Origin of the sequence: Bradyrhizobium sp. CCBAU 53340 (assembly GCF_015291645.1) — a bacterium.
Taxonomy (GTDB): domain Bacteria; phylum Pseudomonadota; class Alphaproteobacteria; order Rhizobiales; family Xanthobacteraceae; genus Bradyrhizobium.
On the sequence record NZ_CP030055.1, the window covers coordinates 1134626 to 1359766 of the forward strand.

Here is a 225141-nt window from a genome sequence, read left to right on the forward strand (position 1 = left end):
GTTACGATTTCGCGGCGGTGAAGGACGGTCGCGTCAAGCAGGAGCAGCTGCCGGACGAGACCCCGTCGGGCGCGCAGGGCTGGTTCATCAATATGCGCCGCGGCAAATTCAGGGATTCGCGCGTGCGCGAGGCGCTGATCTATGCTTTCGATTTCGAGTGGACCAACAAGTCGATCATGTACGGCGCCTACGCGCGGACGCGCTCGCCGTTCCAGAACTCCGACATGATGGTGTCGGGCCCGCCTTCGCCCGAAGAGCTCGCATTGCTGGAGCCGTTCCGTGGCAAGGTGCCCGACGAAGTGTTCGGCCAGCCTTTCGTGCCCCCGGTGTCAGACGGCTCGGGACAGGACCGCAGTCTGCTGCGCAAGGCGAGCGAGCTGCTCAACGACGCCGGCTACGTCATCAAGGACCGCAAGCGGGTTCTGCCTGGTGGCGAGCCCTTCACGATCGAGTTCCTGAACGACGAACCGTCGCTCCAGCCGCATCACGCGCCGTACTTGAAGAACCTCGCAACGCTCGGCATCGACGCCACGTTCCGCCTGGTGGATGCCGTGCAATACCGGGCGCGCCTCGAGGATTTCGACTTCGACATGACGATCGAACGCTTCTCGATGTCGGCGACACCAGGCGATGCGATGCGCGCGTTCTTCTCCTCGCAGGCAGCCGGCACCAAGGGCTCGTACAATCTCGCCGGCATTACCGATCCGGTCATTGATGCGCTGATTGACAAGATCATCGCTGCACAAACCCGGGTGGAGCTGACCACGGCGTGCCGGGCGTTCGACCGCGTGTTCCGGGCCGGGCGCTATTGGGTGCCGCAATGGTACGCGAACTTCCATCGCGTCGCCTATTGGGACCAGTTCAGCCATCCCGACAAGCCGCCTAAATATGCGCAAGGCGTCGGAGCGCCGGAGAACTGGTGGTACGAGGCGGCCAAGGCCGTCAAGCTCGAGCAGGCGAAGTAATCATGAGCGCCTATATCGCCCGCCGCCTCCTCCTGATGATTCCGACGCTGCTCGGAATTCTCTTCGTATCCTTCGTCGTCGTGCAATTCGCGCCGGGCGGCCCGGTCGAGCGCGTCATCGCTCAGCTTTCGGGGGCCGACACCGGTGGCACCTCGCGCATTTCGGGCGGCAGCGATTTTGCGCAGCGCGCGCCGGGGCAGTTGGGGGCCGGCGCAGAAGCCATCAATTCGAAATATCGCGGCGCGCAGGGCCTCGACCCCGATTTCATCAAGAAGCTGGAGGTGCAGTTCGGTTTCGACAAGCCGGCCCCGGAACGCTTCGCCTTGATGGTGTGGAATTTCGCCCGTTTCGATTTCGGCAAGAGCTATTTCCGCGATGTCAGCGTGCTCCAGTTGATGAAGGAGAAGCTGCCGGTCTCGATCTCGCTCGGGCTGTGGCTGACCCTGCTCACCTATCTGATCTCGATCCCGCTCGGCATCCGCAAGGCGGTCAAGGACGGCACGCGCTTCGATATCTGGACGTCGGCGGTCATCATCGTCGGCTACGCGATCCCGGGCTTTCTGTTCGCCATCCTCCTCATCATCCTGTTCGCCGGCGGTTCCTTCCTCAACTGGTTTCCGCTGCGCGGCCTGACCTCGGACGGCTGGTCGCAATTTCCCTGGTACTGGAAGATCATCGACTATTTCTGGCACATCACGCTGCCGCTGTTGTCGATGGCGCTGGGCGCCTTCGCGACCATGACGCTGCTGACCAAGAATTCGTTCCTGGACGAGATCCGCAAGCAATACGTCATGACCGCGCGCGCCAAGGGGTGCAGCGAAAGGCAGGTGCTGTACGGCCACGTGTTCCGTAACGCGATGCTGATCGTGGTGGCCGGTTTCCCCGGCGCCTTCGTTCATGCCTTCATCTCCGGCTCGCTGCTGATCGAGACGATCTTTTCTCTCGATGGGCTCGGTCTGCTCGGCTTCGAGAGCGTGCTCAATCGCGACTATCCCGTGGTGTTCGGCACGCTCTACATCTATGCGCTGATCGGCCTCGTGATGAATCTGATCTCGGACCTGACCTACATGTGGATCGATCCCCGGATCGATTTCGCGGCGCGGGAGGTCTGATGACGCTGACCGCCCCGACCCCGATCGAAACCACCACGGGATCGCCGCTCGGCACCACTGCGCCGATTACGCGCAAGCCGTTCGCGCCGTCGCCGCTGAACAGGCGGCGCTGGCAGAACTTCAAGGCGAACCGGCGCGGCTACTGGTCGTTCTGGATATTCATCCTCCTGTTCGTGGTGTCGCTGTTCGCCGAGTTGATCGCCAACGACCGGCCGTACCTGATCAAATACGACGGCCATCTCTACTGGCCCGCCTTCGTCACCTATTCGGAGACCACCTTCGGCGGGGATTTCGAAACCGCGGCCGACTATCGCGACCCGTATCTGCAGAAGCTGATCAAGGACAAGGGCGGCAGCATCCTTTGGCCGCTGATCCGCTATTCCTTCGACACTCACAATCTCGATCTGCCGACGCCGGCGCCCTCGCCGCCGACCTGGCTGCTGACGGAGAAGCAGTGCCAGCCCGTTGTGGAGAAGAAGGGGCTGAAAAGCTGCCGCGATCTCGAATACAACTGGCTCGGGACCGACGATCAGGGGCGCGATGTGGTCGCGCGATTGATCTACGGCTTCCGTATCTCGGTGCTGTTCGGTCTCTGCCTCACCGTCGTGTCCTCGATCGTCGGCGTCGCCGCGGGCGGAGTCCAGGGCTATTTCGGCGGCTGGGTCGATCTCACCTTCCAGCGCTTCATCGAGATCTGGGGCGCGATTCCCTATCTCTACCTGCTTCTCATCATTTCATCGGTGCTGGTCCCGGGCTTCTTCGTCCTGCTCGGCATCATGCTGCTGTTTTCCTGGGTGTCTCTCGTCGGCGTCGTCCGCGCCGAGTTCCTGCGCGGGCGCAATTTCGAGTACATCCAGGCCGCGCGCGCGCTGGGCGTGTCGAACAAGGTCATCATGTTCCGGCACCTGTTGCCGAACGCCATGGTCGCGACCATGACCTTCCTGCCGTTCATCATCTCCTCGTCGGTGATGACGCTGACGGCACTGGACTTCCTCGGTTTCGGCCTGCCGCCGGGCTCGCCTTCGCTCGGCGAGCTGCTCTCGCAGGCCAAGGCCAACGTGCAGGCGCCCTGGCTCGGCTTCACCGGCTTCTTCTCGGTCGCGATCATGCTGTCGCTGCTGATCTTCATCGGCGAAGCCGTGCGCGATGCCTTCGATCCGCGCAAGACGTTCAAGTGAGGGCGTGATGGACGCGATCAACCAGCCCCTGCTTGCCGTTCGCGACCTTTCGGTGGCTTTCCACCAGGGCGGCGCCACCACGCTCGCGGTCGACAAGGTCTCGTTCCAGATCAAGCGCGGCGAGTGCGTCGCGTTGGTCGGCGAGTCCGGCTCCGGCAAGTCGGTCAGCGCGCTGTCGATCCTGAAGTTGCTGCCCTATCCGAATGCCTCGCATCCCTCGGGCAGCATCCGCTTCAAGGGCCAGGAACTGATCGATCGGTCGGAGCGAGAGATGCGGGAGATCCGCGGCAGCGACATCTCCATCATCTTCCAGGAGCCGATGACCTCGCTCAATCCGCTGCACACCATCGAGGCGCAGATCGGCGAGATCATCCAGCTGCACAATCCGACCAGCAATGCGCAGGCGCGCAGGCGGACGCTGGAATTGCTGACCCAGGTCGGCATTCCCGAGCCGGAGACCCGGCTGAAGAGCTATCCGCACCAGCTCTCCGGCGGCCAGCGCCAGCGCGTGATGATCGCGATGGCGCTCGCCAACGAGCCGGACCTGCTGATCGCGGACGAGCCGACCACGGCGCTCGACGTCACCGTGCAGGCGCAGATCCTGGCGCTGCTCGCCGAGATCCGTTCGCGCCTCGGCATGAGCCTGCTCTTCATCACCCACGATCTCGGCATCGTGCGCCGCATCGCCGACACTGTCTGCGTCATGAAGGGCGGCGAGATCGTCGAGCAGGGTCCGGTCGAGCAGGTCTTCAAGGCTCCGAAGCATCCCTATACGCGCGATCTGCTGGCGGCGGAGCCCAAGCCGGATCCGGCGCCGCCGCAGCCGAATGCGTCGGTGGTGATGGCGACCAACGATCTGAAAGTGTGGTTTCCGATCAAGCGCGGCCTGCTGCGCAAGACGGTCGGTCACATCAAGGCGGTCGACGGCGTCAGCGTTGCCGTGCGCAAGGGCGAGACGCTGGGCGTCGTCGGCGAATCCGGCTCGGGCAAGACAACGCTCGGCCTGGCCTTGCTGCGCTTGATCTCCTCGAACGGGCGCATCGTGTTCCTTGGCAAAGACATCCAGGGCCTGCGCTTCAAGGAGATGCGTCCCTATCGCCGCGACATGCAGATCGTGTTCCAGGATCCGTTCGGCTCGCTCTCACCGCGCCTGTCGGTCGCCGACATCATCGCCGAAGGTCTCTCCGTGCATCAGCCGAACCTGACGCGCGAGGAACGCGAGGCGCGTGTCGTCAAGGCACTCGAGGATGTCGGGCTCAAGCCGGATACCCGCTACCGCTACCCGCACGAGTTCTCCGGCGGCCAGCGCCAGCGCATCTCGATCGCGCGCGCGGTGGTGCTGGAGCCTGACTTCGTCGTGCTGGACGAACCGACCAGTGCGCTCGACATGCTGTTCCAGGCGCAGATGGTCGATCTGTTGCGCGAGCTGCAGCGCAAGCGCGACCTCACCTACATGTTCATCTCGCACGATCTGCGCGTCGTCGCCTCGCTCGCCAGTCATCTCATCGTGATGCGCGGCGGCAAGGTGGTCGAGGAAGGCCAGGCCGCGGAGCTGTTCAAGAACCCGAAGACGGATTACACCCGTGCGCTGTTCGCGGCGGCCTTCCGCCTGGAGACGGCGGGCAACGGCTCGGTGGCGACCTGATTCCGGCCGACTTGGGTGTTGAGCCGATCCGCTCTCAGTGCTAAGTTTCAACGGCATCATTCCCGTTAGGGCTGATGAAGCAGGTGGGTTACCAGGCTTACGGACTGCCGCCTGCGACATGGAAATTGGAATACTTTAGCCATAGGCCCCGCCTCCGGACGCATTTTAAGTCGGCCGGGGAATGTTCATTGGACGTCATTTCCCTCCGTTCTTCCCATTGACTCGGAGGCGGGCTTTTTCTGTCCAACGCTTTAGAAAAAGTCATTCGCCATGTCTTTTTTCAGAAGCCGAGCCCTGTGCGCGGCAGGCCATGACCATTCAAGCGCAAGGCGAGCTTGTGTCCTTGCTTCCATACTCTGGGCCGCCTGCGCCGTCCCCTTCGCGAGCACCGCGTCTGCTCAATGCGCAGCCCGCGATGTGTTGCAGAACCAGCTGAAGTTCAAGACGCGCCCGGCCCCGGCGTCCCAACAGCCGATCAGCTCCGCTCGCGAGGTTGCGACATGGAAGACGATCACGATAGGGACCTTCGTCGACCCTCTTGCGCTGCGCAACGAGCTCGATAGCAGGGGCTGCAATGTCGGTGGTCAGGCCGCTGAAATCCTGGCCCGGCCGTCGTTCACGACCAGCCCTCGCACGGCAAATGTGGAGCTTGTCGATCTGTCGCCAGCCCAGCTCGGGTTTACGTTCGGCACCGTGACCTTGGCGAGCGTTTACGCACGCGCCCGGCAGCTTGGCTTTGAACTTGCTGCGGCCGAAGTCGGCCCGCAATTGCGTATCCAGTATCTGGACCAGCCCATCGGCGAATTTCTCATCATCGGAATGGAGCCGATCAAGACATGGGGCGGCGAGCCAATCATTCTCAATGTGGCAAATGGCGGCGCCGGATTGATCCTGATCGGCCAGGATGGTCGGGCCGACGCAGATGTCCCCGTGACATCTCGTTTCATTTTCGCGCGATCCCCTCAGCCGGCAGCCAGTGCCGAGCTGACCGGATCCGTCGCGGCATTTCTGCCGCCGTGATCGAAGCGATTGCCGCTATCGAGGCGAAATTTGGCATCGTAAACGCGCAAACGATCGCTCTCGGTTTGACATGATCCAGCGAGGACGGAGCACCCTCTTTCAGGCGATGTCGGATGTTGACCCATCGGCGAATGGCGACACGTGCCATCGAAGTCCGCTTAGCGGGCCGCATCGGATCCCATTTGTTCTGCCAATGGCCATCAGCGATGCGGTGTAGCTGTCCACTGAGGTCCGCTTGGGATCGCGGGCGGACCAGATTGACTGAAGTTTCTTCGCGTTTTGCCCCCAAGCCGACCTGGACTACCAATCCTGTTTCGTCTGCTTTGACCGAAACCGGACTTTGACTTCTGGCAATTTTAACTCTTATCGGCCATCAATGTATCTCAGACGTTGAATTTGAGTAAACTCTCGCGCGCCTATGCTGACGCGCTTCAGAATCTTTGTCGGGAGACCGTTGATGGCTCAAGAAAGTTCGAGGCCGCGCATCGGCGAAGGCCGCATCGGCAGTTCTCTCTGCGCCGCGATCGGCGTGCTCAGCGTCGCTGCGGTGCTATGCCTGCGCTACCCCGCTTTTCTCACGACGCCTGAGCTGCGCGTCCATTACGACGTCGAGCTGCTCCGCCTCACCCTCGCGATCGCCATGGTCGTCGGTGCCTGGCTCGGCGTCATCGGAATCGTGCTTGGTGGCCCGCGGGTGCCCGCGACGATCGGCCTCAGCGGGCTTTTCCTCGCCACGCTGCTCGGCGGGCCCTACGTGCCGACACCGGATTTTCTCCAGCCGCGCTTCTATCTCGGCCTCGACTGGCTGGTGCTCGATCTGTTCTTCACCGGCGCAGCCTTCGTGCTGCTCGAGTGGGTCTTCCCCCGGGTGCGGCCGGAGCAGGGGCCGCTCAGCCCCGGCTGGAAGCTCGATCTCGCTTATTTCGGCGTCAACCACCTGCTGATCGGCATCTTCCTGGTGGTCTCGACACATTTTGCCCATGACTATTTCGCCTGGGCGATCAGCCCGTCACTGCAGGCGCATGTCGTGGCCCTGCCGGCGATCGTCCGCTTCGTGCTGGTGATCCTGGCGGCCGATGCAGTCGAATACGTCTCCCACCGCGCCTACCACGAGGTGCCGTGGTTGTGGCGAATCCATGCGGTCCATCATTCGCCCGAACACATGGACTGGCTCTCGGGATCGCGCCTCCATTTCTTCGAGCCATTGGCGACGCGCGCCCTGGTGCTGGTGCCGATCGTCCTGCTCGGCTTCCCGCAGGACACGATCTTCGCCTATCTCATTTTCATCTCTGTGCAATCGGTGCTGATCCATTCAAACATCAAGATGGATGTCGGCTGGCTGCGCTACGTGATCGTGACGCCGCAATTCCATCACTGGCACCACGCATCGGACGCCGAGGCCATCGACAAGAACTACGGGGCACACACGCCGCTGTTCGATATGCTGGGCAGAACCTGGCATCTGCCCAAAGACCGCTGGCCGGTCAAATACGGTACGGTGAAGCCGATCCCCGGCGGCATGCTCGGCCAGTTCGTGCACCCCTTCGTCGGGCCGGTGAAGGAATTCCTCGAACATCGCAACCCATGAAGCGTCCCGCCTTACTTGCGCCAAAAGCGGCCCTCGCCGGAGCGTCGCCTTTTGTCCCGATGATGGCGAGGCAAATCTCCATTGTGGGCGGGAGGCCCTCGCCTTCTGTTGCCCCAAAAAGGTGAGGGCCGAAACGTCGAATGATGCCTATCTGACGAAGCTGAGATACGATGCCAGTGCTTCGATCTCGTTCGGGCCGAGCGAGCGCGCAACGATGGGCATCGGCGTTCCCATGCCCGAATGATAACCCTGGCCCCACTGCTCGAGCCGCGCCTTGACGTAGAAATAGGCAAGGCCGCCGAGACGGGGAATCTCACGCACGCCCTCGGCGTTCGGGCCGTGACAGGCATAACAGGACGCGATGTTGGCTTCGGGAATGCCGTCCATATAGATGGCCTTGCCCTTCGCCATCAGATTGGCGTCGCCGTCATTGGCGGGCCTTGGCGGAATGGTTGCGAAGTAGGCCGCGAGATCGCGCGCATCGCGGGAATCGAGTGCGGCGACGGCGCCCCACATGTATTGTCTCGAGAAGGGATTGTCCCGGCTGTGGTCGCGAAAGCTCCGCATCTGGCTTTCGAGATAGGCCGGCCGCTGCCCGGCCAGTCTTGGTGCCACCGTGTATCCTTGCGCCGACGTCCCGTGACACCAGGTGCAGTTGCGGACGTTGGCCCCGTCCCACGCCATCGCGGGGCCGATGCAGGCCAGCATTGCGAGCAGCGCTGTCTTCAGTCCGATGCGCTTCATGACCTCTCGTCCCTGCGCAAGGTGGTTCGCCCGCTCTCTATGTCCGGCCTTGCGCCCCTCATTGCATGTAGCTCACATAGGCAGCCACGGCCTCGACCTGCGATCGCGACAGATTGTGCGCCGTCGGTGCCATGATCGCGGAGGTATCGACCGCCGATCCCTGACCGCGCTCCTTCGCCCAACCGGTGAGCTGACCCACGGTGTATTCGTAAAGTTGGCCGGCCAGCCGCGGAATCTCGTTCTGCCCCTTGCCGTCGCTGCCATGGCAGGCGGCGCATGCCGGCACGTTCGATTCGGGAAGGCCTTCCTCGTAGATGCGCTTGCCGGTCGCCGACGATCCCCTCGGCGCGCCGCCGATCGGCTTGGGATCGAGATTCTTCAGATGCGTCGCAAGCGCCTCGATCATCCCAGGGCTCAGCACGTGAGCGACATTGGCCATGACGGGATTGGTGCGCCGGCGCTCGATGAAGGCGCGAAGCTGGTTCTCGAGATATTGCGGCTGCTGTCCCGCCAGCCGCGGCATCGGAAACCAGCCGCGATAGCCTTGCGCCGACAATCCGTGGCAAGTCTTGCAATATACGATCTTGGCCTCGAAGCCACCCCTTTCCTGCGCGTGAGATGTGACGGAGCAGACCACGGTCAGGGCCATGGCGCACAGCACCGCATGCAAGCGACCAACGCGCCGCAACGATGTCCGCCTTGGTCCAAAGGCCGCGAGCATCTATTGACCCGCCCACATGTGGAAGTTCACCCCGACCTTCACGACCTGGATCGACTGCCTGACGCTCACCGGCCCCTGGAAGACGTTGGCTTGATCGGCGAAGGTCGAGGTCCGGGTGCCGAACCCGTAGTAGTCGTATTCGAGATTGGCCGACCAGTGACGGTCGAAGGCCCAGTCGACGCCCGCGCCGGCGGTCCAGCCCCAGCGGTCCTCCAGCCCCCTGAAATCGAACGGCAGGCCGGTGAACGTGCCGCTGACCTCGTATTTGTCACCGGCCATCGCCGCGCCGGCCTTGCCATAGAGCAGGACATTATCGAACGCATAGCCGATGCGGCCGGTCACGCTGGTAAGAAACTCGGTTTTCGCGTCCACAATCGCGGTCTCGCCGGGATTACCGAGCGGGAGGGCGACAGACCTGTTGCTCCGCAGCGTTGCACCGGCTGCATCGCCCTGAATGCCGATGACGACCGAAGAGGAAGCAAACTGATAGTCGCAGCCGCCCTGGCCGCCAATGACGGCACCACGCGGCGAGGGGCTGACCGTGGTGACACCAACCGTGGAGCCGAGACCATTGAAAGAATCCTGCACGAGCTGCACGGGATCAGTGATGTCCTTCTTCGCAAAGCCCGCGCCAACATGGATGCCGATATAGCAGCCCGTCCAGTTGAAGGGCGCCGCGACTGGAAGCGGAGCCTTCACGGCCAGATCGGCGGCAGACGCCGATCCTGCCAGCGCGACTGCGAAGGCTGCGAGATGAGCGGCAAGCAGTTTCTTCATCTGACAATCTCCTTTGCGGCGCGGCCTACAGGGCGAACCATGCGTGCAGGAACAGGGTGTTGTTGTCATGGGCGCCGACCGTGGTGCCGTTGAACTTGTTGTAGAAGGTGTATTGCAGTCCGATGCGGGCGTTGAACCATGGCCAACCGATCATCTTGCTGGCCCCGAACGGGATGTAGGCGATCTCGGCCGTCCAGCCGTTGGTGTCGGGGGTCAATGCCTGGCCGGTGACGGGGTCGGGCCCAAAGAGAAGCAAGTCGGACGTGCCCCAGACGTTGAAATACTGCCCGGTGAGAACGACACGGTTGTCGGCACCCAGCGCCAGCGAGGCCTGCAGCTTCATGCTGTTGAGCTGATTGGTCGGATTGGACGCAATGCCGAGAGCAGCGAAGCTCGCATCGAGGCGCTGGAACTCGCGGATGTAGCTGCCACGCAGGGTCAGCCAATAATCGTCGCCCTGATATTGATATTGCGCGTCGAAGCCGACGTCCGTGAATTTGTCCGATACCGGCAACACCGCAGTCGAACCCGATGCGAACGTCGTGTCGAACCACGGATGCACGTCGAAGAACCCTCCGAACGTGCCGACCATCAGCGTGTGCCGTCCCCAATGCGGCTCGATCGCCGCCCGCCAATAGGGTGCCACGCCGCCGAGCTGACCCGGAGTATCGAACGGATTCGCTCCGAGCGCATTCAGCGCGTGGAAGCCGATCGACTTGTATCCGGTGACTTCCAGGTAGAGCAGGTCGTTGATCATCGTATAGAGGCCGACACCGCCGACATGCGCCGCAAAGGTGCCCTCAAGCGTCGTGCCGGGGGGGCCTGCGGCCAGCGTCGATGCTGCGTAGGGGAATCCCCAGGCTGGTGTGGTGTTCCACAAATCCTGAACGGTCGGATTGTTGTTGGCGGTCACGCCGAAGACGAAATCGAATGGCCCAACGCTCGCCGTGTTGGCATAGCGGACGTCGGTATTGTCCCATCCCCAGCTGTGGATGAACTGGTCCGCCGGCGTGCCTGAGAACGACGACAGCGGGGTCGCACCGGCATATGTGTACTGGGCGAACGCGCCGATGTGATCCGTGATCGCGCCGCCCCAGAACACGCTGACGGGAGAGGCCACGATATTGTCATTTGTCCTGAACGGCTCCGTTGGATCCGGAATGGTCGGTCCCTGGGTGCGCGTGTACCCTTCGATCGCCATGAACGAGATCGGCGGCACCCACTCCTTGCGGTCAGCATCGGCCTGCGATTCCTGCGGCAACGCCTTCACGTAGCCGCGGAGCTTGTCGAGTTCGGCGCGAGCCGCGCGCCCTCCCTCGGACGAGAATGGTGTAGTGCGAAACTGGCCGCCACCGGCGGTGTAGCCGAGCAATTTGAACCGGCGTCCATAAGGAGTCAGTGCGGGAAAGTCGGTGTGACATGTGCCGCAAGGTTGGCCCGTCTGGCGTGCGAAGCTCGGCAAGGCCTGCGCCGGCCTGGTCGAGCCGATCGTCAATGCGGCTGTTGAGAGAGCCGCTAACGCGAGTGCGGCGAAAAGCCACCTGCCATTGCTCGCGATGACATTGTAACCGTAGCCCCACATAGCGCTTGTCCCGTTGCGCTTTGTTAACTTGGGATATTGCGAACCGCTTCCATTATGAAGTAGGCCAGCACGCCGACGTTTCGCCAAGCGACATTCGCTGCGCGTTAGCAGTTTTCAAATCTCGCGAGACATTTCAGCAACGTCAGATGCATACGCTTGTAGGAAGCGCTTGCATAAGGCAACAGATTACCGCGGAGGTTGGCATTAAATTACCGCACCTCGCGCTTTTGAAAAAATCATCGCCACGCTCGACGAAAATCAACTGGACCAAAGCTCGTTGCCGCGCGTAGCGTGCGCTCATCAAAGCGGGGGCGCTCATGAATCTGCAATCATTTGTGCGGATGGCGGCCACGATCGTCGTCACCTCGATGTCGACGATCGCGCAGGCGCAAGATAAAGGCGCGCAAATACCGGCGCACGACCTCAGGGCAAAGACGGACTATTGCAAGACTTGCCATGGCATCGACGCGCAAGGTTTTCGCGGATCGTACCCAATGCCGCGACTGGCGGGGCAGCAGCCGGAATACATCGAAAATCAATTGAAGGCCTTCGTCGAGCACCGTCGCAGCAACCCCGTGATGTTCAACGTGGCCCATGTACTCAGCCCGGCGATGCTGGCGGCGCTGACCACGGAATTCAAAAACCTGAATCCAAAGCCGCTGGGCGGGGCACCGAAGGCGGATGCTGCCGAAGGGAAGAAGATTTACGAGGAGGGCGTTCCGGACGCCAATGTGCCGCCCTGCGCATCCTGTCATGGCCCCGAAGCCAAGGGCGATGGGCAGTTTCCCCGCCTCGCGAGCCAGCTCTACGACTACGTGATCAGAAAGCTGACGAACTGGGACAAGGAGCGTGGGCAAGACAAGGCCAATCCCGACAGTTCAGCGATCATGCAGCCGATTGCTCACGAGTTGACGCCGGCGCAGATCAAATCTGTGGCGGCCTATGTCAGCCGACTAGAGTAGTTCAACGCACTGCAACTTGCTGGCGCTTGCAAGGCCCTCTGGCCACGGCGGCTTCAATGTCGTCTTCCGGAGTGAGACCGGCCGACGCTTTTCAGCGATTTATAGCCGCTTGATGGCGACAACCTCGCTGCCCGCCTGCTTGATCCGCGCAATGGCCGGCTCGATTGGCTCGATCACCGTCGCCATGTGATGCGCGTTGGCATGAACCATGGTGCTGGCATCGCGCACGATCGCGACGTGGCCCTTCCAGAAGATCAGATCGCCGCGCAGCAAGCTGCTCCGCTCATGCGGATCCAGCGCGCGGCCGAGGCCGGCCTGCTGCATATCGCTGTCGCGCGGGCAGCCGGTGCCTGATGATGTCAGCGAGACCTGGACAAGGCCGGAGCAATCGATGCCGAGGCTGCTCTTGCCGCCCCAGAGATAGGGCGTGCCTACAAAACGCTCGGCGACCGCGACGAAATCAGGTTCGCAATGATCGAGCGGCGAAAGATGGGTCTTCGGCACGAACGTGCCCTCGCGCGTGACGACGAACATGCCATCTTCGCGCACGATCGCGAGCTTCGATCCCAGCACGAGCGTGTCGGTTGGCGGCAGCTTGATCGAGGGGCCGGGGAAGGCAAGCGTCCGCAGCGCGCTGACCTTGTGGGTGGGCGCGACCACAGGCTTCATCAGCGCCGACTCCGGCAGCCAGCCGACATAGCCGTCGGAGCCAAGCTGGCCCCAGACCCAGCCCTCGCCGTTGCGGTCGTAAACCGTCACGCGCTCGCCGCGCAGCGCTTCCGTCATCAGCATCGCGTTCGATGACGGCTGCTCGCGGACCGGTGCGATGGGGGCGATCACCTCGAACTCCTCGCCGGTGACGAAGCGTTCGGCCTGCACCTTGCCTTCGAGATATTTCGCGGCGAGATCGCCGCGCGCCGGTGTCAGCCTGATATCATGCATAGCGCTCGCTCAGCACCTTGTAGATCGCGCGGGCAGCCTGGCATTCGCCGCCCTCGGGCCGCGCCGGCTTGGCCGACGGCGTCCAGCCGAAAATATCCACGTGAAGCCAGCTCTTGGCCTGCTCGACGAAGCGTTGCAGGAACAGCGCGCAGGTGATCGAGCCGGCAAAGCCGCCTGACGGTGCGTTGGTGATGGTGGCGGTCTTGGAGTCCAGCCAGGCATCGTAAGGCGGCCACAGCGGCATGCGCCACAAGGGATCGTTCTCCTGCACCGCGCAGCGCGCGACGTCGGCGGCCAGCGTCTCATCATTGGTGTAAAAGGGCGGTAAATCCGGCCCCAGCGCGACGCGCGCGGCGCCGGTCAGGGTGCCGAGATCGATCAGCAGCTCGGGCTTCTCCTCATCGGCCAGCGCCAGCGCGTCGGCGAGCACCAGCCGTCCCTCCGCATCGGTGTTGCCGATCTCGACCGTGATGCCCTTGCGGGAGGTGAAGATATCCAGCGGGCGGAAGGCATTGCCGGAAACGGCGTTCTCCACCGCCGGGATCAGCACGCGCAGCCGCACCTTCAGCTTGGCATCCATCACCATGCGCGCCAACGCCAGCACGTTGGCGGCGCCGCCCATGTCCTTCTTCATGATCAGCATGCCGCTCGACGGCTTCAGATCGAGCCCGCCGGTGTCGAAGCAGACGCCTTTGCCGACCAGCGTCACCTTGGGATGGGAGGAATCACCCCAGCCGATGTCGATCAGCCGCGGCGCGCGATCCGAGGCCATGCCGACGGCGTGGATCAGCGGAAAGTTCGTCTTCAGATTGTCGCCGATGGTGCAGGCATAGCTGGCGCCGAATTCGGCCGCGAGCCCCTGCGCGGCCGTGGCCAGCTCCTCCGGTCCCATGTCATTGGACGGCGTGTTGATGAGGTCGCGCGCCAGCATCGCGGCTTCGGCCATGCGGTTGATCTCGACCGGATCGACGCCGTCAGGCGGCACCAGCCGGACGTCGGGGCGGTCGGCCTTGCGGTAGCGGGCGAAGCGATAGCAGCCCAGCGCGAAGGCGAGCGCCGCCAGCCGTGCATCGTGCGGTGCATTGGCAAAGCGATACGTGCCAGCCGGCAGCAGGCCGGGCAGGGCGCCGGGCCGGAACGGATCGCGCGACTTCGCGCCGTCGTCCTCGAGGCCGAACAGCACCTGTGCGATCGCGCCGTCGGACGCGGGCAGCGCGAGATAGCCGCCCGCCTTGGCGGTGAAGGCGCTCGCAATGGCGAACTGACGCTGCGCCGGCGGCAGCGTCTCGCGCACGGCCTCCCAGCTCGATTTGGTGACGAAGAAGATCGGAATGGCGGTGGTGGACGTCTCGAACACGGAAGGCATTGGCGGGTCCGCAAGGTCATTCGGCTGAAGCAGACTTCGCAGAGTTTCGCCACCTCTGCAATCGGCTTTGCTGTCACCGCTCAGTGAGCCGCTACTCGCAGAGAAGCAGCCATGCTAGGTTCCGGCAGCGGTGGCCGAGCGGAGTGTCCGTGCCCAGAGAACGCCGGTGACCGAAGACGACGCGTGCCGGGAGGATGAGCAATGGAAATTGTGTGGAGCGTGGTCACATTCGCCGGCCAGGCCATCGAGGCGGTCTTTGGCTATGTCGAGCATCACCACTGGGTCTTCGCGTTCCTCGCCGGTGGCTATGTGTTCTATCTCCATGATCGTTCGGTTCACGCGCGGTTCGACGCGCTCGACAAGCGCCTCGACGAAATCCGCAAGCGCCTTGCCATCGAATACTGATCGGGCTCAGCGAAACCAGCCACAGCCGGTGCCCGTATCTCCGTTGAGAACTGCCGTTCACGAGGGCGCCGCCGCGGGGCTTTGACTAGCGCTGCGGTTGTGGCATTATTGACGAATATTTTTAGATTGTGCGCCGCGTCTCTGCACGTATCGAGCGCAGGAACGCTTGAAGTTACGCTGTTGAAGTTCGGCTGATACCGATCCGGTCGACACCCGACAGAACTCTTCGTCGAAAGCATTTCTCTCAATCGTTTGGGCGACGCAGCATTGGCAATGAGCGGCGCAAAATGGATAGATCGTTCGTCGTTGCGCAGATCTCCGACCTGCATCTGGACGGGTCAGGCCGGCTGCTCGCGGCCATCGAGACCCTCACAACCGCGCTGCGCGAGCGGATGGCGGCCTACGCGGATGTGCCCGACCGCATCCTGCTGATCACCTGCGACATCGTGAACGATCCGACTCCGCCTGCGCTCGACGAAGCGCTCGGGACAATCGCCTCTCTCCGGCAGACCGGCCTGTTCACCGACATCCAGGCCGTGGCCGGCAACCATGACGCCAAGCGTCCGAGCCAGCGCGGTGGGCGCCACGACGTCTACGATTATCTGCATCTGCCGAGGAGCTCGAAGAGCGTCTATTACCGTAAGGCCGGTCTCGACCTGGTGCTGCTCGACTCCAACAAAGCGAGCCTGACCACGCTTGCCAGCGGCGACATCGACGATCGGGCCTACAACGCCCTGGTCGCGCAGTCCGCCCGTCTGAGCGTCGAGCTTGTAGGCAGCATCGGCTCCGCGGCTCGCGCCGAATATTCCGAGCCTGCGGAAAACCTCGTGCGTGTGCTGGCGCTGCATCATCATCCGCTGCCGCAGGCAACCGGCGAGGGCAAGCGGTTTCTCGGAGTTCCGGACGAGCCGCTGATGTATCTTGCTGCGCCCGCGACCTTGCTCGAAGCGGCCACCTCGCTCAACGTCAACCTGGTCCTGCACGGGCACCGGCATGTCGAGGGGCTCACCCGCTATTCAATTCCGGATCCCCGTGCACTCCGGAGCGGCGGCGAGGATTTCTGGCGCACGATCTACGTGCTGTCCTGCCCGTCCTCCACCGGCCAGGGCGGTGACGATGCCGGCTTCAACATCATCCATTTTGGCCCCATGCCCGAAGGCGAACCGGCCGACTATCGGTTCACGATCGCCCGCTATTCGCGGCCGCGCAATGATGGCGGCTTCAGGTCGCTCGATTCGAATCTGCCTGACGGCCTCATCAGGCTTCCGGTGGGGCGAGATCTGTCCCGCGATCCCGCCATTCAGTCGGCGATCGAGATCGCCTCATGCGCGACGTTGAAACGCGATCAGGTTGTGGCGCTCGCCCATCGGCTGTTGTCGCGCCCGGCCTTCTACGGCGATGGCGGACAGAGCTGGTCGGACAGGCTCTACGTCTATCTCGTCACCTGCCATGCCTGGGCCGATCTCGAGGGCAGGCTCGCAAGGTCGGCGTCGCAGGCCGAGGTGGCGGCGCTGGCGGAGGTGAGGGCGCTGCTGCACCGGCTGATCGAACAAGCCGCCGACATGCTCGGCATCGACTGCGCCACGCTCGACGAGCTCCGCGCCGACCGCCTGGTCAATCGTGACGACCTCTCGCGTCGATGGCCGACGCTGCCGCGCGAGGCCGTCGAGGTTGAGGCGAGGGCGCAACAGCACTTGCAGTTGCTGCGAGAGCTGAATGATCAGGTGAGGCTGCTCGGCCTCGACCTCTGCCTCGGCGGCGGGATGCCGCCGCAAGAGCGCGGCTCCCGGCGTTAACCGGCCATTAGGGTTAACAGTCTATTGCTGGCGCGTTCGGCTCGATCAATTGGCTCGAGAGTCAAAGCGTCATGCGTCAACGGTTCCGTCCCGCCCGGCTTCTTGCTTCCGCCTCGCTGATCGCACTGGTGGCAGCGAGCCTCGGCGGCTGCACGGCGATGTCAAAGCTCTCCGACGTCACCGGCTCGATCGGATCGAAGGCCGATACCGCCCCAGTCGATCCGGCGCGTGCCGTCGAGGTCTATGGCGAGCGCCATCGCGCCAATCCCCGGGATCCGGACGCGGCACTGGCCTATGGCCAGGCCTTACGTGCCAACGGCCAGCACGCCCAGGCCGCCGCCGTGCTCGAACAGGCGACCATCGCCAATCCCGGCAACAAGCCGCTGCTGGCCCAATATGGCCGTGCGCTCGCCGACGCCGGCAATTTCCAGCAGGCCTTCGACGTGCTGTCGAGGGCGCATTCGCCCGACAATCCGGACTGGCGCCTGCTCTCGGTGCAGGGCACCTGCCTCGACCAGATGGGCCGCCACGACGAGGCCCGCGCCTATTACGCAAGTGCGCTGAAGATCGCGCCAGGCGATCCCGGCGTGCTCTCCAATCTCGGCCTGTCCTACATGCTGTCGCGTGATCTGCCCAAGGCGGAAGAGACGCTGCGGCAGGCCTACGCCTCGCCGCGCGCGAGCTCCCGGGTGCGGCAGAATCTCGGCCTCGTGGTCGGCCTCCAGGGCCGCTTCGCCGAAGCCGAGACCATCGTGAAGGGGGACCTGCCGCCCGATCAAGCTGCAGCCAACGTCGCCTATCTCAAGGACATGCTGAACCGCAACGATGGCCCGCGCGGCGCACCGAAGCGGACGCCGGTCGCCTCGCTCAGCCGGTCCGACTGATCCAATTTCATCCGATCATTCGGACGCTTGCTGCGATCCACGTGGCGCCGGGCCGGCCATGGCCGGCTACTGTGCATGGGGTTGTTTTCGTTTCTTTGTCCGGCCTCAGTGCAGCTCGGAGATCTTGATGCCGGTCGGTCCGAGAATGACGACGAACAGCACCGGCAGGAAGAACAGGATCATCGGCACCGTCAGCTTCGGCGGCAGCGCCGCGGCCTTCTTCTCGGCCTCGTTCATGCGCATGTCGCGATTTTCCTGCGCCATGACGCGCAGCGATTGGCCGAGCGGGGTGCCGTAGCGTTCCGCCTGCTGCAGCGCCAGACACACCGATTTGACGCCTTCGAGCCCGGTGCGCTTCGCCAGGTTCTCATAGGCCACCTTGCGGTCCTGCAAATAGGACAGCTCGGCGGTGGTCAGGGTGAACTCCTCCGACAGCGCGATCGACTGTCCGACGATTTCGGTCGCGACCTTGCGGAACGCCATTTCCACCGACATGCCGGATTCGATGCAGATCAGCAGCAGGTCGAGCGCGTCGGGAAAGGCGCGCTTGATCGAGAGCTGGCGCTTGGAGATCGCGTTCTTCAGGAACAGCATCGGCGCCTGGAGGCCGAGATAGGCCGCGCCGACGCAGATGCCGATCTTGATCGGCATCGGCCGGTCCATATGGGCGATCAGGAACACGTAGACGACCGAGCCGACGAACAGCACCAGCGGGGCCACCATGCGGGCGAACAGGAACGTGACGTAGGGCGCCTGGCCGCGATAGCCCGCCATGATGAGCTTGTCGCGCGCAGCTTCCTGCGCCAGCCATTTGGTGAGGTTGAAGTCCTCGACGACCTTGGAGACGAGCTGCTTGGGCGTCTGGCGCAGCGAGACCTTCTCGCTCTTGTTGAGGCGGTCGCGCTCGCGCTGGCGGATCCGCTCGCGCTCGCTGGCCACCGCCTTCATGCGCTTGGAGAGGCCCTCGCCGGCGAACAGCGGCATCACCAGCGTATAGACGGTGGCGCTGGCGGCGATGGCCGCAAGCAGCATGGTCATGAAGTGGGCGTCATGCAGTTTCGTAACGAGGAACTCGACCATGCAGCACCGTCAGAAATCGAAGTTGATCATCTTCTTCATCACCATGATGCCGATCGACATCCAGACGACGCAGCCGACCAGCATGAGCTGGCCGGTGGGATGGGTCCACAGCAGGGAGATGTAGCCTGGGGTCGTGAGGTAGACGAGGAACATCACGATCGGCGGCAGCGAGCCGATGATGCCGGCCGAAGCCTTGGCTTCCATCGACATCGCCTGGATCTTTTCCTTCATCTTCTTGCGATCGCGCAGCACCTTGGAGAGGTTGCCCAGCGCTTCGGAGAGATTGCCGCCCGATTTCTGCTGGATCGACACCACGATGCCGAAGAAATTGGCCTCCGGCAGCGGCATCCGCTCGTAGAGGCGCGAGCAGGCCTCGCCGAGCGGCATGCCGATCGCCTGCGTCTCGATGATGGCCAGGAATTCGCTGCGCAGCGGCTCCGGCGCGTCGGCCGCGACGACCTTGATGGATTCGAACAGCGGCAGACCGGCCTTGATGCCGCGCACGATGACGTCCACGGCATCGGGCAGCGCTGCCAGGAACTTGTTCTCGCGACGCTTCTTCAGGAAGCCCAGGGCCCAGCGCGGCAGGCCGAAGCCGCCGGCAAAGGCAAGGCCGGCCGCACCAAGCAGACCTCCGCCGCCGAACAGCGTGACGAAGAAGAACACGCCGGCGACGACGCCGGAGGCGATCCAGAACTTCTGCGGCGTCCAGTCGAGCCCGGCCTGGGACAGGCGCACCGTGAGCGGCACGTTCTTTTCCTGCGTCCGCCGAGCTTCGAGATCCTTCAGCGAGGTCTCGACTTGCTCGCGGCGCGACCGCTGGGACTTCTCGGCCTGGCGGGCCGTGGGCGCTTCGGCGCGCGCGATCGATGCGCGGCGGCTTTCGGCTTTCCGTTCGCCCGACAGCATCGGATAGAGGAAGACCCAGGCGATGCCGCCGACGGCAGCGGTGGCAAGGAAGGCGAGGGCGAGGATCTGAATGTTCATGGCTGCGCCGCCCTGCTCACGTCGCCGGTGCCGATTCGGCGGCGTCGAGCGCGGCCGCAAGACGTTTCTCTTCGCCGTAATAGCGCGCGCGTTCCCAGAATTTCGGGCGGCCGATGCCGGTCGAGCGGTGCTTGCCGATGATCTTGCCGTTGGCGTCCTCGCCGACCAGATCGTAGAGGAAGATGTCCTGGGTGATGATGGTGTCACCTTCCATCCCCATCACCTCGGTGATGTGGGTGATGCGGCGCGAGCCGTCGCGCAGACGTGCGGCCTGGACGATGACGTCGATCGAGGCGCAGATCATCTCGCGAATCGTTCGCGAAGGAAGCGAAAAACCGCCCATCGTGATCATGGATTCGCAGCGCGACAGCGCTTCGCGGGGGTTGTTGGCGTGCAGCGTTCCCATCGAGCCGTCGTGGCCGGTGTTCATGGCCTGGAGCAGGTCGAATGCCTCCGGGCCGCGGACTTCGCCGACGATGATGCGTTCGGGACGCATACGCAGGCAGTTGCGCACCAGTTCGCGCATCGTGACCTGACCTTCGCCCTCGATGTTCGGCGGGCGGGTTTCAAGGCGCACCACATGGGGCTGTTGCAGCTGGAGCTCGGCCGCGTCCTCGCAGGTGATGACGCGCTCGTCGTGCTCGATATAGTTGGTCAGGCAGTTGAGCAGGGTGGTCTTGCCTGAGCCGGTACCGCCGGAGATCAGCACGTTGCAGCGGACGCGCCCGATGATCTGGAGGATCTCCGCGCCCTCAGGCGAGATCGCGCCGAACTTGACCAGCTGATCCAGTGTCAGCTTGTCCTTCTTGAACTTACGAATGGTGAGGGCGGGGCCGTCGATCGCGAGCGGCGGCACGATGGCGTTGACGCGGGAGCCGTCGGCAAGGCGCGCGTCGCAGATCGGCGAGGATTCGTCGACGCGCCGGCCGACCTGGCTGACGATGCGCTGGCAGATATTGAGGAGCTGCTGGTTGTCGCGGAAGCGGATACCGGTGCGCTGGATCTTGCCGCTGACTTCGATGAAGACCGTGCCAGCCCCGTTCACCATGATGTCGGCGATGTCGTCGCGCGCCAGCAGCGGCTCGAGCGGGCCGTAGCCGAGCACGTCGTTGCAGATGTCGTCGAGCAGTTCTTCCTGCTCGGCGATCGACATCACGATGTTCTTGATCGCGATGATCTCGTTGACGATGTCGCGGATCTCTTCGCGCGCGGATTCGGAGTCCAGCTTGGCGAGCTGGGCGAGGTCGATCGCCTCGATCAGCGCGCCGAAGATGGTCGCCTTGACCTCGTAATAATTGTCCGAGCGGCGGTTTTCCATCACCGGCGGGGGCCGGGAGGGAGCGAGCGGCGGGGACGCGACTACCGGCGGGGGCGGCGCGCGCGACACCGTCGGCGCCGGAGCCGGGGCAGGCTCTGGCGACACGGCGCCGGGCTTGGGAGCCCGAAAGTCGGTGTCTGTTCCGCTACGCTTACCGAACACTTAACAACTCCATGCGGCGGCTTATTTTCCCCGCAACTTCTCAATCAGCGGTGAAAGCAAGGACGACTTTTGTTTCTTCGTCTCGCTCCGGCCGGTCAGGCGCTGGGCGATCTGGAGGAACATCTCGATCGACTTATGGTTCGCGGAGATCTCCGCGATCATCTGGCCGTTGTTCGCCGCCGCGCCGAAGATCTGCGGCTCGAACGGGATCGAGACCACGGGCTGGCTCTCGATCGCCTTGGCGAATTCGGCTGCCGCGATCTCCGGCCGCTTGGGGATGCCGACCTGGTTCAGGCAGTACAGCGGCGGGCGGTCATTGGGGCGCGCGGCCTTCAAGAGATCGAACAGGTTCTTGGTGTTGCGCAGATTGGCAAGATCCGGCGCCGCCACGATCAGGATGTCGTCGGCGCCGATCAAGGCGCGCTTGGTCCAGCCCGACCATTGATGCGGGACGTCGAGCACGATGCAGGGCATGGTCGCGCGCAGCGTGTCGAACACCGCATCGAAGGCATCGGTGCCGAAATCATAGACCCGGTCGAGCGTCGCCGGCGCCGCCAGCAGGCTCAGATGATCGGTACATTTCGACAGCAGGCGGTCGATGAAGGCGGTGTCGACGCGATCGGGCGAGAACACGGCGTCCGCGATGCCCTGCGGCGGGTCCTGGTTGTAGTCGAGCCCGGCGGTGCCGAAGGCGAGATCGAGATCGGCGACCACGGCGTCCATCGCGAGGTCCCGCGCAATCGCCCAGGCGACGTTGTGGGAAATGGTGGAGGCGCCGACGCCGCCCTTGGCACCGACCACGGCGATGATTCGGCCGACCGCCTTGGCTTCGGGCGCCGAGAACAGGTTGCAGATCGAGCGCACGACGTCGATCGCGCCGACCGGCGCGAGCACGTAGTCGCTGACGCCGCGGCGCACCAGCTCGCGATAGAGCATGACGTCGTTGATGCGGCCGATCACGATCACCCGGGTACCGGCATCGCAGACGGTGGCGAGTTGGTCGAGCCCGGTCAACAGATCATTGCGGGCGTCGCTCTCGAGCACGATCACATTGGGGGTGGGGGCAGACCGATAGGCCTCGATCGCGGCGGTCATGCCGCCCATCTGGATCTTCAGGTGCGCCTTGCCCAGACGGCGATCCTCGCCGGCCGATTGCACGGCGGCAGCGGTTTCGACGGTCTCGCAGAAGGCCTGGACCGACACGCGCGGCGCGGGCGCAATATGCTCCTCCACCGGCGGCGGGGAGGCCTCCGGCTGCTCTTCCTGAGTCTGGCGCGCGTAGCTGATCATTTGCCGGTGTCGCTGAGTTTGGCCTTGTCGGCCTCGGGATAGGTCGTGGTGGTCGTCATCCCCTTGCGGTATTTCTCGAAGGCGGTCATGCGCCGCGGCGTGTAGGAGGGAGTCTCAGACCGCGGCTGCTCGAGGTCCGACGGATTGTCGACCATGGCCGCCATGTTGCGCTGATAGGAGCAGCCGAAATTGTAGTATTCCTTGTTCTCGAACCAGCTCTTGTTCTTGATCGAGGGGCCGAGATCCTCCGGCCACAGGCCGCAGGGGCCGGCGACCGCGGCGATCCTGGAATAGGTCAGCCGGATCGGCGGCAGGAAGCGCTTGTCTTCCGGCTGGTAGGGGCGGGCGACGATGCCGCGCGGGGGAACGCCCGCGGCCGCCAGCATCGCCTGGATCTCGCGCATCGATTCCGCAACCGGACGCGCATTGGGCGTTCCCGATGGCACGTCGATATGGATGGCGCCGGTGCCCTCGTGCAGCCAGGTCGAGGCCAGACCCATCACGTCGGCGCGCTGGGCGGCGGTGAGGCCGCCGCGAGCGTGGCCGACGAACACGACGATCGAGCGGTTCTGCTCCTCGATCGCGATCGGGTGACGCTGCTTGTAATCGTCCGGAATGGTCGCGGTGGCCACCTCGTCGTGCTGGCAACCGCCGAGCGCGAGCGCGATACCGACAAGCGCACCACCGAGGCCGGCGGCGCGGTAGCGGGTCTGGGGTCGTGTTGTGATCATACTTAAGTCCCCGTTCCGCGTCAGTCGGTGATGAAGCCATAGGTGCCGCGATAGTTCTTTGCCGGCTCTGTCCGGCCCGGCACGCCATAGATGCGGTTGACGTTGCCGATCAGTTGGGCCTGCGGATCCGCAGGCGCCGCGAAGCCGTCATCCGGCCGCGACAGGTCCTTTGGCGCCGCTGCGCGCACGACGTAGGGCGTCACGATCACGACCAACTCGGTCGTGTTGTTGACGAAGTCGCGGCTGCGGAACAGCGTGCCGAGGATCGGCAGCTGCATAAGGCCGGGCAAGCCGCTGATCGCCTGCTTGGTCTGCTCCTGGATCAGGCCGGCCATCGCCATCGCGCCGCCGGAGGGAATTTCCAGCGAGGTCTCGGCGCGGCGGGTCTTGATCGAGGGCACGGTCAGCGAGTTGACCGTGCCTGCGGTCACGGCCTGCGACAACGTGATTGCATTGTCGTTGGACAGCTCCGACACCTCGGTCATCACCCGCAGGCTGATCTTGCCTTCGGTCAGCACCACCGGCGTGAAGTTGAGCGAGATGCCGAACTTCTTGAAGCTGATCTGGGTGGTACAGACGTGGGTCGTCGGATCGCAGGCATAGCCCGCCGGCACCGGGAATTCGCCGCCGGCGATGAACGTCGCCGATTCGCCGGAGATCGCGGTCAGGTTCGGCTCGGCCAGCGTGCGCACCACGCCCGCGGTCTCCATCGCGCGCAGGGTCGCCTGCACCGACGGCGTCGCGCCGAACTTGGTGGTCAGATTGTTGCCGTCGACGAGGTTGCGGCCGAAGGCGGTGAACGGGTTCGAGTTGGTGAAGCTCACCACCGAAGTGCCGTAATTGAGGTTCGCCGACAGATCGATGCCGAGCTGCTTGACGATATTGCGCGCGACTTCCGCGACCGTAACCTTCAGCATGACCTGGTCGCGGCCGCGCACCACGATCGAGTTCACCACCTTGTCGGCGCCGCCGGCAAGGCGGGCGGCGAGATCGTTGGCCTGCTGCGCTTCGACCGGATTGGCCGCCGTGCCGCTCAGGACGACACCGTCGCCGAGGCCGTCGATCTGGATGTCGGAATTGGGCAGGATCTGCTTCAGCGCCGCACGCACGCCATTGAGGTCGCGCTTGACCGCGATGTCATAGGCGGCGATCTGCTGGCCCGCGGAATCGAAGAACACGATGTTGGTCTGACCGACCGAGGCGCCGATGATGTAGGCGCGCTGCGACGAGCGGACCACGGCATTGGCGATCTTGGGATCGGCGACGAGGACGTCCTTGATGTCGCGCGGCAGGTCGATCACGATCGACTTGCCGATGCCGAGCGAAAGGAAACGCGCGTTCATCTGGCCGTCGGCCGCGACCGGCGCCGCGGGACGGTAATCTGCTGCGATCACGGGCGTCAGCGCGGGGTTGAGCGTCAGCGTGAGCGCGGCCGAAAACGACAGGGCGCGAACCACCGTGGTCCGCATCGTCGCCAGATCTGCCCTGCATTTCATGTCGACTGTCCTCATTGTGCCTTCGCCGCCTGACTTTGAACGCCGTAGCGGATGATCGAAACGCCATCGCGCTTCTGCGCGGAATCATCGGGCGTGATCTCGCTCATCTTGACGTCGGCGATGCTACGCAGCGCCAGCGACAGCGTTCCGGCCTGGCGGCCCGAAGACAGCGTCTGGGTCTGTGCGGGATTGAGCTCCAGGGTCACGGTCTTGCCGATCACCGAATTCTGGCCGTCCTTCTCCTTCGGCGCTTGGTCGATCGCCAGCACGCGGACATTGGAGAGGAGAATCTCGGACTTGACGATGTCCGTGGCACCTGGACTCTGGTCCGGGTTCTTGAGGCGGCGCGTGAGGATCACGTCGACGCGGTCGTTCGGCAAGATGAAGCCGCCGGCGCCGGTTTCCGGCGAGATTTCGGTGGAGATGGCGCGCATGCCTGATGGCAGGATCGCGGCCATGAAGCCGGAGCCGTCAGCCTTGACCAGCTTCTGGTCGCGGATCGGCTCACCCTGGATAAAGGGCGCGCGCGCAATCGAGCCGGTGACCTGGGTCGCGCCGTCGGGGCGCTCGCTGCGGCGAATGAAGGTGGCGCTGGCGGTCGCAGTCGGCCAGGTCTGCCACTGCACGTCTTCCGGCTTCACGGTCTGACCGAGACCGATGTCGTTCTTGGCGACCAGAACGTCGGTGGTGGGAAGCTGCGCGACCGGAGCCGCTGGAGGCGGCGCAGAGTCCGAGCTGCTCGCCAGATACGCGGCGATACCGCCGGCGCAGATGGCGACCGCCAGGACGACTATGCGTGCCCTATTCATACGCTTCACTTTCCACAGAACGCCGCGACGCTGCCGCCGCCGTAATCGGCAGTTGACCAGCTATTCGTCAAAGCATGGTTAATGAGGCGTATCTAAATCGGCTTAACGCCGGGTTTATCCGGGGCGTTCAACGCAGTGCGAGGTGAGCGAGGTCGATCGCCTTCACCCATTCGGTCTCGGGGTAGACCAGCAATGCGCCAAGCGCGAGCGCGATGCCGTAGGGAATGCCGGTCTGCTTGTCGTGCAACCGGGCCAGCCAGGCCTGGCCGGCAAGTCCGTAAGGCAACGGCCATTGCCGGAACTGGAGCAGGAGCAGCGTCAAGGCGCCGCCGAACAGCGATGCGTAGAGCAGGAAGTCCATCAATTGGGCGAAGCCGAACCACAGCGCCACGGACGCCGCGACCTTGGCGTCGCCGCCGCCCATCCAGCCCATCGCAAAGCAGGTGAAGGCCACAACGAGAAGCAGCGCCCCGGCGCCGACATGGCTCAACATGTCGTAAGGTGCCATGCCACCGGCAAGGGCGAGCACGAAGAAACCTGCGACCAGCGCCAGCGACACGCGGTTCGAGATCGTCATTGTGAAGAGATCGCTGGCGGCCGCGAATGCCATCAGGGCCGGGAAGAGCAGAAGGCGCGCGAGGTCAAGGATCATGGGCTGCGTCTTTGAGGCCTTAGGTCTGTTGCCGGATCAGGGCGTCGGCGCATGCTAGCAGGCAGTGCTAAACAAACCGAAAATGGCCGCGACGGAACCGGCAATCCGGCCCTACTGGCTCACCACATGCTGGCGATGCGCATCGCGAGCGTGATCATGGCGAGCAGCAGCGCAAGGCAGACCCAATAGGCCGACGCGTCGAGGCGTGCCGTCCCGGCCTCGTTCGCCGCAAGTGCGGCATCGGTCCTGTGCTTACGCAACGTCACTGGAACTCGCACACTGCAGAAAAACAAAGGCCCCGGAGGTCCGGGGCTTTTGCCGTCGTTTGTCGGCCGGCTTACTTCAGCGAGGAGCTGATCGAGCCGAACTTGGTGTTCAGCGTGGTGCCGAGGTTGTTGACGACGGTGATGATGGCCAGCGCGATGCCGGCGGCGATCAGGCCGTATTCGATGGCGGTGGCGCCGGATTCATCCTTGGCGAAACGCGCAATCAGGTTCTTCATGAACTAAACTCCATCTGGTTGAGGTCGCCACGTTCGGCGCTGACTTGACGCCACGACCATGTGAGCCGAGCTCTTTCGGTGGGGTTAATTCGATCGATCAAACCCGCGATCTGCGCGATGGTTTTGGCCAGAGTGAATTTCGCCTTAAGGACGCCCTTCGCAATTCGTTCCAGTTCCGAACGCGCCATCAACTTCACCCTCCCTTAAATTTCACGGAGTAGGCGTAGGTCAGACCAGCAGCCCTGAAGAGAAGCGATGATGTCGAGCCTGCCTGTGCAAGTCGCCCTGATGCTGGGCGAGACCATCGAGAAGGTGGTCCCTGTCACTTTCGTGCTCGCGGTCGTGTTCACGGTGCTCGAGCATTTCTGGGCCTGCAATCCCGGTCCGTCGTGGTGGCGCAAGCGCGAGATCGTGACCGACATCTGCTACTGGTTCTTCGTTCCGGTGTTCGCGCGCACCATGCGGATCGGACTGCTGATCGTGACCGCCGGCATCGTCTTCAACATCCACGATGCCGACGAGCTGATCGCCTTCTACGACAACGGCCACGGTCCGCTGTCGCAACTGCCGCTCTGGGTGCAGGGCATGCTGTTCCTGGTGCTGTCCGACTTCATGCTGTACTGGCTGCACCGGCTGTTTCACGGCGGCGAGTTCTGGAAATATCATGCGATCCATCACTCCTCGGAGGAGATCAGCTGGATCTCGGCGGCCCGCTTCCATCCGGTGAACCTGATGCTCGGTACGATCGGCGTTGACGTCGTGCTGCTGATGGCCGGCATTTCGCCGAATGTGATGATCTGGATCGGTCCGTTCACGACCTTCCACTCGGCTTTCGTGCACGCGAACCTGAACTGGAGCTTCGGGCCGTTCCGATATGTCCTGGCGACGCCGGTGTTCCACCGCTGGCACCACACGTCGCTCGAAGAGGGCGGCGACACCAATTTCGCCGGCACCTTCCCGATCTGGGATGTGCTGTTCGGGACCTTCCGTATGCCGGCAGGAGAACTGCCGCAGGATTACGGCAAGGACGAAGCGACCATGCCAAAGGAATTCCCCGGCCAGCTTGCCTATCCGTTCCGCCACCAGGGCCTCGGGCGATAAAACGCCGGTCCGTTAGAACAATAGCCGGCGAGTTTGCGGAACGTTCACGAATTACAGGCAGGTTAACCGGGTCGGGCGCCGGCTCCGCTTCCTGAACGATTCTGCCGGCTTGTGACGTCCCGGGGTAAGAGTATGCGTAAAGAGTTTCTGCGCCGTCATGCGCGCATCTGCCTGCTAGCTACGGCCGCCATGCTGGCTTCGCCGGCCATTGGCCTTGCCGAGCCCACCGTCGATACCATCGCCGTCAATGTCGACCAGGCCAAGCTCGTAAGGCTGCCCGGCAAGGTGGCGACGATCGTGGTCGGCAATCCGCTGATCGCCGACGTCACGCTTCAGCCCGGCGGGATGATCGTCGTGACCGGCAAAGGCTACGGCGCCACCAACTTCATTGCGCTGGATCGCGGCGGCGAGATCCTGGTCGACCGGCAGATCCAGGTCGAAGGCCCGAGCGACCGGCTGGTCACCGTCTATCGCGGGGTCGAGCGGGAATCCTATAGCTGCATGCCGCTCTGCCAGCGCCGCGTCACGCTCGGCGACAGCGATCAATACTTCAACAACACGATGAGTCAGGCCGGTACGCTGAGCAGCAACGCCAGCGGCAGCGCCAGCGCGACGCCCGCCAAGACGAACTAACAGGACCAACCGAGAGGCCAACGGGCGGGACCATCCGGTCCCGCGCGACATTGTCGTGTGCAGCCGGTTTGCCCGTCCTCCTGCGTCCGCGGGCCTGCGTGGTTAACTCGTTCTTAACGACTCGGCCCGGCCGGTCCGCATTGTCTGAAACACTTAAACAATCAGTTTCCGGTACTGGTCATGACAAAATGATCGTCGCCGCTGGGGAAATTGACGCGATGCCATCGCCTGCGCCTTCGAGGTTCACGCTCCGCACTGCATTGCTGCGGTTTCGCGCAAATCGCCGCGGATCCGCGGCGGTCGAGTTCGCGCTGGTCGCGCCGATCTTCTTCGCACTGTTGTTTGCCATCATCGAGACGGCGCTGGTGTTCTTCTCGGGTCAGGTGCTCGAGACCATCACGCAGAATTCCGCGCGCGTGGTGCTGACCGGCCAGGCACAGTCGGGTTCGGTGGTCGCCTGCGCGGTGGGCGGCGCGGCCACGCCTTGCACACAAGCGACGTTCAAGAGCTACGTCTGCAGCCAGATCCCGGCCCTGTTTGACTGCAACAGCCTGTACGTCGACGTCACCAGTTTCTCGTCCTTCTCGGCGGTGACGCTGCCCACCCATCTCGATGCAGCCTGCAACTTCGACACCAACATGAGCTACAACGCCGGCAACGCCGGCGACATCGTCGTGGTCCGGCTGTTCTACCAATGGCCGCTGTTCGTGACCGGGCTCGGCTACAACATCGGCTGCGGCAGCACCAACAAGCGGCTGCTGGTGGCCACGGCCGCATTCAAGAACGAGCCTTATTGAGGCCAACGGATCGGGCGGAGCGATGCGGAAGATTGCGAAATTCTGGCGGGCGAGCCGTCTCGCAGCGTATGAATTCCTGGCCGATGGCAGGGGGCTCGCGGCGACCGAGTTCGCGGTGATCGTGCCGATGATGCTGGTGATGTTCTTCGGCACGGTCGAGTTCTCTTCGGCGGTCGCGATCGATCGCAAGGTGACGCTGATGGCGCGGACGCTGTCGGACCTGACCTCGCAGTCGACGTCGGTCGCCGACACCGACATGACCAATTTCTTCGCGGCCTCGACCGCGATCATGACGCCTTATTCCGCCACGCCGGTGCTGGCGACGATCTCCGAACTCTATGTGGATTCGACCCAGACGGCGCATGTTCAGTGGAGCAAGGGGGCGGCGCCGCGGGCCCAGGCGTCGACGGTCTCGATTCCCACGACGCTCGCCATCGCCGGTACCTATCTGATCTTCAGCGAGGTCAGCTACGCCTACACGCCTTCGGTCGGCTACGTGCTCAAGAACTCGATCACGCTGAGCGACGTCGCCTATACCCGCCCGCGCCAATCGTCCTGCGTCTATTACAGCCCGGCCACAGCCTGCACGACCTACTGAGCGGGTCCGCGCTTCAGGCATGAAAAAAGGCCGTGCATCCGCACGGCCTTTTCCGTTGTTCGGTACGCTCGCACTGATCCGTGTGCGCGCCGGTGAGGCGCGCGCCGGATATCAGCCTGCGTCGCGGAGGTTGTCGGCAGCCGACTTGCCGGACCGGCGATCGGCGACGATCTCGTAGGAGATCTTCTGGCCTTCGCGCAGCGAGCCGAGGCCGGCACGCTCGACGGCGCTGATGTGAACGAACACGTCCTTGCCGCCGTCATCGGGCTGGATGAAGCCATAGCCCTTGGTCGCGTTAAACCACTTCACGGTTCCCATGCTCACGGGGGTAGTCCCTTCTCAGATACACAATGTAAGAGCCCGCTTGCGCAGGCCGGTTAGATCGAATTTTTGGAAGGGTCGTCAGCGTGTCTGAACCGGCTGTACCGGTGGATGCTAATGTCGTCCGGCCGAAAATCGATGGACCGATTTTATTGGAAATAAGGCACCAAAACAATCCTGACGCGCACGATTTTTTGATCCGCCGTGATATCCACGGCGGATCAGCATACAGGTCAGCATTTTATTGCCGCGCTTGCGCGCGGGCGAGCCGTTAACGGCGACGGAACTGGCCACCGCGCTGTCCGGGACGCGGCGGTCCACCCGCCGCGCTGGGACGTTCGTCCTTGTGGCGGAAAATCAGCCGGCCCTTTTCGAGGTCGTAGGGCGACATTTCCACCGTCACGCGATCTCCCGCCAGCGTCTTGATGCGGTTCTTCTTCATCTTGCCGGCGGTGTAGGCGACGATCTCGTGCCCGGCGTCGAGCTGCACGCGGTAGCGCGCGTCGGGGAGGATTTCGGTGACCAGTCCTTCGAACTGGATCAGCTCTTCCTTAGCCATGAATTTCTCCAGGTCGTGGACGGCTAGTGCGAATGGGGTTTGCGGTTCGGGTGGCCGTTCGGCCGACTCTCACGGCGCAAAAAGGCCACGCCTTGTATCCCATCAGGCGCTCCCGCGCTATGCGCGGAACGCTGTTCCGGGCGGTCGTTTGCCGATGAGTGCATCTTACCACCGGCGCGGCGGCGGCGAGAGCCCTTCGAGCCGTTGCCGGGCCGCCCGTCCACATGCCTTCCGTCTGCATGTCTGGGGTCGCCGTGGCGGCCTTCGCCCTGCTTGCCGGCGCTGTGGTGGCGTCCGTCGCCATGACGTTCATCGCCGCGCCGTCCGTCACCGTGCCGTGCGCCCTGCGGGCGTTGGCCAGGACGGCCGCCCGGCCGGCCCTGCCGTTGCTGCGGCGGGGGAGCGCCCGCATCGCGGCGGCCGGCATCGGTGCGCAGATCCTCGCGCGGCAGCGCCACGCGGATCAGTTTCTCGATGTCGCGGAGATAGCTGAGTTCCTCTCCGCCGGCGACCAGCGAGATCGCGGTGCCGTCTGCGCCGGCGCGCGCGGTGCGGCCGATGCGATGCACATAGGTCTCGGGCACGTTGGGCAGGTCGAAATTGATGACGTGGGTGATGCCGTCGACATCGATGCCGCGGGCGGCGATGTCGGTGGCGACCAGGGTGCGGATCTCGCCGGAGCGGAACTGCGCCAGCGTCCGCTCGCGATGGTTCTGCGACTTGTTGCCGTGGATGGCGCTGGCGGGGATGCCGGCGCGCTCGAGCGTCTTCACCACCTTGTCGGCACCATGCTTGGTACGGGTGAAAACAAGGGCCCGGTTGATCGGCTCGTCCTTCAGGAGCTTGGTCAGGAAGGCGGGCTTGGCCGTGAAGTCGACCTGGATGATGCGCTGGTTGATGCGCTCGGCGGTCGAGGACACCGGGGTCACCGCCACGCGGGCGGGATCACGCAGCATCGAATCCGCGAGCTCGGCGATGTCCTTGGGCATGGTGGCCGAGAAGAACAGCGTCTGCCGCTTGATCGGGAGTTTCGCGACGATTTTGCGGATGTCGTTGATGAAGCCCATGTCAAGCATGCGGTCGGCCTCGTCGAGCACGAGGAATTCGACGCTGGAAAGCTTCAATCCGTTGCTCTGCACGAGGTCGAGCAGGCGGCCGGGGGTGGCGACCAGCACGTCGACGCCCTGCATCAGGGCGCGGACCTGGCGTCCCATCGGCACGCCGCCGATGGCGAGCGTCGAGGACAGGCGGATGTGGCGGCCATAGGCATTGAAGCTGTCGAGGATCTGTCCCGACAGTTCGCGGGTCGGCGACAGCACCAGGACGCGGGCGGTCTTGGGCTGAGGCTTGACGCGGTTCTCGAGCAACCGATGCAGGATCGGCAGGGCGAAGGATGCGGTCTTGCCGGTGCCGGTCTGGGCGATGCCGACGACGTCGCGGCCGGTCAGCGCGGTGGGAATCGTCTGGGCCTGGATGGGGGTGGGGGTGACGTAATTCTCTTCGGCAAGAGCACGTGCGATGGGTTCGGCGAGGCCGAAGTCCTGAAACGAAGTCAAAAGATGGGTTCTTTCCATGTCAAATGCGGGCGGCCGACGCAGACGGCGTGGCGCGCGCAAAAGGGTGTCGAGAAGACACCTGCGTGTTTGGGGTGTCGGATGGCTTGGGAGATATGGGGCAAGCCAGAGGCCCGTACGGGCTTAAGAACACGCGGCTCGCAACGACCGCTCGATTCGCAAGCGATCTCGTCACTCATATGGAACATTGACGGGGCGCTTTCAAGGCGGGCGTTTCACCGGGGGTCGATTGCGGTAGAAAAATAGTTATGCCGGAAATTTAGACAGTGGCGACATTTTGCTCATAAAATGAGCTGTCTGCTGAACAAGCATACATTTTTATTGCCTGAATTTTGGGCGAGCGATCTGCGGCAATACTTCGATTGAGACGAGATCACCTAGATTTATCAATCGCTTGGCGGGTGCTCAGCCCATGGCATGGTTCTTGCGATTCCGTTAATCGCAGGCGGCCGTGGGGCCGTTTCGCAGCGTCTTTTCACGTCTGCGTCAGGGAGATGATACATCCATGCCTACCAAACCCATTCACGACATAGCGGCGTCATTCAGCCGCCGCGGCGTGCTCGCCGCGACCGCCGGACTGATGCTCGGTCTGGCATCCATTTCCGGCGCCAAGGCCGCGGACGACACCATCAAGGTCGGCGTCCTGCACTCCCTCTCCGGCACCATGGCCATCAGCGAAACCACGCTGAAGGACACCATCCTTTTCCTGATCGACGAGCAGAACAAGAAGGGCGGCGTGCTCGGCAAGAAGCTCGAGGCTGTCGTCGTCGATCCCGCCTCGAACTGGCCGCTGTTCGCCGAGAAGGCGCGCGAGCTGATCACCAAGGACAAGGTCTCGGTCGTGTTCGGCTGCTGGACCTCGGTGTCGCGCAAGTCGGTGCTCCCGGTGTTCAAGGAGCTCAACAACATCCTGTTCTACCCCGTGCAGTACGAGGGTGAGGAATCCGAGCGCAACGTGTTCTACACCGGCGCCGCGCCGAACCAGCAGGCGATCCCGGCCGTCGACTATCTCATGAAGGAAGAGAAGGTGAAGCGCTGGGTGCTCGCGGGCACCGACTACGTCTATCCGCGCACCACCAACAAGATCCTGGAAGCCTATTTGAAGTCGAAGGGTGTCGCCCAGGAAGACATCATGATCAACTACACGCCGTTCGGTCACTCCGATTGGCAGACGATCGTGGCCGACATCAAGAAGTTCGGCTCGGCCGGCAAGAAGACCGCGGTGGTCTCGACCATCAACGGCGACGCCAACGTTCCCTTCTACAAGGAGCTCGGCAACCAGGGCATCAAGGCCAAGGACATCCCGGTGGTCGCGTTCTCGGTGGGTGAGGAAGAACTCGCCGGCATCGACACCAAGCCGCTGGTCGGCCATCTCGCCGCCTGGAACTACTTCGAGTCGATCAAGACCCCGGCGAACGAGAAGTTCATCAAGGACTGGCAGGCCTACACCAAGAACCCGAAGCGAACGACCAACGACCCGATGGAAGCCCACGTGATCGGCTTCAACATGTGGATCAAGGCCGTCGAGAAGGTGAAGTCGACCGATCCGGACAAGGTGATCGACGCGCTTCCCGGCATCGAGGCGCCGAACCTGACCGGTGGCGTGTCGAAGATGCTGCCGAACCACCACATCACCAAGCCGGTGTTCATCGGCGAGATCAAGGGCAACGGCCAGTTCGACGTGGTCTGGAAGACCCCGGGCCTCGTGGCGGGCGACGCCTGGTCGAAGGAGCTCGAGGGCTCCAAGGACCTGATCGGCGACTGGGTCGGCAAGAAGTGCGGCAACTTCAACACCAAGACCAACAAGTGCCTCGGCTCCGGCTCCTGAACCGGATCTGACATTCGACTGCACGACGGGAGAAGACGGCTATTCCGCCGTCTTCTCCCCACTTCTGCCGGGGTGATCCAAAGTGCCAACCAATCTATCCGCTCGTCTCTGTAGCTTTGTCCTTTCGCTGTTCCTGATCGCGTTCGCGCTGCCGGCCTTTGCCGGTCCGTTTGAAGATGCGGTCGCCAAATTCGCCAACGACGATTACTCCGATACGGAAGAAGCGATCGGCGTGGTCGCAAGCAGCGGCAACAAGCTCGCTTTCCCGATCATCAACGCGCTCCAGGACGGCCGCCTGATGGCCGATCCCGACAGCAAGAAGGTTTACGTCACCGGGACCGACGGCAAGTCGATCGATGCCGCGACCGGCGAGGCTGTCGCCAGCGTGCCTGACAGCGCCAGCGCCGTTCGACTCAACAACCGCCTGCGCCGCAGCGTCGATGCCGCGCTCGGCAGCCTGACGCTGCAGTCGCCGGATCTCGGCGCGCGGCTCCAGGCCGCTCAATCCGTCTTCAAGTCGCATGAGGAGACCGCGCTCGAGGCGGTCGAAAGCGCGCTCGCCAAGGAAACCAATAGATCGGCCAAGACCGCGCTCGGAGAAGCGCGCGCGGCGATCCTGCTGTTCAAGTCCGACGCCACCGAGGTGCAGAAGCTCGAGGCTGTCGCCACCATCAAGGCGCGCGGCGACCAGGAGGCGCTGGCGCTGCTCTCCGACATCGGCACCGACCAGCCGGCGTCCGTTGCGAAGGCCGCGACCAGCGCGATCGGCTCGATCCAGAACACGCTGGCGGTCTGGTCCACGGTGCAGAATGCCTGGTACGGCCTGTCGCTCGGCTCGGTGCTGCTGCTCGCGGCGATCGGCCTTGCCATCACCTTCGGCGTGATGGGCGTCATCAACATGGCCCATGGCGAGATGGTGATGATCGGGGCCTACACCACCTTCGTGGTGCAGGAGGTGATCCGCACCCGCTACCCCGCCCTGTTCGACTATTCGCTGCTGATCGCCGTGCCGCTGGCCTTTCTCGTCGCCGGCGCGATCGGCGTGTTGATCGAGCGCAGCATCATCCGCTTCCTCTACGGCCGGCCGCTGGAGACGCTGCTCGCGACCTGGGGCCTGTCGCTGGTGCTGCAGCAGGCGGTCCGCACCATGTTCGGCCCGACCAACCGCGAGGTCGGCAACCCCTCCTGGATGAGCGGTGCGTTCGAGCTCGGCCAGATCACCATCACCTATAACCGGCTCTGGATCCTCTGCTTCACGCTGGCGGTGTTCGTGATCCTGCTCGCGATGCTGCGCTACACCGCCCTTGGCCTCGAGATGCGCGCCGTGACGCAGAACCGCCGCATGGCGGCCTCGATGGGCATCGCCACCTCGCGCGTCGATGCGCTCACCTTCGGGCTCGGCTCGGGCATTGCCGGCATCGCCGGCGTGGCGCTGTCGCAGATCGACAATGTCAGTCCCAACCTCGGCCAGAGCTACATCATCGACAGCTTTATGGTCGTGGTGTTCGGCGGCGTGGGCAATCTATGGGGGACCCTCGTCGGCGCCTTCACGCTCGGCATCGCCAACAAGTTCCTGGAGCCGGTCGCCGGCGCCGTGCTCGGCAAGATCGCGATCCTGGTCCTGATCATCCTGTTCATTCAAAAGCGGCCGCGCGGACTGTTCGCGCTCAAGGGCCGTGCGGTGGAAGCATGACCCCTCACATGCTGACGCGATCGCTGGACCGCGGCGCGGCGATCTTCCTGATGATCGTCGCGGCCTGCGGCATCCTCATCCCGCTCTCCAACCTGCTGCTGCCGGCGGGCTCGTTCCTGCAGGTGCCGACCTATCTGGTCGCGCTCTGGGGCAAATATGTCTGCTACGCCATCCTCGCGCTGTCGATCGACCTGATCTGGGGCTATTGCGGCATCCTCTCGCTCGGCCACGGCGCCTTCTTCGCGCTCGGCGGCTACGCCATGGGCATGTACCTGATGCGGCAGATCGGCTCCCGCGGTGTCTACGGCAATCCCATCCTGCCCGACTTCATGGTGTTCCTGAACTACTCGAAGCTGCCCTGGACCTGGTACGGCTTCGACATGTTCTGGTTCGCCGCGCTGATGGTGCTGCTCGTGCCGGGCCTGCTCGCGTTCTGCTTCGGCTGGCTCGCCTTCCGCTCCCGTGTCACCGGCGTGTATCTGTCGATCATTACCCAAGCGATGACCTATGCGCTGCTGCTCGCTTTCTTCCGCAACGACTTTGGATTTGGCGGCAACAATGGCCTCACCGACTTCAAGGATATCCTGGGCTTCAACGTCCAGGCCGAAGGCACCCGCGCCGCGCTGTTCGCGCTGAGCTGCCTGGCGCTGATCTTCAGCTTCCTGATCTGCCGCGCGGTCGTGTCTTCCAAGCTCGGCAAGGTGTTGATCGCGATCCGCGATGCGGAATCGCGCAGCCGCTTCCTCGGCTACCGCGTCGAATCCTACAAGCTGTTCGTGTTCACGCTGTCGGCCTGTATGGCGGGCGTTGCCGGCGCGCTCTATGTGCCGCAGGTCGGCATCATCAACCCATCCGAATTCGCGCCGGGCAATTCGATCGAAGCGGTGATCTGGGTCGCGGTCGGCGGTCGCGGCACGCTGATCGGTGCGGCGCTCGGTGCCATCGTCGTCAACTACGCCAAGACCTTCTTCACCTCGGGCGTGCTGGCACCGTACTGGCTGTTCATGCTGGGCGCGCTGTTCATCCTGGTGACGCTGCTGCTGCCGAAAGGCATCGTCGGCACCTTCAATGCCTGGCGGGAACAGTCGAAAGAGAAGCGCTCTGCTTCAGCCACCGCAAGTGCAGCGGCCGAAGACGGTGTCACCCAACCCAAGATGGCGGAGGAGCGGTCATGAACGTCATGGATACCCGTGCGACCTCCGCGATGCTCTATCTCGACGGCGTGCACGTCTCGTTCGATGGCTTCCATGCCATCAACAATCTGTCGCTGACGCTCGCGCCCGGCGAGATGCGCGCGATCATCGGCCCGAACGGCGCCGGCAAGACCACGATGATGGACATCATCACCGGCAAGACCAAGCCGGATGAAGGCGCCGTGCTGTTCGACGGCGTCACCGACCTGACGCGGCTCGACGAGACCCGCATCGCCGAGCTCGGCATCGGCCGCAAATTCCAGAAGCCGACGGTGTTCGAGAGCCAGACCGTGCAGGACAATCTCCTGCTCGCGCTCAATGTCGATCACTCGGTCCGCGGCACGCTGTTCTGGCGCGGCAGCAGGGCGGAGTCCGAGCGCATCGACAAGGTGCTGGAGACGATCCGTCTCACCGACGCCCGCAACCGCCTCGCGGGCAGCCTCAGCCACGGCCAGAAGCAATGGCTCGAGATCGGCATGCTGCTGGCGCAGGATCCGAAACTGCTTCTCGTTGACGAGCCCGTCGCCGGCATGACCGACGTCGAGACGCATCTCACCGCCGAGCTGCTGAAAGAGATCAACAAGACCCATACGGTCATGGTGGTCGAGCACGACATGACGTTCGTGCGCGAGCTCGGGGTCAAGGTCACCTGCCTGCATGAAGGCACCGTGCTCGCCGAGGGAACCATCGACCAGGTCTCGTCCAACGAGCGGGTCATCGAAGTCTATCTGGGACGCTGAGCGATGCTTGAGGTCAAGGACATCAATCTGTTCTACGGCGCGGCGCAGGCACTGCGCGGCGTCTCGATCGCGGCCGAGCCGGGCAAGGTGACCTGCGTGCTCGGGCGCAACGGCGTCGGCAAGACCTCGCTCTTGCGTGCCATGGTCGGGCAATATCCGATCTCCTCGGGCGCAATCGTGTTCGACGGCAGCGACATCACCGGCCTCAAGCCCTATGAGCGGGCGCGCAAGGGCATCGGCTTCGTGCCGCAGGGCCGCGAGATATTCCCGCTTCTCACTGTCGAGGAAAACCTCAAGACCGGCTTCGGCCCGCTCAAGCGCCAGGACAAGAACATTCCGGACGACGTGTTCTCGTTGTTTCCGGTGCTGCAATCCATGCTCGGCCGGCGCGGCGGCGATCTCTCCGGCGGCCAGCAGCAGCAGCTCGCGATCGGGCGTGCGCTGGTGATGCGGCCGAAGCTGCTGCTGCTCGACGAGCCGACCGAAGGCATCCAGCCTTCGATCATCAAGGACATCGGACGGGCCATCTCCTACTTGCGCAACCTCGGCAACATCGCCATCGTGCTGGTCGAACAATATCTCGACTTTGCCTGCGAACTCGGCGACAGCTTTGCGGTGATGGATCGCGGGGCGGTGAAGTTCACCTGCGACCGCTCCAATCTCGACCCAAGCGAGATCAGCCGCCAGATGGCGCTGTAAGCCGGGACATTGTAGGCTTGTGAAATCCTGCCGCGGCCGGCTAGGGGAGACGGATGCGCAGCGACGCCCAGGTGACTTCCTTGGCAACATCTTCGGTGTTCGAAGCCAATCGCGCGCGCGGCGCCGTCAGCTTCGACGTGCACGCCCGTGATGGTGTGACGCGACGGGGCGCCTTGCATGAATCCGGCTCGCTCCGTGTGCGCTTTCCCTCGCCGGAGGATGATGGCCTGTCCGGCGTGTTCGTCAACACGGCCGGAGGCGTTGCCGGCGGCGATCGTTTCGACATCGAGATCTCGGCCGCGGGCGCTGCGCGTTTGACGCTGACCACGGCTGCTGCCGAAAAGGTCTACCGCGCGCCGGGAGCGGCGGCGCAGCTCAATATTTCCTTGAAGGCCGCTGCCGGCGCGCATTTGTCCTGGCTGCCTCAGGAGACGATCCTGTTCGATCGCGCGCGGGTGCATCGCCGCTTCGACATCGAGCTGGATGAGGCCGCCTCGCTGCTGTTGTGCGAGATCGTCGTATTCGGCCGCACGGCCATGGGCGAGCGTGTGGAGCAGGGCGAATTCGTCGACCGCTGGCGGCTGCGTCGTGGCGGCCGGCTCGTCTTTGCCGAGACCGTCCGGCTCGATGGCCATATCGGCGCAAAACTGGCGCGGCCGGCGGCCGCCAAGGGCGGGGCCGCGATCGGCACGGCGCTGATCGTGCCTGGTGACGAGGTGTTGGTCGAGCGCATCCGTGAGGCATCGGAATCTTTCGCCGGCGAGGTCGGGATTTCAGCCTGGAACGGCTTTGCAATGGCGCGGTTCTGTGCCCAAGATGCGGCACGTTTGCGTGCCGACATGATGGCCGTGCTGGCGCGCACCGGCGCCGCGCTGCCCCGGCTGTGGCTGAACTGATCGATTGATTGACGTGTTGAACGGAAGAGATTTCGTATGAACCTGTCTCCCCGCGAAAAGGACAAGCTTCTGATCTCGATGGCGGCCATCGTGGCCCGTCGCAGGCTGGACCGCGGTGTCAAGCTCAACCATCCCGAGGCGGTCGCGATCATCTCCGACTTCATCCTCGAGGGCGCGCGTGACGGCCGTACCGTCGCCGAGCTGATGCAATCGGGCGCGCAGGTGCTCACCCGCGACCAGGTGATGCCCGGCATCCCCGAGATGATCCACGACATCCAGGTCGAGGCGACGTTTCCCGACGGCACCAAGCTCGTCACCGTGCACGAACCGATCCGATAGGAGAGCGACATGATTCCCGGCGAACTCTTCATCCAGGACGGCGAGATCGAGCTCAATGCCGGCCGCAAGACCGTGACGCTGACGGTCGCCAACACCGGCGACCGCCCGATCCAGGTCGGCTCGCACTATCATTTCTTCGAGACCAACCCGGCGCTGAAATTCGACCGCAAGAAGTCCCGCGGCATGCGCCTCGACATCGCCGCCGGCACCGCGGTCCGCTTCGAGCCCGGCCAGACCCGCGACGTGCAGCTCGTCGCGCTCGCGGGCAAGAAGACCATCTACGGTTTTCGTGGCGACGTAATGGGGAAGCTGTGATCCTTCAGGAACGAAGCATGCGACGGCATGGTTGAGAGCGAAATGGAGGCCACCGCCATGCTCTCGCCGATACGTCTTGTCTCTGAAGCTGCCGAGCTCGCCGCGCGCCGCCACAACGGCATGGCGCGCAAGGGGCGCGGCAACGAACCCTACATCAATCACCTCGCCGAGGTTGCGAACCTGCTCGCGACCGCGACCGACGGCGCCGATGCCGAGCTGGTCGCGGCCGGCTGGCTGCACGATGCAATCGAGGACACCGACACCACACGCGAAGAGCTTGCGCAGACCTTCTCGGAGCGCGTCGCGTCCCTGGTCGTCGAATGCACCGACGACATGAGCTTGCCGAAGACCGAGCGGCGACGGAGGCAGATCGAGGACGCTCCGCACAAATCTCCCGGCGCAAAGCTGATCAAGATCGCCGACAAGATCAGCAATATCGGCGCCCGCATTCATTCTGATCCGTCCACTGAAGAGCGCGACGACCTCGCCGACTACAGCGGCTGGGCCGAGCGGGTCGTCGCGGGGTGCCGCGGCGGCAATGCATGGCTCGATACGAAATTCGATGATGCCGTGAAAGCAGCGAAGGCTTTGCTGTGAGCAGCCAACAGTTCAATCGCAAACGGGGCTTGTGATGTCCGTCAAGATGAAGCGTTCCGTCTATGCCGATATGTTCGGCCCGACCACCGGCGACAGGGTTCGGCTCGCCGACACCGATCTCATCATCGAAGTGGAGAAGGATTTCACCACCTATGGCGAAGAGGTGAAGTTCGGCGGCGGCAAGGTGATCCGTGACGGCATGGGGCAATCGCAGGTCACCAACAAGCAGGGCGCGGCCGACACCGTCATCACCAATGCGCTGATTGTCGACCACTGGGGTATCGTGAAGGCTGACGTCGCCATCAAGGACGGCATGATCTCGGCGATCGGCAAGGCCGGCAATCCCGACATCCAGCCGGGCGTCACCATCATCATCGGCCCCGGCACCGACGTGATCGCGGGCGAAGGCAAGATCCTCACCGCCGGCGGCTTCGACAGCCACATCCATTTCATCTGCCCCCAACAGATCGAACACGCGTTGATGTCAGGCGTCACCTCGATGCTGGGTGGCGGTACCGGTCCGTCGCACGGCACTTTCGCCACCACCTGCACGCCCGGCCCCTGGCACATCGCGCGGATGATCCAGTCGTTCGATGCTTTCCCGGTCAATCTCGGCATCTCAGGCAAGGGCAATGCATCGCGCCCGGCGGCGCTGGTCGAGATGATCAAGGCCGGCGCCTGCGCGCTGAAGCTGCACGAGGATTGGGGCACGACGCCGGCTGCGATCGACAATTGCCTCTCGGTCGCCGATGACCACGACATTCAGGTCATGCTGCATTCCGATACGCTGAACGAATCCGGCTTCGTCGAAGACACCATCAAGGCCTTCAAGGGCCGCACCATCCATGCCTTCCATACCGAGGGTGCCGGCGGCGGCCACGCCCCCGACATCATCAAGGTCGCGGGCCTGAAGAATGTGCTGCCGTCCTCGACCAATCCGACGCGCCCCTTCACCCGCAACACCATCGACGAGCATCTCGACATGCTGATGGTGTGCCACCATCTCGATCCCTCGATCGCGGAAGATCTGGCCTTCGCCGAAAGCCGCATCCGCAAGGAGACCATTGCGGCCGAGGATATCCTGCACGATCTCGGCGCGCTCTCGATGATGTCCTCGGATTCGCAAGCCATGGGCCGTCTCGGCGAGGTGATCATCCGCACCTGGCAGACCGCCGACAAGATGAAGAAGCAGCGCGGCTCGCTGCCGCAGGACAAGGGCAAGGACAGCGACAATTTCCGCGTCAAGCGCTACATCGCGAAATACACCATCAACCCTGCGATCGCGCACGGCGTGTCCAAGCTGATCGGCTCGGTCGAGAAGGGCAAGCTCGCCGATCTCGTGCTGTGGTCGCCGGCCTTCTTCGGCGTCAAGCCGGATTGCATCATCAAGGGCGGCACCATCGTCGCAGCGCCCATGGGCGACCCCAACGCCTCGATCCCGACGCCGCAGCCGGTGCACTACCAACCGATGTTCGGCGCCTTCGGCAAGGCGCGCACCGCGTCGTCCGTGGTGTTCACTTCGAAGGCCGCGGTAACCGGCGGGCTGGCGCGCAAGCTCGGCATCGACAAGAAGCTCTATGCGGTCCAGAACACCCGCAGCAAGATCTCCAAGAAGAGCATGATCCACAACGACGCGACGCCCAACATCGAGGTCGATCCGGAGACCTACGAGGTGCGCGCCGACGGCGAGCTTCTGACCTGTCCGCCCGCCGAGGTGCTGCCGATGGCCCAGCGATATTTCATGTACTGAAATAGCGCCTCAACGCATGTCCCCGGTGCATGCCGGTTGCATGTCTTGGGACGGCTTTTCCGGTTTTGCGTTCGATCCCGGCTGGTCTAATGTCCCGGCCGGAATTGAACCCTTGAGAAGAAAAGCCGGGAGGATTTCTCGTGATCTACGTCGTTGCCACCCTGACCATCAAGCCCGAGACGCGTGCCGAATTCATTGCAGCCGCGACCGCCTGCATCAAGGAGACGCGGAAAGAGCCCGGTAATATCGCCTACGACCTGCACGAAAGCGTCACCGATCCCGCCAAGATGGTGTTCGTCGAGCAGTGGGAGAACATGGAGGCGTTGGGGCCGCATCGCGCTGCCGAGCACATGAAGACGTTCGGTCGGGTCGCCGTAAAGTGCTTCACGGCGCCGCCGAAGATCGAATACATCACGCCCGAGAAGGTCGAGACGAGGTAACAGCGCATGATCCGGGCAACGCAGGTCAGGGGACAGCACCGTTTCACGGAAACGCCGGCGGATACGGTCGTGCTCGATTTCGACGATCGGCACCGCCGCCGCATGGCGATGACGGGGACACGGGGTCTCGAATTCCTGCTTGATCTGGAGAACGCCGTCGCGCTGCGCGGCGGCGATGCGCTGGTGCTGGAGGACGGAAGGCTGGTCGAGGTGGTGGCCGCGCCCGAGCCGCTGCTGGAGATCCGCGGCCGCGACCCGCATCACCTGGTCCGCGTGGCCTGGCACCTCGGCAACCGCCATCTGCCGACACAGCTGATGACCAAAGCCTTGCGCATCCGCCGCGATCACGTCATCGAAGCGATGGTGAAGGGGCTTGGCGCGAAGGTGATCGAGATCGAGGCGCCGTTCGATCCCGAAGGCGGCGCCTATGCCGAGGCCGGGCATGCGCATGGCCATGATGACCATGCGCACCACGCTCATGGGCACCACGACCCCCACGATCACGGTCATCACGACCATGGCCATGACCATCATCATGATCATGCCGCGCATGACCATGGCCATGATCACCACCATCACCACGACGAACATTGCGATCATCCCGATCATCACCACGGCCACACGCATGGTCATGACCACAAATGAGCAGGTCGGTGCCGGCGACCTCGTCGAGCGCGAGGCGGCGGCGCTGTACCGGCTGATGACGTGGCTGTCGCCGGCATTTCCCGTCGGCGGCTTCTCCTATTCCAGCGGCATCGAATGGGCGGTCGAAGCGGGTGATATCACTGATGTCGCGACGTTGGCCGACTGGCTCGACGCGATGCTCGGCGACGGCTCGGGCTTTTGCGATGCGACGTTTCTGGTGCAGGCCTATCGCGCCGCCGAGGCCGGCGAGGATGCCGCGCTCGGCGATATCGCCGAGCTCGCCGCCGCCTTCGTGCCGTCGCGCGAGCGGCAGCTCGAGACGACCTCGCAGGGCCGCGCCTTCATCGACATCACCCGTGCCGCGTGGGATGCGAACGGCCTGGATGCCATGGTTGCGGCATGCCGTACGCCATTGGTCTATCCCGTTGCCGTCGGCGTCGTCGCCGCAATGCACGCGGTGCCGTTGGCCCCGACGCTGCACGCCTTCCTGCATGCGCTGGTCTCGAACTGGATCTCGGCGGCGAGCCGGCTCATTCCGCTCGGCCAGACCGACAGCCAGCGCGTGCTGGTGAAGCTGGAAGCCGCCGCCGCCGTCACAGCCAATCGGGCGCTGAATGCGACGCTGGACGATCTCGGCAGCGCGACCTTTCGCGCCGATCTCGCCAGCCTCAGGCACGAGACGCAATATACGCGGCTATTCAGGTCATGAGGCGCGATCTTGCCACGGTGTCGTCCCGGCGAAGGCCGGGACCTATAACCACAAATGTGCGTGGTTATGGAAGGATGAAGCCACAGCCTGTCTCATCAACTGAGTTCGGTGGCTATGGGTCCCGGCTTTCGCCGGGACGACGTTAGGAAAGAGCGAACGACATGTCGAAATCTCACGGCCCCTTGCGTGTCGGCGTCGGCGGTCCCGTTGGATCGGGCAAGACCGCGCTGATGGACCTGCTCTGCAAGACCATGCGGGAGCGCTACGACATCGCCGCGATTACCAACGACATCTACACCAAGTGGGATGCGGAATTCCTCGTGCGTTCCGGCTCGCTGACGCCGGACCGCATCGCCGGCGTCGAGACCGGCGGTTGCCCGCACACAGCGATCCGCGAGGACGCTTCGATGAATCTCGCCGCCGTTGCGGACATGCGGGCCAAATTCCCCGGGCTCGACCTGGTGCTGATCGAATCCGGCGGCGACAATCTCGCGGCCACTTTTTCCCCGGAGCTTGCCGACCTCACCATCTATGTGATCGACGTTGCCGCCGGCGACAAGATTCCGTCCAAGGGCGGCCCCGGCATCACACGGTCCGACCTCCTGGTCATCAACAAGATCGACCTCGCGCCCCATGTCGGGGCGTCCCTCGAGAAGATGAACACCGACGCTAAACGCATGCGCGGCGAACGCCCCTTCGTCATGACCAACCTGAAGAAAAGCGAGGGGCTCGACCGTATCGTCGGCTTCATCGAGACCAAAGGTGGGCTGAAACGAGCGGATTGAAGCGGGCAAGCTGACGGCCCGCGGCGACATGGCGCAGGCGTTTTCCGCCGTTAACCTCTGAGGCAAAAGCGCGTCGGCGGAACAAATTTCGGACATAGCGATTATCTACCTCCGGTGCCTGGAGCAAAGCCGTTATCGGCCAGACGATCGGCCGGGCTGATTAAGCTTTTTGGGCGACCCAAGTTGCGTGCAAATGCCTCCTCCGTCATTATCTCTGGTACTGGGCTCCACCCTGTTTCGGTCCATGGCCGTTCGAGCGGCGTTGATATGCTCCGTGTTTATTGCCGACCTCCTGCTTCCGCCTGAGTAGTCGCGTGGTCCGGCTGGGTTTCATCATCGGCTTCATCGCTCTGCTCGGAGCCTTGCTCTCCGGGCTCGCGGCGTATCGCGTCCACGACCAGGAGCTGGCGCTGGACCGGATTGCGCTGGCGCGCGCGATCGACGTTCATGCGAGCCTGGTCCAGGACAGATCGACCGAGCGCGAGCTGCTGGCGCGTGTCGCCTCAGGCCTGTTCCGCGCGCCGTCGGTGCTGAAGCCGAACATGCTGGAGCCGCTGCGTTCGGCCATCTACGCCTTCAAGACCGACTTCGTAGTGGCCGGCTGGGTCGCGCGGCTGCAGCCGAACGAGCTCGCCGCGGCACAGAACGCCATTGCGGCGGCCGGCTTCCCGAAGCCGCAGATCCGGGATTTCAGCGACAAGCCGATCGACCCGGCCAGCCTGACCCATCCGATCGACGTGCTGATGGATCTCGAGCCGCGTAGCGACGAGACCAAGGCGCTGCCGGGCAGTAGCTACGACAACGACCCGGTTCGCAGTGCAATGCTGACGCGGGCCAGGATCGAGAAGCGGTCAATTGCCTCCGACCCGGTGCCGCTGCTGCGCGGGAACGGGCCGATCGGCGTCATCGTGGCGGCTCCGGTCATTCCCGAGGGCGCCACCGAGCCGGCCGGCTTCATCACGTTTTCCTATGAGCTCGCCACGCTGATGCTGACCAATGACGATCTGTCATTGTTCTCCGTGGCGCTCAAGGATCCGCGCAAGGAGGGCAGCGAGCTCGTTGCCAACGACCAGGGCGTGGTTTCGACCCGCATGACGTCGCCGGACGGGCCGGCCCCATCGGCGACGCGCACGGTGAGTTTCGGCGGTCGCGACTGGCAGCTCGGCTATTACGCCAAGACCAATTCGGCGCGGCGCGCGGAGCAGACCGCGATCATCGTGGCGGCGATCGGCTTCGCGATCACCGCGATGGTGTGCGGCCTGTTCGGCTACGTCGCCTACAACAATCTCAGGCTCAGCCGCGAAATCCAGGTGCGGATCGGCTTCGAGCGGCGATTGACCGCGGTCATCGACGAGCTGAATCATCGCGTGAAGAACATCCTCGCGGTAATCCAGTCGATCGTGACCCGCACGCTGCGCCATGGCTCCGACATCGATGTCGCGCGCGAGCTCCTGATCGGCCGCATCCACGCCATGTCGAACGTGGTGTCGCTGCTCAGCGAGAGTCAGTGGCAGGGCGTCAAGCTGAAGGGCCTGTTCGAAGCGCGTGCCATTCCGCATGCCGATCGCATCGCCGTCAGCGGGCCTGACATCGCCGTCAGCGCGCGTGCGGCGCAGAGCCTGTCGCTGCTGTTCTTCGAGCTCGCCTCGCACTCGGACGAAGGCCTGTCGCTGGTCGGCAAGCATCCGCACATCACCGCAAACTGGACGGTGACGGGCGAAGCGGGTGAGGAGGTTTTCCAGTTCCGCTGGGAGGAGTTCAACACCAGCGAGGCGACGCGCCGGCCGGATTCAGATTTCGGCCTGATCCTGCTCGACCGTGTCGCGCCCGAAGCGCTCGGCGGCACAGCCAAGCGCTACTTCACCGACGTCTCCTATGTCTACGAGCTGATAGCGCCGATGGAAACGGTCGTCGACATGACCGAACGCGACCGCACCGACAAGATCTCGGCGCCGGTGCGGCCGGCGAAGTAGAGTCCGCGCCTCCCCATCAGGCCGAGGTTGGTCGTGCGGCGACTGCCGTCATCTCGAGTTTGACGCCAGGACCGAGATCGGCCACGCCGACGGCAGCACGCGCAGGCAGATGAGCTTCCGCGAAGTGCGCCTTCCAGGCCGCATTGAACGCAGCCTTCTCGCTCAGGTCAGTCATGAAGATGGTCACCTGCAAGACGTTGGCCATGTCGGATCCGAGAGTCTTCAGGAGTTGCGACAACTGGCCAAGCACATCGTTGGCCTGGCCGGACATGTCGCGGCTGGTGTCCTCGGGGACAATTCCGCCGATATAGAGCACACCTGCATGCTCGACGACTTCATGGAGCAAGCCTTCGTATGGCAAGATGCGTTTGATCATGATGAGACGGATGCTCCTGTAGGACTCGAAATGAGATTTCCGCGCATTGCGCGTCTGCTTTAGCCCTTCGGCCGCAGCACCAGGTCGACCAGGCTGCGCGCATAGGCCGGCGTGATCGGCGCGATGCCGAACACGTAGCGATAGAACAGGCTGCCATAGATGGCGTCGTAGAGATCCTCCGCCGGGCCTTCGGCCTGGATGCTGCCGTCGCGCTGGCCGGTCGCGATCATATCCACCAGCGCGTCGCGGCGAAATTGCAGATAGCGGGCATAGAACAGTTCGGCGGAGCCGGTCTTGGAGATGCATTCGGAGATGACGGCAAGCTGCACCTTGCCGAACTCGCCTTGCAGGGCTTCGGCATAGGCCGCGGCATGGCGGCGCGCGCGCGCTGCGGGCGTGCCCGCGCTCACGGGTGGCAGCGGCAGCATTTGTGCGGCGTGGTGGAGAAAGGCGTCGATCAGCAGCGCCTCCCGCGACGGCCACCATTTGTAGATCGTCATCTTGGAGACGTTGGAATGGCGCGCGACCGCATCGATCGTGGTTGCGCCAAGGCCGGTCGTGGCCATCAGCGCATAGGCGCTTTCGAGAATGGCATGGGTGGTCTCGACCGAGCGCGGCCGGCCGCGCCGGGGTGCGCCCTCGGCTGCATCAGACGTGCTTTTCGCTATGACCAAGCCGGTCTCCTTGCGCAGAGGCTGCCATTCCCGCGTGACCGCCGCCTCGTCCCGCATAGCGTAGCGGCGGCCGGCAGCCTAGCGAAATCGCGCGACTAGGCCCGCTGCCGCAGGGCCGCCGGCTCGTCCTGCCGCTTCGACCAGGAGATATAATAGGCCACGGCGGTCATCGCCGCGAAACCGGCAAGGCTCACCCCGATCTGTATCACGACCAGGTTGGCGCCTGTGATCAGGATGAGATGGCCGGCGAAGGACAAGAATACGCCGATGCAGAACACGGCGAGCCATTCCTCGCCGCATTTGATCACCATCTGGAGCGGCTTCCATTGCAGCCCCGGATGCTCCGCGGGGATGAGATGGGTTGCGATAAAGGCGAGCGCGAGGAAATGGAGCACGCGATAGGGCGCGAGATTTTCCTTGTCGGCCGGCGTGATGCCGTTGAGCACCACATCAGGCAGATAGGCCGACAGTGCAGGCGAGTGGCGCATCAAGGTGATGGCCATCGCCGCGACGAGATAGGCGCCCGCGAGAACGCGCAGCCAGGGCAGGTTGTGCAAGCCGCGGCCCGAAGCGCCGGTAACGGCGAACCAGCCGCCCAATACCATCAGCATCTGCCAGCAGAACGGATTGAACGTCCAATCCTGGTCAGGATAAGCGTGGAAATTCCAACCGAACCAGCGCGCGGCGAGATACAGCGCGACTGATGCGCCCAGCGTCAGGTTCGGGTGCCGCAGCAGACCCCACAAGGCGAACGGGAAGAACGCCATCAGCGGAATCATCAGCTGCAGGAGGTCGAGGTTGAGCGGCTGTTCCTGGAGCACCAATCCCTGGACCAGGATGCGCAGCGGGTGCTCGAGAATTCCCGAGATGTTGTATTCCTCGATGATCTCGGGTGCCATCGATTGCGAGGCGACATAGGCGATGGCGTCGATATAGATCACGAACAGCACGACGTAGGCGGCATAGAGCCGCCAGACGCGGCGGAAGATGCGGGTCGCCGCGACGACATAGCCGCGCTCCAGCGACATCCTGCCGTAAATGATGGCGACGCCGTAGCCCACCACGAACACGAACAGATCGGCCGCGCCGCTGAAGCCGAAATTGCGCAGCGTCAGCAGATTGACGACGTTGTTCGGGACGTGGTCGACGAAGACCGACCAATTGGCAATGCCGAGCGTCAGATAGAGCCTGGCGTCGTGTTGAAATGCGGCAAGGTTCGCCTTGACGGACGGTTTCATCGCGGAAATTGACTTCTGGAATCAGGGGCGATGCTTTTAGCGGCAACTGCATGCCTATCCGAGTAGCGATTGCGTGAGAAGGGTGGATTGACCGCGCCTGGTGAAAAATTGCGCTGTATCGGGCCATCGAAATCCGACCGGCCTGCTCGCCCGGCCGGCAGCGCAACTTTCCTAACGTGCCTCGTCCTTACTCGGCCGGCTCGGCCGCCGCCTCATCCGTCGCGCCAGCGCGGCTTGCGAGGATTCCGAGCGCGACGCCGCCGATCGCCAGGATCGGCAACAACCGTTTGACGCCGATGGCGCGGACGATCTGCAGGCCTGTTGCGATCAGCATGGGATCCGCGAGCATGCTGGGTGCCGCTTTCGCGGCGCGCTCGGCGGCGATGCGCGCGCGTGTCCGCATCTCCCGCTTGTAACCCCAATAGGTCCCTGCGGCGGCGAGCGTCAGCAGGAAGAAGATGCCGGCGCCGGCGAGGCAGGCCTGCACGGGGCCGTATTTTTCCAGCACCGAGATGAACGCCGCCGCGCAAAGGAAGCATGTGGTGACGAACAGCGCAAAGGCCGCACCGGCAGCAAGCGACGTCAGCCGGATTGTCGTGCCTGTCGATGCGCTGATGCCGTCGATGATGCGCTGAAACACGGTCTTGCTCCCTAGCGGCGCCAGGCGAAGCCGATCAGGAAGCCGATGCCGAGTGCGACGCCGACGGTCGCGAGCGGCCGCTGCGTGATTGCGTCTTCCAGCGTCTCCTCGAGCGAGCCGTAGGCATCCTGCGCAGCATCCATCATGGCGCTGCCGCGCTCCGAGAAGTCGTCGAGCGTTGAATCCACGTTGTCCCGCGCCTGCCGGTAGCCACGTCGGGCCTGCTTGCCCGTGGCATTGGCGAACGTGTTGAGCGCGTCGGTGATCTGGTCGGTGAGGGCGGCGATATCGCTTTTCACGGCTGCTACATCCTTCTCGAGGCGTTCTGCGGTGGCTTTGTCGATCCAGTCTCGCATCCCGGCTTCGCCATTGGTCATTGACATCAAGGGGCTCCAAAACTGTCGGCCGCGGAGATAGCCGGAAAACGTTTCGTCTTCGGGGAAGTTCCGTTCGCGGCCGCCGTTACGCCTGCGGAAGCTGCGGCGTATCCTCCGGCAACAGATGCTCCTTCAGGATCAACCCGACGATCAGCAGCGGAGACGACAGGAAGGCGCCCATTGGCCCCCACAGCCAGGTCCAGAAGGCCAGCGCGATGAATACGGCCAGCGCATTCAGCGCCAGCCTGCGGCCGATGATGGTCGGTGTGACAAAGTGCCCTTCCATGAACGTGATGCCGCCGAAGGCGATCGCCGCGGCCAGGCCGCCGCCGATGGTCGGGAACGCCACGACCCCGATGACGGCCAGAATGAGGAACATCGCGACCGGCCCGATGATCGGGATGAAGTTCAGCGTTGCGGCGAGGGCGCCGAGGCCGGCCGGATTGGGCATGCCCGTGATTGCGCAAACGACACCGGCGGCTACGCCGACGCCGATATTGATGACGGTGACCGTCAGCAGATAATTGCCGAGATGGACCTCGATCTCGTTCAGGATCCGCAGCGTGCGCAGCCTCGCATCGCGCTCGCTGAACGTCATGATCAGCGCGCGCCGCAGGTCGCGCCAGCTCGCGATGAACAGGATCAGGGTGGCGAAGAACAGCAGGAATTCGGCAAAGGTCGGCGACAGGAATTCCAGCGTCGGTTGCACCCATTCGATCTTGGGGAGCGGGACACTCGGCAGCTGCTCCGAGCCGCCGACCATGGTCTGGAGCTCTTGCCACAGCGCCAGAGGGCGATCGAAAACGTGCATCTTGTCCTTGAGCTGTCCGGCAAGCTCCGGCAGACGTGAGCTCCAGGCCATCACCGGCGAGGCAATAAGTGCGAAGATGAACGCGACGACCGCACTCACCGTGATCACGATGAGCACGGCGCCGAGGGCTCGCGGCACCCCTCGCTTTTCAAGGAAGGTCGCTGCCGGCGACAGCATGGTGCCGGCGACGACGGCCATCACGACAGGCAGGAAGAACGCTTTGGCGACATAGAGCACGGCGACGACGGCGATCAGGAGCAGGCCGGCGAGGGCAAAGGCAACGAATTCGGTGCGTCGGATCACCGGCGGCAGCTCGATGTGGCTGTCAGGAAGCGGAGTGCCCTCGTCGGTGCTGGAAATCAGTCGCTCACTGGGAAGGACGCGCACAATATCTCTCCCGCACGGAAGCTCTTCCGCGCGCCCATTGATGACGGAAAAACGCGCGGCGGACGTCAGGGTTCCATCGCGGCTTCGTGAAGTTGCGGTCGCTTGACTGTGACTCGGCTGCCGCACGCAGCAGCGGAACTTGAGTCGGCATCGCTGCGTTGACGGCACAGCAGCATCACCCAGATGCACACATCAACGGGGCGCCACATGACAAAGTTCTCCGTCGTCCGTCGCAGCTTCTCGCCGCGCGCCGTCAGCGCTTGTGTATTCGCGACAGCCTTGCTGGCAGTGCCGTGCGCGGCTCAGGCCCAAACGCTCGGCTATGTGCCGATGCAGCCGCAGGCCTATCAGCAGGACCAGACCTACTCGCAGGGTTACACCGGCGAAGCGCCACAGACGGAAGATGAGGATGCGGTGCTGCCCGATCGCCTTCGCCGGCAGATCGTGAGCTTCGACCGCAACGAGCCGGCCGGCACCATCGTCATCGATACCGCCAACACCTATCTCTATTACGTGCTCGGTAACGGGCGCGCGATGCGCTATGGCGTCGGCGTCGGCCGCGAGGGATTTACCTGGTCGGGCGTGCAGAGCATCAGCCGCAAGGCGGAATGGCCGGATTGGCACCCGCCGGCAGAGATGATCGCGCGCCAGCCCTATCTGCCGCGCTTCGTGGCCGGGGGGCCCGGCAATCCGCTGGGTGCGCGCGCGATGTATCTCGGCTCAAGCGAATACCGCATCCACGGCACCAACGATCCCACCACGATCGGCAAGTTCGTTTCCTCCGGCTGCATCCGCCTCACCAATGAGGACGTGACCGATCTGTTCAGCCGCGTCAGCCTCGGCGCCAAGGTCGTGGTGCTGCCGAAGAATGCGCCGCTGATGGCGCGCGGCGGCGACAAGGGCGGTGATAGCTGGCGCAAGCGGCCGGCGGTGACGACGCTGCCTTCGGGACGCCAGGCGCTGAACATCCCGGCGTCGTCGGTAGACTAGCGAGTTGAGTGAGGTCACATGATGAGACGTTCGATCAGCAAGCTGGCTTGTGGAACGGTCGCGTTCGCAGCGATCGCTTCCCTTGGCCTCGCGCTGACGCCTTCGGCACATGCCGAGGATTTCTTCTCCGCGCTTTTCGGCGGCTTCCGCATGCGGCCGCCGCCGGAAATCCGGATGCCGTTCCCGAGCGATGACATGCCGCGCTACGACGCGCCGCGCCAGCGCGCGTCCTATGGCGGCGGCGCGGCCTATTGCGTGCGTGGCTGCGACGGCCGCTATTTCCCGGCCCAGGGCACGGATGCCGAGAGCAAGGCGCAGTCCTGCAAGAGCTTCTGCCCGGCGTCGGAGACCTCGCTGGTCTATGGCAGCAACATCGACGATGCCGCGACCGACAGCGGGAAGTCCTATTCCGATCTGCCGAACGCCTACCGCTATCGCACCGAGATTGTCTCCGGCTGTACCTGTAACGGCAAGGACTCGGTCGGCCTTGCTTCGGTCAAGGCCGAGGACGATCCGACCTTGCGCAGAGGCGATATCGTTGCAGGGCGCGATGGCCTCGTCGTCGCCAATCGCAACGCCAACGATGGCCGCGGTGTCGCGATGAACTTTTCGCCATTGCCGGAGTCGATGCGAGCCAAATTCCGCCAGCTGCCGGTGGTGGCGAAGGAGTAGGGAGCCTTACGCCGCGCTGGTCTGGATCCCGAGCAGGTCGGACGCGCTTTTCACGTTGTCGGCGGCAGCTGCAGTCCGGGGCGATAATTCCATCATAAAATGCAAGAGGTTGCGTGGGCGGAACCGGCGCGCGAGACAGGCGTTAGGACCTCGTAAGCAATTTGCCTGAAGGGGGCTCTCCCGATGCTGGTCGGCGTACTCGTCACCTTTCTCGTCGTCATTCTCGTGCTTTATCTCATCAACATGCTGCCGATGGACGGTCGCGCCAAGCAGATCGCGCGCGTCATTGTCATCATCATCGGCATCGTGTCGCTGCTGAAATATCTCGCTGTGTTCTAGTGAAGCGCAGCGACCATCCCGGATGTCGCTTCGTTCACCCGGCCTGCTGCTCCCAAACGAAAAGCCCCGGCCCGAGCCGGGGCTTGATACCGCGCTAGTGTAGTGACTTCAGCCAGTCGTCGACGTCCTGGCGCACCTGATCCTTGGCTTTGCCGTAACGTTCCTGGAGCCGACCTTCGAGCTGCTCGCGGCGGCCCTCGATCAATCGGAGGTCGTCGTCGGTGAGCTTGCCCCATTTCTCCTTGGCTGAACCCTTGAACTGCTTCCAGTTTCCCTCGATCCGATTCCAGTCCATGATCATCTCCCATGGGTTGGTGGCCGGACAACGCGACGAATGCGCAGCCGTTCCGCAGGAGGGCGCGACGTTTCGTCCGAAAAAAAAAGCCCCGGCTCGCGTCGGGGCTTTTGACATTCAGGTGATCTCGCTCAGCCGAGCGCCTTGGCCTCGCGGCGGCGCGCGGTGAGGATGTATTCGGTGTAGCCGTTCGGCTGCTCGCGGCCCTTGAAGATGAGGTCGCAGGCGGCCTTGAAGGCGACGCCGTCGAAGGCGGGTGCCATCGGCTTGTAGATGGCATCGCCCGCGTTCTGTTTGTCGACGACGACGGCCATGCGCTTGAGCGATTCCATCACCTGCGCCTCGGTGATCACGCCCTGATGCAGCCAGTTGGCGAGATGCTGGCTGGAAATGCGCAAGGTGGCGCGGTCTTCCATCAGGCCGACATCATGAATGTCAGGCACCTTGGAGCAGCCGACGCCCTGGTCGATCCAGCGCACGACGTAACCGAGAATGCCCTGGCAGTTGTTGTCGATCTCCTGCTTGACGTCATCAGGCGCCCAGTTCGACTTCGACACCGGAATGGTGAGGATGTCGGACAGCTTGGCGCGCGGACCGCCCTTGGTCAGCTCCTGCTGGCGCGCGATCACATTGACCTGGTGATAGTGCAGGGCGTGCAGCGTGGCTGCGGTCGGCGAAGGGACCCAAGCCGTGGTGGCGCCGGCCTGCGGATGGGCGAGCTTCTGCGCCAGCATGTCCGCCATTTTGTCGGGCGCGGCCCACATGCCCTTGCCGATCTGGGCATGGCCGGGCAGACCGTCGATCAGGCCCATGTCGACGTTCCAGTCCTCATAGGCCTTGATCCAGGCCTGCGCCTTCATCTCGTTCTTGCGGATCATGGGACCCGCTTCCATCGAGGTGTGGATCTCGTCGCCGGTGCGGTCGAGGAAGCCGGTGTTGATGAACATGATGCGCTTGGAGGCGCGCTGGATGCAGGCCTTGAGGTTGACGGTGGTGCGCCGCTCCTCGTCCATGATGCCGACCTTGAGCGTGTCCTCCGGCAAGCCCAGCATCTTCTCGACGCGGTCGAAGATCTCGCAGGTGAACGAGACCTCGTCCGGGCCATGCATCTTCGGCTTGACGATATAGGCCGAGCCCGTGCGGCTGTTCTTGACCTTGGAGCTGCCCTTGAGGTCATGAATGGCAAGCAGGCCGGAGACGGCGGCATCGAGCAGGCCTTCCGGCACTTCCTCGCCCTTCTCGTCCAGTACCGCGTCGGTGAACATGTGGTGACCGCAATTGCGCATCAGCAGCAGGCTGCGGCCATGCAGCTTCACTTCGCCCTTGCCATCAGGGGTCTTGTAGCTGCGATCGGCATTGAGCGAACGGGTCAGCGTCTTGCCGCCCTTCTCGAAATCGGCCGAGAGCGTGCCGTTCATCAGGCCGAGCGTGTTGCGGTAGACCAGCACCTTGTCCTCGGCGTCGACCGCGGCGACCGAGTCTTCCATGTCGAGGATGGTGGAGACCGCAGCCTCCATGATCATGTCGGCGACGCCGGCCGGATCGTCCTTGCCGATGGCGCTGCTGCGGTTGATCGTCACCTCGACATGCAGGCCGTTGTTGACGAGCAGCACCGCCGACGGCGCAGCCGCATCGCCCTGGAAGCCGGCGAATTGCGCGGCATTCTTCAGCGCGGTGGCGTTGCCGCTCTTCAGCTTCACCGCAAGCTGGCCCGCGACCACGCTATAGGCGGTGACGTCGGTGTGGCTGCCGGTCGCCAGCGGCACGGCGGTATCGAGGAACGCCTTGGCCTTGGCGATCACCTTGTCGCCGCGCGCCTTGTTGTAGCCCTTGCCGCTCTCGGAAGGATCATGCGGGATGGCGTCGGTGCCGTAGAAGGCGTCATAGAGCGAGCCCCAGCGCGCATTCGCCGCGTTCAGCGCATAGCGTGCGTTGGTGAGCGGCACCACCAGCTGTGGGCCGCAGATCTTGCCGATCTCCTCGTCGACATTGGCGGTCTCGACCTTCTGCGTCACCGGCTCCGGGACGAGATAGCCGATCTCCTTCAGGAAGGCGGTATAGGCGTCGAGGTCGAACGCCTTGCCCTTGTGGGCCCGGTGCCACTCGTCGATCTTGGCCTGAAGCTGATCGCGGAAGGCGAGCAGCGACCGGTTCTTCGGCCCCAATTCCTTGATGATGGCGGCGACCCCGGCCCAGAACGCATCCGGCGCGATCCCCGTTTTGGGGGCGGCTTCCTTGGCGATGAAATCGAAAAGGACGGGGGCGATCTTCAATCCGTGGGCGTCGACGCGTTTCATGATGGGCTTTCTTGTTGGAAATGGCTGTTTTTGGCTGCTTTTGACCCGCCAGCAGCAAAATGCGCCCATAGGGGGCGGCTTTCGGGGGTCTATTAGCCCCAAAATCGGGGCGGTGAGAAGACCCCCAGGGGGTTGTCAAAATGTCAAGGAGATGTGGGGGAGCGCCCGGGTCTATCGCCCGAAATGGAGCATATGTTGCCGCGGCCACCAATCTGTCACCGTCACCCTGAGGTGGCCGCTTCTTCAGCGGCCCTCGAAGGGCGACGGCCCGGCTCGGTGGCGAGCATCGGGGCCGTACATCCTTCGAGGCTTCCCATGCGCCGCTCCGCGTCGCTTGGGAAGCACCTCAGGATGACGGGACTTCTTGCGTTGTCCGAGCCAGGACGACACCGGTGATGTGGCGCAGAGTGTGCGCTCTCGAATAAAGCGCCCGCCTCAAATATTCGCGGCGAGGTCCACGACTTCGTCGAACAGCACGCCAGTCGCCTTCAGCATCTGCTCGATCTCGTCCGCCGCATCAGCAACCGTCCGCGTCGACGTGTCGATTACAAGCTCGGCGGCTTGTGGCGCTTCGTAGTCGTTGCCGATGCCGGTGAACGACGCCAGTGAGCCCGCGCGGGCCTTTTTGTAATGGCCCTTGGGATCACGCTCCTCGCAGACTTCCGCCGGCGTCGCGACGTGGATCTCGCGGAACGCGGTGTCGGCGATGCGGCGCGCGGTGGCACGGTCTTCGCGCGCGGGCGACACCGCGGCGACGATGGCGATATGGCCGTTGCGCGCAAGATGCGTCGCGACCTCGGCCAGCCTGCGGATGTTCTCGCTGCGATCGGCGGCGGAAAAGCCGAGATCGCTGTTGAGCCCGGCGCGCAGCGTGTCGCCGTCGAGCAGGATCGGCGAGCCGCCATTGGTGAAGAGACGCCGCTCCAGCGCCTTCGCCAGCGTCGACTTGCCGGAGGCGGGCAGGCCGGTGAGCCAGACCACGGCGCCGTTGTGGCGATAGCGCGCGGAGCGCTCGTCGGGACGCAGTGCCGATTCCACCGGCACGATGTCGACGGGCACGGCGCGCTGGCCGGCATCCACCGACAGCACGAGGCCGCCGCCGGCGATGCGCCCGGAGACCTCGATCACGAGACGGCCGGTGCGCGGGTTCTCGGTGTAGGGATCGGTTGCGATCGGATTGGACAGGGAGATGTCGATCTCGCCGACATGGTTGCGGCCGATCGCCTTGTTCTCGCTGCTCGAGAGCTCGCCGGGGTCGACCGCCTTCTCGATGGCGACGACCGTGGCGCGGCTCTCCTTCGGGCCGCAGCGCACCAAGAGTTGATCGCCCTTGGCGAGCGGCTTGTCGTGCAGCCAGAAGATGCGCGCGCGCAGCCGCCGCGTCTCGCGGGGCGCGGCGCTCGCATGCGCGATGATGTCGCCGCGCTCGATGAACAATTCACGGTCGAGCGTGATGCCGACCGAGCGGCCGGCTCCTTGCCGGCTCGCGATCGGCGTCACCGGCCAGCTCTCGACCGACTTGATCCTGGCGATCTTGCCCGCGGGCATGATGACGATCTCGTCACCGGCAATGAGGCTGCCGGATTCGATGCGGCCGGCGACGATGCGGCGGTCGTCGAACTTGTAGATCGCCTGCACCGGCAGGCGCAGCGCCAGCGCTTCCAGCGGCCGTGCCGGCTCGAGCCGATCGAGCGCCTCGACCACGGTCGGACCCTTGTACCAGCCGATGCGGTCCGTGCGTTCCGCAACGCCGTCGCCATCGCGCGCGGAGATCGGGATCACGGCCGTCGGCATCACGCCGAGGCCATTGAGATGTGCCGAAATCTCGTCGCTGATCTCCTTGAAGCGATCGGCACTGAAGTCGACGCGGTCCATCTTGTTGACGACGACAGCGACCTGCTTCACGCCGAGGAGGTGCAGGAGATAGCCGTGTCGCCTGGTCTGGTCGCGCACGCCTTCCAGCGCGTCGATGATCAGCACCGCGCCGTCGGCCTGCGAAGCGCCGGTGATCATGTTGCGCAGGAATTCGGCATGGCCGGGCGCGTCGATCAGCACAATGTCGCGCGAATTGGTGCGGAAGCGGATCTGCGTGGTGTCGATGGTGATGCCCTGGTCGCGCTCGGTCTGGAGCGCGTCGAGCAGGAACGACCATTCGAACGGCATGCCGCGCCGCGCGCTGACGGCTTTCAGCATTTCGAGCTTGCCGTCGGGCAGGCTGCCGGTCTCGTGCAGGAGGCGGCCGACCAGCGTCGACTTGCCGTGATCGACATGGCCGACGATGACGATGCGGACCTGGGGACGCGTGGTGCCGTTCGGCGTGGCAGGCGAAGTGGGGGTGACGAGCATGTTCATGACCGCGATGCGTCCTTGATCAGAGATAACCGGCGACGCGGAGGCGCTCGAAAGCGTCCTCGGTCTCGTGGTCGAGCGCGCGGCCGGCGCGCTCCGGCACCTTGGTCTGCTCGAGCTCGATCAGGATCTCTTCGATGGTCGATGCGGTGGAGTTCACGGGGTTGGTGATGTCCTGATCGCCCAGCGAGCGATAGCGCTTGCCGTCCTTCGCCAGGTACAGCGGAATGATCGGGATGTTCTCGCGCTTGGTGTAGGCCCAGATGTCGGCCTCGGTCCAATGCAGGATCGGGTGAATGCGCAAGTGGGCGCCCTGCGGCGGCGATGCGTTGAAATGGTCCCAGAATTCGGGCGGCTGGTCGCGCACGTCCCAATTGCCTTCGAGACCGCGCGGCGAGAACACGCGTTCCTTGGCGCGGGTGGCTTCCTCATCGCGACGGATGCCGGCGATCAGGCCGTCAAAACCGTATTTGGCGAGTGCCATCTTCAGGCCTTCGGTCTTGCGCGCAGCGGAACGGGCCGCCGGCGGCAGCGTCGGGTCGACGGCATCGATGGGCGGGCAGGGCTCGACGCGCAGGTCGAGATCCCACTCCTTTCCGTAATGATCGCGGAAGCGATACATCTCCGGAAACTTCTTGCCGGTATCGACATGGAGCGCCGGGAACGGCATGCGGCCGAAGAACGCCTTGCGCGCCAGCCAGATCATGACGTTGGAGTCCTTGCCGAGCGACCATAGCAGGGCAATCTTCTTCAAGCGCGCAAACGCCTCGCGAAAGATGTAGATGCTCTGGGCCTCGAGCTGGTCGAGATGGTCCATGCTGGGCGCAACGTCTGCAGAAAATTCTTGCGAGCCCGAGCGTCCGACGGGGGCCGGGCTGCTCACGCCGGCAAGTGCGGAATCGTCCTTGAGAAGATGCATCTCTGCCACTTTGCGTTTGGAGGCGAAAATTCTATAGTTGCAGTGCGGAAGAGAAGAAAAAATTTTCTCTTTGCGCACTCGAAACGACACATATATAGAAAATAATTCCAGTCAACCCCGAATTGGGGGAAGCGAGTATCGTATGCGGTTCTTGCCGGTATTCCTCGATCTCAAGGCCGGTCCGGTGGTCCTCATCGGCGCGGGTGAGTTGTTGCGCGCCAAGCTGCGTGTCCTCGCCGCCGCCGGCGCGCGCATCCGCGTGCACGCGATCGACGGCAACCATGAGCTCGGCCTGAGCGCCGAGGACGCGGCGCGTATCGAGATCGCGACAGGCGATCCGCTCACGGCTGATCTTGCCGGTGTCATCGCGATCGTCTGCGCGGGGGCAGGCGACGTCGGCGTGGCGATGTCGGCGCGGGCCAAGTCGCTCGGTCTGCCCGTCAACGTCATGGACGATCTCGAGCATTCCAGCTTCATCTTCCCGGCGATCGTTGATCGCGGCGATGTCGTGGTCGCAATCGGCACCGGCGGCACGTCGCCGGTGGTGGCGCGGCGTGTGCGCGAGAAGATCGAGGCACTGCTGCCGGCGCGCGTCGGCGAGCTTGCCGAGTTCATCGGCGGCTTCCGCAAGTCCATCAACGAGCGCATTGCCGAGTTTCCGCTGCGCCGCCGCTTCTGGGAGCGCGTCATCGACGGCCCGATCGGCGCGGCCGTGCTCGCAGGCCGCAAAGCTGATGCGCGCGCGGCGCTGAACGCTATTTCCGATCCGTCCGATTTTGCGCGCGCCGACAAGCCGGAAGGCTCGGTTGCGCTGGTTGGCGCCGGCCCGGGCGATCCTGATCTTCTCACCATCAAGGCGCTGCGCGCCTTGCAGGATGCCGACATCGTCTTCCATGACGAACTGGTCTCGGACGAGATTCTCGATCGCATCCGTCGCGATACGACGCGCGTTCCGGTCGGCCGCCGTGTCGGCAAGCCCGGCATCGGCCAGGACGCCATCAACACGCGCATGATCGCGGCCGCGCAAGCCGGTCAACGCGTGGTGCGGCTGAAGGGCGGCGATCCCTTCGTGTTCGGCCGCGGCGGCGAAGAGGTGGAAGCCCTGCGCGCGGCGGGTGTTGCCTATTCGATCATTCCCGGCATTACCGCCGGACTCGGCGGCGCTGCCGAGTTCGAGGTGCCGCTCACCTACCGTCATGAAGCCACCCGCATCACCTTTCTCACCGCGCACAAGGCGCGCGATGCAGAGACCGTCGACTGGTCGACGCTGACCGACACCAAAATGACCGTTGTTGTTTACATGGGCATGACCGCCGCACCTGCCGTGCGCGCGGGCCTGTTCGCCGCCGGCCGCTCGCCGGAGACGCCGGTCGGCGTGTTCGCCCGCGTCACGCGGCCGGATGCGCAAGGCGCGGTCGGCATGCTGCGCGACCTGCCCGAGCTGGTGCGGCAGACCAATGGCGGTCCCGCCATCCTCATCATCGGTGACGTGGTCCGGCATGCCGGGTCACTTCATCGCCAATCCCCAAAGCAAATCATCTCTGACCTATTGGATGCAGCCGAATGACCTCCCCGCTCGAACAGAAGAAGATCAAGATCGCCGGCCCCTCGGTCGTGACCGCCAACCGAACCTGGGACGGCATCGTGGTGTACCGCACCGCCGCCAAGAGCTGGTCCGCGGATCTCTTGGAAGCCGCGATCGTGCGCAACTCCGACGAGGCCAAGGCGTTGCTTGCGGAATCCGTCGCCGATGACGTCGGCGCGATCGGTCCCTATATCGCTCCTGTGCAGGTCGGCGACGACGGCAAGATCGAACCCGGCAATCTGCGCGAACAGATCCGCCGCACCGGTGTGACCATCGGTCAGTCGGCCCAGGTTTAAGGCATTCGCTGATGTACGCTTACGACGAAATCGACCGCACGCTCGTCAACGAGCGCGTCTCGGAGTTCCGCGACCAGGTGAAGCGCCGGCTCTCGGGCGAGCTCACCGAGGACGAGTTCAAGATCCTGCGCCTGCAGAACGGCGTCTATCTGCAACTGCACGCCTACATGTTCCGCGTCGCGATCCCCTACGGCACGCTGGCGACGAACCAGCTGCGGGCGCTGGCCCATGTCGCGCGCAAATACGACCGCGGCTATGGCCATTTCACCACGCGGCAGAACATCCAGTTCAACTGGATCAAGCTCGCCGAGCTGCCGGACGCGCTGGAAGACCTCGCCAAGGTCGGCATCCACGCGATGCAGACCTCCGGCAACAACATGCGCAACGTCACCTCGGACCAGTGGGCCGGTGTCGCACCCGGCGAGATCGAGGATCCGCGCATCTGGTCGGAGCTGATCCGGCAGCACACCACGCTGCATCCGGAATTCTCGTTCCTGCCGCGCAAGTTCAAGATCGCGATCACCGCGTCGGACCATGACCGCGCCGCGATCAAGATCCACGACATCGGACTGAGGCTGATCAAGAACGAGAAGGGCGAGACCGGTTTCGAGGTGCTGGTCGGCGGCGGTCTCGGCCGCACGCCGTTCATCGCCAAGACCATCAAGCACTTCGTGCATGGCCGCGATATCCTCAGCTATATCGAGGCGATCTTGCGCGTCTACAACCAGTACGGACGTCGCGACAACATCTACAAGGCGCGCATCAAGATCCTGGTGCACGAGCTCGGTATCGAGAAATTCTCGCGCGAGGTCGAGGAGGAGTGGCAGCACATCCGCAACTCCTCGCTCCAGATCGACGACGAGGTGATCGAGGACATCCGCTCGCGCTTCACCTATCCTGCCTACGAGAAGCTGCCGCACATGCCGGACGAGCTGCGCCAGGCCGCGGCTGACCCTGACTTCGAGGCGTGGCGCAAGAACTCGGTGGCCCCGCACAAGGTGCAGGGCTATTCCATCGTCACCATCTCGTTGAAGCCGATCGGAAAGCCTCCGGGCGATGCCACTGCCGAGCAGATGGATGCGCTGGCCGATCTCGCCGACAAATATTCCTTCGGCGAGATCCGCGTCGGCCACGAGCAGAACCTGGCGCTGCCTCACGTTGCCAAGCGCGACTTGCCGGCGCTGTGGAAGGCGCTCGACAAGCTCGGTCTCGCGACGCCCAACGTCAACCTGATCTCCGACATCATTGCTTGCCCCGGGCTCGACTATTGCTCGCTGGCCAATGCACGTTCGATCCCGATCGCGCAGGAGCTGACGCGGCGCTTCGCCAACCACGAGCTGGCGAACCTGATCGGCCGTCTGCACATCAACATCTCCGGCTGCATCAATGCCTGCGGCCACCACCATGTCGGCCATATCGGCATTCTCGGCGTCGAGAAGAACGGCGAGGAGGTCTATCAGATCACCATCGGCGGCCGCGCCGACGAGAATGCTGCGCTCGGTACCCTGATCGGTCCCGGCGTCAAGTTCGACGAAGTCGCCGACGTCATCGAGGACGTCGTGGAAGCCTATCTCGCGCTGCGCGAGCGGCCCGAAGAGCTGTTCATGGATACCGTGAAGCGCCTCGGCGTCGAACCCTTCAAGGAGCGTGTCTATGCCACTCGTTAACGGCGGAAAAATCGTCGACGACAGCTTTGCCAAGCTGGCCGTCGATACGCCGCTGCCCGCGAGCGGCGACATCCTAGTGCCGGCCGAGCGTTTCATCGGTGAGGCGGATACGCTGCTCAAGCGCGTCGGCAAGGTCGGCGTGATCTGGCCGAACAACCGCGACATCGACGAGCTCGTGCCCTATCTCGGCAAGGTCGCCGCCGTTGCCCTGGTGTTCCCGACCTTTCGCGACGGACGCGCCTACAGCCAGGCACGGCTGCTACGCGAGCGTTACAATTATCGCGGCGAATTGCGCGCGACGGGCCAGATCCTGCGCGACCAGTTCGTGTTCATGCTGCGCGCAGGCTTCGACTCCTTCGAGGTCAAGAAGCAGGCCGATGCGGAAGCCTTCATGCAGACCGCCAAACGCTATTCGGTGTTCTACCAGCCGACCGGCGACGGCCGCATCACCGCGCTGCACCGGCGCATGCAGCTGCGTCATTCCGAAGGTGTCGGCACATGAACGCCATCGCACCCCAGGTCTCATCCCAGGTCTCGACCGTTTCTGCGCTGCCTTCCGCGGCTGAGCTGGACCGGAGATTGCGCGATGCCTCTCCTGCGGAGGTCATCGCCGCGGCGCTGAAAGCGGTCGGGCGCGACAAGCTCGCGCTGGTGTCGTCCTTCGGCACGGAATCGGCGACGCTGCTCAAGGTGATGGCCGATGTCGATCCGGCGATCCCCGTGATCTTCCTCGACACCGGCTGGCTGTTCGAGGAGACGCTGGCCTATCGCGATACGCTGATTGCGACACTTGGCCTGAAGGACGTTCGCTCGATCAAGCCGGCGGAAGAAGCGCTGACGCGCGAGGACCCCGATCGTGAACTGTGGTTCTCCGATCCCGATGCCTGCTGCCGGATCCGCAAGGTCGAGCCGCTGGCGCGGGCGCTCAAGCCGTTCTCGGCCTGGCTCAACGGCCGCAAGCGCTTTCAGGGCAATGCGCGCGCCGACATTCCGGTGGTGGAAGACGATGGCGCACGGTTGAAATTCAATCCGTTTGCCAATGTCTCGCGCGAGGAACTCGAAGCGATTTTCGTCCGCGCCAAACTGCCGCGCCATCCCCTTGCTGCGTCCGGTTTTCGCTCCGTTGGGTGCATGCCTTGCACCAGCCGAACGGCCGAAGGCGAGGATGAGCGCGCGGGTCGCTGGCGCGGTCGCGCCAAGACGGAATGCGGCATCCACACGATGAAGACTTCGTAGCACGGCCGCGCCAAGCCTTGAGGCCAATGCCCCTCGCGACGGGGAACTGGGCGCCACGCGACACGACCTGCCTTAGTGCCCCTGAAATCCGGATCTTTCCCGGGGGCACCCAAGCCGCCCGATCGGGTCGAATTTTCCTCAAAATTCACCTTTCAGCCACGGTTGGTATGCAACAACGGCCCCACATTTGGGGGCCCCTATCCATGCGCGCTGCGGCCGCGATCCTTCTCACTTTGCTTCTCGCAGGCTGCGCCGGCAATGAAGCGCCGATCCAGCAGCCGTCGATGTATGCCGACATGTCGGTCCCGGGCGCCAAGCTTGATGCGCCGGCCGCCGCGATCATGATCTCGCAATATCGCCAGAACAACGGTCTCGGCGCCGTCGAGGTCGACCCCGAACTGATGCGGCTTGCCGAATCCCAGTCCGGCGCCATGGCCGCCGCCAACAAGATGGACCATGACGTCCGCGCGCCCCTGGGCAAGCGGCTCAATGCCGGCGGCTACCCCGCAACCGTCGCGGTCGAGAACATCTCGGCCGGCTATCACACGCTGGCGGAAGCGTTTTCCGGCTGGCGCGACTCGCCTCCGCACCGCGCCAACATGCTGAAGAGCGGTGTCACAAAATTAGGCATCGCGGCGAGCTATGCTCCGGGCACCAAATACAAGGTGTTCTGGACCATGATCCTGGCCTCGACCGATCCCCGATAAGCCAGACTTGATCCCGGGTGCATTGACGTCGCGACAGACTGTCGCCACGGTGGCTCGCCTTTTGCTATTGTTCCCGAATGACAGATCATAGTCCGGAAGTCGCAACAGTCCCCGCGAAGGCGCAGCGCGTCCTGGTTCTCCAGGGCGGCGGCGCGCTCGGCTCCTATCAAGCCGGCGCCTATCAGGCGCTGTGTCATTTCGACTTCGAGCCCGAATGGGTTGCCGGCATCTCGATCGGCGCGGTCAATGCCGCCATCATCGCCGGCAATGAGGGCCACATCCGCGTCAAGCGGCTAAAGGAATTCTGGGAGATGGTCTCCGCGCCGGTGCCGTGGAAGCCGATCGGCAAGAGCGACCACAGCCGCGAGCTGTTCAATTCCACCAGCGCCGCACTGATTGCGACCTTCGGCGTGCCCGGCTTCTTCACGCCGCGCGTCCCGCCCGCGCCGCTCTGGCCGCCGGGCAGTCCGCAGGCCGAGAGCTATTACGACACCGCGCCGCTGAAGAAGACGCTGGAGCGCCTCGTCGACTTCGATCGCATCAACGATCTGAAGACGCGGCTTTCGGTCGGCGCCGTCGGCGTCACCTCCGGCAACTTCAAATATTTCGACAATTACGAGTTCAAGAAGCTCGGCAAGAAGATCGGTCCCGAGCACATCATGGCGTCGGGCGCGCTGCCGCCGGGCTTTCCGTCGGTCGTGATCGACGGCGAGCATTATTGGGACGGCGGCATCGCCTCCAACACGCCGCTCGACTTCGTGCTCGATGCCGAGGTCGATCGCGACATGCTGATCTTCCAGGTCGATTTGTTCAGCGCCCGCGGCGACCTGCCGAATTCGCTGCTCGAGGCTACCGAGCGCGAGAAGGACATCCGCTTCTCCAGCCGCACGCGGATGAACACCGACAAGAACAGGCAGTTGCACAACGCCCGCAGGGCGGCGCGCGAACTGATTGCCAAATTGCCCGATTATCTCAAGAACGACCCGTCCGTCGAGTTCCTCGCGAAGGTCTCTCGTGAGAGCACGGTCACCGTGGTGCACCTGATCTACCGCAGCAAGAACTACGAATCCTCGTCCAAGGATTACGACTTCTCGCATGTCGCCATGGTCGAGCATTGGGAAAGCGGCGTGCGCGACGTGCACCTGTCGATGCGACACAAGGATTGGCTCGAGCGGCCGCAATCCGGCGAGACCATGGTGACCTACGATCTTACGGGGGACGTCACCGCGCCCCCGCCAAAAAGGAGCGAATAATTATGGGTACTCTGTCAGGCAAGAACGCCGTCGTAACCGGTTCGACCAGCGGCATCGGGCTCGCCTACGCGCGCGCCTTCGCCGGCGCCGGCGCCAACGTCGTCATCAACGGCTTCGGCTCGCCCGAGGACATTGAGAAGGAGCGCGCCAAGATCGAGTCCGATTTCGGCGTGAAGGCGGTCTATTCGCCCGCCGACATGACCAAGCCCGCCGAGATCGCCGGCATGATCGCGCTCGGCGAGAAGACCTTCGGCTCGGTCGACGTCCTCGTCAACAATGCCGGCATCCAGTTCGTCTCGCCGGTCGAGGAATTCCCGGTCGAGAAGTGGGACCAGATCATCGCGATCAACCTGTCCTCGGCCTTCCACGGCATCCGCGCTGCCGTGCCCGGCATGAAGAAGAAGGGCTGGGGCCGCATCATCAACACGGCTTCGGCGCACTCGCTGGTGGCCTCGCCCTTCAAGTCGGCCTATGTCTCGGCCAAGCACGGCATCGCCGGCCTGACCAAGACCGTGGCGCTGGAGGTTGCGACCCACAAGATCACCTGCAACTGCATCAGCCCCGGCTATGTCTGGACGCCGCTGGTGGAGAAGCAGATCCCGGACACGATGAAGGCCCGCAACCTGACGCGCGAGCAGGTCATCAACGACGTGCTGCTCGATGCCCAGCCGACCAAGGAGTTCGTGACCTCGGAGCAGGTCGCCGCGCTCGCGTTGTTCCTGTGCAGCGACGATGCCGCGCAGATCACCGGCACCAACCTGTCGATCGACGGCGGCTGGACCGCGGAGTAACGGCCTGGACGCCGTAGGGTGGGCAAAGGCGCGTCAGCGCCGTGCCCACCATCTTTCTCTCATCGAAACAGGTGGTGGGCACGCTTTCGCTTTGCCCACCCTACGACACCGAGAACGCGGCGACAGCTAGCGCCTCAATGGCTCCAGGCCAGCGCCGTCACGATCGCGGATTGCAGGTTCAGTTCCGCGAACATGATCTTGCCGGCGACCATGACGAGGACGCTGGCAAGCGCCACGCGCAGCACCGTCTCCGGCACGCGGGTCGCGCTATAGCTGCCGACGATGATGCCCGGCAGCGAGCCCAGCAGCAGCACGCCCATCAGGGCCCAGTCGACGTCGCCGAGCATCCAGTGACCGATGCCGGCCACCAGCGTCAGCGGCACTGCGTGGGCGATATCGGAACCGACGATGGTCGCCATCGGCAGGCGGGGATAGAGCAGCAGCAGCACGGTGACGCCGACGGCACCGGCGCCGACCGACGAAATCGAAACCAGCACGCCAAGCACGATGCCGGTGATGACAGTCGCGATCGTCGTGGTTCGTTCGTCGACCTGCTCCATACGCCGGCGATAGCGCTCCATGATCGACTTGCGGAAGATCAGCGATGTCGCGGTCAGGATCAGCGCAAAGCACAGCACCAGATTGACCAGGTTGCGCTCGGCATCGCTCTTGAGATCGAGCTTCCACAGCACCAGCAGCGTCAGCGCGCTGGCGGGGATGCTGCCGCAGGCAAGTCGCAGGACCGCCGGCCAATGGATGCTGCGCGACCAGCCGTGCATCACGCTGCCACCGGTCTTGGTGGCCGCCGCATAAAGCAGGTCGGTGCCGACGGCGGTGGTTGGGTGGATACCGAACAGCAGGATCAGGAGCGGCGTCATCAACGAGCCGCCTCCCACGCCGGTCAGGCCGACAAGCAGGCCGACGCCGAAACCCGAAGCAACGTAGAGCGGATCAATCATGGCCGGGAGAATCTAGGTTTATCTCGTCAGTTGGGCAATACGACGTAGAATAAACTTTCCCCGCGATGCAACCTGTTGGACAGAATAAGAAAAATTATGCTGCGGAGTGGCCGCGCAGAGAGGTTTCGCCTGTTTCGTATGCCGATCTGGAAACAGTCATCCCCGGAACAATGCAGAGGTGGGCGTGCATCGTACCTATTTACCAAATGCGAGCACGTGCAGCCCCAGCCGCTGGCGCACGATCCAGAACAGCAGCACGGTCTCGAAGGTCAGCGAGATCGAGGTCGCGGCCGCGGCGCCGCGGCCGCCGAAGCGCGGCACCAGCGCGATGCAGAGCACGACGTTCATGACGAACGCCAGCGCATAGGCGAGCGCGCAGATCTTCTGCTGGCCCAGCATGTTGAGAAGCCGCTCCACGGGCCCGATCGCGGCGCGCACCACGAGGCCAATAGCGGCGATGAACATGATGTCGTAGCCGACCACGAACTGCGGCCCGAACAGCCACAGCAGCGGCTTGCCGAGCGCGAGCAGCGCGGCGGTCGCGGCCAGCGACGGCCAGAACGTCCAGACGATGGCGTGCGCGACATAGGCCGACAGGCGCGCCTTGTCGCCGAGCGCGTTGTATTCGGCAAAACGATGCGCCGTCGTCGCCGACATCGCGTAGTGGATGAACGACACCAGCGCCAACGTCTTCACCACCGCGAAATAGACGCCGACCTCGTCGGAAGGACGGAATTGCTGCAGCACCAGCACGTCGGCATAGGACAACAGCAGGTAAAAGCTCTCGACCAACAGGATCGGCAGCGAGACCGCGAGCCAGCCACTGATGTCATAGGTCTTGGGGCCCGGCGCGATGTGACCGGCGAGCTTGCGGTTCAGCACCACCATCTGCCCGGTCATCGCGATCCACACGGCCCCTGCGCTTGCCACCATCGCCGCGACCGCGCCGAGATGATAGCCGAGCAGGAAGGCGGTCGCCGTAATGCCGATGATCAGCGCCTGGCGGATGATGAATTGCGGCATCAGGCCGAGTTGCATCCAGTCGTGCGAGCGTGCGATGCCGTCCTGGGTATTGGCGACGACGAAGGCGGGCAGCGTCATGCATCCGATATAGAGCGGCAGTTCCTCGGCCGGATTGATCCAGGGCGACAGCAGCTTGACGATGCCCGCAAGCGCGAGCGACACCAGCGCGGAGACGGCGAAGGTCAGCCAGCGGCTGCCGGACAGGAAGCCGCGCAACAGCGCGTGATCGCCGCTGGCGCGATATTCCGGAATGATCTTTTGCGCGGAAGCGGAGATGCCGAAATCCATCATGCTGCCGAGCAGCAGGACCCAGGTCCAGACATAGACATAGATGCCGTAGTCGGACGTGCCCATCCAGCGCGCCAGCAGCACCTGCGAGACATAGGCGAGGCCTGCACTGATGACGCGGATGATGAAGATGGTGCCGGCGAGCCGCCGCGTCAGCGATGCTTCACTCGAGCCGCCGGTCAGCCTGGCGCGCAGCCGCGCGATCAGCCCGGCCGGTCCGGTCGTTGCGGGTTCTGCATCCATCACGGCCAATTCGAGATCCCCAAGGGCGCATCCCGCATGCTGCGGCAGGCCTGGGAATTAGCAACCATTCGTTAAGATTCGGTTGGATGGGGCGTGTTGCCGCGCCAACCCCGCTGTCATCCCCGCGAACGCGGAAATCCATAACCACAGGGAGAAGTTGGGGTGCGAGCTGCCAACTCCGAATCTTCGCAAAACTGTTGCTGCGGCGTATGGGTCCCGGATCGGCGCTCCGCTTGTCCGGGACGACGGCGGAAAATGACGCGCCAGCAGCGCACCTCACTCCAAGTTCGCATTGAACTCGTACGATTTATCAGGCCCGACCAGCGTGAACTTCAGCGCAGCGCCATCGGGCTTCGCGCCCGGGGGCAATCCGTCGAGCTCGAAGGTAAATCGCTTCACGCCGGGCGGGCTGTCCTCGACCGGATTAGGAATGGGCAAGGACCATTCGGGCGTCGGCCCCTCGACGAACAGATTCACCTTGCTGTTCTCGGGCACGACAACGTCGACCACCACGTTCTTGGGGCCGTCGCGCCTGACATCGCGGATGGTCAGTGGATTGGGATCGCCGATATTGGCCGGCTTCGGCACGGTGTCGAGCGCGGTGCGCAGATTGGCGTCTTCGGTCGAGGCGACGTTGTTGAAGCCGAGCTCGACATTAGCCTCGACGGGAATGCAGAGCTTTTCGCACACGGCATAGTTGATCTCGGCACGCAACGTCACCGGCTTGTCGGCGGCCTTGGCGACGATACGCAAGGGCAGCACGATCTGGTCGTGATAGCCGATCGAATGGCCGCCTGCGCCGTCGTCGAACTTCTGCGGTGCCGGCCACATCACGGTGACCGCTTCGACATTGTCCGACTTGGAGAAGTCGAACCGCGGCGGAACGCCGGAATCGCCCGGCGTGCGCCAGTAGGTCTTCCAGCCGGGCTGAAGCTGGACGGCAATACCGCCGAGCAGCACCGCCCCGCTGCGCGATCCCGCCAGCAGCCGCACCGCGGAATGTCCGTCGCGCTGCCACGGTGAGGCATCGTCAGCATGGGCTACCGTCGCCACCGACGACGCAAGCAGGGTTGTCGCGACGGCAATCGCCGCATGCAGGGGAACTCTTGTCAGCATGGCACGTCTTTACAGGGTCACCCCAGGGCAAACCATTGAATTGCTTGTGATGGATGCACTTGATTCAACTGCCGGCAAGCCTTGATTTGACAGCCGCGCGGCCCGACATCAGGATAAGAATTGAAACCGGAGTGCTTCAGCGATGGCTCCCACAGGCAAAAGAACGGGCGAAAGCACCCGCAGCGCGGGCCCGGCGCTCCCCAGTTCGGCCGGTTATCTCGACGGCCGGCTCCTGATCGCGATGCCGGTGATGGGCGACGAGCGCTTCGAACGCTCGGTGATCTATCTCTGTGCGCATTCGGCCGAGGGGGCGATGGGCATCATCGTCAATCACCCGGCCGGCAGCATCGATTTTCCCGAGCTCCTGGAGCAGCTCGGCATCGTCAAGAAGGGCGAGCACATCAAGCTGCCGGAGAACGCCGAAAGCATGAAAGTGCTGCGCGGCGGTCCGGTCGACACCGGGCGCGGCTTCGTGCTGCATTCCAGCGATTTCTACATCGAGAACGCGACCTTGCGGATCGACGACGGCGTCTGCCTCACCGCGACCGTCGACATCCTGCGGGCGATCGCCAACGGTTCCGGACCCAAGCACGCCATTCTCGCGCTTGGTTATGCCGGATGGGCGCCGGGCCAGCTCGAGACCGAGATCCAGAGCAATGGCTGGCTGCATTGCGACGCGGATGCGGATCTGATCTTCGGCGACGACGTCGACGAGAAATATGGCCGCGCCTTGCGCAAGATCGGCATCGATCCCGGCATGCTGTCGAACGAGGCCGGGCACGCGTAGTTGCTCCACCCTCTGCTGTCGTCCCGGACAAGCGGAGCTTCTGGCAATGCGTAGCGTTGTCCAGAACGGAGCGCCGATCCGTGACCCGTAACCACAGGATGAAGTTGGAGGCAGGCTGGTCACCACGAGTCTTCGCCAAACCACTCCATGTGGTTATGGGTCCCGGATCGGCGCGCGCCTAAGGGCGCGCTTGTCCGGGACGACAGCGGCATGTGACGCGCCTTCCGCTACTCCGCCGCCTGCTGCTGCACCGTCGGCTCGGTGCCCGCAACCGTCGCGCGGCGCATATCGCGGGGCTGGGACTGGTCGTAGCGGCGGACGCGGTGCATGGTCTGGCGGTTGTCCCACATCACGAGATCATGCAGCTTCCATTTGTGGACGTAGACGAACTCGGCTTGCGTCGCATGCTCGTTCAGATCGCGCAGCAACAGCCGTCCCTCCGGCATGCTCATGCCGACGACCTTGCCGGCATGCGATGACAGATACAGCGACTTGCGGCGATGCACGGGATGGGTCCGCACCAGCCGCTGCAGCACCGGCTTGAACATCGCCTTCTCTTCGTCGGTATACTCGGTGAAGCCGAGCGAGCCCCGCGAATACATCAGCGAGTGCTCGCAGATGAGGTCGTCGATCTCGGTCTTGGTCTCGTCGTCGAGTGCGTCATAGGCCGCGCGCATGTCGGCGAATTCGGTGTTGCCGCCCTTCGGATTCACCACTCGCGCCGACAGCAGCGAGAATTTTGCCGGGATCGGGCGAAACGAGCTGTCGGAGTGCCACAGGCAATTGCCGAGGTTGAACAGATGGGTGCGACTGTCCTTGGCGAGCGGCTTGCCGTCCTTGCCGAGATTGGAGACGTCGTTGAGGCCGGACTGCAGGCGGTAGTCCTTTTCCTTCGTCACCGTGCCGCCACGTGCATCTTCGCGCCGACCGAAGTTCAGCGCAAAGGCCATCTGCTGCTCGTCGGTGATGTCCTGATCGTGGAAGACGAGCACCGCATATTTGTCCATGGCGGACTCGATCTCGCGGGCCTGATCCGGTGTGAGAGGCATTCGCAGGTCGAGGCCGGACACCTCGCCGACAAAATGCTTCTGAAGCTGCCGGATGGCGATCGTCATGGCGCATCTCCCCGAAGACGAGCGGTTGTTCCGCCCTTGTCGATGAAAAAGCTACTCCCGCATGGGTGGTTGTCAACGCTTCGCCTGCATGGCTCTTACGCGTTCCGCGCCATCAGCCCGCCGTCGACCGGGATCACCGCGCCGGTGAGGAAGGACGCCGCCGGCAGGCACAGGCTCAGCGTCATATGCGCGACTTCCTCGGGGTCGCCGTAGCGCAGAAGCGCGGTGCGCCGCTTGGCATAGATGGTCTTGTGCTCCTCGGCGATGCGCTCGGTAATGGCGGTGCGGATCGGGCCCGGGCAGATGCAGTTGACGGTGATGCCCTCGCGGCCGAGCTCGACGGCGAGCGAGCGCGTCAGGCTCGCGACGCCGCCTTTCGCGGCGGAGTAGGGGCTGTGCAACGCGGTGGCGCCGAGGGCCTCGGTCGAGGCGATGTTGACGATGCGCGGCGACTTCGACTTGCGCAAGTGAGGCAATGCGGCACGGATGATGCGCGGATGCGCCGTCAGCATCACGGCGATGCCCCTGGCCCACGCGTCCTCGTAAGCCTCATCGTCGATCGCAACCCGCACGGAGATGCCGGCATTGTTGACGACCGCATCGAGCCCGCCGAAATGCGCCGCGACATCATTGACCACGCGCTTGATTTCACCGCCGTCGGCGACGTCGAGCTTCCATGCCTTCGCCGTACCGCCGCTCGCTGCGATCTCCTTGGCGACGGCATGCGCGCCTTGCTCGTCGTAGTCGGTCGCCGCGACGTTCGCGCCCTCGGCGGCGAACACGCGCGCGGTGGCGCGTCCCATGCCGCTTGCCGCGCCGGTGACGAGAACGGTCAGGCCCTTCACGGAGCGGCTGAGCTCTTTGAATTCGGACATGGTGTTTCCTCGTGTCTCTTGTTTCTTGTTGTGAGATGGACAAGGCTGGCATCGATCCGCAGACAGGTCAAACAAGCAAAACAAAAGGGGAGGCCGCGATGGCGAACGAGCTCGATTTCACAGACAGGCAGGTGCTGGTGGTCGGCGGTTCCAGCGGAATCGGCAACGGCATCGCGCAGGCCTTTCGCGCGAGAGGCGCCAGCGTCGCGGTGTGCGGCACGCGCGCGCGTGCTGCGGACTATTCCGCGGCGGAAGGCTCCGATCTCACCGGTCTTGCCTACGCGCAGCTCGACGTCAGCAACACGAGCGCGATCGAAGCGTTCAAGCCGGCGTTCGAGAAGCTCGACATCCTGGTGCTCGCGCAGGGCGCGGTGATCTATCGCCGCGGCGAGTTCGAGATGGCGGGCTTCCGCAAGGTGGTCGAGGTCAATCTGATGAGCCTGATGGCATGCGCGACGCGGTTTCATTCCATGTTGCGGGATTCGAATGGCGCGCTGATCGTGGTGTCCTCGACCGCGGCCTATCATTCCACCATGGGCAATCCCGCCTATAACGCCTCGAAGACCGGCGCGGTCGGATTGACGCGGACGCTGGGCGAGGCCTGGGCTGAGGACGGCATTCGCGTCAACGGCATCGCGCCGGGGCTCGTCGATACCAAGATGACGAAGGTGACGACCGACAATCCCAAGCGGCTCGAAGGCGCGCTCGCGCGCATTCCGCTGCGGCGATTGGGCACGCCGGCCGACATGGCGGGCGCAGCGCTGTTCCTGGCCTCGCCGCTGTCCTCGTACATTATTGGACAGACGCTCGTGGTCGATGGCGGCCTCATTCTCTAGGCCAAACTCTGAGCGGCCGTTGGAACTGCGCTCCTCCTGATCGGTTACTTGGGCAGACCCCCGAGGAGGAGCATCATGGACAAGGACAGGATCGTCGGATCGGCCAAGGAATATGCTGGACGCGCAGAAGGCGCAGTCGGCGATCTCGCAGGCGATGCGCAGACGCAGGCGTCGGGCAAGGCGCGCGAAGCTGCCGGCACGGTGCAGAATCTCTACGGCCAGGCCAAGGACGCTGTGCGCGATGCCGCGGACACCGCGACGAGCTACGCCAAGGACGCCTATGAGAACAGCGGCGACACGCTTCGCGATGGATCGCAGGCGCTGTCGAAGAAGGTGCAGGACAATCCGCTCGGCGCGCTGCTGGTTGCCGGCGGCATCGGCTTTGCGCTTGCGCTGTTGATGTCACGTCCCGCGCGCCGCCCGCCGCCGCGCTGGCGCTATTACGGCTGAGCCGTTCCCCAGCGTTCTCTGTGCCCCGGACGCAGCGCAGCACGCAGTGATGCGCTGCTGAGCCGGGGCCCATTCTTTTTGAACGGTGTGAGAGGGCTGGGTCCCGGCTCTGCGCAGCAGCATTGCACGCTGCAGCGCGTGCGGGACACGCGATCGCTTACCGCACCACTTCCGCCGAACGTCCGACATTGCCCGGCGGCCGCGGGATCGCGGGGTTCGGATTCGGGTTGCGGGGCCCGGGCGCCAGTTGACGCGGTGCCGGCTGCGGTGAGCCGAAGCCGAAGAAATCGCGCAACGACGGCGTGGCCTGGGCCGGCTGCTGTGGCGCCGGCCTCTTTGGCGCGGGCGGCTTGGGCAGCGCGATCGCGGCGGCCGGCGTTCCGGGCGCACCGGGAGCCACAGTGCCACCGTCAGGCGTCGTCGCCGCAACGGGCGTATCGCCCTTGGCCTGTTCGCGACCGACTTCGCGACGTGGCCAGGAATAATCATCGGCACGGCCCGCGGGAGCGGCCAGCGGCTCGCCCTTCACCAGCGTCCGGGCTGCGAGCGCATCGACGGCGGCGGGGCGCGTGCCCGGTCCACCCAGCAATTGATCGGTCGAGATCGAGGCCGCAACCAGCGGCACGATCGGGCCGGCGAGCGGTCGCGGCGCGGGCTTGCCGGGTTCGGCGCTGGTATCAGGCGTCGCCGGCTCGCTTGGCAGCGCGATCGGACCGGAGCGCCCTGCGAGCAGGCGCGTGATCTCGCGTTCGACGTAATGCGCGAGTTTTCGCGCGCCGGGCTTGGTGAAGTAGACGCCGTCAGCGCTGCGCAGCTGGCGGATCTGGCCTTCGAAGTCCGGGCCCTTCTGCAGGAAGCGGCCGGATTCGTCGACAAAGCCGTCCCAGACGTCGACATAGGTGATGCCGGCCTTGGCCGCACCCTCGCGATAGAGCGAATCCAGGAACAGCATGTCCGCGGTGCCCTTGGGTCCGCGGATCGCGGGCAGGCCGACCCAGAGCACCGGCACGCCCTTGGCCTTGAGGACGCCCGCGAGCTCCTCGATCTTCTTGCCGTAGAGCTCGACCCAGCGATCGTCGCGGAATTCGTAGACGCCATTTGGATTGCGTGCCGCCTTTTCGGGCGCGGCTGCGGGCGTGTCCGCGTTGTCGGCGTCGTCCTGCGGCAGGTCGGTATCAACGGGCTTGACGTCCGGCTTGGCGGCCGTGTCGGGCTTGGCCTCGCCGGGCTTGCCTTGCGGCTTGGCGCGCGCGCCCTTGTCGTTCTTCTTGTCCTTGTCCTTATCCGCCGGCTTGTCGGCGACCGGCTCGCGGATCGCGACGCGGTCGTTGAGGCCGAGCATCACGACGATGACGTCGGGCTTCTCGCTCTCCAGAATGCCCTTCGCGGCCGCCGCCCAATCGGAGGGCTCGCCCTTGGGCTGGTACTTGATCAGGCCGGAGGTGGTCCGGTGCTTGCGGATCACGCCCATGTCGGGCTGTTCGGTGTAGGCGTCCTCGAGGCCATAGGCGAGCCAGTCGGCCATGGCGTCGCCGATCACCAGCACGTTCTTGTCGGGGATGGTGTCGCGCTTGGCCGGTGCCGGCGCGCGCGAAAAATCCTGGCGCGGCGCCTGCGGCTGCTGCTGCTGGAACGGCGCGAAGAAATCGCCGCCGAACCAGCCACCGCCGCTGCGCGGCGGCGGGGCCGCGCGCTGCGGCGGGCCGCCGAAGCCGGGGAAGTTGAAGAAGCCCTGCGCCGAAGCGGAGCCCGCGACCGAAACCAGGATCGCAAGCGCCGTCCCCAGCGCGATCAGCGGGCCGGTCTCGGTCAGCGCCTTGAAAAAGGATTTGGGCTTCGACATGCGATCTCGGGCGCGCGCAACGGGGTCTGGAGATAGATCGTTATAATAACGGAATCGGGCGCCAAACGGGCAAATTCTCTTGTAGATTCCTGAGGGAATGCACCGCCGATCGGCCAAAATCGCCGCTCAGGGTTACTTTCGGGCCGTTTTTACCGCCCGCGCAGCCGGTCCAGCACGTCGGAGGTGGCAAATCCGTCGGCAGGGAGCCCGATCGAGACCTGGTAGTTGCGCAGCGCGTCCCGGGTCTGGCCGCCGAACTGGCCGTCCGGGGTGCCCTTGTAGAAGCCGCGCTGGGCCAAAAGCTGCTGAAGTTCCAGCCGCTCGTTCCTCGACAATTCCCGCTCCTGCCGCGGCCAAGGCTGCACGAAGGGCTGCCCCCCGCGCAGGCGGTCGGCGAAATGGCCGATCGCCATCGCATAGGCCTCGGCCGGATTATATTTCATGATGACCCGGAAATTCTGCAGCATCAGGAAGCCCGGTCCCTGCGCGCCGGCAGGCGCCAGCAGATAGGCCTTTTCCGCCGGATGTGGGAAGGGCTGGCTTGTGGCCCGCTTGAGGCCGAGCTTCTCCCACTGCGCGATCGTCATCATCTTGGCGCGGTCGGCCAGCATGTAGTTGAAGCCCTGCGGCACCACGACCTCAAAGCCCCAGCTCTGGCCGCTCTGCCAGCCGTCCTTCTTGAGATTGTTGGCGGTGGAGGCGATCAGGTCGGTCGGATTGTCGACGACGTCGCGGCGGCCATCGCCGTCGCCGTCCACGGCAAAGCGCTTGAACGCGGTCGGCATGAACTGGGTCGGGCCGAAGGCGCCGGCCCAGGAGCCGCGCATCTGCTCAGGGCGCAGATCGCCGCGGTTGAGGATCTCCAGCGCCGAGAGAAACTCATCCCTGAAATAGGCCTGGCGGCGGCCGATGCAGGCGAGCGTCGCGGTCGATTGCAGCACGCTGCGGTCGCCCATCTGCGTCGAATAATTTGACTCGATGCCCCAGATCGCGGCGACGATATAGCGGTCGACGCCATAGGCCTTTTCGGTGGCGTCGAACTGCGCCTTGTATTTGGCGAGGACTTCCTTGCCCTTGGCGAGGCGGTTGTCGTTCACGAGGATGTCGAGATAGTCCCAGATCGACTTGGTGAACTCGGGCTGCGAATCCATCAGGTCCATGATGCGCAGGTCGGGCGTGAGGCCTGCGGTGAAGCGCTGGAAGTTCTCCTGCGTGATGCCGCGCCGTGCGGCATCGGGCCACATCCCGGCAACACAATTGTCAAAATTGGCAGCCGCCTCGCGGATCGCAGCCGCCGTCATCAGCGGATGGCCGGAGGCACCGTCCTCGCCGCTCCAGGGTTGCGCGCCGCCGGGAGCGGGTGCGGGTTGCGAGGGAGCCGGGTCCGCGCCGGAGAAAATACCGCCGAACAGTTTTGACAGGCCGTTCTGCCCTGGCTGTCCCTGGGCCTGCGCGGACGCAGGGAACAGCAGCGCGGCCGCAACCATTGTTGCGCCGGCCAGAGATCCACCGCGTCTTGCCCGTCTTGCCAGCAGTCCTGCCACTGATTGCCTCATATCCACCCGTCCGGCCAAAAATCAGCCATCAGGAGGCCTCGTTACGGTTGCCAATATCTTAACAAGGAGGAATTTTTGCAGGTCGCCTTTTTCGCAAATTCTCGGACACTGAGCCCTACATCCGCCTTTGTTAGCGGCTGCAAAGCGGCTAGCAAGATGCATTGCTTCCTTCACCTGCGCCCCCAAGGTATTCGATCGCTCACATGAAAATCCGCAAAGCTGTATTCCCCGTCGCCGGCCTCGGGACCCGCGTTTTGCCCGCCACCAAGGCGATGCCGAAGGAAATGCTCACCATCGTCGACAAGCCGCTGATCCAGTACGTCTATGACGAGGCGAGGGAAGCCGGCATCGAGCACTTCATCTTCGTCACCGGCCGCAACAAGAACGTCATCGAAGATCATTTCGACCGGATGTTCGAGCTCGACACCACGCTCGCTGCGCGCGGCAAGAAGGCCGAGCAGGAAATCCTGGCGCAGAACCAGCCGGAAGCCGGTGCCGTCAGCTTCACCCGCCAGCAGGCGCCGCTCGGGCTTGGCCACGCGGTCTGGTGCGCGCGCGACATCGTCGGCAACGAGCCGTTCGCAGTGGTGCTGCCCGACGAGCTCGTGCTCAATTCGCCCGGCTGCCTGAAGCAGATGATCGAGACGGCATCGTCGCTCGGCGAGAAATCCAATCTGATCGCGGTCGAGGCGGTGCCTGACCATCTCACTCATCAATACGGCATCTGCGGCGTCGGAAAGCGCACCGGCAAGATGTTCGAGGTCGACGGCATGGTCGAGAAGCCGGCCAAGGGCACCGCGCCCTCCAACCTCTCGATCACCGGCCGCTACATCCTGCAGCCGGAGATCTTCAAGATCCTGGAGACCCAGGAGCGCGGCGCCGGCGGCGAGATCCAGCTCACCGACGCCATGATCGGCCTCGCCAAATCGCAGAAATTCTACGGCGTCGAGTTCGAGGGCGAGCGCCATGATTGCGGCTCCAAGCCCGGCTTCCTCCGCGCCAACATCGCCTACGCGCTGAAGCGCCCCGAGCTACGCGAGGGGCTGATCGCGGAAATGAAGAAGTATCTGGGGCAGTAGGCGCACGGCTTCGCAACACTCAGGTGTCGTCCCGGCGAAGGCCGGGACCCATACCGCGTTATCCATCGATTGCGGTCAGTAGTCGTACCGAACGACGAGTCTTCGCCAAACCCAGTCCAGTGGTTATGGGTCCCGGCCTTCGCCGGGACGACACCGACGGCGTGGTGGATTGCTTCCGCCCAATTGAACTTGGTATCGCGGCCTCACGCCACCAGCGACAGCCTCGGCAGGCTCGCCACCACCGACTGGTTGCGGCCGCCGGCTTTCGCGGCATAGAGCGCCTTGTCGGCGGCGGCGACCAGGATTGCCCAGTCCATGCCGGCGGTGGGCGCGAGGCTGGCGATGCCGCAGGAGACGGTCGATCCCGTCCCGCCGTCGGACCAGCCCTGTACCTTGGCGCGGATCAGTTCGGCGATCTTGAAGGCGTCGGCGGCCGAGGTGTTCGGCAGCAGCACGGCGAACTCCTCGCCACCATAGCGTGCGGCGCAGTCGCCGGCGCGGCGGACCGAATCCGAGATGCAGATGGCGATGCCGACCAGCACCTGGTCGCCGGCCTGGTGGCCGAACGTGTCGTTATAGGCCTTGAAATGATCGGCATCGATCATCACGAGCGCGATTTGCGCCTTCTCGCGCATGGCGCGCCGCCATTCGATGTCGATGACGGAATCGAACTTGCGGCGGTTGCGCAAGCCGGTGAGCGCGTCCGTCGTCGCCATCTCCTCGAGCTTGTTCTCGGCATCGGCGCGGCGGCCGATCTCGCGGGCGAGCACCAGGGTCGATGCCAGCACGAACAGGATCAGCGCCAGCACCACCGCGCCGATGCGATAGGCTTCCTTCTGCCAGAGCTCGAACACGGCACTGAGCGGCTTGCCCGCCACGACAAACAGCGGACCGGAGCCGCTGCTGCGCACGTAGAGACGTGGCGTGACGTCGATCGGTCCCTTTCCGGCGAAGGATCCGCCGGCCTTGAGATTGTCGGGCTTCCACTCCGGCCGCGTTCCGAGGTTCTTGCCGATGATGTCGAGGTCGAACGGCCGCCGCATCATGATGGTGCGGTCACGCTTGAGCACCGTGATGGTGTCCTCGGGGTCGAGGCTCAGCCGCTCGAACAGTTCGTGGAAATAGCTGAAGCGGATCGAGCCGGCGACCACGCCCAGGAAGCCGCCGTCGGTGTCGCTGATGCGCCGGCTCAGCACGATCGAATAGGCGCCGCGGAACAGCATCGGCCGGCTGATGTACAGGCCGACGTCGGGATTGTCGCGGTGGATCCGGAAATACTCCTCGTCGGCGCGGTTCTCCGCCTGCGGATCGAGCGTGGAGGCGTCGATGGTGAGCCTGCCGTCGGCATCGAACACCTGGATGGCGCCGAAATGCCGCGCCGTGGTCGCGTGATCGAACAGGATGAGCTGGCGGACCGGCTTCGAGACCGTGGCGATCTCGGGCAGCAGCATGTTGTTGACGACCGCCTTCAGCGACAAATCGTAGATCTCGATATTGCGGCTGATGTCGGCGTCGATGGAGGTGGCCAGGTTTTCCAGCGTCTGGCGGGCGAGCGCTTCCTCGCCGCGGCGCATGTCGAGCATGACGTTGACGCAAATGGCGGAAAAGCCGATCACCGTCACGACGGACGAGATGATCAGCAGCTTCGCCGAAATGCGCCACGGCCGGCGGGCCGTGACCTCGCGCCATCCAGACAGCATCGGTTGCTCCCGACATGATTGGATGCGCCTGAAATCTTGCATAGTGTTTAAGCCGCGACGGCGCTGTCGCAATGAGTTAAGATTTGGTTTCCGCCGATCACGCTTTTGGGCAGATCAGGACGCGGACAAAGGTGAGGACGGCGGTGAACGATTACGACGCGCTACGTGACTACCTGCTGCGGCAGAAGCAGATGGAATTCGTGCTGAGCTTTGAGCAGATCGAGGAGATCATCGGCGCGGCCCTGCCGCGCGCGGCGAACCGTGCCTCATGGTGGGACAGCCTGCGCAGCCCCGACATCCAGATGCCGCAACGCGAAGCCTGCCTCGCCGCAGGCTTCGTGGCGACACGGATGCCCGATGGCGCGAGCGTGCGGTTCACCAAGCGGAAGAACGACCGGCGGCGTTAGCGCGGCGGCGAAGCTGCCGACCTCAAGGTTGACGTAACGCGCCAAAATCTCTCCCCGTCATCCTGAGGTGCTCGTCCTGCAACGCAGGACGAGCCTCGAAGGGCGACGGCCCGGCAGCATCCCGGCCGCTCATCCTTCGAGGCTCGCCAAGCGCCGCTTCGCGTCGCATGGCTCACGCCTCAGGATGACGGTTTGATATTGCGCGAGAGTCGAAAGATCAGCTCGCCGCTTCCAGCCGCACTTCCGTCAGAAGCCGCATGGCGGCATCGGCATCCATCGGCTCGCCGAAGGCAAAGCCCTGCGCGTATTCGCAGCCCAATTGATAGAGCTCGACCGCGTCGGAATCGGTCTCGGCGCCTTCCGCCACCACGTCCATGCCGAGATCATGCGCGAGCGCGATGATCGATTTGAGGATCACCGGCCGCGTGCCGCGATTGGTGGTGCGAACGAAGGACTGGTCGATCTTGATGGTGTCGAAGGGGAAGCGCTGCAGATAGGCCAGCGAGGAATGGCCGGTGCCGAAATCGTCGAGCGAGAGGCCAGTGCCGAGCTCGCGAATGCGTGTCAGCATTTGCGCGGCATGCTCCGGATTCTCCATCACCAGCGATTCCGTCAGTTCCAGCTTCAGCGTGCCGCGCGCCACCGAGGATCGTGACAGCACGGTTCGGATATCGTGGATCAAATCGTGGCGCAGCAGCTGCCGCGAGGAGACGTTGACGGATGCGAAGATCGGCTCGCGCGAGCGCATCGCGCGCTGCCAGATCGAGAGCTGCTTTGCGGTCTGGTCGAGCACGAACATGCCGAGGTCGACGATCAGGCCGGTCTCTTCGGCGATGGTGATGAATTCCGACGGCGCCATGCGGCCGAGCTTCGGATGATCCCAGCGCGCCAACGCCTCGAAGCCAGCGACCGAACGGTCCTCCAGCCGGACGATCGGCTGGTACAGGATGGTGAGCTCCTGCCGCTCGATGGCGCGGCGCAGCTCGCTCTCCAGCGTCAGGCGATCGGTTTTTCGCGCGCGCATTGCGGGTTTATACACATCGATGCGATCGCCGCCGATGCGCTTGGAATGATACATCGCAAGCTCGGCGTCTTTGATGATCTCGTCCGTGAGCTGGGTTTGCGGATCGGAAAGCGCCATGCCGATCGAGGCGGTCAGGAAGATCTCGCGGTCGTTGAAGGCGATCGGCGCGCGGATGGTCTTGCGGATGGTCTCGGCGAAATTGGTGATCCGCGCCGGGTCCTGCTCCGAGAGCAGGATCAGGCCGAACTGGTCGCCGGCAAGCCGCGCCAGCGTGTCCTGCGGCTTCAGGATGCGGGTGAGGCGGCGGGCCAGCGTCAGCAGGATGGAATCGCCGACCGCGATGCCGACGGAATCGTTGACCTGCTTGAAACGGTCGAGGTCGATCACCATCAGCGTCGGCCGCAGCGTCGGCATCGATTTGGCGAAATGCGCGACGGCGCCGAGCCGGTCCATGAACAGCTTGCGGTTGGGCAGGCCGGTGAGGTTGTCATGCACGGAATCGTGCAGCAGGCGTTCCTCGGCGTTGCGCAGCTCAGTGACGTCGGTGAGCGTGCCGACCACGCGCGAGACCTCGCCGTCGGAGCCGACCACCGGGCGCGCCTTCAGCGCAAACCACATGAAATGGCCGTCCGGCGTGCGCAGGCGGAAATCCTGCACCAGCCGGCCGCGGCGCTGGTCGAGCACGCTGTCGAGCGCGGCGCGGAAGCGGTCCTGGTCGAGCGGGTGCAGCACTTCCAGCCAGGAGGCCGCCGGGCCCTCCAGCGCGCCACGCTTGAGACCGAGCAGGGCCTCGGTCTCGGGGCTGGTGAACACTTTGTCGGCGGAGACATCCCAGTCCCAGATCAGATCGCCGGAGCCGGCGAGCGCCAGCGCGCGCCGCTCGATGTCGGAGACGACGCCGGTGGTGGCGCCGCCGCCGGCGAAGGCGTGCTGCATGACGGTGAAGCCGATCAACATCACGATCAGCACGAGGCCGCCGAGCAGGGCCGGGCCGACGATGTCGTTGGTGACGGAGCCTGCGACCGTCATGCCGGCTGCGACCACCCAGACCACGAGGAGGAACCAGGTCGGGATCAGCAGCACCGCGCGGTCGAAGCCGTGGGTGGAGAGATAGACGATCAGCGCGAAGCCGGCGAAGGCGATCAGCACCAGCGAGATGCGCGCGATGCCGGAGGCGACAGCCGGGTCGAACAGGGCGAGCGCGACCAGCGAGCCGAGGAAGGCGAGCCAGCCCACCGTGATGTGGGAATAGCGCACATGCCATCGACTGAGGTTGAGATAGGCGAACAGGAACACCAGCAGTGTCGCCGCCAGGATCGCCTCACCCGCCGCGCGCCAGATGCGCTCGGCGTTGTTCGACATGTCGAGCACCTTGCCCCAGAAACCGAAATCGACGCCGATATAGACCAGCACCGCCCAGGCCAGCGCCGCGGCCGCCGGGAACATGATGCTGCCCTTCACCACGAACAGGATGGTGAGAACCAGCGCCAGAAGTCCGGAGATGCCGATCACGATGCCCTGGTACAGCGTGAACGAGTTGACCTTGTCCTTGTAGGCCTCCGGCTCCCACAGATAGAGCTGCGGCAGCTTGTCGGTGCGCAGTTCCGCCACGAAAGTGACGACGGCGCCGGGGTCGAGCGTGACCCGGAAGACGTCGGCGGTCGCGCTCTCCTGGCGATCCGGCCGGTCGCCAATGGACGGCGTGATGGTCGCGATGCGCGACAGCCCGAGGTCGGGCCACAACAGGCCTGAGGATACGATGCGGTAGTGCGGGGCGACGATCAGGCGGTCGAGCTGGTCGTCGGTGTTGTTGGCGAGCGCGAACACCGCCCAGTTCTGGCCGCCCTCGCGCGCACGCACCTCGATGCGGCGAACGATGCCGTCGGTGCCGGGCGCGGTGGAGACCTGGATACGGTCGGAGTCGCTGCGCTGATGCTCGAGCACGCCGGTGAGGTCGATCGCGGGCGCGTCGCCGCGGACGCTGACAGCGTCAAGCGCGCGCGCGGGACTCGCGGCGACAAGAATCATGAGGCCCAGCGCGATGGGCGCGAGGCACCTGATCAGACGCAAGGTCAGTTCTCCGCGTTCGACGCAAACTCTGAGTGCAAGAGCAGTACGTAAGGCTGGCACGTAAAGGCGATTTCAGACCGGACGGAAGTGGTTCGGCATTTCGCGATAGATGCCACGAAAGCGAGGAAAATCAAAGGGTTTCCGCCCGGTTTGATGGGCCAGCGGCCTAGACCTCCAACACAATTTTGCCAATATGTGCTGAGGTCTCCATGCGCCGGTGTGCGTCGGCGGCCTTTTCCAGCGGGAAAGAGCTGTCCATCAGCGGTTTGACCCGGCCCTCGCGCAACAGCGGCATCACTTTCGCCTCGATCGCCGCGACCATCGCCGCCTTGTCCGCATTACTACGGGGCCGCAAGGTCGAGCCGGTATGGGTCAACCGCTTCACCATCACCTTGGCGATGTTGGCGGTGATCTTGGGCCCGTTGAGGGTCGCGATCTGCACGATGCGGCCGTCGACGGCGGCGGCATCATAATTGCGATCGACATAGTCGCCGGCGACCATGTCGAGGATCAGATTGACGCCGACCTTGTCGGTTTCTTCCTTCACCACCGCGACGAAGTCTTCGGTCTTGTAGTTGATGGCGCGGTCGGCCCCGAGCTTGAGGCAGGCATCGACCTTGTCTTGCGAGCCGACGGTGACGAACACCTTTGCGCCGAACGCCTTCGCGAGCTGGATCGCCATGGTGCCGATGCCGGAGGAGCCGCCATGGATCAGCAGCGTCTCGCCGGCCTTCAGGCCGCCGCGCTCGAACACATTGTGCCAGACCGTCATCAGGGTTTCCGGCAGTGCGCCGGCTTCCTTGATCGAGAGCGCCGGCGGCACGCTCATCGCCTGGGCGTCCTGGGCGATGCAGTACTGCGCATAGCCGCCGCCGGCGACGAGCGACATGACCTTGTCGCCGATCTTGTGCCGCTTGGCGTTGCTGCCGACGGCGACGACTTCGCCTGCGATCTCGAGGCCGGGCAGGTCGCTGGCGCCGGGCGGCGGCGGATAGGCGCCGGAGCGCTGCGCCACGTCGGGCCGGTTGACGCCGGCGGCCTGCACCCTGACCAGGATCTCGTCGGGACCGGGCTGCGGAACGGGACGTTGTTCCGGCACCAGCACCTCCGGTCCGCCGGGCTTGGAGATGGCGACCACGGTCATTTGCGCGGGCAGCTTGTCCATGATGTGTCCTTGAGCAAAAGTGCGAGGGGGAACGAGGCCTTTGATTAGCCAGCGTGGTCCGGGCTGGCAACCACCTCAACCGTGTGGTCCGGTCCGCGGACGAGAGGAGGAAACGACAATGCCGATGGAAGACGACGATCGCCCGCGCAAGAAGGTCACCCACGAGATCGGACAGGATCTCTCACTGTTGTCGGTCGAGGAGCTGACCGAGCGCATCGCCCTGCTGAACACCGAGATCGTCCGCCTGGAAGAAGCCGCCACCAAAAAGCGCGCCTCGCGCGATGCGGCGAACAGTTTTTTCAAGTCGTAGTAGCCACAAGCTCTCGTGTCCCGGACGCGGCGCAGCGCATAGCGCTGCTGCGCAGAGCCGGGACCGATGCCTCTCCACACACATCGGCCAAAGAGCTAGGCCCCGGCTCAGCAGTGCACCGCTGCGCGCTACACTGCGTCCGGGGCACGAGACTCCACTCGGCCAGTGACCGACATGGCTAACGAACCCTCAAAGAATTTGTTCGTTTACGCACCATTAAGCTTTCGAGTTTATGACTGGAACTGTCCTCGTTTGGACACCGAGTGGCTCCTGTCCACTCTGTTTGACGCCTCCCTGTTATCAACTTTCAAAGCCGCCGGTCTCCGGCGGCTCTTTTTTTGCCGCCAAAGACGTCGCGTTCCGGTTGAATTCCCGGGAATGACCCGCGGAAACCATATCCGCTGTTGTCGCTGGACTCCGCGGGTCGCCCGCGCAATGATTTGTTCATCATAAGCCGGCGCCAAAGCCGGACAGGTAAACAGTTGCGTAAGGGGCGTTAACCATGGAACGTTTGCAGGCCGAAGGCGCTCTCGTTCAACTCAGCGAGCGGTTCACCAATTCTGCGGCGTTCGGCGCGCTGTTCCGCGAAGGCATGGATCTCGTCGAAGAGACCGCCGCCTATCTCGACGGTGCCGGCCGGACCGAGGCCAAGGCGCTCGACCGTGCCGTCAGCCTCACCTATGCGACCGAAAGCATGCGCCTCACCACGCGCCTGATGCAGCTCGCCTCGTGGCTGTTGCTGCACCGTGCGGTGAAGGAGGGCGAGATGACGCTGGTCCAGGCCAACCGCGAAAAGACCAAGGTCAAGCTCACCGCCGCCGATCCTGGCCCCGCCGACACCATCGAGAAGCTGCCGAGCCAGCTCCAGGATTTGATCCACCGCTCGATGAGCCTGCAGACCCGCGTGCGCCGGCTCGACACCTCGATCCACACCCTGCCGGCCGATCACATTGCGATCGGCAATCCGCTGGTGCCCCATCTCAACGCGCTGAAGGCGGCGTTCGAGGGGTAAGGTCGATTACCGTCCTTGACGTCGAACCGTCACCCTGAGGTGGCCGCTTCTTCAGCGGCCCTCGAAGGGCGACGGCCCGGCTGCATCTCGGCCGTTCATCCTTCGAGGCTCCCGATGGGGCGCTGAGCGCCCCATCACTCGCACCTCAGGATGACGGAGTTGAATGATGGGACGGTCCCCCAAAACAAAAACGCCCCCGGCTCTCCGGGGGCGTTTTTCGTCTCCAGCCTTGCAGGCCGGATCAATCCTTCTTGAGGAAGCCCGAGAACTTCTTCTGGAAGCGCGAGACGCGGCCGCCACGGTCCATGATCTGGGCGTTGCCGCCGGTCCAGGCCGGGTGCGACTTCGGGTCGATGTCGAGGTTCAACGTGTCGCCTTCCTTGCCCCAGGTGGAGCGGGTCAGGTACTCGGTTCCGTCGGTCATGACGACCTTAATCGTATGATAATTCGGATGAATTTCGGCTTTCATGGCAATTCCTAGGGCGCCCGGCGCCCGGCTTGAGTGACTATCGAATGACGGATTTGGCCGGCTCTATACCTCACGGGCCCCCTTAAAACAAGCCATTGCGGGGACAGGAGAACCGGGCCGTCCCCTAAGGGACTTACCGGATTTGCCACTACCCTTGCACCGGCCTATGTGGAGCTAACTCCTCTTCTTGGGTCCGATCTCATGAGCGCAGTGGAACGGCTTGACGACCAGTACCTCGACAAGGGCCAAGCTGCCCCCGCGGAAGCCCCCTCCATCGAAGCCGAGCTGATCGAGCAGCCCGCCAAGGGTCGCGCGAAGCTTCGGCCGCTGATGGCGCTTGCGCCCTATGTGAGCCGCTATCGCGGCCGGGCGGCGCTCGCCTTCGTCGCACTGACGGTCGCGGCGCTGACCACGCTCCTGGTGCCGGTCGCAGTGCGCCGGATGATCGATTTCGGCCTGACGCCCGAGGGCATCGAGCTGATCAACAGCTATTTCTCGGTGATGATCGCGGTGGTCGGCGTGCTCGCGCTGGCAAGCGCGTCGCGCTATTACCTCGTGATGACGATCGGCGAGCGCATCGTCGCCGATCTCAGGCGCGACGTGTTTGCGCATCTGCTCTCGCTGTCGCCTTCCTTCTTCGATTCCGCACGCAGCGGCGAATTGGTGTCGCGCCTCACCGCGGACACCACGCAAATCAAATCCGCAGTCGGTGCGTCCGTGTCGATCGCGCTGCGCAATCTGATGATGTTTTTTGGCGCGGCGGCGATGATGGTGATTACGAGCCCGCGTCTCTCGGGCTTCGTGCTGCTGGCAATCCCGCTGATCGTGCTGCCGCTGGTCGCCTTCGGCCGCTGGGTGCGGCGGCTGTCGCGCAATGCGCAGGACACGCTGGCCGATGCGTCCGCCTATGCCGGCGAGCTAGTTGGCGCGATCCGCACCGTGCAGGCCTATACCAGCGAAGGGCTGGCTGCGAAGCGCTTCGGCGGCGAGGTCGAAGACGCCTATGAGGCCGCACGCACCTCGACCCAAGCCCGCGCGGTTCTCACCGCCATCGTCATCTTCATCGTGTTCGCAAGCGTGGTCGGCATCCTCTGGATCGGCTCGCACGACGTGCTGACAGGCACGATCACGCCGGGCCGGCTCGGCCAGTTCGTGCTCTATGCGGCCTTTGCGGCCGCCGGCCTCGGCCAGCTCAGCGAGGTATGGGGCGAGGTGTCGGCGGCATCGGGCGCTGCCGAACGGCTGTTCGAGATCCTGCACGTCAAGCCGGAGATCGCGGCGCCCGCATCGCCGCGCGCGCTGCCGGTACCGGCGCGCGGCGAGGTCGGCTTCGATCACGTCAGCTTTGCCTATCCCGCGCGGCCCGATGTCAATGTGCTCGATGCTATTTCATTCGCGGTGCGGCCCGGCGAGAAGGTCGCGATCGTCGGTCCCTCCGGCGCCGGCAAGAGCACGATCTTCCATCTGTTGCTGCGCTTCTACGATCCGAAGGCCGGCGCGATCTCGCTCGACGGCGTGCCGGTGAAGTCTGCCGATCCGCGCGACTTCCGCTCCCGCATCGCTTTGGTGCCACAGGAATCCAACGTGTTCGCCGCAAGCGCGCGCGAGAACATCCGCTTTGGCCGGCCCGATGCCAGTGATGCCGAGGTCGAGCGGGCGGCCGAGCTCGCGCACGCCGCCGAGTTCATCCGCCGCCTGCCCGAAGGTTTCGACACCCCGCTCGGTGAGCGTGGCGTGACATTGTCCGGCGGCCAGCGCCAGCGCATCGCGATCGCGCGCGCCATCCTGCGCGATGCGCCGCTCTTGCTGCTCGATGAGGCGACTTCCGCGCTCGATGCCGAAAGCGAGACGCTGGTGCAGACCGCGCTGGAAGAGCTGATGAGCCACCGCACCACGCTGGTGATCGCGCACCGCCTCGCCACCGTTCTCTCCTGCGACCGCATCCTGGTGATGGACCAGGGCAGGATCGTCGAGCAGGGCACGCATGCCGAGCTCGTCGCGGCGAACGGGCTTTACGCACGGCTGGCGAGGTTGCAGTTCGAGGGAGCATGAGACCGCTTCCCGCCGTCTGAACTGTGTCAGTGGTGCAGTCGCAAGTTTTTGGCGATCGTCACGGAAATGTTCGAAGACGCGAACGTTGACGCATTGGGCAGGGCGCAATGGAGGACAGCCCATGCGGTCACATGTCGTCGCAATACTTGCCGTGCTTCCGCTCATCTCGACACCTGCTGCCGCTCAGCAGCAAACCGGCGCGACCCCTCAGGCCGGGGTAAATCAGAACCTGCAAACCGAAGCGGACAAGGGCATTAAAACCCGCAATTCCGGTGAATCTGGCTATGTTGCAAACCAGGACAAGCCTGGCGCGGCTTCTCACGCACCAGGAGAGTCCAACACGGTTGGGGCAGCGCGTGAGAGCACCCCTTCCAACGGTAGCTCCAACCTGAATAGTTCGCAGGCAGACTACAACGCCTCGCTCAACGACGGCTCGGCGCCGAAAAAATAGCGAGCCTGGGAACCGGACGAGCTTGCGGCGGGAAGATGGCGCTCACGGGCACTTCGGCGAGCCCATCGGCACGTTCGGAAACGGCCAGTTCTTCCAGCTGCCGCCCTCGCCGATACAGGCAGCGCCACCGCTCGGAGGTGGGCTGCCGGTTGGGACGGAGTTGCTCGTCGGCGCAGGTGCATTCGCCGTCTTGGTCGGCGGCACGAGGTGCTGGTCGACATAGACAGTCGATGCGTAGCCGGCGACGATGACCGCCAGAAACACCGAAGACCCCTTGGCCAGGTCGCTCAACCGCATCGATCATCTCCCACCATTGCTGCGTCCGGTGATCACGCTTAGCAGGCCCTGCCAGGACTTTCCGTGACTGAAGTCACGGCCGCCACGCCATCTTCAGCACCGGTCGTCCCGAGGTCGGGTTCATGTCTTCGCCGGCATGGGCAAAGCCGTTGCGCTCGTAGAAGCGGATGGCGCGGACATTGTCCTTGTTGACCAGCAGCGTGACGCCCGATGGTGACAGGCGTTTTGCTTCGTCGACCAGCAGACGTGCTGCATCCGAACCCCAATGATTGGGATCGACCACGAGTTGGTCGAGATAACCGTCAGCATCGATGGTTACGAAACCAGTGAGTGCGCCGTCTTGTTCCGAGACCACGATCTGGGCCTTCGGCACCAGATCCTTGCGCCAGCGCTCGCGCCACCAGGCCAGGCGCGCGGCAAAATCGATCTGCGGATAGGCTTGTTGCCAGGTGCGATGCCAGAGATCGATCGCCCCCGCTTCGTCGGCGGCCTCGTAGGGGCGGAGGTGGAGCGTGCTCATTCTATGAAGTCCGTCATGCCCGGGCTTGTCCCGGGCATCCACGAGAAGCCGCGAACACGGAAGCAAAGACGTGGATGGCCGGGACAAGCCCGGCCATGACGGTGGGGTGAGCATCGCGCGATCCCCACCACTACCGCTCCGTCAGCTTCAGCTCGATGCGGCGATTGCGCTTGTAGGCATCCTCGGTGTTGCCGGTGTCGAGCGGCTGGAATTCGCCGAAGCCGGCGGCGACCAGACGCTGCGCCGGTACGCCGAGCGAGATCAGATATTGCACCACCGAGATCGCGCGCGCCGCGGACAGGTCCCAGTTCGACTTGAAGTTCGGGCCGTTCACCGGGCGCACGTCGGTGTGACCGTCGACGCGCAGCACCCAGGCGATCTCGGTCGGGATCTTCTTGTCGAGCTCGATCAGCGCGGCCGCGACGGTGTCGAGCTCGGCGCGACCTTCCGGCAGCAGCGTTGCCTGTCCGGTGTCGAAGAACACTTCGGATTGGAACACGAAGCGGTCGCCGACCACGCGGATGTCAGGACGGTTGCCGAGAATGGCGCGCAGGCGGCCGAAGAATTCGGAGCGGTAACGCGACAGTTCCTGCACGCGCTGCGCCAGCGCGACGTTGAGGCGTGAGCCGAGATCGGCAATGCGGTTCTGCGATTCCTTGTCTTTCTTCTCTGAAGCGTCGAGCGCTTCCTCCAACGCCGCGAGTTGCCGGCGTAGCGCGCTGATCTGCTGGTTCAGCACCTCGATCTGCGCCAGCGCCCGCGCCGAGACGGCCTTCTCGGAATCCAGCGCCTTGCCGAGCTCGGCGGTCTTGCCCTGCGCGTCGTTGCCGGCATTGGCGAGACCTTCATAAAGGCCCTTCATGCGGTCGCGCTCGGTCTCGGCCGAGGCGAGGCCCGCCTTCAACTGCGAGACCTGGTCGTCGAGCGAGAGCTTGCCGAGCTTCTCCAGCGAGAGCAGCTCGGTGAGCTGGGCGATCTTGGCATTGAGCTGCTCCAGCGCCTTGTCCTTGCCTGTCACCTCCTGCGACAGGAAGAACTGCACGACCAGGAACACCGACAGCAAGAACACGATCGATAGCACCAGCGTCGACAGCGCGTCGACGAATCCGGGCCAGTAGTTGAAGGCGCCTTCGCTGCGGCGGCCGCGGGCTAGAGCCATTTAGTTCTCCGCTTTCTGCTCTTGTGTCCCGGACGCGCTGCAGCGTGCAACGCTGCTGCGCAGAGCCGACCCATCTCTCACTCAGAAGGTGCTAGGCCCCGGCTCAGCGACGCACCGCTTCGCGCTGCATCGCGTCCGGGGCACGAGACCCTTGTTTCGTCCTTAACTCTTCTCGGGCTGCCGCGCGATGCGCTCCAGCAGGCGGCGGATCTCGCGGTTCTGCTCGCCCTGGCCGTCGGCCCATTCACGGATCATCTGCTGCTCGGTGCGCATATGCGAGACGAGCGCCTGGATGGCTTCGGCAAGGCTCGCCATCGCCGCCGTGGTGCCGCGGCTGGCGCTGCCTTCTTCCAGCACGGAGCGCAATCGCTCGACGGCGGCCTGAAGCTCGCCGCTGGCAACCCCGCCGCCACTGCTTGCGACCGCGGCGACCTCGCCGCTGCCATATTCGCGCACGGTGGTGGCGAGCCAGTCCTCCAGGTCGGTGTAGAAGCGGTTCTGCGCCTGGCTCGATTGCAGATCGAGGAAGCCGAGGATCAGCGAGCCGGCGAGGCCGAACAGCGAGCTCGAGAACGAGATGCCCATGCCGCCGAGCGGGGCGGCGAGCCCCTCCTTCAGCGTGTCGAACAGCGCACCGGCATCGCCGCCGACCTTGAGCCCGTCGATCACCTTGCCGACCGAGCCGACCGTCTCGATCAGGCCCCAGAAGGTGCCGAGCAGGCCGAGGAAGACGAGCAGGCCGGTCATGTAGCGCGAGATGTCGCGGGCTTCATCCAGGCGGGTCGCGATCGAATCGAGCAGGTGCCGCATCGTGGTCTGGGTGATGGACATCCGCCCGGTGCGCTCGCCGCCCAGGATCATCGCCATCGGCGCCAGCAGCTTGGGGTGCCGGGCCGGCACGAGGCCCGGGTCCGCGATGCGGAAATTGTTGACCCAGGACACCTCAGGATAGAGCCGGATCACCTGGCGGAAGGCCAGCACGATGCCGATGAACAGCACCGCCCCGATCAGGGCGTTGAGCCCCGGATTGGCGAAGAAGGCCTGGATGATCTGCTTGTAGAGCACCACGCCCACCAGGGCGCACAGCACCAGGAAGACCAGCATCCGCACCAGGAAGACGCTGGGCGAGGACAGTTTCGTGTATTCGATGTCGATGGTGGAGCGGGGCGAGGCGCCAGACGGCATGGCGGGTGTCATCCGTTACGAAAGCTTGCTTGCCTCCGCACTATGGCACAGGCCCGGCTCAAAAAAAGCGCCGGATGTGCGGATTTCGGGAAGGAAGCGGGAACCCAAAGCTGAAACCGGGCTTTGATACGGACATAGGCTGCAAAACTTCGGCATCTCGCGGGTCGGGCTCGGTTTTTTGCACGGCATCGTGCTTGCTCCGTACGGCGGGACCTGACCAGGGGAGGGGCTGCGTGAGCGTCGTTTCCGCGATCATGGGGACTGCCGAACGCGTGCCCTTGCCCGATGTGGTGGTCCGCGCCGCGATCCAGCGCCTCTGCTCCCGCACGGCAACCCGCCTCGCCGCGCATGATGCGGCCGACGATGCCGCCTTCGCCGGGCGGATGATGCTGAGATCGATCGCCGAGCACGCGGACGCCGCCAATACCCAGCACTACGAAGTGCCGTCAGCCTTCTTCCCGCAGGTGCTGGGACCGAACCGGAAATACTCCTCCTGCTTCTACAGGACCGACGCGACGACCCTCCAGGAGGCCGAGGAGGAAGCGCTGCGTCAGACCATCGAGCATGCCGGCCTCGCCGACGGCCAGACCATCCTTGAGCTCGGCTGCGGCTGGGGCGCCCTGTCGCTGCGGATGGCGCGGCAGTTTCCGCATGCGAAGGTGACGGCAGTGTCGAACTCGCAAGGCCAGCGCGCCTATATCGAAGAGATGGCGCGGAGACGCGGTCTGCCGAACTTGTGCGCCGTTACCGCCGACATGAACGTGTTCGCGCCGGACGGCCAGTTCGACCGCATCGTCTCGGTCGAGATGTTCGAGCGCATGATGAACTGGCGCAAGCTGATGACGCGCGCGCGTTCATGGCTCGCCCCCGAGGGGCGCTTCTTCATGCACATCTTCACCCATCGCGTCGGCTCCTATGTGTTCGACCGCGCCAATCGCGAAGACTGGATCGCACAGCATTTCTTCACCGGGGGCGTAATGCCGAGCCATCAGCTCATCCGGCAATATGCCGACATTTTCCAGGTCGAGAAGGAATGGCGCTGGAGCGGCACGCATTATCAGCGCACGGCCATGGACTGGCTCGCCAATTTCGACGCGCATCGCGATGCGATCGAAGCTTCCTTGTGCGATGTCTATGGCGACGAGACGCAACTGTGGATGCGGCGCTGGCGCTGGTTCTTCCTCGCGACCGCAGGCCTGTTCGGCTACGCCGACGGAACGGAGTGGGGCGTCAGCCACTATCGGATGAAGGCGGCCGATTGATCAGCCTGAGCAGCCTTGCGAGTTCGCGGCTTTGCCGACTTGCACACCGTCACCCTGAGGTGGCCGCTCCTTCAGCGGCCCTCGAAGGGCGACGGCCCGGCTGCATCTCGGCCATTCATCCTTCGGGGCTCTGCGCGCGTTGCTTCGCATCGCGCGCCTCGCACCTCCAGCGACAATGGCGTAGCCGTTGCGCGGGGATGACAGGTCAAAAATCTACGGACCGCTGACCAATTGCGATGTTCTGTCGCAGCGCGCGACGATGAAAACCCGACTCACAATCCGGTGAGTCCAAAAAATCGGCCTGAACTCAGCGCGATAGCTGCTGTGACATTGAGCCGCCTGCGCCATGCGTTGCGCCGCAGCAGCTCCATTCTATTTTGATCGCATCGGCCGCGCAGAAATCGTCCAGGACGGGCGTTGCGCGAAGCTTGATCAGTTTCAACAATTTTGGGGCACCCCACTTCATGTCAGGACTTCGAGCGCGATCGGCATGCGTTGCAATGATGCTCGCGGCCCTTGCGCCGCTGCTTGTTGCTTGCGACGAATCCTCCTCCGCCGTCTCCGCCGCACAACCTATCGAACCCGATGTCAGCATCGTCACGGTCAAGCCGCAACCGCGCGCCGTGGTGCGCGAACTGCCGGGCCGGATCTCGCCGACGCGCGTCGCCGAAGTACGCCCGCGCGTCTCAGGCATCGTGGTCGAGCGTTTGTTCCGCCAGGGCAGCGAGGTGAAGGCAGGTGATCCGCTCTATCGGATCGATCCGCGTCCGTTCGAGGTCGAGGTGATGGCGGGTGAGGCCGGGCTTGCCAAGGCCGAGGCCGCCTTGATGCAGGCGCAGCAGCAGGCGCGCCGCATCGCGACGCTGACCAGCCAGCGCGCCGCGCCCGAATCCGAGAACGAAAAGACCATCGCCGCCGAGCGCCAGGCTCAGGCCGAGGTCGAGGGCCGCAAGGCCGATCTCGCGCGCGCCAAGCTCAATCTCGATTATGCGACCGTACGCGCGCCAATCGACGGCGTGGTTGGCGCTGCCCTTGTCAGCGAGGGTGCGCTCGTCGTGCAGAACGAGACCAATCTTGCCACCGTGCAGCAGCTCGATCCCATCTATGCCGACTTCACCCAGTCGGTGACTGAGCTCAATCAGCTCCGCCGCGCCTTCGAAAGCGGCGACCTCGATCGCATCGAGTCCGATGCCGTCAAGGTGCGCCTCGTGCTCGACGACAACACGATCTATGGGCTCGACGGCAAGCTGCTGTTCTCCGATGCCAAGGTCGACGCCCATACCGGCCAGGTCACCTTGCGCGGCGAGTTCCGCAATCCCAAGCGCGAGCTGCTGCCGGGGATGTATGTGCGCGTCCGCCTCGACCAGGGTCTCGACAGCGATGCGATCGCGGTGCCGCAGCAGGCGGTACAGCGCAATGGCGGCGGTGGCAGCGAGGTGTTCGTCGTCAAGGACGACAATCGCATCGCGGTGCAGCCCATCCGCACCGGCTCGGTGCAGGACGGCATCTGGTTCGTCACCGACGGCCTGAAGGCCGGCGACAAGGTCGTGGTCGAAGGTTTCCAGAAGTTCGCCGCCGGCGACAAGGTCAAGCCGCAATCCTGGTCGGAGGCCGAGGCGAACGCCGACAACAGGCACGCCCTCAAGGTCACGCGGTAACTGATCATGCCGAGCTTCTTCATCGACAGGCCGATCTTCGCCTGGGTCGTGGCGCTGTTCATCTGTCTGATCGGCGCGATCTCGATCCCGCTGTTGCCGATCGCGCAATATCCGATCATCGCGCCGCCCTCGATCTCGATCTCGACGAGCTATCCCGGCGCCTCGCCGGAGAATCTCTACAACAGCGTCACGCGGCTGATCGAGGAGGAGCTCAACGGCGCCTCCGGCATCCTCAATTTCGAATCGACCAGCGACTCGCTCGGCCAGGTCGAGATTACAGCCAACTTCCAGCCGGGCACCGACACCAGCGCGGCCTCGGTGGAGGTGCAGAACCGCATCAAGCGCGTCGAGGCGCGGCTGCCGCGCGCGGTGATCCAGCAGGGCATTTTAATCGAGGAAGCCTCCAGCGCGGTGCTTCAGATCATCACGCTGAACTCGACCGACGGCAGCCTCGATGAGGTCGGCCTCGGTGACTTCATGATCCGCAACGTGCTCGGCGAGATCCGCCGCATCCCCGGCGTCGGTCGCGCCACGCTCTATTCGACCGAGCGCAGTCTTCGCGTCTGGGTCGATCCGGCCAAACTGGTCGGCTATGGACTGACCGCCGACGACGTCAACAAGGCCATATCAGCGCAGAACGCGCAGGTCGCCTCGGGCAGCATCGGCGCCGAGCCGTCGACCGCGAGCCAGCGCACCTCAGCGCTGGTGCTTGTCAAGGGCCAGCTCTCCTCGCCCGATGAATTCGGCGCCATCATCCTGCGCGCCAACGCTGACGGTTCGACCGTGCGCCTGCGCGACGTCGCGCGCATCGAGGTCGGCGGCCTCAGCTACCAGTTCAACACGCGCTTGAACGGCAAGCCGACCGCGGGCCTCTCCGTGCTGATGTCGCCGACCGGCAACGCGCTGGCAACGGCGAGCGCGGTCGAAGCGAAGATGAAGGAGCTGTCGCGCTTCTTCCCGGCCAACATCTCCTACGAAATCCCTTACAACATCACGCCCGTGGTCGAAGCCTCGATCAAGAAGGTGCTGTCGACGCTGCTCGAGGCCGTGGTGCTGGTGTTCGTGGTGATGTTCCTGTTCCTGCAGAACATCCGCTACACCATCATCCCGACCATCGTGGTGCCGGTGGCGCTGCTGGGGGCTTGTACCACGCTGCTGCTCGCCGGTTATTCCATCAACATGCTCAGCATGTTCGGCATGGTGCTGGCGGTCGGTATCCTCGTCGACGACGCCATCGTCGTGGTCGAGAACGTCGAGCGCATCATGGCCGAGGAAGGCCTGTCGCCGAAGGAAGCGACGCGCAAGGCGATGTCGCAGATCACCAGTGCCATCATCGGCATCACCCTGGTGCTGATGGCGGTGTTCGTGCCGATGGCATTCTTCCCGGGCTCGGTCGGCATCATCTATCGCCAGTTCTCGGTGACCATGGTCGCGGCGATCGGCTTCTCGGCCTTCCTGGCACTGTCGCTGACCCCGGCCCTGTGCGCGACCCTGCTCAAGCCTGTCGCGGCCGGTCACGGCCACGCCAGGCGCGGCGTGTTCGGCTGGTTCAACCGTATGCTCGAGGGCGGCAAGGAGGGTTATTCGCGCACGGTCGGCTTCTCGCTCAAGCGTACCGGTCGCCTGATGATGGTCTATGCCGCGCTGCTGGTCGGCTTGTCCTGGGCCTTCGTCAGCCTGCCCGGCGGCTTCCTGCCCGTCGACGACCAGGGCTTCGTCACCACCGACGTGCAGACGCCGTCAGACTCCTCTTACGGCCGCACCGAGGCCGTGATCGAGAAGGTGGAAAAATATCTGGCGCAGCGGCCTGGTGTCGATAACGTCACCTTCCTCACCGGCTTCAGCTTCTCCGGCCAGGGCATGAACACCGCGCAGGCCTTCATCACGTTGAAGGACTGGTCGGAACGCGGGCCGAAGGACTCAGCGGCCGCGATCGTCAGCGACATCAACCGCGACCTGTCCTCCTCGATCCGCGACGCAAAGATCTCGGCGCTGCAGCCGCCGCCAATCGACAATCTCGGCAATTCCTCCGGCTTCTCGTTCCGCCTCCAGGATCGCGGCCAGAAGGGCTATCCGGCCCTGATGCGCGCCGCCGACCAGATGATCGCGGAGGCCAATGCGAGCCCGGTGCTGCAGAAGGTCTATATCGAAGGCCTGCCCGAGGCGGGCGTCGTCAATCTCGTGATCGACCGCGAGAAGGCCGGCGCCTTCGGCGTCACCTTCGAGGACATCAACAACACGATCTCGACCAATCTCGGCTCGAACTACATCAACGACTTCCCGAACCGCGGGCGCATGCAGCGCGTCGTGGTGCAGGCCGACAGCCGCGATCGCATGAAGACCGAGGACATCCTCAACTACAACGTCAAGAACAGCCGTGGTCAGCTGGTGCCGTTCTCCTCCTTCGCGACGGTCGAATGGTCGCGCGGCCCAACCCAGATCGCCGGCTTCAACTATTACCCTGCCGTGCGCATTTCGGGCGAAGCAAAGTCCGGCTTCACCTCGGGCGATGCGATCGCCGAGATGGAGAAGCTCGCGGGCAAGCTGCCGCGCGGTTTCGGTTACGAATGGACCGGCCAGTCGCTCCAGGAAAAGCTGTCGGGCTCGCAGGCGCCTTTCCTGCTCGCGCTGTCCGTGTTTGTGGTGTTCCTGTGTCTCGCCGCACTTTACGAGAGCTGGACCATCCCGCTCGCGGTGCTGCTCACCGTGCCGCTCGGCATCGTCGGCGCGGTCGTTGCGGCTACGCTGCGCGGCCTGCCCAACGACGTCTATTTCACCGTGGGCCTCATCACCATCATCGGCCTCGCCGCCAAGGACGCGATCCTGATCATCGAGTTCGCCAAGGATCTGCGGAAAGAGGGCAAGCCGCTGGTCGAAGCGACCATCGAAGCCTGCCGCCTGCGCTTCCGCCCGATCCTGATGACAGGCCTTGCCTTCATCTGCGGCGTGCTGCCCATGGCGATCGCCCACGGCGCCGGCGGTGCCAGCCAGCAGGCGCTCGGCAGCGTCGTGATGGGTGGAATGATCGCGGTCGTGATCCTGGCGCTGCTGATGGTGCCGGTATTCTTCGTCTCGGTGCAGCGCGTGCTGGCGGGGGATAGGGAGCCGAAGGCTGTGAAGGACAGCGAGGCGTATGGTCCGCCGGCGCCGGTGAAGCCATAGGGCACATTGTCATTCCGGGCTCGCGCCAAGAGGCGCGCCCCGGAATGACGAGCGGAGCTTGCCTTCCCAGGTTCGTCGATCCAGACTGCATCCCTGGATTGAAACCACGTGTGTTCGCACTGCGCTGCGAATGCGTACCCGCCGATTGAGAGCAGCTGATGCGTCCGACCGACATTGCGATCTCGAACTATCGCTCTATCAGGCGGCTCTCCCTACCCATCCATCCGCTCTCCGTCTTCGTCGGCGAGAACGGCGTCGGCAAATCCAATCTCTACAAATCCCTGTCGCTGTTGCGCGATGCGGCGACCGGACGGATCACGCGCACGATTGCCGAGGAGGGCGGACTGAATTCGGTCTGCTGGTCAGGCATCCGCAAACGTGGCGAGGATGGACGACTGCGGTTGTCGGCCAGATTCGATCGCCTGAAATATTCCATCGAGATCGGATTTCCTGGTCCCGCCGAGGCAGCGTTTGCTGGCGAGCCGATGATCAAGGAAGAAAGTATCGAGGCGACCGAGGGCAAGCGAACGGTGCTGCTGATGGAGCGGAAGAATTCGCTCGTCAGCATCCGCAGCGACAGCGGCGCATGGACCAGCCACAAGGACGCGGTGCTGCCGTCCGAGACGGCGCTCGCAGGCTTTTCCGATGGCAGGCAATGCCCCGAGATCGATCTGATCAGAAGCGCGATGCTGGGCTGGCGCTTCTATCACGACTTTCGCACCGATCCGGCGTCACCGATCCGAAAGCCTTGCCTTGCGATCACGACGCCCTCGCTCAGTGCCGATGGCAGCGATCTGGCTGCGGCCCTGGCGACGCTCTATGCCATCAGGGAAGACGCAACCGACTTGCAGGACGCGATCCAGGATGCATTCCCGGGCGCTGAGCTCCGCGCATGGGAGCAAAACGGGCTGTGTGAATTCGATCTGCAACTCGAGGACATGCCGCGTCCGTTCGGGGCTCATGAACTGTCCGACGGGACGCTGAAGTACATTTGCCTGCTCGCGGTGTTCATGGGCTATCGGCTGCCGCCCTTCATCGCGCTGAACGAGCCCGAGGCCAGCCTGCATCCCTCGCTGCTGGCGCCATTGGCCCGGCTGATCGCCAAGGCATCGCGCCGCGCCGACATCTGGATCGTCACCCACTCGGAACAGTTGATGGAAGCCTTGCGAAGCGAGAGCTCGGTCCCGCTTCGCCGGGTGATCAAGTCGAAAGGTGCCACGATGATCGAGGGCTTGACCCTGGGCGGAGAATATCGCGACGACGAGCCCGACGATGACGAGTCTTAGTCGCTGCAGATCGAGCCGCCCTGCGACTACGCCGGCTTCCGCAAAATCTTCACCAGCTCCCCGTGCACGAACTCATTGCCGCACACGACGTCGCCCGTGACGAGCGCATCGCCGGGCGTGTTGATGTCGCTCACCGTACCGCCGGCTTCGCGCACCATCAGCATGCCGGCGGCGATGTCCCAGGGTTGCAGGTTGCGCTCCCAGTAGCCGTCGAGGCGGCCGGCGGCGACGAAGGCGAGGTCGAGCGAGGCGGCGCCGAAGCGGCGGAGCCCTGCGACGCGGTCCTGGATCGCGGTCATCTCGCGGCGGAATTCCTCGTGGTCGCCACGGCCGATATGGGGCAGGCCGCAGGCCACCACGCATTCGTTGAGCTGGCGGCGGCCGGCCACCCGCAGGCGCTGGTCGTTGAGAAAGGCGCCCTTGCCGCGCTCTGAGATATAGAGCTCGTCATTGGCGGGATTGTAGATCACGCCGGCGATCACCGTGCCCTCGCGGGACAGGCCGATCGAGATCGCAAATTGCGGAATGCCGTGCAGGAAGTTGGTGGTGCCGTCGAGCGGATCGACGATCCAGGTATGGCTCTTGTCGGTGCCCTCGCGCATTCCGCCCTCTTCGCCGATGAAGCCGTAGCCGGGCCGGGCCTTGGAGAGATCCTGGTAGAGGATCTCCTCGGCGCGCTTGTCGGCGAGCGAGACGAAATTCGCCGGCCCCTTCAGCGAGACCTGCAGATGCTCGATCTCGCCGAGATCGCGCTTGAGGCTGCGGCCGGCGCGCCGCGCGGCCTTGACCATGACATTGATAGTGGCGGAATACAGCATGAGATCAGTCTTTGATGGGGAAGGGGCGCGAAAGGGCGCCATTTGAGGGGGATTGGGTGCCCCGCGAGGGGCCAAACGTCAAGTCATTCGAGCCATTTGGCGTCAGGTCATTTGTTCCCGAGCCATTTCTTGGCGGCGGCCTCCGCCTTGGCGCGATCCTCGGCGGGCAGATCGGCCAGCTGCTTGTCGAGCTCCGGATCGCCCTTGCCGGCGGTTTTCGCCACCAGGTGCCATTTGAAGCCCTCGACCTTGTCCACGGGCGCGCCCATGCCGTTGATCAGCACCCAGGCGAGGCGGTTCTGCGCGATCGCGCTGCCCTGGCGGGATGCCTTGCGCAGCAACGCGACGGCCGCCGGCTGGTTCTTTGGCGTGCCGGTGCCGTTGAACATCGCGATGGCATATTCGACCTCGGCATCGACATTGTCGGCGAGCGAAGCCGCCTGGAGCAGCCGCACCGATCGTTCGGGGTCCTTCGGCACCCCGGTGCCCTCCTTGTAGAACGTTGCGAGCGCATATTGCGCCTCGGGCAGCCCGGCATCGGCTGCCTGGCGCAGCAGCTCGGCGGAGCGCTTGACGTCCTGCGGCAGGGTCTGGCCATCGAGATAAAGCAGAGCGAGGTTATAGGCCGCCTTGGGCTCGCCGAGCTTGGCGGCGGAGGCCATCAGCTTGACCGCCTCGCCCTTGTCGACCGGGCCGCCGCGACCGGCGATGCGCATCATGGCGAGCGCGAACATCGCCTCGCGGTCGCCGGCATCGGAGGCGCGCTTGTACCACTCGACCGCCTTGGCGTAGTCGCGCCGGATGCCCATGGCGTTGGAATAGAGCTCGCCCAGCATGGTCATGGCCTTGGCATCGCCGGTCTTGGCGCGCTCGCTGGCGAGGTCGAAGGCGGTCTTGTACAGACCGCGTTGATAGGCGCCGAACACCAGGTCGACGTTGGAATTGTCGGTCGCCGGCGCGGGGATCACGGTCGCCGGCAGCGTCGGGCTCGGCGAGGCCGACGGCTTGGGCGCCGGCTCCTTCTTCTTGGTGATCGTGTGTGGCGCGACCTTGGGCTTGTCCCTGGGCGGCTCCTTGGCCTTCTTGTCGGGCGCAGGGCTCGGGATCGTGGCCGGCGGCGTGATCTGGAGCTGCGCGACTGCGGGCGTCGCCAGCAGCAGCGTGGTCAGGAGGGTGATGCGCGGAAGCGTCATGTCGGGCGCTAGCTCTGACCTGCCGCAGCAGCCGCGAAGCCTTTCTTGATCGCGGCGTCGGCCTCGATCAGCGCGGCCTTGGGCCCGCGTGGATCGGCCCAGATGAAATCCCCGACCAGGACGAAATCGGCGCCGCTGGCGGCGAAGTCATGGGCTTCCTCGAACGAGGTGGCGAAGCCGACACAAGGCGGCTCGAACAGCTCGGCCCACCAGTCGAGCCGCTCGGCAATGGCTTGTGCCGACGGCCGCTGGCCGTTCGCATCGGGCTCGCCGAACAGCAGATAGTCCGCGCCGATCTCGCCCGCATCCATCGAATGGTGCCGCGTCGTCAGTCCGCCCACGCCGGCGATGCGGTCGGGCTTGAGCGAGGGCATCGCCTCTTTCAGTGCGGCGATGCCCGGCAGATGCGCGCCGTCGGCCCCGCCCCGCGCGACCAGCTCGGGATGGCCGTCGACGAGCAGGGCTGCGCCGGCGTTCTGCACGACCGGCGCCAGTGCCTTGATCCGCGAGATCATGGTGCGCTGGTCGGTCTCCTTCAGCCGCAGCAGCACGGCCGCGACATCGGCGGCCGCGAGCAGGTCAGGCAATGCGGCGAGGAGCGAAGCGGGATCATCGACGACAGGCGTCGCGAGATAGAGACGCGGCGCCGGGCGCGGCGGAGGCGGTTTGTTCGACAAGATCTAGGCTGCCTTCTTTTCCAGGCTGCTTTGCCATTCGCCCCTGGAGGCGAGGCCGTTCATGCGGGCGCGATGACTGAATGCGTTCTGTCCGGCCATAACATTCTCGGGCTTGCCCGACCACGCCTTCTGCGGCGCGGCCTGCAGCGCGCGGCCGTAGGAGAAGGTCAGTCCCCAGGGCAGCGGACCGAGCTTGTGCATGGCGTTGAGATGCGCGGTCGCCTCCTCGTCCGACTGCCCGCCGGAGAGAAAGGCGATGCCGGGCACCGCCGCCGGCACGCAGGCCTTGAGCAGGCGGATCGTCTTCTCCGCGACCTCCTCGACGGAGGCCTGCTTTGCGCATTTCTTGCCCGAGATCGCCATGTTCGGCTTCAGCACCATGCCTTCGAGTGCGACGCGCTGCACCCGCAACTCCTGGAACGTCTTGTTGAGGATGCGGCTCGTGACGTCATAGCAGTGATCGATATCGTGGTCGCCGTCCATCAGGACCTCCGGCTCGACGATCGGCACGATCTGCGCGGCCTGGCACAGCGCGGCGTAGCGCGCCAGCGCGTGCGCGTTGACGCTGATCGCGGTCATCGAGGGAATCCCGCTGCCGATGTCGATCACCGCGCGCCATTTGGCGAAGCGCGCCCCGCGCTCGTAATATTTCTTCAGCCGCTCGGCGAGCTTGTCCAGCCCGACGGTGACTGTTTCACCAGGGCACATCGGCAGGGCCTGTGTGCCCTCGTCGACCTTGATGCCGGGAATGGCGCCGCTCTGTTCGATCAGCTTGACCAGCGGCGTGCCGTCCTTGGCATCCTGCCAGATCGTCTCGTCATAGAGGATCACGCCGGAGATGTACCGGCTCATCGCTTCCTTCGACCGAAACAGCATCTCGCGATAGTCGCGGCGGTTCGTTTCCGTCGATTCCACGCCGATCGCGTCGAACCGCTTCTTGATGGTGCCGGAGGATTCGTCGGCGGCAAGGATGCCCTTGCCAGGTGCGACCATGGCGGTCGCGACCTTGTTGAGCTCAGTCAGATTCATCGAGAGGTCCTCCCAAAACGATTCTGCCCTTGCCCATGAAAATAGACCGTTCTCGGGCAATTGCCGAGACAACGTTGGTCGCAGGGTAAAACCGTTCTCCGTCATTCCGGGATGCGCCGAAAGGCGCAGGCCCGGAATCCATAACCCCAGGCTGTGGTTATGGATTCCGGGCCCACGCGGAGCCTGTCATCGGGCCGCGCATTCGCGCGGACCCGTTGGCGTGTCCCGGAATGACCCGGGAATAGGGTTGAGAGGCTTACGCCACCTTCGGGTCGAGCTCGCCCTTGGCGTAGCGCTTGGCCATCTCGGCGGGGGTCAGGACCTTCTTGAACTTGGAGGCCTGGCCTGCGGTGTTGAACTCCTGGAGCCGCTGCTTGCACAGCTTGGTCATGGCTTCCATCGCCGGCTTCAAATACTTGCGCGGATCGAACTCTTCCGGGTGATCCTTCAGCACTTTGCGGATCTGGCCGGTCATGGCCATGCGGTTGTCGGTGTCGATGTTGATCTTGCGCACGCCGTTCTTGATGCCGCGCTGGATCTCGGCAACCGGCACGCCCCAGGTCGGCTTCATCTTGCCGCCATAGGTGTTGATGATGTCCTGCAGGTCCTGCGGCACCGAGGAGGAGCCGTGCATCACCAGATGCGTGTTCGGCAGCTTGCGGTGGATCTCCTCGATCACGTTCATGGCGAGGATGTCGCCGTCGGGCTTGCGAGTGAACTTGTAGGCGCCGTGCGAGGTCCCCATCGCGATCGCGAGCGCGTCGACCTTGGTCTCCTGGACGAACTTCACGGCCTCGTCCGGATTGGTCAGGAGCTGGTCGTGGGAGAGCTTGCCTTCGGCACCGTGGCCGTCTTCCTTGTCGCCCATGCCTGTCTCGAGCGAGCCGAGCACCCCTAACTCGCCCTCGACCGAGATGCCGCCGAGATGGGCCATGTCGGTCACGGTCTTGGTGACGCCGACATTGTAGGTCCAGTCGCCGGGGGTCTTGCCGTCGGCCTTGAGCGAGCCGTCCATCATGACCGAGGTGAAGCCGGCCTGGATCGCGGTCATGCAGGTCGCGGCCTCGTTGCCGTGGTCGAGATGCACGCAGACCGGGATGTGCGGATAGATCTCCGTCACCGCGTCCATCATGTGCTTGAGCATGACGTCGTTGGCGTAGGAGCGCGCACCGCGCGAGGCCTGGATGATGACGGGCGCGTCGACCTGGTTGGCCGCGTCCATGATCGCCAGTGCCTGCTCCATGTTGTTGATGTTGAAGGCCGGTACGCCGTAATCGTTCTCAGCCGCATGGTCGAGCAATTGACGCAACGTGATCCGAGCCATGTGTCTTCTTCTCCGTTTGGGCCTGCAGGGCCGCTTGCTTTTCCGACGAATTACTTGACGCGCAGAACTTCAACGCCGGGCAGGGGCTTGCCTTCCATCCATTCGAGGAATGCGCCACCGGCGGTCGAGACATAGGTGAATTGAGCGGCCACATGGGCCTGGTTGAGGGCCGCGACGGTATCACCACCGCCCGCGATCGAGATCAGCTTCTTGGCCTTGGTGCGTTCGGCGGCGTGCTTGGCGGCCGCAACCGTGCCACGGTCGAACGGCTGCATCTCGAACGCCCCTAACGGTCCGTTCCAGACCAGTGTTGCCGCATCGTCGATCGCGGCCTGGACGCGCACGATCGATTGCGGGCCGACGTCGAGGATCATGCCGTCGGCCGGGATCGCATCGAGGCCATAGGCATGCGACGGCGCATTCGCGGCGAAGTGATAAGCGACAGTCGCGTCAACGGGGAGGATGATGGCGCAATTGGCGGCCTCCGCCTTTTCCATGATGCGCAGCGCGGTGGGCGCGAGATCCTTCTCGGCCAGCGACTTGCCGACCGCAACGCCCTGGGCGTGCAGGAAGGTGTTGGCCATGCCGCCGCCGATCACGAGCGCGTCGACCTTGGTGACGAGGTTTTCCAGCAGGTCGATCTTGGTCGAGACCTTGGCGCCGCCGATGATGGCGATCACAGGCTTGGTCGGCGAACCCAGCGCCTTCTCCAGCGCATCGAGCTCGGCCTGCATGGTGCGGCCGGCATAGGCGGGCAGCTTGTGACCGAGACCCTCGGTCGAGGCGTGGGCGCGGTGCGCCGCCGAGAAGGCGTCGCTGACCCAGATGTCGCCGAGCTTTGCCAGCTCCGCGACGAAGGCCGGATCGTTCTTCTCTTCCTCTTTGTGGAAGCGGGTGTTTTCCAGACAAAGGATGTCGCCATCCCTCAGCGCCGCGACGGCCTTGGCCGCGGGTTCGCCGATGCAATCATCGGCGAAGGCGACCGGCTTGTTCACGACCTTCGACAGCGCTTCCGCGACGGGCTTGAGCGACTCCTTGGGGTCGCGCCCCTTCGGCCGGCCGAAATGCGCGAGCAGGATGACCTTGCCGCCCTTGTCGGAGATTTCGGTGATGGTCGGCGCGACGCGCTCGAGCCGCGTCGCGTCGGTAACGCGGCCATTGTCCATGGGCACGTTGAGATCGACGCGCAGCAGCACGCGCTTGCCCTTCACGTCGACGTCGTCGAGGGTGCGGAATTTGTTGGTCATGTTCGGCTCTCTTGTCCCGGGCGCGCTGCGGCACGAAGTGCCGCTGCGCAGAACCGGGACCCAGGATGTGACGGGTCCCGCGGTCGAATGGGTCCCGGCTCTGCGACGCAGCGTTTCACGCTGCATCGCGTCCGGGACACGAGACCTACGGTCTTAGATCACCTTCGCCATCGCGACGGCGGTGTCCGCCATGCGATTGGAGAAGCCCCACTCGTTGTCGTACCAGGACATCACGCGCACCAGCGTGCCGTTCTGCACCTTGGTCTGGTCCTCGTGGAAGGTCGAGGAGTGCGGATCGTGGTTGAAGTCGATCGAGACGTTCGGCGCGCTGGTGTAGCCGAGGATGCCCTTGAGCTGCTGCTCGCTGGCGCGCTTCATCGCCGCGTTGATTTCCTTGGCGTCGGTGGCGCGCTTGGCGACGATCTTGAGGTCGACCACCGAGACGTTCGGGGTCGGCACGCGGATCGCAACGCCGTCGAGCTTGCCCTTCAACTCCGGCAGCACCAGGCCGATCGCCTTCGCAGCACCGGTCGAGGTCGGGATCATCGACATCGCAGCCGCGCGGCCGCGGTAGAGATCCTTGTGCAGCGTGTCCAGCGTCGGCTGGTCGCCGGTATAGGCGTGGATCGTGGTCATGAAGCCGGTCTCGATGCCGACGAGATCGTTCAGCACCTTGGCAACCGGCGCGAGGCAGTTGGTGGTGCAGGAACCGTTGGAGACGACCAGGTGATCCTTGGTCAGGGTCTCGTGGTTGACGCCGTAGACGATGGTGGCGTCGGCGCCATCGGCGGGCGCGGAGACCAGCACGCGCTTGGCGCCGGCGGTCAGATGCGCGGAGGCCTTCTCCTTCGCAGTGAAGATGCCGGTGCATTCCAGCGCGATATCGACGCCGAGATCCTTCCACGGCAGCTTCGAGGGATCGCGCTCGGCGGTCACCTTGATCTTGCCGTTGCCGAGGCTTATCGAGTCGCCGTCGACGGTCACGGTGCCGGGGAAGCGGCCATGGACGCTGTCGTAACGGAGGAGATGAGCATTGGTCTCGACCGGGCCGAGATCGTTGATGCCGACAACCTCGATGTCCTTGCGGCCGGACTCAGCGATAGCCCGCAGCACGTTGCGGCCAATGCGGCCAAAACCGTTAATTCCGACGCGGACTGCCATGTTTCGTCTCCTTCTGACCGTTTCGTGACGGCTGTTCAATAACCCCATCGTCCCGCACAGCGCGCGCTTTGCGCGCCTGCGAGGGTTTTTTAGAGGCGGACGCCCGGTTCGGCCGGGCGGTGCTTGATCATATGAGGAGTTACGTAGTCCTTTTTTTTGGCAAGCTCAACTCTCAGGAAACGCGCTTCAGGACGGCGTTAACCGCAGCCTCGGCGGTAATGCCGAAATGCTGGAAGATCTTGTTGAGCGGCGCGCTGGCGCCGAAGGAGTGCATGCCTACGAATTCGCCATCCTGGCCGATCACGGCGTCCCAGCCCCAGCGCACAGCGGCCTCGATCGCGACCTTGATCGGCGCGTTGCCGATGATCGCATCGCGGCGTTCCTTTGGTTGCGCTAACAAGAGCTCGAGCGAGGGCACCGAGACCACCCGCGTCGGAATGCCGCGTTCAGCGAGCTGCTTCTGGGCGGCCACGGCCATCTCGACCTCGGAACCGGACGCGAACAGCGTCGCCTTGGCTTCGCCCTGTGCCGGAACCAGCTCGTAGGCGCCATGCTGGCACGGATTGTCGTTCGGCGCTGTGGTGCGGAGCTGCGGCAGGTTCTGCCGCGTCAGTGCCAGCACGGTCGGGCCGTCGACGCGGTTGAGCGCGAGCTCCCAGCACTCGGCAACCTCCATCGCGTCGCAGGGCCGGAACACGCGCATGTTCGGGATGGCGCGCAGCGCTGCGAGATGCTCGACCGGCTGATGGGTCGGACCGTCTTCGCCGAGGCCGATGGAGTCATGCGTCATCACGTAGACGACGCCCGCGCCCATCAACGCGGCGAGGCGCATCGCGGGACGCGCATAGTCGGTGAAGACCAGGAAGGTTGCGCCGTTCGGTGCGAAGCCGCCATGCAGGAAAATGCCGTTCATCGCGGCGGCCATGCCGTGCTCGCGGATGCCGTAATGAATGAAGCGGCCCTTCGGCGTCTTGGCGGAGAAGGCAGTCGCCGACTTCGCCTTGTTGTTGTTGGAGCCGGTGAGGTCGGCCGAGCCTGCGAGGAATTCCATCGGCATCGCGCCGGCGATCACCTCGATCACCGCTTCCGACGACTTGCGGGTCGCAGCCGTCATCGGCTTCTCGAGCAGCTCCTTCTTGTACGCGCGCACCGCCTTGGCGAGCGACGCCGGACGCTCGTGGCGCAGGCGGCGCTCGAACTCGGCGCGCTTGCGGCTGCCGAGCTCGCCGAGCCGCGCTTCCCATTCCTGGCGAGCCGTGGCGCCGCGGCTGCCGGCCGCGCGCCAGGCCTTCAGCACGTCATCGGGCACCGAGAACGGCTCGAGCGAGATACCGAGATTTTCCTTGGCGGCCTTGAGCTCGTCGGCGCCGAGCGCTTCGCCATGCGCCTTCGCGGTGCCGGCCTTGTGCGGCGCGCCGAAGCCGATGGTGGTGCGGCAGGCGATCAGCGTCGGCTTGTTGGATTTTTGCGCGCGGGTGATCGCAGCGGCAATGGCGGCCTGGTCATGACCGTCGATCTTCTCGGCGGCCCACCCCGCCGACTTGAAGCGCTTCACCTGGTCGACCGAGTCGGCGATCGAGGTCGGACCGTCGATCGAGATGCCGTTGTCGTCGTAGAGCACGATCAGCTTGCCGAGTTTCCAGTGCCCGGCCATCGCGATCGCTTCCTGCGACACGCCTTCCATCAGGTCGCCGTCGGAGGCGAGCACGTAGGTATGATGGTCGACGATCTTCTTGCCGAATTCGGCGGCGAGCATCTTCTCGGCGAGCGCCATGCCGACTGCGGTCGAGATGCCCTGGCCGAGCGGGCCGGTGGTGGTCTCGATGCCCTTGGTGTGGAAGTTCTCGGGGTGGCCGGGGGTCAGCGAGCCGAGCTGACGGAAGTTCTTGAGCTGGTCCAGCGTCATCGCGGCGTTGCCGGTCAAGTACAGCAGCGAATAGAGCAGCATCGAGCCGTGGCCGGCGGAGAGCACGAAGCGGTCGCGGTCCGGCCAATCGGTGACGGCGGCGTCGAATTTCAGGAACCGCGTGAACAGCACCGTGGCGATGTCGGCGGCGCCCATCGGCAGGCCGGGATGGCCCGACTTCGCCTTCTCGACAGCGTCCATCGAGAGGCCGCGGATAGCGTTGGCCATGCGGTTGTGGTCGACCTGCGTCATGTCTAAAATCCGTCTGAAATGAGGCGCTTGGGGGCGGGTCGCCCGCGCGGAAAGGAGCCTTTCGGCCACTGAAGGACGGGGCTGGGATAGCACCTCGGTTCCGGGAGTCCAAGGCAATCAAACGCGCCACGGCGCGAAAAGCTGCTTATCGGTGCATAGTTTCGCGGCGGCGTTGCGATTCGCTAGCTTGCCACGTAAATTTCTGCTTCTAACCGCTTGCCGAACCGAGTCTTTTGCCGGGCGGCAAGCCCCGTAAGGCCACGGGCATAGCCCACAGGGTTCCGCCGCTGACTGCATGAACGATCGCGTATCCAAAAGCGCTGCCATGACGGAGTCCTCCGCCGTCGAGATCGAGATCGCGACCCGCAGACTCACGGCGGCACTCGACGCGCTCGAAAGCGCGGTGGAGCGGCGGCGCGATGCCGATCGCGACGAGAACGAGCTCGCGACGCGAATCCAGGCGCTGGGTGCGGACCGTTCGCGGCTTGCCGATGAGCTCGACGGCGCGCTGGTGAAGGCGCGCAAGCTCGAGCGCACCAACCGCGAGATCTCCGATCGGCTGGATTCCGCCATCGTCACGATACGCTCGGTGCTCGATACCGGAGAGGACGGATGAGCCACATCAACGTCACCATCAACGCGCGGCAATACCGCATGGCTTGCGAGGAGGGCCAGGAGGTGCGGCTGCTCAAGCTCGCCGAAACCCTGGAGACACGCATTCAGTCGTTGCGCGGAAAATTCGGCGAGATCGGCGATGCGCGCCTCACCGTGATGGCCGCGCTGACCGTCTGCGACGAACTGGTCGACACCAGCAATCGCGTCCGGACGCTGGAGCAGGAGCTGACGGAGCTCCGGGATTTCCGCAACGCCGCCGTCGAGCGCGCCCGCATGACCCAGACCGCCGTCGTCAACGCACTGAACGCCGCCGCCGAACGCATCGAGAAGTCGACCCAGGTGCTGAACCGCACCGTCGGGAATGGAATCGCGATCGGGTGATAGTGGTCAGAACGAAGGGTCGCGAGCCGGCGCCGAAGGTGCCCACCTCTCCCGGAGGGAGAGGTCGGATCGCATCGTAAGATGCGATCCGGGTGAGGCCTTAAGGTCCCTCTGCCTGCCGCGCCCCCTCACCCGGATTGCTCTGGACGATGCTTCGCATCGCCAGCTGCAATCCGACCTCTCCCCGCTGGGGAGAGGTGGGCACCGAGGCCGCCGCGAGAGGCTGGCGATTCGTCAGCATCGTTGTTACATTGCGCAAGCGAGGCTGCGACGCGCGTCAGGAGCCATATATCCCCGGGGCCTTATCGATCCTTTAGGGAACTGTCCCTGGCCGGGCCCGTGGGCCCGGACATATGGTGCCCACCTACTTTCGTAGGGAACTCCGGGATCGAGTGCTTCAACGGCGTACGCGGCTTCGCACTGTTTCTTCGCTTCTGGTTCGTGCCTGTCGAATTGCGTCCCCGACACGCTTGCGGTTCAGGTGTCATGCCCCGGCTGACCGGGGCATCCAGTACGCCGCGGCGTTGAGGCTCTAGCACTGGCGTCTCTGCAATACTGGATCACTCGCCTTCGCGGGTGATGACGGCAGACAACTCTGCCTCGGGACCAACGCACATGACCAACAGCAAATCCGAACTCCGTGCCAAAGCCCTCGCGGCGCGCGACGCGCTGAGCGAGAAGAAGCGCGTCGCCGCTGCGGCAAAACTCGCCAAGCGCGGGCTGCCGTTCAAGCTGCTGCCGGGCAGCATCGTCTCCGGCTATTCGCCGATCCGCAGCGAGATCGACCCGATGCCGCTGATGAAGAAGCTCGCCGAGGAGGGCGCAAAGCTGGCGCTGCCCTGCGTCACCGCGCGGGGCCAGTCGCTGATCTTCCGCCTCTTCCATCCGGACGACCGCCTGATGCTCGGCCCGCTCGGCATTCCCGAGCCGTCGCCCGCGGCCGCTGAGGTGATCCCCGACATCATGCTGACGCCGCTTGCAGCGTTCGACCGTCTCGGCCATCGCATCGGCTATGGTGCCGGTCATTACGATTTCACCTTCGCGCATCTGCGCAAGGCCAAGCACATCGTCGGCATTGGACTGGCTTTTGCGGCGCAGGAGATCAAGGCGGTTCCGGCACTATCGCACGACGTGGCGCTGGATTATGTGCTAACGGAATCGGACGTATTCGATTTCCGGAGTTCTGAAGTTGCGCATTCTCTTCGTGGGTGATGTCGTCGGCCGCAGCGGGCGCAATGCCATCGCCGAATACCTGCCCGGCATGGTCAAGGATTGGTCGCTCGATTTCGTCGTCGTCAACGGCGAGAACTCGGCGGGCGGTTTCGGCATCACCGAAGCGATCTATCAGGAGTTTCTCGACGCCGGCGCCGATGCGGTGACGCTTGGCAATCACTCCTGGGACCAGCGCGAAGCGCTGGTCTTCATCGAGCGCGCCGAGCGCCTGGTGCGGCCGACGAATTATCCGCGTGGTACGCCCGGCCGCGGCGCGGCTCTGGTCGAGACCAAGAACGGCAAGCATGCCCTCGTCGTCAATGCGCTCGGGCGCGTCTTCATGACCCCGTTCGACGATCCCTTCGCCGCGCTCGAGCGCGAACTGGGGGCCTGTCCGCTCGGCGTTGCCGCCGATGCCATCGTCGTCGATTTCCATTGCGAGGCGAGCAGCGAGAAGCAGGGCGTCGGCTTCTTCTGCGACGGCCGCGCCAGCCTCGTCGTCGGCACGCACACCCACGTGCCGACCGCCGACCACCAGATCCTGTCGGGCGGCACCGCCTACATGACCGACGCCGGCATGACCGGCGACTACGACTCCATCATCGGCATGCAGAAGGAAGAGCCGCTGCGCCGCTTCACCTCGGGGATTCCGTCAGGCCGCTTCGAGCCGGCGCCCGGTGTGGCAACACTCAGCGGAGTGGCGGTGGAGACGGACGATGCGACAGGCCTCGCGCTCAAGATCGCACCGGTGCGCGTCGGTGGACGGCTGGAGCCAGCGACGCCGAAGTTCTGGTTGAGCTGAAGAACGGCGCCACAAACTCGGTGTCATCCCCGCGAACGCGGGGATCCATAACCACAGGGAGTCGTTGTTGCGCGAAGCCGGTCACTCCGAGCCTTCGCAAAACTATTGCTGCGGCGTATGGGTCCCGGATCTGCGCTTCGCTTGTCCGGGACGACAAGTGTCTTAGGGTGGGCAAAGGCGCACTTGCGCCGTGCCCACCATCTCTCTGCACGTAAATCGAAATGCGTGGGCACGCTTTGCTTTGCCCACCGTACGATACTGAACGTGCGGAGAGAGGCCCCTCATCCGGCGCCATGGCCGAAGCTGCGCTGCGTGCGTAGCGATTTCGGAATAATAGCATTATGCGCCTGTTTTGCCCGACGCGTCAAGTGTTCATCGGCGCCAGGGGCGTGACGAAGCGCTAAGCCGTTGATCCCGCACACCCCGGCTACTGTGCATGGGGTTGTTTTCGAGATTTGAATCAGCCCTGCCGGAATCCCATCCGGAACGCGCCCCAGTGCTTGCCGCGGACCATGATCGGCGAGGACAAATCCTTCATCAGCACGAACTGCCCGCCGCCCATGTCGCGGCGATAGGTCTGCAGCAGGAACGGTTTTGTGTTGGCCGCGACCTTCTTCACCGTTCGATCGTTGAACAGGCGGCGGTTGCGGCAATTGGCGTTGTTCCAGACCGGGTCCTTGCCTTGCGGCAGGCGGTAGTTCGGATTGTGGGTCGGCAGATAGCCGCTCCTCGCCCAGGCGACGCAATAGACGATGCGCGGATCCGATTTCTGGATCGGGTCCTGGATCGCGGGCAGCACACGGTCGGTGAATTCGACGTAATTGGTGAGGTACTGCTTCGGATCGGTGCCCGCGATCTCGCGGTAGTTCTCGTCCAGGAGCTTGTCGAGCGTGATCTCGCCGCGATCGATGGCGGCTTCGAATTCGGCCGAAATCCGCTTGGCCGTCTCGACCACGACGCGGATCAGCGGCGTGTCCGACGTCTCGACGCCGCTGTCGGCGATCAGCGCGATCAGGCCTTCGGAGGTGTCGAGCAGCTTCGCCACCCGCTCGTCGGCGTGCTTGAGATCGCGCGAGGAGAGATCGACGCCCTTGGCGAGCTCGCTGAGCTCGTTGATGACGGTGTCGCAATGGCCGAGATTGGAGGTTGCAGCGCGCGTGACGTTGTCGATCTCCGCCTCGACCGAAGCAAAGCCCTGCTGGACGCGTGAGATGATGCCGGAGATCGCTTGCGCGCCTTCACCCGCGGTCTTCGCCCGCTGCGAAGCGTCGCTGCTCTCGCCGATCAGGCCTTCGATCTGGCCGTCGAGATCGCGCACGGTGTCGGAGATCTGGTGGGTGGCCTGGCGCGTCGCCTCCGCGAGATTCTTGACCTCGCTCGCGACCACCGCAAAGCCGCGTCCGGCATTGCCGGCGCGCGCGGCTTCGATGGTTGCGTTCAGGGCAAGCAGATTGGTCTGCTTGGCGATCGCCTCGATCGAGCCGGAGACCTTGGCCACCTGCGCCAGCGCGGAGCCGACGGCGCCAAGCCGCGCCTCGATCCGCTCGACGGCCGCGACGAGCTCGGAGATGTGGCTGACCGCGGTATCGACTGCGCTGCGCGACTGCGCGATCTCGCCGACCGCCGCCGACGTGGTCGATTGCACCGCCTGCGAGGCGTTGGCGATGTCGTGGTTGGCCGAGACCATGGTCTCGGCGGTCTTCTGGAGATGGTGGAACCGTTCCGACTGGTTGGCGACGCGGTGTGCGACTTCCTGGACGTTGCCGGCAATGTCGGCGAGCTCGACGCCGAGGCCGCCGATGCGGTCGGCAAGCTGGTCGATCAGCCGTTCGGCGAGAGTCCGGTTGGAGCCGGTGTCCAGGACTGCAAGTTGTGCGACGGACATATCAGATGAGTCCTCCAGTCAGAGCCGCTCGCCGGCCCCCCGCGGCATTCCCAGTCCGATTTCGAGTTTAGAGGATGATTCGCGGCCGCCGTCTTGCCTGAGCGTGCACTACAGCTTGTAAGCCGTGCGGAATCCGCCCCAGTGCCGGCCCTGCACGCGGATCGGGACGTCGATCTCGCGCATCATCACGGTGTTGCCGTTGCCCATGTCGCGCGCGTAGCTCTGGACCAGGTACGAGCGCAGGTTGCGGGCGGCAGCGAGCCCCGCCGGATCGTTGAAGATTCGCCGGTTGCGGCTGTTGGCCATGTTCCAGCCGGGGTCGCCCGGTCGTTGCGGATGCGAATAGATCTTGTTGTGGACCGGCAGGAAGCCGTTGCGGTCGACCATGGCGCAGAATGCCATGCGTGGGTCCCTGGCGAGAAAGGCCTCCTGGAACGGCGGCAGGGCGCGGTCGGCCCAATCAAGATATTTCGTGCGGTATTGCTGCGGATCGGTGCCGGCGATCTCGACGTAGTCGGTGTCGAAGAGGTCGTTGATCCCGACCTCGCCGCGGGCGACCGCCTGCTCGAATAGCCGGGTCAGCGCATTGCCCGCCTCCATCGCGCGGGTCACGAACTCGGTGTTCTCCTCGTGGATCGACCAGAGCTTGTCTTCGATCTTCTCGCGCAGCGCGGCATCGGGACTGACGAATTGGGTGCGGGCGCCGGCTTTGGCCTGCTCGATCACGCGCAGGCGGCAGGCGCCGACGTCTTCGAGGCTGCCCTCGACGATCGCCTGCGGCGCGAGCCGGCTTGCGTCCGCTCCGCCGATCAAGACGCCGTCCATCGCGATCTCGTAGACCGGCAACACGCCGCGCGCGCTCTCGAATTTGAGATGGCAGGGCAGCCGCTCGGTCTTGCGGCGATCGTCGTGCTCGCTCTGCTTGAGCAGCACCGCGCAACGCGATTTCAGCTTCTGCGCGAAGGTCGTCACCGCCTTGCCGGCGCTGGCGACGTCCTCGCCGTGGATCTCGGCGGCCTTGGTCGCGGCGTCGATCTCGGCCGCGCTCTCGCCGACCGAGCTGATGAATTCCGATGCGCTGGCGGCATTGCCGGAGACTTCGCTGGTGGTGGCGTTCTGTTCGGCCACCGCGCCGTTGACGGTATCGAACACCGGGCGGATCGCCTCGATCGCCTGCGAAATCCGGTGCACCGCGTCGGCGGAGCCGGCGGCGTCGCGCTGGAGCGCGTCGATCTTTTTGGTGATCTCCTCGGTCGCGCTCTGGGTCTGCACCGCGAGCGCCTTGACCTCGGTGGCGACGACCGCAAAGCCCCTGCCGGCCTCGCCCGCGCGCGCGGCCTCGATGGTGGAGTTGAGCGCGAGCAGGGTGGTCTGCCGCGCGATCTGGGCGATCAGGTTGACGACGTTGCCGATCGCCGCGGAGGATTCGCGCAGGCGGTCGACATTGGCGCGGGCCTCCTGGGCCGCTTCGCTGGCCTGGTCGGCGAGCTTGCCCGCTTCGCGGACCTGAGCGCCGATGCCTTGCGCGGACTGGGTGAACTTGTCGGCGGCATGGGCAAAGCTGGAGGCGTTCGACTGCGCCGCGTTGGTTCGCCCGGTCAGCGCGTCGGTGCGATGGCGGATGTCCGCCAGCGTTGCCGCGGTCGCCTCGGCGCCGCCCGCCACCGAATTGGCCGCGCGTTCGAGCTGGCGGATCATCGCACCGAGCTCGAGTTCCAGCAGCTCCAGGATTTCCCGGGCCGAATCGGCGTCAGGGGCCGGAGCGGGCTCGGAAGGGGCCGCCGGCTGCGCAGCCGCAGCCTGAGGGGCCGCCGCAGGCGCGGCCGTTTCCGGCAGACGCTTCCGAAATAATGCAAACGCCATCGGGTCACTCTTGTCGGGGAAGACGGGTCGACGCTATTTTCTCAGCCCGGAATGAAGTCACGGTTAACGGTGCCTGACATCTAGGCATGGGCCACTACAGTGATACCCTGTGGCGGCAAAGACCTCTTTCATTCCGGTGGGGTGGCGGCCTATAACGCCGCGCTTTCCTCGCTCGCTGGCGGACTACTCCAAAGAGACCAAGAGACCACGCATGGCCGGACATTCCCAATTCAAGAACATCATGCACCGCAAGGGGCGGCAGGATGCCCAGAAGTCGAAGCTGTTCGGCAAGCTGGCGCGGGAAATCACTGTCGCGGCCAAGCTCGGTACGCCTGACCCCGCCATGAACCCCCGCCTGCGCGCCGCCGTGATCGCCGCGCGGCAGGAGAACATGCCGAAGGACAATATCGAGCGCGCCATCAAGAAGGCGCTCGGCAACGATGGCGAGAACTATGACGAGATCCGCTACGAGGGCTACGGCCCGGGCGGCGTTGCCGTCATCGTCGAGGCGCTGACCGACAACCGCAACCGCGCCGCCTCCGACATCCGCTCCTTCTTCACCAAATCCGGCGGCAATCTCGGCGAAACCGGCTCGGTCTCCTTCATGTTCGACCGCACCGGCGTCATCGAATACGACCGCAGTGTCGCCGATGACGACGCGGTGCTCGATGCCGCGATCGAGGCCGGCGCAGACGACGTCGTCTCGGGTGAAGGCGGCCACGAAATCTACGCCTCGACCGAAAGCTATCGCGACGTCGCCAAGGCGCTGGAAGCCAAGTTCGGCGAGCCGCGCAAGGCCGCGCTGATCTGGAAACCGCAGAACACGGTCGCGGTCGATGACGAGACCGGCGAGAAGCTCTTGAAGCTGATGGACCTGCTCAACGAGCATGACGACGTCCAGCAGGTCTACGCCAATTTCGAGGTATCGGACGCCCTGATGGCGAAGATGGGCGGGTAGGGGCGCCGGACCGCCTTTCCCCGGGGACTTCTGTTCTGTTTCTGTTTCGCTATCATGGGGCAACCGCTATCACTGGCCCATGACCGCGCTCCCGATTCGCCAACCCGTTCGTATCATCGGCATCGACCCCGGCCTGCGCCGCACCGGCTGGGGCGTGATCGAGGCCGACGGCAACCGCCTGATCTACGTCGCCTGCGGTTCGGTGGAACCGCCGGACGATCTGCCGCTGTCGAGCCGGCTATTGGCGATCCATGAGGGGCTCGCGGCCATTCTCTCCAACCATCAGCCGATGGAAGCCGCGGTCGAGCAGACTTTTGTGAACAAGGACGGTGTCGCCACGCTGAAGCTCGGCCAGGCCCGTGGCGTCGCCATGCTGGCGCCCGCAATGTTCGGCATCTCGGTCGCCGAATACGCGCCGAACCAGGTCAAGAAGACCGTGGTCGGCGCTGGCCACGCCGACAAGCAGCAGATCGCGATGATGCTGAAGATCTTGCTGCCGAAAGCCGAGCCGCCGTCGGCAGACGCCGCGGACGCGCTGGCCATTGCCATCACCCACGCTCATCACCGCCAGAGCACGGCGCTGCGGCTGAAGGTGGCCGGGTTATGATCGGCAAGCTCAAGGGTCTGATCGATTCCTATGGCGAGGATTATGTCGTCCTCGACGTTGGCGGCGTCGGCTATCAAGTGCACTGTTCCGCCCGCACGCTGCAACATCTTCCCGCGCCGGGCGAAGCCGCCGTATTGTCGATCGAGACCTATGTCCGCGAGGATCAGATCAAACTGTTCGGCTTCCGCACCGATCAGGAGCGCGAATGGTTTCGTCTGCTCCAGACCGTGCAGGGCGTCGGCGCCAAGGTCGCGCTCGCGGTGCTCGGCACGCTGGTGCCGGCCGATCTCGCCAACGCGATTGCATTGCGCGACAAGGCCGCGGTGGCGCGCACGCCCGGTGTTGGCCCGAAGGTCGCCGAACGCATCGTCACCGAGCTGAAGGACAAGGCGCCGGCCTTCGCCAATGTCGATCCGGCCGTCGTGCATCTCGCCGGCGCCGTCGACGATCAGCGCGCGCCGCGGCCTGTAGCGGATGCGATTTCGGCGCTGGTCAATCTCGGTTACGGCCAGCCACAAGCGGCCGCAGCGATTGCAACGGCGTCTCGGAATGCCGGTGAAAATGCGGAGACCGCGCAGCTCATTCGTCTCGGCTTGAAGGAGCTCTCGAAGTGAGCGCAGCAATGCTCAATCTCGTAGGGTGGGCAAAGCGGAGCGTGCCCACCACCTTTGGATTGATCGGAGACATGGCGGGCACGGCGCGAAGGGCGCCTTTGCCCACCCTACGAGGAGTTCGCTAGGTGAGCGATCCCAAGGCCAACCGCATGGTCTCGCCCGAGCGCCGCAGCGACGATGTCGGCGATACCGCGTTGCGTCCGCAATCGCTGTCCGATTTCGTCGGCCAGCAGCAGGCGCGCAAGAATCTCTCGATCTTCATCGAGGCGGCGCGCAAGCGCGGCGAGGCGCTGGATCATGTGCTGTTCGTCGGCCCGCCCGGTCTTGGCAAAACCACGCTGGCGCAGATCGTGGCCAAGGAACTTGGCGTCGGCTTTCGCGCCACGTCGGGTCCAGTGATCGCCAAGGCCGGCGATCTCGCTGCGCTGCTGACCAATCTCGAGGAGCGGGACGTGCTCTTCATCGACGAGATCCATCGCCTCAGCCCTGCTGTGGAAGAAGTGCTCTATCCTGCGATGGAGGACTTTCAGCTCGACCTCATCATTGGCGAAGGCCCGGCGGCGCGCTCGGTCAAGATCGAGCTGTCGAAATTCACCCTCGTCGGCGCCACCACACGCGCCGGCCTGCTCACCAATCCGTTGCGCGACCGCTTCGGCATTCCGATTCGCCTCAACTTCTATACGATTGAAGAGTTGGAGAGCATCGTCACACGTGGTGCGCGCGTGCTCAATGTCGGCATGAGCGCCGACGGCGCCAACGAGATCGCACGCCGCGCCCGCGGCACGCCGCGTATCGCCGGCCGCCTGTTGCGTCGTGTGCGCGATTTCGCCTCCGCTGCCAATGCCGATAAGATCGACCGCAAGATCGCCGACCATGCGCTCAGCGCGCTGGAGGTCGACGCCGCCGGCCTCGACGCTATGGATCGCCGCTACCTCACGACGATCGCAACGAACTACGGCGGCGGCCCTGTCGGCGTCGAGACGATGGCCGCGGCGCTGTCCGAGCCGCGCGATGCGATCGAAGACATCATCGAGCCTTATCTGATCCAGTGCGGCTATCTCCAGCGCACGCCGCGCGGCCGCCTGCTGACCTCGCATGCCTTCCGCCATCTCGGCATCGCCGAACCGTCGCGCGATGCGGCGGCGCAGTTCGGGCTGTTCGGCACCGAAGATGACGATGACTAGCCCGCGCGAACTTCAGTTGGCATGAACTTCTGGTAATGTTTGGCAGGCGTCTGCACGGCGATGCAGATGATCTGCACGAACGCACCCCAATTCCGCTCCAATCGGATATCATCAAGAAGCCGCATCACCATCGGGCTTCCATGATTACACGTCGTCATCTCATCCGTTCCATCGGCGGTCTCTCCGCGCTCGGCGTCTCGACTGCGGCTTATGGTGTCGGCGTCGAGCCGGTGTTGCGGCTCCGGGTCACCCGCTATCACCCGACCCCACGGCAATGGCCTGCGGATTTTCCATTGAAGATCGCCGTGATCGCCGACATCCATGCCTGCGATCCCTGGATGTCGCTGGATCGGATCGAGGCGATCGTCGACCACGCCAATGCGCTCAAGCCTGACATCATCGTGCTGCTCGGCGATTATGTCGCCGGCCTTCACCAGGTCACGCGGATCATTCCGGCGAATGAATGGGCCAGGGTGTTGGCCGGCCTCAAGGCGCCGCTCGGCGTCCATGCCGTGATGGGCAATCACGACTATTGGGACGACAGGACCGTGCAGCAGGCCGGGTACGGGCCGACCATCGCGCATCGCGCGCTGGAGGCGGCCGGCATTCCGGTCTACGAGAACGACGTCGTTCGCCTCAGCAAGGATGGCCGCTCGTTCTGGCTCGCCGGCCTCGGCGATCAGCTTGCCTTTCTGCCGGCGCGACGCTCCCGGAGCACGGGTCGCTTCGGCGCCGACGATCTCAATGCGACGCTCGCCAAGGTTACGGACGATGCTCCGGTGATCCTGCTCGCGCACGAGCCCAACATTGCGCCGCGCGTGCCCGCTCGCGTCGCGTTGCAATTGTCCGGCCACACCCATGGCGGCCAGATCCGGCTGCTCGGTTGGTCGCCGGCCGTTTCGCGGCAACAGGGCCTCCGGCTCGCCTACGGTCACTTCCGCCTGAAGTGCGACGTCATCGTCTCCGGCGGGCTCGGTTGCAGCATCATTCCGGTCCGCGTCGGCGTGCCTCCGGAGATCGTCGAGGTCAATTTGGGACGGGCCCCAGTGCTAACTCTGTCCTAGCCGTGCTTGCGCGGCCGGCCGTTTTTGCGCACAACGGGCTGGTAGTGACAAGCGAAGAGGCTCGCGACGTGACAGCTCATCTCGACGGCGAGATCCGCGACGGCCGCCATCATATGCAGGTCCGCGTCTACTACGAGGACACGGATTTCTCCGGCATCGTCTATCACGCCAATTATCTGCGCTACATGGAGCGCGGGCGCACCAATCATCTGCGGCTGATGGGCGCTGAACAGCAGGCGCTGTTCGACCAGCCCGAGACCGAAGGCGCCGGCTTTGCCTTTGTCGTTCGCTCGATGCATCTGGACTTCCTCAAGCCCGCGCGGATGGACGACGTGCTCGACGTCGTGACTTGGCCGGTGGCGGTGAAGGGCGCCTCCATCATGCTGGCGCAGGAGGTGCGGCGCGGTGAGGATGTGCTTGTGAAGGCCGAGGTGCGCGTTGCCTTCATCAGCGGCGGCCGCGCGCAGCCGATTCCGAAATCGATCCGCACGCTGATGAAAGCCGATCTGATTTCGTGATTGGCTGATAGGGGTTCGCCTCTCGACTCCATCGCGTGCGGGTATAGATTGCGGCTCCGCCAACCGATGAGGCCCCCATGTCGCGCCCGCCGCTTCCGCCTTTCACTCGTGAGACCGCCGCGCAGAAGGCGCGCATGGCCGAGGACGCCTGGAATTCGCGCGATCCGGTGCGCGTCTCGCTTGCCTATACCGAGGACAGCCGCTGGCGTAACCGCTCGGAAGTATTCCAGGGTCGCGAGGCCATCGTCGCCTTCCTTACCCGCAAATGGGAGAAGGAGCAGGACTATCGCCTGATCAAGGATCTCTGGGCCTTCGACGAGAACCGCATCGCAGTGCGCTTCCAGTACGAATGGCACGACGCCAGCGGCCAGTGGTATCGCTCCTACGGCAACGAGCAGTGGGAGTTCGACGAGCACGGCCTGATGCGGCGGCGCGAGGCTTCGATCAACGATATCGCGATTGCGGAGAAGGATCGCCGGTTTCACTGGCCGGCGCCCGGGCCGCGGCCGGCGGATGTGCCGGGGTTGGGGACGGATCCGTTCTGAGATGCCCTCTCCCTCTCCCCGTTCTTACAGGGAGAGGGCTGGGGTGAGGGGCAGCTTCGGCAAAAATGGTGGCAGCGAGACTCGCGGGGAGTCCCCCCTCACACGGATTGCTTCGCAATCCGACCTCTCCCCGCAAGCGGGGCGAGGTGAAGTCAGCGCTTCGCCAGGAATCTTGTGATCGCCCCACCCAGCTTCGCGCTGTCCATCGGCTCTGCTAGCGAAGCCTTCGCCGTCGCCACGACATCATCCGGCGCCTTGCCGTCGCGCAGTTCGCAGCAGACTTGCGCGAACCCAACGTCGAACTCCGGGTGCGGCTGCACCGTCAGCGTCGCGCCATTGGCGTAGAGCAGGCCGGCATGCGGGGTGAATTCGGATGAGAGGATCGTCAGCGCATCACTAGGCGCCTCGATCACCTGATCCTGATGCGAGCAGGCGATCGCAACAGCTTCGCCGTCAACGACACCGTTCTCGGGTAGCACCTGATAGACGTGCCGGCCGATGCCCCAGCCCTTGTCGGACTTGCGCACGGTGCCGCCGAGCGCCTGCGCGATCAACTGATGGCCGAAGCAGACACCGACCATCGGCGTCTTGTTGGCGTAGGCGCTGCGGACGAAATCTTCCAGCGGCGCGATCCAGTCGAGCCCGTCATAGACGCCGGCAGCAGCGCCGGTGATCAGCACCGCTTCCAGCTTGGTCGGATCTGGCAGCGCATCGCCGTTCGGGATGCTGACGACATCGACCTCGGCGGTCGGATCCTCGGCGCGGACCATGCGCTCGAACATGTCCGGAAAGGAGCCATGCTGCTCGCGATATTTTGGCGGGACCTGTCCGGTCTCGATGATGGTGATGCGTGCCATATGCCCCTCAGGTCAAAGGTAAGCTCAGTCGCTTCCTGTCCCATCTTGCTGGTGTGACGCTGTCCGTGCCAGAAGCGCGCTCTCCTTGCGGATTTCGCCGAGAAAGGCCTTTGCCAGACGCGACAGCGGTTCGGCCTCCGACCATAGCATATAGGCGACCGCGCGCGTCGTCGGTGTGAACGGCCGGACCACGAGGCCCTGTCCGCCGTTCTGCCGCGGTGAGAAGGGATCGACAACGGCCGCGCCGACGCCGGCGGCCGCCAGCACGCAGGCCGTGTTGCAATAGCGCACCTCGACGCTCGGCTGGAACGGCGCGCCGGCGCGCGCAAAGCTCTCGCGCACGGCTTCGCCGAGCCGCGTGCCGCGTTCGAGCCCGATGAAGGGCAGGCCGGAGAGATCAGAGGCCGAGATGACGTGCTTGCCTGCGAGCGGATGCTGCGGCGGCAGCACGCACACCATCTCGCCGGTGTGCACCACTTCATGCGCGATGCCAGGGTGATGCGTCAGGCCGAGGGCGAAGCCGAGCTCGGCAACATGGCTGAGCACGCCTTCGATGATGCCTTCGTAGCGCCGCACGTCGAAGAACACGCGTGTCTCCGGGCGGCGGCGCAGGAAGCCCGACAGCGCAGTGGGAATAATGCTGTAGGCGAGCGGCGGCGTCGCTACGATTGCAAGATGCCCGGCGCGATTTTCGCGCAGATCGCGCACGCGGTTCTCGAGCTTGGCATGCAGCGTGAAGATCGCCTCGCTTTCCTTGTAGAGCGCCATCGCCTCCGCAGTCGGAAACAGCCGGTTGTTGACGCGCTCGAACAAGGCAAAGCCCGCCTGCGCTTCCATCGTCTTCAACGCGTTGCTGACCGCCGGCTGCGACAGCGCCAACTCGTCGGCCGCCGCCACCGTAGTGCGATGGCGGATGACGGCACGCAGGATCTCGAGCTGGCGCAGGTTCATATCACTGCCATTTATACTCTCGGCCAAAAGATCATAGCACGATGAATTGCTTTTGCAGCCTCGCTTGCGCCTAATGCCCCGGGATTTGCACGCTGGATCAATGGGTTCACTAGCCCATTGAGGCAGCATTGCGCACAGATTGGAGGCAGTCTTGGTTCGTGTCCTTCGCGCCGCCGCCGCCCAGATGGGGCCGACGCAAAAAGCCGATACGCGCGAGCACACGCTGTCGCGGATGCTGACCATGCTGGAGGAAGCGGCGAACCGTGGCGCCAGCCTCGTGGTGTTTCCGGAACTCGCCTTCACCACCTTCTTTCCGCGCTGGCTGCTCGAAGGCAATGCGCTCGATCAGTACTTCGAGCGCGGCATGCCGAACCCGGCCGTGGCAAAACTGTTCGACCGCGCGCGGGCGCTCCGCGTCGGCTTCTATGTCGGCTATGCCGAGCTGACGCCCGAGGGGCGCCGCTACAATTGCGCCATCCTGGTCGATCGCGACGGCGAGATTCTCGGCCGTTATCGCAAGGTGCATCTGCCCGGCTCGGTCGAGCCGCGCCAGGGCGCGCGTTACCAGCAGCTCGAGAAGCGCTATTTCGAATATGGCGATCTCGGCTTTCCGGCCTTCCGTGCCGGCTCGGCCTGGGCGCATGCGATCATGGGCATGATGATCTGCAACGATCGCCGCTGGCCGGAATCCTGGCGCGTGCTTGGCCTGCAAGGTGTCGAGCTCGTCTGCATCGGCTACAATTCGGCGGCCTATGATCCCAATGGCGGCACCAGCGAAGACGCATCCTTGCGTACCTTCCATTCGACGCTGGTGACGCAGGCCAATGCCTACATGAACGCCACCTGGGCGATCTCGGTGGCGAAAGCCGGCGACGAGGACGGCTCAGGTCTGATCGGCGGCTCCTGCATCGTCGATCCCAACGGCCGCATCGTCGCGCAGGCCGCGACGCTGACCGACGAGGTGATCGTCGCCGACATCGATCTCGATCTCTGCCGCCAAGGCAAGGACAAGATGTTCAACTTCGCCGCTCACCGGCGGCCGGAACAATACCGGGTGATCACCGAACGCGCCGGCGTCATCGAACCGGCCGTCCTCGACGCGGACTGAGCAAATGGCACGACGCTGGCAAAAGATCGGCGAAGGATAGGGTTGAAGGAGCTGACATGACACGCCTCTCGCTTTCCCTCGGTTTCGCAGCGCTGGCTGCCGTGACGTCCGCGCGAGCGGCCGAGCTTCCAGCTGACATCAAGCAGGCGGGAGCGCTCAAGCTCACGGTCAACTCCACCTACGCGCCGATGGAATATCGCGATCCTGCCAGCAACGAGCTGGTCGGGCTCGACATCGATCTGGCCAATGAGCTTGCCAAGCGGCTCGGCGGCCTCAAGATCGTCTGGAGCGAGACGCCGTTCGCGGAGCTGATCCCCTCGCTCCAGACCAAGCGCGCCGACTTCATCATCTCCGGCATCTCCGACCGCGCCTCGCGGCGCGAGACCGCCGATTTCGTCGACTATCTGACAACAGGACCGCAGTTCTTCGTGATGGCGGAGAGCGACGCCAAGGCCGCGACCGATCTCTGCGGCAAGAAGGTCGGCACCACCCGCAGCACCAGCTTCCCGGTCGAGATCGACAAGTGGAGCAAGCAGAATTGCGAGGCGGCCGGCAGGCCGGCGATCCAGTATGTGCCCGGCGAGAACTCGATCGACGTGCGCAACCAGCTCAAGCAGGGCCGCATCGACGCGGCCGTGCAGGGTAGCGAGACGCTGCCTTATGCGCAGACGCAGGAGCCGGGCAAATACCGCATCGTCGGCGAGGCTTTTGCCAAAGGCTATCAGGGCCTCATGTTCCGCAAGGACGATGCGGCGCTCCGTGAGGTCGTGACGGAGAAGCTCACGGCGATGATCGCTGATGGTTCCTACAAGGCGCTGCTCGACAAATGGGGCCTTGGCGCGAATGCGGTGGCCCAGCCCATGCTGAACGCGGCGCCGCAATGAAGCCGACGCCGGCACTCGCGGAAGGTTTCCCCGATCTGTCGGGAATGCGGATCGCACGCGAGCCGCACTGGTTTCGCTGGATCAGCGCGGCCCTGATCGTCCTCGTGCTGGCGGCAATTTCGCGGGCCTTCGCCAATGGCCAGATCGAGTGGTCCTATGTCAGCCGCTTCCTGACGGCAAAAGTCATTCTCGAAGGCATCGTCAACACCATGGTGATGGCAGTGCTGGCGATGGCGCTCGGCATCTTTCTGGGCATCGTCGTGGCGATCATGCGGCTGTCGCCCAATCCGGTATTGAAGACGGTGGCCGCCGGCTACACCTGGCTATTCCGCGGCACGCCGCTGATCCTGCAATTGCTGCTGTGGTTCAACCTCGCGCTGGTGTTTCCGACCATCGGTATTCCCGGCCTGTGGAGCGGGCGTGCCGTCGACGTCATGACGCCGTTCCTCGCAGCACTGCTCGGGCTCGGCATCAACCAGGGCGCCTATACGTCGGAGGTGATGCGTGCCGGCATGCTCTCGGTCGACGTCGGGCAATATGAGGCGGCGCAGGCGATCGGCATGGGGTGGCTGCGTGCGCTACGCCGGATCATCTTGCCGCAAGCGATGCGCGTGGTGATCCCGCCGCTCGGCAACGAGTTCATCGGCATGGTGAAGGCGACCTCGCTCGCGAGCGTGATTCAGTATCCGGAAGTGCTGCACAACGCCGAGAACATCTATTACGCCAATTCCCGCGTTATCGAGCTGCTGATCGTTGCCGGGCTCTGGTACCTGCTCGTCGTCTCGATCCTGACGCCGCTCCAGATGCTGCTCGAACGCCGTTTTGCACGCGGCACCATGCGGCTCGCGCAATGACGAAGCCCCTCGTCGCGATCCGCTCCGTAGCTAAGAGTTTTGGAGAGTTCCAGGCTCTCAAGAACGTCTCGCTCGACGTCTGGCCGGGCGAGGTGATGTGTCTGATCGGCGCCTCCGGCTCGGGCAAGACCACGCTGCTCCGTTGCATCAACCAGCTCGCCACGATCGACGCCGGCGGCATCTGGCTTGACGGTGAGCTGCTGGGCGTGCGCGAGCAGGGCGGGATGCTGTATCGCCTCAGCGAACGCGAGATCGGCCGCCAGCGGCTGAAGACCGGCATGGTATTCCAGCGCTTCAATTTGTTTCCGCACAAGACGGCGCTGGAAAACATCACCGAGGGGCCGACCCAGGTGCAGGGCCGCAAGCTGGATGAGGTGCGTGCGGAGGCGCTGGAGCTTCTGCGGCGCGTCGGGCTGTCGGCCAAGGCGGATTCGTATCCGGCGCAGCTCTCCGGCGGCCAGCAGCAGCGCGTCGCCATTGCGCGCACGCTCGCGATGAAACCGATGCTGATGCTGTTCGACGAGCCGACCAGCGCGCTCGATCCGGAGCTCGTCGGCGAGGTGCTCGCCGTCATGAAGGAGCTAGCGAAGAGCGGCATGACTATGATGGTGGTGACGCACGAGCTCGGCTTTGCCCGCGAGGTCGCCGACCGCGTCGTCTACATGGACCAGGGCGCGATCGTCGAGCAGGGCCGCGCTACGGACGTCCTAGGCTCACCGCGCGAAGAGCGCACCAAGGCATTTCTTTCGGCTGTGATCTGACATGGGGGCGAGATGATGAAAAGAGTTTTGGTTGCAGCGGCGCTATTCGGCGCCATGACCGTATCGGCCTTGGCGGTCGGGCTGCCGCCTGACATCGCCAAGCGCGGCAGTCTCAAGGTGGCGCTGGTGCCGAACTATCCGCCGATGGAGTTCCGCGATCCGGCTACCAACGCGTTGTCGGGATTCGACGTCGATCTTGGCGAGGCGCTCGGGCGCAAGCTCGGCGTCAAGATCGAATGGACCGAGACCAGTTTCGCCGAATTCATGCCGTCGATTTCGACGGGCCGGGTGGATGCCATCCTGTCCGGTTTCACCGATTATGCGAGCCGGCACGACATCGCCTCCTTCGTCGATTATCTCCGCAGCGGTCCAAAATTCTTTGTCCAGCAGTCCCGTGCGGTGGAGTTCAAGGATATGGCGGCGCTGTGCGGCAAGAAAGTCGGCGCGAGCCGCCGCACCATGTTTCCGGCCGAGATCGACAAATGGAGCCAGAGGAATTGCGCTCGCAATCCGATCCAGTTCGTCGGCACCGACGGCTCGGCCGACGCGCGCACGCAGCTCAAGCAGGGCCGTGTCGACGCCGCCGTGCAGGGCAACGAGACGCTGCCCTATCTGATGGATCTCGAGCCGAACGCCTATGCGCCGGTCGGTGATGCCTTCGCAACGCAGTTCACGGGCATCGCGCTGCCGGTCAAGGAAAAGGCGTTGCAGCAGGCGATCGCCGAGGCGATCGATGCGCTGATCGCGGACGGCACCTATCGTACGCTGCTGGCGAAATGGAAATTGAGCGACAACGGAATAGAAAAGGCGACCATCAATGCTGGACAGTAAGGCACTCCAGAGCATTCCGCTCACCCCAGCCAACACCGCGGATCCCGCGCCGGACTATCCTTGGCCGAAGCCGTACACATCGGCGATGTTCCTGTCGTTCGACGTCGACGCGGAGACCGCGTGGACCAGCAAGGACGCGCTGCATGCGCAGCGGCTCATCACCATGAGCTATGGCGGTTATGAGGCGCGGGTCGGCACGCCGAAATTGCTCGAGTTGCTTGACCAGCTCGATCTCAAGGCGACCTTCTTCGTCACCGGCTGGTCGGTCGACGCGCATCCGGCGATGGCGGAATCGATTCTCAAGGCTGGTCACGAGATCGGCCATCACGGCTATCACCACCTGCTGCCGGACCCAGCCGATCCCTGGATCGAGGAGGAGCTGGAGCGTGGCTTCGAGGCGCTGAAGCGCCGGCTTGGCGTCACGCCGACCGGCTATCGCGCGCCTTACGGCGAGTTCACCGAAGAGCTGCGCGTCGCGCTGGTGCGCCACGGCATCGTCTACACTTCCTCGTTCCGCGACGACGTCAGGCCCTATCGCCATCGCCTCGCCGACGGCAAGCCCGGCACGATCGAGCTGCCGGTCACCGCGAGCTATGACGATTGGATGCACGGCCTCTCCGCCCGCTTCAGCCCGCGCTCGATCTTCCCCAAGGAGCATGTGCTTTCGATCTGGAAGGACGAACTGGATGAGGTGCGCGACTGGGGCGCGATGGTGACGACCGTGCTGCATCCGCAATGCAGCGGCCGCCCGATGCGGCTGCGCCTGCTGCGCGAGTTTCTGACCTACGCAAAGTCATGTCCTGATGTCTGGATCACCACCGGCGAGAAGATCGCGGAAAACTTCCTGCGCCACGAGGCCGCCAACCGTTGAGAAGTGCCAGCGAGCCATGCCATGACCCGTCACCGCATCCTTGTCATCAACCCCAACTCATCGGCGTCGGTGACGGCGGCGATCGACGACGCGGTCGCGCCGCTCCGGATATCAGGCGGGCCTGACATCGAGGTGGTCGGACTTGCCGAGGGGCCGCCGAGCATCAGCTCGCAACGCGATTCCGACGGCGTTGTGATGCCGCTGGTGAACCGTGTCTCGCGCGAGGATGCGGATGCCTTCGTGCTCGCCTGCTTCAGCGATCCCGGCCTGCATGCGCTGCGCGAGGCCGTCGGCGGCCGCCCCGTGATGGGCATTGCCGAATGCGGCATTTTTCGCGCCCTGATGCTGGGCGAACGGTTCGGCATCATCGCGCTGTCGCCGTCGAGCATCCGCCGTCAGCAGCGGATGGCACGGGTGATGGGCGTCGATAGCCGCTATGCCGGAAGTTGGTCGGTCGGCGCCAGCGCGGCCGAGACGGCGAGTGTCGATATCCGCGGGCGGTTGATCGAAGCCGGCCGGGCGCTGGTCACCCAATATCGCGCCGATGTCGTGGTGATGGGCTGTGCGGGGATGGCCTCGCACCGCGCCGCGATTGCGGAGGCGATCGGCGTGCCCGTGGTCGAGCCGGCACAGCAGGCGGTCGCTGTCGCGATCGGTGCGGTCTTGTTGAATAGGTAAGATCTCGTCAGGAGCCTTTTGTAATGCCGATCTCCCGCCGCTCGCTCCTCAAGGCCGCCGCAGTGGTGCCGGTGCTTTCGATGCCGGGCATTGTGCGTGCGGAATCGCAGTCGACGCTGCGCTTCATCCCGGTCATCGATCTCGCCTTCGTCGACCCCATCTACTCGACCGCGCAGGTGTCGCGAAACCATGGCTTCATGGTCTACGACACGCTCTATGGCATGAGCTCCTCGCTCCAGGTCTCGCCGCAGATGCTGTCGGGCCACGTCATCTCCGGCGACCAGCTCCGATGGGACCTCTCGCTTCGTGACGGCCTGTTCTGGCATGACGGCCACCGGGTGCTCGCCCGTGACTGCGTCGCCAGCATCCGCCGCTGGGCGGCGCGCGACGGCTTTGGCGGCGAGCTGATGGGGGCGACTGCCGAGCTCTCGGCCGCAGATGACCGCACCATCCGCTTCCGTCTCAAGCGTCCGTTCCCGCTGCTGCCGCAGGCCCTCGGCAAGGCCGCGATCAATGCCTGCTTCATGATGCCGGAGCGGCTCGCAAGCCAGGATCCGTTCAAGCCGCTGACCGAAGTCGTCGGCAGTGGCCCGTTCCGCTATCTCGCCGACGAGCGCGTGCAGGGCGCGCGCAACGCCTATGCCAGATTCGATCGCTACCAGCCGCGCGCCGACGGCAAGCCGGATTGGACCGCGGGTCCGAAGATCGTGCATTACGACCGCGTGGTCTGGACCACCACGCCCGACGCCGGCACCGGCGTCGCCGCGCTTCAGACCGGCGAGCAGGACTGGCAGGAGACCACGCCGCACGATCTGTTGCCGATCATCAAGGCCGCCGGCGACATCGAGACGCGCATCCTCGATCCCCGAGGCTATGCCTGCATGCTGCGCCTCAATCATCTGCAGCCGCCATTCGACAATCCAGCGATCCGCCGTACGCTGCTCGGCGCGATCGACCAGTCCGCCTTCATGACCGCGGTCGCCGGCACCGATCCGGCCTTCCAGGTCTCGCCGATCGGCTATTTCGCCCCGGGGACGCCGATGGCGAGCGACGTCGGCCTCGACGTGTTCCGTGGTCCGCGCAACTACGACAAGGTCAAAGCTGACCTCAAGGCCGCCGGCTATAATGGCGAGAAGATCGTGCTGCTCGTCCCTACCAACTCGCTGGCACAGAAGCCGCTCGGCGAGATCGCGGTGGACAGCTTGCGCAAGGCCGGCATGAACGTCGAATATGCGGGGCTCGATTTTGCGGTCGTGTTGCAGCGCCAGCTCAAGAAGGATCCGATCGGGCAGGGCGGCTGGAGCGCGGCGGTCGGCAATTGGCAGGGCATCGACTGGCTCAATCCGGCCGGCAACACCAACATCCGCGGCGAGGGCAAGGTGGCGGGCTGGTATGCGAGCGAGAAGATGGGCCCGTTGCGCAGCCAGTGGCTGGCGGCCTCCGATCTCGCCGAGCAGCAGCGCATCTGCCGCGAAATCCAGGCCGTCGCCTTCGAGGAAATTCCCTATATTCCGATCGGCCTGTACAAGCAGCCGACCGCCTATCGCAAGGACATCACCGGCATTCTCGACGGCACCGCCGTCTTCTGGAACGTGCGCCCCGCATGAGCACTACAGCAATCTTCGGCAGCTATGTGCTGTCACGCAAGGATGGCTCGCAGGATGTCTTGCGCGACCATTGGGTTCTGGTCGAAGGCAAAAAGATCGCGGCAATCACGCGCGACAAGCCCAGCGCGGATCAGGTGTACGATCGGCCCGGCCGCTTCGTGCTGCCGGGCCTCTTGAACCTGCACAATCACTGCTTCTCGGAAGCGGTGGCGCGCAGCCACAGCGAGGATGGCAACGGCCGCAAGAACAATCAGAGCATCGTCTACACGGTGCTGTTGCCGCTCACCAAACGCGGCGCTGAAATCCTGTCGGCGGAGGAGCGCCTCGCGGTGGCGCGGCTCGGCATCCTCCAGCTTCTGAAGGGTGGCGCCACCACGGTGATGGAGCCGTTCCGCAATTCGATCCCCGAGATGTTCGACGCGGCGGAAGAGATGGGCATCCGCTTCTACGGTGCGCCCTATCTGTTCTCGACGTCGGACGCCAAGGCTGGCCCCGATGGTGTGGTCCGCTATTCCGGCGACGATGGCGCCGCCGACATGGCGACATGGGATGCGCTCTATCAGCGCTGGAACAATCGTGGCGATGGCCGCCTCTCACTTGCGATGAGCCCGCACGCCACCGACACTTGCGGCCCCGATCTGCTGAAAGCCTGCGCCATGCGTGCACGCGAGCTCGGCGTTCCCATCACGACGCACATGGCGCAGAGCCGCGCCGAGGTCGAGACCATCGGCAGGCGCTATGATGGCCGCACGCCGGCGGAGTATCTCGACTGGCTCGGCCTGCTTGCACCCGACCTCATGGCGGCGCATTGCATGTTCAGCAGCGACGACGACCTCAAATTGATGGCGGCGCGTGGCATGACCGTGCTGAACTGCCCGCGCGTGTTCGCGCGCGCCGGTGTCACCGCTGCTTTCAGCCGCTTCGCGGAGCACGGCGTGCGCACCGTGGTCGGCACCGACGGATACAACATGGACCTGCTCGGCGAGCTCAATGCGGCCTCGCTCATTTCCAAGATCACTTCAGCGCGCGCCGATGTCGCCAACTCGCCCGAGCTGATCGAAGCGAACACTGCGGTCGCCGCCGACGTCATCAAGCGGCCGGACCTTGGCCGGATCGAGCCCGGCGCCACCGCCGATCTCACCGTGGTCGATCTCAACCATCCGCATCTCCAGCCGCTGTTCGATCCGCGCCGCGCGCTGATCGCGCTCGCCAACCGCGCCAATATCGATCAGGTCATGGTCGATGGCCGCGTGCTGGTCGATGAGGGCCGCTATCCCGGCGCCGATGAGGCCGCGATCACGGCCGCAGGCGCGGCCGCGATCGGCAAGATCTGGGACCTGCCGGAGGCGCAGGCCGCGTTCAACGGCTAGCTCTCGAACTCCGCGAGCGATTTGCGCATGGTCTCGACCAGATCGAGCGCCACCGGCGAAGGGCTGCGCTGCGCCGGAAACACCGCGGAGAACTCGAAGTCGATGCGCGGCAGGAAGCGACGCACGACGACCCCGCGGGTGGAGAATTCCTGCGCGGTGAAGGGATCGCAGATCGCAACGCCAAGCCCCGACGACACCAGACCGCACATGATTTCGGACAGTGCGGTCTCAACCCGCAGCACGCGGCGGACGTCGTGGCGATGGAAGATCTGGTCGACAAGGTGTCGGCTCGACGATCCCGCTGACAGCGAGATGAACGTCTCGCCCTCGAAGTCGCGCGGCTCCAGCACTTGCTTTTCCGCGAGCCGATGACCGGTCGGCAGCACCGCGACGCGGGCCGGTGCCGGCAACTTCATGCTGGGCAGGCCGGAATGCGCGATCGGCACCTCGGCAAAGCCGACGTCGCACTGATTGTTCAGCACCCAGTCCACCACGATCGGCGAGATCACGCCGAAGAACGCGAGGTTGAGGTTCGGCCGCTCCTTCAGGAAGTGGCCCGTCAGCCGCGGCAAGTATCCGTTCGACAGCGCCGGCAGGGCCGCGATCCGCAGCGAGCCGGTACGGCGGCCGCGGATTTCTTCCGCCGCCGCGGTGATGCGTTCGAGGCCAATGAAGGAGCGCTCCACTTCCGTGTAGAGCGCCATGGCCGCTGCGGTCGGCACCAGGCCGGTGCCGCGCCGCTCGAACAGCTCCATCTTCAACAGCGCCTGCAGGTCGCGCAGCAACCGGCTGACCGCCGGCTGGGTCACCGCCATCAGCGTCGCCGCTTCGGTGACGCTGCCGGTCAGCATCATCGCCCGGAAGGCCTCCACCTGCCGCGAATTGATCCGCGCCATCGCAAATCCCAATCATAACATTTATGCATGTAGAGGGTGCCATTATTCATTGGACGATGGAAGCCGAGGTCTGCAATCTTTTTCATCAGAGCTGGAGACAGACCGCTTTTTCGGCAGATTGGGGCTCAAGACACCCCAAATCGCGCCAAAACCCGTCGAGCAGGGGCCGGAGTCCTGCTTCCGAGGGGTCGGCGCGGAAGGAAATGCGGCAACGCGCTTCGGCCGGAGATTTGTCGGCACGTCACCTCATTCCGGTATTGGAGATCGGTCCACATGAAGACTTTCCGCCTTCTGACCGCAGTCAGCATCGCAGCGCTCATCGCCGTCCCGACGGCCGTCTCGGGCCAGCAGAAAACCCTCTATGTCGCCGGCTACGGCGGCTCGTTCGAGAAGACCATCCGCGACGAGGTGATCCCGACCTTCGAGAAGGAAAATAACGTCAAGGTCGAATACGTCGCGGGCAACTCCACCGACACGCTGGCCAAGCTCCAGGCGCAGAAAGGCAATCAGCAGATCGACGTCGCCATCGTCGACGACGGCCCGATGTATCAGGCGATCCAGCTCGGCTTCTGCGGCAAGCTCGACGGCCTGCCGGCCGCCGATCTCTACGACACCGCGCGCTTCAAGGATGATCGCGCCGTCGCGATCGGCATCGTCGCCACCGGCCTGATGTACAACACCAAAGTGTTCAAGGAGAAAGGTTGGGCGCCCCCGACCTCGTGGAACGACCTGAAGGACACCAAATACGCCAAGCAGCTCGTGATCCCGCCGATCAACAATACCTATGGTCTCGAAGCGCTGGTGATGCTGTCGAAAATGAATGGCGGCGGCGAGTCCAATGTCGATTCCGGCTTCAAGATCTTCAAGGACGAGATCAATCCGAACGTGCTCGCTTATGAGCCGTCGCCTGGCAAGATGACCGAGCTGTTTCAGTCCGGCCAGGCCGTGATCGCGGTGTGGGGCACCGGCCGCGTGCAGAGCTTTGCCAACACCGGCTTCCCCGTCGACTTCGTCTATCCGAAGGAAGGCGCGGCGACCTTGCTGACGACGGCCTGTCCGATCGCCAAGCCGAACGCCTCGCCGCTGGCGTCCAGCTTCGTGAAGATGTTGCTCGATCCAAAAATCCAGCTCGTGATGCTGAAGGACTACGGCTACGGCCCGGTGTTGAAATCGCTGAAGGTGCCGCCGGAGTTCGGCAAGATGGCGCCGATCGGCGAGCGGGCGGCCAAGCTCTATAATCCTGACTGGACGGTCATCAACGAGAAGCGCGAGGAGTGGACCAAGCGCTGGAATCGCGAGGTCGAGCGCTGATCTGATCGTCCGGAACGGAGACAGCGTATGGCCTATCTCGAGCTCGATCGGGTCTCAAAGCAGTTCGGTGCGATGACTGTGGTCGACGACTTCAGTCTCGCCGTGGGCAAGGGGGAGTTCATCTCCTTCCTCGGCCCCTCCGGTTGCGGCAAGACCACGACGTTGCAGATGATCGCAGGCTTCCTTGATCCCACGCGCGGCGCGATCCGCCTGGAGGGCAAGGACCTCACCGCAATCCATCCGGCCACGCGTGGCCTCGGGATCGTGTTCCAGAGCTATGCGCTGTTTCCGCACATGACCGCGGCGGAGAACGTCGCCTTCGGCCTCGAGATGCGCAATGTGCCGCGCGCTGACAGGGCCGAACGCGTTCGCGCCGCGCTCGCGATGGTCGGGCTCGCCGGTTACGAGGACCGCCATCCGCGCCGCATGTCCGGTGGACAGCAGCAGCGCGTGGCGCTGGCGCGGGCGCTGGTGATCAAGCCGAGCGTGCTGCTGCTCGACGAGCCCTTGTCCAACCTCGACGCCAAGCTGCGCGAGGAGATGCAGATCGAGCTGCGCCAGATCCAGCGCACCATCGGCACCACCACCATCCTGGTCACCCATGACCAGAACGAGGCGATGTCGCTGTCCGACCGCATCGTGGTGATGAGTCAGGGCAAGATCGAGCAGATCGGCACGCCGCAAGAAACTTATGAGAAGCCGGCCTCGGCCTTCGTCTCGCAGTTCTTGGGCAAGACCAACGATTTCTCCGGAACGATCGATCGAACCGAAACACCGGCACGCATCGTCGCCGGTTCGTGGAGTGGGCCGGCGCCCGCCGGCCTGAACGGTGCAGTCACGGTCAGCATTCGCCCCGAACGCATTGGCTTCGGCGATGCCGGCCTCAGCGCAAAGATCGTCACCCGCATCTTCCAGGGCAATCACTGGCTATTCCAGTGCGACAGCGAATGCGGCCCGGCGATCGTGATCCGCCAGAACGACGGCATGACACAACCAGCCGAAGGTGACGTGGTCCACCTCAGCTGGCGTCCCGAGGACATGAGCGTCCGCGCGAGGGGCGCATGAGCATGGCCGCGGAGGAACGCAGCGCGCGTGCGCCATGGGCGCTGACGGCGCCCGCCTTGATGCTGTTCGTCGGCGTGCTGCTGATTCCGCTAGCCATGACCGTGATGCTGTCGTTCCACGACTGGGGCCAGTACAAGGGTATCGAACCCGTCTTCATCCTGAAGAACTGGAGGGAGATCGCGACCGATCCCTATTACGCCGAGATGTTCTGGCGGACCTTTCGCATCGCGATCATGACCACGCTGCTCACCGCTCTGCTAGGCGCGCCCGAGGCCTACATCCTCAACCGCATGAGCGGCCGCTGGAAGAGCTTTTTCCTGCTGGTCATTCTCGGCCCGCTGTTGATCTCCGTGGTGGCGCGCACGCTCGGCTGGGCGCTGCTGTTCGGCGGCAACAACGGCCTCGTCAACAAGCTCCTGATGTCGCTTGGCGTGATCCGTTTCCCCATTCCCTTCATGTTCACCGAAACAGGCATGATTGTCGCGCTCGCACATGTGATGATGCCGTTCATGGTGCTGTCGGTGTGGGCGGCGCTGCAGCGGCTCGATCCGCAGATCGAGAATGCCGCGATGTCGCTCGGCGCCGGCCCTGTTACCATCATCCGCCGCATCATCGTGCCGCAGATCATGCCCGGCGTGCTGTCGGGCGCGATCATCGTGTTCTCGCTCTCGGCCAGCGCCTTCGCGACGCCAGCGATCATCGGCGGTCGCCGGCTCAAGGTCGCGGCGACGCTGGCCTATGACGAATTCCTCAACACGCTGAACTGGCCGCTCGGCGCGGCGGTCGCGACGCTGCTGCTGGTCGCGCTGGTGCTGATCGTGGTCGGCAGCAACGCGCTGATCGAGCGCCGCTATGCGGAGGTGTTCCGATGAGACGGAACGGCCCGCTCGCGCTGATCTTCCACACCATCTTCGTCATCGTCATGGTGGCGCCGATCCTGGTGGTCTGCCTCGTCGCCTTCACGCCCGAAGGCTTCCTGTCGCTGCCGACCAACGGTTTTTCGCTGCGCTGGTTCAGGACGATTGCGCAATATCCCGAATTCATCCATGCGTTCTGGGTGAGCCTCGGGCTCGGCGCGCTGTCCTCGTTCGTGGCGCTGCTGTTCGCGGTGCCTGCGGCACTCGCGATCGCGCGCTACCGCTTCCGTGGTCGCGATGCGCTGGCGGCGCTGTTCCTGTCACCACTGATGATCCCGCATGTCGTGCTCGGCATCGCCTTCCTGCGCTTCTTCACCTCGGCTGGCCTCGGCGGCAGTCTTGCGGCGCTGATCATCGCCCACGTCATCATCGTCTTTCCGTTCGCACTGCGGCTGACGCTGGCAGCGGCGACCGGCATGGACCGCACGGTCGAGATGGCCGCGGTCTCGCTCGGCGCCGGCGGTTGGACGCTGTTTCGCCGCGTGACGCTGCCGCTGATCCTGCCCGGCGTCATCAGCGGCTGGGCGCTCGCTTTCATCCAGTCCTTTGACGATCTCACCATGACCGTCTTTCTCGCGGCACCCGGCACGGAGACGTTGCCGGTGCGGATGTTCCTTTATATCCAGGACAACATCGATCCGCTCGTGACCTCGGTCTCGGCCTGCGTGATCGCTGTCACCATGACCGCCCTCATTCTGCTCGACCGCTTCTACGGGCTCGACCGCGTGCTCGCCGGCAAGGGCGATGCCGGGCGATAGGAGAACCCATGTCTAGAGAATACGACGTCGCCGTGATGGGCGGCGGATTGCTCGGCTCCGCCATTGCCTGGGGCCTCGGCCGGCTCGGCAAGGCCGTGGCCGTGCTCGACGAAGGCGACATCACCAAGCGCGCTTCGCGTGCGAATTTCGCGCTGGTCTGGGTGCAGAGCAAAGGGCTTGGTATGCCCGCTTATACCGTCTGGACCGTGCGGGCCTCGCAGGCGTGGGGCCGCCTGGCCTCCGAACTGAAGCAGCAGACAGGTCTCGATGTCGCGCTTCAGCAGAACGGCGGCTTTCACCTCACGCTCGGCGAGGACGAATTCGGCCAGCGCACCGAGCTCGTCAAGCGCATGCACAACCAGACGGGCGCGGCCGACTATAAGATGGAGATGCTGCGGCCCTCCGAGATCAAGAACGCGCTGCCGCTGATCGGGCCCGAGGTCTCCGGCGGCAGCTATTGTCCGCTCGACGGCCACGTCAATTCGCTGCGCACGTTCCGCGCCTTCCACACCGGCTTCAAGGCGTTCGGCATCGATTATTTTCCGGAGCGCCCGGTTTCGGCGATCAGCAAGAGCGGCGGCGAATTCCGCCTGGCCACGCCGAAAGGCGAGCTGCGTGCCGCCAAAATCGTGCTCGCGGCCGGCAACGCCAACCAGACGCTGGCGCCGATGGTCGGTCTCCATGCACCGATGGGCCCGACCCGTGGCCAGGTCGTGGTGACCGAACGCACGGTGCCGTTCCTGCCGCATCCGCTGACCACGATCCGCCAGACCGACGAGGGCACGGTGATGATCGGCGACAGCAAGGAAGATGAGCTCGACGACCGCACGCTGAAGCCTTCGATCAGCGGCGTGATGGCCGATCGCGCGCAGCGCATGTTCCCGCATCTGTCGCGGCTCAATGTTATCAGGAGCTGGTCTGGCATCCGCGTCATGCCGCAGGACGGCTTTCCGATCTACGACCAGTCGGAGACGCATCCCGGCGCCTTCGTCGCCTGCTGCCATTCCGGCGTGACGCTCGCCTCCAACCACGCCTTCGAGGTTGCGCGCATGGTGGCGCAGGGCGCGCTCGAGCCTGAGTTGGTCGGCGCATTCTCCGCGAGCCGCTTCGGCGGTGCGGGCGCGGCGAACAACAGCGGCTACTAAAGATATTTAAGGAGCCACGAGGCATCCATGTTTAGACGATCCGAACAGGACAAACGTCCGCAAGTGCAGATCTTCGTCGACGGCGTCGCCGTCGCGGCACGCCAGGGCGACACCGTTTCCGCTGCGCTGCTGGCCTCCGGTCGGGACGTGCGGCGTTCCACGGCAGTCAGCGGCGCACCACGCCTGCCCTATTGCATGATGGGCGTGTGCTTCGACTGCCTCGTCACCATCGACGGCGTCGGCAACCGCCAGGGCTGCCTCGTGCCGGTCGCCGAGGGCATGCAGATCGAAATCCAGAAGGGCAAGCGGGAGATCGGACGATGAGCGTGGCTCCCAAGCGCGAAGATTACGACGTCGTGGTGATCGGCGCAGGGCCCGCCGGCCTTGCTGCCGCGGCGACGTCGGCCGAAGCAGGTCTTACGACGCTGCTGCTCGACGAGAACATCGGCCCCGGCGGCCAGGTGTTCCGCGCCATTTCCTCGACGCCGGTGACCGATCGCAACCAGCTCGGTGCCGACTATTGGGTTGGTGCCGATCTCGTGCAGGCGCTGCGCGCGAGCAATGCCGAGGTCATCCACCGCGCCACGGTCTGGAGCCTCGACCGCAATCTCGACATCGCCGTCTCGATCGGCGGCGCGTCCGCCTTCGTCAAGGCCAGGCGCGTGATCCTGGCGACCGGCGCGCTGGAGCGGCCGTTCCCGATTCCCGGCTGGACGCTGCCGGGCGTGATGACCGCAGGCGCCGCGCAGACGATGTTGAAATCGTCGGCGCTGGTGCCTGACGGCCGCACCGTGATCGCGGGGCAGGGGCCGCTGCTCTGGCTGCTGGCCGCGCAGATCCTGCGTCTCGGCGGCCGTATTGATCGCATCCTCGACACCACCGAGCGCGGCAACTATTTCGCGGCATTGCCGCACGCGTTCGCGTTCCTCACCTCGCCCTATTTCATGAAGGGCCTGTCGATGATGCGCGAAGTGAAGGCCAAGGTTCAGGTCGTCTCCGGCGTGACCGAGCTTGCGGCGTCCGGTGACGGCCAGCTTGCAAGCGTGAGCTATGTCGCCGGTGGCAAGCGCGAGACCATTGCTGTCGATCTGTTGCTCCTGCATCAGGGCGTCGTGCCCAACGTCAATCTGGCGATGTCTGCTAGCATCGAGCATCGTTGGGACGAGCTGCAATTGTGCTGGTCGCCGGTGCTGGACGCGAGCGGCAATTCGTCGGTCGCGGGCATCGCGATCGCCGGTGACGGCGCCGGCATTGGCGGCGCGAATGCGGCCGTGGTTCGTGGCCGAATAGCTGCTCGTGCTGCAGTCGAAGCGCTGGCGCCTGCGGTTGTCGCAAAGCTGCCCGCAATGGCGACGCTTCGCACCGATCTCGCCAAGGCCGAGCGCGGCCGCCTCTTCCTTGACACGCTGTTCCGCCCCGCGCCGCAGTTCCGCATTCCCTCGGGCGATACCATCGTCTGTCGCTGCGAAGAGGTCACCGCGAAGGATGTGCTCGATTCCGTCGCGATCGGCGCGACCGGGCCTAACCAGCTCAAGGCCTACCGCCGCACCGGCATGGGCCCGTGCCAGGGCCGGCTCTGCGGTCTCACCGTGACCGAGCTGATGGCGCAAGCGCGCGGCAAGACCCCGCAGGAGATCGGCTATTACCGGCTGCGCGCACCGGTGAAACCGATTACGCTCGCCGAGCTCGCCGCCGTTCCGAAAACGGAAGAAGACGTCAAGGCGGTGGTGCGCGGATGACGATAAACGTGGATGCAATCGTCATTGGCGGCGGCATCCATGGATGCTCGACGACGCTGCATCTCTGCCTTGCCGGCCTGAAGCCGGTGCTGATCGAGAAGGACTATGCCGGCCGGCACGCCTCCGGCGTCAACGCGGGCGGTGTCCGCCAGCTCGCGCGGCACGTTCCCGAGATTCCGCTGTCGATCCGCTCGATGGGAATCTGGGAGAAGATTTCAGACCTTCTCGACGATGATTGCAGCTTCGAGAGCCATGGCCAGGTTCTGGTCGCGGAGAACGAGGAGGAGCTTGCGGTTTGCCGCGCGCGCGTGGCTGAACTCAACGCGCTCGGCTTTACCCATGAGGAGCTGATCGACGCCGCTGAGCTGCGGCGGCTGGTGCCTGCGGTGGCCGAGACCTGCCCCGGCGGCGTGGTGTCGCGCCGCGACGGCGCCGCCAATCCGGCGCAGACGACGACGGCGTTCCGCCGCAAGGCCGAGCAGTTGGGCGCGACCGTGCGCGAGGGCGTGGCTGCCAGCAACATCCGCTACGGCGATGGCCTTTGGTATGTCGATGTCGGAGCGGACAGTTATGCGGCGCCGGTGCTCGTCAACGCCGCCGGCGCCTGGGCCGGCAAGATCGCCGCTGATCTCGGCGAGCCGGTGCCGGTCGAGACCGTGGCGCCGATGCTGATGATCACCTCGCGCGTGCCGCATTTCATCGACCCCGTCGTGATCCTGCGCGGACGAAAGCTCTCCTTCAAGCAGTTCAAGAACGGCACCGTGCTGATCGGCGGCGGCCATCTGGCGACGCCCTATCAGGATCGCAACGAGACGGTGTTGGACTGGAAGAGCCTCGCGATCAGCGCCCGTACCGTGTTCGAGCTGTTCCCGGTGATGCGCAGCGCCACGATCGTCCGTGCCTGGGCCGGCATCGAGGCCAAGATGAAGGACGACATCCCCGTGTTTGGCCCCAGCAGCCGCCACAAGGGGCTCTATCACCAGTTCGGTTTCTCGCTGCACGGCTTCCAGCTCGGCCCCGGCGCCGGCGCCGTGATGGCGGAGCTGATCGTCAATGGCGGCACCCAGACCCGAATCAGCGATCTCGGCATCGAGCGCTTCCATCCTTCCGCGCGCTGAAGCGCTTCTTCGCTCATTCCGACTTGGCGAACATCTCGACCAGGGTCTCGCGCAGCCAGCGCTGCGCCGGCACGGTGTCGTTGCGCTGGTGCCAGAACAGGCTGACGATGCGCGCCGGCGCTTTGAGCGGCAGCGGCATCGCATGCAGGAACGGCGCGTGGCGCGACTGCGAACGGAGATCGCTCGGCAGCACGGCGATCAGATCGGTCTGGCGCACGATCTCATAGGCAGCGCTGTAATGATTGACGGTTGCGACCAGATTGCGCGACAGCCCGCGCGAGGCGAGGAAGAGATCGTAAGTCGGCAGGCGCTTCCCGGCCAAGGTCACGTCGACATGCCCCGCGTTCAGGAATGTGCGCGTGCTCAGCCGCTTCTGGGCCGCGAGCGGGTGGCCCCGCCGCATGAAGCAGGCGTAGTCGACGGTCCAGAGCGAGCGTGAGCGAATGGCCGTCGGTTGTTGCGCCTCGTTGACATAGACGCTCAGCACGCAATCGACCCGATTGCCCTCGAGCTGATCGGCGATCTCCAGGATGGTGTTGGGCACGGTGTGGACCCGTGCCTTGGGTGCGACCTCGCCGAGATGGTTCAGCAAATTCGGCATCACCAGCGAGGCGACATAATCCGACATCGACAGGGTGAACTCGGTCTGCGCGCGGGCGGGATCGAACACCTGTTCGTCGAGCGCGCTGCGGACGTTTTCCAGCGCCTCGCCGATCGGCTCCCAGAGAACGACGGCGCGCTGGGTCGGGCGGATCCCGGTGCCTGACCGCACGAACAGGGGATCGCCGAGCGCATCACGCAGGCGGGCGAGCGCGTTGCTGACGGCGGGCTGAGTCATCGTCAGCGCGCTCGCCGCGCGCGTGACGCTGCCCTCGGTCATCAACGCCTCGAAGACTTTCAGCAGGTTGAGGTCGAGCGCGCGGAAGGACAAGAACATTCACCACGGTGATGTACTAGATCATCATTATAAATTATGACGATAACGTCATTCTGTCTATGATTTCCTCCCGAACGACAAGCGGGTGCCGGCCCGCGGGGATCGAGGGGGATATTCATGTCGATGATATCGGCGCGCATCGAGCGCCTTCCGTTTGCACGCTTCCACACGCATCTGTTGCTGATGGGTGGGCTCGGCTACATGTTCGACGCGATGGACGCGGCGGTGCTGGCCTTCATTCTGCCGGTGCTGCGCACCGCGTGGAATCTGTCGAGCGTCCAGATCGGCGTGCTCGGCAGCAGCACCTATATCGGCTTCCTGTTCGGCGCCCTGTTCGCCGGCATGCTCGGTGATCTCATTGGCCGCCGCGCCGTGATGATGTCGGCACTGGCGCTGTATTGCGCGGCCTCCATCGTCAGCGCGACGGTCGATACCTGGCCGGCGTTCTTCGTCGCCCGCATCGTGGCCGGAATGGGCACCGGCGCGGAGAGCGCGATCATTGCGCCCTATCTTGCGGAGTTCGTGGCACGGCGCTTCCGCGGCAGTTTCACCGGCTCGCTGGCCGGCTTCTTCTCCTTCGGCTTCGTCGCCGCGGCCTTGCTTGGCTACTTCATCGTGCCCTCGTATGACAACGGCTGGCGCATTGTGCTGGTGATCACGGCGGTGCCTGTTGTCATGCTGCTGTGGTGGCGACGCGCTCTGCCGGAATCGCCGCGCTGGCTTGAGAGCCGCGGACGGGAGAAGGAAGCCGAAGCCGTGCTCGACCGCATCGAGGCGGTCTTTGTGCGTGAGGGCCGTGTCCTGCCGCCGCCGGTGGTCGAAGTTGTCCCTCCCGCCGGGACCAGTGGAACGCTGCTGGCCAATTTCGCGGCGCTTCTGGCAGCGCGCCAGGCCCGCATCACCATCATGACCTGGATCATGTGGCTTGCGATCACCTTCAGCTATTACTCCTTCTTCGTCTGGATCCCCGGCCTGCTGGTCCAGAACGGCATGAGCATCACCAAGAGCTTCGGCTATTCGATCGCGATCTACTGCGCGCAGATCCCGGGCTATTTCAGCGCCGCCTATTTCAACGAGCGCATCGGCCGGCAGGCGACGATTGCGACCTACATGGTGCTCGGCGGCGTCAGCGCGCTCGGCCTTGCCTTCGCGCAGACGGACCAGCACATCATGGTGGCGGGCATTCTGCTGTCGCTGTTCATGAACGGCACCTATGCCGGCGTCTATGCCTACACCGCCGAAGTGTTCCCGACCCCGATCAGAACCACAGGTGCCGGGCTTGCATCGGCGATCGGCCGCATCGGCGCGATCGTTTCGCCGATCCTGGTCGGCTATCTCTATCCCAATTTCGGCTTCGCCGGCGTGTTCGGCGTCACCACCACCGTGCTGCTGCTGGGGGCGGTCACCGTCGTCCTGATGGGCGTGCCGACGCGCGGCCGCTCGCTGGAAGAAATCGCGGCGGGTGAAACCGCATGAGACGGACCAGACGCCCGGCCGATCCGCTGCTCTGCGCCGTTGCGGCGGCACAGGACAGGGCGGATCAGCCGGGGGCGCTCTTTGCGGCGCTGGATGAAGCCCTGAAGTCGGCGATCGGGCACAAGCTGTTCACGATCCTGACCTACGACGGCGATACCTGCGAAGCCGCGCGGGTCTATTCCAATCGGCCGGGTCCATACCCCACCGGCGGGCGCAAGCGCCTCGCGCCGGGACCGTGGACAGAAGCCGTGCTCGATTCCGGCCAAGCCTATATCGGCCGGACGCAGGACGATCTGCGCACCGTGTTCCCCGATCATGAACTGATCGCTTCGCTTGACTGCGCCAGCGTGCTCAACATGCCGGTGCGCTGGCGGGGCCGAACGTTCGGCTCGCTCAATCTGCTTCACGAAGCCGGCTGGTACGACGAGGACGACGTCGCCGCGTGTCTCCCGTTCGCCCAGCTCGCGCTGCCGGCGCTGCTTCCGATTGCCTGACAGAGGACATCTCCATGCCCAGCACTCTCTTCAAGAACGCCGCGCTGCTTGATCCGCTCCAGCCCGAATTGCTGACCGGCCACGACGTGCTGGTGGAGGATACCGTGATCAAGGAGGTCTCGGACCGTCCGATCCAGGCCAATGCAGATCGGACGATCGATCTCAAGGGCAAGACGTTGATGCCCGGCCTGATCGACCTGCACGTCCATACCATCGCCATCGAGCTCAACCTGGCGGCGCAGGCGAAAATGCCAAACGTCCTGGTGACGCTGCGTTCGACGCTGATTCTCAAGGGCATGCTGCGGCGAGGTTTTACGACCGTCCGCGATGCCGGCGGCGCCGGCCACGCGATGAAGCAGGCCATCGAGACCGGCCTGGCTGATGGTCCGCGTCTGTTCGTCTCGGGCCGTGCACTCAGTCAGACCGGCGGACATGGCGACGGCCGGGCCCGCTCGGACTATCTGGCCAGCGATTCCGTCTGTCCCTGCTGCGTGCGCGTCGGCGCGCTGGCGCGCGTTGCCGACGGCGTTGATGGCGTGCGCAAGGCGGTCCGCGAGGAGCTGCAGATGGGTGCCGACCAGATCAAGATCATGGCGTCCGGTGGCGTCGCCTCTCCGACCGATCCGGTCGGCGCCTTCGGCTACTCCGAGGACGAGATCCGCGCCATCGTCGACGAGGCGCAAGGGCGGCAGACCTATGTGCTCGCCCATGCCTACACCGCGGCTGCGATTGCGCGCGCTGTTCGCTGTGGCGTCCGTACCATCGAGCACGGCAATCTCATCGACGAGCCGACGGCGCGCCTGATGGCCGAGAAGGGCGCCTATGTGGTGCCGACGCTTGTCACCTATGAAGCCTTGGCCAATGAGGGCGCGCAATACGGCCTGCCGCCGGAGAGCGTCGCCAAGATCGCCGACGTCCGCGATGCCGGCCTGCGCTCGCTCGAGATCTATCGCAAGGCCGGGGTGAAGATGGGGTACGGCAGCGATCTGCTCGGCCCGTCGCAGCGCCTCCAGAGCGAAGAGTTCCGCATCCGCGCCGAAATCCAGGGCGCGCGCGAGGTCATCGCCAGCGCGACCGTGATCGGAGCCGAGGTGCTCGGCATGGAGGGCAAGCTCGGCCGGATTGTGCCCGACGCGCTCGCGGATCTGCTCGTGGTCGACGGCAATCCGCTTCGCGACGTTAGCTGCCTGCTCGGCCAGGGCGAGCACATTCCGCTGGTGATGAAGGCGGGGAAGGTTCAGTTCGACAGGCTGGCGGCGTAGCCGCTGGCCTCGCCGGCAGCATGCCTTGATCTTGCCGCCCGGCCGGATTATGAGCGAGGCTCTCATCAAGGATATCGGTAGCCATGGATTTCACCCCGATCGCAACGCCCATCCGCATTGCTCACGGGGAATTCCATGCCTGCTTCCATCATCCTATCGCGCTTGTCGCTGTCCACACCTGACGGCCGCTCTCTCCTTTCCAGCATCGATCTGACCTTCCGCGCGGAACGCGCCGGCCTCGTCGGCCGCAACGGCGTCGGCAAGACAACTCTGCTTGCCGCGATCACCGGCGAGCATGTTCCGCAGTCGGGGCACGCGATTGTCGACGGATCCGTCGGACTCCTGCGCCAGGACGCTCAACTTCGTCCGGATGCGACGGTCGTCGACCTCTTCGGCGCGCGCGATGCTCTGAACGCGCTCCGCCGTGCCGAGCGCGGCGAAGCTTCGGCAGATGATGTTGCCGAGGTCGACTGGACCCTCGAGACGCGGCTCGCGTCCGCTCTTGCCCGGGTTGGTTTCGATGTCGCGCCCGACGCCGCATTGGACCGCTTATCGGGTGGGCAGGTGACGCGCGTTCGTCTGGCGGCACTGCTCTTTACGGAACCAGACTTTCTGCTGCTGGATGAGCCCACCAACAATCTCGATCGGAACGGTCGTCTCGCCATCATCGATCTGCTCGCAAGCTGGCGCGGAGGCGCGATTGTGGTGAGCCATGACCGGGCCCTGCTCGAGACCATGGACGCCATCGTCGAGCTGACCTCGCTCGGGGCCACGCGCTATGGCGGCAATTGGAGCAGCTATCATGCGCAGAAGGCCGTCGAGCTTGCCGCCGTCAGGCACGACCTCGCGCATGCCGAGAAGCATCTTTCCGAGATCGACGGCAAGGCGCAGGAGGCCGCCGAACGCAAGGCCCGCAAGGACAGCGGCGGCAGGAAGAAGCGCGCCAAAGGCGACATGCCGCGGATTCTGGCTGGCGCACGCCGGGACCGCAGCGAAGACAGCGGCGGCAGGACCGCGCAGATTACCGAGCGGCGACGCGCGGAGGCGCTTGATGCGGTCGACGCCGCGCGCCGGCGCATCGAGATCCTTCAGCCGCTGTCGGTGAAACTAGCCTCGACCCAGCTGCCGGTGGGGAGGGAGGTGGTGTCGATTGACCGCGCCAGTGCGGGCTATCGGCCGGAGCGACCCGTGTTGCGCGATGTATCGCTCACCATCGTCGGTCCGGAGCGCGTCGCGATTGTCGGGCCCAATGGCTCCGGCAAGACGACGCTGCTGAAACTCATTGCGGGCAAGTTGCGCCCGTTCGCCGGCAGCGTGCGGGTCAGGCCGGACTTCGCGCTGTTCGACCAGAAGGTCAGCCTGCTCGATCCCGCGATCTCGATCTTCGACAACTTTGGGCGCCTCAATCCAAGAGCCGGCGTGAATGAATGCCGTGCCGCCCTGGCGCGCTTCATGTTTCGCGCCGATGCGGCCTTGCAAGAGGTCGGCAGCTTGAGCGGCGGCCAGCTGTTTCGCGCGGGCCTTGCCTGCGTGCTGGGCGGAGCGACGCCGCCGTCCCTGCTGATCCTGGACGAGCCGACCAATCATCTGGATCTCGAGTCCATCGCAGCCGTCGAAGCGGGCTTGAGCGCCTATGACGGCGCGCTGCTCGTCGTCAGCCATGACGAGACGTTCCTGCAGGCGATCGGGATCACGCGGCGGCTCGACCTTGGCGACGTCGATCGATTGTTCGGTTTGGCTGAACAATGATGCCGACCGGCGGCTGATTATCTTTCGTCGGAGAAAGGGCAAATCCTCCCGTGTCATCCGCAGGCAGCGGCCGGCAATCACGGAGAACGCAATGTCCAACGCAAACAAGAAAGTCGCCATCGTCACCGGAGGCTCGCGCGGCATCGGCGCGGCGATCGCCGAACGGCTTGCCGGCGACGGCTTTGCCGTCGTCATCAATTATGCCGGCAATGCCGCTGAAGCGGAGGCGTTGGCCGGAAAGATCGCGCAGGCCGGCGGCCGGGCCATCACCGCGCAAGCCGATGTCAGCAACCCGGGCGCCGTGGCGCGGATGTTCGATGTGGCCGAGAGCGCGTTCGGCGGCGTCGACGTGCTCGTCAACAATGCCGGCGTCATGCGGCTCGCGGCGCTCGCGGATGCCGACGATGGTGCCTTCGACAGCCAGATCGCGATCAATCTGAAGGGTAGCTTCAACACGCTGCGCGAGGCGGCGCGGCGGCTGCGCAATGGCGGCCGCATCGTCAATCTGTCGTCGAGCCAGGCCGGCATCCTGTCTCCGACCTACGGCATTTATGCCGCGACCAAGGCGGCGGTCGAAGCCTTGACGCATGTGCTGGCCAAGGAGCTGCGCGGGCGCAATATCACCGTGAATGCGGTGGCACCTGGACCGACTGCCACAAAACTGTTCTTGGATGGCAAGTCGAAGGAGTTGGTCGACCACCTCGCCAAGCTCGCGCCGCTGGAGCGGCTTGGCGAGCCCGAGGACGTCGCTGCCGCAGTTGCGTTCCTTGCAGGTTCTGATGGTGGCTGGATCAATGGGCAGGTGCTGCGCGCCAATGGCGGGATCATCTGATCCCGCCGCCTGTTCCGGATAAGGCTCAAATACCCGACGCTCTGCCCCCAGCGCGTCGGGTAGAAAGAATGAGTATCAATCGGTGATCCCAACGCCATCGTTGTGACGCGTGCCTCACCGATTTACCACTCCGGGAAACTACCGCAATGGAACCGGCTGCGACTGCCTTCGATCTCCAAGGCGCGCCTCTACGCTGTTCCGCCAGGCTCCAGCGCTTCGCCCATCTCCAGCGGATGTGCCATGGTCTCATGCAGCGCGTCGCGATCGAGCTCTCCTTCCGAGATGCTGATGACGACGCAGGCGACGCCGTTGCCGATCAAGTTGGTCAGCGCCCGGCACTCGCTCATGAACTTGTCGATGCCGACCAGGATCGCGATCGACTGGATCGGAATGTCAGGCACGATCGAGAGCGTCGCTGCGAGCGTGATGAAGCCGGCGCCGGTCACGCCAGAGGCACCCTTCGAAGTGATCATGGCGATGCCCAGAATGCCGAGTTCCTGCCAGATCGTCAGATGCGTATTGGTCGCCTGCGCCAGGAACAGCGTTGCCAGCGTCATGTAGATGTTGGTGCCGTCAAGGTTGAAGCTGTAGCCGGTCGGAACAACGAGACCGACAACGGAACGCGAGGCGCCGAGATGCTCCATCTTCTGGATCATTTGCGGCAGCACCGTTTCCGACGATGAGGTCCCGAGCACGATCAAGAGCTCGTCCTTGATATAGGCGATGAAGCGCAGGATCGAGAAGCCGGCCAGCCGCGCGATCGAACCCAGCACGATCAGCACGAACAGGATGCTGGTGAGATAGAACGTGCCGATCAGGGCGGCGAGGTTGAGCAGCGAGCCGAGGCCGTAGGCGCCCACGGTGAACGCCATGGCGCCGAACGCACCGATCGGCGCTACGCGCACGATGATGCGAATGATGCCGAAGAACATCTTTGCGGCCTTATCGACCGCCTCCGCGATCGGCTCGCCCGCCCCGCCGAGGAACGCGATGGCGAATCCGGAGAGGATCGAAACCAGCAGTACCTGCAGCAGGTCGCCGCGTGCAATCGCACCGAAATAGCTGTCGGGGATGATTCCCATCAGGTGAGCGACAATGCCGTCCTCCTTGGCCTTGGTGACATAGGTCGCCACCGACTTCGGATCGATCGTGGCAGGGTCGATGTTGAAGCCGTGCCCAGGCTGCAGCACCTCGCCGACCAGGAGGCCGACCGCCAGCGCCACGGTCGAGACCGACTCGAAATAGATCAGCGACTTCAGTCCGACCCGGCCGACCCGCTTGAGGTCGCCCATCGAGGAGATGCCGTGCACCACGGTGCAAAAGATCACCGACGCGATCATCATCTTGATCAGTGCAATGAAGCCGTCGCCGAGCGGCTTCAAGGCCTTGCCGAGATCTGGATAGAAATAGCCGATCAGGACCCCGAGTGCGATCGCGATCAGCACCTGGACGTAGAGGATCTTGTACCAGGGCTGGTGCCGGCGGCGAATGGCTGGCTGGATTGCGATCTGTGTCATAGAATGAGTCTCGGAACGCGTTGATCTTGTGACTTACATTGTGACTTACATCATGTGTTGACCGCAGCATAAGCAACAATCACATTTTGGTCTGTTTGCACGCGATCAATCGCTGCACCGCAATGGGGGGAACATGTCGAACGCAACCGGCGCGAACGAGCAGACGGAGAGCTATTTTCCGCGTTGGACGCTCAAGACCTCGGGCGTCATCATGCCTGAGGAACGGCTGTCATGGGGCCAAACCATCATCTCCGGTCTCCAGCATTGCGTCGCCATGTCTGGCTCGACGATCATCGCGCCGCTCCTGATGGGCTTCGATCCCAATGTGGCGGTGCTGTTCTCCGGCATCGGCACGCTGATCTTCTTCGTCATCGTCGCCGGGCGCGTGCCGAGCTACCTCGGTTCGAGCTTCGCATTCATCGCCGTCGTCCTCGCCGCCACCGGCTATGCCGGGCACGGGCCGAACCCGAACATCTCGGTTGCGCTCGGCGGCATCGTCGGCGCCGGCGTGCTGTACGGCGTGATCGCGCTGATCGTGATGTGGTCAGGCATCGGCTGGGTCGAGCGCTTGATGCCGCCGGCGGTCACCGGCGCCGTGGTCGCCGCGATCGGTCTCAACCTCGCGCCCGTCGCGGTCAAGGCGGTGAGCGCCAATGCGTTCGACACCTGGATCGGGCTTGCGACCGTTCTGATGATCGGCGTGGTCGCTGTTGGCGCGCCCGGTCTGTGGCGCCGCCTGCCGATCATCCTGGGGGCGATCGGCGGATATCTTCTGTACCTGCTGTTTGCGAACGGGCTCGGCTTCGGCAAGCCGATCGACTTCGCGCAACTTTCGGCGGCGCCATGGTTCGGCCTGCCGAACTTCACCACGCCGACATTCCACGCCGATGCCATCTTCCTGATCGCGCCGGTTGCGGTCATCCTCGTTGCCGAGAACCTCGGTCACATCAAGGCCGTCGGCGCCATGACGGGGCGAAGCCTCGATGCCTATCTCGGTCGTGCTCTGTTCGCCGACAGCCTCGCGACGATCGTGGCCGCCTGCGGCGGCGGCACCGGCGTCACCACCTATGCCGAGAACATCGGCGTCATGGCAGCGACGAAGGTGTACTCGACCCTGCTGTTCGCCTTCGCCGCCACGGTGTCGATCCTGCTCGGCTTCTCGCCGAAATTCGGCGCGCTGATCCTGTCGATCCCGGGGCCCGTCATCGGCGGCCTGTCGATCGTGCTGTTCGGATTGATCGCGGCGATGGCGGGCCGGATCTGGGTCGAGAACAAGGTCGACTTCGCCAATCCGGCGAACCTGATCACCGTCGCGGTCGCGCTGACCGCGGGCGCCGGCGATCTCACGCTCAAGTTCGGCGCGTTCACGATCGGCGGAATCGGCACCGCGACCTTCGGCGCGATTATCCTGTATCAGATTCTGACCTCGTCGATCGCGCGCCGCGCAGAATGAATCCCAGCAATGCGCTGACGGGATGGAACAAAATCCAGGTTCCATCCATGATGAGGGATTCCGGAGAAAACTCATGCCACAGACCGATCTCTCGACCGCCTTTCCTTCACGACTCGTTGGGCGACACGCACTGGTGACAGGCGCTCCACAGGGCATCGGGCGCGCCGTCGCCGTTCGGCTTGCTCAGGAAGGCGCGACGGTTGCCATCAATTATATCGGTCCTGCCGAGAAGGCCGAGGAGACGCTCGCGCTCGCGCGCACGGCATCGAGCGACCGCGGCCACGGCAGGCTCGATCATTTCATCGTTCATGCCGATATCGGGGTCGAACAGGACATCGCCGCGATGTTCGAGACGGTCCTGGCGCGCTGGAAGCGCCTCGACTGCCTCGTCAACAACGCCGGCTTTCAGCAGGAATCGGCGAGCGAGGCGCTCGACGTCGACACCTATCGCCGCATCATCGACGTTAATCTCAATGGCGCGGTGCTCTGCGCGCAGAAGGCGCTGGCGCATTTCGTCGCGCGCGGCGGAGGTGGCAGCATCATCAACTGTTCCAGCGTCCACCAGATCATTCCAAAGCCTGGCTATCTCGCCTACTCGATCAGCAAGGGGGCCATGGCCAATCTCACGCGCACGCTGGCGCTCGAATTCGCGGGCCGCGGGATTCGCGTCAACGCGGTCGGCCCCGGCGCAATCGATACGCCGATCAACGCAGCCTGGACTGGCGATCCCGACAAGCGCGGAGTTGTCACCAGTCACATTCCCATGGGCCGCGTCGGCACCCCGGAAGAAATCGCCGCCGTGTTCGCCTTCCTCGCCTCGGATGATGCCAGCTACATCACCGGGCAGACCATCTATGCCTGTGGTGGCCTGACGCTGTTCCCCGAGTTCCGCGAGAACTGGGCGAGCTGATTGCTGGCGAGGCAGTCTCGCAAGATTCGAAAACCAAGGCCCGGCGCCGCGCAGTCGGGCCTTCTCAACCAAACGGTTGATGTGCGATCCGGACTCCTGTCTCACAGTCCTTGTGGTCCATTACTGTGTTTTTCGAAGGCGCAAATGCCCTGCATGCCGTTTGGAATGATGAAAGTTGGCCGTGAGCTCTGAAGCCGCTTTGCTGTCAGAGCTGATCGGCCTCGTCTACGACGCCGCGCTCGATCCTGCCCTCTGGCCGCGCGCTCTCGCGCAAGCCTGCCTGTTCGTCGGCGGCTCCTCCGGAAGCCTGTTTTGGCACGACGCGGCCACGGAGCAATCCGCCGCGCTCCATATGTTCAACGAGGATCCGCACTACACGAAGCTCTACTTCGAAAAATATCTGCCTCTCAATCCGTGTTTTCCAGCCGGCGCATTCATCGAGGCCGGTCTCGTCTGGGGATCCACCGACCTCATTCCTTTCGAGGAAATCGTGGAAACGCGCTTCTATACAGAATGGATGAAGCCGCAGGGCATCATCGATGCTCTCGGGGCGAACCTGGAGAAAAGTGCGACGAGTGCCTCGGTTCTCGCCGTCCGCATGCACGAGAAGGACGGCCTCGCCGATTCCGAGGATCGCCGCCGGCTCGGACTGATCGTCCCGCATTTCCAGCGCGCCGTCTCAATCGGACGATTGTTCGACCAGAGCAAAGCGGTGCAGCTGATTCTGACCCAGGTGCTCGACAATGTGTCGGCTGCGGTCTTCCTGGTTGGTCCCGGCGCCCGCATCGCCTTTGCCAATGCGCCGGGGCGCCTCATGCTGGATGAAAGCACAATTCTAACCCAACGGAACGCAGCGTTGGCCGCAACGGCGCCCGAAGCGCAACGTGCGCTCCGCGATGCGCTTCTCGCCGCCGAGCGTGGTCACAGCGCGGTCGGCGGAGGCGGTCCGATTCTGATCTCGACGCCGCTCGGTCGCTGGTTCGCCAATGTACTGCCGCTGACTTCGGGCGACCGGCAGCGCACCGGCGAATTGTATTCGGCCGTTGCCGCGGTCTTCATCAACAAGTCCTCGCCCGCCAGTCCGCCGCCGCTGGAGGCGCTCGCCAAGCTCTACAAGCTCACCGCGAGCGAAATCCGGGTGGTCGATGCCGTGATGAAGGTGAGCGGGGTGAAGGCACTCGCAGAGCTGCTCGGGCTGACACAGGCCACCATCAAGACCCACCTCCACAACGTCTTCCGCAAGACCGGCACCGCGCGGCAGAGCGAACTCGTCAAGCTGATCGGCGGCTTCGAGCCGCTGGCGCGGGAGTGATCTGGCAAAATGCCATGATGCAGACTACATCTGCGCCATGGCAAACCCTCCGGCGGCAAACTCCGCGCTCCAGGATTTCATCGGCCGGCACGAAAAGCTGTTCGTGCTGACCGGTGCCGGCTGCAGCACGAATTCCGGCATTCCCGACTATCGCGACAGCCACGGCAACTGGAAGCGGACCCAGCCTGTCAATTTCCAGGCCTTCATGTCGGAAGAGCCTACGCGCCAGCGTTATTGGGCGCGCAGCCTGATCGGCTGGCGGCGGTTCGGACAGGCCCGGCCGAACGATGCGCATCACGCGCTCGCCCGGCTCGAAGCCAACGGCCGCTGCGAGATGCTGCTGACCCAGAATGTCGATCGCCTGCATCAATCCGCGGGCCACCGGCAGGTCATCGACCTGCACGGGCGGCTCGACCTCGTTCGCTGCATGGGCTGCGGCCGCAAGACGCCGCGGAGCGAATTCCAGCATGCGCTTGGCCGCGCCAATTCGGAATGGCTGACGCTCGACGCTGCGGATGCGCCCGATGGCGATGCTGATCTGGACCATGCGGATTTCTCGTCGTTCAGGGTGCCGCCTTGCGAAGCCTGCGGCGGCATCCTCAAACCTGACGTTGTATTTTTCGGCGAGAACGTCCCGCGCGACGTGGTCGCCGTCGCGCAAGACCATCTGTCGCAGGCCGACGCCATGCTGATCGTTGGCTCGTCGCTGATGGTCTATTCCGGCTTTCGCTTTGTTCAGGCCGCGGCGCAGCGCAACATTCCGATCGCCGCGGTCAATCTCGGACGCACCCGCGCAGACGATCTCCTGACGCTGAAGGTCGAGGAGCGCTGCGAAGCAGCACTTGCATTCCTGCTCTGATCTGCCCCCAGGCGATCATGTCTTGCCTATTGCATAGGTGCCACGCAGAATAGCCTGGTACAGCATGTCAGCATGCGCGATGGCATGGAAATTGCTGCGTTTTCGTCCTGGGACTTGACGATCAGCCGGAGAATTTTGGAATGCTTGAAGGAGCCGAGGTGCGGCTTGCCGTCGATATCGGTGGCACGTTCACCGACATCGTGCTGGACGTGGGCGAAGTGCGCAAAACGCGCAAGGTGCTGACGACGCCACAGCGGCCCGAACAGGCGGTGCTCGACGGCATGCGCCTCATTCTCACCGACGCGCGCGCGCATATCAGCGACATCGACGTCTTCATTCACGGCACGACGCTCGCGACCAACGCCATCATCGAGCGCCGCGGTGCCAGGACCGCGCTGATTGCGACGGACGGCTTTCGCGACGTGCTCGATATCGGCACCGAGAGCCGTTACGACCAGTATGATCTCGCGATCGACAAGCCGAAGCCGTTGGCGCCGCGCGGCCTCCGCTTCACCGTGCCCGAGCGCATCGACGCCCATGGTGCCGTTCGGCTCCCGCTGGACGAGGCCGCCGTGCGCGCGCTCGCGCCGAAATTGCGCGAGTTGAAGGTCGAGAGTGTCGCGATCGCCTTCCTGCACTCCTATGCCAATCCGGAGCACGAGCGCCGCGCGGCTGCGGTCATAGCGGAGGAGATGCCCGGCATTTCCGTGACGATATCCTCCGCGGTATGCCCCGAGATCCGCGAATATGAACGGACCTCGACGGCCGTCGCCAACGCCTATGTCCAGCCGCTGATCGACGGCTATCTCGCACGCATGGCGGATGCCTTGCAGGTCGAGCAGTTTCGCGGCGCCATCTATCTCGTCACCTCAGGCGGCGGCGTCACCTCGATCGAGACGGCGCGCCGCTTTCCGGTGCGCCTCGTCGAATCCGGCCCCGCCGGCGGCGCCATTTTCGCGGCGCAGATCGCGGCGCGCCTCGGCGAGAGCAAGGTGCTTTCTTTCGACATGGGTGGCACCACGGCAAAGATCTGCCTGATCGAAAAATACCAGCCCGAGACCTCGCGCGTGTTCGAGGTTGATCGCGCGGCGCGCTTCCTGAAGGGCTCGGGCCTGCCGGTGCGCATTCCCGTGATCGAGATGGTCGAGATCGGCGCCGGTGGCGGCTCGATCGCCCATGTCGACGCCATGAAGCGCGTCACTGTCGGCCCCGAGAGCGCCTCGTCGGAGCCGGGCCCCGCCTGTTATGGTCGGGGCGGCCAGCGTCCAGCCGTGACGGATGCCGACGTCGCGCTCGGCATGATCGATCCCGATGCCTTTGCCGGCGGCACGATCAAGCTTGATCCGGAGCTCTCGAAGCAGGCGCTGCTGAGCAGTGTCGGTGTGCCGCTGGGCCTGTCGGCGGAGACCGCCGCCTACGCCGTGCACGAAGTCGTTTGCGAGAACATGGCGAGCGCGGCGCGCGTGCATGCGGTCGAGCGCGGCGCCGTGGTCGGCCAGCATACGCTGATCGCATTCGGCGGGGCCGCGCCGTTGCATGCCGCGCGCGTCGCCGAGAAGATCGGCGTCTCCCGGGTGATCGTGCCGTCGAATGCCGGCGTCGGCTCGGCGGTTGGATTCCTGGCAGCTCCGATCGCCTATGAGCTGGTCCGCAGCCGTCATGTGCGGCTCGACGATTTCGACACGGATGCGGTTTCCGACCTGCTTCAGGAGATGGCGACCGAGGCGCGTGCGCTGGTCGAGCCCGGTGCGGCCGGTGCGCCGGTGCGCGAGCGTCGCGCGGCCTTCATGCGCTATGTCGGCCAGGGCCATGAGATCACGGTAGAGCTGCCGAACCGGGCGCTGACATCGGCTGATCTGGCAGGTCTTCGCCAGAAGTTCGAGGCCGATTATTCGGCGATGTTCGAGCGGCCGATCCCGGGCGCGGCGATCGAGGTGCTGAGCTGGTCGGTGCTCGCGACCACCGAAGCGCGCAATCCTCCCGCTGTCGCGGCCGTCCCGCGCAAGCCGGCGGCCAAGGCGTCGGGCAGCCGAAAGTTCTTCGACGGACGGGCCGGCGAGGTGATCGAGATCCCGCTCTATCGCCGCGAGGACATGGCGCCGGGCGCGACGATCGCCGGCCCCGCCGTGATTGCGGAGGACGAAACCTCCACTTTCGTCTCCACCAGTTTTGACGCCCATATCGACGGTGCCGGCAGCATCGTCATGGAACGGAAGGCGGCTTGATCATGAGCAAGGCAAATGGCGCGAGCCTGATCGACCTTCAGATCATGTGGCACCGGCTGATCGCCGTGGTCGAGGAGCAGGCGCAGGTGCTTTTGCGCACCGCCTTCAGCCCGATCGTGCGCGAATGCGGCGACCTCTCGGCCGGCGTGTTCGACCTCAGGGGGCGCATGCTGGCGCAGGCGGTGACCGGCACGCCCGGTCACGTCAACTCGATGGCGGAATCGGTCAAGCATTTCATCGACCATTTCCCGATCGCGACGATGAAGGAGGGCGATGCCTACATCACCAACGATCCCTGGATGGGCACTGGCCATCTCAACGACTTCGTCGTCACCACGCCCTGCTTCAAGGACGGCAAGGTCGTCGCGCTGTTCTCCTGCACCAGTCACTTGATGGACATCGGGGGCATCGGCTTCGGCCCCGATGCCACCGACGTGTTCATGGAGGGGCTCTACATCCCCATGCTGAAGCTGATCGACCAGGGCGTCGTCAACGAGACGCTGATGGCGATGATCCGCACCAACACGCGGCTGCCGATCGATACCGAAGGCGACACCTATTCGCTGGCGGGCTGCAACGACGTCGGCTGTGAGCGCCTGGTCGAGATGATGACCGAGTTCGGCATCGATACGCTGGACGAGCTCGGCGACTACATCTGCGACCGCTCGCGTGAGGCGGTGCTCGCCGAGATCGCCAAACTGCCGAAGGGCAGCTGGCGCAACACCATGGTGGTCGACGGCTACGATGCGCCGGTGACGCTGGCCGCAACACTGACGATCTCGGATCAAGGCATCCACGTCGATTTCGACGGCACCTCCGCCGCTTCGAAATTCGGCATCAACGTGCCCTTGTCCTACACCACGGCCTACACCGTGTTCGGCCTCGGCTGTGTCGTCGCCTCGCAAATCCCCAACAATGCCGGCTCGCTGTCGCCGCTGACGGTGTCGGCGCCGGTTGGTGCCATCCTCAACGCTCCAAAGCCGGCGCCTGTGGCGTCGCGTCACATCATCGGCCAGATGTTGCCCGACGTCGTGTTTGGCTGCCTGCGCCAGATCATCCCCGAGCGCGTGCCGGCGGAGGGCACCTCGTGCCTGTGGAATCTCAACGTCCGCGGCCGGACGCGCAGCGGCGTTGGCGGCAATTACGGGTTCTCGATGGCGGTCACCAGCAATGGCGGCACCGGTGCGCGCTTCGGCAAAGACGGGCTGTCGGCGACCGCCTATCCCAGCGGCGTGCGCGGCACGCCGGTGGAGATCGCGGAAACACAAACGCCGTTAATTTTCTGGCGCAAGGAGTTGCGTCCGGATTCCGGCGGAGCAGGGCGCACCCGCGGCGGCCTCGGTCAGATCATCGAGGTCGGCAGCGGGGTCGATGCTCCCTTCGACATTCTGGCGGCGTTCGATCGCATCGATCACCCGCCGCGCGGCCGCGACGGCGGCCGTGATGGCGAGGCCGGTTATGTCGGTCTGAAGTCCGGTAAGAAGCTGCGCGGCAAAGGCTTCCAGCAGGTGCCGCCGGATGACCGGCTGGTGGTGCTGACACCGGGTGGCGCCGGCATCGGCGATCCCGCGACGCGCGAGCGTGCGGCGGTCAAGGACGACGTCGAGAGCGGCCTGGTGTCCGCTGACAATGCAGTTGCAGTTTACGGGTATGCGCGATGACGCATCAGGCGTTGCGCGCCTAGCAAACGGAGGGGTCAATGATCACGCGCAGGAATTTCACCGCGGGTGCAGCCACGCTGCTTGCCGCCGGTCACATCTCGACCCGCGCGCGAGCCGCGACGGTGAGCTGGGACATGTCGACGGTGTGGCCCGACGGCAATTTCCATACCCAGAACGCGATGGCCTTCGCCGACGAGGTCAAGAAGCAGAGCGGCGGCGCGGTAAACATCACCGTGAAGGCGGGCGGGCAGCTCGGCTTCAAGGGCCCCGAGCATCTCCGCGCCGTGCGCGACGGTCTCGTGCCGCTCGCCGATGTCCTCAACATCCAGCAGGTCGGCGACGAGCCCTTCATGGGCGTCGAGAGTATCCCGTTCCTCTGCGGCTCGATGGACGAGTTGAAGGTGCTGCACAAATATGTGCGACCCGAATACGAGAAGGTCGCCGCGCGCAACAACCAGAAGATCCTCTACATCGTGCCGTGGCCGACGCAGTATCTCCATCTCAAGGTCAAGGTCGCCGACGTCGAGGGCCTGAAGAACATCAAGATCCGCGTGCCCGACAAGAACGCCGTCGACATGCTGGCCGTGGTCGGCATGGCGCCGGTGATGATCCCCTGGGGCGAGACCATTCCGGCGCTGGCCTCCGGCGCAGTCGCCGGCGTCTCCACCTCGGCGGTGTCGGGCGTCGACGGCAAGTTCTGGGAATTCCTGAAATACATCTACCCGACCAACCATGTCTGGTCGTCGCAGATGCTCACCGTTAATCTCGACTCCTGGAAGGCGCTGAGCAGCGACCAGCAGAAGCTCGTCGCCGATATCGCAGCGAAGATGGAGCCGGGCTTCTGGACCAACTCGCTCAAGGCCGACGTCGACAGTCTCAACCGCCTCAAGGAGGGCGGCATGGAGGTGGTGCCGGTCTCGGACGCGATGATGGCCGAGATCAGAGCCAAGACCGCTCCGCAGCTCGATGCCTTTCTCAAGCGCGTGCCGGCGGCCGACAAGCCGGTGCGTGCCTATCTCGCCGAAATGAAGCGCGGCTGAGGGTGATGTCGTGGTGAGCGTCTCGCCCGAAGCTCCGCAGAGCCTCAACGCAGCGGCGCCGGCGCCGCTGCGCCTCCTGCTCGACGGTATCGATCGTCTCGGCCGGCTCGACGGCTGGATCGGCGGCGGCTGTCTGTTGACGCTGACGCTGCTAATGCTGTGCGAGGTCGCAACCCGTTTCCTCTCGAACTTCCTGCCATTCTTCCCGCCGACGATCTCGATCGCCTGGGAATATTCCTCCTACCTGATGGCGGCGTCGTTCACGTTCGGAGCCGCCATGACGTTGCGCGTCGGCGGCCACATCCGCGTCGTGCTGTTGCTCAAGAACGTGCCGCCGCCGCTGCAGCGCGCGATCGAGATCCTCTCGGCGGTGGCCGGATTTGCCTTCATGGCCTTCCTGACATCATCGATGGCGAAGTTTGCCTACGGCGCCTATACGCGCGGCCAGGTTTCGACCTCGAGCGACACACCGCTGTGGTTTCCGGAAGCCGTCGTTACCTTCGGCATGCTGCTGCTCACGCTTCAGTTCCTGGCGCGTGCGATTCAGGCCGTGCTCGGCCTGCCGCTGGAGGATCACCGCATGAAGGCCTCCCCCGTCGAATGATTGCGCCAGCTCCCGGATACCGGATCTCATGACCATCGAAGTCGTCGCTCTCTTCGCGATCCTGTTTGCGCTTCTGGCGTGTGGCGTCTGGATCGGTCTCACGCTGGCGCTCACCGCGACGCTCTTGCTCGCGATGTTCCGCTCGATCCCGCTCGACAAGCTGTTGCCGCAATACGCCTGGAACATCCTGACCACGCAGGAGCTGCTGGCGCTGCCGCTGTTCATCCTGATGGGCGAGTTGCTGTTCCGCACCCGCCTGTCGCGCTCGCTATTCCAGGGGCTCGCGCCCTGGGCCGGACTTCTGCCGGGCCGCCTGCTGCATGTGAACGTGATCGGCTGCACCATCTTCGCCGCGATCTCCGGCTCGTCGGCTGCGACCACCCAGGTGATCGGCCGCATGTCGCTCAATGAGCTCCTGCGCCGCGGCTATTCGCGCGACATCGCTATCGGCTCGCTCGCCGGCGCCGGTACGCTCGGCTTCCTGATTCCGCCGTCCAACATCATGATCATCTATGGTGTGCTCGGCGACGTCTCGATTCTGAAGCTATTCACTGCCGGCGTGCTGCCCGGCCTGCTGCTGGCCGCCACCTTCATGGGCTGGGTCATGCTGCACACGACGCTCAAGCCCGCGATGGTGCCGGAGACCGAGGCCAGACTCTCGCAGGTGCCATGGGGCGAGCGTTTCGCCGCGCTGAAGGATCTTGCACCGGCGCTGTTCCTGATCGCCTGCGTGCTCGGCTCGATGTATGGCGGGCTCGCGACGCCGTCGGAGGCCGCGGCCGTCGGCGTGCTCGGTGCCGGGCTCGTCGCCTGGGCGCAAGGCTCGATGTCGCAGCAGGTGATGCGCGACGTGCTGATCGGCTCGGTCGTCACCTGCTCGATGATCGCTCTAATCGTGCTCGGGGCCTCGATCCTCGGCAATGCCGCGGCCTTCCTCGGCATCCCTCAGGCGGTGGCCGCCTTCGTCAAGGGGCTCGGCCTGTCGCCCTTCATGCTGATCGTGGTGCTGGTCATCTTCTATCTCATCCTCGGCTGCTTCCTCGACGGCTTCTCCATGATCGTGATGACGCTGCCGATCGTGCTGCCGATCGTGAAGGGCGCCGGCTTCGACGAGATCTGGTTCGGCATCTTCCTCGTGCTCGCGGTCGAGATGGCGCAGATCACCCCGCCGGTCGGCTTCAACCTGTTCGTGATCCAGGGCCTGACCGAAGACGGCCTCGGCTACATCGCGCGCGTCACCATGCCTTATCTGATCATCATGGTCGGCTTCGTGCTGCTGCTGACGCTCTGGCCCGGCATCGTCACCATCCTACCGCGTGTGCTGTACGGGTAGGTTTGCACCGTCCCGGCGGGCAGCCGGGACGGTGTCTCAATTTGCGAAGCTTACGCCGCCGCCTTCCGCCGCGACTGCTCGGCCTTGTACAGCTCGAATTCCTCCGCGATCGCCTTCGCGATCGAGGGCCGCTGGCGCAGGCGCTCGTAATAGGCCTTCAGGTTCGGCCACTTTGCGAGCTCGATCGGCGGCGTCGCCATGGTCCAGTTGATGACCGTGACGAGATAGGCATCGGCCACGCTGAAATGGTCGAGCAGGAACTCGCGTCCCTTCAGGTAATTGTCGAGATAGTCGAGCCGCGACAGGTTCTTCTCCAGCGCATAGGCCTTGGTCTCCTGCGGAGCCTTGCGGTCGAGCACGGGGATGAACAGGCCCTTGTGCAGCTCGGTGCCGATGAAGCAGAGCCATTGGTGCAGCCGCGTGCGCTCGATGCCCTGGGTGGCGCCGAGCCCGGATTGCGGAAAGCGGTCCGCGACATATTGCAGGATCGCGGCATTCTCGGTCAGCACCACGCCCTCGTCGGTGCGCAGCGTCGGCACCAGACCGATCGGGTTCACGGCGCGGAAGTCGGAGCCGTCCTTCAGGACCGTCTTGGTCGGGGAATCGACTTCGAGATAGGTCGCATCAGCGCCGGCTTCATAAAGCGCAACGCGCGTTGCCATGGAGCAGGCGAGCGGCGAGAAATAAAGATCCATCATGGGCCTCCTTGGGCAAGTCCTCTTGTGAGTGTCGCTCAACCTGGCCAGATTGATTTTTGTACTGTCTTGCATAATATGGGGCGGGTCAAGGATTAATTTGCGATATGGTACAAAAATCGAAGCTGCCAGCTGCTGCCAAAGAATCCGAGCACCGCGGTGAGCCCAAGCACCGTGGTGAGCCAAAGCGCCGCGGCCGGCCGCGCACCTACGAGCCCGATGTCGCACTCGGCAAGGCACTCGACTTGTTCCGCAGGCAAGGCTTCGCCGCGACCTCGCTCGACGATCTCAGTGAAGCGACCGGCATGAATCGTCCGAGCCTCTACGGCGCCTTCGGCGACAAGCGCGAGCTCTACATCAAGAGCTATCAGCGCTATCGTGACGACGCGCGGGCATCGATGGCCGAGATCTTTCGTCAGGAGATGCCGGTGCGCCAGCGGCTGGAGCGCATCTTTGCTTCCGCGCTGAACATCTATCTCTCGGGCGAGACCGGCCCGCGCGGCTGCTTCACGGTGGTGACGGCAGCGTCGGAAGCGGTCGCCGATCCCGAGATTCGCGCCATGGTGCTCGATGGATTGACCGAGCTCGACAAGGCCTTTGCCAACTGCTTCCGCCGTGCCAAGGAGCAGGGCGAGTTGCCGGCAAGCGCCGATCCGGCCGCGCTGGCCCAACTCGCTTCCGCAACCGTGCACTCGATCGCGATCCGCTCGCGCGCGCGCGTCTCGCGCAAGGAGCTGGAGGGAATCGTGAAGGGCGCGATCGATGTGATGGTGGGGGGGAAGGGGTAGCTGGCGCCGCCGACGGGCCTGATAACTCTCTGCCTTCGCCGGGACGACGCTGAGTTTGTAGCACGGTCCCGCGTCCCACTACGCTGCGCGGATTTGCGCCAGGAAACGGTCCACCTCGTCGCGCAGGCGTTGCGACTGTTTTGACAGTTCGACCGCCGAGACCAGCACCTCTTCCGCGGCCGTCCCGGTCGCCGCGATGCCGTCGGTGACGCCTGCAATGTTCTGCGAGACCTCGCCGGTGCGTGCGGCGGCCTGCTGGACGTTCTGCGCGATCTCCTGCGTCGCCGTGCCCTGCTGACCGACGGCCGCCGAAATCGCCGCGGAAATCTCGTCGACCTGCTGAATTGTGGCGCAGATCGACTGGATGCCAGCCACTGCGCCTGATGTCTCGCCCTGGACGGCCGTCACCTGCGCGCCGATCTCTTCCGTCGCCTTGGCGGTTTGGGTCGCGAGCGCCTTCACCTCGGAGGCGACCACAGCAAAACCGCGGCCGGCCTCGCCCGCGCGCGCCGCCTCGATCGTCGCATTCAATGCCAGCAGGTTGGTCTGGCCGGCGATTCCGTTGATGAAGGCGACGACGTCGCCGATCTTTTGCGCGGCATCCGCTAGGCTCTGCACCCGCGTGTTCGATTGCCGCCCGTCGCTTGCGGCCTTGCCGACCACTTCGGTCGCATGCGCGAGGCGACGGCTGATCTCGGTCATCGACGAGGACAATTCTTCGGCCGCCGCCGCGACCGTCTGCACATTCTCGGAGGCCAGTGCCGAGGCCGATGAGACCGCGCGGGTCTGATTGCGCGACTGTTCGACGATGGCGGACATCGAGCGCGCGGTGTGTTCCATCTCGACCGCAGCCGAAGACACCGTGGTGACGACGTCGCGGATCGATGCCTCGAAATTGTCGGCGAGGGCAGCAAAAGCGCGGCGCTTCTCGGCCTCGGATTGCACCTTGGCCTCGAGCTGATCGGCCTGGAGCTTATCGAAGTTGACGGCGTTGTCGCGGAACACCGCGACCGCCTTCACCATCGCGCCGACCTCATCATCCGCTTTGCTTTCGGGAACGGTGACGTCGAGCCGGCCGTCGGCAAGCTCGCGCATCACGTTCGTGATGGAGAGGATCGGCCGCGAGATGCTGCGGGCGATGAGGTAGCCGACGATAGCGGCGAGGATCAGACCGAGGGCGGCGATGCCGATTGCGAGCATCCAAGCGCGGTCGGCGGCAGCCACGTAGTCGGCATTGTCCATCACCAGCTCGACGGCGCCGAGCGGTCTTCCGGAGAAGTCCTTGATGGGCCCGAGCAGCGCGGCGACCGGTGTCGAGTCGAGCTTGGCCTGTCGCACCGTAAAATCACCGCTCGCGGCGCGGCCGTAATCGGCGGCCTCGAAGAAGCTCTTGCCCTTCAATGTGCCGGCAAACAACTTGAAGCCCGCGCCGTCGGCGAGATGGAAGGCAATGTCGACATGACGGTTGGCCTTGAAATCGTCGAGGAAGGACTGGCCGAAGGTCAGGCCGAATTCCACTGTACCGAGATGCTTACCTCCTTGCGCGATCGGCACCACGCCGCGGATGCCGAGCCCGGCGACGCCGCCTTCGAGGCCGACGACCACCTTGTGGTCCTGGTTGGCGTCGACGACGGTCTTGCGGAAGCTCGAGAGGTCGTCACCGAACTTCGCCGGCTGGTGCACGCGCAGGAAGGACGTCGCTGGCGGCGTATGGAACTGGAACTGCTCGACGCCGTACTCCGACTTGGTGGCGGCGAACACCGGCACGAACAGGCGCGCCAGGGTCTCGCGATCCTGCTTGGCCATCGCCTCCTGCGTCGCCGGCATCGCGGCCACGACCGTGCTCATGGCGGCGGCGCGGTGGGACTCTTCGGCGATTCGCGACAGCAGCGCATCATAATGACTGCGCAGTTCCCGCTGATCGGCGCGGTCGATGATTCCCGCGATGATCCACATGGCGCCGAGTACGGCAATCAGTGCGGTTGCTGCCGCCGTCACCGCCAGCGCCACCGTGATCCGCATCCTGAGGCCGAGGCTCGTCCGCATATCCGACTCGTTCGTTGAGCGTTGATTAACAACGCTTATCAACTCCTCGCTAAAAGAGGGTGAACGGGATACCGGCGGAAGGCGGATTGTGCTGGGCAGGAGACGCACGGCGGGACACGGCGTCGTCCCGGCGAAAGCCGGGACGGCGCCGCGGGCGGAGTGACCCGCGCCTAGTACCCTCTCTTCCGATCCACCACATTCTCCAGCTCGCCGCCCGCCTCGAACGTTGCGATCTGTTCGGCGACATAGGCCGAGATCGCGTCCGCGTCGGTGTCGGCGGAGTTGTGCGGGGTCAGCAGCACCTTGGGATGGGTCCAGAAGCGGCTGTCCGCCGGCTGCGGCTCCTGCACGAAGACGTCGAGCGAGGCGGCACCCAGCGTGCCATCGTCGAGACAGGCGAGGACATCGGCTTCGTTCTGCAAGGCCCCGCGGCCGGCATTGATTAGCACGGGAGCGCCGAGCGGGCTCTTGCGGTTGAGCTTGGCGAAGACGTCGCGGTTGAGAATGCCGTTTGTATCAGGCGTCAGCGGCAGCAGCGACACCAGGATGTCGGTCTTGCGCAGGAATGCATCGAGTCCGGCTGCGCCATGGAAGCACTCGATGCCGTCGACGGTGCGCGGGCTGCGGCTCCAGCCGACGACGTGGAAGCCGAAGCACCGCAGCGCCTCGGCCGCATCCGCTCCCAACGTGCCGAGCCCCATCATTCCGACCGTCACCGCGCTTGCTGGCCACTGATATTTCGGCTCCCAGCGTTTGTCGCGCTGACATTGCCGCAGGTACAGTTCCTGGCGGTGGTGCATCAGCACGTGCAGCACGACATATTCGGTCATGCGACGGGTGAGATCGGGCACCGCGACGCGCACCAGCGGCACATCGGGAAGGCTTTTGTCCGCCATCAATGCATCGACGCCGGCACCCAGATTGAAGATCGCGCGCAGATTCGGGAACGTCTTGAGATCGCCCGGCGCGGGCTTCCACACCGCGGCATAGTGCACCTTTGCCGGATCGAGCCCGGAATCGGGCAACAGCACCACGGGCCGACCGTCGCAGACCGCATCGAACCGGGCCTTCCAGCGCTCCGGCAGCCAATTCTGCTGCGTGCTGTTGATCAGGACGGCCAGTGTGCCTTTGCTCATTCGAAATGCCTCGTCAGGTTCCGCTTTTGAAGGCCCTCCTTGGCACGATCTGCCGGATTTTTCTCGCAAATTATTTCCGCAACCCTGTCGGGGCGGGGCATAGTGGATCGTCTTCAAAACAAGCGCTCCCGGAAGGTACTGCCCATGCTTTATGCGATCCTTTGCTATCATGACGAAGACTTCGTCGGCTCCTGGAGCAAGGACCAGGACGAGGCCGTGATGAAGAAGCTCGCCGTGGTGCAGGAGAAACTCACCAGCCAAGGCCGGCTCGGACCAGTGGCCCGGCTGCTGCCGACCACTGCGGCGGCGACCTTGCGCAAGGAGGACCCGCCGCTGGTGCTGGACGGCCCCTATGCCGAGACCAAGGAGCAGCTGCTCGGCTTCTATATCGTCGACTGCAAGAATCTCGACGATGCGCTCGACGTCGCGCGCGACCTTGGCGCTGCCAATCCCGGCGGTGCTTATGAGGTGCGCCCTGTTGGCGTGTTCAGGCCCGGAGGAATTTCGGCGTGAGCGACACTGATACCGCCTGGATCGAGACCGCGCTGACCTCGGCGCGTCCGCAGGCGGTCGGCGCATTGCTGCGCTATTTCCGCGATCTCGATACCGCCGAGGAGGCATTCCAGAATGCCTGCCTGCGCGCGCTCAAGACCTGGCGGGAGAATGGGCCGCCGCGCGATCCCGCGGCCTGGCTCATCATGGTCGGCCGCAACGTCGCGATCGACGAAGTGCGCCGCAACCGCAAACAGCAGCCGCTGCCGGAGGACGACCAGGCGATCTCCGATCTTGACGACGCGGAAGGCGCGCTGGCCGAGCGGCTCGACGGCTCACACTATCGCGACGACATTTTGCGGCTGATGTTCATCTGCTGCCACCCGCAACTGCCGGCGACGCAGCAGATCGCGCTGGCGCTGCGCATCGTCTCAGGTCTCACCGTGAAGCAGATCGCGCGCGCTTTCCTGGTGTCGGAGGCCGCGATGGAGCAGCGCATCACCCGCGCCAAGGCCAAGGTCGCCGAAGCCGGGACGCCGTTCGAGACGCCCGGTGCGATCGAGCGCTCCGAACGGCTCGCCGGCGTCGCCGCGATGATCTATTTGATCTTCAATGAGGGCTATTCGGCGAGTGGCGATACCGCTGAGCTTCGCAAGCCGCTGTGCGAGGAGGCGATCCGGCTGGCACGGCTGCTGTTGCGCCTGTTCCAGAGCGAGCCGGAGATCATGGGGCTCACGGCGCTGATCCTGTTGCAACATGCGCGCAGCGCCGCGCGCTTTGCCGAAGACGGTTCGCTGATCCTGCTCGACGACCAGGATCGCTCACTGTGGAACCGCACCATGATCGCGGAAGGTCTGGCGCTGATCGACAAGGCGATGCGCCACCGTCGCAGCGGTCCCTATCAGATCCAGGCCGCGATCGCCGCGCTGCATGCGCGCGCCGCGACGCCTGATGAGACCGACTGGACCCAGATCGACCTGCTCTACGGTGCGCTGGAGCTGGCGCAGCCTTCGCCGGTGGTGACGCTCAACCGGGCGGTCGCGGTGGCCAAGGTGCGCGGGCCCCAGGCCGCGCTCGACCTGATCGAGCCGCTGGCGCCGAAGCTTGCCAATTACTTCCATTTCTATGGCGTGCGCGGCGCCTTTCTGATGCAGCTCGGCCGGAGCGACGAAGCCCGCGTCGCCTTCGACCGCGCCATCGCACTCGCCAACACCTCCGCGGAGGCCGCCCACATCCGCATGCATCTTGATCGCCTGATCCGGGACAGCCAGCCGAAGGGCGGCAGCGCCCGGCAGGGTGCCAAGGCGAAGTGACGGCGTAGCGCCTGAGGTCTGGCCCTTCGGCCCCCCGGAATGACAAGGCAATCGCATACGGATTGCACGAGGATTGTCCGCGGGCTTGCTCCGCCTCTCCCGCTTGCGGGAGAGGCCGTCACGCTCGCAGAGCGTGGCGGGTGAGGGTTCTTTCCTCTTGGGGAGTGTCCCGTTGTGGAGACACCCTCTCCCCCAACCCTCTCCCGCAAGCCGGAGAGGGAGCCTAGTGCCGATGCTGCTGCATTGTGCAACCATATGTGATCGCCCCCGGGAAGGACGAGCAAAAAAATCCATTTCCAGTTTGTCGGCCACCGCCGCTCCCCTTCGTCTTAATTTCGGATCAAGGGAGCCATTCATGCTGAAAGCCATTACCATTATCGCTGTCGTCCTCGCGATCGGGATCGCGGGTATCCTCGCTTTCGCCCTCACCAAGCCGGACACATTCCGTGTCGAGCGTTCGCTCGCGCTAAAGGCGCCGGCCGATGCGATCTATCCGCTGGTCGCCGATTTCCACTTCTGGACCAGCTGGTCACCTTATGAAAACCGGGACCCCGCGATGAAGCGCAGCTACGGTGGAACCGCGTCAGGGAAGGGCGCAACTTATGCCTGGGACGGCAACAACAATGTCGGCGCCGGCCATATGGAGATCCTCGAGGCGAACGCCTCATCGAAGCTTCGCATCAAGCTCGATTTCGAGCGTCCCTTCGAGGGGCACAATACCGCCGAGTTCACTTTTGTGCCGCAAGGCGATGCTACGCTGGTCACATGGGCGATGTACGGCCCGGCGCCCTTCATGTCCAAGCTGATGCAGGTCTTCATCAACATGGACACCATGATCGGCAAGGACTTCGAGGTCGGGCTCGCCAGCCTGAAGAAGCTCACCGAGAAGTAACGCCGGCTGCCGTCCAAAGAACTGTACGCATACGGTCAGGGAAACGAAGAGGAGAGAAACGATGCTCAGTACCTATCTGTTCTATCAGGACACCTGCGAAGCGGCGTTCAACTATTACGCCAAGGTTCTCGGCGGCAAGATCGACGCCTTGATGCGCCTCTCGGACGCGCCGGCATCGGACATGCCTCCCGGGCCGCCCGGCCGGGAGAAGACGATCATGCATGCGCGGATGACGTTGCCTGGCGGGGGCGTGCTGATGGCCTCCGACACGCCGGCGGAGCATTTTCACAAGCCGCAGGGCTTTTCGATATCGATTACGGTCATGGACCCTGCTGAGGCCGAGCGCAAATTCAATGCACTCGCCGACGGCGGCACGGTCACCATGCCGTTCACCAAGACGTTCTGGGCCAAGGGCTTTGGCATGTGCGTCGACAAGTTCGGCATTCCTTGGATGGTGAACTGCCCCGCCGAAGGCATGTAAGTGCCACGCCGTTGTGGCTTCCTCTCTCCGTTCTCGTGAGAGAGGGAGCTCTTCAGCGGATCGATCCGGTCGTGTCCTCGCTCGGTGGCTGCGCCACGCAGCTGCGGCAGATCACGAGTTTCGATCCGAGCTGCCTGTCGTTCTCGGCTTCGATCTCGTCGTGGACGGCCCACCATGCGTCGGAATAGGGGCGCAGCTTGGTCAGCACCCTTTGCCGTTCCAGATTGGGATCAGTTTCCGGCGCAGGTTGATTGGCAAGGTGACGTCTTGTGGCCGCAGGACGATTGGGATCCTGACCGAGTCCATCCCACGCAATCGGGCGACGCTCAGCCGCCGGTGCGCTGGCGCATCCCGCGAGCGCTGCGCAAAAACTGAGCAAGACGAGAATGTGTCGAGCCATCTAGGGTCTGCCAAGCGGTACGCCACGCGAATCTGCGTGGGAATCATTGCATCGCGACGCTTACCTGGGACTTGAGGGAAAACGACGTCGTCAGCATGGCCGAAAGGAGATTCGTGCACGTGAGTCATGCTGCGAGAACAGCGCGAGCAGCTTCATGACACGGCGCGGACCGCATCGCACAACAACTGGCGCAAGATTAGGCTGTGCACTTCGCGGCAGAATCGCTAACTATATTCACAATAGCTACAAATTAGGGTGGGCGTACTTGGAAGGGAGCGACCGATGGCGGCGGCGCTACAAATCAATTTTGCTCTGTGGGGAATGCTGATCTGCGCGAGCGTAAAGCTCGCGCCAGTGATCGAGATTCTTCTCTATTAGGAGCAGAGCCAGCTGACGACGGCTGTGGCTACCTGTGCGAGCACATAGAGCCAGCCGAACGTTGCGACTGCGCTTGTGATCAGGAACGCCAGGGTGAAGACTTGATCGTTCGGTCTACGTAAAGGTGACGGCTCGGCTTGCGAACCGGCGTCTGCGTCGGTGCTGATGCTGGTCATGAATGCTCCCCGCGGACATCGCTGTCACCGTGTTCATCTATGACAAGTCAACCTTGGCTTTAGTGTGACGTAGCTCACGCGGAGCTTGCCGACGCAACGCGGGCGTTCATCAGCTGATCAACAGTGCAAATCAGCATGAAGCTCATGCCCATGATGGCGATCATGGGAATCGCAAGGTTGCGCCGTCGCGCGCGTCGCCGCGGCTGTTGCCTTCGCGACATCTGGATGACGTGCGGCGCCGACTCGAATGGTGCAAGCGACACCTTGGCGTCCGAGCCGATGTACTTCACGTACAGCTCGAGCAGCCGCAATTCGGACGTCAGGTCGATCAGGCCTTCGCGGTCACGCCGCGTCAGCTCCTCGAATTCGAGGGTTTCTTCCGAGCTCAGCGGGCCCAGGACGATCCGTCCCTGATCCGACAGGCGGTAGCGAAAATCGATGGACTCCATATGCGTCCCATTTGAAAATGATCGATCTTGAAAACGCGGAACGTCATAGTCCGCGGCCGCTGCTGCGATGTGACGGTTGCGCAGTGATCGCGATGCGCGGCCGGCCAGCATCATCATAAGCATCGGGGAACAGCTGGAAATCGCGTAAATTGTGCATGCATTGCGACGCCGTTGAGCGGATTTCGCGCTCCGAAGGCCGCAATTGCGGGGAGTTGCCTAATCGTCGGACAGCACAGGATTCATTGCAGTCACACCGCCGCTCGCGGTCGAACGGTCATCGACAGCGCGGATAGATCGCGGCGAGGTCGCGCCCCTTCAACAGCAGCAATCGCGAGGTGAGGCCGCCGCGGTGACTGATCCAGTCGCGGACCGGGCCGGGATAGGCCTGGAGCACGGCTTCGGACGCTTCCGGCTCGGCATAGAAGCGTCCGCGCCGGTCGACCGAGCGCGCGGCATGGAAGCCGAGCACGGCGCGCTTGGTGACGCAGATGCGCTCGCCCGGCACGATGCTGAGCACCAGGGTGCAGGCCGACAGGCAGGGACCGTCGATCACCACGCGCTCGCCGCTCGCGCGCACCTTCTCGAACAGATCGAGGAACGGCCCGACCTGGCCGCCGGGACTCTGGATGATGCGGATCTCGGCGTGGGCCGGCACAGAGCCGAGCAGGGCGGCTGCAAGCGCAACAGCTTTGAGGATAACGCTTCGCATGGTGCACTCCACACACTCGATCCTGCAGGGTGGGCACAGCGTAGCCCGCCCACCCTTCGCACCGTTAGTCCCGAATGATGGGCACGGCGCGTCGCGCCTTTGCCCACCCTACAAGGTTTCTAGCCGTTCCGCCGTTCGCCGCGCAGTGTCGGCAGGCCGATGCCCGCCGCATCGAAGCCGCCATCGACGGCCAAAATTTGGCCGGTGATATAGCTCGCGCGCTCCGAGCACAGGAAGAAGATCGCCTCCGCCAGTTCCTCCTCCAGGCCGTAGCGGTTCAGTGGGATCGCGTCGTGATAGTCGGCGCGGATCTCCCTGGTGTGCACCTGTTTCGCCATCGCGGTGTCGACCGGCCCCGGCGCGACCGCGTTGACGCGGATGTTGAGCGAGGCGAGTTCGACCGCGAGCTGCTTGGTGAGATGCGCGAGCCCCGCCTTGCTGGTGCCGTAGGCCGAACGCAGCGTCGAGGCGCGCACCGCCGAGATCGAGGTGATGTTGACGATGGCGCCGCCATCGGCCTCGCGCATCAGCGGCACGGCCGCCTTGCTGCACAGGAAAGCGCCGGTGAGATTGACCTCGAGCACGCGGCGCCAGTCGGTGTCCGACGTCTCCATCAGCGGCGCGAACACCGCAATGCCGGCATTGTTGACCAGGGCATCGAGCCGGCCGAAGCGCTGCTCGACCGCCGTCATTGCGGCGCCAACCGCGGTCGCGTCCGAGACATCGCAGGTGAGTGCCAGCGTATCGTCGCTCCTGCCTATGCCGGCGACGGCCTTGGCGAGTAGTTCGCCCTCGATGTCGAGCAGCGCCACGCGCCAACCCTCGGCCAGGAATTTTTGGGCGGTCGCAAGCCCGATGCCGCGCGCGGCTCCGGTGACGAGGGCGGTCTTTTGCGGGGCTTGCGGCATGGGCGGATCTGTCCTGTGTCGAAGAGAGGCGCGTGAGCGCGCGCTCCTTTTACTGCGCTTTGGCGCCGGTGAGGAAGGGCCATGTTGATCGAGCCGCTCCGTCATTGCGAGCGCAGCGAAGCAATCCAGAGTCATTCTGCGCAGAGATTCTGGATTGCTTCGCTGCGCTCGCAATGACGCTGTGGAGACAGCGAGCGCTTAGGATGATGGGGGATAGCGAAAAAGCGAGCGCCTTACGCCAGCTCCGCCGCGGCGCGCTGCATGTTGGCCGACATGTCCGCGGTCACCGCGCTCTGCTCCTCGACCGCGGCGGCGGTCGAGGCGATGAATTCGTTGACGCCGGCGATCGCGGCCTTGATCGCGGTCAGGGAGCTCGCGACGTCGCCCGAGATCACGTTCAGCGCGTCGATTTCGGAGGTGATCGTGTCGGTCGCCTGCTTGGCCTGATTGGCGAGGTTCTTCACCTCAGAGGCAACCACCGCGAAACCGCGGCCGGCTTCGCCCGCACGGGCCGATTCGATCGTGGCGTTGAGCGCGAGCAGATTGATCTGGCTGGTAATGCCCGAAATCATCTCGACGATGCCGCTCATCGCCTGCGCCGCCGCAGCCAGTTTCTGCGCCTGGCCGTCCGCGGACTCGACCCGCGTCGTCGCCATCTTGGAAGTCTCGCGCGACTTCGCCATGGTCTCTGAGATCTCGCGGATCGACGTGCTCATCTCTTCGCTACCGGCAGCGACCGCGTCGATCAGCCCGCGCGCATTGTCGGCCTTCTTGCGGCCGATCGCCTGCGCCGTGATGTCGGTGGCGTATTTCACCACCTTGTAGGGTTTTCCGTTGAGGTCGAAGATCGGATTGTAGGACGCCTGGATCCAGATCTCGCGGCCGCCCTTGGCGATGCGTTTGTACTCGGCGGCTTGGTATTCACCGCGGTTGAGGGTTTCCCAGAACTGGCGGTACGCGGATGAATTCTTCTCGTTGGGCTCGACAAACATGGAATGGTGCTGGCCCTTGATCTCGGCCAGCGAATAACCCATCGCTTTCAGGAAATTCTGGTTCGCGGTGCGGATCGTGCCGTCCATGTTGAACTCGATCACCGCCTGTGATTTCTGGATCGCGGCGAGCTGGCCGTCACTATCGGCGGCCTTCATCTTCTGCGCGGTGATGTCGGTCGCGAACTTGACCACCTTGAACGGCCTGCCGGTCTCGTCGAGGATCGGATTGTAGCTGGCGAGAATCCAGATCTCGCGGCCGCCCTTGGCGATCCGCTTGAATTCGGCAGCCTCGAATTCGCCGCGGTTCAGCTTGGCCCAGAGCGCGCCATAGGCCGCGCTGGCGCGGTCCTCCGGCGTCACGAACATGCTGTGGTGCTTGCCCTTGATCTCGTCGAGCGAATAGCCCATCGCGCCGAGGAAATTCTCGTTGGCGGTGATGATGGTGCCGTCTGTCTGGAACTCGATCACGGCTTGGGCGCGGTTGATCGCGGCGATCTTGCCGGCATCCTCCATGGTCTCGATCTTGGATGCCGTGATGTCGGTGGCGAACTTGATGAACGAGACCACCTTGCCGTTCTCGTCGCGCAGCGGTGCGTAGGAGGCGTGGACCCAGACTTCCTTGCCGTTCTTGCCGAACCGCTTGTACTGCGTGGTCTGGAACTCGCCGCGGTTAAGGCTGGCCCAGAAATCACGGTAGCGGGCGCTCTCGCGCTCGGTCGGGCTGACGAAGATGCTGTGGTGCTTGCCTTTGATCTCGGCGAGCGAATAGCCGCTCATCTTCAGCAGGTTTTCGTTGGCATCGAGAATGGTGCCGTCGAGACCGAACTCGATCACCGCCTGCGACCGATCGAGCGCCTCGACTTCTGCGACCGCGTGCCTGACCTTCTTGCTTTGAAAATTGAACACGATTGCCCCGCAACGTTCACCAACGCGAATCGGCAGATTGCATACCGTTCGCCATGTTCCGAAAAGTTGCATGCGCTTCTTGAGCAATTGTAAACACTTGCAATGACCCGCATCGGGCTCCGCAGTGGTCCGCGCTGCGGCCATGTCCTTCAGCATGCACATGTTCCCGATTCATATGCACGGCGGGATTCATTGGCCGGCACGTATTTATACGGGACCCCATTTGCATTATTTTGCGCGGCGTGTTGACGCAGCGCGCCCCTCGGAGCGGCGCTTCCGCGGTCACCTCCTCCATGCGCCGCGCCGGTTCCGCGCCATGACGACCGAAACAATTTTCTCGGGCCGTGTCGGCCTTGTCGCAGCTCGTTCGTCTTAGAAGTAAGCGCGGGTCAGAAGGCCCGCTTTAGTGAGGAACCGCATGCGATTCATGATGTTGATGATCCCGCTCGGCTACGAGACCGCGCCGGCGGACGTGCAACTCGATCCCGAACGCGTCGCCGCGATGATGCGCTACAACGAGGCGCTGAAGGATGCCGGCGTGCTGATCACGCTCGACGGCCTGCATCCGCCGTCGATGGGTGTCCGCGTGTCGTTCGCAACCGGCACCCCTGTCGTGACCGACGGTCCCTTTGCCGAATCCAAGGAAGTGCTGGGCGGCTATTGGATGATCGAGGTCGGCTCGCGCGAGGAGGCGATTGCCTGGGCGAAGCAGTGCCCGGCCTCCGCCAATGAAGTCATCGAGATCCGCCAGGTGCAGGAAATGTCCGACTTTCCGCCTGACGTGCAGGCCGCCGCCGCCGGCTTTGAAAACCTGAAGGGCTAGCCGTCGCGAAGACTTCGCGGCTTCGTCCATCCATCAACAAGGGAGCAAACCGATGAGCAACGATACCTATCTCGCTGTCTTCCTCGGCAGCAAGACCAGTCCGAAAATGGCTGCGTGGAATGCGCTGTCCGACGCCGAGCGCAAGGCGAAGGAGATGGAGGGCATGGCGGCCTGGAAGGGCTGGGTCGAGAAGCATCAGGGCGCGATCCAGGCGATGGGCGGCCCGCTCGGCAAGACCAAGAAGGTCGACAACAAGGGCATCACCGACATCGCCAACGAGATGGGCGCCTTCACCGTGGTCCGGGCCGCGTCCCACGAGGCCGCCGCGAAAATGTTCGAGAACCACCCGCATTTCGCGATCTTCCCCGGCGAACGCATCGAGATCATGCCGGTGCTGCCGATCCCGGGCGGCTAGGGCCGATCGTCGTTCCGGGGCGGTCCGCAAGACCGAACCCGAAAATCTCGCCCCGGAATGACGGTGAGGGGACTAGTGACCTTCACGCACAGCTCATGTAAAAGTCGTTCACATGAGCTGGCGCAAGGAGCAGCGCCGCGCCGAGCGCGGCTATCACCACGGCAATCTGAAGGAAGCACTTCTGCAGGCCGCTCTCGGGCTGATTGCCGAGAAGGGGGCGGCCGGCTTCACCTTTGCCGATGCCGCGCGCATGGCCGGGGTCAGCGCGGCGGCGCCTTACCGGCATTTTCGCGATCGCGACGAGCTGCTGTCGTCGATCGCCCAGCGCGGCTTCGAGCAGTTCGAGGCGCGATTGACCGCGGCCTGGGACGACGGGCGCCCCGATACCCTCACCGCCTTCGAGCGCGTCGGCCGGGCCTATCTCGCCTTCGCCCGCGAGGAGCCCGCCTTCTACAACGCGATGTTCGAATCAGGCCTGCCGGTCGATGCCAATCCTGCGCTGCAGGCGGCGAGCGAACGCGCCTTCAACATCATCCGCGCTGCCGCAGAACGGCTCGCTGCGCTGGCGCCGCCCGGCATGCCGCGCCCGCCGGCGATGATGATGGCGCTGCACATCTGGTCGATGTCGCATGGCGTCGCCTCGCTGTTCTCCCGCGGCGATGCCGCGCGACGCAAGCTGCCGATGTCGCCGGACGAACTGCTCGAGGCCGAGGTGCTGATCTATCTGCGCGGCCTCGGCTTCCCCACCGACCGCCGTCCCGCAGGCAAGGGCGCCGAGCCGCCGCCGGTGCCGCCGGAGGCGTCCTCCGGTTCGGGCGTGCCGCCCGGCGGACCCTGGGGCAAGCCGAAATAAAGTTGCGCAAATAATCACGCGGGCTTGTCAGGCCGCCAGCTTGACAAAATCGCGGGATGGTCTAGCTATGTAAATGTTATTTACATTCACAACGGCGCTGATGCCGTGATGGAGAAGGGAAATGGCCTACACCGCTGATGTCAATCGCTGGCGCGGCCCCTCGGATCAATACCAACAGTACGAGCGGCCCCACATGCTCGATACGCCCTGGCACCCTGGCTGGATCGCCGTGACCATTCTCGGCTTCATCATCTGGTGGCCGATCGGACTCGCCCTTCTCTTTTTCACACTCGGGAGCAGAAGAATGTCGTGCTGGAGCAACTCGGATCGCTGGCAGAACAAGATGGAGCGGATGCAGTACAAGATGGACCGCATGCGCGACCGCATGGAGCGCCGTGGCTTCGGCGGCTTTGGCTTCGGTCCGCCGTCGTCCGGCAACCGCGCCTTCGACGAATACCGCACTGAGACGCTGCGCCGTCTCGAGGAAGAGCAGGTCGAGTTCAAGAACTTCCTCGACCGTCTGCGCCACGCCAAGGACAAGGAAGAGTTCGACCAGTTCATGGCTCAGCACAAGACGCGGCCGACCCCGCCGCCGACCGACCAGCAGCAAGGCTGATCTGAAGGCTGACACCTTTCAAAGCCTTCAGGCGCATGCCCCCAAAGTCCTGATGGCTCCGAGCCGCCCGCCCGCGCATCCCGCAGGCGGGCGGTTTGGTTTTTTGAATGACGTCGTCATGGCTTGGATAAGCGCGGACCATGACAGTGCGCTATGCGAGCTTGTCCCCGAACCGCAACACGGTTTGCCGACACCAAAGCCCATGGACCTCACCACCCGCCTGTTGCTCGGCGTGACCGCCGTCGCGGTCCTGACCTGTATGAGCTTCGTCTACGGCAGCTGCGCCGGTGATCCCGATTGCCATTTCCGGACCTGCGGCCGTCAGCTCTGCGGTGTCGTCTACAGCCATCCACAAGACCGCGCTGCGCGATAGAACCCGATCCGTGCGAGGCGCGACCAAGTCGTGACAGCGCCCCCCGCGCCAGCGGATCTGATCATGACCGAAGCCGAACGCCAGCAGATCGATAAGCGCATCGCGCTGTTGGAGCGCGCCAGCTCTTTGTTCAATCGGTTCGGGGGCTTTATTCCCGTGGCGATCGCATTCCTCAATCGATGGCCGACCAAGGTCGAGCTCTATCCGCACTGGCAAGTCGGCGAATCCTGGAAGTTCTTTCTGGCCAGCTTTCTCTATTTTCTCGCCAGCCTTGCGCTCGACCGCGCGATCACTTTCGCGAAAGCGGGCCTCGATCCATGATCCTGCTCCGCGATTTCGCGCTGTTCGTCCTTCCCGCTTTCGTTGCGGCAGGCGGCTGGCTTTATGCGCTCAGCCTGCGCAGGCAGTTTCGGCCGGACCGCGAGCTTCAGCGCACTGTCGCGAGCTGCGCGCGGACCGAAGCCAGGAAGTGCTCGTAGGCGTGGTCCACAATCTCGTTGAGTGATCGCGTTCGCGCGAAGATCGCCCTGGCTTCGTTAAGAAACTCGTCGCGGGTCGGTATCTTCGGCAAATGCAGATGCGTGAGCGCGTCGACGCCATCATGCGCGCGATTCAGGATGTCATGCAGTGTCGGCAGTTGCAGCTGGGCGAGATCAGCCCGGTGCAGCGCCGACGAGATCGCATGCGCCAGGGCATGAGCGTCGAAGCGGCTGGCAAGCTCGCGAGCGGCGCGATTGATGACGCGCGCGCCGAGCGGCTGCTCGTTGCGCAGCACCAGCTCGGGCGGTGCCTTCATGCTCCAGACGATCCCGAACCAGGACAGGACCTTCAGGGCGTAATAGGTCAGGTCGATCTCCCACCAGCGAAAGCCCTGTCGCACGCTGCTCTGATAGGCGTGGTGGTTGTTGTGCCAGCCCTCACCCAAGGTGAGCAGCGCCAGCAGCCAGTTGTTGCGGGAATCGTCGCCCGTCACGTAGCGCTTGCGCCCATGCACATGGGCGAGCGAATTGATGCAGAAGGTCGCGTGATACAGCAGCACGGTGCTCCACAGGAATCCGACCACGAGGCCGGGCCATCCCGCACCGACGAAGCAGAGCACCGCAAGCACGACCGCCGGCAGCAGTTCGAGCCGATGCAGCCACATCAACTCGGGATAGACAGTGAGGTCGCCGACTTTCACCAGCTCGGTCGCGTCGTGCCGCCGGTCGAAAATCCAGCCGACATGGCTGTAGAGGAAGCCGCGGTGCCGCGGTGAATGCACGTCGTTCTCGGTATCGGAATGCAGATGATGATGCCGATGCTTGGCCGCCCACCACAACACGCTCTTCTGCGCGCTGCTTTGCGCAAGAAAGGCCAGGATGAATTGAAACATCCGGCCGGTCGCAAACGCCTTGTGGGAGAAATAGCGGTGGTAGCCGGCCCCGATCGCGAACATGCGCAGGACATACAGCGACACGCAGATCGCGACGGACTGCCAGGTGATTCCCGACCAGATCGCTGCAACGCAGCCGAGATGGACCAGCAGGAACGGCACGACGGAGGGATACATGATGTCGTCGTGCTGGTCGTCGGCGGGGGCGTTGGGCATTCAGCGTGACCTTGGATCAAAGGGGACTTGGAGTTTGTTCAGAAGCGCCCAGAGCGCCGCGTACGAAAAACCCGCGGTTGGCAGGCCACCGCGGGGCTTGCGAGGTGTTTGCGGATACATTCCGGGCAGGCTGCGTGGCGGATTGATTGCCGCTCACTGGACGCGGATTGTCCGTGCGGACCGAGCCGTTCGTGTACGCAGTCGTCGACCGAAACTCGACCGACTATAGGGTTCCAGGTATTTGGTACGCAAGCTCGTAGTCCCACGGAGGGCGGCGTGCGTCCCTGCGACGCAGGCCTTGCGTGCTGCTGTCGGCCCTGTCCGATCGCGACCTGAACGGACCGATTCCGCAGGGAATTGGCTTGCTCGATCCTGACAGGGTTGCGCCGAGGCGACAAATCCCGGTGCAGGTTGACGTGTATCAACCCGTCTCCACGGCTATGGCGATGTAGTTGGCTAGGCACATGCGGGGAGCATGACGATGGCGAACGCAAGGGTACTCGTGGTCTATTATTCCTGGACCGGTACAACGCGCAAAATTGCCCAATCGATCACGGCTGCGCTGTCCTGTGACTGCGAAGAGATCGTCGAGGTGGGCAGCCGGCGCGGGGTGTTCGGCTATCTGCGATCGGTGATCGAAGCGCGACGTCATATTCCCTCGCGCATCGTCGCTGCAGTCAGGGACCCATCGCTCTACGATCTCGTTGTGATCGGGACGCCGGTCTGGGCTTGGTCGCTCTCTTCGCCCACGCGAGCGTACCTGCTTGCAAACAAGCCGAGACTTCCTGCCGTGGCGTTCTTTTGCACGCTTGGAGGAGCCGGCAGTGACCAGGCTTTTGCCCAGATGCGAGAGCTCGTGGGCAAGAACCCCGTCGATTGTCTCTCGGTCACGGCCCGTGACACGGCGTCGGCCAACGACGCGCCGCGCGTCGCAACATTCGTTGCAGCCTTGCAGCGGGCGCTTGAGGCAAGGCGGACCAGCGCGGTGACGAACGCGGCCTGATTGGTCTGCCCGGCAGCAGGGCTTGAAATCCGGGTTCCGGTGGGGCGGCGGGTTCTCATGCCTTGGCTTCGGGCCCGGGATCCCAGACCGACTTCTCGGCCAAATCCCTTGGCCTTATTGCCTTTTCCGCAGCCAAATTCGTCCTCGGTAACCCGGCATTAACTATCACCGGGCTCTGGTAATTATGGACAATCGCGCCCGGAGCTGTTGTCGAGGCCCTTAGTTTTGACATCTTGGCAGGGAATGCAGGCGGCGGCTTTGGACAGGCCCCCTGTACCCCAGAAAGACAAGGCTTTGAGCGGGCTTGCCGGCCGCGCCGGTTCTGGCGCGGCTATTGGGGAACCGGCCATTTGGCTAGCCGGGGCATTAGGTAACGATCGCCTTGAGAGGAACTTGCTGATGAATCCGGCCGACGTGGCTCAGTCTGCCCTTCCGGTTGCCGCCTCCGCCGACGTGTCGCTGATCGCGCTGTTCTGGCAGGCTCACTGGATCGTGAAATGCGTCATGCTGGGCCTGCTGTCGTGCTCGGTCTGGGTCTGGGCCATCGCGATCGACAAGATCTTCCTCTATGCCCGCACCCGCCGCTCGATGGACCGGTTCGAGCAGGCATTCTGGTCCGGCGAGTCGATCGAGGAGCTCTATCGCACGCTCTCGGCCAAGCCGACCCATTCCATGGCGGCCTGTTTTGTCGCCGCGATGCGCGAATGGAAGCGTTCCTTCGAGAGCCACGCCCGCTCGGTCGCAGGGCTGCAGATGCGCATCGACAAGGTCATGAACGTCTCGATCGCCCGCGAGGTCGAGCGGCTGGAGCGCCGGCTGCTGGTGCTCGCCACCGTCGGCTCGGCCGGCCCCTTCGTCGGCCTGTTCGGCACGGTCTGGGGCATCATGTCGAGCTTCCAGTCGATCGCCGCCTCCAAAAATACCTCTTTGGCGGTGGTGGCGCCCGGTATCGCGGAGGCGCTGTTTGCGACCGCGGTCGGCCTTATCGCCGCCATTCCTGCCACTATTTTCTATAATAAGTTCACGTCCGAGGTGAACCGGCAGGCCCAGCGGCTCGAGGGCTTCGCGGATGAATTTTCAGCCATCCTGTCCCGCCAGATCGACGAACGGGGCTGACGGACGGCATGGATAGTGTGAAGGCGAGATTGGGCACCAAGCCATGGGCATGAACCTAGGCAGTTCGTCCGGAGGCGGCGGGCGCCGCAGCCGGCGCAAGCCGGTCATGGCCGAGATCAACGTCACGCCGATGGTCGACGTGATGCTGGTGCTGCTCATCATCTTCATGGTGTCGGCGCCGCTGCTGACCGTCGGCGTGCCGCTCGATCTGCCGCAGACCCAGGCCAAGAGCCTCGATCAGAGCGACCAGAAACCCATCCAGATGTCGGTCGACATCAAGGGCAAGGTGTTCATTAACGACCAGGAGATCGCGATCGACGATCTGGTCCCGAAGCTGAAGGCGATCACGGACGCGCGCGGCGGGCTCGAGGAACGCATTTATCTCCGCGCCGACAAGAAGGCGGATTACGGCACCGTGGCCCAGGTGATGGGCCGGCTGTCGGGCGCGGGCTTCAAGAAGCTGGCGCTCGTCACCGAAGCGGATCAGGGGTCTTAGGCCAGTGAAGGTGAAGGTCGACAAGACACTGGTTGCGTCGATTGCCCTCCACGTCCTCGTGCTGGGATGGGGCCTGCTCACCTTTAGCAGCAAGGCATACATCGCGCAGGAGTCGCTTCCGGTCGACATCATCTCCAGCGATCAGCTCGCGCGGATCATGTCGGGGCAGAAGACCGGCGACAAGAAGGAGCCGAAGCCAAAGGTCGAGAAGATCGCCGAGGCAAAGCCCGAGGAAGATGCCGTCGGCAAGGTCACCGAGAAGAAAGAGCTGATCAAGACCAATTCGACCCCCGACACGCCGCCCAAGCCCGTCGAAAAGCCGGTCGAGAAGAAGCCCGATCCGCCCAAGCCGGTCGCCGAGACCAAGCCGAAGGAAGAGCCGAAGCCGCAGGAAAAGAAGCCTGACCCGGCCAAGGAAGATCCGATCGCCGAGCTTCAGAAGAAGCTGGAGACCAAGAAGCCGCCGCCCAAGCCCGTGGAGCAGAAGGTCGCCGCGGTGCAGCCGCAGCCGAAGCCCAAGGAGCGCACCTTCGACCCCGCGCAGATTGCCCGTGACCTCGACAAGCGGGCTGCCACCCGGCACGAGCTGACGGGGGCAGCGCTGAATGCATCCGCCTCATTGGGCTCGACATCAGGGACGGCCGCAAGCAACGTTGCGACCTGGCAGGGAGCTTTTGTTGCAGCTGTCAAGCACTGCTTCAATTTCCCTTACGATGCTCAGGACAAGGATCAGTTTGCCGCCGACATCGACATACAGATGCGTCCCGATGGCACGCTCGCTTCAGTGCCTGTGATCGTCGCCGTACGAGGACCGTCTCGGACAATTGCAAATGCGATGGCGGAGAGTGCCAAGCGTGCTATCCAAGAGTGTCAGGCCTACGCATTCTTGCCCAAGGCCCAGTACGATACTTGGAAAACGATTGCGCTGACTTTCGATATGAAAGATCAGCAGTAGATGAGACGTAAATTGACTCAGGTGCACAAGATGCCATTTCTGACGCGACGTGGGTTCATCGCGGCCGCGGGATCGACAGTCACTCTGCTGGCCGGACGCGCCGCAATCGCGCAGGGGCGGATTCAAGTCGGTCCCGGCGGATTCCAGCCCATCTCGATCGCCATCACCAATTTCGTGCCGGGCTCGCCCGCCGACGGCGATGTCAGCAATGGCGTCACGCAGGTCATCACCAACAATCTGAAGCGCTCGGGCCTGTTTGCCCCAATCGACCAGGCTGCCTTCATCGAGCGCATCAGCAACATCGACGTCGCGCCGCAATTCCAGAACTGGAAGACGCTCAACGCGCAGGCCCTCGTCACCGGCCGCATGACGCGGCAGCCGGACGGTCGCCTCAAAGCCGAATTCCGCCTGTGGGACGTCCTGTCCGGCCAGCAGCTCGCCGGCCAGCAATATTTCACCTCGCCGGAATATTGGCGCCGGATCGCCCACATCATCTCCGACCAGATCTACGAGCAGATGACCGGCGAGAAGGGCTATTTCGACAGCCGCGTGGTGTTCGTCGACGAGACCGGGCCGAAGGAGCGGCGCGTCAAGCGGCTCGCCATGATGGACCAGGACGGCGCCAATGTGCGCTATCTCACCCGCGGCTCCGACCTCGTGCTGACGCCGCGCTTCTCGCCGAACTCGCAAGAAATCACCTACATGGAGTTCGGGCAGGGCGATCCGAAGGTCTATCTCTTCAACATTGAGACCGGCCAGCGCGAGATCGTCGGCAACTTCCCGGGCATGACCTTCGCGCCGCGCTTCTCGCCGGACGGCCAGCGCGTCATCATGAGCCTGCAGCAGGGCGGCAATTCCAACCTGTTCGTGATGGACCTTCGCTCGCGCTCGACCACGCGCCTCACCGATACGCCGGCAATCGACACGTCTCCGTCCTACTCGCCTGATGGCACCCGCATCTGCTTCGAATCCGATCGCGGCGGCCGGTCGCAGATCTATGTCATGGCGGCAGGCGGCGGACAGGCGCAGCGCATCTCCTTCTCCAAGGATGACAACAACGCGACCTATTCGACGCCGGTATGGTCGCCGAAGGGCGACTACATCGCCTTCACCCGGCAGGGCGGCGGGCAGTTCTCGATCGGCGTCATGAAGCCCGACGGCACCGGCGAGCGGCTCCTCACCTCTGGCTATCACAATGAAGGCCCGACCTTTTCGCCGAACGGCCGCGTGCTGATGTTCTTCCGCGATCCCGGCGGCAACGCCGGGCCGTCGCTGTACTCGGTCGACATCTCCGGTCGCAACGAGCTGAAGGTGCCGACGCCGGGCTTCGCTTCCGATCCGGCGTGGTCGCCGCTGTTGTCCGCCACCGCGGGCCAATAGGCCGAATTTCGATCGCGCGTTGGCAACGCGCGATCTTTCGAAAAAGAATCGCCGATTTTTCGGGTTTCCGTGCGCGCGGCAAGCTTTCCTTTACCTTGCGCCCGGCAAGGCTTGCCTAGTTGCTTGATATTTCAGCAGAAATAGTTTCGCTATTGCCGAAAAACAACTCGACTTTAACGATGTTCCCTCAGAAAGGCTTCATCTGATGTGGGTAAAAGTACGCGCCGAACAGGACGCGCGTACAAACGAAGATGCAGTTCGCAAGCCAGACCGGAAAATCCGATCGAGGACAGGCCGCGCCCACGGCGGCGGCGGCGCTGAATGATTCTCTGTTCGAAGCGCCTGCTCCGCTGTTTGCGGGAATCGTCTTCGTCGCCATCGGGGCGGCCATCACCGCGCTGAGGACCGGACAGATTCTGACCTGGTCGACGGTGGCGCTGATCATCCTGGCCGGAGCGCTCCGCCTGTTCGACATGCTGCGCTTCCTGCCTCGCAAATCGAGCCTGAGCGCGCAGGACGCCGATCTCTGGCAGAGGCGCTACCTGATCGGGGCGCTGATCCAGGCCGCTGCCATTGGAATATGGTGCGGCCTGGCACTTGTGAGCACCGACGACGCCGTCGTCCACATGATCGCTCTGTCCATCACCACGGGGATCGTCGGTGGAGGCGCGGGACGAGCCTACGGGCGGCCGTCGATCTACTGGCTGCAGGCCGGCCTCATGTTCGCTCCCGCGGTCATCGCGCTGGCGTCGCATGGGACGCCCTACTACATCGCAATGTCGATCGTGAGCGCCGCGTTCCTGCTTGCGATCATGCAACTCTCGGCCAATCTGCACAGAATATTCATGCGGGCGGTCCTGGCGGGTGAACGCGAAGCGGCGCTTGCCGGCCAGTTCGACACGGCCCTGAACAACATGCCGCACGGCCTGTGCATGTTCCGCGTCGACAGGCAGCTTGCAGTGATGAATCACCGGTTCAGCGAGATGCTGAGCCTGCCCGACGAGCTCATTCGCCGCGGCATCAGCGCGCGTGATGTCCTGGGCGCGTGCGTCAGCTCCGGCTCGATCTCGGCTGCGAGCGCCGAGATGATCATCGCAGCGATCGAGAGCGCGCTGGCGAGGGAAATCGTCACCGTCGATCCCGATCAGGAGCGAAACCGGTCATTGTCCTGGACCGTCCAGCCGATGGCCGACGGAGGCGCGGTGGTGCTGCTCGAGGACGTGACCGAGCGGCGCAATGCCGAGGCCAAGATCACGCATCTTGCCCGCTATGATGAACTGACGGCGCTGCCCAATCGCGTCCATTTCCGCAACGAGATCGAATCCCTGCTCGCGGCCTCGAACCATGCCGAACGGCTCTCCGCCTTGCTGTTCGTCGACCTCGACCAGTTCAAGCAGGTCAACGACACGCTCGGCCATCCCTGCGGCGACCGGCTGCTCTGCGCGGTCGCCAACCGCCTGCGCGAGATGCTGCGGCCGGAGGATTTCGTCGCCCGCTTCGGCGGCGACGAGTTCGTCGTATTCCAGCAGAACATCAATTCGCCCGAGGACGCCGCGAGCCTCGCCCGCCGCATCGTCGAGCGCCTGAGCGAGCGCTACCGCATCGACAATCATCTGGTCGAGATCGGCGCCAGCATCGGCATCGCGCTGACCTCGCCGGATAGCGCCAGCGCCGACATCCTGCTCAAGAACGCCGACATGGCGCTATACCGGGCCAAGGCCGACGGCCGCGGCACGTTCTGCTTCTTCCGCGACGAGATGGCGGCGACCGTCGAGGCGCGCCGCATCCTCGAGCTCGACCTGCGCAAGGCGCTGGCCAACGAGGAGTTCGAGCTGTTCTATCAGCCGCTGGTCAATCTGAAGTCCGGCAAGATCACCACCTGCGAGGCGCTGCTGCGCTGGAACCATCCGGTGCGCGGCACGGTCTCGCCGATCGACATCATCCCCGTCGCCGAGGACATGGGCCTGATCGTCGACCTCGGCCGCTGGATCCTGCGCCGTGCCTGCATGGAATGCATGAAGTGGCCGGAGGCCGTCAGCGTCGCCGTCAACTTCTCGCCGCAGCAATTCCACCAGCGCGACGTGCTGAGCGAGATCCGCTACGCGCTCGAAGTGTCGGGCCTGCCGGCGCATCGCCTCGAGATCGAAATCACCGAGTCCTCGCTGCTGCGCAACACCCAGCTCACCCACGACATCCTGTCGCAACTGCACGCGCTCGGCGTGCGCATTTCGCTGGATGATTTCGGCACCGGCTATTCCAGCCTCAGCTATCTGCACAACTTCCCGATGCAGAAGGTCAAGATCGACCGCTCCTTCCTCGAAGGCATCGACACCGACCGGCCGCTGACGCTGCTCCGCGGCGTGGCGCGGCTGTCCGCCGATCTCGGCATGTCGGTCGTGGTCGAGGGCATCGAGACCAACGAGCAGCTCGAGCTGATCAGCGCCGACGGCACCGTCTCGGAAGGGCAGGGCTATCTGTTCAGCCGGCCCGTTCCAGCCGTCCGCATCCGTCAGCTGCTCGACGCCTCCCATGGTCGCCACCTCGGCGAGCCTCAGGTCGTCTCGATCTCCTCGCGATCGTTCCGCTAGAGGATGAAATTACGCACTTCTTCCTGGAAAATTGGTGCGCCCGGATCCTGCGATAGCAGCATGTGATTTTGACCGGGCAGGGCAACGAACCGGGCCCCCGGAATTTCCGCTGCCATATCCCGGCCCAAAGAGATTGGAACCCTGCGGTCGTCTCGAACATGCATCACGAGCGTAGGGACCTTGATGTCCTTGAGCAGGGGGCGCACGTCGAAATTGGCTACCGTTTCGAGGTAACGTACTGCAGACTCCGCCGAGGCGCTGAGGCGTTGGAGTTCATTGAAGGCATCGACCTGCTCTTTTGTGGCGGTCGGCAACATCGAGGATGTAAAGAGCTGGCGGAAGGTCGGCTCATCCGCACCCCAACCCAGCTTCATCAGTGTTTTCATTGCTGCGAATCGCTCCCGATCGGCGGCCGAAAGATTTGGATTCTTGTTGGCGCCGACGGCAAACCCGCCGTACAGGATCAAGTGCGACACGCGCTCGGGATGGCGGACCGCAAAGGCAATCGACACGGCGCAGCCCTGCGAGAACCCCAGAAGCGGAAACCGGTCGAGGCCGGCCGCATCCGCCACGCATTCCATGTCCTTGACCCATGCATCGAGCGAGAGCTCGCCGACATCCCAATCCGAAAGGCCGTTGCCACGGGCATCGTACCGGACCAGCGTGAATGACGAAGCAAGCCCGAGCAGGAAGTCCCGGTAGAGCGGAAACTCCCAGTCGTGCTCGAGATGTCCGAGCCAATGCGCCGATCTCAATAATCCTGGTCCGCTTCCAACCTTCGCATAGGCCAACCGTACGCCGTCCGTGGCCCTGCAATAGCGGATTTCCTGCTTGAGATTGGCCGCCGACAGCACGCGCGCGGCCGGAGAGCCGTGCTTGTCCAGATCGATAGCGTAGACCTCGATCGGTCGGGTGATGTTCTTGAGGTTCTGCCGGCCCAGCTCGCGGAACGAGAGCTTCAGCTTGCCGTCGATCTGATCAAGGACCTGACGGGAAATGCAGATGCCGCCGCGCATCGCCATGCCTTCGAGACGTGCGGCTACGTTGACGCCGTCTCCGAAGATATCGCCTTCGTCCTCGATGATGTCCCCGACATTGATCCCCACACGGAATTCGATGCGCCGGTCAGGAGGGACTCTTGCATTCCTGCCGACCATCCCGCGCTGCACTTCGACCGCACATTGCACCGCTTCGACGGCGCTCGAAAATTCCACGAGCATTCCGTCGCCGGTCGTCTTGATAAGCCGTCCGCGATGCGACTTGAGTTTGTGGTCGACCAGCTCCCGGCGATGCGCCTTCAATCCGGCAAGAGTGCCTTCCTCGTCATCACCCATGAGCCGTGAATAGCCGGCTACGTCCGCCGCCAGGATTGCCGCCAGCCTACGCTCGACGCGTGCGTGAACCACGAATGTGTCCCCCGTGACTGCGCTCGAGCAAATCATATGCAGTGAACCTGCGCCAGGGAAAGCCCGCCGTTAGCCGCGGTCTGGCGTATCCGCCTCGCACTTGCGCGGATGGCAGGTGGCCGTGCATCGGCAGTGAGAAAGGGCGATGTTCGCAAATCGCCCCGGGGTTACTCATCCGCCTCCCGGCCGTTTGGTCGATCTCCGAGACGCAACGTTTGCAGCGCGGCATCCGCCAAGCGCTTCATCCGGTGCGCCGATCGTGATACGGTCATCCATATTCAGGTGCCGTCTGAAGGCAACAAAGCGATGAGGCAGTGACCATGCTGTTCCGCTCGTCCTGGTCCACATCCCGGATCGACCAGTTCGCCACCGCCAATGCCGACCTGCTCATCCTGATCGGCCGGATCCTGCTGGCATGGGTCTTCGTTGGAAGCGCATACGGCGCATTGACCAACTTCGCCGGCTCGGTCGGCTATTTTCGCTCGCTGAACGTTCCCGTGCCTCAGCTGTTCACGGCAATCGCCGTCGCATTGGAAGTCGTGATGTCGGTCGGTTTGATACTCGGCCTTGGCACGCGCTACTGCGCCGTTCTGGTCTGCCTGTTCGTGCTGTCGGCGACTGCGATCGCGCATCGCTACTGGGAATATCCCGCCGGTGCACAACAGATTGGGCAGTACAACAATTTCCTGAAGAACGTCTCGATCATCGGAGGCGCGCTATTGGTCCTCGTCACCGGAGCAGGCCGTTTCTCCCTCGATCGCAAGCTGGCACGCTAGCCTTGCTCACAGCTGCTCGGTCGGGCTAACCGCGCCTGGTTCGCTCGTCCTGCCGCAAGCGATTTGCGCGCAGGGCTGTCGTTGCGGCAGCTGCCAAAGCAGCGCGTTTGAGGTCGCGACTTGAAGTCACTTCATCCGGTATCTGAAAGCAGCTTCGACCAGATGGCCGAGGAGCTTTGCGGCAGGCTTCAAGTGCTCGCCCACGATCCTGAACAGGATCATCAGCCATGTCGCGAGCGCTGCACACCACAGCAGGCTTTCCAATGCTTCGGGCATGAAGGCCCCCTTTAAAATACTTGCTTGAAATACCCCCAGTGTCGCCGAACGGGACCGGCGCGACAAGTCCTCCTAAAACGGGCAAGTCGCTGAAATACTCGGAGCGGCCGCTCGCTTGGCGTGTCGCGTCGAAGAGCGCAGCGTCTGGATGTAAGCGATCAGGCGAGGATGCGGGGCGCCGCCATCGCCTTGTCACCCGAGTTCGGCGTACCCGTAGGCTCGATCAGCAGAATGTGCACTTCGCCGCGCGCCACGGGCCGGTGCTCAACTCCCTTGGGCACGACATAGACCTCGCCGGGGCTCAGCGTGACCGTGCGATCCCGCAGCTCGATGTCGAGCGTCCCCTTGAGCACAAGAAAGAAGTCGTCGGTGTCGTCGTGCTTATGCCAGTGAAATGGCCCCTCGAGCTTGGCCACCATGATGTCGTTGTTGTTGTAGGTCGCAATCGTGCGCGGCGAGAAACGGTCAGCGAACGTTGCGAGCTTCTCGGCGAGATTTGCGGGACCTTCCATGGCGTGTCCTTCTCCTCGGCCAACTGCTTTTGAACTGAGACGACCACGGCAAGATGGGAGGTCAGGCTGATGTCCGCAAGGACGGGCAGTTGTCGGCCGCGCCTTGCCGCGGCCTCCTGCGCCCAGACGTTGGCAAGTCTGCGGTACTTCGCTGCGCTTCTCCGGGTTTTTGCGGGGGTCGATCCTTAACCCTAACGGTTCGAACCCTTTGCAATCCTGTTAAGGAGTCATTAATCTCTTCCACACTCGCGGAAGTTGCTCGCGAGTTTGGGAGTAGCAGATGGAGTCTAGAGCCGAACCGCGAGCGCCGTTTGAAGCGCGGGGCGCAGGGTTGTTCGATCGGCTCGACTATCGCCTTATCGAAACTCCCGAAGATCGTGATGCGGTCTACGCGATGCGCTACAGGGCGTACTTGCACGGCGGGCTGATTAACCCGTCGGCGTCCCAGCGCATTGTCGACAGTTACGACGACGCGCCCAACGCCTGGATTTTCGGGATCTATCTCGACGGAGAGCTCTGCAGCTCTCTGCGCCTTCACGTCCTGACGTCCGAGTTGCGGATGTCCTACACCAGCGAATTGTTCGGCGACGTGCTTCACCCGCGCCTTGATCGCGGTGAGGTTCTGGTCGATCCGGCGCGTTTCGCTGCGGAGCCGGACAAGAGCCAGCGCTTTCCCGAACTGCCTTATCTGACGCTGCGGCTCGCTTATCTGGCCTGCGACCATTTCAATGCCGATCTCGGACTTGCGATGGTGCGGACGGATCACCAGGCGTTCTATCGCCGCATCTTCCTGCACGAGACCCTCACCGAGCCGCGTCCGTTCCCGGGCTGGCACTCGCGGAAGGTGGTCCTGATGGCCTCCGATTTCTCCACGCTCCGGGAGCGGGTCCTGACGCGCTTTCCCATCATGCGCTCGAGCGCGTTCGAGCGACGGATGCTGTTCGAGCGCCCCGCCCAGACCCAAATGGTGTCCCGGCCGGTGCTGGTGTCGCGCGCTGCGTCCGCTGCCACCCTGGTCTGAGCCGCGCCACGTCCGCCCCTTGCCCGGATGCGGCCTCAGGCCTCGGCAAGCGCCGCTCGACGCCCCCGGAAAAGTCCGCAATTGTGACGGGATGGGGCGTTTTTGCCCGTCAACGCCGCTTGCCTTCACCCTCGCGCCACATTTACAACCCATTAACCATGATGGGTGCTTTTCGCTGGTTGGGGGCATTTGACCGGCTGAGGCAAGGTTCCGATAAGGTTGACGGAACGTTCGCTTAACCAACCCCCTGTAGACCGGACAGCAGTGGACGAACGTGAGCGTGGAGGCTCCGGAATGACTAATCCTATGCGTATCCTCCAGGGATTGAAGCTGGCTGCAGTGGTTGCCATCGCGCTGTCGATGGGGGCGTGTGCCAAGACCAATGCAGGTCTGGACGCCAATGCGAGTGCGGCGACCCCGGGCAGCCAGCAAGATTTCGTGGTGAACGTGGGCGACCGCGTGTTCTTCGAGAGCGACCAGACCGATCTGACCCCCCAGGCGATCGTGACCCTGGAGAAGCAGGCGCAGTGGCTGCAGACCTATCCGCGCTACTCCTTCACCATCGAAGGCCACGCCGACGAGCGCGGCACCCGCGAGTACAACATCGCGCTCGGCGCCCGCAGAGCCCAGTCGGTGCGCTCGTTCCTCGCCTCGCGCGGCATCGACCCGAACCGCATGCGCACGATCTCCTACGGCAAGGAGCGCCCCGTGGCGGTGTGTAACGATATCTCCTGCTGGTCGCAGAACCGTCGCGCTGTGACCGTGCTGAACGCGAGCTCCTGACGCTTCAGTCAGCCGCCGTTCATGTTTGGAATCCGATGATGCCGGCGCCCTCACGGGCGCCGGTTTCGTTTCAGCGATCTGTGACCTAAAACCTCTTGGTGGCAGTCACAGTTTTGGCGTACTCCCCTTCAATGTGTGGCGCGTCGCATGTTCCGTCGCAGGCCATTTCGCTTTTGTCGTCAGGGCAAGATGTCATCCAGATTTAAGGTCTTTACCGGCACCGTGGCCATCGCCGCGCTGCTCGCTTTGTGCACGCCTGTCTTCGCGCAGACCGATGATGATCCGGAGATGCGGATCGAGCGGCTGGAGAACCAGCTGCGCCAGCTCACCGGCCAGAACGAGGAGCTGCAATATCGCAACCGCCAGCTCGAGGACCGCATCCGCCAGCTCGAAGGCGGCGCGCAAGGGGCAGCGCCCGGCCAGGCGCCGGCCCAGCCCAATGTCGCGGCCGTGCCGCCGGCCCAGGTTGCGCCAGCCTATCGCCAGCAGCCGCAGGCCGTGCAGCCGGGCTACGAGCAGCCGCAGGTCGCTTCGCCGGCGCCGATCGTGCAGGAGCAGCCCGGCCCCGGTGCCCCCGGCAGCCGCCGCCGCGGCGATGCGTTCGATCCGAACCAGAATCCGAATGCGCCCGGCGCGCCGCGCGCCCTCGGCGGCGGCCAGCAGCCGCTCGATCTCAGCGCCAATGGCGGCCGCTATCCGCAGGCCGCAGCGCCGCCCCAGCAGGTCTATCCGCAGGCTCAGCCCGGCTATCCGCCAGCCCAGCAGGGCTATCCTGCGCAGGGCAATGGTCCGGCGCTCGCAACGCTGCCGCCCTCGGCGACGCCGCGCGACGAGTTCGACCTCGGCATCGGCTACATGCAGCGCAAGGACTACGCGCTAGCCGAGCAGACCATGAAGAATTTTGCGGCGAAATATCCCAACGACCCGCTGCTCGGCGATGCGCAATACTGGCTCGGCGAAAGCTATTTCCAGCGCCAGCAATATCGCGATTCCGCCGAAGCCTTCCTCGCGGTCACCACCAAATACGACAAATCGGCCAAGGCGCCGGATGCGCTGCTGCGGCTCGGCCAGTCGCTCGCCGCGCTGAAGGAGAAGGAGGCCGCCTGCGCCGCCTTCGGCGAGGTCGGCCGCAAATATCCGCGCGCCTCGGCTGGCGTCAAAGCCGCCGTCGACCGCGAGCAGAAGCGGGTGAAGTGCTGATCTGCTGCGGCGATCGCTGACAAGACGGATGGGGCCGCGCTAAAGTGCCGCCCGCCATCCCGCTGGGCCGCGTCATGTCAGACGACGACAATGCTCCGATTTCCGCGCGTGCGGCAAAGCAGCTCTTTGCCGAGCTGAGACACGCGCCCGCGCTGGTGCTCGCGGTCTCCGGCGGGCCGGACTCGGTCGCGCTGATGTGGCTCGCAGCGCGCTGGCGCCGCAGCCTTGCCCGCGGCCCGCAGCTCACCGTCGTCACCGTCGATCATGGCCTGCGCAAGGAGGCCGCGCGCGAGGCGCGCGAGGTCAAGCGGCTCGCGACCGAGCTTGGCTTGACGCACCGGACGCTGCGCTGGCGCGGCGCAAAGCCGACAAGAGGTTTGCCCGCCGCGGCGCGCGAGGCCCGCTATCGCCTGCTGGCGCAAGCCGCGCGCTCCGTCGGCGCAAGCCATGTGCTGACGGCGCACACGCGCGACGACCAGGCCGAGACGGTGCTGATGCGGCTGTTCCGCGGCAGCGGCATCGCCGGGCTGTCGGCGATGGCGCGGCTGTCGCGGCGCGATGGCCTCGTGCTGGCGCGTCCGCTGCTCGATGTCCCGAAATCGCAGCTCATCGCGACGCTGAAGCGGGCCAGGATCGGCTTTGCCGAGGATCCCACCAACCGCGACGCGGCCTACACGCGGCCGCGGCTTCGCGCGCTGTTGCCGCAGCTCGCGAGCGAAGGCGGCGATGCCCGCACGCTGGTGCGGCTCTCGGCGCGGCTCGCCCGGGCGAACGCGGCGATCGAGATCCTGAGCGACGGCGCCGAGCGCTTCCTGCGTTTGCGCGATCGCGGCCAACAGCCGCAACCCGGCGTTCGCAGCTTCGAGGCTAGCGCCTTCGCCAGCCTGCCCGAAGAAGTCCGGCTGCGGCTCCTGCTGCGAGCCATCGACGCGCTAGGCCACGAAGGGCCGGCGGAACTCGGCAAGGCCGAGACCCTGCTGGCCACGCTCGATCAAGCTATGAATCAGACCCTCACCGCGAGCCCCCGCGCAGCCGCAAATGGCCGCGCCATCCTGAAGCAGACCCTTGCGGGAGCCTTGATCAGCCTTGCCGGGGGGCGTATCCACATCGCGCCTGCGCCAGTCCGGCGCTCCCAAGGGAGCCGGAAGGGCGGATGAGGGCGGATCATGACACCGGCCGTTTCCGCGCGCCATTGTCAGGACACCTTAACCAGGCAGGAAAAACCCCGGTTAGGTCGCCATTATTTCAGCGGGAATCGCCCTAAGATGGGCTAAATAGTCCCATCTCGTTCCCTTGGCAGCGAGCGGGGCGGCACCTAAATTGTATGCGTCTAACGATGAGGATTCCTTGGGGATTTCCTCGTAGAGCCCAAGGATGAGGCCGCGATCCGCGCGACCACGAAGGAAGATCGATGAACGCCAATCTGCGCAATTTCGCCCTCTGGGTCATCATTGTTTTGCTGCTGTTGGCGTTGTTCACGCTCTTCCAGAATCCGGGCCAGCGGGCCTCCTCGCAGGACATCGCCTTCTCCCAGCTGCTGAGCGAAGTTGACCGCGGCAATGTGCGCGACGTCGTGATCCAGGGGCCCGATATCCACGGCACCTTCACCAACGGCTCGAGCTTCCAGACCTACGCGCCGAACGACCCGACGCTGGTGAAGCGCCTCTATGACAGCAAGGTGCAGATCACCGCGAAGCCGCCCGGCGACAACGTGCCGTGGTTCGTCTCGCTGCTGGTCTCCTGGCTGCCCTTCATCGCGCTGATCGGCGTCTGGATCTTCCTGTCCAGGCAGATGCAGGGCGGCGCCGGCAAGGCGATGGGCTTTGGCAAGTCGCGTGCGAAGATGCTCACCGAGGCGCATGGCCGCGTCACCTTCGAGGACGTCGCCGGTGTCGACGAGGCCAAGCAGGACCTGCAGGAGATCGTCGAATTCTTGCGCGACCCCGGCAAATTCCAGCGCCTCGGCGGCCGCATTCCGCGCGGCGTGCTGCTGGTCGGCCCTCCCGGCACCGGTAAGACCCTGATCGCGCGCGCGGTCGCGGGCGAAGCCAACGTGCCGTTCTTCACCATTTCGGGTTCGGACTTCGTCGAAATGTTCGTCGGCGTCGGCGCCTCCCGTGTCCGCGACATGTTCGAGCAGGCCAAGAAGAACGCGCCCTGCATCATCTTCATCGACGAAATCGACGCGGTCGGTCGTCATCGCGGCGCCGGTCTCGGCGGCGGCAATGACGAGCGCGAGCAGACGCTGAACCAGTTGCTGGTCGAGATGGACGGCTTCGAGGCGAACGAGGGTGTGATCCTGATCGCCGCGACCAACCGTCCCGACGTGCTCGATCCCGCCCTGCTGCGTCCCGGCCGCTTCGACCGTCAGGTCGTGGTGCCAAATCCGGACGTCGTCGGCCGCGAGCAGATCCTCAAGGTGCATGTCCGCAAGGTTCCGCTGGCTCCCGATATCAACCTCAAGACCATCGCGCGCGGCACCCCGGGCTTCTCCGGCGCCGACCTGATGAACCTCGTCAACGAAGCCGCGCTCACCGCTGCCCGCCGCAACAAGCGCATGGTGACGCAGGCCGAGTTCGAGGAAGCCAAGGACAAGGTGATGATGGGCGCCGAGCGCAAGTCGCTCGTCATGACCGAGGAAGAGAAGCTGCTGACGGCCTATCACGAGGGCGGCCACGCCATCGTCGGCCTCAACGTGCCCGCGACCGATCCGATCCACAAGGCAACCATCATTCCGCGCGGCCGTGCACTCGGCATGGTCATGCAGCTCCCGGAGCGCGACAAGCTGTCGATGTCCCTGGAGCAGATGACCTCGCGCCTCGCCATCATGATGGGCGGCCGCGTCGCCGAAGAGCTGATCTTCGGTCGCGAGAAGGTGACCTCGGGTGCCGCCTCCGACATCGAGCAGGCCACCCGCCTTGCCCGCATGATGGTGACGCGCTGGGGCCTGTCGGAAGAGCTCGGCACGGTGTCCTACGGCGAGAACCAGGACGAAGTGTTCCTGGGCATGTCGGTGTCGCGCACGCAGAACGCCTCTGAAGCGACCGTCCAGAAGATCGACTCCGAGATCAAGCGCCTGGTCGAGGAAGGCTACAAGGAAGCAACCCGCATCCTGACCGAGAAGCACGCCGACCTCGAAGCCCTCGCTAAGGGCCTGCTCGAGTTCGAGACGCTGACCGGCGACGAGATCGTCGATCTGCTCAAGGGCAAGAAGCCGAACCGCGAGTCCGTGCTCGAGCCGGCCACGCCGCGCGCCTCCGCCGTGCCCCCGGCCGGCAAGTCGCCGCGTCCGCGGCCCGATGCGGATCCCGGCCTGGAGCCGCAGCCGCAGGCGTAACGGTCACCTGCCATGGCCGGATATTCCGGCAAACCTGTTGTGCAGAAGCTCGGCATCAAGCCGGGCTTTTGTATTTTCGTGGACGGGCTTGCGATTGCCTATGACGACGTCGTCGGCGAATTGCCCGACGGCGTGCGGATCGCAAAGGCCGCCAAGCCTCCGCTCGACATGGTGCATGTGTTCGCAGCCGAGGCCAAAGGCCTCGCTGCAAAGCTGCGCAGCTACCGCAACGCGATCGCGCCCGACGGGATGATCTGGGCATCGTGGCCGAAGAAGGCGTCCGGCATCACGACCGATGTCACCGAAGCGCTGGTGCGCGAAACCGCGCTGGCGAACGGCCTCGTCGACATCAAGATCTGCGCCGTCAACGACATCTGGTCCGGCCTCAAGCTCGTGATCCCCGTGAAGGATCGGGCGAAAGCCGCGAGATAACGGCGGTCCCCCGTCATTGCGAGCGCAGCGAAGCAATCCATAAATGCGTCCGCGGAAAGGCTCTGGATTGCTTCGCTGCGCTCGCAATGACGTCGTGGATGCACTTGCGCTCGCAACAAAGGCAGTCTCGTAGGGTGGGCAAAGGCGCTCTTGCGCCGTTCCCACAATACGATCTGGTGCCCCGGACGCTACAGAGCGGGGCCCATGTCTCCGCATCCCGCGTGTCGCTTCCCGGGTCCCGGCTCTGCGCCGCAACGTTGCACGTTGCAGCGCGTCCGGGACACGGAGTTTCCGTTACTTCGACGCATCTCGTCGCTCCAGAAACCGCAGCACATCCTCATTGAACTGCTCGGGATCCTGCAGGAACGAGAAGTGACTGACCGCCGGCTGGATCAGGAGGCCGGCGCCGGGAATGTTCGCGGCCATGAACTCGGTGTTGTCGCGCTTGATCGCCTCGTCATGGTCGCCATCGACGATCCAGGTCGGGACCTTGATCGCGGCGAGATCCGTGGCCGTCCATTTCGGCTGGCTCTCCCACATCTTGGTAATCTCGGCGACGAAGCCCTGATATTCGGTCGGCGTTGGCGAGAGGCGCTTGTACTCATCGCCGGCCCGCGCGATGTAGGCGTTGAAGACGTCGCTCGAGGCGATATCCGCAACGCCCGACGGATCCGAGTTCGCCGCGAAGGCGAACAGCCTGCTGACCCGCTCCGGGTGCTTCATGGCGATGTCGAGGCCGATGATCGCCCCGTCGCTCCAGCCCACGATCGCGGCCTTTTTGATCTTGAGATGATCGAGCAGGGCGACCACGTCGGAAGCCATCAGGTCGTAGCCATAAGGCTCCTGATTGCGGCTGCTGCGGCCATGGCCGCGGCTGTCCATGACGATGACCTGATAGTGCCGCTGCAGCGCGCGGACCTGATGGCCCCAGTAGTTGGAATTGGCGAGACCGCCATGCAGCAGGACCACCGGTTCGCCGTGGCCGAACACGGCGTACCAGACCTTGATGCCGTTGACGGGCGCGAAGCCGCTCTGCACCGCTTTGGGCAAGGTCGGCGTCGGCGGCAGGTTCATCCACCGCGGCGCCGCATGCGCCGCACCGAGTGAGACCATCACGAGAAATGCGACGACGACATTGCGAAGCGGCATGGTATGCTTTCCTGTTCGACCACGGACCATTAGCGCATGACAAAGGCATAAGGTTGGACAAGCCGCCGCGTTCCGGCGATGCCTTGCTCAGGAGGCGAGACGAAGCCAGACGTCGCGGCTCGCCAGCGTCCCATCGGGCGTGGCGATCTCCATGTCCACGACATGCAGGGAGCCTGGCTCGTCTCCGTAGATGTATTTGAGGTGCCATATCAGCCCCAGGTCCGGCGTGATGACGAAGTCGTCGAGCCCATCGGTTATCGCCCGAACGGCCTCGCGGTGCGTCAGCGGCGCCGAAAACATCGCATCGATCAGATTGGCGAGGCTCATGCCTTCGACCAGCATCATCCGCGCGATGTCGTCACCATGGACGTGGCGGAGCGCTGAGACGATGACGGCGATGGCGTCCGGATTCTTCATGACACGGTCTGCGTCGGGGCCATTTGCCTCGCCCCGATCCGGCTGCATTGAACTGCGTCAGACGCCAGGAGACAAGTCTGCTTGACGGGTCGTCCTCACTTCCCCGGTGCCGAGGCCTGCTGATCGTCCCGTACATCGTCCCGCACATGGACCACCGCGATCTTGTCGGCATAGGCTCGCTTCCAGCCCTTGATTTGATCCAGCATCTGTGCCGCCGGAGAATCAACCGTGAGCAGGGTCGCGTCGATCTTGTTCTCGTCGAGCATGCGCAACAGGCCTGACACATCGCGGCCGTCTTCGGCTGCGAAATAGTCCATCAGGAATTTTTCGCCGTAGAGCTCCGACCGCCCGTCGACGAACGGGTTGAGGTCGCGAACGATGAGATAGCCGCCGAAACCGTAGGAATTGAAGATGCGCGCGGCCTTGCGCTCGATCAGCGCGTCGACCGCGGCAACCGGCGTCTGCGCCGTGGAGAATTGGAAGGCATGACGGCCGGCAAAAGTCGCGGTCGCGCTTGCAGTCGCGAGCATGATCGCGGTCGCGGCCAAGGCGGCCGGGGCGCCAGGCGCCATCCGCAGGCCACGCGGCGCATCCGCGGCGGGCCTGATCCAGCCGCTCAACGGCTGCGCCAGCACCAACGGGACGAGCACGCCGAAGGTCTCGATGCTGCGGACATGCGCCAGCGCCATCCAGGTGGTGCTGAGAATCAGCAGCACCCGCGGCGGTGACAGCGACAGGCCGCGCGTCAGCGCAAGGCCGAGCAGTCCGAGCAGCGCGCCCGCGAACGGGCTGAAGGAACTGAAATCGGCCGGCCGCCATTCGGCGATGACGGAGAACGACTTGCCGAGGCTGAGGATGCGCGCCGCGCCGAGCAGGGTGTCGATGCCATAGGGCGTGCAACAGCTCGCAGCGAGCGCGCCAAGGCCGAACGCGGCCCATTGCATCGCGAGCGTCAGCCGGTGCGCCGGCGCGGCGCGCCAGAGCGCTTCAAGGCCGATCGTGCCGATCAAGGCAAGCCCGAGCACGAAGCCGCCGTGAAGATTGGCCCATAGCGCCATCAGCGGCAGCAGCAGGAAGGACGGCGCGCGGCCACGGTCGGCCGCTCCCATCAGGGCCGCGCTCCAGGCGACCATGACCGGCAGCGCCAGCACATGCGGACGGGCCAGCAGATGCGGCGCGGCGAGCGTCATCGCCAGCAGGCAGAACACCAGCGCGTAAGGCAGATCGAGATGCCGTTGCAGGAAGGTCAGCAGCAATGCCATCGCGATTGCGATCGCAGCGGCGGTGAGCACGACCGGCCCGGCCCAGCCCCACCAGGCAAAGGTCGTCGCGAACAGCACTTGCGACAGCCAGGAGGTCGAGAGCCAGACCTCGCCCTGGCGCGTCAGGGAGTAAAAGTCGGTCCAGGGCACCGCGCGATGATCGAGGATCCATTGGCCGACCTTGATCTGCCAGAGTGTATCAGGGTCGTGCAGCAGGCTGTCGCCGCTCACCAGCAGCAGCAGGAAAGCGGCGGCCGCGACGCAGAGCGGCGCCAGATTGCGCTGGGGCCGCGTGACCGCAAGACTGGCGGCGATGGTCATGAGGCGATGCTCAAGGTTTGGCCGGCGCCGCCGCGCCGGCCTGATCATCGCGCACATGGATCACCGCGATGTTGTCGCCATAGAGCCGCTTCCAGCCCTTGATGTGATCGAGCACCTGGGCGGCGGGACTGTCGGCGACCAGCAGGGTGGCATCGATCTTGTACTCTTCGAGCAGCCGCGTCAGGTTGTCGAGCTTCTTGACTTCGATCGCCTTGAAGAAGTCCATCACGAACTTCTCGCCGTAGAGCTCGGCGCGGCCGTCGACGAAGACAGGAATGTCGCGCGAGATCAGATAGCCGCCGAACTGGTAGGCGTTGAAGATGCGCTGCGCCTTGCGCTGCTGGAGCAGGTCGACCGCGGCCACTGGCGTCTGGTCCATCGTGAAGGTGAAGCGGTGATGCGACATGTAGATCGAGGTCGAGGTCCAGGCCGCGGCTGCGATCATCAGCGCCCCCATCGCCGTGACGTAGCGCGCAGCCGCGCTCTCGGTGCCATCGGCGAGTTGCGGCAGCGGTGAGTTCTCGCCGAGCGGCTTAGCCAGCGCCAGCGGCACCAGGAAGGCAAAGGCCTCGATGCTCCTGACATGGGTGAGCCCCATCCAGGTGAACAGCAGGATCAGCAGGATGCGCGGCGGCGACAGCGTCAGACCGCGAAACAGCCCGATCGCGATGAGGCCGAGGATCGCGCCTTCGAAGGCGGAGAAGGAGGCGAAATTCGCCGGCATCCATTCCGAGATGACCGACAGCAGCTCGCCGAGATTGAGGATGTTCGTCGCGCCCAGCAGCGTGCGCCAGCCATAGGGCGTCACGCAGGCCGCCAGCATCGCGGCGACGCCGAACAGGAACCAGCGCGCGAGCAGCCGGATCTGCTTGTCGGACTCGAGCGTCCAGATCGCTTCAATGGCCATCGGGCCGATCAGCGCGAGGCCGAGCACGAAGCCGCCATGCAAATTCGCCCACAGCGACATCAGCGGCAGCCAGGCCCAGGATGGCGTCACCTTGCGATCGGCCGCATTCATCAGCACGCCGACCCACGCGATCATCACCGGCAGCGCCAGCATGTGCGGCCGCGCCAGGATATGGTGCAGCGACAGCACGACGGCCAGCATCGCGAACAGCACCGAGCGCGGAATTTCGAGGTGGGCGTCGAGCAGGTAGACGAAGATCGCCGCTGATGCGGCGATCGCGAACGCGGTGAGGATCACCGGCCCGGCCCAGCCCCACTGCGTATAGGAAACCGCGAACAGAATCTGCGACAGCCAGGAGGTCGAGATCCACGGCTCGCCGGGGCGCGTGAAGGAATAGAAGTCGGTATAGGGCAGGGCCTGATGATCGAGAATCCACTGACCGATCTTGATCTGCCAGAACGAGTCGGAGTCCTGAAGCAGCGTGTCGCCGATCATAAGGAAGAAGAGGTAGGCGCCCGCGCCGACACACAACGGCACCAGTGCGCGGGCGCGGCTCTGCATCGCGACGCTGTTGGTGAAGGAAAGGGACATGCCGCCTCGTCTTGTTCTTGAGTGTGTTGGCCGAGCGGGCGGCATTGGACCATGGCGGTCATAACTTCCAGTAAATCGGCGGATCCTGAGCGTCTGGCGCGGCTCTGTATCGGCGCAATTTAACCGATTGTTTTCAATTTCGGTTTACCATCGGCGAATACACGCAAACAGTTCCGTGTTTAAGCAGTCGAGTTAACTGCGGCGCAATTCTTTACCCGTAGGTTCGGTTCCATGGTCGGGCGGCGCTGGGAAGCCGAAAAGACCAGACCACTTGAAGCCACGTGTACCCTTTGGGAGCAGTTTATGAAGAACCTCGTTTCGCGTTTCGTGAAGGATGAATCCGGCGCCACCGCCATTGAATACGGCCTGATCGCCGCCGGCATCGCGCTGGCCATCATCACCGTCGTCAACAACCTCGGCACCACGCTGAACACCAAGTTCGGCTCGATCTCGTCCAGCCTCAAGTAAGCTGAGACGAATCCAGAGTTCAGAGAGCCCCGTCCTCGGACGGGGCTCTCTTCGTTTTGGGCGCGGGATCATCGGCATACGCGCCTATCGTCCCGTCACCCCGCGCAATGGCGAAGCCATTGTCGCTGGAGGTGCCCGCCTCTTCGGCGAGCCTCGATGGGCGACGGGATCGAAAAGCGCATTGTTGAACGAGTCGCGACCAAACGGCGAGCTCTCGTAGGGTGGGCAAAGCGAAGCGTGCCCACGACTTGTCACCATGAACGGAGGTGCTGGTGGCCACGACGCCACGCGCCTTCGCCTGCTGACGCTTTTCGTTTGACGAGATGAAAACGACAGCTGGCCAGCCGGACTTCGGTCCGTAGATTCAATCAATCTGCCTCGTTGCCGCCCGTTCCGGAAATTGCCATTCTCCGATCGGCTCCTTGCAACGGAAGGCTATCAATCCCGTGAAAAACTCCATCCCCGCGCTGCTGCCGCGCGGCGAAGGTCACCAGTTTCTGCTCTACGGCGACTCCTGTTCGGGCGTTCCCGGCGCATTGCACGAAAAAACCTTCGGCGCGGTCAACGCAGTCGTTCAGCGCCTGAGCCCGCAGCCTGAATTCATTGTCTTCCCGGGTGATGAAATCATCGGCCTGACGCCGGATGAGGACGCGCTGCGCGCGCAGTGGCGATATTGGTTCGAAATGGAAATGGCATGGCTCGACCGTGCAACCATCCCGATGTGGCACACGACCGGCAACCACACGACCTACGATGTGATGAGCGAGACGGTGTTTCGCGCTGTCCTGGACCTGCCGGATAACGGGCCGCCCGGACAGTCCGGCCTGTCATACTTCGTGCGGCGCGGCGACCTCCTGATGGTGTTCGTCAACACGCTCTGGAGCGGCCTTGGTGGCGAGGGACATGTCGAGATCGGATGGCTCGAAGCGACGCTGAAAGCACATCGCGATGTCAGGCACAAGCTCGTCATCGGCCATCACCCGGTCTTCCCGGTCAACGGTTTTTCCGGCGCTTATCAACGCGAGATCGGCCCCGAATATGCAGGCCCGTTCTGGAACATCCTGGTGAACGAAAACGTGCTGGCCTACGTGTGCAGTCACATCCTGGCCTTCGACGTGCAGGCGCACAGCGGCGTCCTTCAAATCTGCACCGCAGGAGCTGGAACGGCGCACAGGATGCCGGAAGGAGTCGAATACCTCCATTGCATCCAGGCGGCGCTTGACGCGCACGGCCTACGCTATCAGGTGCTCGACAGCGACGGTGCGGTACGCGAGCGGCTGGAATGGCCGATCGCCAATCCTGATCCCGCGCAGTGGATGGAGCTGCCGCGCGGAGACGCGGATGCGCCCCTCAGCGGACATTTGCCGAGTGGACGCAGCATCGAGCTGAGACTGACAGGGCAGAGCGCGACGAGCGATGCAGCCGCGGCGCAGACGATCTTCACGGCTTTCGCACCCGGTTCGATTGCCCCGTTCTGGCTTGGACTTCGTGGCCCTGCGCAAACCCTCACAGTGATCGTCGGCCGCGATCCCGGCCGCAGTCCGGCCTATTGGTTCGGACCTGATCTGGCCGCGGGCGCTCCATTCGATATTCATGTCGCGATCTATCCGGATATGGGACCTGGCGGTCTGCTCTACCGTCACCACGACAATGGCCGTTGGTCGTCTTTCAACGCGGCGACAGCGCGCGGGGTGGAACGGCTGTCGTGGCCCCACCGCTGGGCGGTTGGTCATGCACAGGGCGGTCCCGATGACCGCCCTTTCAAAGGTGCCGCGCTGAGTGTTCAGATGGCGCAGATGCAGCGTTGAATTGGATGGCGCGTCGGATGGTCCTATCGCGCTGTTATTCTGCGAGGCTGGGCTGCCAGACTGCTGACGTAGCGGGCGCTGGCCCCGCCGCGCGGCTCATCCACACCAGATAAGCCTTCGCGGCCCAGATCGAGCCCGCCGCCAGCGCAACACCGGCAGCGACGTCGATGATGTAATGCGCGCCGATCACAGGCGTGGCCGCGATCATCAGCAGGTTGAGCGCAGTGGCGATGCCGCCGATGCGCCGCACCGGCCACAGCGCCCACATGTAGAGCACGGCGGACGCGGCGTGAAAGCTCGGAAACGAGACGATGCCGGACAGGAAGAACAGCCGCAGCTCGTGCAGGCTGCCGTCGCGCAGCGCCAGGATGTCGCGCAACTGGCCGGCGTAGACTGCGGTGTTGATGTCGGGGAGCTGAGCGGCCGGCAATTGCAGTCCGTAATAGGTGCCGATCGCGGGCACCAGCGCCGAGATCGCGATGGTGATCGCGAGCGCAAGGCTCATCGCCAGCATGAACAATTGCAGCCGCACGTAACGCGCGGTCAGCGCCAGCACGACGGGGATGAAGAGCAGCGGCCATTTGATCAGGCCGTAGCCGCGCGCGAGGATGTCGCCGAGCCAGGGATGATCGTTGACGAAGCGCGCAATCGGCTCGGGATCGAGGCCGAGCGCGCGATCGATCGCGAGCAGCGCCTGGTCCTGCAGCGGCCAGCCCATCTTGCCGGCGACGTAGCTGAGCGGCCCGACGATGGCGCAGGTGATGATGACCTGGCCGATCGTGCCGAGCGAGAAGATCAGCTTGGGATCGGCGCGATCGCCCTTGGCGATGCGATGACGATAGGCGATGGCGACGAAGCACGCGGCGATGGCGAGCGTGATGCCGTAGGCGACCGGCTCGAGCCTGAGGCCGGTGACATCGAGGCCGAGCGCCAGCAGGCCGCCCATGGTCGCGATGGGAAGCCAGTTCAGATGGTAGAGCTGCCAGGCGGTCTTGGCGTCCGTGTCGACCATGCTGCACCGGATTTGGATCGCAGCCACAGTCGCGGAGCGGCTTTAAGACCGCGGTAACAATCGTGGTTAGCCATTTGCCAATTGATGCGCTGCAATTGAGCGATTGCAGCCCAGCCTTCACGTGTGACGCACCACGCATTTGCTTCTTGTCATCCCCCCTGAATAGTTGTTCAGTCCTTGCGGGGCGATTTGCCGTGAAATCGGTGACGAAGCGTTCGGCCGCGGGCATGCGGCAGGCGTGTGGGACAGGAAGCGCGCCATGGTTTATCGGCGGACGCATCAAGTGGTTAAGCGCCTTGCGGCGCGGCGCAGCGCCATCCTGGCGGCGGCAAGGGAAGCCGCAGCCGAAGGCGGCATGGCGGCGGTGCAGATCGCGCCGGTCGCCGTCAGGGCCAATGTGGCGGCCGGCACCGTGTACCGCTACTTCCCCTCCAAGGCCGAGCTGATCTCCGAACTGATCTCCGAGGTCTCGCGCGACGAGCTCGCGGCCATCCGGCGGGCGGCCGATGCCGCCCCGGGCCCGTCCTCGGCGCTGGCGGCGGCCGTGACCACGGTGGCCGTCCATACCCTGTCGCAGCGCAGGCTGGCCTGGGGCATCCTGGCCGAGCCTGTCGACGTCGATGTCAGCGCCTCCCGCCTGGCGAGCCGTCGTGAGATCGCCGGCGAGATCGCAGGCCGGATCGATGCCGCCGTGCGCGCCGGCCATCTGCCGGCGCAGGACACTGCGCTCGCGGCGACCGCTCTGCTCGGCGCGCTGCATGAGGCGCTGGTCGGGCCGCTCGCGCCCGACAATCTCGAAGATCCCGTCAAGATGCGTGATGCGGTGCAAACCGTGACGCTGCTGGCGCTGCGCGCCGTCGGCGTCATGGACGCCCGCGCCCGTGGCCTCGTGGTGCAGCAGACCTTGCTGCCGACGACCAAGGCGCTGGTCGGGGCTTAGCATTTGTCGCCTGATCGCGCTCGGGCAGCTGTCTGAGCACGTCTTTTCGCAAAGCCTAAGCACAGCAGCCGGTTTCTGCCGGCTACTGTGCATGGGGCTTTTTTCGCGTTTTGTGTTGGCGGGGGCTCGCCGCCTCACATATTCGCGTCGCCCTCGGGGCCGACGGAGGCGATGCGCACCATGTTGGTGGTGCCGGGAATGCCGAGCGGCACGCCGGCGACGATGATCACGCGCTGGCCGGCGCGGACAAAGCCGTCGCGGAAGGCAATCTGGCCGGCGCGGTTCACCATGTCGTCCTGGTCGCGCGCGTCCTCCGCCACCACGCAATGCACACCCCAGACCGCGGCGAGCCGGCGTCCGGCGGTGATGTTCGGCGTGATCGCCACGATCGGCGGCTTCGGCCGCTCGCGCGCCACGCGCGTCGCGGTCGAGCCGGATGAGGTCCAGCAGATCAAAGCGGGCAGATCGAGCGTCTCGGCGATCTGCCGGGCGGCATCCGCGATGGCATCGCCCGCGGTGGATTCCGGCGCGGGGCGCTGCGCCGTGATCACCGACCGGTAGGTCGGGTCGCGCTCGACCTCCTCGCCGATGCGGTTCATGGTCGAGACCGCCTCGACCGGGAATTTGCCGGCCGCCGATTCCGCCGACAGCATGATGGCGTCGGCGCCCTCATAGACGGCGGTGGCGACGTCGGAGACTTCGGCGCGGGTCGGCACCGGCGACTGGATCATCGATTCCAGCATCTGGGTTGCGATCACCACCGGCTTGCCGGCGCGGCGCGCCATGCGCGTCATCTGCTTCTGCAGGCTCGGCACGCGCTCGAGCGGCAGTTCGACGCCGAGGTCGCCGCGCGCCACCATCAGCGCGTCGGAGGCGTCGATGATGTCGGCGAGGCGATCGATCGCCTGCGGCTTCTCGATCTTGGCCATGACCGCGGCGCGGCCGCGAATCATCTTCTTGGCTTCGAGCACGTCGTCGGCGCGCTGCACGAAGGACAGCGCGATCCAGTCGACGCCGGTGACGAGGGCCGCTTCGAGGTCGGCGCGGTCCTTCGGCGTCATCGCCGAGACCGGCAGGTCGGTGTCGGGCAGGCTGACGCCCTTGCGGTCGCTCATCTTGCCGCCGACCACGACGCGCGTCACCGCATGCTCCTTGGAGGTCTCCTCCGCGATCAGCCGCACCTTGCCGTCGTCGAGCAGCAGCGCGTGGCCCGGCCTGAGCGCGGCAAGGATCTCGGGGTGAGGAAGCTGGACGCGGTTGGCATCGCCCGGCGTCTTGTCGGAATCGAGCGTGAAGGTCTGGCCGTTCTGGAGCTGGACCGAGCCTTCGGCGAAGGCGCCGAGCCTGAGCTTGGGGCCCTGAAGATCGACCAGGATGCCGATCGGGCGGCCGTAGCTGCTCTCGACATTGCGGATCGTCGCCACCAGCTCGCGCATCTTGTCATGCGGCGTGTGGCTCATGTTGATGCGGAATACGTCGGCGCCAGCCTCGAACAGGCGGCGGATCATCGCAAGGTCCGACGAGGCAGGTCCGAGGGTCGCGAGAATCTTGATACGGCGAAGACGCCTCATGGCTTATTTCCAGGCGGGGGCGAGGGCGGGGCGGCGGCCGGTGGCAGGCCGGGCGAGCCCGGGGGCGTAGCACCGGGCGGGTTATTGGGCAAACCCGGAACGCCACCACCAGGGCCAACAGGGCCGGGCATTCCGGGGACACGCGGTTGGGCGGCGGGTTGCTCGTTGGCGTCGGTGAGCTGCACCGTCCAGGCCCGCTGCTCGCCGGTATCGACCTCGAAATAGCCGGTCCGGTCATAGCCGCGCGCCAGGCAGTCCTCGGTGCCGCGGATGGTGAATTCCTTGTCGCGCGAACACATGAAGGCCTGCCCCGACCATTCGCCGCCGCGGTCATAGTCGATCGCGTAGATGTAATAATAACGGGCGACCAGCGTTCCCCGCAGCAGGGTCTCGCAGGACCGGGATGAGATGTTCCACCAGCCTTCGGTGGTCCAGCCATCGGCGTCCTTGTAGCCGAGCGCGATGCCGACCCGGCTCGAGGTGTTGTTGCAAAGCCGGAAATCGGCCGAGGCCGGGCTGGTCCAGAGGCACAACAGGCCAACCACCAGCACCGGGACCAACCGGGCGAGCAGGCGAAGGGGGAAGCGGGGAGATTCGGCGATCATTGTCGCGGAACGTATACCAGATGATTGACGATTTGGCGTAGGGCAGGGGAACGCCCATATGCCGGCTCAGCGGCCGTTTGCGCTGCGATATGGCAAAATCTGTGACAGGACCCCACCTGATCCCGTAAGGGTGACCACCATCGAGGTCACAGCCGAGAGGTCCAGCCATGGCAATCGACGACAAAACCAGAACGGAGCTCGAGGCGGCCGCCTTCCGGCGCCTGGTCGATCATCTGAAGACGCGGACCGACGTCCAGAACATCGACCTGATGAATCTGGCCGGCTTCTGCCGCAACTGCCTGTCGAACTGGCTCAAGGATGCCGCGGACGCGCAAGGGGTACCCTTGAGCAAGGACGAGAGCCGGGAGGCCGTCTACGGCATGCCCTACGAGGCCTGGAAGGCGAAGTACCAGGGCACGGCGAGCCCCGGGCAGCTCGAGGCGATGAAGAAGGTCCATCCCCACAATCATTAAGGGGAGGAGTCCGGCGCGCGGCTTGAGTCGCACCACACAACATCTTTCTTTGTCCCGTCGCAGGAAGATGTGGGCGCGCTGTGGACGAGCGCGATGCTTGCTTGAACGCGAACGGTGCCAACCCTAAGGGTCTAGCCAGCACGCGCGGTGAGGATGCCGGCGTCACCTCGTTTTGCCAGTTCCATTGGGAGTACCAAGATGGCCACCTCCGCCGCCGTCCGCGACGACGAGCCCGCGACGAAATTTGCCAAGGACCAGCTCAAATCCATCATCGAGCGCATCGAGCGGCTGGAGGAAGAGAAGAAGGCGATCTCCGACGACATCCGCGACGTCTATGCCGAGAGCAAGGGCAACGGCTACGACGTCAAGGCGCTGCGCACCATCGTGCGCCTGCGCAAGCAGGACCCCAACGAGCGCGCCGAGGCCGAGACGATCCTCGAGACCTACATGCAGGCGCTGGGGATGATCTGAGGCATTTGCGCCTCGGACTTCGCGCGGGCTACAAATCGCGGCTGTTGCACTTCGTTTGTGAACGGAAACGTCGGTGACCGCACCGCCCCTGTCGCGTGAGGTGATCAGTGCCTTCGGCGCTCTTCCAGCGCCGATCGGCACGCGGTTGCTCCAGGTGCGCGACCTGATTTTTGCGATCGCGGCGGCGGATGACAATGTCGGCCGTCTCACCGAGACGCTGAAATGGGGCGAGCCTGCGTACCTGACCGATGAGACGGGCAGTGGCTCGACCATCCGGCTTGGCCGCCTCAAGGACTCCGACCACGCCGCCATTCTGTTCAACTGCAAGACAACGCTCGTCGACACGTTCCGCGAGCGGTTTCACGATCAGTTCGAATACCGGCAGACCCGGGCGCTGTTGCTGCCGGTGGCCGGCAAACTGCCGAAGCAGGCGCTATCAGTCTGCCTGTCGCTGGCGCTGACCTATCATCTGGATCGGCGGGGAAAGAAGGCGCGCTAGGCGATCAGCTTTAGCGCAGCGCGGCCGTGCGCATGACGAACGACGTCGTCTCGATCTTCGTGGTCGCGCTGCCCGAGAAACTGTCGCAGGACAGGCCCTGCATCGGATCGTCGGTGAAGCCCATTGCGACCACCGCCTGCGGCTTGACGAAATAGGTGCGCATCGCGGCCATATCGAGCTCGCCCATCAGCGTGACCGACATCGCGCGGCTGGCGCTCGGCGACAGCATCACGATCTTGAGCCAGATACTCTCGCTCTTGGCCGCGGAGAGCCGGGTTGCCGTTGCGATCATGCCATCCGTGCCTTTGCCGACGACCGTGTTGATCTCGGTGGCCGGTGCGGCGTTGCGGGCCGTGGATGCCGGGCGCGCGCCGCGCGGGATCGGCGCGGAAGCGGCGACGACGTTGGCGCGATCGACCGGAGAGGCCGCCGGCGCGAAAGCCAGCGCCTGAAGGGCTGACTTGGAGACGCTTGCGGTCGGTTGCGGATCGGTGGCTGCGGCTAGTGCCTGACGTGCTTTCAACGCTGCGATCTGGGCAGGCGTTGCCTGCTGCGGCGTCGCCGGCACATCGTCCCAGAAGCCGCGGGCATTGATGATGTCGGCGGGGGTCTCGGGCTTGCCGGCGGCCGGCTTGTCAGCCACGGGCGCCGGCTTCGGCTTGGGCAGCACAACAGGCTGCGCGTCGGCGGAGGCGAGTTGGAGCGCCGAGGCGATCTGCGGCTTGGCCCGCGGTGTCGGTACCGGGTCCGCCGGCTTGACTGCGGCAGCGACCACGGTGGGCATGACAGGCTTGGCGGCCGGGGCCGGCGCGCCCTCGTCATCCTCGTCACTGCTGGCAGCTGCAGGAGCCGACTTGCCCTTGAACAGGGCGGCGAAGAAGCCCGGCTTGCTGGCGCCGTCATCGCCATCGCCACGGCGCTCGATCTCGGCCTTGGCGAGCTCATAACCCTTCAGCGGCACGCCGTCGCTCGGCACATGCACCGTTTTTCCGTCCGGGAAGACGCGCACAAGCTGGTCATGTGTCATGCGCGGCCAGTGCCGGACGCTGCCGGTGTCGAGATGCACGAAGGGCGAGCCGGAGGTCGGGTAGAAGCCGACGCCGCCGCGCTGGAGGCGGAGGCCGGCGAAGCGGATCTGCTCCAGCGGCACACCCGGAATGTAGAAATCCATTGCATGGCCCAGCATGTGCTGGCTGAAGCGCGCCACGCCCGTATGGGCGGAACGGCGGCGAAGCATGGCGTTGGTGGCGGGGGAGCGGTAGGAGGAGATGATCTGGATCGGCTGCTTGCCGTCGACGTCGCGATAGACTTCCCAGAGGATGTCGAAGAGGTGACGGTCCATCACCGTCTCGTCCTGGGTGCGCCAGTCGCGCAGGAAGTGATTGAGTGTCTTGAGCGCGGCCTCGTCGTAGCGGCCATCGCGCTTGAAGGTGACGGTGAGGTCTTCGCCGGAATGGGTGTGATGGAAGGAGAGCGTCTTGGTTTCGTTCAGCGCCGCGGCGTTATGAACCGAACCGGCAGCCGCAAGCAGCACCAGCGAGGCGAGGCCGATCCGAGATCCGACCTTCACGCCCGCATGGGACAACGACAACGCAGCGAATTGGCGTGCGAAACCAGCCAGCACGTATGAGCCCACCCAGTCGACGAGCGTTCAAAATGGACTCTCCCGCCAACCCCGTTAGCGCGCGAAAGAGGATGAACGCTTTCTTAAAGCGAGAAGGTTAATTCGACGTTGACCTTCCCGCCCCCAAAACCAAGTCAGACTACAATCCTAAACGGTTGACTGTGGCAAAAAAACGCCGCCTGGCCGGAACTCGGGAGGAGAATGGTTAACGTGAAACGACCCCATCCATGGGACGGGGTCGCTGATTTCATTGAAGAATTTTAGAGGCTGAGGGACTGCTCTGGGCTCAGCGGGTAAACACCCGCTGCGGCCGACGGCCGACCGGAGCCGGCGGCGGGGTCGGGGCCCCTCCACCGAACAGCCGCTCGAAGAAGTTCAGACCGGACGAGCCACCATTGTTGGCCACGGCCAGGCCGGGCGGCAGCGTCGTGGCCGGGCGCGAATAGCTCGGCTGCGAATGCGCCACGACCATCTCGAGGTCCTTGCCGCGGCTGTTCTTCAGGATGTTGATCATGGTCGCGTCGCGGCCGTAGACGTCCTTGCGGAACTGCAGCTTGCCGCCATCGTCCACGAACGCGGTCTGGTAGGTGATGTTGACCGGGATCGGGGTGGGGAATTTCAGGTCGATCTCACCCGAGCCGTACATGCCGCGCACGCGCTCCGGGGTGTAGTGCTCGTTGGGCATGGCGATGTTGAGCAGCACGGAAGCGTACTGATCCGGATATTGCACGCGCATGCAGCCATGGCTGAACGCACGCTCGTCCTTGGCGAACAGGTACTTGTCCGGCGTGTCGTGCTGATAGACCAGGAATTTGTTCGGGAAGTTGAAGCGGATCCGGCCGAGAGCGTTGGCTTCGCCCGGTGGCTGCGAGATGTGCACCGAGCCGTCGCGGTTCTGCTCGAGCTTCAGGCCCATGCGCTGAAGCACGGTCGGGTCCTGCTGCAGCGCCGGCAGATATTCGCCATAGACGATCGACGGCGGCACGTTCCAGGTCGGGTTGACCGTGATGTACTTCATCGTCTCGGTCAGCAGCGGTGTGGCGTGCTGGCCCGGCTTGCCGGTGACGACGCGTGTGGTCCAGACCTGCTGGCCGCGCTGCATCACCTTCAGAGTGTAGTCGGGAATGTTGAGGATGACATAGGCATCGCCGAGCGAGGGCACGCCGAGGTCGCGCGGCAGCCAGCGCCAGCGCTCCATGTTCACCAGCACGGTGTCGATCTGCCTGTCGCGCTTCGGGCTGTTCAGCGCCTTCACGGTCTGCGCGTCGAGGACGCCGGTCGCCTTCATCTCCGCGCCGTCCTGGAATTTGCGCACGGCTTCGGCGACCGTGGCGTCGTAGTGGTCGTCGCTGGCGTTCTCGGTGATACCGAGCTTGGCACGAAGCTGCGGCACGCGCGGATCCTGCACGACGATCTCAGCCTGCTTCTTGCCCTTGGCAGGCGTGTATTTCAGCGTCGGGCCGTCGGTGATCTCGATCACCGGGCCGTCGCCCTGGCCGCGGAGCTTGGCGAGTTGCGCCTTCAGCTCCTTGTAGAGCTTCTGCGGCGGGTTGTAGCTGTCGAGCGCGGCGGAGGCGTCGGCCGCCGTCGTGACCTTGGTCAGCACCTCGTTCGGATCGACCGGATGCTCGGGATAGAGGATGTCGGCGCTGACTTGCGACCAGTGCATGCGGCCGCTCTGCGCCTGGCGCGCATAGTCGAACATGCTGGCGGTGAGCTTGAGCTCGGCGTCGGCGAGCGCGTCGGGCGTCGTTGCGGCGGCGAAGTCGGGCACCGGATAGTCGGCGGGGTTGAGACCGTCGGAGGCCGCATCCTTCAGCCGCGCGATCACGCCCTTGGCCGCGGCGGTCAGGCTGCCGGCTTGTGTCCAGACCGGTGCGAAATCACGGGCGCCGTAGAACTTCTCGGCGGCGGCACGTTCGTTCTTGCGATCGAAATGGTGCGAGGTCTTGGCGCCGAGGATGTCCTTGATCTTGTCGGCGACCGGCTGGTCGGCGGCGGGCACGTTGCTCGCGGCCTTCAATGGCTCGGCAGCGGCCGGGGTTGCGGCTGCCGCCGGTGCAGCGGGGGCGGCTGCTGGCGCGGCTGCGGTGTCCGCCTTTGCCGGCTCGGATTTGGCGGGCTCGGTCTTCGCGGGTTCGGTGGTGGCCGTTTCGCTCTTCGGTGTGTCAGCCGCGGGCGTGGTGGCGACGTCGGACGGCTTGGTCTCGACCTTGTCAGGGGCCGGGACGGCCTCGGCCTTCACAGGCTCTTTGGCCGCATCCTTCGGGGCGTCCTGAAGCGTGGCGGTGGTGTCGAGCTTGATGTCGGAGGCGGTCGGGGGCGGGACGTTTGCAGGCTCGGGGCGCGGGATCGCGGCTTCGATCGCGAGCTCGGCGGCGCTGCTGCGCGCCTGATCCTGTGCCAGCGCCGAGCCGGCCGATACCGTGAGGAAGGTCGCTGCGACCGCCGCCAAAACGCGGTCAAATCCTGCACGGTGGTTCAAACAGTCACGCATTGTGTCGCACCCCTTGGGTGAACTGTCCCTCGTGGAACAGCTTTCGTTATCGTCTAATTGAGCTTCGGCTAAATCGTGCCGGCCTCTCGGAAGTCGCACGCCTGCACGCAACGATTCATACGCAGACGATATACAGGCCCCGTTTTTGCAGCTAGCGCTAGCCCGGGAAACTCACGACAAACTGACTTCAAGACGACCCGTTTTGCAACGGATTGTGCTCCTTCAACACGCGCTTTTCCCAGTGTCTGTCACTTCCAAGTCACGGTTTGGCTCGACGCCGAATTTTGCCGTAATTCAACGGCTTGCGGGCGCATCGCCGCCTCCGCGCGACCCTCCATTCGCATGAGGTTCAGTGCGTCTCCTCGCCGCTTTTCCCGCCATGGCCGGGAACTCCGGCTTCGTCGAGTTTGCGATAGAGCGTGGACCTGCCGATCTTGAGTCGACGCGCCACCTCCGACATCTGTCCGCGGTAATGCGAGATCGCGAAGCGGATGATCTCGTTCTCCATCTCATCGAGCGGGCGGACGTCGCCGGTGGCGGTCAGCATCGAAAGGGAGCCCACTTGGGGCAGTGGCGCGATCGGTATCTCGTTACCTGAAATCACCGACGGCGCTGCGATCGGCTCAATCATCAGCGGCGCGGTCGGAATCTCCGCAGCGGTGTGCGGATGCGACGCCAGCAGCGGGAAATCGTCGAGACCAAGCTGGTCGCCCTCGCTCATCACCACGGCGCGGTAGACTGCGTTTTCGAGCTGGCGGATGTTGCCGGGCCAGTCGAGCTGGGCGAGATGCGCCACGGCCTCGCCAGTGACGCCGGAGATCGCGCGATTTTCCTCGGCGGCAAAACGCGCCAGGAAATGCCTGAGGAGATGCGGGATGTCCTCGCGACGGGCCCTGAGCGAGGGGATCGTCAGCGGCAGCACGTGCAGGCGATAGAACAGGTCTTCGCGGAAATGGCCCTGCTTGACCCGCTCCAGCAGCTTGCGATTGGTCGCGGAGATGATGCGGACGTCGACCTTGACGGGCTTGCGGCCGCCGACGGCCTCGACTGCGCCCTCCTGCAGTGCGCGCAAGAGCTTGACCTGTGCGGTCAGCGGCAGCTCGCTGACCTCGTCCAGAAACAGCGTGCCGCCGTGGGCTTCGAGAAATTTGCCGGTGTGCCGCTCGGTCGCGCCGGTGAACGCGCCCTTCTCGTGGCCAAACAGAATTGACTCGACGAGGTTGTCGGGGATCGCGCCGCAATTGACCGCGACGAAGGGTTTGGCCTTGCGTTCGCCGCTGCCATGGATGGCGCGCGCGAACATCTCCTTGCCGACGCCGGACTCGCCCTCGATCAGCACGGGAATCGAGGAATTGGCGGCCTTCTGCGCCGCGCGCATCACGCCCGCCATGGCCTCGGCACGCGTGATGATGTCGGAGAAGGTCAGCCGTCCCTCGCGACTGTGGCGGATGCGCTGCAATTCGCCCTTGAGCGCGGAGGCGTTGAGCGCGTTGCGAAGCGAGACCTGGAGCCGCTCCATGCCGACCGGCTTGACCACGAAATCGGCTGCGCCGGCGCGCATCGCCGAGATGACGTTGTCGATGCCGCCATGGGCGGTCTGCACGATGACGGGCACGCTGAGGCCGGCTTCGCGGATCTTCGCCAGCACGCCCATGCCGTCGAGGCCAGGCATGACCAGATCGAGAATGACGCCGTCGATTGCAGGCGCGTCGGGGGCGGTGAGGGCTGATATCGCGGCGTCGCCGGACTCGACGACGATCGTCTCATAGCCGCATTTCTGCACCATGTTCTCGACCAGCCGGCGGGCTACGGCGTCGTCGTCGGCGATCAAAATACTGGCAGCCATGGTGTTCCCCGCACGCTACTACTATCTGTCTCGAATCGGGGCACTCTGGCCGAAGCCGATTAACGCACGCTTAAACCTTGCTGCCCCAGTCCGCCGTCGCGATTGTTGAACACAGGTTTCCCACACAATGAATTCGCGCTCCAAGCCCGCTCTCAAAAAGCCCGCCGCCAAGAAGTCCGCCGTCAAGAAATCCGCCGCCAAAGCAAAGTCCTCCAAGCCTGAGAGCAAGACCGGCAAGCTTCCGGAGTGGAACCTGGCCGATCTCTATTCCGGGATCGATGCGCCGGACGTGGCGCGCGACCTCGAAAAGATGGATGCCGATTGCGTCGCGTTCGAGACCGACTACAAGGGCAAGCTCGCGACAGGCACAGCAAACGAAGATGGCGGAAAATGGCTCGCGGAAGCGGTGCGCCGCTATGAGGCGATCGACGATCTCGCCGGCCGTCTCGGCTCCTATGCCGGCCTCGTCCACGCCGGCGACAGCGTGGACCCTGCGATTTCAAAGTTTTACGGCGACGTCTCAGAGCGGCTGACGGCGGCGTCGACGCATTTGCTATTCTTCGCGCTCGAGCTCAACCGCATCGATGACGATGTTTTGACCCGCGCGATGCAGGCCCCCGAGCTCGCGCACTACCGCCCGTGGATCGAGGACCTGCGCAAGGAGAAGCCGTATCAGCTCGACGACAAGCTCGAGCAGCTGTTCCTGGAGAAGGCGCAGACCGGCTATTCCGCCTTCAACCGGCTGTTCGACCAGACCATCTCGGGCCTGCGCTTCAAGGTCGGCGCCAAGGAGCTTGCCATCGAGCCGACGCTGAACTTCCTGCAAGACCGCGATGGCGCCAAGCGCAAGGCTGCGGCGGAAGCGCTGGCAAAAACCTTCAAGGCCAATGAGCGCACCTTTGCGTTGATCACCAACACCCTCGCCAAGGACAAGGACATCTCCGATCGCTGGCGCGGTTTCAAGGATGTCGCGGATTCGCGCCATCTGAACAACCGCGTCGAGCGCGAGGTGGTGGATGCGCTGGTCGCTTCCGTGCGCGCAGCCTATCCGAAACTGTCGCATCGCTACTATGCGCTGAAGGCGAAGTGGTTCGGCAAGAAGCGGCTCGCTTATTGGGATCGCAACGCGCCGCTGCCGTTCGCGGCGACCGATGTCATCGGCTGGCCCGATGCGCGCAACATGGTGTTGACGGCCTATCGCGGCTTCTCGCCAAAAATGGCCGATATCGCCGAGCGCTTCTTCACCGACCGGTGGATCGATGCTCCGGTGCGTCCGGGCAAGGCGCCGGGTGCCTTCTCGCATCCGACCACGCCGTCGGCGCACCCTTATGTGCTGATGAACTACCAGGGCAAGCCGCGCGACGTGATGACGCTCGCGCATGAGCTCGGTCATGGCGTGCACCAGGTGCTCGCGGCCAAGAACGGCGCGCTGATGGCGCCGACGCCGCTGACGCTGGCGGAGACCGCGAGCGTGTTCGGCGAGATGCTCACCTTCAAGCGACTCCTTGCCCAGACCAAGAATGCAAAACAGCGCCAGGCGCTGCTCGCCGGCAAGGTCGAGGACATGATCAACACCGTGGTGCGGCAAATCGCGTTCTATTCGTTCGAGCGCGCGGTCCATACCGAGCGCAAGAACGGCGAGCTGACTGCGACGCGGCTCGGCGAGCTCTGGCTGTCGGTGCAGGGCGAGAGCTTAGGTCCGGCGATCGAGATCAAGGCGGGCTACGAGAACTATTGGATGTACATCCCGCACTTCATCCATTCGCCGTTCTACGTCTACGCCTATGCGTTCGGCGATTGCCTGGTGAACTCGCTCTACGCGGTCTACGAGAATGCGGCCGAAGGTTTCGCCGAGCGCTATCTCGACATGCTCGCCGCCGGCGGCACCAAGCACTATTCGGAGCTGCTGCGGCCGTTCGGGCTCGATGCCAAGGACCCGAAGTTCTGGGATGGGGGCTTGAGCGTCATCGCCGGGATGATCGACGAGCTGGAGGCGATAGGCTGAAGGGCGCGAATGCCTGGATTTCGGGCAGGGACGGTTGGCGGCATCTGTTGAACCGCGGTTCAGCAAAGCAAATTCCGCGCGCCGGATCCGCGATAATCGGGATTCCAAATGAGCCTATTTGCTGGAAAACCGCGCCTTCGCGCCGTTGCCCTGCCCGAAGGTTTAAGGTATCCCAGCCGAGGAATTCGACTTTCGACTGGGGACATCCATGGCAGATCATAGCGAAGTTGCGTACAGCACCGCCGACGGCAACGACTACGTTGCTCACGAGCAGACCTACGAGGGCTTCATCAAGCTGGTGAAGTACGGCACGGCTTCGGTCGCGCTGATCGTGATTCTGATGGCGATCTTCCTCACCTAAATCGACCTTGGCGGCTGCCTTCATCTGCGGCGGCAGCTGCCCACAAAATTTGCAAACAAGCCGGTTCTAAAGCCGGTATGCACCGTTGCGGGAGTAACGCTACTTTTTTGTGCGTGCGCTGTCCCGCGCCGCCGGAGGACCTATGAAGATCGCCGTTGCCAAGGAAATTGATCCGTCGGAGCCGCGTGTCGCCGCTTCGCCCGATACGGTGAAGAAGTTCAAAGCGCTCGGCGCCGAGATCGCCGTTGAGCCGGGCGCAGGCATCAAATCGGGCCTGCCGGATTCCGAGTTCACGGCGGTGGGCGCCACCGTCAGCGCCGACGCGCTGAAGGATGCCGACATCATCATCAAGGTGAAGCGTCCCGAGGCCTCCGAGCTTTCGCAATACAAACGCGGCGCGCTGGTCATCGCCATCATGGATCCCTACGGCAACGAGGCCGCGCTGAAGGCGATGGCCGATGCCGGCGTTTCCGCCTTCGCGATGGAACTGATGCCGCGCATCACCCGCGCGCAGGTGATGGACGTGCTGTCCTCGCAGGCGAACCTTGCCGGCTACCGCGCCGTGATCGAGGGCGCTGAGGCCTTCGGCCGCGCCTTCCCGATGATGATGACCGCGGCCGGCACCGTGCCTGCCGCAAAAGTGTTCGTGATGGGTGTCGGCGTCGCCGGCCTGCAGGCGATCGCGACCGCGCGCCGTCTCGGCGCTATCGTCACCGCGACCGACGTGCGGCCTGCGACGAAGGAGCAGGTGGAATCGCTCGGTGCAAAGTTCCTCGCCGTCGAGGACGAGGAGTTCAAGAACGCGCAGACCGCCGGCGGCTACGCCAAGGAAATGTCGAAAGAGTACCAGGCCAAGCAGGCCGCGCTCACCGCCGAGCACATCAAGAAGCAGGACATCGTCATCACCACCGCGCTGATCCCGGGCCGGCCCGCGCCGAAGCTGGTCTCTGGCGAGATGGTCAGGTCGATGAAGCCGGGCTCGGTGCTGGTCGATCTCGCCGTCGAGCGCGGCGGCAATGTCGAGGGCGCCAAGGCCGGCGAGGTCGTCGAGACAGATGGCATCAAGATCGTCGGCTACACCAATGTCGCGGGCCGCGTCGCGGCCTCGGCCTCCAGCCTGTATGCCCGCAACCTGTTCTCCTTCATCGAGACCATGGTCGACAAGAAAGAGAAGAAGCTCGCCGTCAACTGGGACGACGAGCTCGTCAAGGCCACCGCGCTGACCAAGGACGGCGCCGTGATTCACCCGAACTTCCAGCCGAAGGTTTAAGGAGACCCGTCATGGAGCATGCTGCACAGGTCGTCGACCCCTTCATCTTCCGGCTGTCGATCTTCGTCCTCGCCGTCTTCGTCGGTTATTTCGTGGTGTGGTCGGTGACACCGGCGCTGCATACGCCGCTGATGAGCGTCACCAATGCGATCTCTTCGGTGATCGTGGTCGGCGCGCTGCTTGCCGGCGGCGTCGCCAACGTATCGAGCGGTTCGGGCTGGGCGCGCGCGTTCGGTTTCGTCGCGCTGATCTTTGCCTGCATCAACATCTTCGGCGGCTTCCTTGTCACCCAGCGCATGCTGGCGATGTACAAGAAGAAGTCGAAGTAAGCGGCCACCTCGGGCTGATGGGATCAATGGGGACCTGAGATGAGCGCCAATCTCTCTGCATTCTTGTATCTTGTGGCGGGGGTGCTGTTCATCCTGTCGCTGCGCGGGCTGTCGAGCCCGGCTTCGTCGCGCCAGGGCAATTTGCTCGGCATGATCGGCATGGCGATCGCGGTTGCGACGACGCTTGCCAACCATCCGCCGGCGGACGGCCTCGCCTGGCTGCTCGTCATCGTCGGCATCGCCATCGGTGCGGCGATCGGTGCCGTCATCGCCCGCCGCGTGCCGATGACGTCGATGCCGGAACTGGTGGCTGCCTTCCACTCGCTGGTCGGCATGGCCGCGGTGCTGGTTGCGGCCGGTGCATTCTATGCGCCTGAGGCCTTCGACATCGGCACGCCCGGCAACATCCACACCCAGAGCCTGGTCGAAATGTCGCTCGGCGTCGCCATCGGCGCCCTGACCTTCACCGGCTCGGTGATCGCGTTCCTGAAACTGTCGGCCCGCATGAGCGGTGCGCCGATCATTCTGCCGGCGCGGCACGTGATCAACATAGCGCTCGCGGTTGCGCTGGTCGCCTGCATCGTCGGGCTCGTCGCCACCGGCAGCCCGATGTTCTTCTGGCTCAATGTCATCCTGGCGCTCGCGCTCGGCGTGCTCATGATCGTCCCGATCGGCGGCGCCGACATGCCGGTCGTGATCTCGATGTTGAACTCCTACTCCGGCTGGGCCGCGGCGGGCATCGGCTTCACGCTAGGCAATTCGGCGCTGATCATCACCGGCGCGCTGGTGGGCTCGTCGGGCGCGATCCTGTCCTACATCATGTGCCACGCGATGAACCGGTCCTTCATCTCGGTCATCCTCGGCGGCTTCGGCGGCGAGACCGCGGCGGCCGGCGGCGGAGCAGGCGGCGAGCAGAAGCCGGCCAAGCTCGGCTCGGCTGACGACGCGGCCTTCATCATGAAGAATGCCTCCAAGGTCATCATCGTGCCCGGCTACGGCATGGCGGTGGCGCAGGCCCAGCACGCGCTGCGCGAAATGGCCGACATGCTGAAGAAGGAAGGCGTCGAGGTGAAATACGCCATTCACCCGGTCGCGGGCCGCATGCCCGGCCACATGAATGTGCTGCTCGCCGAGGCCAACGTGCCCTATGACGAGGTGTTCGAGCTCGAGGACATCAACTCGGAGTTCGCGCAGGCCGACATCGCCTTCGTGATCGGCGCCAACGACGTCACCAACCCGGCGGCCGAAGAGGACAAGACCTCGCCGATCTACGGCATGCCGGTGCTGCAGGTCTGGAAGGCCGGCACGGTGATGTTCATCAAGCGCTCGCTGGCGTCGGGTTACGCCGGCATCGACAATCCGCTGTTCTACCGCGACAACACCATGATGCTGCTCGGCGACGCCAAGAAGGTGACCGAGAACATCGTCAAGGCGATGTAGCCCTGCGAGGGACTGTGGCCCTGAACAAGGAGTGGCACCGGTCCCATCGCATGCCGACGAAGGCGACGCGCGAGCAGCGCGTCGCCTGGCACGCCGCCCACGCCGCAGCGTGCGGCTGCCGCGAGATTCCCTTGAGCATCCGGCCCGACGTGCACAAATTGCTCAAGAGCCGTCGCAAGCCCTGAGCTCTGCAATGACGGGGCTGCGATGACATTCCTCAAATGGATCGCCATCATCCTCGCGGCCGGCTATTGCGCCGGGCTCGTCCTGCTGTTCGCAAAGCAGCGCAGCCTCCTGTTTCCGATCCCGACCACGGAGCGCACCGCGCCTGCGGCCGCGGGATTTCCGCAAGCCGAAGAGCACGTCCTGACAACGTCCGATGGCGAGAAGGTCATCGTCTGGCACGTGCCGCCGAAGCCCGGCCGGGCCGTGGTGCTGTACTTTCACGGCAACGGCGATTTTCTCGCAGGGCTCGCCGGGCGCTTCAAGGCGATCACGGCTGATGGCACCGGGCTCGTCGCGCTGTCCTATCGCGGTTATGCGGGCTCCAGCGGCGCGCCGAGCGAGGACGGCCTGCTGCGCGACGGTGCGGCCGCGTATTCATTCGCGGCGGAACGCTACGACGCCCAGCGCATCGTCGTCTGGGGGTTCTCGCTCGGCACCGGCGTTGCCGTTGCGATCGCGTCCGAACATCCGATCCGGAAGCTGATCCTCGAAGCCCCCTATACGTCGATCGCCGACGTCGCGGCCGCGCATTTCCGCTTCGTGCCGGTCCGCCTCCTGATCCGGGACCCGCTCCACTCCGACCAGCGCATCGCGCGTGTCGCAGTGCCGCTGCTGGTCGTTCACGGTGCGCAGGATCAGACTATCCCGATTGCGTTCGGCGAGAAGCTGTTCGCGCTCGCGCACGACCCGAAGCAGTTCGTGCGGATTTCTGCGGGCGGGCATGACGATCTCGGTAATTTGGGCATGATCGAGATCGCGCGAGGCTTCATCAACGGCTCCTGAGGGCTGACGGGCGCGATCTTCTCGCGCATAATCGGTCGGCCCAATGAAGGAATCGCCTGCATGAGCGCACACGGACCGATGCCGCGGTCGTCCTGGATCTTCCCCGCCCTGGCGGTGCTTCTGTTCCTGATCGTTGCCGTGACCGGCTACGGCTTCACCCTGTCGGCCGGCGGCGGCCTGTTCGCAATCGTCCTGCTGGTGATCCTGTTCGGCACCGTATTCGCGGCCGTGCATCATTCCGAGGTGATCGCGGAGCGGATCGGCGAGCCGTTCGGTACGCTGCTGCTCACGCTCGCGGTGACCATCATCGAGGTCGCGCTGATCACCACGATCATGCTGGGCGACAAGCCGGCGCCGGAGCTTGCGCGCGACACCGTGTTTGCGGTGGTCATGATCGTCTGCAACGGCCTCGTCGGCCTCTGCGTCTTCATCGGCGGGCTGCGCTACCGCGAGCAGGGCTTTCAGGTCTCCGGCGCCAACGTCTATCTCAGCGTGCTGATTGCGCTCGCGACGCTGACGCTGATCATGCCCAACTACACGCTGACGACGCCGGGGCCGGTCTATTCGACGCTTCAGCTCGGCGTCGTCGACCTCGTGACCATCGTGCTCTATGGCGTGTTCCTCTACACGCAGATGGTGCTGCACAAGGATTACTTCGTTCACGAGCAAGCTGAGGGTGAGAGCGGCGGGACCCATTTGTCGGGCAAGATGCTGGCGCTGAGCACCGCGCTGCTGCTGATCTCGCTCCTGGCCGTCGTGCTGCTTGCCAAGAAATTCTCGCTGGTGGTGGACGCGGTCGCCGACAGGATCGGTGCTCCGCCGGCGTTCGCGGGCCTCCTGGTCGCGCTGCTGATCCTGATGCCGGAAGGCGTCTCCGCGATCGCCGCGGCCCGCAAGAACGACCTCCAGAAGAGCATCAATCTGGCGCTGGGGTCCTCGCTCGCCACCATTGGCCTCACTATCCCGGCGGTCGGACTTGCCACCTATGTGATCGACCGGCCGCTGGTGCTGGGGCTCAATCCCCAGAACACCGCGCTACTGTTCCTGACATTCTTCCTGAGCATGCTGACCTTCGGCACGGGCAGGACCAACGTCCTGTTCGGGCTGGTTCATATGGTGGTATTTGCCGTCTACGCGTTCATGGTGTTCGTGCCCTGAGCCGATCCCCCTGAAGAGAGGTTCCGATGCTTGCCGCCCAGTCCGAGGTTCAGGTCGACAACGACGATGTCCGGGTGACCGAATGGCGGCTCGCCCCGGGCAGCGCCACGGGGCATCACACCCATGGGATGGACTACGTGATCGTTCCCGTGGTTGCCGGCGAAATGACCATCGTGGCGCCGGGCGGCGAGCGTTCCAAGGCGCAGCTCGCGGCCGGAAAATCCTACTTCCGCAAGGCCGGCGTTCAACACGACGTACTTAACGAAACCTCAACCGAGATCGTGTTCCTTGAGATTGAGCTGAAGCCGTAAGGCACGCGTAAACTTTGCCATCGATCCGTCGCAGTTGATCCCTTACAATGCCCCAAAGTTCCCGCATCAGATCGCGCGGGGAGTGGCCGAGAAATGCTGAAATACCTCGCTAAAATCTCGATGGATATTTTCCCCTCGGTGCTCGCGACGATCATCGGGGCGTACATCGTTAATCATTACATCAACGCCAAGCCAGCGGCGGATACGCCGGCGGCGGTGGTGGCGCCTGCCGGTGCCGGCAAGAAGCCCGCCGATGTGGCCAACCTCCCGGGCCCCGGCGTGAAGGCCAAGGGCGTCTCCGAGAAGAGCATTTCCGAGAAGAGCGCGGCGGACAAGCCGGCGGTCGAGAAACCCGCCGAGACCAAGGCTGCGGACGTGGCTCCCGGCGAGACCGCTCCGCACGGCCGTAGCCCGGCGCATGAGAAGTCGGTTGCCAAGTCTTCCCCGGTCACGCCCACTCCGGCGGCGTCCCCGGCCGCGCCGGTGGTCGAGGCCAATTCGGCGCCGGCCGCGACCCCCGATGCCAACGACCTGGCGCGGGCGGCGATCGAGCGCCTGCGCAAGTCCCCTGAAGGCAAGGCCGCCGAGAAGGCTGCGGAGGCCAAATCGTCGGAAACCAAGCCCGCCGAGGCCAAGGCAGCCGAGCGGACGCCGGAGCCTGCCGTGCAGGAAGCGTCCCGGATACCGGAAGCCCCCCGAACGGTGACTGCTGTGCCGTCGACGGTGCGTCCGTTGCCGCCGCCGATCAATGTGTCGACGCCGTCGCCCGAGGCCTATGGCAATGGCCCGTCGCAGTCCAATCCGCCTTACACGGCCTCGGTTGGTAACGACGACCCGAATCGGCTGACGCCGCCGGCCGATATTCCCGTGCCGATGATCGCACCGCCGCTCGACCTGCGTGCCGATGCCGGCGCGGCCGCTCCACGGCCCAAGACCAATGTTGCCGACGAAATGCTGTCGGGCATGAAGTCGATGTTCCACGCGGTTCTGCCGAAGGGCGCCACCCCCGATTAATGGGGCGCCTGCGCTCTCGTCGAGCGTTGTCGAGCGGACGCGGATCCCGTTCGCGCAACCGAAAGCGCCGCCAATCCAAGCTTGAGAAGACCAGTCAGCCGCCGACGCGGGCGAGGCCGCTGCGGGCGGCGTCATCGCGTGGGCGCAACGCGACGGCCTTGTTGTAGGACGCAGCCGCCTTGGTCTTGTCGCCCAGCCGCTCATAGGCCTGTCCGCGCGTCGTCCAGATCTGGGCGTTGTGGGGGTCGGCCTCGGAGGCCTCGTCGAGATCGGCCGCCGCCTCCTTGACCTTGCCGATGGCGAGATAGCTGACAGCGCGGCCGAGCAATGGCTCCGCCTTCTGCGGATTGAGGCCGTTCGCGGCACCGAAATCGGCGATCGCGAAGTCGTGCTCATTGTTGCCCTGGTAGAGCAGGGCGCGGCCGTAGAGCGCCTGCGCATTATAGGGATCGAGCGCGACGGCGCGGTTGAACTCGTCAAGCGCCGCCTGGGTCTCGCCTGACTTGGCCAGGTCTTGCGCTTTTGCCGTGTGGGTCTGGGCCTCAGCAACGTTGGCGGCGCTGACTGCGCTGTCTGGAGCGGCAGCCGCCTTGGGCGCTTCCTGCGGCTTGTCCTTCTCCGGCATCAGCGAGCCCAGATCGAAGGAGCAGCCGCACAATGCGATCCCCATCAGGGTCAGCGCAACCGGCTGACGCCAGATCCGGCGTAGCCGCGCCAAGCCGGGCTTGGGGAAAGGGGAGGCCATCTACGGTTCGCTCGCGCTAGAGCATGATCCGGAAAAGTGTGCAGGGGATTTCCCTCGCGACAAATGCAGAATGCGTTTGCGCGGAGATCATGCTCGAACAACAACCTAAAGCGCGATGACAAATAATCCTAATCTCATCGCGCTTTAACGCCGCATCTGTCGTGCCCGGTCCCAGAAAGGCACCGCTCACAAAAGAATAACGCGGGCCAGGAGCCCGCGTTATCGAAAACTCAATCCTGCAATATCGGCAATCTCAGCGCGGTCCGCGCGGACCTGCACCGGCGCCGCCACGGCCACCACGCTCGCCACCGGGGCCAGCACCGAACACCGGCTTCGGCTTCATCGGCAGCAGGCCTTCGCGCTGCAGCTTCTTGCGGGCCAGCTTGCGCGCACGGCGCACGGCTTCGGCCTTTTCACGAGCCTTCTTCTCGGAGGGCTTCTCGTAGTGACCGCGGAGCTTCATCTCGCGGAAAATGCCTTCGCGCTGCATCTTCTTCTTCAGCGCCTTGAGGGCTTGGTCGACATTGTTATCGCGAACGAGAACCTGCACGCGGCATCCTCTTCAGTGGATCGGATTTGAATTCTGGTAAGTCAAAGGGGATGGCGAAACGCGCAAGCCCTTAACCTTGAGCGCGCGGATGTATCAGACAAAACCCGGGATGTCCACCTGCCAAGCGGGTTTTCGGGCCAAGTTCAGCCATTAAATGCGGCGAAAATGCTCTCGTGCGGCCCTGATTTGGGAGATTTGGCGCCAATATGGGGCCGCAGCGGACATAGTTCCGAAAATCTTTGAAATCAGGGGAGACGCCACATGGACATGAAGAAATATGCTGCCGAGGCCATCGGCACGTTCTGGCTCACATTCGCAGGCTGCGGCAGCGCGGTCATCGCCGCCGGTTTTCCGCAGGTCGGCATCGGCCTGGTGGGCGTGT

At 64.5% G+C, this 225141-nt stretch carries 221 protein-coding genes and 1 other RNA gene (2 of these 222 only partly in view); 137 read left to right on the plus strand and 85 right to left on the minus strand.

The genetic code is table 11. The features are described from left to right. From XH89_RS05260 to XH89_RS05285, 6 genes are all read left to right on the plus strand, one after another. Positions 1-965: the 3' portion of an extracellular solute-binding protein gene (locus tag XH89_RS05260; RefSeq protein ID WP_194466057.1), read on the plus strand. It extends 907 nt beyond the left edge of the window; 965 of the gene's 1872 nt are visible here — the last part of the coding sequence; its start codon lies beyond the left edge, outside the window; its stop codon occupies positions 963-965. A gap of 2 nt (positions 966-967) precedes the next feature. Continuing rightward, positions 968-2077 carry a microcin C ABC transporter permease YejB gene (locus XH89_RS05265; RefSeq protein WP_194466058.1) on the plus strand — a complete coding sequence of 370 codons (1110 nt, stop codon included), beginning with the start codon at positions 968-970 and terminating at the stop codon, positions 2075-2077. Then, the gene (locus XH89_RS05270; protein WP_194466059.1) at positions 2077-3255 is read left to right on the plus strand and encodes an ABC transporter permease; all 1179 of its coding nucleotides are present in this window, start codon (positions 2077-2079) and stop codon (positions 3253-3255) included. Before XH89_RS05265 ends, XH89_RS05270 begins: the two co-directional genes overlap by 1 nt. Before the next feature lie 7 nt (positions 3256-3262). Further along, the gene (locus XH89_RS05275; RefSeq protein ID WP_194466060.1) at positions 3263-4900 is read left to right on the plus strand and encodes an ABC transporter ATP-binding protein; all 1638 of its coding nucleotides are present in this window, start codon (positions 3263-3265) and stop codon (positions 4898-4900) included. A gap of 417 nt (positions 4901-5317) precedes the next feature. Then, on the plus strand, positions 5318-5920 hold the full coding sequence (locus tag XH89_RS05280; RefSeq protein WP_367400998.1) for a hypothetical protein: 603 nt from the start codon (positions 5318-5320) through the stop codon (positions 5918-5920). A gap of 457 nt (positions 5921-6377) precedes the next feature. Then, positions 6378-7508, plus strand: a complete 1131-nt coding sequence (locus XH89_RS05285) for a sterol desaturase family protein (RefSeq protein ID WP_194466061.1) — start codon at positions 6378-6380, stop codon at positions 7506-7508. 147 nt (positions 7509-7655) lie between these two features. On the opposite strand, the gene XH89_RS05290 is transcribed toward XH89_RS05285, so the two are convergent. From XH89_RS05290 to XH89_RS05305, 4 genes are read right to left on the minus strand one after another with little or no spacing between them, the layout of a single operon-like run. Further along, entirely contained in the window at positions 7656-8252 is a 597-nt protein-coding gene (locus XH89_RS05290) for a cytochrome c (protein WP_194466063.1), read from the minus strand. A 58-nt stretch (positions 8253-8310) separates the two neighbouring features. Then, entirely contained in the window at positions 8311-8940 is a 630-nt protein-coding gene (locus tag XH89_RS05295; protein WP_246767745.1) for a c-type cytochrome, read from the minus strand. A gap of 33 nt (positions 8941-8973) precedes the next feature. Further along, a complete protein-coding gene (locus tag XH89_RS05300; protein ID WP_194466065.1) occupies positions 8974-9750 on the minus strand; it encodes an outer membrane protein in 777 nt (258 codons plus the stop codon). Between the two features lie 25 nt (positions 9751-9775). Further along, the gene (locus XH89_RS05305; RefSeq protein ID WP_246767746.1) at positions 9776-11122 is read right to left on the minus strand and encodes a cytochrome C; all 1347 of its coding nucleotides are present in this window, start codon (positions 11120-11122) and stop codon (positions 9776-9778) included. Between the two features lie 527 nt (positions 11123-11649). Here XH89_RS05305 and XH89_RS05310 point away from each other — a divergent pair. Further along, complete coding sequence (locus XH89_RS05310; RefSeq protein ID WP_246767747.1) at positions 11650-12294, plus strand: c-type cytochrome; 645 nt, start codon at positions 11650-11652, stop codon at positions 12292-12294. Positions 12295-12393: 99 nt separating this feature from the next. Here XH89_RS05310 and XH89_RS05315 read toward each other — a convergent pair whose 3' ends face one another. Continuing rightward, positions 12394-13236 carry a C40 family peptidase gene (locus XH89_RS05315; RefSeq protein WP_194466067.1) on the minus strand — a complete coding sequence of 281 codons (843 nt, stop codon included), beginning with the start codon at positions 13234-13236 and terminating at the stop codon, positions 12394-12396. Beyond that, positions 13229-14602 (minus strand): M17 family metallopeptidase, encoded by a 1374-nt coding sequence (locus tag XH89_RS05320; RefSeq protein WP_194466068.1) that lies wholly within the window; start codon positions 14600-14602, stop codon positions 13229-13231. Before XH89_RS05320 ends, XH89_RS05315 begins: the two co-directional genes overlap by 8 nt. Before the next feature lie 201 nt (positions 14603-14803). Between XH89_RS05320 and XH89_RS05325 the strand changes: the two genes are divergently transcribed. The 3 genes from XH89_RS05325 (at position 14804) to XH89_RS05335 (ending at position 17687) form a co-directional block, all read left to right on the plus strand. Next, a complete protein-coding gene (locus XH89_RS05325) occupies positions 14804-15007 on the plus strand; it encodes a hypothetical protein (RefSeq protein ID WP_194466069.1) in 204 nt (67 codons plus the stop codon). A 287-nt stretch (positions 15008-15294) separates the two neighbouring features. After that, positions 15295-16803, plus strand: a complete 1509-nt coding sequence (locus tag XH89_RS05330; RefSeq protein WP_194466070.1) for a metallophosphoesterase — start codon at positions 15295-15297, stop codon at positions 16801-16803. 71 nt (positions 16804-16874) lie between these two features. Next, complete coding sequence (locus XH89_RS05335) at positions 16875-17687, plus strand: tetratricopeptide repeat protein (protein WP_194466071.1); 813 nt, start codon at positions 16875-16877, stop codon at positions 17685-17687. A 105-nt stretch (positions 17688-17792) separates the two neighbouring features. Here XH89_RS05335 and XH89_RS05340 read toward each other — a convergent pair whose 3' ends face one another. From XH89_RS05340 to XH89_RS05390, 11 genes are all read right to left on the minus strand, one after another. Continuing rightward, positions 17793-18767, minus strand: a complete 975-nt coding sequence (locus XH89_RS05340; protein WP_194466072.1) for a type II secretion system F family protein — start codon at positions 18765-18767, stop codon at positions 17793-17795. A gap of 9 nt (positions 18768-18776) precedes the next feature. Then, a complete protein-coding gene (locus XH89_RS05345) occupies positions 18777-19754 on the minus strand; it encodes a type II secretion system F family protein (protein WP_194466073.1) in 978 nt (325 codons plus the stop codon). 16 nt (positions 19755-19770) lie between these two features. After that, a complete protein-coding gene (locus tag XH89_RS05350) occupies positions 19771-21234 on the minus strand; it encodes a CpaF family protein (RefSeq protein ID WP_194466075.1) in 1464 nt (487 codons plus the stop codon). A gap of 21 nt (positions 21235-21255) precedes the next feature. Continuing rightward, a complete protein-coding gene (locus XH89_RS05355; RefSeq protein WP_194466076.1) occupies positions 21256-22524 on the minus strand; it encodes an AAA family ATPase in 1269 nt (422 codons plus the stop codon). After that, a complete protein-coding gene (locus XH89_RS05360; protein ID WP_194466078.1) occupies positions 22521-23255 on the minus strand; it encodes a CpaD family pilus assembly protein in 735 nt (244 codons plus the stop codon). Before XH89_RS05360 ends, XH89_RS05355 begins: the two co-directional genes overlap by 4 nt. A gap of 20 nt (positions 23256-23275) precedes the next feature. Continuing rightward, on the minus strand, positions 23276-24751 hold the full coding sequence (locus tag XH89_RS05365) for a type II and III secretion system protein family protein (RefSeq protein ID WP_194466079.1): 1476 nt from the start codon (positions 24749-24751) through the stop codon (positions 23276-23278). An 11-nt stretch (positions 24752-24762) separates the two neighbouring features. Further along, positions 24763-25560 carry a Flp pilus assembly protein CpaB gene (gene cpaB / locus XH89_RS05370; RefSeq protein ID WP_194466081.1) on the minus strand — a complete coding sequence of 266 codons (798 nt, stop codon included), beginning with the start codon at positions 25558-25560 and terminating at the stop codon, positions 24763-24765. A gap of 127 nt (positions 25561-25687) precedes the next feature. Beyond that, entirely contained in the window at positions 25688-26212 is a 525-nt protein-coding gene (locus XH89_RS05375; RefSeq protein WP_194466083.1) for a prepilin peptidase, read from the minus strand. A gap of 119 nt (positions 26213-26331) precedes the next feature. Next, the gene (locus XH89_RS05380; protein ID WP_194466084.1) at positions 26332-26478 is read right to left on the minus strand and encodes a hypothetical protein; all 147 of its coding nucleotides are present in this window, start codon (positions 26476-26478) and stop codon (positions 26332-26334) included. 71 nt (positions 26479-26549) lie between these two features. Then, a complete protein-coding gene (locus XH89_RS05385; protein WP_079851750.1) occupies positions 26550-26714 on the minus strand; it encodes a Flp family type IVb pilin in 165 nt (54 codons plus the stop codon). Further along, positions 26711-26902: a hypothetical protein gene (locus XH89_RS05390; protein ID WP_194466085.1), complete on the minus strand. Its 192-nt coding sequence runs from the start codon at positions 26900-26902 to the stop codon at positions 26711-26713. The genes XH89_RS05385 and XH89_RS05390 overlap by 4 nt, the downstream gene beginning before the upstream one ends. Before the next feature lie 70 nt (positions 26903-26972). Here XH89_RS05390 and XH89_RS05395 point away from each other — a divergent pair, with 70 nt between their 5' ends. The 4 genes from XH89_RS05395 to XH89_RS05410 all read left to right on the plus strand — a co-directional run bounded on the left by XH89_RS05395 (position 26973) and on the right by XH89_RS05410 (position 29843). Then, on the plus strand, positions 26973-27815 hold the full coding sequence (locus XH89_RS05395; protein WP_194466086.1) for a sterol desaturase family protein: 843 nt from the start codon (positions 26973-26975) through the stop codon (positions 27813-27815). 132 nt (positions 27816-27947) lie between these two features. Next, on the plus strand, positions 27948-28448 hold the full coding sequence (locus XH89_RS05400) for a pilus assembly protein N-terminal domain-containing protein (RefSeq protein WP_194466087.1): 501 nt from the start codon (positions 27948-27950) through the stop codon (positions 28446-28448). A gap of 218 nt (positions 28449-28666) precedes the next feature. Continuing rightward, positions 28667-29245, plus strand: a complete 579-nt coding sequence (locus XH89_RS05405) for a TadE/TadG family type IV pilus assembly protein (RefSeq protein ID WP_194466088.1) — start codon at positions 28667-28669, stop codon at positions 29243-29245. 22 nt (positions 29246-29267) lie between these two features. After that, a complete protein-coding gene (locus XH89_RS05410) occupies positions 29268-29843 on the plus strand; it encodes a TadE/TadG family type IV pilus assembly protein (protein ID WP_194466089.1) in 576 nt (191 codons plus the stop codon). 111 nt (positions 29844-29954) lie between these two features. On the opposite strand, the gene XH89_RS05415 is transcribed toward XH89_RS05410, so the two are convergent. The 3 genes from XH89_RS05415 to XH89_RS05425 all read right to left on the minus strand — a co-directional run bounded on the left by XH89_RS05415 (position 29955) and on the right by XH89_RS05425 (position 32297). Continuing rightward, positions 29955-30167: a cold-shock protein gene (locus XH89_RS05415; protein WP_188101588.1), complete on the minus strand. Its 213-nt coding sequence runs from the start codon at positions 30165-30167 to the stop codon at positions 29955-29957. A 268-nt stretch (positions 30168-30435) separates the two neighbouring features. Then, the gene (gene infA, locus XH89_RS05420) at positions 30436-30723 is read right to left on the minus strand and encodes a translation initiation factor IF-1 (protein ID WP_092292310.1); all 288 of its coding nucleotides are present in this window, start codon (positions 30721-30723) and stop codon (positions 30436-30438) included. A gap of 23 nt (positions 30724-30746) precedes the next feature. Continuing rightward, positions 30747-32297 (minus strand): DEAD/DEAH box helicase, encoded by a 1551-nt coding sequence (locus XH89_RS05425; RefSeq protein ID WP_194466090.1) that lies wholly within the window; start codon positions 32295-32297, stop codon positions 30747-30749. Between the two features lie 505 nt (positions 32298-32802). Here XH89_RS05425 and urtA point away from each other — a divergent pair. The 15 genes from urtA to XH89_RS05500 all read left to right on the plus strand — a co-directional run bounded on the left by urtA (position 32803) and on the right by XH89_RS05500 (position 46899). Then, positions 32803-34125 carry an urea ABC transporter substrate-binding protein gene (gene urtA / locus XH89_RS05430; protein ID WP_194466091.1) on the plus strand — a complete coding sequence of 441 codons (1323 nt, stop codon included), beginning with the start codon at positions 32803-32805 and terminating at the stop codon, positions 34123-34125. An 82-nt stretch (positions 34126-34207) separates the two neighbouring features. Then, positions 34208-35818, plus strand: a complete 1611-nt coding sequence (urtB, locus tag XH89_RS05435) for an urea ABC transporter permease subunit UrtB (RefSeq protein ID WP_194466092.1) — start codon at positions 34208-34210, stop codon at positions 35816-35818. Then, complete coding sequence (urtC, locus tag XH89_RS05440) at positions 35815-36993, plus strand: urea ABC transporter permease subunit UrtC (RefSeq protein WP_194466093.1); 1179 nt, start codon at positions 35815-35817, stop codon at positions 36991-36993. The genes urtB and urtC overlap by 4 nt, the downstream gene beginning before the upstream one ends. Next, complete coding sequence (gene urtD / locus XH89_RS05445; protein ID WP_194466094.1) at positions 36990-37751, plus strand: urea ABC transporter ATP-binding protein UrtD; 762 nt, start codon at positions 36990-36992, stop codon at positions 37749-37751. The genes urtC and urtD overlap by 4 nt, the downstream gene beginning before the upstream one ends. Before the next feature lie 3 nt (positions 37752-37754). After that, positions 37755-38450 (plus strand): urea ABC transporter ATP-binding subunit UrtE, encoded by a 696-nt coding sequence (gene urtE, locus XH89_RS05450; RefSeq protein ID WP_188101576.1) that lies wholly within the window; start codon positions 37755-37757, stop codon positions 38448-38450. A gap of 53 nt (positions 38451-38503) precedes the next feature. Next, entirely contained in the window at positions 38504-39346 is an 843-nt protein-coding gene (locus XH89_RS05455; RefSeq protein ID WP_194466095.1) for an urease accessory protein UreD, read from the plus strand. Positions 39347-39382: 36 nt separating this feature from the next. Continuing rightward, positions 39383-39685, plus strand: a complete 303-nt coding sequence (locus XH89_RS05460) for an urease subunit gamma (protein WP_027553946.1) — start codon at positions 39383-39385, stop codon at positions 39683-39685. Positions 39686-39694: 9 nt separating this feature from the next. Then, positions 39695-40000 carry an urease subunit beta gene (locus XH89_RS05465; protein WP_092227079.1) on the plus strand — a complete coding sequence of 102 codons (306 nt, stop codon included), beginning with the start codon at positions 39695-39697 and terminating at the stop codon, positions 39998-40000. A gap of 57 nt (positions 40001-40057) precedes the next feature. Continuing rightward, positions 40058-40597, plus strand: coding sequence for an HD domain-containing protein (locus XH89_RS05470; protein ID WP_194468380.1), 540 nt, complete (start codon positions 40058-40060; stop codon positions 40595-40597). A gap of 34 nt (positions 40598-40631) precedes the next feature. After that, on the plus strand, positions 40632-42347 hold the full coding sequence (gene ureC / locus XH89_RS05475; protein WP_194466096.1) for an urease subunit alpha: 1716 nt from the start codon (positions 40632-40634) through the stop codon (positions 42345-42347). A 140-nt stretch (positions 42348-42487) separates the two neighbouring features. Then, positions 42488-42787 carry a putative quinol monooxygenase gene (locus XH89_RS05480; RefSeq protein WP_035998129.1) on the plus strand — a complete coding sequence of 100 codons (300 nt, stop codon included), beginning with the start codon at positions 42488-42490 and terminating at the stop codon, positions 42785-42787. A 6-nt stretch (positions 42788-42793) separates the two neighbouring features. Continuing rightward, the gene (locus XH89_RS05485) at positions 42794-43432 is read left to right on the plus strand and encodes an urease accessory protein UreE (protein ID WP_194466097.1); all 639 of its coding nucleotides are present in this window, start codon (positions 42794-42796) and stop codon (positions 43430-43432) included. Beyond that, a complete protein-coding gene (locus XH89_RS05490) occupies positions 43413-44141 on the plus strand; it encodes an urease accessory protein UreF (protein ID WP_194468381.1) in 729 nt (242 codons plus the stop codon). The genes XH89_RS05485 and XH89_RS05490 overlap by 20 nt, the downstream gene beginning before the upstream one ends. 161 nt (positions 44142-44302) lie before the next feature. Beyond that, the gene (gene ureG, locus XH89_RS05495) at positions 44303-44926 is read left to right on the plus strand and encodes an urease accessory protein UreG (RefSeq protein WP_194466098.1); all 624 of its coding nucleotides are present in this window, start codon (positions 44303-44305) and stop codon (positions 44924-44926) included. A 314-nt stretch (positions 44927-45240) separates the two neighbouring features. Beyond that, a complete protein-coding gene (locus XH89_RS05500) occupies positions 45241-46899 on the plus strand; it encodes an HWE histidine kinase domain-containing protein (protein WP_194466099.1) in 1659 nt (552 codons plus the stop codon). 16 nt (positions 46900-46915) lie between these two features. Here the strand turns inward: XH89_RS05500 and XH89_RS05505 are convergent, their stop codons facing one another. From XH89_RS05505 to XH89_RS05530, 6 genes are all read right to left on the minus strand, one after another. Then, positions 46916-47275: a RidA family protein gene (locus XH89_RS05505; protein WP_194466100.1), complete on the minus strand. Its 360-nt coding sequence runs from the start codon at positions 47273-47275 to the stop codon at positions 46916-46918. Positions 47276-47334: 59 nt separating this feature from the next. Then, the gene (locus tag XH89_RS05510; RefSeq protein ID WP_194468382.1) at positions 47335-47967 is read right to left on the minus strand and encodes a TetR/AcrR family transcriptional regulator; all 633 of its coding nucleotides are present in this window, start codon (positions 47965-47967) and stop codon (positions 47335-47337) included. A gap of 77 nt (positions 47968-48044) precedes the next feature. Continuing rightward, positions 48045-49187, minus strand: a complete 1143-nt coding sequence (locus tag XH89_RS05515) for an OpgC domain-containing protein (RefSeq protein WP_194466101.1) — start codon at positions 49185-49187, stop codon at positions 48045-48047. Positions 49188-49374: 187 nt separating this feature from the next. Further along, positions 49375-49827, minus strand: a complete 453-nt coding sequence (locus tag XH89_RS05520) for a hypothetical protein (RefSeq protein ID WP_194466102.1) — start codon at positions 49825-49827, stop codon at positions 49375-49377. 11 nt (positions 49828-49838) lie between these two features. After that, a complete protein-coding gene (locus XH89_RS05525) occupies positions 49839-50210 on the minus strand; it encodes a YqjD family protein (RefSeq protein WP_194466103.1) in 372 nt (123 codons plus the stop codon). Positions 50211-50289: 79 nt separating this feature from the next. Further along, positions 50290-51402, minus strand: a complete 1113-nt coding sequence (locus XH89_RS05530; protein WP_194466104.1) for an AI-2E family transporter — start codon at positions 51400-51402, stop codon at positions 50290-50292. Between the two features lie 207 nt (positions 51403-51609). Between XH89_RS05530 and XH89_RS05535 the strand changes: the two genes are divergently transcribed. From XH89_RS05535 to XH89_RS05545, 3 genes are all read left to right on the plus strand, one after another. After that, positions 51610-52392, plus strand: a complete 783-nt coding sequence (locus XH89_RS05535; protein ID WP_194466105.1) for a L,D-transpeptidase — start codon at positions 51610-51612, stop codon at positions 52390-52392. A gap of 18 nt (positions 52393-52410) precedes the next feature. Continuing rightward, a complete protein-coding gene (locus XH89_RS05540; RefSeq protein ID WP_194466106.1) occupies positions 52411-53064 on the plus strand; it encodes a DUF2865 domain-containing protein in 654 nt (217 codons plus the stop codon). A 183-nt stretch (positions 53065-53247) separates the two neighbouring features. Further along, positions 53248-53403 carry a Thivi_2564 family membrane protein gene (locus XH89_RS05545; RefSeq protein ID WP_008546817.1) on the plus strand — a complete coding sequence of 52 codons (156 nt, stop codon included), beginning with the start codon at positions 53248-53250 and terminating at the stop codon, positions 53401-53403. Between the two features lie 94 nt (positions 53404-53497). Here XH89_RS05545 and XH89_RS05550 read toward each other — a convergent pair whose 3' ends face one another. From XH89_RS05550 to cysD, 4 genes are all read right to left on the minus strand, one after another. Continuing rightward, the gene (locus tag XH89_RS05550) at positions 53498-53698 is read right to left on the minus strand and encodes a CsbD family protein (RefSeq protein WP_164934719.1); all 201 of its coding nucleotides are present in this window, start codon (positions 53696-53698) and stop codon (positions 53498-53500) included. Positions 53699-53829: 131 nt separating this feature from the next. Next, positions 53830-55995, minus strand: coding sequence for a malate synthase G (locus XH89_RS05555; RefSeq protein WP_194466107.1), 2166 nt, complete (start codon positions 55993-55995; stop codon positions 53830-53832). Between the two features lie 435 nt (positions 55996-56430). After that, the gene (cysC, locus tag XH89_RS05560) at positions 56431-58347 is read right to left on the minus strand and encodes an adenylyl-sulfate kinase (RefSeq protein ID WP_194466108.1); all 1917 of its coding nucleotides are present in this window, start codon (positions 58345-58347) and stop codon (positions 56431-56433) included. A 19-nt stretch (positions 58348-58366) separates the two neighbouring features. Then, positions 58367-59161 (minus strand): sulfate adenylyltransferase subunit CysD, encoded by a 795-nt coding sequence (cysD, locus tag XH89_RS05565; protein WP_194468383.1) that lies wholly within the window; start codon positions 59159-59161, stop codon positions 58367-58369. 244 nt (positions 59162-59405) lie between these two features. Between cysD and cysG the strand changes: the two genes are divergently transcribed. From cysG to XH89_RS05605, 8 genes are all read left to right on the plus strand, one after another. After that, complete coding sequence (gene cysG, locus XH89_RS05570; protein WP_194466109.1) at positions 59406-60830, plus strand: siroheme synthase CysG; 1425 nt, start codon at positions 59406-59408, stop codon at positions 60828-60830. Then, positions 60827-61144, plus strand: coding sequence for a DUF2849 domain-containing protein (locus XH89_RS05575; protein WP_194466110.1), 318 nt, complete (start codon positions 60827-60829; stop codon positions 61142-61144). The genes cysG and XH89_RS05575 overlap by 4 nt, the downstream gene beginning before the upstream one ends. A gap of 11 nt (positions 61145-61155) precedes the next feature. Next, positions 61156-62811, plus strand: coding sequence for a nitrite/sulfite reductase (locus XH89_RS05580; protein ID WP_194466111.1), 1656 nt, complete (start codon positions 61156-61158; stop codon positions 62809-62811). Continuing rightward, entirely contained in the window at positions 62798-63313 is a 516-nt protein-coding gene (locus XH89_RS05585) for a DUF934 domain-containing protein (RefSeq protein WP_194466112.1), read from the plus strand. The genes XH89_RS05580 and XH89_RS05585 overlap by 14 nt, the downstream gene beginning before the upstream one ends. After that, complete coding sequence (locus XH89_RS05590; protein ID WP_194466113.1) at positions 63310-64047, plus strand: phosphoadenylyl-sulfate reductase; 738 nt, start codon at positions 63310-63312, stop codon at positions 64045-64047. Before XH89_RS05585 ends, XH89_RS05590 begins: the two co-directional genes overlap by 4 nt. Before the next feature lie 203 nt (positions 64048-64250). Continuing rightward, complete coding sequence (locus XH89_RS05595) at positions 64251-64754, plus strand: CAP domain-containing protein (RefSeq protein WP_194466114.1); 504 nt, start codon at positions 64251-64253, stop codon at positions 64752-64754. 77 nt (positions 64755-64831) lie between these two features. After that, the gene (locus XH89_RS05600; protein WP_194466115.1) at positions 64832-66007 is read left to right on the plus strand and encodes a patatin-like phospholipase family protein; all 1176 of its coding nucleotides are present in this window, start codon (positions 64832-64834) and stop codon (positions 66005-66007) included. A gap of 2 nt (positions 66008-66009) precedes the next feature. After that, positions 66010-66798 (plus strand): 3-hydroxybutyrate dehydrogenase, encoded by a 789-nt coding sequence (locus tag XH89_RS05605; RefSeq protein WP_194466116.1) that lies wholly within the window; start codon positions 66010-66012, stop codon positions 66796-66798. A gap of 134 nt (positions 66799-66932) precedes the next feature. On the opposite strand, the gene XH89_RS05610 is transcribed toward XH89_RS05605, so the two are convergent. From XH89_RS05610 to XH89_RS05620, 3 genes are all read right to left on the minus strand, one after another. Then, positions 66933-67757: a sulfite exporter TauE/SafE family protein gene (locus XH89_RS05610; protein WP_194466117.1), complete on the minus strand. Its 825-nt coding sequence runs from the start codon at positions 67755-67757 to the stop codon at positions 66933-66935. A 195-nt stretch (positions 67758-67952) separates the two neighbouring features. Beyond that, positions 67953-69320 carry an oligosaccharide flippase family protein gene (locus XH89_RS05615; RefSeq protein WP_371825199.1) on the minus strand — a complete coding sequence of 456 codons (1368 nt, stop codon included), beginning with the start codon at positions 69318-69320 and terminating at the stop codon, positions 67953-67955. 267 nt (positions 69321-69587) lie between these two features. Beyond that, positions 69588-70427 carry a protein-disulfide reductase DsbD domain-containing protein gene (locus XH89_RS05620; RefSeq protein WP_194466119.1) on the minus strand — a complete coding sequence of 280 codons (840 nt, stop codon included), beginning with the start codon at positions 70425-70427 and terminating at the stop codon, positions 69588-69590. A gap of 142 nt (positions 70428-70569) precedes the next feature. Between XH89_RS05620 and XH89_RS05625 the strand changes: the two genes are divergently transcribed. Beyond that, a complete protein-coding gene (locus XH89_RS05625; protein ID WP_194466120.1) occupies positions 70570-71214 on the plus strand; it encodes a YqgE/AlgH family protein in 645 nt (214 codons plus the stop codon). Positions 71215-71441: 227 nt separating this feature from the next. Here the strand turns inward: XH89_RS05625 and XH89_RS05630 are convergent, their stop codons facing one another. Both XH89_RS05630 and XH89_RS05635 read right to left on the minus strand, forming a co-directional pair. Beyond that, the gene (locus tag XH89_RS05630) at positions 71442-72329 is read right to left on the minus strand and encodes a TauD/TfdA family dioxygenase (RefSeq protein WP_194466121.1); all 888 of its coding nucleotides are present in this window, start codon (positions 72327-72329) and stop codon (positions 71442-71444) included. Between the two features lie 95 nt (positions 72330-72424). Next, positions 72425-73204 carry an SDR family NAD(P)-dependent oxidoreductase gene (locus XH89_RS05635; protein ID WP_194466122.1) on the minus strand — a complete coding sequence of 260 codons (780 nt, stop codon included), beginning with the start codon at positions 73202-73204 and terminating at the stop codon, positions 72425-72427. A gap of 98 nt (positions 73205-73302) precedes the next feature. On the opposite strand from XH89_RS05635, the gene XH89_RS05640 reads away from it, so the two are divergent. Further along, positions 73303-74040, plus strand: coding sequence for an SDR family NAD(P)-dependent oxidoreductase (locus XH89_RS05640; RefSeq protein WP_194466123.1), 738 nt, complete (start codon positions 73303-73305; stop codon positions 74038-74040). Positions 74041-74115: 75 nt separating this feature from the next. Then, on the plus strand, positions 74116-74490 hold the full coding sequence (locus XH89_RS05645; RefSeq protein WP_194466124.1) for a CsbD family protein: 375 nt from the start codon (positions 74116-74118) through the stop codon (positions 74488-74490). Positions 74491-74647: 157 nt separating this feature from the next. On the opposite strand, the gene XH89_RS05650 is transcribed toward XH89_RS05645, so the two are convergent. Both XH89_RS05650 and XH89_RS05655 read right to left on the minus strand, forming a co-directional pair. Continuing rightward, positions 74648-76333 carry an SGNH family hydrolase gene (locus XH89_RS05650; protein WP_194466125.1) on the minus strand — a complete coding sequence of 562 codons (1686 nt, stop codon included), beginning with the start codon at positions 76331-76333 and terminating at the stop codon, positions 74648-74650. Between the two features lie 149 nt (positions 76334-76482). Continuing rightward, the gene (locus XH89_RS05655) at positions 76483-77889 is read right to left on the minus strand and encodes a lytic murein transglycosylase (RefSeq protein ID WP_194466126.1); all 1407 of its coding nucleotides are present in this window, start codon (positions 77887-77889) and stop codon (positions 76483-76485) included. A gap of 203 nt (positions 77890-78092) precedes the next feature. Between XH89_RS05655 and XH89_RS05660 the strand changes: the two genes are divergently transcribed. Further along, positions 78093-78968, plus strand: coding sequence for a UTP--glucose-1-phosphate uridylyltransferase (locus tag XH89_RS05660; protein WP_194466127.1), 876 nt, complete (start codon positions 78093-78095; stop codon positions 78966-78968). A 203-nt stretch (positions 78969-79171) separates the two neighbouring features. Here the strand turns inward: XH89_RS05660 and XH89_RS05665 are convergent, their stop codons facing one another. Then, positions 79172-80668 (minus strand): sensor domain-containing diguanylate cyclase, encoded by a 1497-nt coding sequence (locus XH89_RS05665; RefSeq protein WP_194466128.1) that lies wholly within the window; start codon positions 80666-80668, stop codon positions 79172-79174. A gap of 143 nt (positions 80669-80811) precedes the next feature. On the opposite strand from XH89_RS05665, the gene XH89_RS05670 reads away from it, so the two are divergent. Further along, entirely contained in the window at positions 80812-81075 is a 264-nt protein-coding gene (locus tag XH89_RS05670; RefSeq protein WP_194466129.1) for a hypothetical protein, read from the plus strand. Positions 81076-81292: 217 nt separating this feature from the next. Here XH89_RS05670 and XH89_RS05675 read toward each other — a convergent pair whose 3' ends face one another. Together XH89_RS05675 and XH89_RS05680 are read right to left on the minus strand one after the other, a co-directional pair. Continuing rightward, positions 81293-84169, minus strand: coding sequence for an EAL domain-containing protein (locus tag XH89_RS05675; protein WP_194466130.1), 2877 nt, complete (start codon positions 84167-84169; stop codon positions 81293-81295). Positions 84170-84335: 166 nt separating this feature from the next. After that, positions 84336-85334, minus strand: coding sequence for an NAD(P)H-quinone oxidoreductase (locus XH89_RS05680; protein WP_194466131.1), 999 nt, complete (start codon positions 85332-85334; stop codon positions 84336-84338). A 118-nt stretch (positions 85335-85452) separates the two neighbouring features. On the opposite strand from XH89_RS05680, the gene XH89_RS05685 reads away from it, so the two are divergent. Further along, positions 85453-85644 carry a DUF1192 domain-containing protein gene (locus XH89_RS05685; protein ID WP_194466132.1) on the plus strand — a complete coding sequence of 64 codons (192 nt, stop codon included), beginning with the start codon at positions 85453-85455 and terminating at the stop codon, positions 85642-85644. A gap of 502 nt (positions 85645-86146) precedes the next feature. After that, positions 86147-86656: a DUF1465 family protein gene (locus XH89_RS05690; RefSeq protein ID WP_194466133.1), complete on the plus strand. Its 510-nt coding sequence runs from the start codon at positions 86147-86149 to the stop codon at positions 86654-86656. Positions 86657-86897: 241 nt separating this feature from the next. On the opposite strand, the gene rpmE is transcribed toward XH89_RS05690, so the two are convergent. Further along, positions 86898-87125 carry a 50S ribosomal protein L31 gene (rpmE, locus tag XH89_RS05695; RefSeq protein ID WP_025034016.1) on the minus strand — a complete coding sequence of 76 codons (228 nt, stop codon included), beginning with the start codon at positions 87123-87125 and terminating at the stop codon, positions 86898-86900. A gap of 201 nt (positions 87126-87326) precedes the next feature. On the opposite strand from rpmE, the gene XH89_RS05700 reads away from it, so the two are divergent. After that, complete coding sequence (locus XH89_RS05700; RefSeq protein ID WP_194466134.1) at positions 87327-89177, plus strand: ABC transporter ATP-binding protein/permease; 1851 nt, start codon at positions 87327-87329, stop codon at positions 89175-89177. 121 nt (positions 89178-89298) lie between these two features. After that, the gene (locus XH89_RS05705; RefSeq protein WP_194466135.1) at positions 89299-89628 is read left to right on the plus strand and encodes a hypothetical protein; all 330 of its coding nucleotides are present in this window, start codon (positions 89299-89301) and stop codon (positions 89626-89628) included. Between the two features lie 42 nt (positions 89629-89670). Here the strand turns inward: XH89_RS05705 and XH89_RS05710 are convergent, their stop codons facing one another. The 4 genes from XH89_RS05710 to XH89_RS05725 all read right to left on the minus strand — a co-directional run bounded on the left by XH89_RS05710 (position 89671) and on the right by XH89_RS05725 (position 92789). Continuing rightward, entirely contained in the window at positions 89671-89925 is a 255-nt protein-coding gene (locus tag XH89_RS05710) for a hypothetical protein (RefSeq protein WP_194466136.1), read from the minus strand. Positions 89926-89998: 73 nt separating this feature from the next. Next, on the minus strand, positions 89999-90445 hold the full coding sequence (locus XH89_RS05715; protein ID WP_194466137.1) for a GNAT family N-acetyltransferase: 447 nt from the start codon (positions 90443-90445) through the stop codon (positions 89999-90001). Between the two features lie 130 nt (positions 90446-90575). Further along, complete coding sequence (locus XH89_RS05720; RefSeq protein ID WP_194466138.1) at positions 90576-91604, minus strand: peptidoglycan -binding protein; 1029 nt, start codon at positions 91602-91604, stop codon at positions 90576-90578. Positions 91605-91766: 162 nt separating this feature from the next. After that, on the minus strand, positions 91767-92789 hold the full coding sequence (locus XH89_RS05725) for a flagellar motor protein MotA (RefSeq protein WP_194466139.1): 1023 nt from the start codon (positions 92787-92789) through the stop codon (positions 91767-91769). Positions 92790-93022: 233 nt separating this feature from the next. Here XH89_RS05725 and XH89_RS05730 point away from each other — a divergent pair, with 233 nt between their 5' ends. The 4 genes from XH89_RS05730 to XH89_RS05745 all read left to right on the plus strand — a co-directional run bounded on the left by XH89_RS05730 (position 93023) and on the right by XH89_RS05745 (position 100157). After that, the gene (locus XH89_RS05730; RefSeq protein ID WP_194466140.1) at positions 93023-94051 is read left to right on the plus strand and encodes a cyclopropane-fatty-acyl-phospholipid synthase family protein; all 1029 of its coding nucleotides are present in this window, start codon (positions 93023-93025) and stop codon (positions 94049-94051) included. Positions 94052-94515: 464 nt separating this feature from the next. After that, positions 94516-95709 (plus strand): efflux RND transporter periplasmic adaptor subunit, encoded by a 1194-nt coding sequence (locus XH89_RS05735; RefSeq protein WP_194466141.1) that lies wholly within the window; start codon positions 94516-94518, stop codon positions 95707-95709. A 6-nt stretch (positions 95710-95715) separates the two neighbouring features. Further along, positions 95716-98871: a multidrug efflux RND transporter permease subunit gene (locus tag XH89_RS05740; RefSeq protein WP_194466142.1), complete on the plus strand. Its 3156-nt coding sequence runs from the start codon at positions 95716-95718 to the stop codon at positions 98869-98871. A gap of 158 nt (positions 98872-99029) precedes the next feature. Further along, positions 99030-100157 carry an AAA family ATPase gene (locus XH89_RS05745; RefSeq protein WP_194466143.1) on the plus strand — a complete coding sequence of 376 codons (1128 nt, stop codon included), beginning with the start codon at positions 99030-99032 and terminating at the stop codon, positions 100155-100157. A gap of 26 nt (positions 100158-100183) precedes the next feature. Here XH89_RS05745 and XH89_RS05750 read toward each other — a convergent pair whose 3' ends face one another. From XH89_RS05750 to tkt, 8 genes are all read right to left on the minus strand, one after another. Beyond that, on the minus strand, positions 100184-100975 hold the full coding sequence (locus XH89_RS05750; protein WP_194466144.1) for an inositol monophosphatase family protein: 792 nt from the start codon (positions 100973-100975) through the stop codon (positions 100184-100186). A gap of 107 nt (positions 100976-101082) precedes the next feature. After that, entirely contained in the window at positions 101083-102168 is a 1086-nt protein-coding gene (locus tag XH89_RS05755) for an SEL1-like repeat protein (RefSeq protein ID WP_194466145.1), read from the minus strand. Positions 102169-102176: 8 nt separating this feature from the next. Then, on the minus strand, positions 102177-102845 hold the full coding sequence (locus XH89_RS05760) for a thiamine phosphate synthase (protein WP_194466146.1): 669 nt from the start codon (positions 102843-102845) through the stop codon (positions 102177-102179). Between the two features lie 3 nt (positions 102846-102848). After that, positions 102849-103874 (minus strand): class I fructose-bisphosphate aldolase, encoded by a 1026-nt coding sequence (locus XH89_RS05765; protein ID WP_194466147.1) that lies wholly within the window; start codon positions 103872-103874, stop codon positions 102849-102851. 256 nt (positions 103875-104130) lie between these two features. Continuing rightward, complete coding sequence (gene fba, locus XH89_RS05770) at positions 104131-105198, minus strand: class II fructose-bisphosphate aldolase (RefSeq protein ID WP_194466148.1); 1068 nt, start codon at positions 105196-105198, stop codon at positions 104131-104133. A 50-nt stretch (positions 105199-105248) separates the two neighbouring features. Then, positions 105249-106445, minus strand: a complete 1197-nt coding sequence (gene pgk, locus XH89_RS05775; protein ID WP_194466149.1) for a phosphoglycerate kinase — start codon at positions 106443-106445, stop codon at positions 105249-105251. Positions 106446-106598: 153 nt separating this feature from the next. After that, complete coding sequence (gene gap / locus XH89_RS05780) at positions 106599-107606, minus strand: type I glyceraldehyde-3-phosphate dehydrogenase (RefSeq protein WP_194466150.1); 1008 nt, start codon at positions 107604-107606, stop codon at positions 106599-106601. Between the two features lie 172 nt (positions 107607-107778). Continuing rightward, the gene (tkt, locus tag XH89_RS05785) at positions 107779-109764 is read right to left on the minus strand and encodes a transketolase (RefSeq protein ID WP_194466151.1); all 1986 of its coding nucleotides are present in this window, start codon (positions 109762-109764) and stop codon (positions 107779-107781) included. A 325-nt stretch (positions 109765-110089) separates the two neighbouring features. Between tkt and XH89_RS05790 the strand changes: the two genes are divergently transcribed. From XH89_RS05790 to XH89_RS05810, 5 genes are all read left to right on the plus strand, one after another. Further along, positions 110090-110380: a DUF4164 domain-containing protein gene (locus XH89_RS05790; protein ID WP_084292232.1), complete on the plus strand. Its 291-nt coding sequence runs from the start codon at positions 110090-110092 to the stop codon at positions 110378-110380. Further along, entirely contained in the window at positions 110377-110760 is a 384-nt protein-coding gene (locus XH89_RS05795; protein WP_194466153.1) for a cell division protein ZapA, read from the plus strand. The genes XH89_RS05790 and XH89_RS05795 overlap by 4 nt, the downstream gene beginning before the upstream one ends. 259 nt (positions 110761-111019) lie before the next feature. Next, positions 111020-111180, plus strand: a non-coding RNA gene (ssrS, locus tag XH89_RS05800) — 6S RNA. A 195-nt stretch (positions 111181-111375) separates the two neighbouring features. Further along, the gene (locus tag XH89_RS05805) at positions 111376-111972 is read left to right on the plus strand and encodes a 5-formyltetrahydrofolate cyclo-ligase (protein WP_194466154.1); all 597 of its coding nucleotides are present in this window, start codon (positions 111376-111378) and stop codon (positions 111970-111972) included. Continuing rightward, entirely contained in the window at positions 111950-112774 is an 825-nt protein-coding gene (locus XH89_RS05810; protein ID WP_194466155.1) for a TIGR00282 family metallophosphoesterase, read from the plus strand. Before XH89_RS05805 ends, XH89_RS05810 begins: the two co-directional genes overlap by 23 nt. A gap of 460 nt (positions 112775-113234) precedes the next feature. Here the strand turns inward: XH89_RS05810 and XH89_RS05815 are convergent, their stop codons facing one another. Then, the gene (locus XH89_RS05815; protein ID WP_194466156.1) at positions 113235-114659 is read right to left on the minus strand and encodes a methyl-accepting chemotaxis protein; all 1425 of its coding nucleotides are present in this window, start codon (positions 114657-114659) and stop codon (positions 113235-113237) included. Between the two features lie 108 nt (positions 114660-114767). After that, positions 114768-116522, minus strand: a complete 1755-nt coding sequence (locus XH89_RS05820) for a methyl-accepting chemotaxis protein (RefSeq protein ID WP_194466157.1) — start codon at positions 116520-116522, stop codon at positions 114768-114770. Between the two features lie 211 nt (positions 116523-116733). Between XH89_RS05820 and XH89_RS05825 the strand changes: the two genes are divergently transcribed. The 7 genes from XH89_RS05825 to XH89_RS05855 all read left to right on the plus strand — a co-directional run bounded on the left by XH89_RS05825 (position 116734) and on the right by XH89_RS05855 (position 122012). After that, entirely contained in the window at positions 116734-117480 is a 747-nt protein-coding gene (locus XH89_RS05825) for a YebC/PmpR family DNA-binding transcriptional regulator (protein WP_194466158.1), read from the plus strand. Positions 117481-117559: 79 nt separating this feature from the next. Then, positions 117560-118087 (plus strand): crossover junction endodeoxyribonuclease RuvC, encoded by a 528-nt coding sequence (ruvC, locus tag XH89_RS05830; protein WP_027530127.1) that lies wholly within the window; start codon positions 117560-117562, stop codon positions 118085-118087. Then, a complete protein-coding gene (gene ruvA / locus XH89_RS05835) occupies positions 118084-118701 on the plus strand; it encodes a Holliday junction branch migration protein RuvA (protein WP_194466159.1) in 618 nt (205 codons plus the stop codon). Before ruvC ends, ruvA begins: the two co-directional genes overlap by 4 nt. Before the next feature lie 125 nt (positions 118702-118826). Continuing rightward, positions 118827-119885: a Holliday junction branch migration DNA helicase RuvB gene (gene ruvB / locus XH89_RS05840; RefSeq protein WP_246767748.1), complete on the plus strand. Its 1059-nt coding sequence runs from the start codon at positions 118827-118829 to the stop codon at positions 119883-119885. 140 nt (positions 119886-120025) lie between these two features. Continuing rightward, positions 120026-120949, plus strand: coding sequence for a metallophosphoesterase (locus XH89_RS05845; RefSeq protein ID WP_194466160.1), 924 nt, complete (start codon positions 120026-120028; stop codon positions 120947-120949). Positions 120950-121017: 68 nt separating this feature from the next. Further along, entirely contained in the window at positions 121018-121467 is a 450-nt protein-coding gene (gene ybgC / locus XH89_RS05850) for a tol-pal system-associated acyl-CoA thioesterase (protein WP_194466161.1), read from the plus strand. Positions 121468-121544: 77 nt separating this feature from the next. After that, a complete protein-coding gene (locus XH89_RS05855; RefSeq protein WP_194466162.1) occupies positions 121545-122012 on the plus strand; it encodes a nuclear transport factor 2 family protein in 468 nt (155 codons plus the stop codon). 152 nt (positions 122013-122164) lie between these two features. On the opposite strand, the gene XH89_RS05860 is transcribed toward XH89_RS05855, so the two are convergent. Both XH89_RS05860 and XH89_RS05865 read right to left on the minus strand, forming a co-directional pair. Next, positions 122165-122869, minus strand: coding sequence for a type 1 glutamine amidotransferase (locus XH89_RS05860; protein ID WP_194466163.1), 705 nt, complete (start codon positions 122867-122869; stop codon positions 122165-122167). Positions 122870-122893: 24 nt separating this feature from the next. Further along, entirely contained in the window at positions 122894-123820 is a 927-nt protein-coding gene (locus XH89_RS05865; protein WP_194466164.1) for a LysR family transcriptional regulator, read from the minus strand. 184 nt (positions 123821-124004) lie between these two features. On the opposite strand from XH89_RS05865, the gene XH89_RS05870 reads away from it, so the two are divergent. From XH89_RS05870 to XH89_RS05910, 9 genes are read left to right on the plus strand one after another with little or no spacing between them, the layout of a single operon-like run. Next, positions 124005-124928, plus strand: coding sequence for an N-carbamoyl-D-amino-acid hydrolase (locus XH89_RS05870; protein WP_246767874.1), 924 nt, complete (start codon positions 124005-124007; stop codon positions 124926-124928). A 56-nt stretch (positions 124929-124984) separates the two neighbouring features. After that, the gene (locus XH89_RS05875; RefSeq protein WP_194466166.1) at positions 124985-125812 is read left to right on the plus strand and encodes an ABC transporter substrate-binding protein; all 828 of its coding nucleotides are present in this window, start codon (positions 124985-124987) and stop codon (positions 125810-125812) included. After that, the gene (locus XH89_RS05880; RefSeq protein WP_194466167.1) at positions 125809-126666 is read left to right on the plus strand and encodes an amino acid ABC transporter permease; all 858 of its coding nucleotides are present in this window, start codon (positions 125809-125811) and stop codon (positions 126664-126666) included. The genes XH89_RS05875 and XH89_RS05880 overlap by 4 nt, the downstream gene beginning before the upstream one ends. Beyond that, positions 126663-127427, plus strand: coding sequence for an amino acid ABC transporter ATP-binding protein (locus XH89_RS05885; RefSeq protein WP_194466168.1), 765 nt, complete (start codon positions 126663-126665; stop codon positions 127425-127427). The genes XH89_RS05880 and XH89_RS05885 overlap by 4 nt, the downstream gene beginning before the upstream one ends. A 15-nt stretch (positions 127428-127442) precedes the next feature. Further along, on the plus strand, positions 127443-128258 hold the full coding sequence (locus XH89_RS05890) for an ABC transporter substrate-binding protein (protein ID WP_194466169.1): 816 nt from the start codon (positions 127443-127445) through the stop codon (positions 128256-128258). Beyond that, on the plus strand, positions 128245-129129 hold the full coding sequence (locus tag XH89_RS05895; protein WP_194466170.1) for a polysaccharide deacetylase: 885 nt from the start codon (positions 128245-128247) through the stop codon (positions 129127-129129). The genes XH89_RS05890 and XH89_RS05895 overlap by 14 nt, the downstream gene beginning before the upstream one ends. Before the next feature lie 21 nt (positions 129130-129150). Beyond that, on the plus strand, positions 129151-129807 hold the full coding sequence (locus tag XH89_RS05900) for an aspartate/glutamate racemase family protein (RefSeq protein ID WP_194466171.1): 657 nt from the start codon (positions 129151-129153) through the stop codon (positions 129805-129807). A 23-nt stretch (positions 129808-129830) separates the two neighbouring features. After that, a complete protein-coding gene (locus XH89_RS05905; protein ID WP_194466172.1) occupies positions 129831-131414 on the plus strand; it encodes an ABC transporter substrate-binding protein in 1584 nt (527 codons plus the stop codon). Beyond that, complete coding sequence (locus XH89_RS05910; protein WP_194466173.1) at positions 131411-132784, plus strand: amidohydrolase family protein; 1374 nt, start codon at positions 131411-131413, stop codon at positions 132782-132784. The genes XH89_RS05905 and XH89_RS05910 overlap by 4 nt, the downstream gene beginning before the upstream one ends. On the opposite strand, the gene XH89_RS05915 is transcribed toward XH89_RS05910, so the two are convergent. Beyond that, complete coding sequence (locus XH89_RS05915) at positions 132781-133680, minus strand: LysR substrate-binding domain-containing protein (protein ID WP_194466174.1); 900 nt, start codon at positions 133678-133680, stop codon at positions 132781-132783. The genes XH89_RS05910 and XH89_RS05915 overlap by 4 nt on opposite strands. A gap of 273 nt (positions 133681-133953) precedes the next feature. Between XH89_RS05915 and XH89_RS05920 the strand changes: the two genes are divergently transcribed. Genes XH89_RS05920 through XH89_RS05955 form a run of 8 tightly spaced genes read left to right on the plus strand, consistent with a single transcriptional unit; the run spans position 133954 to position 141733 of the window. Beyond that, complete coding sequence (locus XH89_RS05920) at positions 133954-134991, plus strand: ABC transporter substrate-binding protein (protein ID WP_194466175.1); 1038 nt, start codon at positions 133954-133956, stop codon at positions 134989-134991. Between the two features lie 27 nt (positions 134992-135018). Beyond that, complete coding sequence (locus XH89_RS05925; protein WP_194466176.1) at positions 135019-136056, plus strand: ABC transporter ATP-binding protein; 1038 nt, start codon at positions 135019-135021, stop codon at positions 136054-136056. After that, complete coding sequence (locus XH89_RS05930; RefSeq protein WP_194466177.1) at positions 136053-136928, plus strand: ABC transporter permease; 876 nt, start codon at positions 136053-136055, stop codon at positions 136926-136928. The genes XH89_RS05925 and XH89_RS05930 overlap by 4 nt, the downstream gene beginning before the upstream one ends. After that, the gene (locus tag XH89_RS05935) at positions 136925-137731 is read left to right on the plus strand and encodes an ABC transporter permease (protein ID WP_194466178.1); all 807 of its coding nucleotides are present in this window, start codon (positions 136925-136927) and stop codon (positions 137729-137731) included. The genes XH89_RS05930 and XH89_RS05935 overlap by 4 nt, the downstream gene beginning before the upstream one ends. 8 nt (positions 137732-137739) lie before the next feature. Further along, positions 137740-138876 carry an FAD-binding oxidoreductase gene (locus tag XH89_RS05940; protein ID WP_194466179.1) on the plus strand — a complete coding sequence of 379 codons (1137 nt, stop codon included), beginning with the start codon at positions 137740-137742 and terminating at the stop codon, positions 138874-138876. Between the two features lie 27 nt (positions 138877-138903). Next, positions 138904-139200, plus strand: a complete 297-nt coding sequence (locus XH89_RS05945) for a (2Fe-2S)-binding protein (RefSeq protein WP_194466180.1) — start codon at positions 138904-138906, stop codon at positions 139198-139200. Beyond that, positions 139197-140615, plus strand: coding sequence for an NAD(P)/FAD-dependent oxidoreductase (locus XH89_RS05950; protein WP_194466181.1), 1419 nt, complete (start codon positions 139197-139199; stop codon positions 140613-140615). Before XH89_RS05945 ends, XH89_RS05950 begins: the two co-directional genes overlap by 4 nt. After that, positions 140612-141733: an FAD-binding oxidoreductase gene (locus XH89_RS05955; RefSeq protein WP_194466182.1), complete on the plus strand. Its 1122-nt coding sequence runs from the start codon at positions 140612-140614 to the stop codon at positions 141731-141733. Before XH89_RS05950 ends, XH89_RS05955 begins: the two co-directional genes overlap by 4 nt. 13 nt (positions 141734-141746) lie before the next feature. Here XH89_RS05955 and XH89_RS05960 read toward each other — a convergent pair whose 3' ends face one another. Next, positions 141747-142670, minus strand: a complete 924-nt coding sequence (locus XH89_RS05960; RefSeq protein WP_194466183.1) for a LysR family transcriptional regulator — start codon at positions 142668-142670, stop codon at positions 141747-141749. A gap of 117 nt (positions 142671-142787) precedes the next feature. Between XH89_RS05960 and XH89_RS05965 the strand changes: the two genes are divergently transcribed. The 5 genes from XH89_RS05965 to XH89_RS05985 all read left to right on the plus strand — a co-directional run bounded on the left by XH89_RS05965 (position 142788) and on the right by XH89_RS05985 (position 148483). Beyond that, on the plus strand, positions 142788-144146 hold the full coding sequence (locus XH89_RS05965) for an MFS transporter (protein WP_194466184.1): 1359 nt from the start codon (positions 142788-142790) through the stop codon (positions 144144-144146). Continuing rightward, the gene (locus XH89_RS05970; RefSeq protein ID WP_194466185.1) at positions 144143-144640 is read left to right on the plus strand and encodes a GAF domain-containing protein; all 498 of its coding nucleotides are present in this window, start codon (positions 144143-144145) and stop codon (positions 144638-144640) included. The genes XH89_RS05965 and XH89_RS05970 overlap by 4 nt, the downstream gene beginning before the upstream one ends. Before the next feature lie 14 nt (positions 144641-144654). Further along, complete coding sequence (locus tag XH89_RS05975; RefSeq protein WP_194466186.1) at positions 144655-145902, plus strand: amidohydrolase family protein; 1248 nt, start codon at positions 144655-144657, stop codon at positions 145900-145902. 135 nt (positions 145903-146037) lie between these two features. Then, on the plus strand, positions 146038-147651 hold the full coding sequence (locus tag XH89_RS05980; protein ID WP_194466187.1) for an ABC-F family ATP-binding cassette domain-containing protein: 1614 nt from the start codon (positions 146038-146040) through the stop codon (positions 147649-147651). 91 nt (positions 147652-147742) lie between these two features. Continuing rightward, positions 147743-148483, plus strand: a complete 741-nt coding sequence (locus XH89_RS05985) for an SDR family oxidoreductase (RefSeq protein ID WP_194466188.1) — start codon at positions 147743-147745, stop codon at positions 148481-148483. A 188-nt stretch (positions 148484-148671) separates the two neighbouring features. Here XH89_RS05985 and XH89_RS05990 read toward each other — a convergent pair whose 3' ends face one another. Beyond that, positions 148672-150000 carry a dicarboxylate/amino acid:cation symporter gene (locus tag XH89_RS05990; RefSeq protein ID WP_194466189.1) on the minus strand — a complete coding sequence of 443 codons (1329 nt, stop codon included), beginning with the start codon at positions 149998-150000 and terminating at the stop codon, positions 148672-148674. Positions 150001-150133: 133 nt separating this feature from the next. On the opposite strand from XH89_RS05990, the gene XH89_RS05995 reads away from it, so the two are divergent. The 9 genes from XH89_RS05995 (at position 150134) to XH89_RS06035 (ending at position 161397) form a co-directional block, all read left to right on the plus strand. Then, entirely contained in the window at positions 150134-151453 is a 1320-nt protein-coding gene (locus XH89_RS05995) for a solute carrier family 23 protein (protein WP_194466190.1), read from the plus strand. Between the two features lie 73 nt (positions 151454-151526). Further along, positions 151527-152363, plus strand: a complete 837-nt coding sequence (locus tag XH89_RS06000) for an SDR family oxidoreductase (RefSeq protein WP_194466191.1) — start codon at positions 151527-151529, stop codon at positions 152361-152363. A 181-nt stretch (positions 152364-152544) separates the two neighbouring features. Further along, a complete protein-coding gene (locus tag XH89_RS06005) occupies positions 152545-153675 on the plus strand; it encodes a LuxR family transcriptional regulator (protein WP_194466192.1) in 1131 nt (376 codons plus the stop codon). A gap of 37 nt (positions 153676-153712) precedes the next feature. Beyond that, positions 153713-154534, plus strand: a complete 822-nt coding sequence (locus XH89_RS06010; protein WP_194466193.1) for an NAD-dependent protein deacetylase — start codon at positions 153713-153715, stop codon at positions 154532-154534. A 140-nt stretch (positions 154535-154674) separates the two neighbouring features. Beyond that, a complete protein-coding gene (locus XH89_RS06015) occupies positions 154675-156759 on the plus strand; it encodes a hydantoinase/oxoprolinase family protein (protein WP_194466194.1) in 2085 nt (694 codons plus the stop codon). A gap of 2 nt (positions 156760-156761) precedes the next feature. After that, positions 156762-158420 carry a hydantoinase B/oxoprolinase family protein gene (locus XH89_RS06020; protein WP_194466195.1) on the plus strand — a complete coding sequence of 553 codons (1659 nt, stop codon included), beginning with the start codon at positions 156762-156764 and terminating at the stop codon, positions 158418-158420. A gap of 38 nt (positions 158421-158458) precedes the next feature. Next, positions 158459-159460, plus strand: coding sequence for a TRAP transporter substrate-binding protein (locus XH89_RS06025; RefSeq protein ID WP_194466196.1), 1002 nt, complete (start codon positions 158459-158461; stop codon positions 159458-159460). A 10-nt stretch (positions 159461-159470) separates the two neighbouring features. After that, positions 159471-160064, plus strand: a complete 594-nt coding sequence (locus XH89_RS06030) for a TRAP transporter small permease subunit (protein WP_194466197.1) — start codon at positions 159471-159473, stop codon at positions 160062-160064. Positions 160065-160092: 28 nt separating this feature from the next. Further along, entirely contained in the window at positions 160093-161397 is a 1305-nt protein-coding gene (locus XH89_RS06035; RefSeq protein WP_194466198.1) for a TRAP transporter large permease, read from the plus strand. A gap of 50 nt (positions 161398-161447) precedes the next feature. Here the strand turns inward: XH89_RS06035 and XH89_RS06040 are convergent, their stop codons facing one another. Beyond that, on the minus strand, positions 161448-162092 hold the full coding sequence (locus tag XH89_RS06040; RefSeq protein WP_194466199.1) for a glutathione binding-like protein: 645 nt from the start codon (positions 162090-162092) through the stop codon (positions 161448-161450). A 107-nt stretch (positions 162093-162199) separates the two neighbouring features. On the opposite strand from XH89_RS06040, the gene XH89_RS06045 reads away from it, so the two are divergent. Next, positions 162200-162880, plus strand: coding sequence for a TetR/AcrR family transcriptional regulator (locus XH89_RS06045; RefSeq protein ID WP_194466200.1), 681 nt, complete (start codon positions 162200-162202; stop codon positions 162878-162880). Between the two features lie 78 nt (positions 162881-162958). Here the strand turns inward: XH89_RS06045 and XH89_RS06050 are convergent, their stop codons facing one another. Continuing rightward, positions 162959-164926 carry a methyl-accepting chemotaxis protein gene (locus XH89_RS06050; protein ID WP_194466201.1) on the minus strand — a complete coding sequence of 656 codons (1968 nt, stop codon included), beginning with the start codon at positions 164924-164926 and terminating at the stop codon, positions 162959-162961. 170 nt (positions 164927-165096) lie between these two features. Beyond that, positions 165097-166062, minus strand: coding sequence for a glyoxylate/hydroxypyruvate reductase A (locus tag XH89_RS06055; protein WP_194466202.1), 966 nt, complete (start codon positions 166060-166062; stop codon positions 165097-165099). Positions 166063-166206: 144 nt separating this feature from the next. Here XH89_RS06055 and XH89_RS06060 point away from each other — a divergent pair, with 144 nt between their 5' ends. From XH89_RS06060 to XH89_RS06075, 4 genes are all read left to right on the plus strand, one after another. Then, a complete protein-coding gene (locus XH89_RS06060; protein WP_194466203.1) occupies positions 166207-166575 on the plus strand; it encodes a YciI family protein in 369 nt (122 codons plus the stop codon). Next, positions 166572-167867: an RNA polymerase sigma factor gene (locus tag XH89_RS06065; RefSeq protein ID WP_194466204.1), complete on the plus strand. Its 1296-nt coding sequence runs from the start codon at positions 166572-166574 to the stop codon at positions 167865-167867. The genes XH89_RS06060 and XH89_RS06065 overlap by 4 nt, the downstream gene beginning before the upstream one ends. 355 nt (positions 167868-168222) lie before the next feature. Then, complete coding sequence (locus XH89_RS06070) at positions 168223-168759, plus strand: SRPBCC family protein (protein ID WP_194466205.1); 537 nt, start codon at positions 168223-168225, stop codon at positions 168757-168759. A 61-nt stretch (positions 168760-168820) separates the two neighbouring features. Next, positions 168821-169240 carry a VOC family protein gene (locus XH89_RS06075; protein WP_194466206.1) on the plus strand — a complete coding sequence of 140 codons (420 nt, stop codon included), beginning with the start codon at positions 168821-168823 and terminating at the stop codon, positions 169238-169240. A 52-nt stretch (positions 169241-169292) separates the two neighbouring features. On the opposite strand, the gene XH89_RS42045 is transcribed toward XH89_RS06075, so the two are convergent. The 6 genes from XH89_RS42045 to XH89_RS06105 all read right to left on the minus strand — a co-directional run bounded on the left by XH89_RS42045 (position 169293) and on the right by XH89_RS06105 (position 174158). After that, positions 169293-169448 (minus strand): hypothetical protein, encoded by a 156-nt coding sequence (locus tag XH89_RS42045; protein WP_367400997.1) that lies wholly within the window; start codon positions 169446-169448, stop codon positions 169293-169295. Positions 169449-170014: 566 nt separating this feature from the next. Beyond that, on the minus strand, positions 170015-170194 hold the full coding sequence (locus XH89_RS06085; protein WP_194466208.1) for a hypothetical protein: 180 nt from the start codon (positions 170192-170194) through the stop codon (positions 170015-170017). A gap of 74 nt (positions 170195-170268) precedes the next feature. Beyond that, positions 170269-170757: a hypothetical protein gene (locus tag XH89_RS06090; RefSeq protein WP_246767749.1), complete on the minus strand. Its 489-nt coding sequence runs from the start codon at positions 170755-170757 to the stop codon at positions 170269-170271. Between the two features lie 160 nt (positions 170758-170917). Beyond that, the gene (locus tag XH89_RS06095; protein ID WP_194466209.1) at positions 170918-171352 is read right to left on the minus strand and encodes a hypothetical protein; all 435 of its coding nucleotides are present in this window, start codon (positions 171350-171352) and stop codon (positions 170918-170920) included. A 119-nt stretch (positions 171353-171471) separates the two neighbouring features. Beyond that, positions 171472-172260 (minus strand): SDR family NAD(P)-dependent oxidoreductase, encoded by a 789-nt coding sequence (locus XH89_RS06100; RefSeq protein WP_194466210.1) that lies wholly within the window; start codon positions 172258-172260, stop codon positions 171472-171474. Between the two features lie 233 nt (positions 172261-172493). Continuing rightward, positions 172494-174158 carry a PAS domain-containing methyl-accepting chemotaxis protein gene (locus XH89_RS06105; protein WP_194466211.1) on the minus strand — a complete coding sequence of 555 codons (1665 nt, stop codon included), beginning with the start codon at positions 174156-174158 and terminating at the stop codon, positions 172494-172496. A 418-nt stretch (positions 174159-174576) separates the two neighbouring features. Between XH89_RS06105 and XH89_RS06110 the strand changes: the two genes are divergently transcribed. The 6 genes from XH89_RS06110 to XH89_RS06135 all read left to right on the plus strand — a co-directional run bounded on the left by XH89_RS06110 (position 174577) and on the right by XH89_RS06135 (position 177559). Next, positions 174577-174981 carry a YciI family protein gene (locus tag XH89_RS06110; RefSeq protein WP_194466212.1) on the plus strand — a complete coding sequence of 135 codons (405 nt, stop codon included), beginning with the start codon at positions 174577-174579 and terminating at the stop codon, positions 174979-174981. Positions 174982-175033: 52 nt separating this feature from the next. Next, a complete protein-coding gene (locus XH89_RS06115; RefSeq protein ID WP_194466213.1) occupies positions 175034-175396 on the plus strand; it encodes a hypothetical protein in 363 nt (120 codons plus the stop codon). A 112-nt stretch (positions 175397-175508) separates the two neighbouring features. Then, entirely contained in the window at positions 175509-176249 is a 741-nt protein-coding gene (locus XH89_RS06120; protein ID WP_194466214.1) for a TetR/AcrR family transcriptional regulator, read from the plus strand. A gap of 121 nt (positions 176250-176370) precedes the next feature. Beyond that, entirely contained in the window at positions 176371-176865 is a 495-nt protein-coding gene (locus XH89_RS06125; protein ID WP_194466215.1) for a DUF2852 domain-containing protein, read from the plus strand. A 202-nt stretch (positions 176866-177067) separates the two neighbouring features. Continuing rightward, complete coding sequence (locus XH89_RS06130) at positions 177068-177238, plus strand: hypothetical protein (protein WP_194466216.1); 171 nt, start codon at positions 177068-177070, stop codon at positions 177236-177238. Between the two features lie 63 nt (positions 177239-177301). Next, entirely contained in the window at positions 177302-177559 is a 258-nt protein-coding gene (locus tag XH89_RS06135; RefSeq protein WP_194466217.1) for a hypothetical protein, read from the plus strand. A 106-nt stretch (positions 177560-177665) separates the two neighbouring features. Here XH89_RS06135 and XH89_RS06140 read toward each other — a convergent pair whose 3' ends face one another. Continuing rightward, positions 177666-178826 (minus strand): acyl-CoA desaturase, encoded by a 1161-nt coding sequence (locus tag XH89_RS06140; RefSeq protein WP_194466218.1) that lies wholly within the window; start codon positions 178824-178826, stop codon positions 177666-177668. A 475-nt stretch (positions 178827-179301) separates the two neighbouring features. On the opposite strand from XH89_RS06140, the gene XH89_RS06145 reads away from it, so the two are divergent. The 6 genes from XH89_RS06145 to XH89_RS06170 all read left to right on the plus strand — a co-directional run bounded on the left by XH89_RS06145 (position 179302) and on the right by XH89_RS06170 (position 186364). Next, on the plus strand, positions 179302-179829 hold the full coding sequence (locus tag XH89_RS06145; protein ID WP_194466219.1) for a flavodoxin: 528 nt from the start codon (positions 179302-179304) through the stop codon (positions 179827-179829). Between the two features lie 399 nt (positions 179830-180228). Then, positions 180229-180945, plus strand: a complete 717-nt coding sequence (gene tolQ, locus XH89_RS06150; RefSeq protein WP_027532430.1) for a protein TolQ — start codon at positions 180229-180231, stop codon at positions 180943-180945. 43 nt (positions 180946-180988) lie between these two features. Next, positions 180989-181441, plus strand: coding sequence for a protein TolR (gene tolR / locus XH89_RS06155; RefSeq protein ID WP_194466220.1), 453 nt, complete (start codon positions 180989-180991; stop codon positions 181439-181441). 4 nt (positions 181442-181445) lie between these two features. Next, a complete protein-coding gene (locus tag XH89_RS06160) occupies positions 181446-182396 on the plus strand; it encodes a protein TolA (RefSeq protein ID WP_194466221.1) in 951 nt (316 codons plus the stop codon). A gap of 30 nt (positions 182397-182426) precedes the next feature. After that, positions 182427-183776: a Tol-Pal system beta propeller repeat protein TolB gene (tolB, locus tag XH89_RS06165; protein WP_371825221.1), complete on the plus strand. Its 1350-nt coding sequence runs from the start codon at positions 182427-182429 to the stop codon at positions 183774-183776. Positions 183777-184027: 251 nt separating this feature from the next. Further along, a complete protein-coding gene (locus XH89_RS06170; RefSeq protein ID WP_194466222.1) occupies positions 184028-186364 on the plus strand; it encodes a bifunctional diguanylate cyclase/phosphodiesterase in 2337 nt (778 codons plus the stop codon). On the opposite strand, the gene XH89_RS06175 is transcribed toward XH89_RS06170, so the two are convergent. Continuing rightward, a complete protein-coding gene (locus XH89_RS06175) occupies positions 186361-187770 on the minus strand; it encodes an alpha/beta fold hydrolase (protein ID WP_246767751.1) in 1410 nt (469 codons plus the stop codon). The two genes, XH89_RS06170 and XH89_RS06175, sit on opposite strands and share 4 nt — an antisense overlap. Before the next feature lie 320 nt (positions 187771-188090). Between XH89_RS06175 and XH89_RS06180 the strand changes: the two genes are divergently transcribed. Continuing rightward, positions 188091-188546: a DoxX family protein gene (locus XH89_RS06180; RefSeq protein ID WP_194468387.1), complete on the plus strand. Its 456-nt coding sequence runs from the start codon at positions 188091-188093 to the stop codon at positions 188544-188546. Positions 188547-188672: 126 nt separating this feature from the next. Here XH89_RS06180 and XH89_RS06185 read toward each other — a convergent pair whose 3' ends face one another. Both XH89_RS06185 and XH89_RS06190 read right to left on the minus strand, forming a co-directional pair. After that, on the minus strand, positions 188673-188822 hold the full coding sequence (locus tag XH89_RS06185) for a hypothetical protein (protein ID WP_194466224.1): 150 nt from the start codon (positions 188820-188822) through the stop codon (positions 188673-188675). Between the two features lie 158 nt (positions 188823-188980). Next, a complete protein-coding gene (locus XH89_RS06190) occupies positions 188981-189334 on the minus strand; it encodes a cupin domain-containing protein (RefSeq protein ID WP_194466225.1) in 354 nt (117 codons plus the stop codon). Positions 189335-189614: 280 nt separating this feature from the next. On the opposite strand from XH89_RS06190, the gene XH89_RS06195 reads away from it, so the two are divergent. The 6 genes from XH89_RS06195 (at position 189615) to XH89_RS06220 (ending at position 196107) form a co-directional block, all read left to right on the plus strand. Then, positions 189615-190355 (plus strand): hypothetical protein, encoded by a 741-nt coding sequence (locus tag XH89_RS06195; protein WP_194466226.1) that lies wholly within the window; start codon positions 189615-189617, stop codon positions 190353-190355. Positions 190356-190649: 294 nt separating this feature from the next. Then, a complete protein-coding gene (gene pal / locus XH89_RS06200) occupies positions 190650-191138 on the plus strand; it encodes a peptidoglycan-associated lipoprotein Pal (RefSeq protein ID WP_194466227.1) in 489 nt (162 codons plus the stop codon). Positions 191139-191327: 189 nt separating this feature from the next. Further along, the gene (gene ybgF, locus XH89_RS06205) at positions 191328-192338 is read left to right on the plus strand and encodes a tol-pal system protein YbgF (protein WP_194466228.1); all 1011 of its coding nucleotides are present in this window, start codon (positions 191328-191330) and stop codon (positions 192336-192338) included. A 74-nt stretch (positions 192339-192412) separates the two neighbouring features. Next, on the plus strand, positions 192413-193495 hold the full coding sequence (gene tilS / locus XH89_RS06210) for a tRNA lysidine(34) synthetase TilS (protein ID WP_194466229.1): 1083 nt from the start codon (positions 192413-192415) through the stop codon (positions 193493-193495). Between the two features lie 254 nt (positions 193496-193749). Continuing rightward, positions 193750-195675 (plus strand): ATP-dependent zinc metalloprotease FtsH, encoded by a 1926-nt coding sequence (gene ftsH, locus XH89_RS06215; protein ID WP_194466230.1) that lies wholly within the window; start codon positions 193750-193752, stop codon positions 195673-195675. Between the two features lie 12 nt (positions 195676-195687). After that, the gene (locus XH89_RS06220) at positions 195688-196107 is read left to right on the plus strand and encodes a DUF3052 family protein (protein ID WP_194466231.1); all 420 of its coding nucleotides are present in this window, start codon (positions 195688-195690) and stop codon (positions 196105-196107) included. 294 nt (positions 196108-196401) lie between these two features. Here XH89_RS06220 and XH89_RS06225 read toward each other — a convergent pair whose 3' ends face one another. The 4 genes from XH89_RS06225 to XH89_RS06240 all read right to left on the minus strand — a co-directional run bounded on the left by XH89_RS06225 (position 196402) and on the right by XH89_RS06240 (position 200754). After that, complete coding sequence (locus XH89_RS06225; RefSeq protein ID WP_194466232.1) at positions 196402-197256, minus strand: alpha/beta fold hydrolase; 855 nt, start codon at positions 197254-197256, stop codon at positions 196402-196404. Between the two features lie 87 nt (positions 197257-197343). Further along, positions 197344-197673, minus strand: coding sequence for a hypothetical protein (locus tag XH89_RS06230; RefSeq protein WP_194466233.1), 330 nt, complete (start codon positions 197671-197673; stop codon positions 197344-197346). A 95-nt stretch (positions 197674-197768) separates the two neighbouring features. After that, the gene (locus XH89_RS06235; RefSeq protein WP_194466234.1) at positions 197769-199256 is read right to left on the minus strand and encodes a hypothetical protein; all 1488 of its coding nucleotides are present in this window, start codon (positions 199254-199256) and stop codon (positions 197769-197771) included. Between the two features lie 10 nt (positions 199257-199266). Continuing rightward, a complete protein-coding gene (locus XH89_RS06240; RefSeq protein WP_194466235.1) occupies positions 199267-200754 on the minus strand; it encodes a hypothetical protein in 1488 nt (495 codons plus the stop codon). Positions 200755-201057: 303 nt separating this feature from the next. On the opposite strand from XH89_RS06240, the gene XH89_RS06245 reads away from it, so the two are divergent. After that, positions 201058-201222, plus strand: a complete 165-nt coding sequence (locus XH89_RS06245) for a Flp family type IVb pilin (RefSeq protein WP_194466236.1) — start codon at positions 201058-201060, stop codon at positions 201220-201222. 446 nt (positions 201223-201668) lie between these two features. Beyond that, complete coding sequence (locus tag XH89_RS06250; RefSeq protein ID WP_246767752.1) at positions 201669-203030, plus strand: metallophosphoesterase; 1362 nt, start codon at positions 201669-201671, stop codon at positions 203028-203030. A gap of 34 nt (positions 203031-203064) precedes the next feature. Here XH89_RS06250 and XH89_RS06255 read toward each other — a convergent pair whose 3' ends face one another. Continuing rightward, complete coding sequence (locus tag XH89_RS06255; protein ID WP_194466237.1) at positions 203065-204042, minus strand: phosphatase PAP2 family protein; 978 nt, start codon at positions 204040-204042, stop codon at positions 203065-203067. A 259-nt stretch (positions 204043-204301) separates the two neighbouring features. On the opposite strand from XH89_RS06255, the gene XH89_RS06260 reads away from it, so the two are divergent. Further along, positions 204302-204982, plus strand: a complete 681-nt coding sequence (locus tag XH89_RS06260; protein ID WP_057757575.1) for a TetR/AcrR family transcriptional regulator — start codon at positions 204302-204304, stop codon at positions 204980-204982. 134 nt (positions 204983-205116) lie between these two features. Here the strand turns inward: XH89_RS06260 and pyk are convergent, their stop codons facing one another. Beyond that, complete coding sequence (gene pyk / locus XH89_RS06265; protein ID WP_194466238.1) at positions 205117-206553, minus strand: pyruvate kinase; 1437 nt, start codon at positions 206551-206553, stop codon at positions 205117-205119. Beyond that, entirely contained in the window at positions 206550-207158 is a 609-nt protein-coding gene (locus XH89_RS06270; protein WP_194466239.1) for a DUF1036 domain-containing protein, read from the minus strand. Before XH89_RS06270 ends, pyk begins: the two co-directional genes overlap by 4 nt. A 167-nt stretch (positions 207159-207325) precedes the next feature. Between XH89_RS06270 and XH89_RS06275 the strand changes: the two genes are divergently transcribed. The 3 genes from XH89_RS06275 (at position 207326) to XH89_RS06285 (ending at position 208601) form a co-directional block, all read left to right on the plus strand. Continuing rightward, on the plus strand, positions 207326-207631 hold the full coding sequence (locus XH89_RS06275) for a DUF1244 domain-containing protein (RefSeq protein WP_194466240.1): 306 nt from the start codon (positions 207326-207328) through the stop codon (positions 207629-207631). A gap of 198 nt (positions 207632-207829) precedes the next feature. After that, a complete protein-coding gene (locus XH89_RS06280) occupies positions 207830-208102 on the plus strand; it encodes a DUF2312 domain-containing protein (RefSeq protein WP_008546273.1) in 273 nt (90 codons plus the stop codon). 73 nt (positions 208103-208175) lie between these two features. After that, on the plus strand, positions 208176-208601 hold the full coding sequence (locus tag XH89_RS06285; RefSeq protein WP_194466241.1) for a DUF1801 domain-containing protein: 426 nt from the start codon (positions 208176-208178) through the stop codon (positions 208599-208601). A gap of 10 nt (positions 208602-208611) precedes the next feature. Here XH89_RS06285 and XH89_RS06290 read toward each other — a convergent pair whose 3' ends face one another. The 3 genes from XH89_RS06290 to XH89_RS06300 all read right to left on the minus strand — a co-directional run bounded on the left by XH89_RS06290 (position 208612) and on the right by XH89_RS06300 (position 214568). Next, entirely contained in the window at positions 208612-210237 is a 1626-nt protein-coding gene (locus XH89_RS06290; protein WP_194466242.1) for a DUF882 domain-containing protein, read from the minus strand. 274 nt (positions 210238-210511) lie between these two features. Then, positions 210512-212722, minus strand: coding sequence for a murein L,D-transpeptidase (locus XH89_RS06295; protein ID WP_194466243.1), 2211 nt, complete (start codon positions 212720-212722; stop codon positions 210512-210514). A 349-nt stretch (positions 212723-213071) separates the two neighbouring features. After that, positions 213072-214568, minus strand: coding sequence for a sigma-54 dependent transcriptional regulator (locus XH89_RS06300; protein WP_194466244.1), 1497 nt, complete (start codon positions 214566-214568; stop codon positions 213072-213074). A gap of 127 nt (positions 214569-214695) precedes the next feature. Here XH89_RS06300 and XH89_RS06305 point away from each other — a divergent pair, with 127 nt between their 5' ends. The 10 genes from XH89_RS06305 (at position 214696) to XH89_RS06350 (ending at position 223464) form a co-directional block, all read left to right on the plus strand. Next, positions 214696-216573 (plus strand): M3 family oligoendopeptidase, encoded by a 1878-nt coding sequence (locus XH89_RS06305; RefSeq protein WP_194466245.1) that lies wholly within the window; start codon positions 214696-214698, stop codon positions 216571-216573. 208 nt (positions 216574-216781) lie between these two features. Continuing rightward, positions 216782-216934 carry an aa3-type cytochrome c oxidase subunit IV gene (locus XH89_RS06310; RefSeq protein WP_018317799.1) on the plus strand — a complete coding sequence of 51 codons (153 nt, stop codon included), beginning with the start codon at positions 216782-216784 and terminating at the stop codon, positions 216932-216934. Between the two features lie 142 nt (positions 216935-217076). Continuing rightward, positions 217077-218204 carry a Re/Si-specific NAD(P)(+) transhydrogenase subunit alpha gene (locus XH89_RS06315; RefSeq protein ID WP_194466246.1) on the plus strand — a complete coding sequence of 376 codons (1128 nt, stop codon included), beginning with the start codon at positions 217077-217079 and terminating at the stop codon, positions 218202-218204. 11 nt (positions 218205-218215) lie between these two features. After that, the gene (locus XH89_RS06320) at positions 218216-218533 is read left to right on the plus strand and encodes a proton-translocating transhydrogenase family protein (RefSeq protein WP_014492434.1); all 318 of its coding nucleotides are present in this window, start codon (positions 218216-218218) and stop codon (positions 218531-218533) included. Positions 218534-218572: 39 nt separating this feature from the next. Continuing rightward, on the plus strand, positions 218573-219973 hold the full coding sequence (locus tag XH89_RS06325; RefSeq protein WP_194466247.1) for an NAD(P)(+) transhydrogenase (Re/Si-specific) subunit beta: 1401 nt from the start codon (positions 218573-218575) through the stop codon (positions 219971-219973). Between the two features lie 14 nt (positions 219974-219987). Beyond that, entirely contained in the window at positions 219988-220158 is a 171-nt protein-coding gene (locus tag XH89_RS06330; protein WP_194466248.1) for a hypothetical protein, read from the plus strand. Between the two features lie 22 nt (positions 220159-220180). After that, entirely contained in the window at positions 220181-220981 is an 801-nt protein-coding gene (locus XH89_RS06335; protein ID WP_194466249.1) for an alpha/beta hydrolase, read from the plus strand. A 60-nt stretch (positions 220982-221041) separates the two neighbouring features. Next, positions 221042-222139, plus strand: a complete 1098-nt coding sequence (locus XH89_RS06340) for a calcium:proton antiporter (protein WP_194466250.1) — start codon at positions 221042-221044, stop codon at positions 222137-222139. 26 nt (positions 222140-222165) lie between these two features. Next, positions 222166-222450, plus strand: a complete 285-nt coding sequence (locus XH89_RS06345) for a cupin domain-containing protein (RefSeq protein ID WP_194466251.1) — start codon at positions 222166-222168, stop codon at positions 222448-222450. 93 nt (positions 222451-222543) lie between these two features. Beyond that, on the plus strand, positions 222544-223464 hold the full coding sequence (locus XH89_RS06350; protein WP_194466252.1) for a hypothetical protein: 921 nt from the start codon (positions 222544-222546) through the stop codon (positions 223462-223464). A gap of 94 nt (positions 223465-223558) precedes the next feature. Here the strand turns inward: XH89_RS06350 and XH89_RS06355 are convergent, their stop codons facing one another. Together XH89_RS06355 and rpsU are read right to left on the minus strand one after the other, a co-directional pair. Continuing rightward, positions 223559-224209, minus strand: coding sequence for a tetratricopeptide repeat protein (locus tag XH89_RS06355; protein ID WP_194466253.1), 651 nt, complete (start codon positions 224207-224209; stop codon positions 223559-223561). Between the two features lie 253 nt (positions 224210-224462). Then, a complete protein-coding gene (rpsU, locus tag XH89_RS06360; RefSeq protein ID WP_194466254.1) occupies positions 224463-224759 on the minus strand; it encodes a 30S ribosomal protein S21 in 297 nt (98 codons plus the stop codon). Positions 224760-225020: 261 nt separating this feature from the next. Between rpsU and aqpZ the strand changes: the two genes are divergently transcribed. Further along, a protein-coding gene (gene aqpZ, locus XH89_RS06365; protein ID WP_194466255.1) for an aquaporin Z crosses the window boundary here: on the plus strand, positions 225021-225141 show its start. 602 nt of this gene lie beyond the right edge of the window; the window shows 121 of its 723 coding nt (coding positions 1-121); its start codon is at positions 225021-225023; its stop codon lies off the right edge, out of view.

What these genes read in the sequence shown, in the direction of transcription:
- XH89_RS05555 (WP_194466107.1), bottom strand. Translation starts at nt 55,995, where the DNA reads ATGAAACGCGTCGACGCCCACGGATTGAAGATCGCCCCCGTCCTTTTC.
- XH89_RS05710 (WP_194466136.1), bottom strand. Translation starts at nt 89,925, where the DNA reads ATGCGGTTGAGCGACCTGGCCAAGGGGTCTTCGGTGTTTCTGGCGGTC.
- XH89_RS05855 (WP_194466162.1), top strand. Translation starts at nt 121,545, where the DNA reads ATGTCGCGCCCGCCGCTTCCGCCTTTCACTCGTGAGACCGCCGCGCAG.
- XH89_RS06270 (WP_194466239.1), bottom strand. Translation starts at nt 207,158, where the DNA reads ATGATCGCCGAATCTCCCCGCTTCCCCCTTCGCCTGCTCGCCCGGTTG.
- XH89_RS06000 (WP_194466191.1), top strand. Translation starts at nt 151,527, where the DNA reads ATGCCACAGACCGATCTCTCGACCGCCTTTCCTTCACGACTCGTTGGG.
- XH89_RS05915 (WP_194466174.1), bottom strand. Translation starts at nt 133,680, where the DNA reads ATGGCGCGGATCAATTCGCGGCAGGTGGAGGCCTTCCGGGCGATGATG.
- XH89_RS06295 (WP_194466243.1), bottom strand. Translation starts at nt 212,722, where the DNA reads ATGCGTGACTGTTTGAACCACCGTGCAGGATTTGACCGCGTTTTGGCG.
- XH89_RS06035 (WP_194466198.1), top strand. Translation starts at nt 160,093, where the DNA reads ATGACCATCGAAGTCGTCGCTCTCTTCGCGATCCTGTTTGCGCTTCTG.
- XH89_RS06315 (WP_194466246.1), top strand. Translation starts at nt 217,077, where the DNA reads ATGAAGATCGCCGTTGCCAAGGAAATTGATCCGTCGGAGCCGCGTGTC.
- XH89_RS05705 (WP_194466135.1), top strand. Translation starts at nt 89,299, where the DNA reads ATGCGGTCACATGTCGTCGCAATACTTGCCGTGCTTCCGCTCATCTCG.
- XH89_RS06135 (WP_194466217.1), top strand. Translation starts at nt 177,302, where the DNA reads ATGACCGAAGCCGAACGCCAGCAGATCGATAAGCGCATCGCGCTGTTG.
- XH89_RS06325 (WP_194466247.1), top strand. Translation starts at nt 218,573, where the DNA reads ATGAGCGCCAATCTCTCTGCATTCTTGTATCTTGTGGCGGGGGTGCTG.
- XH89_RS05400 (WP_194466087.1), top strand. Translation starts at nt 27,948, where the DNA reads ATGCGTAAAGAGTTTCTGCGCCGTCATGCGCGCATCTGCCTGCTAGCT.
- XH89_RS06280 (WP_008546273.1), top strand. Translation starts at nt 207,830, where the DNA reads ATGGCCACCTCCGCCGCCGTCCGCGACGACGAGCCCGCGACGAAATTT.
- XH89_RS06320 (WP_014492434.1), top strand. Translation starts at nt 218,216, where the DNA reads ATGGAGCATGCTGCACAGGTCGTCGACCCCTTCATCTTCCGGCTGTCG.
- cysG (WP_194466109.1), top strand. Translation starts at nt 59,406, where the DNA reads ATGCGGTTCTTGCCGGTATTCCTCGATCTCAAGGCCGGTCCGGTGGTC.
- ureC (WP_194466096.1), top strand. Translation starts at nt 40,632, where the DNA reads ATGTCCGTCAAGATGAAGCGTTCCGTCTATGCCGATATGTTCGGCCCG.
- XH89_RS06245 (WP_194466236.1), top strand. Translation starts at nt 201,058, where the DNA reads ATGAAGAACCTCGTTTCGCGTTTCGTGAAGGATGAATCCGGCGCCACC.
- XH89_RS05805 (WP_194466154.1), top strand. Translation starts at nt 111,376, where the DNA reads ATGACCAACAGCAAATCCGAACTCCGTGCCAAAGCCCTCGCGGCGCGC.
- XH89_RS05600 (WP_194466115.1), top strand. Translation starts at nt 64,832, where the DNA reads ATGACAGATCATAGTCCGGAAGTCGCAACAGTCCCCGCGAAGGCGCAG.
- XH89_RS05545 (WP_008546817.1), top strand. Translation starts at nt 53,248, where the DNA reads ATGCTGGTCGGCGTACTCGTCACCTTTCTCGTCGTCATTCTCGTGCTT.
- XH89_RS05340 (WP_194466072.1), bottom strand. Translation starts at nt 18,767, where the DNA reads ATGGTCGAGTTCCTCGTTACGAAACTGCATGACGCCCACTTCATGACC.
- XH89_RS06020 (WP_194466195.1), top strand. Translation starts at nt 156,762, where the DNA reads ATGAGCAAGGCAAATGGCGCGAGCCTGATCGACCTTCAGATCATGTGG.
- XH89_RS05725 (WP_194466139.1), bottom strand. Translation starts at nt 92,789, where the DNA reads ATGCCGTCTGGCGCCTCGCCCCGCTCCACCATCGACATCGAATACACG.
- XH89_RS05745 (WP_194466143.1), top strand. Translation starts at nt 99,030, where the DNA reads ATGCGTCCGACCGACATTGCGATCTCGAACTATCGCTCTATCAGGCGG.
- XH89_RS05965 (WP_194466184.1), top strand. Translation starts at nt 142,788, where the DNA reads ATGTCGATGATATCGGCGCGCATCGAGCGCCTTCCGTTTGCACGCTTC.
- XH89_RS05405 (WP_194466088.1), top strand. Translation starts at nt 28,667, where the DNA reads ATGCCATCGCCTGCGCCTTCGAGGTTCACGCTCCGCACTGCATTGCTG.
- XH89_RS05290 (WP_194466063.1), bottom strand. Translation starts at nt 8,252, where the DNA reads ATGAAGCGCATCGGACTGAAGACAGCGCTGCTCGCAATGCTGGCCTGC.
- XH89_RS06350 (WP_194466252.1), top strand. Translation starts at nt 222,544, where the DNA reads ATGCTGAAATACCTCGCTAAAATCTCGATGGATATTTTCCCCTCGGTG.
- XH89_RS05640 (WP_194466123.1), top strand. Translation starts at nt 73,303, where the DNA reads ATGGCGAACGAGCTCGATTTCACAGACAGGCAGGTGCTGGTGGTCGGC.
- cysC (WP_194466108.1), bottom strand. Translation starts at nt 58,347, where the DNA reads ATGAACATGCTCGTCACCCCCACTTCGCCTGCCACGCCGAACGGCACC.
- cpaB (WP_194466081.1), bottom strand. Translation starts at nt 25,560, where the DNA reads ATGAATAGGGCACGCATAGTCGTCCTGGCGGTCGCCATCTGCGCCGGC.
- XH89_RS06100 (WP_194466210.1), bottom strand. Translation starts at nt 172,260, where the DNA reads ATGCCGCAAGCCCCGCAAAAGACCGCCCTCGTCACCGGAGCCGCGCGC.
- XH89_RS05270 (WP_194466059.1), top strand. Translation starts at nt 2,077, where the DNA reads ATGACGCTGACCGCCCCGACCCCGATCGAAACCACCACGGGATCGCCG.
- XH89_RS06045 (WP_194466200.1), top strand. Translation starts at nt 162,200, where the DNA reads ATGGTACAAAAATCGAAGCTGCCAGCTGCTGCCAAAGAATCCGAGCAC.
- XH89_RS05865 (WP_194466164.1), bottom strand. Translation starts at nt 123,820, where the DNA reads ATGAACCTGCGCCAGCTCGAGATCCTGCGTGCCGTCATCCGCCATCGC.
- XH89_RS06170 (WP_194466222.1), top strand. Translation starts at nt 184,028, where the DNA reads ATGCAGTTCGCAAGCCAGACCGGAAAATCCGATCGAGGACAGGCCGCG.
- XH89_RS05885 (WP_194466168.1), top strand. Translation starts at nt 126,663, where the DNA reads ATGACGAAGCCCCTCGTCGCGATCCGCTCCGTAGCTAAGAGTTTTGGA.
- XH89_RS06015 (WP_194466194.1), top strand. Translation starts at nt 154,675, where the DNA reads ATGCTTGAAGGAGCCGAGGTGCGGCTTGCCGTCGATATCGGTGGCACG.
- XH89_RS05460 (WP_027553946.1), top strand. Translation starts at nt 39,383, where the DNA reads ATGAACCTGTCTCCCCGCGAAAAGGACAAGCTTCTGATCTCGATGGCG.
- XH89_RS06345 (WP_194466251.1), top strand. Translation starts at nt 222,166, where the DNA reads ATGCTTGCCGCCCAGTCCGAGGTTCAGGTCGACAACGACGATGTCCGG.
- tkt (WP_194466151.1), bottom strand. Translation starts at nt 109,764, where the DNA reads ATGACGCAGGTCGACCACAACCGCATGGCCAACGCTATCCGCGGCCTC.
- XH89_RS06195 (WP_194466226.1), top strand. Translation starts at nt 189,615, where the DNA reads ATGGAGTCTAGAGCCGAACCGCGAGCGCCGTTTGAAGCGCGGGGCGCA.
- XH89_RS05815 (WP_194466156.1), bottom strand. Translation starts at nt 114,659, where the DNA reads ATGTCCGTCGCACAACTTGCAGTCCTGGACACCGGCTCCAACCGGACT.
- XH89_RS05265 (WP_194466058.1), top strand. Translation starts at nt 968, where the DNA reads ATGAGCGCCTATATCGCCCGCCGCCTCCTCCTGATGATTCCGACGCTG.
- cysD (WP_194468383.1), bottom strand. Translation starts at nt 59,161, where the DNA reads ATGGACCATCTCGACCAGCTCGAGGCCCAGAGCATCTACATCTTTCGC.
- XH89_RS06340 (WP_194466250.1), top strand. Translation starts at nt 221,042, where the DNA reads ATGAGCGCACACGGACCGATGCCGCGGTCGTCCTGGATCTTCCCCGCC.
- XH89_RS05790 (WP_084292232.1), top strand. Translation starts at nt 110,090, where the DNA reads ATGACGGAGTCCTCCGCCGTCGAGATCGAGATCGCGACCCGCAGACTC.
- XH89_RS06275 (WP_194466240.1), top strand. Translation starts at nt 207,326, where the DNA reads ATGGCAATCGACGACAAAACCAGAACGGAGCTCGAGGCGGCCGCCTTC.
- XH89_RS05950 (WP_194466181.1), top strand. Translation starts at nt 139,197, where the DNA reads ATGAGCGTGGCTCCCAAGCGCGAAGATTACGACGTCGTGGTGATCGGC.
- XH89_RS05945 (WP_194466180.1), top strand. Translation starts at nt 138,904, where the DNA reads ATGTTTAGACGATCCGAACAGGACAAACGTCCGCAAGTGCAGATCTTC.
- XH89_RS06305 (WP_194466245.1), top strand. Translation starts at nt 214,696, where the DNA reads ATGAATTCGCGCTCCAAGCCCGCTCTCAAAAAGCCCGCCGCCAAGAAG.
- XH89_RS05580 (WP_194466111.1), top strand. Translation starts at nt 61,156, where the DNA reads ATGTACGCTTACGACGAAATCGACCGCACGCTCGTCAACGAGCGCGTC.
- XH89_RS05700 (WP_194466134.1), top strand. Translation starts at nt 87,327, where the DNA reads ATGAGCGCAGTGGAACGGCTTGACGACCAGTACCTCGACAAGGGCCAA.
- XH89_RS05490 (WP_194468381.1), top strand. Translation starts at nt 43,413, where the DNA reads ATGGTCATGACCACAAATGAGCAGGTCGGTGCCGGCGACCTCGTCGAG.
- XH89_RS06335 (WP_194466249.1), top strand. Translation starts at nt 220,181, where the DNA reads ATGACATTCCTCAAATGGATCGCCATCATCCTCGCGGCCGGCTATTGC.
- XH89_RS05975 (WP_194466186.1), top strand. Translation starts at nt 144,655, where the DNA reads ATGCCCAGCACTCTCTTCAAGAACGCCGCGCTGCTTGATCCGCTCCAG.
- urtA (WP_194466091.1), top strand. Translation starts at nt 32,803, where the DNA reads ATGCCTACCAAACCCATTCACGACATAGCGGCGTCATTCAGCCGCCGC.
- XH89_RS05465 (WP_092227079.1), top strand. Translation starts at nt 39,695, where the DNA reads ATGATTCCCGGCGAACTCTTCATCCAGGACGGCGAGATCGAGCTCAAT.
- XH89_RS06230 (WP_194466233.1), bottom strand. Translation starts at nt 197,673, where the DNA reads ATGAAGAATCCGGACGCCATCGCCGTCATCGTCTCAGCGCTCCGCCAC.
- XH89_RS05680 (WP_194466131.1), bottom strand. Translation starts at nt 85,334, where the DNA reads ATGGACAAGCTGCCCGCGCAAATGACCGTGGTCGCCATCTCCAAGCCC.
- XH89_RS06130 (WP_194466216.1), top strand. Translation starts at nt 177,068, where the DNA reads ATGGACCTCACCACCCGCCTGTTGCTCGGCGTGACCGCCGTCGCGGTC.
- XH89_RS06050 (WP_194466201.1), bottom strand. Translation starts at nt 164,926, where the DNA reads ATGCGGACGAGCCTCGGCCTCAGGATGCGGATCACGGTGGCGCTGGCG.
- XH89_RS05860 (WP_194466163.1), bottom strand. Translation starts at nt 122,869, where the DNA reads ATGGCACGCATCACCATCATCGAGACCGGACAGGTCCCGCCAAAATAT.
- XH89_RS05665 (WP_194466128.1), bottom strand. Translation starts at nt 80,668, where the DNA reads ATGCTGTCTGGATGGCGCGAGGTCACGGCCCGCCGGCCGTGGCGCATT.
- XH89_RS05660 (WP_194466127.1), top strand. Translation starts at nt 78,093, where the DNA reads ATGAAAATCCGCAAAGCTGTATTCCCCGTCGCCGGCCTCGGGACCCGC.
- XH89_RS06355 (WP_194466253.1), bottom strand. Translation starts at nt 224,209, where the DNA reads ATGGCCTCCCCTTTCCCCAAGCCCGGCTTGGCGCGGCTACGCCGGATC.
- urtC (WP_194466093.1), top strand. Translation starts at nt 35,815, where the DNA reads ATGACCCCTCACATGCTGACGCGATCGCTGGACCGCGGCGCGGCGATC.
- XH89_RS06255 (WP_194466237.1), bottom strand. Translation starts at nt 204,042, where the DNA reads ATGGTCGACACGGACGCCAAGACCGCCTGGCAGCTCTACCATCTGAAC.
- XH89_RS05425 (WP_194466090.1), bottom strand. Translation starts at nt 32,297, where the DNA reads ATGGAAAGAACCCATCTTTTGACTTCGTTTCAGGACTTCGGCCTCGCC.
- XH89_RS06300 (WP_194466244.1), bottom strand. Translation starts at nt 214,568, where the DNA reads ATGGCTGCCAGTATTTTGATCGCCGACGACGACGCCGTAGCCCGCCGG.
- urtD (WP_194466094.1), top strand. Translation starts at nt 36,990, where the DNA reads ATGAACGTCATGGATACCCGTGCGACCTCCGCGATGCTCTATCTCGAC.
- XH89_RS05870 (WP_246767874.1), top strand. Translation starts at nt 124,005, where the DNA reads ATGGGGCCGACGCAAAAAGCCGATACGCGCGAGCACACGCTGTCGCGG.
- XH89_RS05735 (WP_194466141.1), top strand. Translation starts at nt 94,516, where the DNA reads ATGTCAGGACTTCGAGCGCGATCGGCATGCGTTGCAATGATGCTCGCG.
- rpmE (WP_025034016.1), bottom strand. Translation starts at nt 87,125, where the DNA reads ATGAAAGCCGAAATTCATCCGAATTATCATACGATTAAGGTCGTCATG.
- XH89_RS05900 (WP_194466171.1), top strand. Translation starts at nt 129,151, where the DNA reads ATGACCCGTCACCGCATCCTTGTCATCAACCCCAACTCATCGGCGTCG.
- XH89_RS05895 (WP_194466170.1), top strand. Translation starts at nt 128,245, where the DNA reads ATGCTGGACAGTAAGGCACTCCAGAGCATTCCGCTCACCCCAGCCAAC.
- XH89_RS05365 (WP_194466079.1), bottom strand. Translation starts at nt 24,751, where the DNA reads ATGAAATGCAGGGCAGATCTGGCGACGATGCGGACCACGGTGGTTCGC.
- XH89_RS06040 (WP_194466199.1), bottom strand. Translation starts at nt 162,092, where the DNA reads ATGGATCTTTATTTCTCGCCGCTCGCCTGCTCCATGGCAACGCGCGTT.
- XH89_RS06185 (WP_194466224.1), bottom strand. Translation starts at nt 188,822, where the DNA reads ATGCCCGAAGCATTGGAAAGCCTGCTGTGGTGTGCAGCGCTCGCGACA.
- XH89_RS05310 (WP_246767747.1), top strand. Translation starts at nt 11,650, where the DNA reads ATGAATCTGCAATCATTTGTGCGGATGGCGGCCACGATCGTCGTCACC.
- XH89_RS05930 (WP_194466177.1), top strand. Translation starts at nt 136,053, where the DNA reads ATGAGCATGGCCGCGGAGGAACGCAGCGCGCGTGCGCCATGGGCGCTG.
- ruvA (WP_194466159.1), top strand. Translation starts at nt 118,084, where the DNA reads ATGATCGGCAAGCTCAAGGGTCTGATCGATTCCTATGGCGAGGATTAT.
- XH89_RS05515 (WP_194466101.1), bottom strand. Translation starts at nt 49,187, where the DNA reads ATGAAACCGTCCGTCAAGGCGAACCTTGCCGCATTTCAACACGACGCC.
- XH89_RS05345 (WP_194466073.1), bottom strand. Translation starts at nt 19,754, where the DNA reads ATGAACATTCAGATCCTCGCCCTCGCCTTCCTTGCCACCGCTGCCGTC.
- XH89_RS05935 (WP_194466178.1), top strand. Translation starts at nt 136,925, where the DNA reads ATGAGACGGAACGGCCCGCTCGCGCTGATCTTCCACACCATCTTCGTC.
- XH89_RS05765 (WP_194466147.1), bottom strand. Translation starts at nt 103,874, where the DNA reads ATGAATCTGACTGAGCTCAACAAGGTCGCGACCGCCATGGTCGCACCT.
- ureG (WP_194466098.1), top strand. Translation starts at nt 44,303, where the DNA reads ATGTCGAAATCTCACGGCCCCTTGCGTGTCGGCGTCGGCGGTCCCGTT.
- XH89_RS05550 (WP_164934719.1), bottom strand. Translation starts at nt 53,698, where the DNA reads ATGGACTGGAATCGGATCGAGGGAAACTGGAAGCAGTTCAAGGGTTCA.
- XH89_RS05630 (WP_194466121.1), bottom strand. Translation starts at nt 72,329, where the DNA reads ATGACGATCGCCATCCGGCAGCTTCAGAAGCATTTTGTCGGCGAGGTG.
- XH89_RS05875 (WP_194466166.1), top strand. Translation starts at nt 124,985, where the DNA reads ATGACACGCCTCTCGCTTTCCCTCGGTTTCGCAGCGCTGGCTGCCGTG.
- XH89_RS05585 (WP_194466112.1), top strand. Translation starts at nt 62,798, where the DNA reads ATGCCACTCGTTAACGGCGGAAAAATCGTCGACGACAGCTTTGCCAAG.
- XH89_RS06115 (WP_194466213.1), top strand. Translation starts at nt 175,034, where the DNA reads ATGAGCAACGATACCTATCTCGCTGTCTTCCTCGGCAGCAAGACCAGT.
- XH89_RS05620 (WP_194466119.1), bottom strand. Translation starts at nt 70,427, where the DNA reads ATGCTGACAAGAGTTCCCCTGCATGCGGCGATTGCCGTCGCGACAACC.
- XH89_RS05650 (WP_194466125.1), bottom strand. Translation starts at nt 76,333, where the DNA reads ATGTCGAAGCCCAAATCCTTTTTCAAGGCGCTGACCGAGACCGGCCCG.
- urtE (WP_188101576.1), top strand. Translation starts at nt 37,755, where the DNA reads ATGCTTGAGGTCAAGGACATCAATCTGTTCTACGGCGCGGCGCAGGCA.
- XH89_RS06090 (WP_246767749.1), bottom strand. Translation starts at nt 170,757, where the DNA reads ATGATGCTGGCCGGCCGCGCATCGCGATCACTGCGCAACCGTCACATC.
- XH89_RS05655 (WP_194466126.1), bottom strand. Translation starts at nt 77,889, where the DNA reads ATGAGGCAATCAGTGGCAGGACTGCTGGCAAGACGGGCAAGACGCGGT.
- XH89_RS05905 (WP_194466172.1), top strand. Translation starts at nt 129,831, where the DNA reads ATGCCGATCTCCCGCCGCTCGCTCCTCAAGGCCGCCGCAGTGGTGCCG.
- XH89_RS06075 (WP_194466206.1), top strand. Translation starts at nt 168,821, where the DNA reads ATGCTCAGTACCTATCTGTTCTATCAGGACACCTGCGAAGCGGCGTTC.
- XH89_RS05690 (WP_194466133.1), top strand. Translation starts at nt 86,147, where the DNA reads ATGGAACGTTTGCAGGCCGAAGGCGCTCTCGTTCAACTCAGCGAGCGG.
- XH89_RS05485 (WP_194466097.1), top strand. Translation starts at nt 42,794, where the DNA reads ATGATCCGGGCAACGCAGGTCAGGGGACAGCACCGTTTCACGGAAACG.
- XH89_RS05720 (WP_194466138.1), bottom strand. Translation starts at nt 91,604, where the DNA reads ATGGCTCTAGCCCGCGGCCGCCGCAGCGAAGGCGCCTTCAACTACTGG.
- XH89_RS05605 (WP_194466116.1), top strand. Translation starts at nt 66,010, where the DNA reads ATGGGTACTCTGTCAGGCAAGAACGCCGTCGTAACCGGTTCGACCAGC.
- ftsH (WP_194466230.1), top strand. Translation starts at nt 193,750, where the DNA reads ATGAACGCCAATCTGCGCAATTTCGCCCTCTGGGTCATCATTGTTTTG.
- XH89_RS05960 (WP_194466183.1), bottom strand. Translation starts at nt 142,670, where the DNA reads ATGTTCTTGTCCTTCCGCGCGCTCGACCTCAACCTGCTGAAAGTCTTC.
- XH89_RS06125 (WP_194466215.1), top strand. Translation starts at nt 176,371, where the DNA reads ATGGCCTACACCGCTGATGTCAATCGCTGGCGCGGCCCCTCGGATCAA.
- XH89_RS05330 (WP_194466070.1), top strand. Translation starts at nt 15,295, where the DNA reads ATGGATAGATCGTTCGTCGTTGCGCAGATCTCCGACCTGCATCTGGAC.
- ruvC (WP_027530127.1), top strand. Translation starts at nt 117,560, where the DNA reads ATGACCGCGCTCCCGATTCGCCAACCCGTTCGTATCATCGGCATCGAC.
- infA (WP_092292310.1), bottom strand. Translation starts at nt 30,723, where the DNA reads ATGGCTAAGGAAGAGCTGATCCAGTTCGAAGGACTGGTCACCGAAATC.
- XH89_RS05410 (WP_194466089.1), top strand. Translation starts at nt 29,268, where the DNA reads ATGCGGAAGATTGCGAAATTCTGGCGGGCGAGCCGTCTCGCAGCGTAT.
- XH89_RS05320 (WP_194466068.1), bottom strand. Translation starts at nt 14,602, where the DNA reads ATGCCTTCCGTGTTCGAGACGTCCACCACCGCCATTCCGATCTTCTTC.
- XH89_RS05335 (WP_194466071.1), top strand. Translation starts at nt 16,875, where the DNA reads ATGCGTCAACGGTTCCGTCCCGCCCGGCTTCTTGCTTCCGCCTCGCTG.
- XH89_RS05385 (WP_079851750.1), bottom strand. Translation starts at nt 26,714, where the DNA reads ATGAAGAACCTGATTGCGCGTTTCGCCAAGGATGAATCCGGCGCCACC.
- tolB (WP_371825221.1), top strand. Translation starts at nt 182,427, where the DNA reads ATGCCATTTCTGACGCGACGTGGGTTCATCGCGGCCGCGGGATCGACA.
- XH89_RS05535 (WP_194466105.1), top strand. Translation starts at nt 51,610, where the DNA reads ATGACAAAGTTCTCCGTCGTCCGTCGCAGCTTCTCGCCGCGCGCCGTC.
- XH89_RS05820 (WP_194466157.1), bottom strand. Translation starts at nt 116,522, where the DNA reads ATGGCGTTTGCATTATTTCGGAAGCGTCTGCCGGAAACGGCCGCGCCT.
- XH89_RS05355 (WP_194466076.1), bottom strand. Translation starts at nt 22,524, where the DNA reads ATGATCAGCTACGCGCGCCAGACTCAGGAAGAGCAGCCGGAGGCCTCC.
- XH89_RS05375 (WP_194466083.1), bottom strand. Translation starts at nt 26,212, where the DNA reads ATGATCCTTGACCTCGCGCGCCTTCTGCTCTTCCCGGCCCTGATGGCA.
- ybgF (WP_194466228.1), top strand. Translation starts at nt 191,328, where the DNA reads ATGTCATCCAGATTTAAGGTCTTTACCGGCACCGTGGCCATCGCCGCG.
- gap (WP_194466150.1), bottom strand. Translation starts at nt 107,606, where the DNA reads ATGGCAGTCCGCGTCGGAATTAACGGTTTTGGCCGCATTGGCCGCAAC.
- XH89_RS05625 (WP_194466120.1), top strand. Translation starts at nt 70,570, where the DNA reads ATGGCTCCCACAGGCAAAAGAACGGGCGAAAGCACCCGCAGCGCGGGC.
- XH89_RS06060 (WP_194466203.1), top strand. Translation starts at nt 166,207, where the DNA reads ATGCTTTATGCGATCCTTTGCTATCATGACGAAGACTTCGTCGGCTCC.
- XH89_RS05910 (WP_194466173.1), top strand. Translation starts at nt 131,411, where the DNA reads ATGAGCACTACAGCAATCTTCGGCAGCTATGTGCTGTCACGCAAGGAT.
- XH89_RS06145 (WP_194466219.1), top strand. Translation starts at nt 179,302, where the DNA reads ATGACGATGGCGAACGCAAGGGTACTCGTGGTCTATTATTCCTGGACC.
- XH89_RS05715 (WP_194466137.1), bottom strand. Translation starts at nt 90,445, where the DNA reads ATGAGCACGCTCCACCTCCGCCCCTACGAGGCCGCCGACGAAGCGGGG.
- fba (WP_194466148.1), bottom strand. Translation starts at nt 105,198, where the DNA reads ATGGCTCGGATCACGTTGCGTCAATTGCTCGACCATGCGGCTGAGAAC.
- XH89_RS05845 (WP_194466160.1), top strand. Translation starts at nt 120,026, where the DNA reads ATGATTACACGTCGTCATCTCATCCGTTCCATCGGCGGTCTCTCCGCG.
- tilS (WP_194466229.1), top strand. Translation starts at nt 192,413, where the DNA reads ATGTCAGACGACGACAATGCTCCGATTTCCGCGCGTGCGGCAAAGCAG.
- XH89_RS05635 (WP_194466122.1), bottom strand. Translation starts at nt 73,204, where the DNA reads ATGTCCGAATTCAAAGAGCTCAGCCGCTCCGTGAAGGGCCTGACCGTT.
- XH89_RS06120 (WP_194466214.1), top strand. Translation starts at nt 175,509, where the DNA reads ATGAGCTGGCGCAAGGAGCAGCGCCGCGCCGAGCGCGGCTATCACCAC.
- XH89_RS06025 (WP_194466196.1), top strand. Translation starts at nt 158,459, where the DNA reads ATGATCACGCGCAGGAATTTCACCGCGGGTGCAGCCACGCTGCTTGCC.
- XH89_RS05890 (WP_194466169.1), top strand. Translation starts at nt 127,443, where the DNA reads ATGAAAAGAGTTTTGGTTGCAGCGGCGCTATTCGGCGCCATGACCGTA.
- XH89_RS05980 (WP_194466187.1), top strand. Translation starts at nt 146,038, where the DNA reads ATGCCTGCTTCCATCATCCTATCGCGCTTGTCGCTGTCCACACCTGAC.
- XH89_RS05275 (WP_194466060.1), top strand. Translation starts at nt 3,263, where the DNA reads ATGGACGCGATCAACCAGCCCCTGCTTGCCGTTCGCGACCTTTCGGTG.
- XH89_RS05595 (WP_194466114.1), top strand. Translation starts at nt 64,251, where the DNA reads ATGCGCGCTGCGGCCGCGATCCTTCTCACTTTGCTTCTCGCAGGCTGC.
- XH89_RS05920 (WP_194466175.1), top strand. Translation starts at nt 133,954, where the DNA reads ATGAAGACTTTCCGCCTTCTGACCGCAGTCAGCATCGCAGCGCTCATC.
- XH89_RS05940 (WP_194466179.1), top strand. Translation starts at nt 137,740, where the DNA reads ATGTCTAGAGAATACGACGTCGCCGTGATGGGCGGCGGATTGCTCGGC.
- XH89_RS06190 (WP_194466225.1), bottom strand. Translation starts at nt 189,334, where the DNA reads ATGGAAGGTCCCGCAAATCTCGCCGAGAAGCTCGCAACGTTCGCTGAC.
- XH89_RS06085 (WP_194466208.1), bottom strand. Translation starts at nt 170,194, where the DNA reads ATGACCAGCATCAGCACCGACGCAGACGCCGGTTCGCAAGCCGAGCCG.
- XH89_RS05300 (WP_194466065.1), bottom strand. Translation starts at nt 9,750, where the DNA reads ATGAAGAAACTGCTTGCCGCTCATCTCGCAGCCTTCGCAGTCGCGCTG.
- XH89_RS05925 (WP_194466176.1), top strand. Translation starts at nt 135,019, where the DNA reads ATGGCCTATCTCGAGCTCGATCGGGTCTCAAAGCAGTTCGGTGCGATG.
- XH89_RS05315 (WP_194466067.1), bottom strand. Translation starts at nt 13,236, where the DNA reads ATGCATGATATCAGGCTGACACCGGCGCGCGGCGATCTCGCCGCGAAA.
- XH89_RS05505 (WP_194466100.1), bottom strand. Translation starts at nt 47,275, where the DNA reads ATGATCAAACGCATCTTGCCATACGAAGGCTTGCTCCATGAAGTCGTC.
- XH89_RS05470 (WP_194468380.1), top strand. Translation starts at nt 40,058, where the DNA reads ATGCTCTCGCCGATACGTCTTGTCTCTGAAGCTGCCGAGCTCGCCGCG.
- XH89_RS06140 (WP_194466218.1), bottom strand. Translation starts at nt 178,826, where the DNA reads ATGCCCAACGCCCCCGCCGACGACCAGCACGACGACATCATGTATCCC.
- XH89_RS06010 (WP_194466193.1), top strand. Translation starts at nt 153,713, where the DNA reads ATGGCAAACCCTCCGGCGGCAAACTCCGCGCTCCAGGATTTCATCGGC.
- XH89_RS05755 (WP_194466145.1), bottom strand. Translation starts at nt 102,168, where the DNA reads ATGACGCTTCCGCGCATCACCCTCCTGACCACGCTGCTGCTGGCGACG.
- XH89_RS06055 (WP_194466202.1), bottom strand. Translation starts at nt 166,062, where the DNA reads ATGAGCAAAGGCACACTGGCCGTCCTGATCAACAGCACGCAGCAGAAT.
- XH89_RS06095 (WP_194466209.1), bottom strand. Translation starts at nt 171,352, where the DNA reads ATGCGAAGCGTTATCCTCAAAGCTGTTGCGCTTGCAGCCGCCCTGCTC.
- XH89_RS05985 (WP_194466188.1), top strand. Translation starts at nt 147,743, where the DNA reads ATGTCCAACGCAAACAAGAAAGTCGCCATCGTCACCGGAGGCTCGCGC.
- XH89_RS05740 (WP_194466142.1), top strand. Translation starts at nt 95,716, where the DNA reads ATGCCGAGCTTCTTCATCGACAGGCCGATCTTCGCCTGGGTCGTGGCG.
- XH89_RS06110 (WP_194466212.1), top strand. Translation starts at nt 174,577, where the DNA reads ATGCGATTCATGATGTTGATGATCCCGCTCGGCTACGAGACCGCGCCG.
- XH89_RS06225 (WP_194466232.1), bottom strand. Translation starts at nt 197,256, where the DNA reads ATGCCGCTTCGCAATGTCGTCGTCGCATTTCTCGTGATGGTCTCACTC.
- tolR (WP_194466220.1), top strand. Translation starts at nt 180,989, where the DNA reads ATGGGCATGAACCTAGGCAGTTCGTCCGGAGGCGGCGGGCGCCGCAGC.
- XH89_RS05360 (WP_194466078.1), bottom strand. Translation starts at nt 23,255, where the DNA reads ATGATCACAACACGACCCCAGACCCGCTACCGCGCCGCCGGCCTCGGT.
- XH89_RS05610 (WP_194466117.1), bottom strand. Translation starts at nt 67,757, where the DNA reads ATGATTGATCCGCTCTACGTTGCTTCGGGTTTCGGCGTCGGCCTGCTT.
- XH89_RS05750 (WP_194466144.1), bottom strand. Translation starts at nt 100,975, where the DNA reads ATGCTGTATTCCGCCACTATCAATGTCATGGTCAAGGCCGCGCGGCGC.
- XH89_RS06240 (WP_194466235.1), bottom strand. Translation starts at nt 200,754, where the DNA reads ATGTCCCTTTCCTTCACCAACAGCGTCGCGATGCAGAGCCGCGCCCGC.
- XH89_RS05390 (WP_194466085.1), bottom strand. Translation starts at nt 26,902, where the DNA reads ATGGCGCGTTCGGAACTGGAACGAATTGCGAAGGGCGTCCTTAAGGCG.
- XH89_RS06235 (WP_194466234.1), bottom strand. Translation starts at nt 199,256, where the DNA reads ATGACCATCGCCGCCAGTCTTGCGGTCACGCGGCCCCAGCGCAATCTG.
- XH89_RS05825 (WP_194466158.1), top strand. Translation starts at nt 116,734, where the DNA reads ATGGCCGGACATTCCCAATTCAAGAACATCATGCACCGCAAGGGGCGG.
- pyk (WP_194466238.1), bottom strand. Translation starts at nt 206,553, where the DNA reads ATGAGGCGTCTTCGCCGTATCAAGATTCTCGCGACCCTCGGACCTGCC.
- tolQ (WP_027532430.1), top strand. Translation starts at nt 180,229, where the DNA reads ATGAATCCGGCCGACGTGGCTCAGTCTGCCCTTCCGGTTGCCGCCTCC.
- XH89_RS05970 (WP_194466185.1), top strand. Translation starts at nt 144,143, where the DNA reads ATGAGACGGACCAGACGCCCGGCCGATCCGCTGCTCTGCGCCGTTGCG.
- XH89_RS05525 (WP_194466103.1), bottom strand. Translation starts at nt 50,210, where the DNA reads ATGTCAATGACCAATGGCGAAGCCGGGATGCGAGACTGGATCGACAAA.
- pal (WP_194466227.1), top strand. Translation starts at nt 190,650, where the DNA reads ATGACTAATCCTATGCGTATCCTCCAGGGATTGAAGCTGGCTGCAGTG.
- XH89_RS05575 (WP_194466110.1), top strand. Translation starts at nt 60,827, where the DNA reads ATGACCTCCCCGCTCGAACAGAAGAAGATCAAGATCGCCGGCCCCTCG.
- XH89_RS06310 (WP_018317799.1), top strand. Translation starts at nt 216,782, where the DNA reads ATGGCAGATCATAGCGAAGTTGCGTACAGCACCGCCGACGGCAACGAC.
- XH89_RS05285 (WP_194466061.1), top strand. Translation starts at nt 6,378, where the DNA reads ATGGCTCAAGAAAGTTCGAGGCCGCGCATCGGCGAAGGCCGCATCGGC.
- XH89_RS06260 (WP_057757575.1), top strand. Translation starts at nt 204,302, where the DNA reads ATGGTTTATCGGCGGACGCATCAAGTGGTTAAGCGCCTTGCGGCGCGG.
- XH89_RS06220 (WP_194466231.1), top strand. Translation starts at nt 195,688, where the DNA reads ATGGCCGGATATTCCGGCAAACCTGTTGTGCAGAAGCTCGGCATCAAG.
- XH89_RS05325 (WP_194466069.1), top strand. Translation starts at nt 14,804, where the DNA reads ATGGAAATTGTGTGGAGCGTGGTCACATTCGCCGGCCAGGCCATCGAG.
- XH89_RS05645 (WP_194466124.1), top strand. Translation starts at nt 74,116, where the DNA reads ATGGACAAGGACAGGATCGTCGGATCGGCCAAGGAATATGCTGGACGC.
- XH89_RS05455 (WP_194466095.1), top strand. Translation starts at nt 38,504, where the DNA reads ATGCGCAGCGACGCCCAGGTGACTTCCTTGGCAACATCTTCGGTGTTC.
- XH89_RS05395 (WP_194466086.1), top strand. Translation starts at nt 26,973, where the DNA reads ATGTCGAGCCTGCCTGTGCAAGTCGCCCTGATGCTGGGCGAGACCATC.
- XH89_RS05590 (WP_194466113.1), top strand. Translation starts at nt 63,310, where the DNA reads ATGAACGCCATCGCACCCCAGGTCTCATCCCAGGTCTCGACCGTTTCT.
- XH89_RS05685 (WP_194466132.1), top strand. Translation starts at nt 85,453, where the DNA reads ATGCCGATGGAAGACGACGATCGCCCGCGCAAGAAGGTCACCCACGAG.
- XH89_RS05540 (WP_194466106.1), top strand. Translation starts at nt 52,411, where the DNA reads ATGATGAGACGTTCGATCAGCAAGCTGGCTTGTGGAACGGTCGCGTTC.
- XH89_RS05880 (WP_194466167.1), top strand. Translation starts at nt 125,809, where the DNA reads ATGAAGCCGACGCCGGCACTCGCGGAAGGTTTCCCCGATCTGTCGGGA.
- XH89_RS05795 (WP_194466153.1), top strand. Translation starts at nt 110,377, where the DNA reads ATGAGCCACATCAACGTCACCATCAACGCGCGGCAATACCGCATGGCT.
- XH89_RS06070 (WP_194466205.1), top strand. Translation starts at nt 168,223, where the DNA reads ATGCTGAAAGCCATTACCATTATCGCTGTCGTCCTCGCGATCGGGATC.
- pgk (WP_194466149.1), bottom strand. Translation starts at nt 106,445, where the DNA reads ATGACCAACAAATTCCGCACCCTCGACGACGTCGACGTGAAGGGCAAG.
- XH89_RS06180 (WP_194468387.1), top strand. Translation starts at nt 188,091, where the DNA reads ATGCTGTTCCGCTCGTCCTGGTCCACATCCCGGATCGACCAGTTCGCC.
- XH89_RS05990 (WP_194466189.1), bottom strand. Translation starts at nt 150,000, where the DNA reads ATGACACAGATCGCAATCCAGCCAGCCATTCGCCGCCGGCACCAGCCC.
- XH89_RS05995 (WP_194466190.1), top strand. Translation starts at nt 150,134, where the DNA reads ATGTCGAACGCAACCGGCGCGAACGAGCAGACGGAGAGCTATTTTCCG.
- XH89_RS05955 (WP_194466182.1), top strand. Translation starts at nt 140,612, where the DNA reads ATGACGATAAACGTGGATGCAATCGTCATTGGCGGCGGCATCCATGGA.